The organism is Streptomyces gilvus (genome assembly GCF_022513565.1).
Lineage (GTDB): Bacteria > Actinomycetota > Actinomycetes > Streptomycetales > Streptomycetaceae > Streptomyces > Streptomyces gilvus.
In genome coordinates this window covers 1-167,534 of record NZ_JAKWBE010000018.1, presented here as the reverse complement: position 1 = coordinate 167,534, position 167,534 = coordinate 1, and the positions used below count along the sequence as shown (strand labels likewise).

149 protein-coding genes and 7 pseudogenes are annotated in these 167,534 nt (G+C 71.6%); 96 read left to right on the top strand and 60 right to left on the bottom strand.

Going from position 1 to position 167,534, the window contains the following annotated elements; translation table 11 throughout:
- Window positions 1–152: 152 nt before the first annotated feature.
- The gene (locus tag MKW14_RS26300) at window positions 153–1,094 is read right to left on the bottom strand and encodes an endonuclease/exonuclease/phosphatase family protein (RefSeq protein WP_240866023.1); all 942 of its coding nucleotides are present in this window, start codon (window positions 1,092–1,094) and stop codon (window positions 153–155) included.
- 210 nt (window positions 1,095–1,304) lie between these two features.
- On the opposite strand from MKW14_RS26300, the gene MKW14_RS26295 reads away from it, so the two are divergent.
- Window positions 1,305–2,609, top strand: coding sequence for a DUF6986 family protein (locus MKW14_RS26295; RefSeq protein WP_240866021.1), 1,305 nt, complete (start codon window positions 1,305–1,307; stop codon window positions 2,607–2,609).
- Window positions 2,610–2,704: 95 nt separating this feature from the next.
- Here MKW14_RS26295 and MKW14_RS26290 read toward each other — a convergent pair whose 3' ends face one another.
- Window positions 2,705–3,478, bottom strand: coding sequence for a hypothetical protein (locus tag MKW14_RS26290; RefSeq protein WP_240866019.1), 774 nt, complete (start codon window positions 3,476–3,478; stop codon window positions 2,705–2,707).
- Window positions 3,479–3,485: 7 nt separating this feature from the next.
- A complete protein-coding gene (locus tag MKW14_RS26285) occupies window positions 3,486–4,535 on the bottom strand; it encodes a LacI family DNA-binding transcriptional regulator (RefSeq protein ID WP_240866017.1) in 1,050 nt (349 codons plus the stop codon).
- A gap of 234 nt (window positions 4,536–4,769) precedes the next feature.
- Here MKW14_RS26285 and MKW14_RS26280 point away from each other — a divergent pair, with 234 nt between their 5' ends.
- Window positions 4,770–5,717, top strand: coding sequence for an ROK family protein (locus tag MKW14_RS26280; RefSeq protein WP_240866015.1), 948 nt, complete (start codon window positions 4,770–4,772; stop codon window positions 5,715–5,717).
- Window positions 5,718–5,907: 190 nt separating this feature from the next.
- Here the strand turns inward: MKW14_RS26280 and MKW14_RS26275 are convergent, their stop codons facing one another.
- Complete coding sequence (locus tag MKW14_RS26275) at window positions 5,908–7,929, bottom strand: NPCBM/NEW2 domain-containing protein (RefSeq protein ID WP_240866013.1); 2,022 nt, start codon at window positions 7,927–7,929, stop codon at window positions 5,908–5,910.
- A gap of 267 nt (window positions 7,930–8,196) precedes the next feature.
- Here MKW14_RS26275 and MKW14_RS26270 point away from each other — a divergent pair, with 267 nt between their 5' ends.
- The 10 genes from MKW14_RS26270 (at window position 8,197) to MKW14_RS26225 (ending at window position 19,266) form a co-directional block, all read left to right on the top strand.
- Window positions 8,197–9,465 (top strand): ABC transporter substrate-binding protein, encoded by a 1,269-nt coding sequence (locus tag MKW14_RS26270; protein ID WP_240866043.1) that lies wholly within the window; start codon window positions 8,197–8,199, stop codon window positions 9,463–9,465.
- Window positions 9,466–9,484: 19 nt separating this feature from the next.
- Window positions 9,485–10,396, top strand: coding sequence for a carbohydrate ABC transporter permease (locus MKW14_RS26265; RefSeq protein ID WP_240866011.1), 912 nt, complete (start codon window positions 9,485–9,487; stop codon window positions 10,394–10,396).
- Complete coding sequence (locus MKW14_RS26260; protein ID WP_240866008.1) at window positions 10,393–11,319, top strand: carbohydrate ABC transporter permease; 927 nt, start codon at window positions 10,393–10,395, stop codon at window positions 11,317–11,319. Before MKW14_RS26265 ends, MKW14_RS26260 begins: the two co-directional genes overlap by 4 nt.
- Window positions 11,320–11,664: 345 nt before the next feature.
- Entirely contained in the window at window positions 11,665–11,868 is a 204-nt protein-coding gene (locus MKW14_RS26255) for a hypothetical protein (RefSeq protein ID WP_240866006.1), read from the top strand.
- Window positions 11,869–12,006: 138 nt separating this feature from the next.
- On the top strand, window positions 12,007–13,047 hold the full coding sequence (locus MKW14_RS26250; protein WP_240866005.1) for an NUDIX hydrolase: 1,041 nt from the start codon (window positions 12,007–12,009) through the stop codon (window positions 13,045–13,047).
- 210 nt (window positions 13,048–13,257) lie between these two features.
- A complete protein-coding gene (locus MKW14_RS26245; RefSeq protein WP_240866000.1) occupies window positions 13,258–15,078 on the top strand; it encodes an ABC transporter family substrate-binding protein in 1,821 nt (606 codons plus the stop codon).
- Between the two features lie 115 nt (window positions 15,079–15,193).
- The gene (locus MKW14_RS26240) at window positions 15,194–16,180 is read left to right on the top strand and encodes an ABC transporter permease (protein WP_240865995.1); all 987 of its coding nucleotides are present in this window, start codon (window positions 15,194–15,196) and stop codon (window positions 16,178–16,180) included.
- Window positions 16,173–17,093, top strand: coding sequence for an ABC transporter permease (locus tag MKW14_RS26235; RefSeq protein WP_240865994.1), 921 nt, complete (start codon window positions 16,173–16,175; stop codon window positions 17,091–17,093). Before MKW14_RS26240 ends, MKW14_RS26235 begins: the two co-directional genes overlap by 8 nt.
- Window positions 17,090–18,196, top strand: a complete 1,107-nt coding sequence (locus tag MKW14_RS26230; protein WP_240865992.1) for an ABC transporter ATP-binding protein — start codon at window positions 17,090–17,092, stop codon at window positions 18,194–18,196. Before MKW14_RS26235 ends, MKW14_RS26230 begins: the two co-directional genes overlap by 4 nt.
- The gene (locus MKW14_RS26225) at window positions 18,193–19,266 is read left to right on the top strand and encodes an ABC transporter ATP-binding protein (protein WP_240865989.1); all 1,074 of its coding nucleotides are present in this window, start codon (window positions 18,193–18,195) and stop codon (window positions 19,264–19,266) included. Before MKW14_RS26230 ends, MKW14_RS26225 begins: the two co-directional genes overlap by 4 nt.
- Here MKW14_RS26225 and MKW14_RS26220 read toward each other — a convergent pair.
- From MKW14_RS26220 to MKW14_RS26210, 3 genes are all read right to left on the bottom strand, one after another.
- Window positions 19,239–20,294: a protein kinase family protein gene (locus MKW14_RS26220; RefSeq protein WP_240865984.1), complete on the bottom strand. Its 1,056-nt coding sequence runs from the start codon at window positions 20,292–20,294 to the stop codon at window positions 19,239–19,241. The two genes, MKW14_RS26225 and MKW14_RS26220, sit on opposite strands and share 28 nt — an antisense overlap.
- Window positions 20,295–20,305: 11 nt before the next feature.
- Complete coding sequence (locus MKW14_RS26215; protein WP_240865982.1) at window positions 20,306–21,001, bottom strand: MBL fold metallo-hydrolase; 696 nt, start codon at window positions 20,999–21,001, stop codon at window positions 20,306–20,308.
- 62 nt (window positions 21,002–21,063) lie between these two features.
- Complete coding sequence (locus tag MKW14_RS26210) at window positions 21,064–22,419, bottom strand: dipeptidase (RefSeq protein ID WP_240865980.1); 1,356 nt, start codon at window positions 22,417–22,419, stop codon at window positions 21,064–21,066.
- A 131-nt stretch (window positions 22,420–22,550) separates the two neighbouring features.
- Here MKW14_RS26210 and MKW14_RS26205 point away from each other — a divergent pair, with 131 nt between their 5' ends.
- Entirely contained in the window at window positions 22,551–23,816 is a 1,266-nt protein-coding gene (locus MKW14_RS26205) for a geranylgeranyl reductase family protein (RefSeq protein ID WP_240865978.1), read from the top strand.
- On the opposite strand, the gene MKW14_RS26200 is transcribed toward MKW14_RS26205, so the two are convergent.
- Window positions 23,806–24,255, bottom strand: coding sequence for a nitroreductase family deazaflavin-dependent oxidoreductase (locus MKW14_RS26200; RefSeq protein ID WP_240865976.1), 450 nt, complete (start codon window positions 24,253–24,255; stop codon window positions 23,806–23,808). The genes MKW14_RS26205 and MKW14_RS26200 overlap by 11 nt on opposite strands.
- A 195-nt stretch (window positions 24,256–24,450) precedes the next feature.
- Between MKW14_RS26200 and MKW14_RS26195 the strand changes: the two genes are divergently transcribed.
- From MKW14_RS26195 to MKW14_RS26185, 3 genes are all read left to right on the top strand, one after another.
- Window positions 24,451–25,131 (top strand): TetR/AcrR family transcriptional regulator, encoded by a 681-nt coding sequence (locus tag MKW14_RS26195; protein WP_240865974.1) that lies wholly within the window; start codon window positions 24,451–24,453, stop codon window positions 25,129–25,131.
- A gap of 180 nt (window positions 25,132–25,311) precedes the next feature.
- A complete protein-coding gene (locus MKW14_RS26190) occupies window positions 25,312–26,538 on the top strand; it encodes a sensor histidine kinase (RefSeq protein WP_240865969.1) in 1,227 nt (408 codons plus the stop codon).
- Window positions 26,535–27,200: a response regulator gene (locus MKW14_RS26185; protein WP_240865964.1), complete on the top strand. Its 666-nt coding sequence runs from the start codon at window positions 26,535–26,537 to the stop codon at window positions 27,198–27,200. Before MKW14_RS26190 ends, MKW14_RS26185 begins: the two co-directional genes overlap by 4 nt.
- Here the strand turns inward: MKW14_RS26185 and MKW14_RS26180 are convergent.
- Together MKW14_RS26180 and MKW14_RS26175 are read right to left on the bottom strand one after the other, a co-directional pair.
- A complete protein-coding gene (locus tag MKW14_RS26180; RefSeq protein ID WP_240865963.1) occupies window positions 27,161–27,445 on the bottom strand; it encodes a DUF6332 family protein in 285 nt (94 codons plus the stop codon). The genes MKW14_RS26185 and MKW14_RS26180 overlap by 40 nt on opposite strands.
- Before the next feature lie 71 nt (window positions 27,446–27,516).
- A complete protein-coding gene (locus MKW14_RS26175) occupies window positions 27,517–28,998 on the bottom strand; it encodes an MFS transporter (RefSeq protein ID WP_240865961.1) in 1,482 nt (493 codons plus the stop codon).
- Between the two features lie 85 nt (window positions 28,999–29,083).
- Between MKW14_RS26175 and MKW14_RS26170 the strand changes: the two genes are divergently transcribed.
- Complete coding sequence (locus tag MKW14_RS26170) at window positions 29,084–29,464, top strand: MarR family winged helix-turn-helix transcriptional regulator (RefSeq protein WP_240865958.1); 381 nt, start codon at window positions 29,084–29,086, stop codon at window positions 29,462–29,464.
- On the opposite strand, the gene MKW14_RS26165 is transcribed toward MKW14_RS26170, so the two are convergent.
- Window positions 29,451–30,191, bottom strand: a complete 741-nt coding sequence (locus MKW14_RS26165) for a maleylpyruvate isomerase family mycothiol-dependent enzyme (protein WP_240865954.1) — start codon at window positions 30,189–30,191, stop codon at window positions 29,451–29,453. The genes MKW14_RS26170 and MKW14_RS26165 overlap by 14 nt on opposite strands.
- 145 nt (window positions 30,192–30,336) lie before the next feature.
- Here MKW14_RS26165 and MKW14_RS26160 point away from each other — a divergent pair, with 145 nt between their 5' ends.
- From MKW14_RS26160 to MKW14_RS26135, 6 genes are all read left to right on the top strand, one after another.
- Window positions 30,337–30,936, top strand: a complete 600-nt coding sequence (locus tag MKW14_RS26160) for a molybdopterin-dependent oxidoreductase (RefSeq protein ID WP_240865952.1) — start codon at window positions 30,337–30,339, stop codon at window positions 30,934–30,936.
- A 2-nt stretch (window positions 30,937–30,938) separates the two neighbouring features.
- Window positions 30,939–31,649 carry a ferredoxin reductase gene (locus MKW14_RS26155; RefSeq protein ID WP_240865949.1) on the top strand — a complete coding sequence of 237 codons (711 nt, stop codon included), beginning with the start codon at window positions 30,939–30,941 and terminating at the stop codon, window positions 31,647–31,649.
- Between the two features lie 12 nt (window positions 31,650–31,661).
- On the top strand, window positions 31,662–31,934 hold the full coding sequence (locus MKW14_RS26150; protein ID WP_240865947.1) for a DUF6510 family protein: 273 nt from the start codon (window positions 31,662–31,664) through the stop codon (window positions 31,932–31,934).
- Between the two features lie 93 nt (window positions 31,935–32,027).
- Window positions 32,028–34,442 (top strand): molybdopterin oxidoreductase family protein, encoded by a 2,415-nt coding sequence (locus tag MKW14_RS26145; protein ID WP_240865945.1) that lies wholly within the window; start codon window positions 32,028–32,030, stop codon window positions 34,440–34,442.
- Window positions 34,439–34,945: a hypothetical protein gene (locus MKW14_RS26140; protein WP_240865941.1), complete on the top strand. Its 507-nt coding sequence runs from the start codon at window positions 34,439–34,441 to the stop codon at window positions 34,943–34,945. Before MKW14_RS26145 ends, MKW14_RS26140 begins: the two co-directional genes overlap by 4 nt.
- Window positions 34,946–34,952: 7 nt before the next feature.
- The gene (locus MKW14_RS26135) at window positions 34,953–35,402 is read left to right on the top strand and encodes a DUF6098 family protein (protein ID WP_240865938.1); all 450 of its coding nucleotides are present in this window, start codon (window positions 34,953–34,955) and stop codon (window positions 35,400–35,402) included.
- A 21-nt stretch (window positions 35,403–35,423) separates the two neighbouring features.
- Here MKW14_RS26135 and MKW14_RS26130 read toward each other — a convergent pair whose 3' ends face one another.
- Window positions 35,424–35,972 carry a YciI family protein gene (locus tag MKW14_RS26130; protein ID WP_240865936.1) on the bottom strand — a complete coding sequence of 183 codons (549 nt, stop codon included), beginning with the start codon at window positions 35,970–35,972 and terminating at the stop codon, window positions 35,424–35,426.
- A 100-nt stretch (window positions 35,973–36,072) separates the two neighbouring features.
- Between MKW14_RS26130 and MKW14_RS26125 the strand changes: the two genes are divergently transcribed.
- Entirely contained in the window at window positions 36,073–36,651 is a 579-nt protein-coding gene (locus MKW14_RS26125) for a GNAT family N-acetyltransferase (protein WP_240865933.1), read from the top strand.
- Here MKW14_RS26125 and MKW14_RS26120 read toward each other — a convergent pair whose 3' ends face one another.
- Window positions 36,652–37,821: an MFS transporter gene (locus MKW14_RS26120; RefSeq protein WP_240866039.1), complete on the bottom strand. Its 1,170-nt coding sequence runs from the start codon at window positions 37,819–37,821 to the stop codon at window positions 36,652–36,654.
- Window positions 37,822–37,920: 99 nt separating this feature from the next.
- Window positions 37,921–38,388: a hypothetical protein gene (locus MKW14_RS26115; RefSeq protein WP_240865930.1), complete on the bottom strand. Its 468-nt coding sequence runs from the start codon at window positions 38,386–38,388 to the stop codon at window positions 37,921–37,923.
- 90 nt (window positions 38,389–38,478) lie between these two features.
- Between MKW14_RS26115 and MKW14_RS26110 the strand changes: the two genes are divergently transcribed.
- Both MKW14_RS26110 and MKW14_RS26105 read left to right on the top strand, forming a co-directional pair.
- Window positions 38,479–40,017 (top strand): CYTH and CHAD domain-containing protein, encoded by a 1,539-nt coding sequence (locus MKW14_RS26110; protein ID WP_240865925.1) that lies wholly within the window; start codon window positions 38,479–38,481, stop codon window positions 40,015–40,017.
- Between the two features lie 114 nt (window positions 40,018–40,131).
- On the top strand, window positions 40,132–40,914 hold the full coding sequence (locus tag MKW14_RS26105; RefSeq protein ID WP_240865915.1) for a VOC family protein: 783 nt from the start codon (window positions 40,132–40,134) through the stop codon (window positions 40,912–40,914).
- A gap of 123 nt (window positions 40,915–41,037) precedes the next feature.
- Here MKW14_RS26105 and MKW14_RS26100 read toward each other — a convergent pair whose 3' ends face one another.
- The 4 genes and pseudogenes from MKW14_RS26100 to xynA form a co-directional block, all read right to left on the bottom strand.
- Window positions 41,038–41,205, bottom strand: a complete 168-nt coding sequence (locus MKW14_RS26100) for a hypothetical protein (RefSeq protein WP_240865910.1) — start codon at window positions 41,203–41,205, stop codon at window positions 41,038–41,040.
- Window positions 41,206–41,258: 53 nt separating this feature from the next.
- The gene (locus MKW14_RS26095) at window positions 41,259–43,481 is read right to left on the bottom strand and encodes a GH92 family glycosyl hydrolase (protein ID WP_240865907.1); all 2,223 of its coding nucleotides are present in this window, start codon (window positions 43,479–43,481) and stop codon (window positions 41,259–41,261) included.
- A 166-nt stretch (window positions 43,482–43,647) separates the two neighbouring features.
- Window positions 43,648–44,325: pseudogene (locus MKW14_RS26090) on the bottom strand (polysaccharide deacetylase family protein); the annotation flags it as partial.
- Complete coding sequence (gene xynA / locus MKW14_RS26085) at window positions 44,322–44,996, bottom strand: endo-1,4-beta-xylanase XynA (RefSeq protein ID WP_240865901.1); 675 nt, start codon at window positions 44,994–44,996, stop codon at window positions 44,322–44,324. The pseudogene MKW14_RS26090 and the gene xynA, both read right to left, overlap by 4 nt.
- A 329-nt stretch (window positions 44,997–45,325) precedes the next feature.
- On the opposite strand from xynA, the gene MKW14_RS26080 reads away from it, so the two are divergent.
- The 10 genes from MKW14_RS26080 (at window position 45,326) to MKW14_RS26035 (ending at window position 54,418) form a co-directional block, all read left to right on the top strand.
- Window positions 45,326–46,108, top strand: a complete 783-nt coding sequence (locus MKW14_RS26080) for a hypothetical protein (RefSeq protein WP_240865899.1) — start codon at window positions 45,326–45,328, stop codon at window positions 46,106–46,108.
- 49 nt (window positions 46,109–46,157) lie between these two features.
- Window positions 46,158–46,526 (top strand): hypothetical protein, encoded by a 369-nt coding sequence (locus MKW14_RS26075; protein WP_240865896.1) that lies wholly within the window; start codon window positions 46,158–46,160, stop codon window positions 46,524–46,526.
- Window positions 46,527–46,608: 82 nt separating this feature from the next.
- A complete protein-coding gene (locus tag MKW14_RS26070; RefSeq protein WP_240865895.1) occupies window positions 46,609–47,523 on the top strand; it encodes an expansin EXLX1 family cellulose-binding protein in 915 nt (304 codons plus the stop codon).
- A 182-nt stretch (window positions 47,524–47,705) separates the two neighbouring features.
- Window positions 47,706–48,464: an IclR family transcriptional regulator gene (locus MKW14_RS26065; RefSeq protein WP_240865893.1), complete on the top strand. Its 759-nt coding sequence runs from the start codon at window positions 47,706–47,708 to the stop codon at window positions 48,462–48,464.
- 108 nt (window positions 48,465–48,572) lie between these two features.
- Window positions 48,573–49,676, top strand: a complete 1,104-nt coding sequence (locus MKW14_RS26060; protein WP_240865891.1) for a PP2C family protein-serine/threonine phosphatase — start codon at window positions 48,573–48,575, stop codon at window positions 49,674–49,676.
- Between the two features lie 110 nt (window positions 49,677–49,786).
- Window positions 49,787–50,872, top strand: a complete 1,086-nt coding sequence (locus MKW14_RS26055; protein WP_240865889.1) for an S-(hydroxymethyl)mycothiol dehydrogenase — start codon at window positions 49,787–49,789, stop codon at window positions 50,870–50,872.
- Entirely contained in the window at window positions 50,872–51,504 is a 633-nt protein-coding gene (locus MKW14_RS26050) for an MBL fold metallo-hydrolase (protein WP_240865886.1), read from the top strand. Before MKW14_RS26055 ends, MKW14_RS26050 begins: the two co-directional genes overlap by 1 nt.
- A gap of 200 nt (window positions 51,505–51,704) precedes the next feature.
- Window positions 51,705–52,067, top strand: a complete 363-nt coding sequence (locus MKW14_RS26045; RefSeq protein WP_133045065.1) for a bifunctional 3-phenylpropionate/cinnamic acid dioxygenase ferredoxin subunit — start codon at window positions 51,705–51,707, stop codon at window positions 52,065–52,067.
- The gene (locus MKW14_RS26040; RefSeq protein WP_240865883.1) at window positions 52,064–53,218 is read left to right on the top strand and encodes an NAD(P)/FAD-dependent oxidoreductase; all 1,155 of its coding nucleotides are present in this window, start codon (window positions 52,064–52,066) and stop codon (window positions 53,216–53,218) included. The genes MKW14_RS26045 and MKW14_RS26040 overlap by 4 nt, the downstream gene beginning before the upstream one ends.
- Window positions 53,219–53,281: 63 nt before the next feature.
- Window positions 53,282–54,418: an aromatic ring-hydroxylating oxygenase subunit alpha gene (locus MKW14_RS26035; RefSeq protein ID WP_240865881.1), complete on the top strand. Its 1,137-nt coding sequence runs from the start codon at window positions 53,282–53,284 to the stop codon at window positions 54,416–54,418.
- On the opposite strand, the gene MKW14_RS26030 is transcribed toward MKW14_RS26035, so the two are convergent.
- Window positions 54,406–55,152, bottom strand: coding sequence for an IclR family transcriptional regulator (locus tag MKW14_RS26030; RefSeq protein WP_208781884.1), 747 nt, complete (start codon window positions 55,150–55,152; stop codon window positions 54,406–54,408). The genes MKW14_RS26035 and MKW14_RS26030 overlap by 13 nt on opposite strands.
- Window positions 55,153–55,237: 85 nt before the next feature.
- On the bottom strand, window positions 55,238–57,442 hold the full coding sequence (locus tag MKW14_RS26025) for a glycoside hydrolase family 36 protein (protein ID WP_240865879.1): 2,205 nt from the start codon (window positions 57,440–57,442) through the stop codon (window positions 55,238–55,240).
- Window positions 57,443–57,633: 191 nt separating this feature from the next.
- On the opposite strand from MKW14_RS26025, the gene MKW14_RS26020 reads away from it, so the two are divergent.
- The 8 genes from MKW14_RS26020 (at window position 57,634) to MKW14_RS25990 (ending at window position 67,352) form a co-directional block, all read left to right on the top strand.
- Complete coding sequence (locus MKW14_RS26020; RefSeq protein ID WP_240865877.1) at window positions 57,634–58,704, top strand: LacI family DNA-binding transcriptional regulator; 1,071 nt, start codon at window positions 57,634–57,636, stop codon at window positions 58,702–58,704.
- A gap of 90 nt (window positions 58,705–58,794) precedes the next feature.
- Complete coding sequence (locus MKW14_RS26015) at window positions 58,795–60,105, top strand: ABC transporter substrate-binding protein (RefSeq protein ID WP_240865875.1); 1,311 nt, start codon at window positions 58,795–58,797, stop codon at window positions 60,103–60,105.
- Window positions 60,106–60,181: 76 nt separating this feature from the next.
- Entirely contained in the window at window positions 60,182–61,138 is a 957-nt protein-coding gene (locus MKW14_RS26010) for a carbohydrate ABC transporter permease (protein ID WP_374116597.1), read from the top strand.
- Window positions 61,135–61,989 carry a carbohydrate ABC transporter permease gene (locus MKW14_RS26005; protein WP_240865874.1) on the top strand — a complete coding sequence of 285 codons (855 nt, stop codon included), beginning with the start codon at window positions 61,135–61,137 and terminating at the stop codon, window positions 61,987–61,989. The genes MKW14_RS26010 and MKW14_RS26005 overlap by 4 nt, the downstream gene beginning before the upstream one ends.
- 105 nt (window positions 61,990–62,094) lie before the next feature.
- Window positions 62,095–63,348: a hypothetical protein gene (locus MKW14_RS41340; RefSeq protein WP_308314634.1), complete on the top strand. Its 1,254-nt coding sequence runs from the start codon at window positions 62,095–62,097 to the stop codon at window positions 63,346–63,348.
- On the top strand, window positions 63,345–64,667 hold the full coding sequence (locus MKW14_RS41335) for a CBM35 domain-containing protein (RefSeq protein WP_308314633.1): 1,323 nt from the start codon (window positions 63,345–63,347) through the stop codon (window positions 64,665–64,667). Before MKW14_RS41340 ends, MKW14_RS41335 begins: the two co-directional genes overlap by 4 nt.
- A 174-nt stretch (window positions 64,668–64,841) precedes the next feature.
- Window positions 64,842–66,512 (top strand): choline dehydrogenase, encoded by a 1,671-nt coding sequence (gene betA / locus MKW14_RS25995; protein ID WP_240865871.1) that lies wholly within the window; start codon window positions 64,842–64,844, stop codon window positions 66,510–66,512.
- A 3-nt stretch (window positions 66,513–66,515) separates the two neighbouring features.
- Window positions 66,516–67,352, top strand: coding sequence for a methylenetetrahydrofolate reductase (locus MKW14_RS25990; RefSeq protein WP_240865868.1), 837 nt, complete (start codon window positions 66,516–66,518; stop codon window positions 67,350–67,352).
- 78 nt (window positions 67,353–67,430) lie between these two features.
- Here the strand turns inward: MKW14_RS25990 and purU are convergent, their stop codons facing one another.
- Window positions 67,431–68,303 carry a formyltetrahydrofolate deformylase gene (gene purU / locus MKW14_RS25985; protein ID WP_240865865.1) on the bottom strand — a complete coding sequence of 291 codons (873 nt, stop codon included), beginning with the start codon at window positions 68,301–68,303 and terminating at the stop codon, window positions 67,431–67,433.
- A 218-nt stretch (window positions 68,304–68,521) separates the two neighbouring features.
- Here purU and MKW14_RS25980 point away from each other — a divergent pair, with 218 nt between their 5' ends.
- The 12 genes and pseudogenes from MKW14_RS25980 (at window position 68,522) to MKW14_RS25930 (ending at window position 84,209) form a co-directional block, all read left to right on the top strand.
- On the top strand, window positions 68,522–69,991 hold the full coding sequence (locus tag MKW14_RS25980; RefSeq protein WP_240865862.1) for an aldehyde dehydrogenase family protein: 1,470 nt from the start codon (window positions 68,522–68,524) through the stop codon (window positions 69,989–69,991).
- Between the two features lie 20 nt (window positions 69,992–70,011).
- Entirely contained in the window at window positions 70,012–71,100 is a 1,089-nt protein-coding gene (locus MKW14_RS25975) for a quaternary amine ABC transporter ATP-binding protein (protein ID WP_240865859.1), read from the top strand.
- On the top strand, window positions 71,100–73,100 hold the full coding sequence (locus MKW14_RS25970; protein ID WP_240865856.1) for an ABC transporter permease: 2,001 nt from the start codon (window positions 71,100–71,102) through the stop codon (window positions 73,098–73,100). The genes MKW14_RS25975 and MKW14_RS25970 overlap by 1 nt, the downstream gene beginning before the upstream one ends.
- 14 nt (window positions 73,101–73,114) lie before the next feature.
- Window positions 73,115–74,083 (top strand): ABC transporter substrate-binding protein, encoded by a 969-nt coding sequence (locus tag MKW14_RS25965; protein ID WP_240865854.1) that lies wholly within the window; start codon window positions 73,115–73,117, stop codon window positions 74,081–74,083.
- 214 nt (window positions 74,084–74,297) lie between these two features.
- Window positions 74,298–76,736, top strand: coding sequence for a GcvT family protein (locus MKW14_RS25960; protein ID WP_240865852.1), 2,439 nt, complete (start codon window positions 74,298–74,300; stop codon window positions 76,734–76,736).
- 108 nt (window positions 76,737–76,844) lie between these two features.
- Window positions 76,845–77,072, top strand: a pseudogene (locus MKW14_RS41595) (tetrahydrofolate dehydrogenase/cyclohydrolase catalytic domain-containing protein); the annotation flags it as partial.
- Window positions 77,052–77,288, top strand: a complete 237-nt coding sequence (locus MKW14_RS41590) for a hypothetical protein (protein ID WP_374116599.1) — start codon at window positions 77,052–77,054, stop codon at window positions 77,286–77,288. The pseudogene MKW14_RS41595 and the gene MKW14_RS41590, both read left to right, overlap by 21 nt.
- Window positions 77,285–78,568 (top strand): serine hydroxymethyltransferase, encoded by a 1,284-nt coding sequence (gene glyA / locus MKW14_RS25950; protein WP_240865846.1) that lies wholly within the window; start codon window positions 77,285–77,287, stop codon window positions 78,566–78,568. Before MKW14_RS41590 ends, glyA begins: the two co-directional genes overlap by 4 nt.
- Entirely contained in the window at window positions 78,565–79,797 is a 1,233-nt protein-coding gene (locus tag MKW14_RS25945; RefSeq protein WP_240865843.1) for a sarcosine oxidase subunit beta family protein, read from the top strand. The genes glyA and MKW14_RS25945 overlap by 4 nt, the downstream gene beginning before the upstream one ends.
- A 24-nt stretch (window positions 79,798–79,821) precedes the next feature.
- Window positions 79,822–83,019: a sarcosine oxidase subunit delta family protein gene (locus MKW14_RS25940; RefSeq protein ID WP_240865839.1), complete on the top strand. Its 3,198-nt coding sequence runs from the start codon at window positions 79,822–79,824 to the stop codon at window positions 83,017–83,019.
- Window positions 83,012–83,632: a sarcosine oxidase subunit gamma gene (locus MKW14_RS25935; RefSeq protein WP_240865836.1), complete on the top strand. Its 621-nt coding sequence runs from the start codon at window positions 83,012–83,014 to the stop codon at window positions 83,630–83,632. Before MKW14_RS25940 ends, MKW14_RS25935 begins: the two co-directional genes overlap by 8 nt.
- Window positions 83,633–83,708: 76 nt before the next feature.
- Window positions 83,709–84,209: a cupin domain-containing protein gene (locus MKW14_RS25930; protein ID WP_240865835.1), complete on the top strand. Its 501-nt coding sequence runs from the start codon at window positions 83,709–83,711 to the stop codon at window positions 84,207–84,209.
- A 40-nt stretch (window positions 84,210–84,249) separates the two neighbouring features.
- Here MKW14_RS25930 and MKW14_RS25925 read toward each other — a convergent pair whose 3' ends face one another.
- Both MKW14_RS25925 and MKW14_RS25920 read right to left on the bottom strand, forming a co-directional pair.
- Window positions 84,250–85,401 carry a S1 family peptidase gene (locus tag MKW14_RS25925; RefSeq protein WP_240865833.1) on the bottom strand — a complete coding sequence of 384 codons (1,152 nt, stop codon included), beginning with the start codon at window positions 85,399–85,401 and terminating at the stop codon, window positions 84,250–84,252.
- A gap of 150 nt (window positions 85,402–85,551) precedes the next feature.
- The gene (locus tag MKW14_RS25920) at window positions 85,552–85,890 is read right to left on the bottom strand and encodes a cupin domain-containing protein (protein WP_240865831.1); all 339 of its coding nucleotides are present in this window, start codon (window positions 85,888–85,890) and stop codon (window positions 85,552–85,554) included.
- Between the two features lie 112 nt (window positions 85,891–86,002).
- Here MKW14_RS25920 and MKW14_RS25915 point away from each other — a divergent pair, with 112 nt between their 5' ends.
- A complete protein-coding gene (locus MKW14_RS25915) occupies window positions 86,003–87,481 on the top strand; it encodes a glutamate-cysteine ligase family protein (protein ID WP_240865829.1) in 1,479 nt (492 codons plus the stop codon).
- A gap of 28 nt (window positions 87,482–87,509) precedes the next feature.
- Here MKW14_RS25915 and MKW14_RS25910 read toward each other — a convergent pair whose 3' ends face one another.
- Window positions 87,510–88,409 (bottom strand): aminoglycoside phosphotransferase family protein, encoded by a 900-nt coding sequence (locus tag MKW14_RS25910; RefSeq protein ID WP_240865826.1) that lies wholly within the window; start codon window positions 88,407–88,409, stop codon window positions 87,510–87,512.
- Window positions 88,410–88,447: 38 nt separating this feature from the next.
- On the opposite strand from MKW14_RS25910, the pseudogene MKW14_RS25905 reads away from it, so the two are divergent.
- Window positions 88,448–88,648 (top strand): annotated as a pseudogene (locus tag MKW14_RS25905) (aminotransferase class V-fold PLP-dependent enzyme); the annotation flags it as partial.
- On the opposite strand, the gene MKW14_RS25900 reads toward MKW14_RS25905, so the two are convergent.
- Window positions 88,623–88,943, bottom strand: coding sequence for a DUF6191 domain-containing protein (locus MKW14_RS25900; protein WP_240865824.1), 321 nt, complete (start codon window positions 88,941–88,943; stop codon window positions 88,623–88,625). The pseudogene MKW14_RS25905 and the gene MKW14_RS25900 sit on opposite strands and share 26 nt — an antisense overlap.
- Window positions 88,944–89,170: 227 nt before the next feature.
- Here MKW14_RS25900 and MKW14_RS25895 point away from each other — a divergent pair, with 227 nt between their 5' ends.
- The 11 genes and pseudogenes from MKW14_RS25895 (at window position 89,171) to MKW14_RS25845 (ending at window position 102,935) form a co-directional block, all read left to right on the top strand.
- Window positions 89,171–89,545, top strand: coding sequence for a hypothetical protein (locus MKW14_RS25895; RefSeq protein WP_240865822.1), 375 nt, complete (start codon window positions 89,171–89,173; stop codon window positions 89,543–89,545).
- A gap of 282 nt (window positions 89,546–89,827) precedes the next feature.
- Window positions 89,828–93,574, top strand: a complete 3,747-nt coding sequence (locus MKW14_RS25890) for an nSTAND1 domain-containing NTPase (protein WP_240865820.1) — start codon at window positions 89,828–89,830, stop codon at window positions 93,572–93,574.
- Between the two features lie 153 nt (window positions 93,575–93,727).
- Entirely contained in the window at window positions 93,728–94,582 is an 855-nt protein-coding gene (locus MKW14_RS25885) for an NlpC/P60 family protein (protein WP_240865817.1), read from the top strand.
- Window positions 94,583–94,726: 144 nt separating this feature from the next.
- Window positions 94,727–94,936: pseudogene (locus MKW14_RS25880) on the top strand (TetR/AcrR family transcriptional regulator); the annotation flags it as partial.
- 139 nt (window positions 94,937–95,075) lie between these two features.
- On the top strand, window positions 95,076–96,926 hold the full coding sequence (locus tag MKW14_RS25875; protein ID WP_240865815.1) for a leucine-rich repeat domain-containing protein: 1,851 nt from the start codon (window positions 95,076–95,078) through the stop codon (window positions 96,924–96,926).
- 105 nt (window positions 96,927–97,031) lie between these two features.
- Complete coding sequence (locus MKW14_RS25870) at window positions 97,032–98,711, top strand: cellulase family glycosylhydrolase (protein WP_240865813.1); 1,680 nt, start codon at window positions 97,032–97,034, stop codon at window positions 98,709–98,711.
- 235 nt (window positions 98,712–98,946) lie between these two features.
- Entirely contained in the window at window positions 98,947–99,156 is a 210-nt protein-coding gene (locus MKW14_RS41330; protein ID WP_308314631.1) for a hypothetical protein, read from the top strand.
- A 62-nt stretch (window positions 99,157–99,218) separates the two neighbouring features.
- The gene (locus MKW14_RS25860) at window positions 99,219–100,502 is read left to right on the top strand and encodes an ABC transporter substrate-binding protein (RefSeq protein ID WP_240865812.1); all 1,284 of its coding nucleotides are present in this window, start codon (window positions 99,219–99,221) and stop codon (window positions 100,500–100,502) included.
- A complete protein-coding gene (locus MKW14_RS25855) occupies window positions 100,499–101,443 on the top strand; it encodes a carbohydrate ABC transporter permease (protein WP_240865810.1) in 945 nt (314 codons plus the stop codon). The genes MKW14_RS25860 and MKW14_RS25855 overlap by 4 nt, the downstream gene beginning before the upstream one ends.
- Entirely contained in the window at window positions 101,440–102,306 is an 867-nt protein-coding gene (locus MKW14_RS25850) for a carbohydrate ABC transporter permease (RefSeq protein ID WP_240865808.1), read from the top strand. Before MKW14_RS25855 ends, MKW14_RS25850 begins: the two co-directional genes overlap by 4 nt.
- Window positions 102,303–102,935 carry a hypothetical protein gene (locus MKW14_RS25845; RefSeq protein ID WP_240865806.1) on the top strand — a complete coding sequence of 211 codons (633 nt, stop codon included), beginning with the start codon at window positions 102,303–102,305 and terminating at the stop codon, window positions 102,933–102,935. Before MKW14_RS25850 ends, MKW14_RS25845 begins: the two co-directional genes overlap by 4 nt.
- Here the strand turns inward: MKW14_RS25845 and MKW14_RS25840 are convergent.
- From MKW14_RS25840 to MKW14_RS25825, 4 genes are all read right to left on the bottom strand, one after another.
- A complete protein-coding gene (locus MKW14_RS25840; protein ID WP_308314630.1) occupies window positions 102,901–103,179 on the bottom strand; it encodes a hypothetical protein in 279 nt (92 codons plus the stop codon). The genes MKW14_RS25845 and MKW14_RS25840 overlap by 35 nt on opposite strands.
- Window positions 103,180–103,283: 104 nt before the next feature.
- Window positions 103,284–104,090, bottom strand: a complete 807-nt coding sequence (locus MKW14_RS25835; protein ID WP_240865805.1) for an SAM-dependent methyltransferase — start codon at window positions 104,088–104,090, stop codon at window positions 103,284–103,286.
- 33 nt (window positions 104,091–104,123) lie between these two features.
- The gene (locus MKW14_RS25830) at window positions 104,124–104,384 is read right to left on the bottom strand and encodes a DUF397 domain-containing protein (RefSeq protein ID WP_240865803.1); all 261 of its coding nucleotides are present in this window, start codon (window positions 104,382–104,384) and stop codon (window positions 104,124–104,126) included.
- Complete coding sequence (locus MKW14_RS25825; protein WP_240865801.1) at window positions 104,381–105,259, bottom strand: Sco1979 family transcriptional regulator; 879 nt, start codon at window positions 105,257–105,259, stop codon at window positions 104,381–104,383. The genes MKW14_RS25830 and MKW14_RS25825 overlap by 4 nt, the downstream gene beginning before the upstream one ends.
- A 233-nt stretch (window positions 105,260–105,492) precedes the next feature.
- On the opposite strand from MKW14_RS25825, the gene MKW14_RS25820 reads away from it, so the two are divergent.
- On the top strand, window positions 105,493–105,933 hold the full coding sequence (locus tag MKW14_RS25820) for an ATP-binding protein (RefSeq protein ID WP_240865799.1): 441 nt from the start codon (window positions 105,493–105,495) through the stop codon (window positions 105,931–105,933).
- A gap of 65 nt (window positions 105,934–105,998) precedes the next feature.
- On the opposite strand, the gene MKW14_RS25815 is transcribed toward MKW14_RS25820, so the two are convergent.
- Window positions 105,999–107,444, bottom strand: a complete 1,446-nt coding sequence (locus MKW14_RS25815; RefSeq protein ID WP_240865795.1) for a PP2C family protein-serine/threonine phosphatase — start codon at window positions 107,442–107,444, stop codon at window positions 105,999–106,001.
- Between the two features lie 45 nt (window positions 107,445–107,489).
- Between MKW14_RS25815 and MKW14_RS25810 the strand changes: the two genes are divergently transcribed.
- On the top strand, window positions 107,490–108,302 hold the full coding sequence (locus MKW14_RS25810) for an SAM-dependent methyltransferase (RefSeq protein ID WP_308314629.1): 813 nt from the start codon (window positions 107,490–107,492) through the stop codon (window positions 108,300–108,302).
- Between the two features lie 13 nt (window positions 108,303–108,315).
- Here MKW14_RS25810 and MKW14_RS25805 read toward each other — a convergent pair whose 3' ends face one another.
- Window positions 108,316–109,362 (bottom strand): LacI family DNA-binding transcriptional regulator, encoded by a 1,047-nt coding sequence (locus tag MKW14_RS25805; protein WP_240865790.1) that lies wholly within the window; start codon window positions 109,360–109,362, stop codon window positions 108,316–108,318.
- A gap of 193 nt (window positions 109,363–109,555) precedes the next feature.
- Here MKW14_RS25805 and MKW14_RS25800 point away from each other — a divergent pair, with 193 nt between their 5' ends.
- Window positions 109,556–110,611 carry a cellulase family glycosylhydrolase gene (locus MKW14_RS25800; RefSeq protein WP_240865787.1) on the top strand — a complete coding sequence of 352 codons (1,056 nt, stop codon included), beginning with the start codon at window positions 109,556–109,558 and terminating at the stop codon, window positions 110,609–110,611.
- Window positions 110,612–110,675: 64 nt separating this feature from the next.
- Here MKW14_RS25800 and MKW14_RS25795 read toward each other — a convergent pair whose 3' ends face one another.
- Both MKW14_RS25795 and MKW14_RS25790 read right to left on the bottom strand, forming a co-directional pair.
- Window positions 110,676–111,344 (bottom strand): LuxR C-terminal-related transcriptional regulator, encoded by a 669-nt coding sequence (locus MKW14_RS25795; protein WP_240865784.1) that lies wholly within the window; start codon window positions 111,342–111,344, stop codon window positions 110,676–110,678.
- Between the two features lie 105 nt (window positions 111,345–111,449).
- On the bottom strand, window positions 111,450–113,429 hold the full coding sequence (locus MKW14_RS25790) for a protein kinase domain-containing protein (protein ID WP_240865782.1): 1,980 nt from the start codon (window positions 113,427–113,429) through the stop codon (window positions 111,450–111,452).
- Between the two features lie 209 nt (window positions 113,430–113,638).
- Between MKW14_RS25790 and MKW14_RS25785 the strand changes: the two genes are divergently transcribed.
- The gene (locus MKW14_RS25785; RefSeq protein ID WP_240865780.1) at window positions 113,639–114,139 is read left to right on the top strand and encodes a hypothetical protein; all 501 of its coding nucleotides are present in this window, start codon (window positions 113,639–113,641) and stop codon (window positions 114,137–114,139) included.
- A 4-nt stretch (window positions 114,140–114,143) separates the two neighbouring features.
- Here MKW14_RS25785 and MKW14_RS25780 read toward each other — a convergent pair.
- The 5 genes and pseudogenes from MKW14_RS25780 to MKW14_RS25760 all read right to left on the bottom strand — a co-directional run bounded on the left by MKW14_RS25780 (window position 114,144) and on the right by MKW14_RS25760 (window position 118,710).
- Window positions 114,144–115,180, bottom strand: a pseudogene (locus MKW14_RS25780) (ABC transporter ATP-binding protein).
- Window positions 115,177–116,220, bottom strand: coding sequence for an ABC transporter ATP-binding protein (locus MKW14_RS25775; protein WP_240865777.1), 1,044 nt, complete (start codon window positions 116,218–116,220; stop codon window positions 115,177–115,179). The pseudogene MKW14_RS25780 and the gene MKW14_RS25775 overlap by 4 nt, the downstream one beginning before the upstream one ends.
- Window positions 116,213–117,136, bottom strand: coding sequence for an ABC transporter permease (locus MKW14_RS25770; RefSeq protein ID WP_240865774.1), 924 nt, complete (start codon window positions 117,134–117,136; stop codon window positions 116,213–116,215). Before MKW14_RS25770 ends, MKW14_RS25775 begins: the two co-directional genes overlap by 8 nt.
- The gene (locus MKW14_RS25765) at window positions 117,136–117,435 is read right to left on the bottom strand and encodes an ABC transporter permease subunit (RefSeq protein WP_374116598.1); all 300 of its coding nucleotides are present in this window, start codon (window positions 117,433–117,435) and stop codon (window positions 117,136–117,138) included. Before MKW14_RS25765 ends, MKW14_RS25770 begins: the two co-directional genes overlap by 1 nt.
- 102 nt (window positions 117,436–117,537) lie before the next feature.
- A complete protein-coding gene (locus MKW14_RS25760) occupies window positions 117,538–118,710 on the bottom strand; it encodes an acyl-CoA dehydrogenase family protein (RefSeq protein ID WP_240865772.1) in 1,173 nt (390 codons plus the stop codon).
- 368 nt (window positions 118,711–119,078) lie between these two features.
- On the opposite strand from MKW14_RS25760, the gene MKW14_RS25755 reads away from it, so the two are divergent.
- The 3 genes from MKW14_RS25755 (at window position 119,079) to MKW14_RS25745 (ending at window position 122,736) form a co-directional block, all read left to right on the top strand.
- Window positions 119,079–120,188, top strand: a complete 1,110-nt coding sequence (locus MKW14_RS25755) for a GNAT family N-acetyltransferase (protein WP_240865768.1) — start codon at window positions 119,079–119,081, stop codon at window positions 120,186–120,188.
- Between the two features lie 467 nt (window positions 120,189–120,655).
- A complete protein-coding gene (locus tag MKW14_RS25750) occupies window positions 120,656–121,639 on the top strand; it encodes a S1C family serine protease (RefSeq protein WP_240865766.1) in 984 nt (327 codons plus the stop codon).
- A 110-nt stretch (window positions 121,640–121,749) separates the two neighbouring features.
- Window positions 121,750–122,736 (top strand): alpha/beta hydrolase, encoded by a 987-nt coding sequence (locus tag MKW14_RS25745; protein ID WP_240865763.1) that lies wholly within the window; start codon window positions 121,750–121,752, stop codon window positions 122,734–122,736.
- Window positions 122,737–122,743: 7 nt separating this feature from the next.
- Here the strand turns inward: MKW14_RS25745 and MKW14_RS25740 are convergent, their stop codons facing one another.
- Window positions 122,744–124,582, bottom strand: coding sequence for a glycoside hydrolase family 15 protein (locus tag MKW14_RS25740; protein ID WP_240865761.1), 1,839 nt, complete (start codon window positions 124,580–124,582; stop codon window positions 122,744–122,746).
- Window positions 124,583–124,876: 294 nt separating this feature from the next.
- On the opposite strand from MKW14_RS25740, the gene MKW14_RS25730 reads away from it, so the two are divergent.
- Together MKW14_RS25730 and MKW14_RS25725 are read left to right on the top strand one after the other, a co-directional pair.
- Window positions 124,877–125,758 (top strand): SIS domain-containing protein, encoded by an 882-nt coding sequence (locus MKW14_RS25730; RefSeq protein ID WP_240865760.1) that lies wholly within the window; start codon window positions 124,877–124,879, stop codon window positions 125,756–125,758.
- A gap of 20 nt (window positions 125,759–125,778) precedes the next feature.
- Entirely contained in the window at window positions 125,779–126,627 is an 849-nt protein-coding gene (locus MKW14_RS25725; RefSeq protein ID WP_240865758.1) for a class II fructose-bisphosphate aldolase, read from the top strand.
- Here MKW14_RS25725 and MKW14_RS25720 read toward each other — a convergent pair whose 3' ends face one another.
- Window positions 126,628–127,773, bottom strand: coding sequence for a methyltransferase (locus MKW14_RS25720; RefSeq protein ID WP_240865756.1), 1,146 nt, complete (start codon window positions 127,771–127,773; stop codon window positions 126,628–126,630).
- A 145-nt stretch (window positions 127,774–127,918) separates the two neighbouring features.
- Here MKW14_RS25720 and MKW14_RS25715 point away from each other — a divergent pair, with 145 nt between their 5' ends.
- From MKW14_RS25715 to MKW14_RS25700, 4 genes and pseudogenes are all read left to right on the top strand, one after another.
- Window positions 127,919–129,160, top strand: a complete 1,242-nt coding sequence (locus tag MKW14_RS25715) for an ROK family protein (protein WP_240865754.1) — start codon at window positions 127,919–127,921, stop codon at window positions 129,158–129,160.
- A gap of 20 nt (window positions 129,161–129,180) precedes the next feature.
- Entirely contained in the window at window positions 129,181–129,636 is a 456-nt protein-coding gene (locus MKW14_RS25710; RefSeq protein ID WP_240865751.1) for an RpiB/LacA/LacB family sugar-phosphate isomerase, read from the top strand.
- Window positions 129,637–129,661: 25 nt separating this feature from the next.
- A pseudogene (locus MKW14_RS25705) lies at window positions 129,662–130,159 on the top strand (ketol-acid reductoisomerase); the annotation flags it as partial.
- A 34-nt stretch (window positions 130,160–130,193) separates the two neighbouring features.
- On the top strand, window positions 130,194–130,721 hold the full coding sequence (locus MKW14_RS25700; RefSeq protein ID WP_240865746.1) for an SMI1/KNR4 family protein: 528 nt from the start codon (window positions 130,194–130,196) through the stop codon (window positions 130,719–130,721).
- Window positions 130,722–130,766: 45 nt separating this feature from the next.
- Here MKW14_RS25700 and MKW14_RS25695 read toward each other — a convergent pair whose 3' ends face one another.
- On the bottom strand, window positions 130,767–131,351 hold the full coding sequence (locus tag MKW14_RS25695) for a DUF4865 family protein (protein ID WP_240865744.1): 585 nt from the start codon (window positions 131,349–131,351) through the stop codon (window positions 130,767–130,769).
- Between the two features lie 11 nt (window positions 131,352–131,362).
- On the bottom strand, window positions 131,363–131,938 hold the full coding sequence (locus MKW14_RS25690; protein ID WP_374116596.1) for a TetR/AcrR family transcriptional regulator: 576 nt from the start codon (window positions 131,936–131,938) through the stop codon (window positions 131,363–131,365).
- Window positions 131,939–132,102: 164 nt separating this feature from the next.
- Between MKW14_RS25690 and MKW14_RS25685 the strand changes: the two genes are divergently transcribed.
- The 3 genes from MKW14_RS25685 to MKW14_RS25675 are packed head-to-tail and all read left to right on the top strand — an operon-like array spanning window position 132,103 to window position 135,688.
- Window positions 132,103–132,384 (top strand): SHOCT domain-containing protein, encoded by a 282-nt coding sequence (locus MKW14_RS25685; protein WP_240865741.1) that lies wholly within the window; start codon window positions 132,103–132,105, stop codon window positions 132,382–132,384.
- A complete protein-coding gene (locus tag MKW14_RS25680; RefSeq protein ID WP_240865739.1) occupies window positions 132,381–133,130 on the top strand; it encodes an ABC transporter ATP-binding protein in 750 nt (249 codons plus the stop codon). Before MKW14_RS25685 ends, MKW14_RS25680 begins: the two co-directional genes overlap by 4 nt.
- A complete protein-coding gene (locus MKW14_RS25675; protein ID WP_240865737.1) occupies window positions 133,127–135,688 on the top strand; it encodes an ABC transporter permease in 2,562 nt (853 codons plus the stop codon). Before MKW14_RS25680 ends, MKW14_RS25675 begins: the two co-directional genes overlap by 4 nt.
- A gap of 41 nt (window positions 135,689–135,729) precedes the next feature.
- Here the strand turns inward: MKW14_RS25675 and MKW14_RS25670 are convergent, their stop codons facing one another.
- Both MKW14_RS25670 and MKW14_RS25665 read right to left on the bottom strand, forming a co-directional pair.
- The gene (locus MKW14_RS25670; protein WP_240865735.1) at window positions 135,730–136,260 is read right to left on the bottom strand and encodes an ATP-binding protein; all 531 of its coding nucleotides are present in this window, start codon (window positions 136,258–136,260) and stop codon (window positions 135,730–135,732) included.
- 214 nt (window positions 136,261–136,474) lie between these two features.
- A complete protein-coding gene (locus MKW14_RS25665) occupies window positions 136,475–136,798 on the bottom strand; it encodes a hypothetical protein (protein ID WP_240865733.1) in 324 nt (107 codons plus the stop codon).
- Between the two features lie 327 nt (window positions 136,799–137,125).
- On the opposite strand from MKW14_RS25665, the gene cds1 reads away from it, so the two are divergent.
- A complete protein-coding gene (gene cds1 / locus MKW14_RS25660; RefSeq protein WP_240865731.1) occupies window positions 137,126–138,250 on the top strand; it encodes an L-cysteine desulfhydrase Cds1 in 1,125 nt (374 codons plus the stop codon).
- A gap of 49 nt (window positions 138,251–138,299) precedes the next feature.
- On the opposite strand, the gene MKW14_RS25655 is transcribed toward cds1, so the two are convergent.
- Complete coding sequence (locus MKW14_RS25655) at window positions 138,300–138,770, bottom strand: SRPBCC family protein (protein ID WP_240865728.1); 471 nt, start codon at window positions 138,768–138,770, stop codon at window positions 138,300–138,302.
- A 92-nt stretch (window positions 138,771–138,862) separates the two neighbouring features.
- Window positions 138,863–139,681, bottom strand: a complete 819-nt coding sequence (locus tag MKW14_RS25650) for a DeoR/GlpR family DNA-binding transcription regulator (RefSeq protein ID WP_240865726.1) — start codon at window positions 139,679–139,681, stop codon at window positions 138,863–138,865.
- Between the two features lie 396 nt (window positions 139,682–140,077).
- Between MKW14_RS25650 and MKW14_RS25645 the strand changes: the two are divergent.
- Window positions 140,078–140,812, top strand: a pseudogene (locus MKW14_RS25645) (hypothetical protein); the annotation flags it as partial.
- Between the two features lie 434 nt (window positions 140,813–141,246).
- Entirely contained in the window at window positions 141,247–141,513 is a 267-nt protein-coding gene (locus tag MKW14_RS25640) for a hypothetical protein (RefSeq protein WP_240866045.1), read from the top strand.
- Here MKW14_RS25640 and MKW14_RS25635 read toward each other — a convergent pair.
- The 4 genes from MKW14_RS25635 to MKW14_RS25620 form a co-directional block, all read right to left on the bottom strand.
- Window positions 141,510–143,951, bottom strand: coding sequence for a right-handed parallel beta-helix repeat-containing protein (locus MKW14_RS25635; RefSeq protein WP_240865723.1), 2,442 nt, complete (start codon window positions 143,949–143,951; stop codon window positions 141,510–141,512). The genes MKW14_RS25640 and MKW14_RS25635 overlap by 4 nt on opposite strands.
- Before the next feature lie 111 nt (window positions 143,952–144,062).
- Window positions 144,063–144,668: an Rv1733c family protein gene (locus MKW14_RS25630; protein ID WP_240865721.1), complete on the bottom strand. Its 606-nt coding sequence runs from the start codon at window positions 144,666–144,668 to the stop codon at window positions 144,063–144,065.
- Window positions 144,669–144,911: 243 nt separating this feature from the next.
- The gene (locus MKW14_RS25625) at window positions 144,912–145,739 is read right to left on the bottom strand and encodes an MOSC domain-containing protein (RefSeq protein ID WP_240865718.1); all 828 of its coding nucleotides are present in this window, start codon (window positions 145,737–145,739) and stop codon (window positions 144,912–144,914) included.
- Window positions 145,740–145,782: 43 nt separating this feature from the next.
- A complete protein-coding gene (locus MKW14_RS25620; protein ID WP_240865715.1) occupies window positions 145,783–146,217 on the bottom strand; it encodes a DUF6643 family protein in 435 nt (144 codons plus the stop codon).
- Between the two features lie 310 nt (window positions 146,218–146,527).
- Between MKW14_RS25620 and MKW14_RS25615 the strand changes: the two genes are divergently transcribed.
- A complete protein-coding gene (locus tag MKW14_RS25615) occupies window positions 146,528–147,871 on the top strand; it encodes a TerD family protein (RefSeq protein ID WP_240866030.1) in 1,344 nt (447 codons plus the stop codon).
- Between the two features lie 4 nt (window positions 147,872–147,875).
- Here MKW14_RS25615 and MKW14_RS25610 read toward each other — a convergent pair whose 3' ends face one another.
- On the bottom strand, window positions 147,876–149,051 hold the full coding sequence (locus MKW14_RS25610) for a glycosyltransferase (protein WP_240865713.1): 1,176 nt from the start codon (window positions 149,049–149,051) through the stop codon (window positions 147,876–147,878).
- Between the two features lie 57 nt (window positions 149,052–149,108).
- Between MKW14_RS25610 and MKW14_RS25605 the strand changes: the two genes are divergently transcribed.
- Window positions 149,109–149,894, top strand: coding sequence for a glutamate racemase (locus tag MKW14_RS25605; protein ID WP_240865712.1), 786 nt, complete (start codon window positions 149,109–149,111; stop codon window positions 149,892–149,894).
- Between the two features lie 105 nt (window positions 149,895–149,999).
- A complete protein-coding gene (locus tag MKW14_RS25600; protein ID WP_240865709.1) occupies window positions 150,000–150,542 on the top strand; it encodes a hypothetical protein in 543 nt (180 codons plus the stop codon).
- Window positions 150,543–150,564: 22 nt separating this feature from the next.
- On the opposite strand, the gene MKW14_RS25595 is transcribed toward MKW14_RS25600, so the two are convergent.
- On the bottom strand, window positions 150,565–151,575 hold the full coding sequence (locus MKW14_RS25595) for an O-antigen ligase family protein (protein ID WP_240865707.1): 1,011 nt from the start codon (window positions 151,573–151,575) through the stop codon (window positions 150,565–150,567).
- Window positions 151,576–151,887: 312 nt separating this feature from the next.
- On the opposite strand from MKW14_RS25595, the gene lnt reads away from it, so the two are divergent.
- From lnt to MKW14_RS25575, 4 genes are all read left to right on the top strand, one after another.
- Entirely contained in the window at window positions 151,888–153,510 is a 1,623-nt protein-coding gene (gene lnt, locus MKW14_RS25590) for an apolipoprotein N-acyltransferase (protein ID WP_240865706.1), read from the top strand.
- A gap of 14 nt (window positions 153,511–153,524) precedes the next feature.
- Complete coding sequence (locus MKW14_RS25585) at window positions 153,525–154,004, top strand: NUDIX hydrolase (protein ID WP_240865704.1); 480 nt, start codon at window positions 153,525–153,527, stop codon at window positions 154,002–154,004.
- 54 nt (window positions 154,005–154,058) lie between these two features.
- Window positions 154,059–154,859, top strand: coding sequence for a 3-hydroxybutyrate dehydrogenase (locus MKW14_RS25580; RefSeq protein WP_240865702.1), 801 nt, complete (start codon window positions 154,059–154,061; stop codon window positions 154,857–154,859).
- A 75-nt stretch (window positions 154,860–154,934) separates the two neighbouring features.
- Window positions 154,935–156,878, top strand: coding sequence for a helix-turn-helix domain-containing protein (locus MKW14_RS25575; RefSeq protein ID WP_240865700.1), 1,944 nt, complete (start codon window positions 154,935–154,937; stop codon window positions 156,876–156,878).
- A 42-nt stretch (window positions 156,879–156,920) separates the two neighbouring features.
- Here the strand turns inward: MKW14_RS25575 and MKW14_RS25570 are convergent, their stop codons facing one another.
- The 7 genes from MKW14_RS25570 to MKW14_RS25540 form a co-directional block, all read right to left on the bottom strand.
- Window positions 156,921–158,306 carry an MFS transporter gene (locus tag MKW14_RS25570; RefSeq protein ID WP_240865698.1) on the bottom strand — a complete coding sequence of 462 codons (1,386 nt, stop codon included), beginning with the start codon at window positions 158,304–158,306 and terminating at the stop codon, window positions 156,921–156,923.
- A gap of 492 nt (window positions 158,307–158,798) precedes the next feature.
- The gene (locus MKW14_RS25565) at window positions 158,799–159,944 is read right to left on the bottom strand and encodes an RNA polymerase sigma factor (RefSeq protein WP_240865696.1); all 1,146 of its coding nucleotides are present in this window, start codon (window positions 159,942–159,944) and stop codon (window positions 158,799–158,801) included.
- Between the two features lie 8 nt (window positions 159,945–159,952).
- On the bottom strand, window positions 159,953–160,399 hold the full coding sequence (locus MKW14_RS25560) for a YciI family protein (RefSeq protein WP_240865694.1): 447 nt from the start codon (window positions 160,397–160,399) through the stop codon (window positions 159,953–159,955).
- Between the two features lie 41 nt (window positions 160,400–160,440).
- Window positions 160,441–161,313, bottom strand: a complete 873-nt coding sequence (locus tag MKW14_RS25555; protein ID WP_240866027.1) for a phosphotransferase — start codon at window positions 161,311–161,313, stop codon at window positions 160,441–160,443.
- A 99-nt stretch (window positions 161,314–161,412) separates the two neighbouring features.
- Window positions 161,413–162,078, bottom strand: a complete 666-nt coding sequence (locus tag MKW14_RS25550; RefSeq protein WP_240865691.1) for a YceI family protein — start codon at window positions 162,076–162,078, stop codon at window positions 161,413–161,415.
- Between the two features lie 131 nt (window positions 162,079–162,209).
- On the bottom strand, window positions 162,210–163,661 hold the full coding sequence (locus MKW14_RS25545) for a purine-cytosine permease family protein (protein ID WP_240865689.1): 1,452 nt from the start codon (window positions 163,659–163,661) through the stop codon (window positions 162,210–162,212).
- Window positions 163,662–163,764: 103 nt separating this feature from the next.
- A complete protein-coding gene (locus MKW14_RS25540; protein WP_240865687.1) occupies window positions 163,765–165,219 on the bottom strand; it encodes a glyceraldehyde-3-phosphate dehydrogenase in 1,455 nt (484 codons plus the stop codon).
- 189 nt (window positions 165,220–165,408) lie between these two features.
- Here MKW14_RS25540 and gnd point away from each other — a divergent pair, with 189 nt between their 5' ends.
- Window positions 165,409–166,848, top strand: a complete 1,440-nt coding sequence (gene gnd, locus MKW14_RS25535; RefSeq protein WP_240865685.1) for an NADP-dependent phosphogluconate dehydrogenase — start codon at window positions 165,409–165,411, stop codon at window positions 166,846–166,848.
- 160 nt (window positions 166,849–167,008) lie between these two features.
- Here the strand turns inward: gnd and MKW14_RS25530 are convergent, their stop codons facing one another.
- On the bottom strand, window positions 167,009–167,245 hold the full coding sequence (locus MKW14_RS25530) for a hypothetical protein (RefSeq protein ID WP_240865683.1): 237 nt from the start codon (window positions 167,243–167,245) through the stop codon (window positions 167,009–167,011).
- Window positions 167,246–167,534 lie beyond the last annotated feature (289 nt).

Genomic DNA, 167,534 nt, shown 5'->3' with positions numbered 1-167,534 from the left:
ACCGATCTTCGACCTGGTCGACTACGGCGTGGTCGGCGACCTCTTCGACGTCGTCCCCCAGCTCACCGAGGAGATCAACACCCGCAAGGGCTGATCACCGGACGGCTGTACGAGGCCCCCGCGACCGCACGAACGGTCGCGGGGGCCTCGTCTCACGTCAGGCGCAGCGAGACCTGGACGGGGAAATGGTCGCTGGGGTACTGGCCGTTCAGGGAGGACGTGTCGATCGACGCCTGTTCGACCTTGACGCCGGGGGAGACGAAGATCCAGTCGATGCGCTCGCCGTTCGGCTGTGGCGGCCGGTACCTGGCATGGAACGTCCCGTAGAGCGGTCCGCGTCGGGCCGCCGCGTCCCAGGTGTCGACGAGTCCGGTGCCGACCATCGTGTCGTAGGCACGGTTGGCATGCGCGTAGGCGTTGAAGTCGCCCGTCACCACGACCGGCAGCGTGCCGCGGAGCCGGGCGATCCGCTGGACGATGAGCGAGGCGGCCCGCTCGCGCGCGTACTGGCTCGCGTTGTCGAGGTGGGTGTTGAGGACGAGGAACTCACGGCCGGAGTCGCTGCGATCGCGGAACCGCACCCAGGTGGCGGTACGGGGCGTGTCCCCGCCCCAGGTCTCCGAACCGAGCACGTCGGGGGTGTCCGACAGTGCGAACGTGCCGTGCTCGACGGGCGAGAGGCGGCGGGTGTCGTAGAAGAGGGCCGTGGACTCGTCGCCGCTGATCCGTTCGCGACCGGTGCCGATCCAGGCGTAGTGCGGCGCGAGATCCGAGTCGATGTCGCGCAGTTGCTGGTAGAGGCCCTCCTGGGTGCCGAAGAGATCGGGGGCCGCCGCGCGGAGCAGCCGGCGCATCGCGGGGCGGCGGTCGGCCCAGCTGTCGGGTTCCTCGGTGCTGGCGAACCGCAGGTTGAAGGTCATCACCCGCAGATCGGGGACCCCGTGCCCGGTCACCGGGGCGCGGCGGACCCGGGGCGCCTCCGCCGAGGCGGACGGGGCGGAGACCGCGGCGGCGCTGGACAAGGGGAGGGTGACCGCCGCTGCCAGTAAGGCCTTGAGGCCCAGTCGGCGGGGGATTCGGTGCGGGTTCGGCACGGGGGCTCCTTCGGTCGTGAGGCCAAACGAGTCGCCCGTCGGGGCGAGTTGTGTGTCGAGCAGTGTGATACCCGGGTGTGAGTGGGGCGTGAACATGCCGAGGTGGCGGCGTGGCCGGGTGTGGACATGGTGTTGACCGTCCCGAGGCGCACGGATACCTTCGTTCTACGGATTGTTGATTCCGTACAGCGGAAAACAGGAGGGTATGGGATGGGCCAGGGCCAGCAGGAGCAGGTGGCGACGAGCCTCGCGGGCGCTGTCAGCGAGGAGATCAGTGCCTCCCTCGCCCCGGTCGACGCCGAGTTGGAGCGCCGCTACCCCGGCGACCCCGGCACCCGCCAGCCCGTCCACACCGTGTACGTCCCCGGGGACGTCTTCGCCGCAGACACCATCCGCTCCTGGGGCGACCGGGCGCTGGCCGCCCTCGACGAACACGCCCCGGACGCCGCCTCCTTCGCCGCCGTCCTGGGCCTGTCCGACGAGCTCGCCGAGCCCGTCCACGCGCGTGTGCGCGCCAAGCTGGAGCGCGAGCCCGTCGAAGACCTGCGTGTGGACTTCGAGGACGGCTACGGTCTCCGCCCGGACGCCGAGGAGGACGAGGCGGCGGCCCGCGCGGCCCGGCTGATCGCCGAGGCGTACGAGAAGGGGACCGCCGCGCCCTGCATGGGCATCCGCATGAAGTGCATGGAGGCCGCGGTACGGGACCGGGGCATGCGGACCCTCGACGTCTTCCTCACCGGTCTGATGCGCGCGGGCGGGCTGCCCGAGGGGCTGGTGCTGACGCTGCCGAAGGTGACGTACGCCGAGCAGGTCACCGCGTTCGCACGGCTGCTGGAGGAGTTCGAGAAGGCCCACGGTCTGGAGGCCGGACGGATCGGCTTCGAGATCCAGATCGAGACCAGCCAGTCCATCCTGGCCACCGACGGCACCGCGACCGTCGCCCGGATGATCCAGGCCGCCGAGGGACGAGCCACCGGACTGCACTACGGCACCTTCGACTACAGCGCCTGTCTCGGCGTCTCCGCCGCCCACCAGGCGAGCGACCACCCGGCCGCCGACCACGCCAAGGCGGTCATGCAGGTCGCGGCGGCCGGCACGGGCGTCCGCGTCTCCGACGGCTCGACCAACGTGCTGCCCGTCGGCCCGACGGCGAAGGTCCACGACGCCTGGCGCCTGCACTACCGCCTGACCCGCCGCGCCCTCGCCCGCGCCTACTACCAGGGCTGGGACATGCATCCCGGCCACATCCCCACCCGGTACGCGGCCGTGTTCGCCTTCTACCGCGAGGGCTTCGAGCAGGCCGCCGCCCGGCTCGCCCGGTACGCGAACCGGGCCGGCGGCGACGTCATGGACGAGCCCGCCACCGCCAAGGCCCTCAGCGGCCATCTGCTGCGCGGCCTCGACTGCGGCGCCCTCGACATCGCCGAGGTGGCCCGGCTGACCGGTCTGACCAGGACCGACCTGGAGGCCTTCGCGGCGCCCCGGCGCGGGGACCTCACCGTCTCCGGCACGTAGCAGCCCCGTCACAGCCGTCACCGCCGCCTGGTGTCGTCACCCCAGCCCCGTAGTGTCTGCATCTGGGGTGTCTGCATCCGGGGCGGCGACAACGATCAGCCGGTCCCAGGGCTCCCGGTGTGCTGATCCCGCACGAACCGCTCCAGCCCCGACGCCGTGACCAGCTTCTCTTCCGCGAACACCCGGGTGCCCCGCTCGCACAGCCGCACATCGGCGCGGGCCCGGGCGCAGAACTCCTCGGGCGTCACACCGAACAGTTCCCTCAACCGGGCCGACCCGACGAGGAGTTCGGTCAGCAGCTCCCGCTGCCCGGGATGCGTCCGGGGCGCCGGGGTGCCGTTGTGCAGGACCCCGCGCCGGTTGACGTATACGTGCACGCCGGGCAGCCGCGTGCCGTCCTCCAGTTCGATCCGTACGTCCGGCGACGGCAGCCAGGCCCGCCGGTAGTTGCCGTACGGCAGCGGTACGCCCTCGCTCGCGTCGATCACCGCCAGCTGCTCGGCGTCGAACCATGTCACGAACAACTCCCGTACCGCGTCCGGCGCCTGGAACGGTGCCGCGGAGACGTACCCGCGGCGGCTGACGTGCGCGGAGACACCGACGTCGATCCCGGTGACGTACGCCTTCACCATCGGGACGGGCGAGGCGATCCCCGACTCGGCCATCTTGCCGCGCAGTTGGCCGGGGCAGCCGTTGGAGCCGACCGCCAGGACCGGCACGCGGTCCTCGTCGTGGACGAGCCGGTCCAGCGGCAGCAGATGGTCGCCGCAGAGCAGTCCGGACTCCGTGGGCCACGCGCCCGGGTAGAGCAGGGGATGCTCTCGCGGGGCCTTGGCCAGGCCCAGCGCCTCGAGGGTTCGATCCCGCACGGGTGACTCAGTCCCTCGGCGGCAGTTCGCCCGATCCGCGGGTGATCAGCCGGGTCGGCAGCTCTATGCGCTCCGGCGTGATCAGATCGCCGTCCAGCTGGCGGAAGAGCCGCTCCGCGGCGGTACGGCCGAGCGCCGCCGCGTCCTGCGCCACGACCGTGACGCCCGGCTGGAGCAGATCGGCGAGCTCGAAGTCGTCGAAGCCGACGACGGCGACCGGGCGCTTGTGTTCGGCGAGCACGCGCACCGCGGTGACGGTGACCCGGTTGTTGCCCGTGAAGATCGCCGTGACCGGATCCGGCCCGGACAGCATCTCCTCGGCCGCCCGCCGCACCCGCTGCGGATCCGTGACGCCCAGGGACATCCAGGCGTCCGCCACCTCGATGCCCGCGTCCTCCATCGCGGCCCGGTAGCCGCGCAGGCGCTCGGCGGCGGTGTGGATGCGGGGCATGTCACCGACGAACCCGATCCGGCGGTGGCCGTGGGCGATCAGATGGGCGACGCCGTCCCGGGCGCCCCCGTAGTTGTCCGACAGGACGACGTCCGCGTCGATCTTCCCGGCCGGACGGTCCACGAACACCGTGGCGACGCCCGCCTTGATCTCCGGTTCCAGATAGCGGTGGTCGTCCCCGGCCGGGATCACCACCAGGCCGTCCACCCGCCGTGCGCACAGCGCCAGCGCCAACTCCTGCTCACGGTCCGGGTCCTCCGCGCTGGAACCGTTGATCAGCAGGGCGCCGTGCGCGCGGGCCACCTCCTCGACCGCGCGGCTGAGGGGGCCGTAGAACGGGTCGGCGAGATCCTCCAGGACCAGTCCGATGCTGGCGGTACGGCCCTTGCGCAGCACGCGCGCGCTGTCGTTGCGGCGGAAGCCCAGCGCGTCGATGGCCTCCTGCACCCGGCGCTCCGTCTCGGGGGTGACGCCGGGCTCGCCGTTGACCACGCGGGAGACGGTCTTCAGCCCGACTCCGGCGCGCGCGGCAACGTCCTTCATGGTCGGACGGTTGCCGTAACGGCTCCCGGCAAGGCGGTCTGTACGGCGGGCGGTCTCGGGCACGATGCGCTGTCCTGTCCTGTCTCGTCCATGGGGATGCGTCGGACCATGAGTTTGTATGAGGATGTGGCGTCGAGCATAGAGCCTGGACAACGTTGTCATATGCGAGAGACACTGTCCACCGCAATCTCCGGCCTGCGTCCCCACCGCCAGACCGGCCCGCACTTCTCCGTCGTCGAGGGGAACTCCCCCCGCGCCGACGGGGATCCGATTGGTTGACCGGGAGATCCGACACAGATGCAGACCGACCTCGTGGCCGCGCTGGACATCGGCGGCACCAAGATCGCCGGGGCGCTGGTGGACGGCCACGGCCAGATCGTGGTGCGCGCCCAGCGCGCGACGCCCGCGCAGCAGGACGGCGAGACCGTGATGGGCGCCGTGGCGGACGTCCTCGGCGAACTCACCGCCTCGCCCCTGTGGGGGCACGCCACGGCCCTCGGCATCGGCAGCGCCGGACCGGTGGACGCCTCCGCGGGCACCGTCAGCCCGGTCAACGTCCCGGGCTGGCGCGACTTTCCGCTGGTCCAGCGCGTGCGGGAGGTGGCCGGCGGTCTGCCGGTCGAGCTGATCGGCGACGGTGTGGCCATCACGGCGGCCGAGCACTGGCAGGGCGCCGCCCGCGGCCACGACAACGCGCTGTGCATGGTGGTCTCCACCGGCGTCGGGGGCGGGCTCGTCCTGAACGGTCAACTCCACCCCGGTCCCACGGGCAACGCCGGCCACATCGGTCACATCAGCGTGGATCTGGACGGGGATCCGTGCCCGTGCGGTGCGCGCGGCTGCGTGGAACGCATCGCCAGCGGACCGAACATCGCCCGCCGCGCGATCGAGAGCGGCTGGGTGCCCGGCCCGGACGGTGACACGTCGGCCGCCGCCGTGGCCGCCGCCGCCCGGGCCGGCGACCCGGTCGCCGTGGCCTCCTTCGAGCGGGCGGCGCAGGCGCTCGCCGCCGGGATCGCGGCCACCGCGACCCTGGTCGAGATAGACATCGCGGTGATCGGCGGGGGCGTGGGCAAGGCGGGCGAAGTGCTGTTCACCCCGCTGCGCAAGGCGCTCGGCACCTACGCGACGCTCTCCTTCGTGCAGCGGCTGGAGATCACACCGGCCCAGATGGGCACGGACGCCGGACTGGTGGGAGCGGCCGCGGCCGCGCTCGCCAAGCGGGCGGACGCGGCCGCGGTCTGAGCGCCCTTTGCGCGCTCTCGGAGCCTTGGAGGGCCTCGAAGGGCCTCGGAAGGGCCTCGGGAGGGCAGGAACGTTCACGCAGGCCGCTGAGGCTCCCCAAGCGGGCTCAGCGGCCTGCCTGAACGTCTTGTGGGCCCCTGCGCACGGCAACCGCGGCTCACCTGTGCCTCCGTCAGGGCCTCTCGGGGCCTCAGCAGGTCAGTCGGGCGTCCGCCCAGTCCGCGTGGTCCGAGTCGTTGCCGTCGCCGCCGTCGGTGACGACCAGACGGACCACCTGGGCGCCGGTCACGTCCGCGGTGAGCGGCTGGGCCGGCATCGCGTTGGTCAGGACGCCGGTCGAGGTGACCTTGGTGCCGTCGGCCCAGACCTCGAAGGCGACGGTGCCCTTGGCGCCCTTCTCGTCGTCCACGCCGACGTCCGCGGTGAGCGTGGCGCACGCCTTGCCGGTGTAGAACTCGACGGCGCTGTCCGCGTGGACACCGAGCCCCTTGGCGTACACCACGCCGCCGAGGGTGATCGGATGCCCGTCGCCCGCCTTGCTCTCGCCGTTGCTGGTGTTGCGCTCGACCGGCCCGTAGCCGTTGGCGGCCGACAGCCAGGGCAGATCGCCGAGCGATGAGGCGCCCGCGGGCGGGGGGACGACGACGGACACCGTCAGCGGGATGGCGCTGTCGACCCGGGCGCCGGTCGGCGAGCGGTAACTCGCCTCGAGGGTCAGCGCGTACGACCCCGTCGGCGTCCCCGGTGGCGCGGTGACCGACCACCCGGTGCGCAGGGAGCGGCCGGTCGGCAGGGCGAGGGCCCGGGTGGGGGTGTTGGCTCGGACGGTCCAGCCGTCGGGTCCCGTCAGGCCGGCCGACACGAGCAGTGCGGGCGTGCGGCCCAGGTCCGTCACGACGGTGGTCAGCGCGGCCGGTCTGCCCGCCTCGATCAACGGGCCGCCGTCCAGGCCGGTTTCGACGGCGGGCGGGTGCAGCGCCCAGGCGCGGTCGGGGAAGACCCGTACCAGGACCGTGCCGTGTGCCGGGACGGTGGCCGCGATGGTGCCCGCGGTGTTGTAGCTGCGGTGCTGCCACAGGTCGCGCAGGGTGTAGGCGGGGGCCCCGGGCAGGCCGACGGCCGCGGCCGTGGTGGCGATGTGCTGGGCGGCGTCGGACTCGTTGAAGAGGGCCACCGTGCTGCTGCCGTCCTTCATCTCCTTGGCGACGACCCAGCGTCCGCCCTCGGAGGAGACGACCGTGCCCTGCTTGCCCAGCGGATCCTGGTCGACCGCGACGACCTCCTTGTTGTCGAGGATGTCGAAGGTCGCCGGTGTCGCCCTGCGCAGGTCGGAACCGATGAGCAGCGGCGCGGCCATGATCGACCACATCGAGAAGTGCGAGCGGTACTCGGTGTCGGTCATGCCGCCGTTGCCGACCTCCAGCATGTCCGGGTCGTTCCAGTGCCCGGGGCCGGCGTATTGCGCGAGCGGCAGGTTCTTCTTCAGAATCCCCAGCATCGAGCCCCAGTTGTCGCTGATGTCACCGGTGGTGCGCCACAAATGGCCCACGTCGGCGGCCCATTCCCAGGGTTTGTTCTGGCCCCATTCGCACATGCTGTAGACGATGGGCCGGCCGGTCGCCTTGAGGGCGTCCCGCATGGTCGTGTAGCGCACCTTGGCGTCCACACCCTGGTTGTTGCAGTTGTCGTACTTGAGGTAGTCGACGCCCCAGTCCGCGAACTGCTGGGCGTCGCTGTACTCGTGACCGAGCGCACCCGGGAAACCTGCGCTGTTGCAGGTCTTGGTGCCCGCGCTGGTGTAGATCCCGAGCTTGAGTCCCTTGGAGTGGACGTAGTCCGCGACCGCCTTGATCCCGTTGGGGAAACGGACCGGATCCGGGACGAGTCTGCCGTCCGCGTCCCGGTTCGGCAGCGCCCAGCAGTCGTCGAGGTTGACGTACTGATAGCCGGCGTCCTTGAGGCCCTTCTCGACGAAGATGTCCGCGATTCCCTTGACCATGGACTCGTTGAAATCGGCACGGCAATGGGTGGAGTTCCAGTTGTTGAAGCCCATCGGCGGCGTGCGGGCCAGGCCGTCCGCCAGGGCGGGTGCCGCGGCTCCGGCAGGGGGTGCCGCGAGGGCCGGCGCGGCGAGTCCGGCCGCGCACAGGAGACCTGCGGCGAGCGCTCCGACCACTCTTCGGCGGGTTGTGCGGGGGTGAAGGTGACGCATCGTTACGTTTCCTCCGAACGCGCAAAGGTGGGATGACATCATGTCCTCGTCATCGGTGCGTGTTTACGGTAAGTCGTGTCGGACGGTGCTGGAAGACATGAGGTAACGGTTGTTCGGTATCCCGTCAGACCCCTTGACGCCAAGGCCAGACGGAGGTGAGATCCAAGCCGTGCGTTCGGTTGTGTGGGGTGGCGATCCGAGGAGGGGGACATGGCGCAGTCATCGTTCAACCCGTTGGCCCAGTCCAATGACCAGGCAGGTCATCGGATGTCCCGGCGAAATCTCTTACGCGGTGCGGCCCTCGGTGCCGGCGCGGTGACACTGCCCGCCCTGCTGTCGGCGTGCGGGAGTGGACCCGGCGGCGACAAGAAGGAGGTCTCCGTCGGCTCCAACGCCTCGGACGCCGTACCGAAGGAGGCGTACGCCGCCGCCTTCCAGGCGTACGAGAAGAAGTCCGGCAAGAAGGTGAAGGTCAACACCAAGGACCACAACGACTTCCAGGAGAACATCAACCGCTATCTGCAGGGCACCCCCGACGACGTCTTCATGTGGTTCGCCGGATACCGCATGCAGTACTTCGCGGAGAAAGGCCTGCTGACCGAGATCAGCGATGTGTGGAAGACGTTCTCGGGATTCTCGGACGCGTTGAAGGCCCAGTCCACGCACGACGGCAAGCAGTACTTCGTGCCGTACTACTACTATCCGTGGGCGGTGTTCCACCGGAAGAGCCTCTTCCAGCAGAAGGGCTATCAACAGCCCACCAAGTGGGACGACTTCATCGCCCTGGCCAAACAGATGCAGAAGGACGGCAATCCGGTCGCTTTCTGCGACAAGGACGGCTGGCCCGCGATGGGCACCTTCGACTACATCAATCTGCGGCTGAACGGCTACGACTTCCACAAGTCCCTGATGGCGGGCGAGGAATCGTGGACCGACACCAAGGTGAAGAACGTCTTCGACACCTGGCGCGAACTCATGCCGTACTACCAGAAGGGCGCCCTCGGCCGGACCTGGGAGGAGGCCGGGCAGAGCCTGCAGCAGCGCAAGACCGGCATGGCCGTCTTCGGCATGCCGCACCCCGGCACCCAGTTCCCGGAGAACGAGCGGGACGACATCGACTTCTTCGCCTTCCCCGAGATCGACGCGCAGTGGGGCCAGGACGCCGTGGAGGCCCCGATCGACGGGTTCCTCGTCGCGAAGAAGGCCAAGAACCTCACCGGAGCGAAGGGCCTGCTCAAGTGGCTGGGCAAGCCGGAGGCCGAGGACACCTACCTCACCCACGACCCCAACAACGTGGCCGTCAACTCGGGCGCCGACACCTCCCACTACAGCGCCCTGCAGAAGAAGTCCGCACAGCTCGTCTCGCAGGCGAAGCAGATCTCGCAGTTCCTGGACCGCGACACCCGCCCCGACTTCGCGTCGACCGTGATGATCCAGTCGATCCAGGACTTCATCGGCAACCCGAAGGACGTCGACGGGCTGTGCAAGAGCATCGAGCGGCAGAAGAAGACCATCTTCTCGCAGCCCGTCGGCTGATCACTGGGGGACACGTTCCGTGGCGCTCACCTTCCCGCGACGCGCCGGACGACGGCGGCGGCGGTTCACCCGCCGCGACGCCGTCGTCCTCGGCGTGCTGCTCGGCATCCCGATCCTGCTCGACCTCGCCATCGTCTGGGGCCCGACCCTCGCCTCGATCGGCCTGTCCTTCACCGCCTGGGACGGCATCGGCGACATCCACTGGGTCGGCCTGGACAACTACCGGAACCTCGCCGACAACTACCCGCCCTTCTGGCCGGCCGTCTGCCACAACGTCATGTGGCTGCTCTTCCTCGGCCTGATCGCCACCCCTTTCGGCCTCTTCCTGGCCGTGCTCATCGACCGGGGAGTGCGCTTCAGCCGCTTCTACCAGTCCGTCATCTACCTGCCGGTCGTGCTCTCGCTCGCGATCGTCGGCTTCATCGCCCAGCTGATCCTCGGCACCGACCAGGGCGTGATCAACACCGTCCTCGACAACCACGACGACCCGATCGACTGGCTGGGCGACTCGCACCTCAACCTCTGGATGATCATGATCGCGGCCGGCTGGCGGCACGTCGGCTATGTGATGATCCTCTACCTGGCCGGACTCAAGTCCGTCGACCCCGCGCTCAAGGAAGCGGCCGCCATCGACGGCGCCAACGAACGCCAGACCTTCTTCCGCGTGGTCTTCCCGACCCTGCGGCCGGTCAACGTCATCGTCGGTGTCATCACCGTGATCGAGGCGCTGCGGGCCTTCGACATCGTCTACGCCGTCAACAAGGGCCGCAACGGCCTGGAACTGCTCTCCGTCCTGATCACCGACAACATCATCGGCGAGGCCAGCCGCATCGGTTTCGGGTCCGCGATCGCCGTCGTCCTGCTCGTCGTGTCGTTGGGATTCATCGTGACGTTCCTGGTCCAGGAGCTGCGAGGTGCGCGCGAGCGATGACCGCGGACATCCGCACCACCGCACCCCTGCGCCGCCCGGCCCCCGACGCCGTCCGGGCCGCGAAGTCGCGCCGTCGACGCGGGCATTGGGGCGTGCACATCTTCCTGACGGCGGTCTCCCTCGCGTTCCTCGCGCCCCTGCTGCTCGCCGTCTACGCGAGTCTGCGCCCGTACGAGGACACGGCGCAGCACGGCTACCTCTCCTGGCCGAAGCACCTGTCCTTCGACTACTACCGCCGGGCCTACACCGAGTCCGGCATGGGCAAGTACTTCACCAACACGCTCATGATCGCCGTACCGGCCGTCGTCGTGACGCTGTTCCTGGCCGCGTTCGTCGCCTTCGCCGTCTCCCGACTGAGGCTCCGCGGCGGGATCGTGCTGCTGATGTTCTTCACAGCGGGCAACCTGCTGCCGCAGCAGGTGATCGTGACGCCCCTGTACGTGCTGTTCAACAAGATCCCGCTGCCCTGGTGGATGTCCGACTCGCTGACGGTGTACGACTCCTACTGGGCCGTGATCATCGTCAACATCGGCTTCCAGATGGGTTTCTGCGTCTTCGTCCTCGCCAATTTCATGCGCACGCTGCCCCAGGAGATCCTGGAGGCGGCGATCGTCGACGGCGCGGGTGTGTGGACCCAGTTCTGGCGTATCACCCTGCCCCTGTGCCGCCCGGCCCTGGCGGCTCTGGCGACGCTGGAGTTCACCTGGGTCTACAACGACTTCCTCTGGGCCCTGATCTTCATCTCCGACCCGGACAAGCTGCCGATCACGTCGTCCCTGAACAACCTGCGCGGCCAGTTCTTCACCGACTACAACCTGCTGGCCGCGGGCTCGGTCCTGGTCGCCCTCCCGACCATCCTGGTGTTCCTCCTGCTCCAGCGGCACTTCATCGCGGGCCTGACCCTGGGCTCGACCAAGGGCTGAGCGCGGCGGGCCGCGGCCTCCGTCCGCGAACATCCGCGCGAGATCACGCAGACGGTCCGCGGCCCGCCGTACCTGCTCCCGGGGGACGGTCGTCGCGAGCGAGCCCGCGAGAGGTTCGAGCCGCTCGGCCGGCCGCAGGCGCACGCCCGTCGCCTGCTCACGGCGGGTCGGACACGCGACGCTCTCCGGCCGCCTGGAGATGATGGCGTACGGCACCCGCAGCCCGCCCTCGCGTCGGCATGGATGTGCCCGTCCGTACCGTCCACGCGTCCTCTCCGCCGCGTCTCCTCATCGGACATCCCCGGGATGCGTGACCCCGGTCCGTCTCCGGCAGTTGATCCGGTCATGAAGAAGCGCAGCATGATGGCCATCGCCTCCCTCGCCACCGGGTTCGTCGTCGCGGCGATCAGCCCCTCGCACGGCGGCGACCACCAGGTCCTCGGCGACCACCAGACCCTGGGCGACCTTAGCTCCGAGGGTGTCGTCGACACGGTCACCCACACCGTCGGCGACGACAGCCTCGCCGGCGCCGACCAGGCCCTCGACTGACACCGACGGCGGACCGTGGCGCCGGTGCCCCCGGACAGGGGCGCTGGCGTCCCCTCATGTGCACCCTCAACTGGGGCTGGTTTCCGTGGCAGGGTGAAGCGGGCAAGCCTCAGGGGGCCAACACAAGAGGGGGAGTCCGTGATCGTCTGGATCAACGGCGCGTTCGGTGCGGGAAAGACCACCACCGCACGGGAACTGATCGAGCTGATCCCGAACAGCACGCTCTTCGACCCCGAGGTCATCGGCGGGGGACTGACGCACCTGCTGCCGGCCAAGCACCTCGCCGAGGTCGGCGACTACCAGGACCTGCCGATCTGGCGGCGCATGGTGATCGACACGGCGGCCGCCCTGCTCGCCGAGCTCGGCGGGACCCTCGTGGTCCCCATGACCCTCCTGCGCCAGGAGTACCGCGACGAGATCTTCGGCGGCCTCGCCGCCCGCAGGATCGGCGTCCGGCATGTCCTCCTCGCCCCGGCCGAAACGATCCTGCGGGAGCGCATAGCCACCCGGGAGGTCCCGCCGGACCTCCCCGACGGCGAGATGCGCGTACGCCAGTGGGCGTACGACCACATCGAGCCGTACCGCGGCGCCCTCGACTCCTGGCTCACGGCGGACGCCTATCCCGTCGACAACGGCACGCTGACGCCGTACGAGACGGCGGTGCGGATCGCGGAGGCGGTCAGGTCGGGGGAGGCAGTGGAATGTGACATAGTACAGACCCCCGAACCCACCGCCGAGACCCTCGCGGCCGGCGTCCTCCTCTTCGACGAGCAGGACCGTTTCCTCCTCGTCGACCCCACCTACAAGCCCGGCTGGGAGTTCCCCGGCGGGGTCGTCGAACCCGGTGAGGCGCCCGCCCGCGCGGGGATGCGCGAGGTCGCCGAGGAGACCGGGATCCAACTCGTCGACGTACCGCGGCTGTTGGTCGTGGACTGGGAGGCGCCCGTGCCTCCGGGATTCGGCGGGCTGCGGCTGCTGTTCGACGGCGGCCGCCTCGACTCCGCGGAGGCGGGCCGGATGCTGCTGCCGGGGCCGGAGTTGCGTGAGTGGCGGTTCGTCAGCGAGGGCGAGGCCGCCGACCTGTTGCCGCCGGTGCGCTACGAGCGGCTGCGCTGGGCGCTGCGGGCGCGGGAACGCGGGGCGGCGCTGTATCTGGAGGCGGGCGTACCGGTCGGCTGAAATTCGTCGCCCAAGTCAACCGTCAGGGCTTTTTGCCCGGCATAGGCTGTTCCGAGGGTAAAGCCAGGGTGAATCGTCACCGTCCTGGTATGAACAGGAATCTGAAAAAGTACACTTCCGAGTTCTAGCGTCAGTGCGCAGCTCAGACCTCTCGCGGCCGCTCGGCCGTCTTGACAAGGCCGCGGAACGTCCGTCGGCCGGAGGAGGGACATGCGCGCACAGTCATCGGCCCTCACCAGGGGACTCGCCATCGGCGCAGGGCTCCTGCTGACCCTCGCCGCCTGCAGCAGCGGCGGCGGCGGGGGAGGCGGTTCCACCCAGGGCGGCTCAGCCGGACTCTCGTCCTGCAACACCCAGGGCAAGGCGAACAGCTGCAACTCCGGCACCACCAAGCCCGGCGGAACCTTCACCTATGTGCTGGAGAAGAACATCCAGCAGTGGAACATCCAGGACACCAACGGCAACACCTTCGAGAACGGCGAGGCACTGGAGGTCGTTCTGCCCCAGGTGTTCGTCCCACTGCCCGACTTCTCCGTCGCCCTCAACAAGGACCTGGTCACCTCGGCGACCCAGACCAGCTCCAGCCCGCAGACACTGGTCTACAAGATCAACCCCAAGGCGGCCTGGAACGACGGCACTCCCATCACCGCCGACGACTTCGTCTACTACTGGCGCACCAACGACGGCAAGGACTGCCCGCCGCCGCCCGCCAGCGACAGCACCCAGACCAAGGGCTGTCTGCCGCAGAGCACCGCCGGATACGACCGCATCAAGTCCGTCACCGGCTCCGACGGCGGCAGGACCGTCACCGTGGTGATGGCCAAGCCCTTCTCCGACTGGAAGCAGCTCTTCGGCGCCGGCTATCCGCTGTACCCGGCGCACATCGCGGAGAAGATCTCCGGAGCCAAGACCGGCGACGCGGCCCATATGACGGCCGCTCAGATGACCCAGGGCTGGCAGTACTTCCAGAAGAACCCGCCCACCAAGTACCCGACGGCGGGCCCGTACAAGATGACGCAGTGGGTGGACAACGACCACGCCACCTACGAGCCCGACCCCAAGTGGTGGGGAGCCACCAAGCCGTCCCTGCAGCGGCTGATCTTCAAGGTGATCTCGGACGCCACCCAGGAGCCGATCGCCCTGCGCAACAACGAGGTGCAGGGCATCTACCCGCAGCCCGAGGTGGACCTGGTCAACCAGGTCAAGTCCATCCCGAACGTCACGTACAACATCGGCAACGGGCTGCAGTGGGAGCACTTCGACCTCAACCTGCACAACCCGGTGATCGGCAAGTACACGGCGCTGCGCCAGGCGATGTTCACGGCGATCAGCATCAAGGACATCATGGCCAAGACCGTGGCCCAGTTCGATCCCTCGGTGAAGCAGCTCGGCAACCACAACTTCGTCCCCGGGCAGGCCGGTTACCAGGACCTGGTGTCCGCCACGGGCCAGGGATCCGGTGATCTCACCAAGGCGAAGAAGTACCTCACCGACGCGAAGTTCACCGGAGTGGGCAGCGCCCTGAAGACACCGGACGGCAAGGCCGTCGGACCCTTCAACTGCCGCTACACCACCGGCAACCAGATCCGGCAGAGCGAGTGCCAGATCCTGCAGAGCGACCTCGCCAACCTCGGCATCAAGGTCACCATCAAGCCGATCGGCGCCGCCGACCTCGGCACGGTACTGGCCGGGCACCAGTACGACATCATCGTCTTCGCCTGGGTCGCCTCGCCGTTCCCCACCGCCAACGCCCAGCAGAACTGGGTCACCGGAGGCGGCGGCAACTACGGCGGCTACAGCGACAAGACGGTCGACAAGCTGATCGCCCAGGCCGTCGGCACCACCGACCAGACCCAGGCGGCCGCGCTGCTCAACAAGGCGGACAAGATCATGGTGAACGCCGCCTACGTCCTGCCGCTGTACCAGAAGCCGACGTTCCTCGCGGTCCAGACGCGGTTCGTGAACATGCGGAACAACTCCACGAACGTGGGACCGCCGTACAACACCGCCGAGTGGGGCCTCAAGAAGTAGCCCCCGCACCCCTCCCGCCCGGTCCCCGGTCACCCCGGGGCCGGGCCCGGCCGGCGGACGGGAACCCGACCGCCGGCCCCCCGACGCAAGCCCCCCGGACGCGAGAGAAGTCCGCATGCTCGCCTACACCGTGCGCCGCATCCTCGTCTCGATCCCCGTCCTCATCGCCTCGACGTTCATCGTGTTCCTGGTCGTCGTCAACGCCGGCGACCCGGTCGCCAACTTCGCCACCTCCCGGCAGCCCCCGCCCAGCAAGGCCGCCGTCGCCGCCTTCGCCCGGCACATCCACGCCAACGAGCCGGCCGTGCAGCGCTACTGGAACTGGATCACCGGCGTGCTGCACGGCGACTGGGGCCCGTCCGTGCAGCCCAACCTCGACATCGGACACGACCTGTTCACCCGCTTCCGGGTGACCGTGACCCTGGTCGCCTCCGCCATGATCATCGCCCTGGTCCTCGCCGTGATCTTCGGTGTGTTCAGCGCGCTGCGCCAGTACTCGGCCGCCGACTACACCATCACCTTCTTCGGCTTCCTCTTCCTCGCCATGCCGGTGTTCTGGTTCGCGGTCCTGCTCAAGCAGGCGGGGATCTGGTTCAACGAACAGACCGGCAGCCAGTTCCTCGGCACCATCGGGGAGAAGTCGCCGTACCTCCCGGTCGACACCACCTGGAACGAGTTCACCGACCGCATCGGCCACCTCGTGCTGCCCACCATCACCCTCGCCCTGGTCTCCTTCGCCTCCTGGACCCGCTACACCCGCGCCTCGATGCTGGAGGTCATGGGCAGCGACTACGTCCGGCTCGCCCGCGCCAAGGGGCTGCGCCGCGGCACGGTCATGGTGCGGCACGCGCTGCGCACCGCGCTCATCCCGCTGGCCACCGTCACCGCGCTCGACGTCGCGATCATCCTCGGCGGCGCGGTGATCACGGAGACGATCTTCCAGTGGCACGGCATGGGGGAGATGCTCGTCCAGTCCGCCAGCACCGTCGACGTCTACCGCACCATGGCCTGGCTGCTGCTCTCCGCCGTCGTCGTCATCGGGTTCAACCTCGTCGCCGATCTCCTCTACGCCGTACTCGACCCGAGGATCCGCTATGACTGACATCGAGGCACCCGGGTCGGCCGGCACCCAACTACCGCCCAGCGACCACGAGTTCACGGTACGGCAGCGCAGCCAGACCCGGCTGGTGCTGCGCCGCTTCCTCCGGCACCGGGCCGCCATGGTCAGCCTCGTGGTCTTCGTGCTGATCCTGCTGTGGGCGTTCATCGGCCCGCACCTGTGGCACTACTCGTACCGCAAGTACACCCCGGACAATTCCCAACCGCCCTCCTGGAAACACCCGTTCGGCACCGACTCCTCCGGCTACGACGCCTACGCCCAGGTCATGCGGGGCACCCAGACCTCGCTGAAGATCGCCATCCTGATCGCGCTGGGCTCCACCTTCGTCGGCGCGGTCTGGGGCGCCGTCGCGGGCTTCTACCGGGGCTTCGTCGACGCGGTGATGATGCGCGTCGCCGATCTGGTGCTGACCCTGCCGCTGTTCGCGATCGCCTTGGTGATCTCCTCCCGCAGCGGCGGTTCCTGGTACTGGATAGCCGCCGTGATCGCCGGTCTGACCTGGGCGTACGTGTCCCGGGTGGTGCGCTCGACGGTGCTGTCGCTGCGGGAGAAGGAGTTCGTGGAGGCCGCGAAGGCGCTGGGCGCCTCGGACGCCCGGATCATCTTCCGGCACCTGCTGCCGAACTCGCTCGGCCCGATCATCGTCAACGCGACCGTGCTGGTGGCCACCGGCATCCTCACCGAGACGGCCCTGTCCTTCGTCGGCTTCGGCGTCCAACCGCCGGACACCTCGCTGGGGTTGCTGGTCTCCCAGGCGCAGACGGCCGTCGACACCCGGCCCTGGCTCTTCTACATCCCCGGCGCGTTCATCATCGCCATCGCCCTGACCATCAACTTCATCGGCGACGGCTTGCGCGACGCCTTCGACCCCCGGCAGCAAAGGGTGCGACAGTGACGGTCATCGGCAAGGGCGAGGAGTCCGGCGCGGTCCTCGAAGTGGAGGACCTGAGTGTGGAGTTCCCCACCGAGGACGGAATCGTACGGGCCGTGCGCGGCGTCGGCTACCGGCTCGACCGCGGTGACTCCCTCGGCATCGTCGGCGAGTCCGGCTCCGGGAAGTCGGTCACCGCGCTCGCCGTGATGGGCCTGCTGCCGGCCACCGCCCGGGTGCGCGGCTCGGTCCGCTTCGAGGGGACGGAACTGCTCGGCCTGTCCGACGCCCGGCTGTCGGACCTGCGCGGCAGCGGCATCGCGATGATCTTCCAGGACCCGATGACCTCCCTCAACCCGGTCTACTCGGTCGGCTACCAGATCGCCGAGACGCTACGACGGCACAACCCCGGCCTGAAGTCACGCCAGGCCCGCGAACGCGCCGTCGACCTGCTCGGCACCGTCGGCATCCCCAGCCCCGAACGGCGCGTCGACAGCTACCCGCACGAACTCTCCGGCGGTATGCGCCAGCGCGTCGTCATCGCCATCGCCATGGCCAACGACCCCGACGTGATCATCGCCGACGAACCGACCACCGCCCTCGACGTCACCGTCCAGGCGCAGATCCTCGACGCCCTGGAGACCGCCCGCGCCGAGACCGGTGCCGCCCTGGTCCTCATCACCCACGACCTGGGCGTGGTCGCCGGCCACTGCGACCGGGTCGGTGTCATGTACGCGGGCCGCATGGTGGAGACCGGCTCGGTCGAGGACATCTTCTACACCCCGCGCATGCCCTACACCCTCGGTCTGCTCGGCTCCCTGCCCCGCCTGGACCGGGAGGAGGAACGCCTGACCCCGATCACCGGCTCCCCGCCCTCCCTGCTGAACCTGCCGCCCGGCTGCCCCTTCGCCCCGCGCTGCCCCATGCGCCGGGACGTCTGCGACAACACCGAACCCGCGCTGCGCAAGGCCGGGCACGAACTGCACCTGAGCGCCTGCCACTTCGCCGACGAACTCGCGGGCACCGGTGCCGCGGAGGTCTTCGACGCCATCGGCGCCGACTCCGAGGCACTGGCCCGCTTCGCCGACACGACCGCCCCGACCAACGCCGAGGAGGACACCGTATGAGCGCCCCCGCGCGGGCCACCGCCACGCCACTGCCGCCGCTGCCCGGGCACGGCGGCACCGGCGAACCGGTCCTCCAGGTCCGCGACCTCGTCAAGCACTTCCCGGTGATGTCCCGCGGTGTGGTGCGCCGCCGCGTCGGCGAGGTCCACGCGGTGTGCGGGGTCTCCTTCGACCTGTTCGAGAACGAGACCCTCGGGCTGGTCGGGGAGTCCGGCTCCGGCAAGACGACCACCGCCCGCACGATCCTGGGCCTGGAGTCCGCCACCTCCGGCCAGGTCCGTTACCGGGGCACCGAACTCACCGCGCTCAGCAGACGCCGGATGCGCCCGCTCCGCCGCGAATTGCAGATCGTCTTCCAGGACCCCTACGCCTCCCTCGACCCCCGCATCACCGTCCACGAGATCGTCGCCGAACCCCTGCGCATCCACGGCCGTTACGGCGACGGGGGCGGGAAGGAGGTACGCGAACTGCTGCGTCTGGTCGGCCTCAACCCCGAGCACGGCAACCGCTACGCCCACGAGTTCTCCGGCGGTCAGCGTCAACGCATCGGCATAGCAAGGGCGTTGGCGCTGCGTCCCCGGGTCGTCGTGCTGGACGAGCCGGTGTCGGCGCTCGACGTGTCCATCCAGGCGGGCGTGCTCAACCTGCTCATGGACCTGCAGAACGAGCTGGGCCTGTCGTTCCTCTTCGTCGCCCACGACCTGTCGGTGATGCGCCATGTGGCGGGCCGGGTGGCCGTGATGTATCTGGGCCGGCTCGTCGAGATCGCCCCCGCGCGCCGCCTGTTCGCCGCACCGGCCCACCCGTACACACAGGCCCTGGTCTCGGCCATCCCGCTCCCGGACCCGCGCAAGGAGCGCGCCCGTAAACGCATCCTGGTCCAGGGGGACGTGCCGAGCCCGGTCCGTCCCCCCAGCGGCTGCCGCTTCCGCACCCGCTGCCCCAAGTTCGCGAACCAGCTGACGGAGAGCGAGCGCACGGCCTGTGTCGAGGAGGTTCCGGCGCTGGTCGACCGGGGCGGCGGGAACCCGGTCGCCTGCCACTACGCGGAGAACGTGGAGCTGTTGTAGGCGAGACGGAGTTCCTCGTACGGGTAGGGGGTGAGCCTGCTGTCGGTCCGCAGCCGGCCGAGGAAGCCGTTGAAGACGGCGGTGAGCGTCGCGTCCCGGGCGATGATCGCGGCGGCGGCCTCGGGGACGCCGTCTGCGTGCGCCCCGACCGCGCAGGCCCGTACGAAGGCCTCCCGCTCCTGCCGGTCGTAGCCGTACAGGGCGGTGACGAGCCAGTTGACCAGGTACGCCCGGGAGTAGACGAGGTCGTAGTCGCGGTGCCGGTCGAAGAAGGCGCGTTCCTGCCGGGCGAGCCGGAAGCGGGGGCCGAAGGCGAGGCCGTGGTCGGAGAGGTAGAACTGCTCGCCGTCGGTGACGATGTTCTGGAAGTGGACGTCGAAATGCAGGAGTTCACGGTCCCGGAGGAAGGCGGTCACCGCACGCAGCCACTCGTCCACGCGGGCGCAGATCCGATCGGCCTCCCCGGTACGCACGCGTGCGTCGAACCAGTCGTGGAGGGTGTGCGGGAAGTACTCCAGGAACAGGGTGAGGCTCGAGGCCGCCGTGCGCAGGGCGTCGAGGCGCTCGCGCACCTGGGGTGAGCCGCCCCAGTACGCGACCGTCCCCTCCACGTCGGCCAGTTCCTCGGGAAGCGGCTGCACGGCGTCCGGCAGCACCCGCCAGTGGTGCAGCAGCGGGAACCCCGGGAAGCGGTCGGCCAGCACCCAGTTCGTCGTCATGGCGTGCGCGGCCAGTTCCCGCCAGGCGCCGAAGCCCGGGCTGCGGCCGGTGCCGTAGTGGCAGCCCGGCGGCAGATTGAAGAGGTTCTGGGTGGAGCGCGCGTTCTCGGGCCGCAGCTCGACGTCGGTGACCGGCACCCGCTTCACGAACACCCGCCGGCCCGCCACCTCGACCAGCGTCGAGCGTCCGCCGATCCCCACGCCGAGGGGCGTGCCCGACTCGACGAGGTCCGCCAGTTCGCGGTCGCCGAGCAGGGACAGGGCGGTGGCGATCTCGGCGTGAGCGGTACGGCGTGCTGCGGAGGACATGCCCTCCATGGTCAGGGTGACAGCGGGTACCTGTCCGCCGATCGGCGAAGTGCGGTGGCCGCGTGGCCGATCACCGGATCGCCGTGCCCGAAGCAGGCCGTGTCGGAGTCGAGCCCCGCGAGACGGTGGAAGGACCTCACGGCGCGGGCCCGGTCGAGGTTGAAGACGCCGAGCATCAGCGTGCCGTCGACCGGGGCTGCGGCGACCGCGTCCCCGGTGAACAGCACACGGTGGCGCGGAAGATGGAGCGCGATGCTGCCGTCGGTGTGACCGGGTACGTGGACGACGTGCGCGCCGCCGCCGAAGTCGAGGACGTCACCGTCACACAGTTCGCTCACCTTCGCCGGGCGCGGCCAGGGAACGCGGGGGAGTCGCCGGACCGCCTGCGCATGCAGCGGGCGCTCCCAGTCCTGCAACACCGGGGGCGGCTCCGGGAGTTCGCCCCGTACGACGGGCGCGTCCAGATGGTGGGCGAGTACTTCCGCGCCGCACCCCGCGGCCACCTCGCCCGCGCCGCCCACGTGATCCTCGTGGAAGTGGGTCAGCACGATCCGCCGTAGTCCGCCGCAGGCCATCGCGACGGCCGCCGCCGAGCCCGGCGGGCCCGCGTCGATCAGCGTCAGCTCGTCGCCGTCGCGCCACAGATACGCCTGGCCGACAGGGAAGCGGAGGAGACGGAGGCGGGGGAGAAGCTCGACGACGTCCATGGGGCCGACCGTAGAAGGGCCCCCGCCCGGCGGCGAGGGCCCTCGGCTGTCGGCAGAGCGGCTCAGCTCGCCGCGTAATTGCGCAGGAACAGCGCCTCCGCGACCGACAGGCGCTCCAGCTCTTCGGGCGACACGCTCTCGTTGACCGCGTGGATCTGGGCCTCCGGCTCGCTCAGGCCGATCAGCAGGATCTCCGCGTCGGGGTAGAGGGAGGCGAGGGTGTTGCACAGCGGGATGGAGCCGCCCTGACCGGCGTACTGCATCCGCGCGCCCGGGTAGGCGACCGCCATGGCCTCGGCCATCGCCGCGTACGCCGGGCTGGTCGTGTCGGCGCTGAAGGGCTGGCCCTGGCCGACCTGCTCGACGCTCACCCGGGCGCCCCACGGGGTGTGGGCCTCGATGTGGGCCTGCAGCAGCTTGGTCGCCTCGGCCGCGTCCACGCCCGGCGGGACGCGCAGGCTGACCAGCGCGCGGGCACCGGCCTGCACGGACGGGGTGGCGCCGACCACGGGCGGGCAGTCGATGCCGAGGACGGTGACGGCGGGGCGTGCCCAGATGCGGTCGGCGACGGTGCCCGAACCGATCAGCTCGACACCGTCGAGCACCTTGGCGTCCCGGCGGAACTGCTCCTCGTCGTACTGCAGCCCCTCCCACCGGTTCTCGGCGGTCAGCCCGTCCACGGTCGTCGAGCCGTCCTCCGCGCGCAGCGAGTCGAGGACGCGGATCAGCGCGGCCAGCGCGTCGGGGGCGGCGCCGCCGAACTGGCCGGAGTGCAGATTGCCCTCCAGGGTGTCCATCTGGATGCGGACCATGGTCATGCCGCGCAGGGTGGAGGTGACCGTCGGCAGCCCGGCGCGGAAGTTGCCCGCGTCGCCGATGACGACGGTGTCGGCGGCGAGCAGCTCCGGGTGCTCCTCGGCGTACCGCTCGAGACCGCCCATGCCCATCTCCTCCGAACCCTCGGCGATCACCTTGACGTGCACCGGGACGCCGCCGTTCGCCTTGAGGGCGCGCAGCGCGAGCAGGTGCATGATCACGCCGCCCTTGCAGTCGGCGGCTCCGCGTCCGTACCAGCGGCCGTCCCGCTCGGTCAGTTCGAACGGCGGCGTCGTCCAGGCCGACTCGTCCAGCGGCGGCTGCACGTCGTAGTGGGCGTAGAGCAGCACGGTCCTGGCGCCCTCCGGGCCCGGCAGGCAGCCGTAGACGGACTGCGTGCCGTCGGGGGTGTCGAACACCGCCACGTCCTGGAACCCCTCGGCGCGCAGGGCGCCGGCGACCCAGTTCGCGGCGCCCTCGCTCTCACTGCGGGGGAACTGGTCGAAGTCCGCCACCGACTTGAAGGCCACCAGCTCCGCGAGCTCGCTCTGGGCCCGCGGCATCAGCGAGGCGACGGTCTCGGCGACCGATTTCGACGACATGGGCACGCTCCTCGTGGGTGCGACGTTGTACGTGTGGATAGGGGGATCCTCCCACAGTGGCCTGCGGTGACGTCCGCCGTAGGATGCGGGGGACAGGTGCGGCCTAGCCTTGATCGGAGCAGCGGACCATCGTGAGCGGCGACAACTCTTCGGCGGACGACGTGCAGCGGGTGTGGGACGTCGTCGTGGTGGGCGCGGGACCCGCGGGGGCTTCGGCCGCCTATGCGGCGGCGGTCGCGGGGCGGCGCGTGCTGTTGCTGGAGAAGGCCGAGCTGCCCCGTTACAAGACGTGCGGCGGCGGCATCATCGGCCCCTCGCGCGACGCGCTGCCGCCCGGTTTCGAGCTGCCCTTCCGGGACCGGGTGCACGCGGTCACCTTCTCCAACAACGGCCGCTTCACCCGCACCCGTCGCTCCAAGCAGATGCTGTTCGGGCTGATCAACCGGCCGGAGTTCGACCAGCAGCTGGTGGAGCACGCCCAGAAGGCGGGCGCCGAGCTGCGCACGGGCGTCACCGTGCAGCGGGTCGAGCAGCACGGCTCGGCGGTGCCGGACCGGCGCACGGTCGCGGTGGTCCTGCAGGGCGGGGAGACGCTGCTCGCGCGGGCCGTCGTCGGCGCGGACGGCAGCGCCAGCCGGATAGGGGCGCACGTCGGGGTCAAGCTCGACCAGGTCGACCTCGGTCTGGAGGCGGAGATCCCGGTGCCGGAGACGGTCGCCGAGGACTGGCGGGGGCGGGTGCTGATCGACTGGGGGCCGATTCCGGGCAGTTACGGCTGGGTGTTCCCCAAGGGGGACACACTGACGGTCGGTGTGATCTCCGCGCGGGGCGAAGGCGCGGCCACCAAGCGGTACTTGGAGGAGTTCGTCGGCCGGCTCGGGCTCGCCGGTTTCGAGCCCAGCATCTCCTCGGGGCATCTGACCCGGTGCCGGGCCGACGACTCCCCGCTGTCGCGGGGGCGGGTGCTGGTGTGCGGGGACGCGGCGGGCCTGCTGGAGCCGTGGACGCGCGAGGGCATCTCGTTCGCGCTGCGCTCGGGCCGGCTGGCCGGCGAGTGGGCGGTGCGGATCGCCGAGGCGCACGACGCGGTGGACGCCCGGCGCCAGGCGCTGAACTACGCGTTCGCGATCAAGGCGGGGCTCGGCGTCGAGATGAGCGTCGGCAAGCGCATGCTGATGGCCTTCGAACGCCGGCCGGGCCTCTTCCACGCGGCGCTGACGGGTTTCCGCCCCGCGTGGAAGGCGTTCAAGGAGATCACGCAGGGAGCGACGTCCCTGGGCGAGCTCGTCCGAACCCACCCCTTCGCCCAGCGGGCCCTGACCGCCCTGGACCGCCGACCGGTGCCCGCCGAGCCGGCGGAGCCCACGGAGCCGGAGCCCACCGAGGTCAGCTCCTGACGGTGATCCGGAAGACCGGGTGGTCGGGGGCGATGCGGCGCAGGTCGGTGTCGGGGGAGTCGGGGCCGACGCCCTTGAAGAAGACGCCCACCTCGGCCTTCCAGCGCTTGAGGTAGGCCCGCAGCAGCGGGACCTTGTCGTCGTCGGCGACCTCGGTGGCGGTGAAGACGTCCACGTGCTTGCCCAGACGCAGCTCGCCGCCGCCGGCCGCGCGCATGTTGTGCGTCCACTGGACGTGGCCGCGCGGGGCGAGCAGGTACTGCTGTCCGTCCACGACCAGCAGGTTGACGGGGGTGGTGCGCCACTCGCCGCTCTTGCGGCCGCGGACCGCGAGGACCCGGGAGCCCCAGATGCTGATGCCGCGGCGGGTCATCCAGGCGACGGCGCGGTTGAGGACGTTGACGGTGAACCAGCCGGGCTTCTGGACGTGCGTGGACATGGGGACCCCCATCGTGGAGTGGAGCGGAGTGGAGCGGAGCGGGCGAAGAGAGCGCCGCTCGCTTTTGTGAGCACTGCTCTCGCTTGATGAAGAGTCTGCACCCGATCGGCGATCCATTGCAAGAGCAGTGCTCTCTTTTTTGTGCACCGCTCACGTCTGTGTGCACTGCTCTTGTTTCATGGAACACTGGCCCCCATGAGCACCGCACACAGCGCCCGCGCCCGAGCCAGGATCGAAGTCACCGCCGCCATCAAGGACGAGGCGCGCAGACAACTGGCCGCGGAGGGTGCCGCCAAGCTCTCGCTGCGAGCCGTGGCCCGTGAGCTCGGCATGGTCTCCTCCGCCCTCTACCGCTACTTCCCCAGCCGCGACGACCTGCTGACCGCGCTCATCATCGACGCCTACGACGCGCTCGGCGAGGCCGCCGAAGCGGTGCGCGACAACGCCACCCAGCCGGTCGAACGCTGGATCGCCGTCTGCGAGGCGGTACGCGCCTGGTCCCTCGCACACCCCCACGAGTACGCCCTGATCTACGGCTCCCCGGTCCCCGGCTACACCGCCCCCGACACCACCGTCCAGCCCGCCGCCCGCGTGGGGCTCGTCCTCATCGGCATCGTCCGCGACGCCATCAGGGGACCGGGCGTGACCTTCCCCCCACTTCCCGCCGAACTGCGCCCCGAGGCCGAGCGCCTCGCCGCCGACATCGCCCCCGACCTCCCGCCGGAGGTGTCGCCGGCCCTGGCCGCGGCCTGGGCGCAGCTCTTCGGCCTGGTCGGCTTCGAGCTGTTCGGCCAGTTCAACCGGGTCGTCGAGGACCGGGAGTCCTTCTTCCGGCACGCGGCGGGGCAGCTCGCGCGGGGGGTGGGGCTGCGGTGAGCGCGGCCGGTCGGGGGCGCCGAGGGCCACCAGGGTGCGGCCGCCGCCCGCGAGGGCGTGCAAAGCAGCCGTACCTGGGCCGTGTCGGCGTCCCGGGGTGGACGTACTTCCCGGGGAGTACCCGTGATCACCCCGCCCGGCTGACGCTCGTGCGGCCCGCGGGCGTCTAGCGTGGCGGGCATGGAGGAGCAGCAGGTGCGCGGGGCCGGGCCGCCGTGGCGGTGGCGGCACGGGCCGCCGTGGCCGGGGCGTGGCGGCGAGGAGCGGGGAGCGCGGTGGCCGTGGCGGTCCACCGTCGTGGTCACCGCCATCGTCCTCGTCGGCACCCACTTCGCGGCCCACCAGCAGCACGGCACGCGCGCCTCGCTCGACGTCTTCGCGCGCGTGCTGCTGCTCGTCGCGTCGGGTCTGCTCCTGTGGCGGCGGCGCCACCCCGTCCTGGTCGTCTTCGGTACGGCGGCGACCGTCCTGGTGTATCTCGGCGCCGGATATCCCTACGGGCCGGTCTTCCTCACCGTGGTCGTGGCGTGCTTCGGCGCCGTCGTCGCCGGGCACCGGCGGGCCGCCTGGGCGGCGCTGGCGATGCTGTGGGCCGGGCGCATGCTGGTGGCGCACTGGCTGTACCGCTGGCTTCCGCCCTCCGGCGACTCGGCGGCCTCCTGGGCGAGCGAGGGGGTGATCGCCGCGTGGGTGGTGGCGGTCGTCGCGCTGGCCGAACTCACCCGCACCCGGCGCGAGCAGTGGGCCCGCGAGCGCGCCGAGCGGGCCCAGGCGGCCCGGCGCCGGGCCGACGAGGAGCGGCTGCGGATCGCCCGCGAGCTGCACGACGTCCTCGCGCACAGCATCTCGGTGATCAACGTCCAGGCCGGCGTCGGCCTCGCCCTCCTCGACAGCGACCCCGAGCAGGCCCGCACCGCGCTCACCACCATCAAGGCCGCCAGCAAGGAGGCCCTCGGCGAGGTCCGCCAGGTCCTCGACACGCTCCGCGCCCCCGGAGACGCCCCGCGTGCCCCCGCCCCCGGCCTGGACCGGCTCCCCGAACTGGTGCGGCAGGCGGCGAGCGCGGGACTGACCGTCGACGTCCAAGGGGCCCCGCCCCGCCTCGCGCCCGGCACGGATCTCGCCGCCTTCCGCATCGTCCAGGAGGCGCTCACCAATGTCGTACGGCACTCCGGTTCGCGCCACGCGCGCGTGCGCCTCGAGCACGACCCCCGGACGCTGCGGCTGCGCATCGACGACGACGGGCCCGCGACCGGCGCGGAAGCGGGCGGCAGCGGCAACGGGCTGGCCGGGATGCGGGAGCGGGCCGCCGCGCTCGATGGCACGATCGAGGCGGGCCCGCGTCCCGACGGGGGCTTCCGGGTGCTCGCCGAACTGCCCCTGCGGACCAAGGAGGACGACCGGTGATCCGCGTACTGCTCGCCGACGACCAGTCACTGGTACGGGCCGGCTTCAAGGCGCTGCTGGACGCGCAGCCGGACATCGAGGTGGCCGGCGAGGCCGCCGACGGCGCGGAGGCGGTGCGCGGGGTCCGCGAACTGCGCCCGGACGTCGTCCTGATGGACATCCGCATGCCCGCCCTGGACGGACTGGCCGCCACCCGCGAGATCAACGCGGACCCGGCGCTGCGGGACGTGAAGGTGGTCATGCTGACCACCTTCGAACTCGACGAGTACGTCTTCGAGGCGATCCGCTCGGGTGCCTCCGGCTTCCTGGTCAAGGACACGGAACCGGACGAACTCCTGCGCGCCGTCAGAGCGGTGGTCGAGGGCGACGCACTGCTGTCCCCCGGGGTCACCCGCCGGCTGATCGCGGAGTTCGCCGCACGTTCCAAGGAGCCCGCGGCCGCCGACGCCCTCGCCCAGTTGACCGAGCGGGAGCGGGAGGTGATGGCCCTGGTCGGCATCGGCCTGTCCAACGAGGAGATCGCCCGCCGCCTGGTCGTCAGCCCCCTGACCGCGAAGACCCACGTCAGCCGCGCGATGGTCAAGCTGGGCGCCCGCGACCGGGCCCAACTGGTCGTCCTGGCCTACGAGTCGGGGTTGGTGCGGCCGGGCTGGCTGGGCTGAGTCCCCCGCCGGAACCGCACCAGGACACTCACGACCCGGACGACGAAGACGATCGGCGCGAGCGTCAGGCCCACCCGCAGCAGCACCGCCGACAGCAGCGCGGGCAGGTCGAAGAGCAACGCCGGACCGGCGACCGCCCCGAAGACCACCGCCGCCGCGAACACCGCGCTCACCAGCGCGTACCCGACCTCCACGATCGTCTCGTCCTGCTCGGCCTTGTTGCGCCGTCCCCCGTGACCGTCCATCCGTCCAGTACACAGCCGTGCGCCCGGCGGGGCAAGCAACTCCCGCCAGGCGCACGCACAAAGACGTTCGTCTAGTCGCGCACAGGCACGCGCTCCACCTCCAGGGAGGTGGACCTGGCGACCACGACCGACTGCTGCCCACGGCGCGTGCGCAGGCCCGTGAGCGTGATCAGCAGGCCGGCCACCGCGACCCCCGTGACGACCATGAAACCGGGCCGGTAGCTGTCCAACACGGCCTGCACGGTGGCGTGTTCGGGGACGTTGGCGGTCACCACGGCCGTCACCACGGCCAGGAAGATCGCGCCGCCCACCTGCACCGAGGTGTTGAGCAGCCCGGAGACCATGCCCTGCTCGTGGTCCTCGACCCCGTTGGTGGCCTGGATGTTGAGCGAGGGGAAGACCAGCGCGCAGGCCGCGCCGATCAGCAGCATGGTGGGCAGGACGACGGCCGCGTACACCGGGTCGAGGTTGATGCGCAGGAACAGCGCGTACCCGACGACCATCAGCGCGAAGCCCGCCGCGATCAGCCGCTGGGTGCCGAACCGGTCGACTACGGAGCCGACCTTCGTCGAGGACACGGCGACCAGCGCGCCCGCGGGCAGGAAGGCCAGCGCGGTGTGCAGGGCCGACCAGCCCAGCAGGGACTGCATGTACAGCGTGGTCAGGAACTGGAAGCCGACGTACGAGCCGAAGAAGGCCACCGCGCCGAGCTGGGCGCGGATCTGGCTGCCGGAGCGCAGCACGGCCAGGCGGATCAGCGGGCCGGGCGAGCGCCGCTCGACCAGGACGAACACGGTGAGCAGGACGGCGACCGCGAGGAAGGACAGCAGCGTGCGGGCCGAGGCCCAGCCGGCCTGCGGCGCCTGGACGACGGTGAACACCAGCAGCAGCATCGACGCGGTGCCGATGACGGCGCCGGGGACGTCGTAACCCTTGTGGTCCTTCTCCCGTTCGCTGCGCGGCAGCAGCTTCAGGCCCGCCAGCAGCGCGATCAGGGCGATGGGCGCGGGCAGCAGCATGGTCAGGCGCCAACTCGCCTCGGTGAGCAGGCCGGAGAGGACCAGGCCCATGGAGAAGCCGGTGGCGGCGCAGGTGGTGTAGATGGACAGGGCGCGGTTGCGCAGCGGGCCCTCGGCGAAGGTCGTGGTGATGATCGACAGGCCGGCCGGCGCGGTGAAGGCGGCGCTCAGGCCCTTGATGAAGCGGCTGGCGATCAGCAGCGGACCCGAGTCGACGAGGCCGCCGAGCAGTGAGGCGAGGGCGAAGACACCGAGGGCGACCAGGAAGACCTGACGCCGGCCGAGCAGGTCGGCGGTGCGTCCGCCGAGGAGCAGCAGTCCGCCGTAGCCCAGGATGTAGCCGCTGACGATCCACTGCAGGGTCGAGGTGGACAGGTGGAGGTCGGAGCCGATGGACGGCAGGGCGACGCCGACCATCGAGACGTCCAGGGCGTCCAGGAACATCGCGGCGCAGAGCACCAGCAGGGTGCCCCACAACCGGGGGGTCCAGCGGACGGTCGAGGCGTCCGCGGAGGTGGTGAGCGGAGAGGTCATGCCGGAGACACTACATGCGTATGCATCGAATGCAAACGCATTTAATTCCGATGCAATGAATCCGGTTCTCTGCTACGGTGCGCGGATGGCGGCGAAGAACCCCGAGCAGGAGCTCGTGGACCAGTGGCGGGACATCCTGGCGCTCCATGCGCGCACCCAGTGCGAACTGGACCGCGCACTGCACCAACACGGCCTGTGCGCCAGCGACTTCGAGGTGCTGGACGTGCTGTCGGGTGAGTCGTGTGCCTACCGCGTCCAGGAGATCGCCGAGCGCGTCCACCTCAGCCAGAGCGCGCTGTCCCGGCTCATCGCCCGGCTGGAGAAGGACCGCCTCGTGGAGCGCGCGATGTGCCCCGAGGACCGGCGGGGCGTCCGGGTCGCCCTCACGGAGAAGGGGCGCGCGCTGCACGGCGCGGTACTGCCGGTGCAGCGCGCGGTGCTGACCCGGATGCTCAGCTCCAGGTGACGGCGGACCTCTCCCGCCACAGCGCGGCGACGGAGGCGTCCCCGCTCACGCCCGGAAACGCCTGCCGGTTCCACAGTGCCGCGTACAACCGCTCGGCGGGCCCGGCCACTTCGCAGTCGGCGGCGCCTTCCGCGCCCCGCACGGTCACCGGCGGCTCCTGAGACAGCCGTACGGTCCACACCGCGCCGTCCGTGTCCGTCGCCCGCACCCGCAGCACCCGGGGCGTGTCGCTGCGGACCTTGCTCCTGGTGCGGGCGTGGAAGCCGCACAGCAGCTCGTCGATGCCGTCCGCCGCGAAGTGGGCCGGGATCCCGGACGGCGTGCCGCCCCGCGCGGACTCGGCGTCGAGCCGGTGCACGGTCGTCTCGTGCGCCTGCCGCCGGGCCCAGAACGCCAGCGGCGACGGCGCGGGCAGAAAGTGCCAGCACTCCACCCCGGGCGGGGCGGAGGCGAGGGTGTCGACGAGATACCGGTGCCCCTCCCGGAACCAGGCCAGCAACGCGTCCCCGTCGAGGTCGGGCAGCCCGCCGTCGGGGTGGTACGAGGTGTGTCCCTCGGCGACGAAGGCGGCCGCCCACCGGTGCACCATCCCGGTGTGCCGCACCAGGTCCCGCACCTGCCAGTCCGGACACGTCGGCACCTTGGCGTCGGTCCCGGCCGCCTCGGCGGCGGCCGCCAGCAGCAGCCCCTCCCGGTCGAGGATCTCCACGAACTCGGCTGTCTCCATGGGGTGAGTGTGCCGGACGGCGCGACGACCGGACCACCGCACAGGTCGGCCGTTTGTGCGAAGCGCATGCGGGTGGCCGGGCGGCGGCCGATGATGAGGAGGACCCGGCCGTCACGCCCGCCGAGCCCAGGAGGCCGATACCGTCATGAGTTCCTTCTCGCCCGGCTTCCGCGGACGCGCCCGTTCGCTGGCGGACCGGCTGCCGCCCGGGCAGTATCCGACCGAGCAGTTCCCGGTGCTGTCCGCGGGGCCGACCCCGCGCGTGTCCACCGACACCTGGACGTTCACCATCACCACCGAGACCGGGGAGACCCACTCCTGGACCTGGGCGGAGATGATGGCCCTGCCGCAGCAGGAGACGGTGACGGACATCCACTGCGTCACCCGCTGGTCCAAGTTCGACACCCCGTGGCGGGGTGTGCCGCTCGACGCGTTCTTCGAGGACGTGGAGACGGCCGCGGACTTCGTCACCGTCGACAGCCACGGCGGCTACACCACCAATCTCCCCCTGGAGGACCTCCTCGACGGCCAGGCCTGGATCGCCCACACCTACGACGGCTACCCCCTCTCCCCGGAGCACGGCGGCCCGGCCCGGCTGCTCGTGCCGCACCTGTACTTCTGGAAGTCCGCCAAGTGGGTCCGCGGCCTGCGGCTCACCCACGAGGACGAGCCCGGCTTCTGGGAGTCCGTCGGCTACCACACCTACGGCGACCCGTGGCGCGAGCAGCGCAACTGGGGGGACTGAGCATGCGCATCGCCTGGCGCCGGGCCCGGCTCGACGGGCGTCACCCGCAGACCCCCACCGCCCGCTCCCTGCAGTTCACCGTGCCGGGCTGGCCCGGCCATCTGCCCGGCCAGCACGTCGACGTGCGGCTGACGGCCGACGACGGCTACCAGGCCGTACGCAGCTACTCGCTCGCCGCGCCCGCCGACGGCGACCGCATCGAACTGGGCGTGCAGTCCGTGCCCGGCGGCGAGGTCTCGCCCTACCTCGCCGACGAGCTGCCGGAGGGCGCCGAGGTCGAGGTGCGCGGCCCGCTCGGCAACTGGTTCGTCTGGCGTTCCGAGCAGACCGAACCGGTGCTGCTGGTCGCGGGCGGCTCCGGGGTCGTACCGCTGATGGCGATGATCCGGGCCCACCGGGCGGCGCGGTCGGTCGCCCCCTTCCACCTGCTGTACTCCGTGCGCACGCCCGCCGAGATCTGGTACGGCGACGAGCTGACCGACCGCGGCCCCAGCCTGGATGTGCACCTGCTGTTCACCCGCGAGCGGCCGCCCGGCGACTCCCGTGCCGTCGGACGCCTCGCCCAGGCCGACCTGGAGAAGCAGGCCGCCCGTCTCGAGCGGACCAGTCCCGTCTTCGTCTGCGGTCCCACGGCCTTCGTCGAGACGGCCGCCGACCTGCTCACCGGCCTGGGCCTCGACCCCGCCACCATCCGCACCGAACGCTTCGGCTGACCGGAGGCCCCCATGGCAGACGACACCGCCCACCTCGACGGCAACTGCCTCGCCGGACCGCTCTCGGAGATCCTCTCCGTGGAGGCGACCACGGCCTGGTGGCGCTGCCCCGAGTGCGCCCGCTCCGGCCCGCTCGCCAAACTGCACGTCTACGGCCCCGACCCGGGCCTCACCGCCCGCTGCCCCGGCTGCGCCCACATCGCCCTGCGCCTGGTGCGCGACGGCGACCACGTCTGGCTGAGCCTGGGCGGCGGAACGGGCGCCTTCCGCTTCCGCACCGCCTGACGAACCCCCACCGCGGGGCAGCGGATCACCCTGTGTTCGGCACCCTGGGCACCGGGTACCCGGGGGCTCCGCACATGATCGGGAGGTGCCGCCGTGAACGCTACGGGCGACCGGATCGCCAATCCATGGGGCGAACGGACGCCCTACGAGCCGGGCAGCGCGTGGGCGGCCCGTACGGACGTCCGGCTGCGCGAGGGCGTCGGCGAGGACGAGGTGGAGCGGTGGGTGCCGTCCGCGTCCCTGCTGCACTCCAACGGCGACGCCATGGACATCGCGGTGCACGGCGGCCGGATCGCCGGGGTGCGCGGCCGCGCGGTGGACCGGGTCAACCGCGGACGGTTGGGCCCCAAGGACTTGTACGGCTGGCAGGCGGGAGCCTCCCCGGACCGGCTGACCCGGCCCATGGTCCGCGAGGGCGGCCGGCTGGTGGAGTGCGACTGGGAGCACGCCATGGGCAGGGTCGTCGCCCGCACGAAGGAACTCCTGGAGGAACAGGGACCGAGCGCGATCGGCTTCTACACCACCGGGCAGCTGTTCCTGGAGGAGTACTACACCCTGGCCGTGATCGCCCGCGCCGGCATCGGCACCCATCACCTCGACGGCAACACCCGGCTGTGCACCTCGACGGCAGCGGAGGCCCTGAAGGAGACCTTCGGCTGCGACGGACAGCCCGGCTCCTACGATGACGTCGACCACGCCGACGTCATCGCCCTGTTCGGGCACAACATGGCCGAGACCCAGCCCGTCCTGTGGATGCGGGTCCTGGACCGGCTGGAGGGCGCCGCCCCGCCGCGCCTGGTCTGCGTCGACCCGCGGCCCACCCCCGTGGCCCGCCGCGCCGCCGTACACCTGGCCCCCCGCGCGGGCACCAACGTCGCCCTGCTCAACGCGCTGCTGCACGAGATCATCCGTAGCGACCGCGTCGACCACGACTTCGTCGCCGCCCACACCGTCGGCTACGAGGAACTCGCCGCCCGCGTCGAGGAGTGCACCCCGCGCTGGGCGGCGGACGTCTGCGACGTCCCGGCCGCGGCGATCGAGGCGGCGGCCGAGCATCTCGGGACCGCCGAGCGGCTGCTGTCCACCGTGCTGCAGGGCGTCTACCAGTCCCACCAGGCCACCGCCGCCGCCGTCCAGGTCAACAACCTGCACCTGATCCGCGGCATGCTGGGCCGTCCCGGCGCCGGCGTCCTGCAGATGAACGGCCAGCCCTCCGCCGAGAACACCCGCGAGTGCGGCGCCGACGGCGACCTCCCGGGCTTCCGCAACTGGCAGAACGACGAGCACGTCGCCGACCTCGCCCGGATCTGGAACGTCACCCCGGACACGATCCCGCACTACGCCCCGCCCACCCACGCGATGCAGATGTTCCGCTACGCCGAGCAGGGCACCCTGCGCATGCTGTGGATCACCGGCACCAACCCGGCCGTCTCCCTGCCGGAGCTGTCCCGCATCCGCTCCGTGCTCACCGACGAGCGCCTGTTCACGGTCGTCCAGGACCTGTTCCCGACCGAGACCGCGCAACTGGCGGACGTCGTCCTCCCGGCCGCCGCCTGGGGCGAGAAGACCGGCACCCTCACCAACGCCGACCGCACCGTCCACCTGTGCGACAAGGCCGTCGAACCGCCCGGCGAGGCCCGCTCCGACCTCGACATCCTCCTCGAATTCGCCGCCCGCATGGACTTCCGCGACCAGGACGACCGCCCGCTGATCCGCTGGACGGACGCCGAGTCGGCCTTCGAGGCGTGGAAACGGTGCAGCGCCGGCCGCCCCTGCGACTACACCGGCATCACCTACGACCGGCTGCGCGCCGGAAGCGGCATCCAGTGGCCCTGCACCGACCGGGCACCCGAGGGCACCGAACGCCTCTACACCGACGGCATCACCTGGGCCCACCCGGACACCTGCGAGAGCTACGGAAAGGACCTCGTCACCGGCGCGTCCGTCGAACCGGTGGAGTACCGCTCCCTCAACCCCGACGGCAAGGCGGTCATCAAGGCCGCCGAGTATCTGCCCCCGCACGAGGACACGACCCCCGACTTCCCCCTCCAGCTCACCACCGGACGCACCCTCTACCACTTCCACACCCGCACCAAGACCGGCCGCGTCCCCGAACTCAACGCCGCCGCGCCCGAGGTGTGGGCCGAACTGTCCGCCGCCGAGGCCGCGGACCACGGACTGGCGGAGGGCGACCTGGTGGAGGTCGCCACCCCGCGCGGCGCGGTCCGCGCCCGGCTGCGGGTCACCGCCATCCGCGACGGAATGGTGTTCCTGCCCTTCCACTACGGCTACTGGGACACCCCCGAAGGCAACCACCCGGCCGACGACAAGGCCGGCCGCGCCGCCAACGAGACCACCATCACCGACTGGGACCCGGTGTCCAAACAGCCCCTGTTCAAGACCGCCGCCGCCCGGATCACCCTGGTCGAGCACGGCGACGGCACACCCGCCCCGGCACCGACCGTCACGGCCTCCGCACCCGTCCAGGAGGGGGTGAGCGGGCGATGAACGGCGTCCACCTCACCCTGCGCGAACTCCACAAGGGCGAACGCGCCCTGGAAAAGGCCCTGTTGGCGGCTGCCGAACGCCACCACACCGAGCACGAGATCCACCACGTGGCGCACGACCTCGCCCGCTGGTCCCACGAACACACCACCCGGATCACCGAGGCCGCACAGCACTACGCCCTCGATCTGTCCGGCCCGTCCGACCACCCCGCTCCCGGCCCGCTGGCCACCCTGCGCGAAAAGGCCGCCGACACCGTCGGCCGTCGGCCGGAGCCCGGGCTGCTGCTCCTGCGGGACCTGCGCGACCTGCACCTGGCCGCCGCCGAGAACTCCCTGCACTGGGAGATGCTCGCCCAGGCCGCGCAGGCCACCCGCGACGACCGGCTCCTCCAACTGGCCTCCGCCTGCCATCCGCAGACACTCCGTCAGATGCGCTGGACCAACACGATGATCAAGAACCTCTCTCCGCAGCTGCTCACCACCGTGGGCGTCGGCAAGGAGTGAGCGCTTGATGACCGGCCCCCGCGAACTCCCCGTACTGCGCACCCTCGACGAGGTCGCCGACCTGGTGCGGCGCACCCCCTGTCTCTTCGTGCGCTGGTCCCACGGCCCCGACGCCGACCGGGAGTTGTCCGAGAGCCGCGACGCCCTCACCGGCATCCGCATGTCGGGCCTGTCCGCCAACCCGCTCGACGTCGAACCCTGGTGGGAGGACCGGCCCGTCGAGCTGTGGGTGGCCCGCAGGCTCTACGACTACTCCCATCTGCCACGCGACAAGGGCGAGGGCGTACGGCCCTGGATCCTGCGGGGCCGCGTCCAGGGGCGCGGCCCCGACAACGAGCCGTTGGTCGGCGACGTGGACCCCGTCGGCTGGATCGACGACCGGGTCATCGAGGACGCGGTGTCCGCGGTGGTCGAACAGGCGGGACCGTGGGGGCCCATGCGGCGGGCGGAGACCTGAACCGCGGGCGGCACCACGTCGTTACGACCGCCCGCCGAACTGCCAGTCGTGGACCTCGACGCCGGCGTACCCGTCCGGGGACAGGACGGCGCGGGCCGCGTCCCGGTCCGGGGCGCGCAGCAGCACCGCCGTACCCAGCCAGGTGGCGCCGTCGTCGGACAACAGGGGCCCGTAGGCGATGAGTTCGTCCCGGCCAGCGGGCGGATCGAGGTCGACGGCCGGCCCGGAACCGAGGCCGAGCACCAGATACCGGTGTCCGCCGGTCCGGCCGCCCGGGAACTCCCACATCGTCCGCCCCAGCACATTGCGCCACCGGCGCAGCAGCACGTCCCGGTACACGCCGGCCTGGTGGTTGGGCTCGTCGAAGGCGAACGCGCGGGCGGCGGCGGGATCCGGCAGATCGAGGATGTGCACACTCCCGGAGGGCGCGTCGCCCTCGCTCGGGAAGGTCGGACCGCGAGCGATCATCTCCTTCGCGTACCCGTCCATGTACGACCAGTGCGCCTCGAGCAACTCCTCGCGCAGCGCCGCCGATCCGGCCCGGTCACGGTGATAGCAGAAGAACTCCATGGTCCGGGACTCTGACCGACACACGGGCACATCTCAACCGCTTTCCCCGTGACGGCGTCTCGCGGGGGAGGAGCGGCGGCTGACGTGGCACGGTGGTGTCATGACCATCGAAGTGCGTCCGGCCTCGGACTTCGCGGACGTCCGTGCCGTGATCGGCCCGAAGTCGCCCACGGCCACGGTCTGCTGGTGTCTGAGCCACCGGATCCCGGCCAAGCTGAACAAGGAGCTGCGGGGGCCGGCCCGCGGGGAGTACGTCGCCGGTCTGTGCCGCTCGGTGCCGCCTCCCGGGGTGCTCGCCTACGACGGCGACGAACCGGCGGGCTGGGCGGCCGTGGCACCACGCGCCGACACGACGTACGCGCGGAGCCGCCAGATCCCGCACCTGGACGACCTTCCCGTCTGGTCGCTGTGGTGCATCCGGGTACGCCCGGGCCACCGCGGCAAGGGCGTCTCGCACGCCCTCGTCGCCGGCGCCGTGGACTTCGCCCGCGACCACGGCGCCCCCGTCATCGAGGCGTACCCTCTCGACAACGGCGACGCCAAGGTCGACACGACGATGGCGTACGCCGGCATCAGGAGCACCTTCGAACGCGCCGGCTTCGTCCACGCCGCCGACACCACCTCGGTACTGGCCGGCCATCCCCGCGTCCTCATGCGCCTCGACCTGCGTCAGGGCTGATCAGCGCTCCGCCGCGCGTCGGGTCATGAACCCGATGGCCGCCGCCGTTGCGGCCAGCACGGCCACGCTGGTGAGGGCGGCGGGGAGGGAGAACCAGTCCGCCATGAAGCCGATGGCGGGCGGCCCCAGGAGCATGCCCCCGTAGCCGAGGGTGGACGCGATGGCGACTCCCTCGGGGCCGGCGAGCGTACCGGCGCGTTCCACGGCGACCGGGAAGAGGTTGGCGAGACCGAGGCCGGTGATCACGAAGCCGGCGAGGGCGAGCCAGAGGGCGGGGGCGAGCGCGCCGAGCAGCATGCCGAGCGCGGCGGTCGCCCCGCCCGCGACCAGGGTGCGGGTGCGGCCCAGGCGTTCGAGCAGCCGGGTGCCGGTCAGCCGGCCGATGGTCATGGCCAGCGCGAAGCAGGAGTAGCCGACGGCCGCGACGCCCGCCGAGGCGTTGAGGTCGTGCTCCAGGTGCAGGGCGCTCCAGTCGGCCAGCGCCCCCTCCCCGTAGGCCGTGCACAGGGCGATCAGGCCGAAGGTGATCACGAGGGGGCGGGCGGTGGTCCCCTGGCCGGTCGGGGCGGATGTGGAAGGCGGCGCGGGCTCCGGCGGTGCCGGGGGAGGGATGCGCAGGAGGACGCGGCCGGCGAAGAAGGTGACCAGCAGCCCGATCGCGGTGAGGCCGAGGAGATGCTCCGTGGGGGACAGCGCTCCCGCGACCAGCGCGCCCAGCCCCGCGCCGACCATGCCGCCGAGGCTGAAGGCGGCATGGAAGCTGGGCATGATCGGGCGTCGCAGGGTCCGCACCAGATCGACCGCGGCGCTGTTGAACGCGACGTTGATCCCGCCGTACGCGCTGCCGAAGACCAGCAGCACGGCGCCCAGCGCGAGGGCCGAGTGCGTGAGCGGCGGCAGCGCGACGCCGAGCGAGAGCAGGACACCGCAGACGACGGTCACCGGATGGCTGCCGAAGCGCCGGCAGAGCCGCCCGGTCAGCGTCATGGTCACCACGGCCCCGGCGGAGACCCCGAGCAGGGCGAGCCCCAGGGCACTGGCCGAGGCGCCGGTCTGCTCCTTGATGGCGGGGATGCGCACGACCCAGCCGGCGAAGACGAAACCGTCGAGGGCGAAGAAGACGGTGAGGACGGCACGGAGACGGGTGAGGTCGGTTCGGACGCCCGGCACGACGTTGTGCTGGCGGGCTTTGTTTATTTCCGGCACAAAGTCAGGCTAGAGGAGGCCCCGGAGGGGGACAAGGTCGGCAGCCTTCGCGGCCGGGGCGTTCTACCGCCGACGTTCAAGTGCCGTCATGGTGCCGTAGGTCGCCAGGCCGTACATCAGGTGCGGCACCGCGTCCGACGCCCAGTCCCGCGGCGACCAGTCGGACGGATCACTCACGCCCAGCCGCGCCATCGGCAGATCGGTCGCCGCCATGGCCAGCGCGCCGGTGGCCGCACCGCCCAGCCACCAGGGCATACGGACACCGGCCCGGTGCAGCAGCGAGACAGCCGCCCCCATGGCGCAGCCGACGGCGATCCCGGACAGCGCCCCCAGCCCGGAGAGCCGGTTGGCGCGGATGTCGCCGGAGCCGGGGACCGGATGACCCAGCTCCTGGCTGACCCTGTCGACGGTCTGGGCCGGAGCCTGGCTCGACGGCCTGCCCCGCAACGCCATGTCGGCGTACGTCACCGCGTTCAACACCGTGGTCCCGGCGGCACCCGCCGCACCACCCCGCACAAGGGTCCGCATCATGTGCCGCCGGGTTCCCTCCGAGCCTGCCCCGAACCACCGGCGGGGCCGGTATCCGGGTTTGAGGCGCGCGGACGGGAGTACGCGATCCATATGACCAAGTCAAAGCGTGAGACAGAGCGGAAGTACGAAGCTCCGTCGGCCGATGACACCTCGTGGCTTCCGAAGCTGACCGGCGTGGCCGACGTCGCGTCGGTCGTGGAGCGGGGCACCGACGAGCTGGACGCCGTCTACTACGACACCGAGGACCTGCGCCTGGCCGGCGCCGCGGCGACGCTACGGCGCAGGACGGGCGGGGCCGACGCCGGCTGGCATCTCAAGCTGCCGCTGTCCGGGGACAGCCGGGAGGAGGTGCAGGCCCCGTTGTCCCCCACGATCCCCGACACCCTGCGCGACCTGGCCCTCTCCCGCACCCGGGGCGCGGAACTGGTCCCGGTGGTGCGCGTCCGGTCGACGCGCGGCACCCGGCACCTCCTCGCCGAGGACGGCACGCTGCTGGCCGAGCTGACCGTCGACGGCGTCCGCGCGGACTCCATGGGCACCACGACGACCCGGGCCGCCTGGGCCGAGATGGAGATCGAACTCGCCGAGGACACCGATCCCGCGCTACTGGACGTCCTGGACAAGACGCTGCACAAGAAGGGCATCGACCGCGCCGGCCACCCCTCGAAGCTGGCCAGGGCGCTGGAGGAGACCGGAGCGGGCGCGCCGCGCCTGCCGGACACCCGGGCCGAGAACGTCGTCGACGGCTCGGCGGGCGAGGTGGTCCTCGGATACGTCGACGCACAGGTGCGCACGCTGGTCGCCCTCGACCCCGCCGTACGGCGCGACCGGCCGGACTCGGTGCACAAGATGCGCGTCACCTGCCGGCGGCTGCGCGGCGTCCTGCGCTCCTACCGGCCGGTGCTCGACCGTGACGTCACCGATCCCGTCCGCGAGGAACTCAAGTGGCTCGGCGGCGAACTCGGGGCGGAGCGCGACCAGGAAGTCCTTGCCGAGCGGCTCTCCGCACGTCTCTCGGACACACCCGAGGAACTGGTCCTCGGCCCCGTCGCCGCCCGGCTGAAGGCGTGGCACGTCGCCTCCGCCGCCGAGGCGCACCAGCGCAGCCTCGACGCCCTGAACTCCCCGCGCTACCTGGCCCTCCTCGACTCCCTCGCCCTCCTCACGGAACAGCCCCCGCTGCGCCGCAAGGCGGCCCGCAAGCCGAAGAAGGTGCTCGCCAAGGCGGTCCTCAAGGAGTACGACAGGCTCTCCGGCCGGGTGGCCCACGCACTGGAGCTGCCGCCGGGCGCGGAACGCGACACCGCCCTGCACCAGGCCCGCAAGTCCGCCAAGAAGACCCGCTACGCCACCGAACCGGCGCGGGCCACGCTCGGCAAGCCCGCCAAGCGGCTGGGCAAGCGCGTCAAGGCCGTGCAGAAGGTGCTCGGCGACCACCAGGACAGCGTGGTGGCGCGGGACAACCTGCGCGGCCTGGCCCTCGCGGCGTACGCGGCGGGCGAGGGCGGCTTCACCTGGGGTCTGTTGTACGGGCAGGAACAGGCTCTGGCCGCGGAGCGCGAACGGGAGCTGCCGCCCGTGTGGGCGGAGGCGGCGAAGCCCCGGCTGCGCAAGGACCTGGGCGGCTGACGCCCCCGCTCGGGTGAAAGCCCCCGCGGGATCCGGGTCGGCTCCGTGGCAGGCCGCCGCGCGGGCGGCATGGTGGCGGCGACCCGACACCGGACGCCGTAGGAAAGGGAACCCATGCTCGGCACCGACTTCCGTACCGGATCGCCCAACTGGCTCGACCTCGGCAGCCCCGACCCGGGCGCCACCGCCGCCTTCTACGAGGCCGTCTTCGGCTGGCGGTTCGTCTCCGCCGGGCCCGAGGCGGGCGGGTACGGCTTCTTCCAGAAGGACGGGCGGACCGTCGGCGCCCAGGGGCCGCTGGCCGAGGAGGGCGCCGCCCCCGCCTGGACGACGTACTTCCAGAGCGACGACATCCAGGCCACCACCCGGGACGTGGTCGCCGGCGGCGGCAGCGTGCGCGCCCAGCCGATGGACGTCATGGGCGAGGGATGGCTGGCCCAGTACACCGACCCGCAGGGCGCGCGGTTCGCCGTGTGGCAGCCGGGACGGACCCGGGGCCTGGAGGCGGCCTCCGAGGACGACACGCTGGTGTGGGTGGAGCTGCACGTCGGCGACCCCGAGGCGGCGATCCGCTTCTACAACGGGCTCTTCGGCTGGCGTTCGCAGGAGATGGAGGCGCCCGGCATGACCTACCGGGTGCTCAGCATCGCCGACGGGGACCAGCAGGAGGGTTCGTTCGGCGGAGTGGCCCCGCTGCGGGGCGATGGGGAGGACGCCCGCTGGGTGCCCTACTTCGCCGTGGCCGACGCCGACGCCGTCGTCGCCAAGGTGGGGGAGAGCGGCGGTTCGGTGGTCATGTCGGCCGCGAACGTCCCGGACGTCGGCCGCATCGCCTGGCTGGCCGACCCGACCGGCGCGGTCTTCGCCGTACTGAGGCCGAATCCGCGCCAGGGCTGAAGACCGGGCGACCGCGCGAGCGGGAAGCGCTCCAGGGCAGCCCACGTTCTGCGGACGCCGGCTGCCCTGGGTACGGGTCCGGCGGTGAGGTCACCGCCGGCTCGGCATGCTGGGTCGTGCCCATCACCTGTTGCCCTTCGCGGCGAACTGGGCGACCTGCTCGGCGTTCGTCTTGTCGATGAAGGCGGGGCGGCTGGTCGACGGCGAACTCGAACGTGCCTTCTGGACGGCCTTGACCAGGTCTTTGTTGAGGTCGAAGGCGGCGCGAGATTTATCAGGACGTATCGACAAAGTGTCCTGTACAGACCTCGCCGGGGCCGAGCCCGGCGCTTTTGTGAGCGCGTTCAGTCGTCGGAGGACGCCGCCGGCGGGTCCTCCAGCTCGTAGCGCAGCACGCCGCCCGTCGCCGGGAAGGTGTCCGGCAGGAAGGCGGTGTCGGCCGGGCGACCGTCGAGGGTCAGGGACCGTACGTGAGAGGCCGTCGCGGACGCCCGCGGGGCCAGGAGCGTGAAGGTGACCCCGTTGCCGCGGTGGACGGTGACGGCGGGGAACAGCGGGCTGGCGAGGGCGAGTTGGGGGCTTCCCGGGATGTGCGGGTACATGCCGAGGGCGGCCCACACGGCCCAGGACGACATGGCGCCCAGGTCGTCGTTGCCGACGAGGCCGTCGGGGCGGTCGGCGTACAGACTGGTCAGCACCCGCCGGACGGTGTCCTGGGCCCGGTCGGGACGGCCCGCCGAGTCGTAGGCCCACGGGGTGCCGAAGGACGGCTCGTTGCCCAGGTAGGCGTACGGCTCGTCGGGACCGGCGTTGAGCCGGGTGAAGAAGGCGTCCAGGCGGGCGGTGACGGCGGCGTCGCCGCCCATCGCGGCGAACAGGGCGGGCAGGTCGTGCGGGACCATCCAGGTGTACTGCGCCGCGTCGCCCTCGACGTACTCCGCGCGCTGGGCCGGTGTGAAGGACGGCCGGCTGCCGTCGGCGGCCCGGGGCTGGAGGTAGCCGGTGGCCGGGTTGAACAAGGAGCGCCAGTTGCCGGCGGCGCGCGTCAGCATCGCCTCGGCGTCCGTCTCGCCGAGGCGTCCCGCGAGACGGGCGAGGGCGGCGTCGGCGACGGCGTACTCGAGAGTGGTGGAGGCGCTGCCCCACACACCCTTGGTCGCGGTGGGGACGTACCCCAGCCTGTCGTACTGCTTGTGGCCCGGCCGCTGTTTGCTGTCGTGCCGGCCCGCCAGCGCCCTCCGCAGCAGGCTCTTCGCGTCGAAGTCGGTGGCGCCGAAGGCGTGGACCGAGGCGGCGATCGCGGGCAGCGGGTCGCCCACCATGACGCCCGTACCGCCGTTCGCCACGGTCCAGCGGTCGAAGTACCCCGCCTGGCGGCCCTGTTCGAGGATCGACTGGGCGATGTCGGAGGCCTCGCGCGGGGCGAGCAGGGCGAGCAGCTGGACCTGGGAGCGGTAGACGTCCCAGCCGGAGAAGTCGGCATACTGGGCGTGTCCGGAGCGGGTGCGGTGGACGCGGCCGTCCATTCCCGGGTAGCGGCCGTCGGCGTCGCTGAGGATGCTCGGGTGCAGCAGCGAGTGGTACAGCGCGGTGTAGAAGATCCGGCGCTGCTCCTCGGTGCCGCCCCGCACGGCGATCCTGCCGAGCCAGGTGTTCCACAGGTCGCGGGTCGACCGCCGTACGGCGTCGAAGGAGCGGTTCTTCTGCTCCACCCGGGCGTTGGCGCGCGCGGAGTCGGCGCTCACGAAGGAGATGCCCACCCGGGCGGTCACGGTACGGGTGCCGGGCGCGAAGGCGACGTACGCCCCGGAGCTCTTGCCGTCCAGGGGTTCGGCGGTGCCGAAGGGCCGGTCGAAGACCGCGTGGAAGTAGAGCCGGTAGCGGTTGGACTTGCCGCAGAAGCCGCCGCTGTCGGTGTGTCCCGACAGCGTGCGGGACCCGATGGTGATCTTTCCGGTGGCGCTGTTGAACGCCCGGGCCGCGTCCACCGTCAGCGCGGCCCGCTCGGTGCCGTCGGCCGGGTAGGTGAAGCGGGCGACGCCGGAACGCCGGGTCACGGCGATCTCGGTGTGGATGCCGTTGTCGAGGTGGACACCGTAACTGCCGGGCGACGCTTGCTCGTTGGCGTGCGAGAAGGTGGCGAAGCGGGCGGCCGGGTCAAGATCGGGGCGGCCCATGAGCGGCATGAAGGGGATGTTGCCGTAGTCGCTGCAGCCGGCGCCCGAGATGTGCGTGAGGCTGAAGCCCCGGATCCGGTTGTCGGGGTACGCGTAGCCGCCGTGCTGGTGCGTGACCGTGTCGGGACTCCACTGGATCCCGCCCAGCGGCGCCGAGGCGCCGGGGAAGGTGTTGCCCCCGCCGCCGCCGTGACCGAAGTCGACGCCGCCCGGTGCCGTACCGACGAAGGGGTTGACGTAGCCGGCCGGGTCGTCGGTGAGGGGCGCCGCGTGGACCGGCGGGGTTAGCAGGACGGCCGAGGCCAGGGCGGCCGCGAGGGGGTGCAGGCGCAAGAAGCTCTCCTGGATGCGGTCGGGCGTCGTGGTGTCGTACGACGACGGTCCGCTCACGGTCGCTTCCGGGAGGCCCGATCGCGTGACGCCTGGCCGTGGCACGCCGATCAATCAGGCTCACGGCGCAATGCCCCGCAGGGTCGACTTGACGGGGATGCGGCGCGGCAGCTCGTGGCAGCCGCGCCGCAAGTGCGGTGTTCGCTGGGGACGTTACAGAGCGTCAGCCCGTGGGGGCGACGGCCCGGCCGGTCTGCGGCGAGATCATCCCGGCGCACAGGCCGCGGGCGGCGAGGCCCTGGGCGATTCGGGGGACGGCCGCGACCGTGTTGGCCGGCCAGTCGTGCATCAGGATGATCCGGCCGTTGGTCAGCCGACCCGCGGCCTGGACGATCGCGTCCGTACTGGCGCCGTTCCAGTCCTGCGAGTCGACGTCCCAGATGATCTCCCGCAGCCCGTACTTGGCCTCGACCGTCCGCACCGTCGCGTTGGTCTCGCCGTACGGCGGCCGGAACAGCTTGGGCGTACCACCACCGGCGCTCGCGACGGCCTGCTGGGTACGGGAGATCTCCGAGTCGATCTGCGACTGGGCGAGCTGGGTGAGGTGGGGGTGGGTGTAGCTGTGGTTGCCGACCCACATCCCGGCGCTCACCTCGGCGCGGACCTGGGCGGGGTACGCGGCGGCGTACCGGCCCTCGTTGAACATCGTGGCCCGCAGCCCGCTCTGCCGGAGCGCGTTCAGCAGATTCGGCGTGTTGCCGGAGGGGCCGTCGTCGAAGGTGAGTCCGACGTAGCCGTTGCAGGTGGCGGCCTGCGCGGGAGCGGTGGCCAGGGAGATGGTGCCGGCGGCCAGGGCGACGGCGGCGACGGCCGCCGGCAGGGGCCGTGAGGACGCGGTCCTCATGACGCCACCGTGATGTTCGAACTGCCGCTGCTCTGGTAGCCCTCCGTCGCGAGGATCATGTAGTACTTGAAGCTGCCGAGGGGCATGCCCGCGCGGGCCCAGGCGTCGAAGTGGTTGCCCGTGGTGATGGAGCCGCCGGTCCGCTTGGACTGCCGCACGCTCCAGTACTGGTTGAAGGTCTTGGTGCCCTCGACGGACGGCGCGTTGTACCGGGTCGTCCGGTAGACGTCGTAGGTGCCGCCGTCGCTGGTGACCGTGCCCTTGTACGTGCCCGTGGGCCGGTAGGTGCCCCAGTTGTCGACGATGTAGTACTCCACGAGCGGGTTCGACGTCCAGCCGTACAGCGACAGGTAGCCGTTGCCCGAGGGACTGAAGCTGCCGGAGTACGACACGGTCCTGCGGGAGCCGTTGCTCCAGCCCTTGCCGGCGACGAAGTTGCCCGTGTTCCGCCAACTGGTGCTGTAGTTGCCGCCGGAGCCCAGGGTCATTGAGACCGTGCCCTGGGCGTCGGTCCAGAACGAGTAGTAGAAGCCGTTGTTGGTGCCGGTCTGGTTCGTGGTGACGACGGTGGCGGCCCGTGCGGTGCCGGGCAACGCCAGGGCGGCGGTGGCGCCCAGCAGCATCGCGCAGGCGGTCCTGCGGGTCGTCATGGGTGCGGGTGCGATGTCCATGAGCGGTTTCCTCCGTGTCCTCCAAGGGAGCGGGGTCCGGGCGAACAGTGTTGGCCTGCACCCGTCAAGCGTCAACTGTTTCGGTCGGTATTTCGAAACATTCGCAGCCATGGACTCCGTATGAGGGCGATAATGGGCAGTTCAATGCGTCAAGTGATGTGAATGAGTCGGATGGCTCATTTTTGCAGCGATGCTGAGGCCCATTCGGTGTCTGGCCGCTTCTACGAATGTTTCGACACCTTTCCGGACGGAATCCCATCGCGCGGTGCTCGATGCCGGAGGATGAGGGGGCTGTGAGACGCTCGTGACCGGTGCTGCACACTGTGCTCATGACACGCATGAGGAAGCTTGCGGCCGCGCTGTTAGCCGCTTCGGCACTGCTCGTGACGGCCCCCACCGCCTCCGCCTCCCCCAGTGGTTCCGCGCACGGATACCTCGCCCGTGAGACCTTCGACCGCCTCCCTCTGGGACCGGTCACCGCGGGCCACGGCTGGACCGCAGACACCTCCGACGGCTCGCTCACCGTCGAACCCAGCACCACCGGCCACGGCCGCGAACTGCGCCTCCACACGGAGGGCAACGGCCGTGCCTTCCTCGTCTTCTCCGATCTCGCACCCGCCGGCAACAGCTTCTGGGCCCGGCTGCGGCTGCGCGTCGACCGGTTCCCGACCGCTCCGGACTGGGCGCACTGGACCATCGCGGAGGCCTCCGGCTCCGATGTCCCCACGCTGGTCCGCCCGTTGGGCGGTCAGTACGTGCCCACCTCCGGAGCCGACTTCTGGGGAGTCGGCTCCGACCTCGGCCCCACCGGGGACTGGACCGCATGGCAGACCTCGGCACCCGCCGCGGCGGCCACATGGCAGTGCGTCGAGTTCCACCTCGACGCGAAGGACAACCGCGTCACCGTCTATTTCGACGGCGCGGAGCGACCCGAGTTGACGGTGTCCACCAGGCAACACGGCGGAACCGCCGACGACTTCGTCTTCCCGCACTTCGACAAGCTCAAGCTGGGCTGGCAGTTGTACCAGGCGAACCCCACCCCCTCCGCGTACGACGTCCGCATGGACGACGTGGCCCTGAGCAACAAGCGCGTGGGCGGTTGTGCCCCATGACACGACGACTGACATGACGACAGGGGGACTTGGGACGAGGTTGGCGAGAGTGCGTGATGGGCGTCCTGCACCGCGATCTCAAGCCGACCTGGCGCGGGGACGCGTCGCCACGAACGGCTCCAGGCTGCTGTCGACCGATGCCGGCGGCAACAGCAAGGGCGCCTTCGAACCGCAGAAGTCCAGCGAGGCGTACATCGGCGGACAGTCGCCCCTCACCCCCGCACGCTGCGCGCTCGGCATCGCCCAGCAGCCGGTCTCCGTCGTCCGCTTCCCGCAGGTCCCGGCCGGCACCCGGTTCTGTGTGCGCGACGACCTCACCCACGACATCGCCGTCATCCAGGTGCTGGACAAGGACGACGGCGACTGGACCACCACCGTGGCCGTCACCGCGTACCGGCCGGTGAGCGGCGGCGGGTAGCGCGAGTCCCGGGGTTTTCCCGTCGCCGCGTCCGTGGCTCTGGCAGGATCGTTACTCCTGTCACTCTGGCAACGGAGGTCCGGTGCACAGACGGTGGCTGTTCCTGTCGGCGGCCGTGGTGCTCATCGTCACGTCCCTGACGGTGGTGTTCCTCTCCGGCCACAAGGCCGACGCCGGGCGGGTCTCGGCCGCGCCGACTCCCGCCACCGGCGCGGAGGTCACCCCCTCGTCGGCCGCACCGACGCCCTCCGCCCGTGCGACCGAAGCATCGCCCAGTCCGTCCGCGAGACGCACCGCGGGCAAGAAGTCCCCCTCAGCGACCACCCCGTCGGCGAAGCCGTCCGCCGCGCCCGCCGCCCAACCGGCCTCCGGCGCGGCCCCGTTGGCGGGACGCATCCGCCCCGGCGTCACCCACCAGGGCGTCGCCACCTTCTACCAGACCGACGGCACCGGGGCGTGTCTGTACGACGCGAGCAGCGACGTCCTGACCGGGGCGATGAACACCGCCGACTACGAGGGGTCGAAGGCGTGCGGGGCGTACGTGGTCGTGCGGGCCGCGAGCGGCGCCTCCGTCATGGTGCGCATCACCAACGAGTGTCCGGGCGACTGCGCCGTCGGTCAGATCGACCTCAGCGCCCAGGCCTTCGCCAAGCTCGCCGCGCCCTCGGCCGGCCGTATTCCGATCACCTGGGAACTCGCGAGCCCCGGCGACGTCGGCACCGTCTCGGTGCGCTACAAGACCGGGTCCACCCAGTACTGGTGCGGAATCCAGGTCATCGGCCACCGAAACCCACTCGCCCGGCTGGAGGTCCGCTCCGGCAGTGGCTGGCGGCAGCTGGCGCGCGCCGACTACAACTACTTCCTCGCCGAGGACGGGGGCGGCTGCGGCGGACCGATCAGGATCACCGACATCTACGGCGAACAGCTCACCGTCGACGGCATCGAGATCCGGCCGAACGTCGTGCAGCCGACCCGGGTCCAGTTCGCCCGGCACTGAACGCGCTCAGCTCCGGTACCCGCACGGCCTGCGGAATCGCGGTCGTCGGCCCGGCGGGCCGGCTGGAACTGGACGTCCAGGCGCTACCGCATCCACGACACGCCCACCCCGCCCGAGCAGCCGTCGCGGGCGGCCCCGGCGCTCCCCTTGCCCCACGAGGGCGCCCGGCGCACGCTGGTGCCATGGGTGCGCACGACGGCCCCACGCTGATCACGTCCGTCCAACGGGCCTTCCGGCTGCTGGAGGCGGTGAGCGCGCACGACAACGGCGCGACCGCCAAGCAACTGGCCCGTGAGACCGGCCTGCCGCTGGCCACCGCCTATCACCTGCTGCGCACGCTGGTGCACGACGGGTACGCGCGGAAGGTGGAGGACGGCAGATTCGTCCTCGGCGACAAGCTGCACACCCTGGGCACGACGGGGCGCGGGCAGACGCTGCTCAGCCGGGTGCGCCCCACGCTCGCGGCGCTGCGTGACCAACTCGCGACCGCCGCCTACCTCACCTTCTACGAGGACGGCGAGATCCGCGTCGCCGAGATCGTCGACGGCCCCCGGGCGCCCCGCGTCGACCTCTGGGTGGGCTTCGAGGACGCCGGGCACGCCACCGCGCTGGGCAAGTCCGTCCTGCGGGAGCTGGACGACGAGGCGCGCAAGGAGTACCTCTCCCGCCACCACCTCGCCGACCTCACCCCGCGGACGATCACCAGCCCGCCAGAGCTGCTGCGGCGCCTGGACTCCTCGCCCGTGGCCCCGGCGGTCACCGACCTCGAGGAGTACTGTCTGGGCACGGTGTGCGTCGCGGTGCCCGTCTACTGCGGGGACACACTCGGCTCGCTCGGCATCTCCATGCCGGCCGAGCGGCTGTCCCGGCTGCCGGAGGTACGGGCCCGGCTGATCCCGACCGCGAGCCGTGTGACCAGGAGCCTCTCGCTCACTATCTGAAATTCCTCACCTTGTGACGCCCGGGTCCGATTCCGTTTCCTGGAGGAACAGGTGTTTGAGGCGTGGGCCGGACCGTGCCCCCCCACAGATGAGGACTGCGGACAGAGCATGAGTCAGGCCCGAGAGCAACTGGCGAGTCAGGCCCGAGAACAGCTGACCCACTGGGTCTGCGCGCTGCCCGTGCTGATCGTCTGCGTCGTCGTGCTCGCCGACCTGGCCGGCGGGGCCGGCATGATCTGGCTGCCGCTGCTGGCCGCCGGTCCCGCCCTCGCCGCCACGACCAACGGGCCGCGCGGTGTGCTGAGCACGGGCCTGCTCGCCGTGGTGCTGGGCGCGTCCCTGGGCACCCGGGACCGCGTTCCGGGCGAGGAGCTGGCGGCCGTCCTGTCCGCCCTGGTGACGGTCACGCTGGCGAGCGGCCTGGCCAGCGTGCTGCGCGGGCGCCGGGAACGCGTGCTGGCGGCGGTCCGCTCGGTCGCCGAGACCGCCCAGCACGCGCTGCTCAAGCCGGTGCCGGCGACCGTCGGCCCCTTCCAGGTCGCCGTCCGCTACAGCGCCGCGGCGGCCGAGGCCCGCATCGGCGGCGATCTGTACGCCCTGATCCCCACCCCGTACGGGGTCCGGCTGATCGTCGGCGACGTGCGCGGGAAGGGACTGCCGGCGGTGGGGACCGCGGCGCTGGTGCTCGGGGTCTTCCGGGAGGCCGCCTACGACGAGCCGGACCTCCTGGCCGTGGTCGAGCGCATCGAACGGAGTCTGGCGCGCAATCTCGGCGCCGACGACTTCGTCACCGCCGTGGTCGCCGGATACCCCGGCTCCGGGCGGCTGGAGATGGTGAACTGCGGGCACGCGCCGCCGCTGCTGGTCCGCCGCTCGGGCGGCCGCCTGAGCGTGGAGCCGGTGGAACCCGCCCACCCGGCGCCGCCCCTCGGGCTGCGGGCGCTGACCGGACACGCGCCCGGCCTGCAGGTGCTGCCCTTCGCCGACGGGGACCAGTTGCTCCTCTACACCGACGGGGTCACCGAGGCCCGCGACCGGGGCCGGGCGTTCTATCGGCTCGGCGAGGGGCTGGCGCGGCACGCCTGCGAGGAGCCGTCCCGCACCCTCGACGCCCTGCACGCGGAACTGCTGGCGCATGTGGGCGGTCGGCTCCACGACGACGCGGCACTGCTCCTGATCCGCAAGCCCGCGGTGCCCGTCATCGCCGGGTGAACGCTTCTTGACCCCCAGTCGGGCCTCGATGATGCTGTGTTGCGACACATGCTGTGTGTGCCGCAATGAGCAACATTCGACTGAGGTCTCGTACCAGCCGAGGAGTGGCCATGACTCATCAGGTCCGCGCTGTCGTCGCCCGCAAGAAGGGCGCCCCCGTCAGCCTGGAGACGATCATCGTGCCCGACCCCGGGCCGGGTGAGGCCCTGGTGAAGGTCGAGGCCTGCGGGGTCTGCCACACCGACCTGCACTACCGCGAGGGCGGCATCAACGACGACTTCCCCTTCCTGCTGGGCCACGAGGCCGCGGGTGTCGTCGAGGCGGTGGGGGAGGGCGTCACCGACGTGGCGCCCGGCGACTTCGTGATCCTCAACTGGCGTGCCGTGTGCGGTCAGTGCCGGGCGTGTCTGCGCGGCAGGCCCTGGTACTGCTTCAACACCCACAACGCGAAGCAGAAGATGACCCTGCTGGACGGCACGGAGCTGTCCCCGGCGCTGGGCATCGGCGCGTTCGCGGAGAAGACGCTGGTGGCGGCCGGGCAGTGCACCAAGGTGGACCGCTCCGCGTCGGCGGCGGCCGCGGGCCTGCTGGGCTGCGGGGTGATGGCGGGCATCGGCGCGGCGATCAACACCGGCGCCGTGGGACGCGGTGACAGCGTGGCGGTCATCGGCTGCGGCGGGGTCGGTGACGCGGCGATCGCCGGGTCCCGGCTGGCGGGCGCGGCGAAGATCATCGCCGTGGACGTCGACGACCGCAAGCTCGCCACCGCCCGGAAGCTGGGCGCGACCCACACCGTCAACTCCCGCGAGGGCGATCCGGTGGAGGCGATCCGCGAGCTGACCGGGGGCTTCGGCGCGGACGTCGTCATCGAGGCGGTCGGCCGCCCGGAGACGTACCAGCAGGCCTTCTATGCCCGCGATCTCGCCGGCACGGTCGTGCTGGTGGGCGTGCCGACCCCGGAGATGAAGCTGGAGTTGCCGCTGCTGGACGTCTTCGGCCGGGGCGGATCGCTGAAGTCCTCCTGGTACGGCGACTGTCTGCCCAGCCGCGACTTCCCCATGCTCATCGACCTCCATCTGCAGGGCCGGCTCGACCTCGACGCGTTCGTCACCGAGACCATCGCCCTGGACGAGGTGGAGAAGGCCTTCGAGCGGATGCACGGCGGCGACGTGCTGCGCTCGGTGGTGGTGCTGTGATGACCGGTGCCCGCATCGAGCATCTCGTCACCTCGGGCACGTTCTCCCTGGACGGCGGCACCTGGGACGTCGACAACAACGTCTGGATCGTCGGCGACGACCACGAGGTGATCGTCGTCGACGCCGCGCACGACGCGGACGCCGTCGCCGAGGCCGTCGGCGGGCGGATGCTGCGGGCCGTGGTGTGCACGCACGCGCACAACGACCACATCGACGCGGCGCCCGCGCTCGCGGCGCGCACCGGCGCCCCGGTCCTGCTCCACCCCGACGACCTGCCGCTGTGGAAGCAGACCCACCCCGACCGGATGCCGGACGCGGAGCTGGCCGACGGGCAGGTCCTGTCGGTGGCGGGCATCGAACTGACCGTGCTGCACACGCCCGGCCACGCCCCCGGGGCGGTCTGCCTGTACGCGCCGGGTCTGGGGGCGCTCTTCAGCGGGGACACCCTCTTCGCGGGCGGACCGGGGGCCACGGGACGCTCGTACAGCGACTTCCCGACCATCGTCGAGTCGATCCGCGAGCGGCTGCTGACGCTGCCCGGCGCGACCGTCGTGCACACCGGTCACGGGGAGACGACCACCGTCGGTGCGGAGGCCCCGCACCTGCAGGAGTGGATCGCACGCGGCCACTGACCGCCTGACCTGGCCGGACGTACCGATCGTAGGGTCGACCCCTGCCCTGACGTTGTTTCTTATTGCGACATTCGTTGCATGAAGAGCAACAAACGGCGGGGGTCGACAAGGCCTCTGAACTCCTTGACAAGGGTTCTGGGGCGACCTCAGACTGATGTTGCGCTTACCGCAATCCGTTTCGCTATACGCACCGAGGTGTCATGATGATTCCCGCGTGCCGTCTCGCGGATCTTCCGCGAGGCGAGGCCTTCCGGCTCGACATCGATCCGCCGGTCTCGGTGTTCCACACCGACGACGGCGAGGTCTTCGCCATCGACGACACCTGCACCCACCAGGACGCCTCGCTCGCCGACGGCTGGCTGGAGGGCTGCGAGGTGGAATGCCCGCTGCACGCCTCGAAGTTCGACCTGCGCACCGGCGCCGTGGACGCCCCGCCGGCCAAGCTCCCGGTGCGCACCCACGAGGTCGTCGTCGAGGACGGGATGATCTACGTACGGGTGTCCACGGACGCCCCCAACCTGCCGCCCTGCGTCGCCTCCCGGCTGGCCGGAGGTCCCGCGTGAGGACCGTGGCCGTGGTGGGCGCGTCGCTGGCGGGACTGTCGGCGGCGCGCTCGCTGCGCGGGCAGGGCTACGACGGGCGGCTCGTCGTCATCGGTGACGAGCTCCACCGCCCGTACGACAGGCCGCCGTTGTCCAAGGAGTTCCTGGCCGGCACCCTCGGCGAGGCGGACCTGGTCCTGGAGACCGACGACGAGGATCTGGGCGCCGAATGGCTGCTCGGTGCCCGTGCCGTCGGCCTCGACGCCCGCGAGCGTGCCGTGCGCCTCGCCGACGGACGGGAGGTGCGCGCCGACGGCGTCGTCATCGCGACCGGCGCCGCCGCCCGCACCCTGCCCGGCTCCGAGGGGCTGGCCGGGGTGCACACCCTGCGCACCCTCGACGACGCCCGCGCCCTGCGCGGCGAACTCGCCCGCGGCGGACGGCTGGTGGTGATCGGCGGCGGCTTCATCGGCGCCGAGGTCGCCTCCACCGCCCGCGCCCTCGGCCTGGACGTGACGGTGGTCGAAGCGGCCCCGACACCGCTGGCCGGCCCCCTGGGCGAGACCATGGGCGCCCTCGTCTCCGCCCTCCACGCCGACCACGGCGTACGACTGTTGTGCGGGGTCGGTGTGAAGGGGCTCGGCGGCGAGACGCGCGTCGACGCGGTCCTGCTGGAGGACGGCCGGACGATCCCCGCCGACATCGTGGTCGTCGGCGTGGGGGCACGCCCCTGCGTCGAGTGGCTGGCGGGATCCGGCGTCGACCTCGACAACGGCGTCAAGTGCGGCGCGGACGGCCGCACCAGCCTCGCGGGCGTGGTCGCGGTCGGCGACTGCGCCAACTGGTACGACCCGCGCTCGGGTCTGCACCGCCGCGTCGAGCACTGGACCGGCGCACGGGAGCGGCCCGACGCCGCGATCGCCACGCTGCTCGCGGGCGGCGCGGTCGAACCGGGCGTGCCCCGGCCGCCGTACTTCTGGTCCGACCAGTACGGCACGAAGATCCAGTTCGCCGGTCACGCGGCCGGCGCCGACAGCGTGACCATCGAGGAAGGCGCCGCCGAGGACCGCAACGTCCTCGCCGTCTACCGGCGTTCGGGCCGACCGGTCGCCGTGCTCGGGATGAACCAGCCGCGCCTGTTCACCCGCCTGCGCAAACAGCTCGCCGCGTGAATCACCCTGCGTGAGTGACCCCGCGTGAACGACCCCTCCACGACGTTTCCCGAGGAGTGCACCGTGACCTCGACCAGCCTGCCGGACAGCCTGATCGCCACCCTGCCCGGCTCCTCCTATACGGACCCCGGGATCTTCGCCCAGGAGCAGGAGCGCATCTTCGAGACCATGTGGTTCTGCGTGGCGCGCGCCTCCGAGCTGGCCAAGCCGGGCGCCTTCCGCACCGTCGACGTGGGCCGCGAGAGCATCCTCGTCACCCGCGCCCGGGACCACTCGATCCGCGCGTACTTCAACGTCTGCCGGCACCGCGGAGCAAGGCTCTGCACCGAGGAGACCGGCGAGGTCAAGCGGGCCTTCCAATGCCCGTACCACGCCTGGACCTACGACCTGAACGGCAAGCTCGTCGCCGCCCCCAACCTCACCAAGATGCCCGACGTCGGCCGCACCGAGTACGGCCTGGTGAGCGTCGCCGTGCGCGAGTGGCTGGGCTATGTGTGGGTGTGCCTCGCGGAGAACCCGCCCTCCTTCGAGGAGGACGTGATCGGCGCGGTGGTCGAACGGCTCGGCGACGTCGAGTCCATCGACCACTACGACATCGACAACCTCTCGGTCGGCCGGCGCATCGTCTACGACGTCAGGGCGAACTGGAAACTCATCATCGAGAACTTCATGGAGTGCTACCACTGCGCCACCATCCACCCCGAACTGACCGAGGTGCTCCCGGAGTTCGCCGACGGCTACGCCGCCCAGTACTACGTCGGCCACGGCGCCGAGTTCGGTGAGGAGATCCAGGGCTTCACCGTCGACGGCAGCGAGGGCCTGGAGCGCATACCCGGGGTCGCCGAGGACCAGGACCGCCGCTACTACGCGATCACCGTCAAGCCGCAGGTCTTCATCAACCTCGTCCCCGACCACGTCATCTTCCACCGCATGTACCCGGTGGCCGTCGACCGCACGATCGTCGAGTGCGACTGGCTCTACCTCCCGCACGTCGTCGACAGCGGCAAGGACGTCAGCCGCTCCGTGGAGCTCTTCGACCGGGTCAACCGGCAGGACTTCGAGGCGTGCGAGCGCACCCAGCCCGGCATGCACTCCCGGATGTACGCCAAGGGAGGCGTGCTGGTGCCCAGCGAGCACCACATCGGCGCCTTCCACGACTGGGTCAACGAGCGGCTGGGCGGGGCGGCTCAGCCCAGGTAGCCCATGCGGTGACTGATCTCCTCGGCGCCCTTGAGCAGCACCGGGGCCAGCTCGTGCAGCCGCTCCTCGGTGAAGCGGTACGACGGCCCCGAGGCGCTGAGTGCCGCGATGACCTCGCCGTCCTGGTTGCGGATCGGGGCGGCCATGGCGTGCAGGCCGATCTCCAGCTCCTCCAGGGTGAAGGCGTAGCCGTGCTCCCGCGCGTCGGCGAGGTTCTTCTCCAGCTTCGCCTTCGCGGTGATGGTGTGCGGGGTGACCTTCTTCAGCCCGGCCTCGGCCAGCAGCGCGGCGCGCTCCTTGGTGGGCAGGTGGGCGAGGAGGATCTTGCCGCTGGAGGTGGCGTGCAGCGGGGTCAGTTCGCCGACCCAGTTGTGCGCGGCGACGGCCGCCGGGCCGCGCACCTGGTAGAGGTTGATCGCGAAGTGCTCCTGCATGACCGCGATGTTGATGGTCTCGCCGATCTCCTCGGCGAGACGCTCGCAGACCGGGCGGCCCTGCTGGGTGATGTCGAGGCGCCCGGTGACCGCGCCGGCCAGCCGCACGATGCCGAAGCCGAGCCGGTACTTGCCGCGCTCGCCGGCCTGCTCCACCAGACCGCGCGCCTCCAGGGCGCCGAGCAGCCGGAACGCGGTGGACTTGTGAACATCGATCTCGGCGGCCACCTCGCTGACGCCGGCCTCCCCACGGTGGGCCAGGATCTCGAGGACGCTGATGGCTCGGTCGACCGACTGCACCCCGCCGGCCTGCGAATTTGACGTTTCGGTGTCTTGGCTGTGGTTGCTCACAGCGAAACTATACGCGCAGTACGGTACAAGGCGTTTACTGTCGCGACCCTGACCAGGTCTTTTCGTTTGGTACGGGGCGATTCGTCGGCGGAGTGCCGCCGAGACGCAGCAGGACCGCGGTGTTGACGCGGGGCAGGGTCACGGTGAGCGTTCCGTCGGTCGCGTCCCAGGTCGCCGTGGCGCCCGCGTCCGTCGGATAGAGCACCTCCGGGTGCAGGTGGCTGCCCCGCAGGTGCGGGATGCGGACGCCCCGGACGCCGGTGTCGACGTTCTGCGCGGCCGCCTCGCCGGAGACGTTCGGCGAAACCGCCTCGGAGACCGTGTCGCGTCGCCACAGCGCGAGGTAGGTCGCGGACGGAGCGCGCAGTCCGTGGGCGAGCCAGGAGTCCTCCCACCCGGGAAGTCCGAGCGGCCAGAACGGGCGGGCGCCGCCGATCTCCGGGCGGATGCGCTGGTAGAGCTCGATGCCCGAGCGCACGAGGGCGAGTTGCTCCTCGTCCATGCGGTCGAGGAATCCGGAGAGGTGCACACGCCCCAGCAGTGCGGTGACCATCGTGAAGGCGATCTCGTCGAGCGTGAAGTGGGGTTGCGGGTAGGCCCAGACGGCGGCCTGTTCGGGGGCCACCGCGGTCGCGGCCGCCGCCGCGATGGGCGGATAGCGCAGGGGATCCTGCTGGTCGCTGGTGGACTGCAGCTGGGTCACGGCCAGCTGCGCGTAGTCCATGCGCAGGCCCCCCGAGCCGCAGTTCTCCAGGACGAGGCCGGGGTGCCGGTCGAGGAGTGAGGCGAGCCAGTCGAGGTGGGCGCGGTGGTGCCCCAGCAGTCCGGCGCCAGCGCTTTCCGAGTCGCTCTCGGTGCCGGGGCCGGCGTTGATGTTGTAGTCGAGCTTGAGGTAGCCCACGCCCCATTCGCCCACGATGCGGTCGACGACCCGGTCGAGGTGGGCGCGGGCGGCCGGGTGGCGCAGGTCGAGGTGGTGGCGGCCGTGCTCGGTCAGCCGGACCCCGCCCCGCCGGAAGAACGCCTCGTCGGGCAGGGCGCGGGCCAGCGGGCTGCGTACGCCGACGACTTCGGGCTCCAGCCACACGCCGGGTGTCATGCCGTGCCGTCGGATGGCGTCGAGGACTTCCTGGATGCCGCCGGGGAAGCGGCGCCCGGCGGGTTCCCAGGCGCCCACCGCGTCCCACCAGCCCTGGGAGTCGTCGTCGTACCAGCCGGCGTCGATGACGAAGACCTCGGCTCCGGCGGCCCCGGCCGCCTCGACGAGCGGCAGGAGCTTCTCGGTGGTCGGGTCGCCCATGAGGGTGTTCATGTAGTCGTTGTAGATCACGGGAAGCGCCGTGTGATCGGGGTGGGCGCGGCGGATGCGGCGGCGGTAGGCGGTGAGTTCCCCGAACGCCGCGTCCAGGCCGCCGCTGCGGGTGCGGACCAGGACGGCGGGCACGGTGGTGAACTCCTGACCCGGGGCCAGCGTCTGCCGCCACTGGTGATGCGCGTCGTCCGGTCCGAACAGGGCGAGGTAGGCGGCCCCCTCGCGTTCCCCGGTCTCGAAGCGCCAGCCGGCGCTGGACTCGATCTGCCAGAGCCAGGTTCCTCCCGCGCTGTCGGTGAGGGCGGCGAGGGGAAGGTGCCGGCCGGTCGACCAGGTGCCCTGGGAGTAGCGCTCGAAGCAGCCGCGGCCCTCGTGACCGTGAGCGCTCCGGTTCAGCGGGACGACCTGGTCCCGGAACGCGGCGCGGCGCCAGCGGCACTCGGCGAGCCAGTCGTTGTCCGCCCAGTGCACCGTGAGGCCGTCGAGGCCCTTCTCCGCGTCGGTGATGCCGCCGAGGGTGAGGGTGGACACGCCCTCCACGTGCAGGGGAGTGTCGCCCTCGTTGACCAGACGGACCTGCGAGCGCACGAAGCCCGCGCCGGGAACGGTGCTGAGGGTGACGTCGGCGGCGAGTGAGGTGTCCGGGTCCGTCAGGCGGATCGTGGTGTGCCGCCACTCCCGGTCCTGGACCGTCTCGTGGCCGCGGAGCACCAGGCGGGCGCCGACGGCCGTGTCGATGAAGCGTTCACCCGACCAGGTCCGGCCGTGCCCGGTGAGCAGGACTTCGGCGAGCGGCACCAGACAGTCCCACGGGTGGCCGTCGTCGGTGAGTCTGACCGACCCGGAAGGGTCGGCCACGGCACGCAGTCCAAGGGCGTCATCGCTCCACAGCAGGGACTCCTTGGCGACCTCGGCAGCAGCTGTCAACGCGGTTCCCCTTCTGGGACAAGTACTTGTGTCAGTGGCCCGACACGGATCTTTTCAGAGGATCTGCGCAGGTGACCCGTGGCTTACGGGGTGGGACGGGTTGCCGGGGCGCGTGCCGCTCGTGTGCCGGAAGCGTGACGCCCTGGTTTCAGCCTCTTGACGGCCGTGTTGTGACCGCTCACAATCCTCGCATGGTTGTGACCGGTCACACAAGCTCCGGCGGCCCTGCCGCTCCGCAGGGGAGCCAGCACAAGCCCGCAAGCATTCGTGATGTCGCCCAGGCGGCCGGCGTCTCCTACCAGACCGTCTCGAGGGTCATCAACGACCACCCGAACGTGAAGGAGGAGACCCGCCGCCGGGTCGAGGAGGCCATCGAGTCCCTCGGCTTCCGGCGCAACGCCACCGCGTTCGCCCTGGCCAGCGGCGTCACGAAGACGGTCACGGTGCTGACCTCCAACACCGTCCTCTACGGTTACGCGGCCACCCTGCAGGGCCTGGAGGAGGCCGCCCGCGCCGCGGGCTACTCGGTCGGCGTCCGGGTCCTCACCCCGGAGGACGACCTGGACCGTACGATCGCCACCGCGGCCGCGGCCGGCGGCGGGCTCGTGGTGATCGGATTCGACCGGCTCGGCGCGGCGGCCCTGGACCGGGTCCCGTCCAACGTGCCCTGCGCCGCCGCCGTAGAGGCCCCGCCACCGGGCCGCACCCCTCCGCGTCCGGCGGTCTGGGTCGACGACCGGACGGCGGCCCGCGCCGCCACCGAGTACCTGCTCGGCCTCGGTCACCCCACCGTCCACTACGTGGCGATTCCGGCGTCCACGGGGTCCCGGCGTTCGGCGGCACCGCGCGCTGAGGGCTGGCGGCAGGCCCTGATCGCCGCGGGTGTCACCCCGCCGCCCCCGACCGGCAAGGGCTGGGACGCCCAGGCCGGTTACGACGCCGGCCGCAAGCTCGCCGGGGATCCGGACGTCACCGCGATCCTGTGCGGCAACGACGACCTGGCGCTGGGTGTCCTGCGCGCCCTGCACCACGCCGGCCGGTCCGTCCCGGGGGACGTCAGCGTCATCGGCTTCGACGACGCCCCCCACTCGCAGTTCATCACCCCGGCCCTCACCACGGTCCGCCTGGACTTCCAGGGTCTGGGCCGCTCCGCCTTCGGACTCCTGCGCGGCCAACTGGAATCCGACTACCAGCCGCCCGAGCCCACACTCGTCGGCCCCCAACTGGTCCGGCGCGAAAGCACCGGGAGCCGGGAGGCATGACCCGGGCCCGGACACGCCTGCGCTTCACCCCCTCCGTCCCCCGCCTTCACAGCACCGCTCCGCCAACCCTCGTGTGCCTAAGGAAGCCCCATGAAAAGAGCCGTCTCCTCCCTCGCCGTCGTGTGTGCCCTCGGACTGGCAGCCACCGCCTGCAGTGACGCCACCGCCGGCAGCAGCGGCGCCGCCCCCACCGGATCGGTCGACGCGACGGCGAGCCTGAAGGGCGTCCACCTGACCATGTGGGTGGCGCAGAACAGCGTCACCGAGCCCAAACAGGTCATCGACGCCTTCGAGAAGGCGACCGGAGCCACCGTCAGCACCCAGGTGATACCCGACCCCTACGAGTCGAACGTCCCCACCAAGCTGGCCTCCGGCGACAAGCCCGACCTGATGTTCTGGCAGCCCACGGGCAGCACCCTGCCGTTCATCCAGCCGGCCAAGAACCTGCTCCAACTCGACAACGAGGACTGGGTCTCCAAGCTCGGCAAGACCGAACAGGGCCTCGGCCAGGTCGACGGCCACCGCTACGCCGCGATCGTCACCAGCCCCGCCTCCCTGGGCGTCTACTACAACAAGGACGTCTTCAAGAAGGCGGGCATCACCAAGATGCCCACCAGCTACGACGACCTCCTCGCCACCGCCGCGACGATCAAGTCCAAGACGGGCGTCGCGCCGTTCTTCGAGGTGGGCGGTGACAAGTGGCCGCTGCAGTGGCAGGTCCAGCTGCAGATGACCGACCTGCCGCAGAGCTTCTGGGACAAGCTCAACAAGAACCAGGCCAAGTGGACCGACCCGGTGATCGTCAACGCGATCAAGAAGTACAAGGCGAAGGTCCTGGACGGCGGGCTGGCGCAGAAGAACTACAAGACGGCCACCTTCGTGGACCAGGGCAAGGCGATCCTGGACGGCAGCGCCGCGATGGCCGTGAACGTCACCTCCCTGCAGAGCGAGATCCAGGCCACCGCCAGCACCGCCGAGATGGACCAGAAGCTGGGCTGGTTCCCCGTCTCCAACAGCTCCGCCAAGGCCCTGTACTCGCCCGACCAGACCAACGGTGTCGTCGCCTTCAACACCGGTGACGCCAAGCGGCAGAACGCGGCCCGGCAGTTCCTGTCCTTCTGGCTCGGCAAGGACTACCCGGCCTACATCAAGGCCAACAAGGTCGTCTCCGTCGAGCCGTCCGTGCCCAACCCCGCCGGACTGCCGCAGACCGCCCTCGCCCAGGCCGACTCCCTCTCCAGCGCGACCGGCGTGTTCCAGGTCAAGGCCCTGACCGCGCCCGACATGCACCTCGCCCTCGCCGACATGATCTACGGCAAGAAGACACCGCAGCAGGTGGCGCAGGCCGCCGAGGACCAGTTCACCCAGGTCCTCAAGGCGCGTGGCGTCGCCGGCTTCTGACAGCCCGTCCCTTCGCAAGTCCCGTCCCGGGTGCCTCCCCGCCGAAGCGCCCGGGGCCACCCCTCGGAGGTGAGAAGTGGCGGACACAGCCACCATCGGCGTCACCGACGTCAACCCCAGCAAGGAAGCGGGCCGTCCGTCCGGGCGCGCGCCGCGTCGTCGGCCGCGCGGCAGGTCCGACCAGCCGTGGTGGTTCGCCCTGCCCGCGCTCGCCGTCTTCGGCGCCTTCTTCCTGCTGCCGAACCTGCTCAACTTCGTCTATCCGTTCACGAACTGGTCGGCGTTCCACCCGGACATCCGCTTCGCCGGACTGTCCAACTTCCGCAGCGTCCTGCAGGACGGCTCGATGCTCCGGGACATCCGCATCACCGTGGAGTACGCGGTGCTGGTCGCCCTCTTCCAGAACGGCTTCGGGCTCGCCCTGGCCCTGCTGCTGGAGCGCGACACCCGCTTCAACCGCTTCTTCCGCGCCGTCTTCTTCCTGCCGGTGCTGATCTCGGCCCTCGCCGTCGGCTACATCTTCCGGGCGCTGCTCGCCCAGGACGGCGCCCTCAACAGCGTCCTGTCCTCCCTCATGGGACACCACGTCGACACCCCGTGGCTCGGGTCCACGACCTGGACGCTGGTCGTCGTGACCCTCATCCACGGCTGGAAGTGGATGGGCCTGGCCATGCTGATCTACCTGGCCGGTCTGAAGAGCATGCCGGGCGACGTGCTGGAGGCGGCCCGCATCGACGGCGCGGGCGCCTGGCGCACCTTCTGGTCCATCAGGTTCCCGCTGCTGGCGCCCGCGGTGACCTTCAACGTCACCACCGCGCTGATCGGCTCCATGAACACCTTCGACATCGTCCAGGCCACCACCGCCGGCGGCCCGGGCAGCGAGACCGAGGTGTTCAACATCTACATGTTCCGCGTCTTCGGACAGGGGCTGTACGCGCAGGCGTCCGCGATGAGCCTGGTGCTGTTCCTCATCGTCGTCGTCCTCGCCGTGCCCGTCATCGTCGGTCTGCGCCGCAGGGAGAACAACCAGTGACCGCCGTATCCGCGTTCGCCCCCGCCCGTCCGGGCCTGCCGCGCTGGGTGCGGCCCGCCGTCGTCGTGGTCATCGCCGCCGTCACCATCGGCATCCCGCTCTGGCTCGTCGCGGTGACCTCCGTCAAGCCCCAGTCCGAGGCGATCAAGCCGAACCTCTCGCTGCCGCACCACGTGCAGGCCGCCGAGAACTACCGGCAGACCTTCGACCAGGGCAAGATGATCCAGGGCTTCGTCAACAGCCTGCTGGTCGTCGTCCCCTCCGTCGTCCTCGTGCTGCTGCTGGGCGCGGGTGCGGCCTGGGTCTTCGCCCGCCGCACCGGCCGCCTGGTGAGCATCCTGTACGCCCTCAGCATCAGCGGCCTGCTGCTGCCGCCCGCCGTGATCACCATCGTCATGGAGCTGCGGCAACTCGGCCTCGCCGGAACCCAGTTGGGCATGATCGCGGTCTACACCGGGATGTACCTGTCCACGTCGATCTTCTTCATGACCGGCTTCATCCGCAATCTTCCCGAGGAACTGGAGGAGGCGGCCCGCATGGACGGCGCCGGCCCGCCGCGGGTCTTCTTCCAGATCATCCTGCCGCTGCTGCGGCCGGTCATCGCCACCGCGACGATCATGGTGATGCTCTTCGCCTGGAGCGACATCTTCTACGCGTTCTTCGTGCTCGGCGGCGGCTCCAAGGCCACATTGCCGCTCAACCTCTACCAGGTCGCCAACGCCCAGTTGTACCTGAACAACTGGCACCTGATCTTCGCCTACGTCGTGATGATGAGCCTGCCCATGGTGGCGGTCTTCGTCGTCGCCCAGCGCCGGGTCGTCGCCGGCATCACCAGCGGAGCCGTCAAGTAGCCCCGCCCCCACAGTCCCCGGGGCGTTCCTCCCCGCGCGCCCCGGCCCATCACCCCCGGTTCCCACACGATCCTCCCGCAGCGACGCGGGAGGCGGAGGACACGCATGCCTCGAACCGACCACAGAGCAGGACGTGCCCGGCGCCTCGCGGGCGCCGTCACCCTCACCGCCGTCCTCGTCGGCACGGCGCTGAGCGGCCCGGTCGCCCACGCGGCCGATCCGCAGCTCACCGTGGATCTCGGCCGGACCACCGGCGCCGTCATGCACGGGGCCAACGGCGCCCTGTACGGCCTCAGCGACGACGGCGTCCCCGGTGACGACATCACGACGCCCCTGCACATGACGTCGATCGCGACGAAGGCACCCGACGGTGCGCAGCACCCGAACGGTGACGCGCTGGTCGTCCAGCCGCAGTTCGCCCGGGGCGGCGGCCGCGACAACCTGGTCTACATGCAGGACGTCTACGCCGACTGGCCGTACGAGAACCTGGGACTGAGCGACTACCTGTCCAAGGTCGACACGATGGTCCGCAAGGTCGCCGGCCGCCCCGACGCGAACTCGTTCGTGTGGGTGCCGTTCAACGAGCCGGACGGCAACTGGTACACCGGTCTGGGCAGTTCCACGACGTCCACGTACCACAGCGCGCTCAGCAGCTTCGAGAGCGACTGGGCCACCGTCTACCACAAGATCCGGTCGATCATCCCGGACGCCAGGATCGCCGGCCCCAACGAGACGCACTACGACCCCCGTCTCATGGGCGACTTCTACCCGTGGGCCAAGGCCAACGACGTCCTTCCGGACGTCACCACATGGCACGAGCTGGATCCCGGCTCGCTGTCCCACTTCGAGTCGAACCTCGCCGCCTACCGCACCCTGGAGACCACCGCCGGCATCAGCCATCTGCCGGTGAACATCGACGAGTTCGGCGACCGCCGCGACCTGTCCGTCCCCGGTCAGATGATCCAGTGGATGTCCATGTTCGAGCGGAACAAGGTCTACGCCGACCAGGCCTACTGGGACATGGCCGGAAACCTCGACGGCAACGTCAGCCAGACCAACATCCCCAACGGCGACTGGTGGCTGCTGCGCTGGTACGCGGGCCTGACCGGCCAGACCGTCGAGGTGACCCCGCCACAGGCCAACACCGTCGACACCCTTCAGGGCATCGGTTCCCTGGACACCGGCCGCAAGCAGGCGCAGGTACTGCTCGGCGGTGGCGCCTCCGGCTCGGTCGACACGGTCGTCCGGCACATACCGCGCTCCTTCGGCAGCAGGGTCGACGTCTCCGTCGAGCGCACCGCCTGGAGCGGCTACGAGGGCGCGGGGGCCACGCCGCCGTGCTGTCCCGCGGCACCGTGACCGTCGGCGCCGACGGCAGCATCACCGTCCCGCTGACCGGCCTCGACCCGATGGCGGCCTACCGCATCCTCGTCAACCCGGCCGGCAGCGGCAGGCCGACCGCGGCCAAGGTGCCCTGGCAGCAGTCGTACGAGGCCGAGAACGCGGCCATCACCAGCGGCACCGTCTACACCCAGGGCACGGTGTCCAACCCCTACGGCTACGCCACCTCGGGCACCAAGGACGTCGGCAGCCTCAACCAGCCGACCAGCAAGGTCGCCTTCACGGTCAGTGTCCCGGCCACCGGCACGTACGACCTGAACATCTTCTACGGCAACCAGTCCGGCCAGACGGCCACCCCCGCCACCCAGACCCTCACCGTCGACGGCGGCTCCGCGAAGACCATCACCTACCCGACGACCCTGAACTGGACCTACCGCTCCACCGTGAGCACCCCGGTGTCGCTGACGGCCGGCACGCACACCCTGACACTGGCCAAGGGCGCCACGGGCGAGGTCACCCTCGACAAGATCGACCTCACCGCGTCCCCCGGCCAGGACCCCGTCTACCCCGCGACCTACGCCGACATCAGCGGATCCCCGCAGTACGACTACTCCGCCTCCGGCATCAGCGGCGCCGGCGCCCTCGTGCTGGGCTCAGGTGACAAGGCCGCCTTCGACGTCTACGCCCCCACGGACGGCTACTACACCGTCCACGCCGACTACGCCTCCACCGGCGGCGCCACCCTCAGCCTGGACGGGGCCACCGCGTCCACCCTCGCCTCCACCGGCGGCCGTCCCACCGACAGGACCCAGAGGCTGTACCTCTCGGCGGGCAACAACCGCATCACCGCGACCGGCCCGGGCAAGGGACGCCTCACCCTGCGCGACCTGCGTGTCACCGGCACGGTCGACACCACGGGCGTCACCGCCTACGAGGCCGAGAGCGCGACCCGCGCCGGCACCGCCGCCGTCTCCGCCAACTCCTGGGCGTCCGGCGGCAACTATGTCGGCTATGTGGGCAACGGCCCCGGCAACACGCTCACCTTCCAGGTGAACGCCGCCTCGGCCGGCCGCTACGTGATGAACGTGCGCTACGCCAACAACCAGGTCGCCGGATCCGGCAACTACAACACCAACGTCGTCTCCAGGGCGGCCACCATCACCGTCAACGGCACAGCCAGGACCGTCATGTTCCGCAACAACTACAGCTGGTCGAACTGGTGGGACCTGCCCGTCCCCGTCACCCTCGGCGCCGGCGCCAACACCGTCAGCTTCGGCAACGCGACGGCGTACGCGCCCGACATCGACCGCGTCACGCTCGCACCGCTGACCGGCTGACGCCGTGCCCGGCCGGGACTCCTCCGGTGTCCCGGCCGGGCTCTGATCTCCCTGAACCTGGGGAGCCACCGCACACAAGTCCCTGGAAGGTTGCGCGCCTCGCAACCTGGTGCGTATGGCGCTACCAGTATTAGCATGCCTCGCGTATCGACGGCGCGAGCGAGACGAGGCACCATGGCTCCCCTGCAGTACGACTTCGTCATCGTCGGCGGCGGTTCGGCAGGCAGCGCACTGGCGAACAGGCTCTCCGCGGACCCGGGCAACCGGGTGCTGGTGCTGGAGGCCGGCCGGTCCGACTACCCGTGGGACGTCTTCATCCACATGCCCGCGGCCCTGACCTACCCCATCGGCAGCCGGTTCTACGACTGGAAGTACGAGTCCGAGCCCGAGCCGCACATGGGCGGACGCCGTGTCTACCACGCCCGCGGGAAGGTGCTAGGCGGCTCCAGCAGCATCAACGGCATGATCTTCCAGCGCGGCAACCCCATGGACTACGAGCGCTGGGCCGCCGACCCCGGGATGGAGACCTGGGACTACGCGCACTGTCTGCCCTACTTCAAGCGCATGGAGAACTGTCTCGCCGCCGGCCCGGACGACGAGTTCCGCGGCCACGACGGTCCCCTCGTCCTGGAGCGCGGTCCCGCCACCAACCCGCTCTTCACGGCCTTCCAGAAGGCGACCGAGGAGGCCGGCTACGCCCCGACCGACGACGTCAACGGCTACCGGCAGGAGGGCTTCGCCAAGTTCGACCGCAACGTCCACCGCGGACGCCGGCTGTCGGCCTCGAAGGCGTACCTCAAGCCGGTCAGGAAGCGCCCCAACCTCACCGTGCGCACCCGCGCCCTCGTCACCCGCGTCCTGTTCGAGGGCAAACGCGCCGTCGGCGTCGAGTACCAGCACGGCAAGGGCGCCCTCCAGCAGGTCCGCGCCGGGGAAGTGATCCTGTGCGGCGGCGCGATCAACTCGCCGCAGCTGCTCCAGCTCTCCGGCGTCGGCAACGCGGCGGAACTGAGCGCCCTCGGCATCGACGTCGTCCACGACCTGCCGGGCGTCGGCGAGAACATGCAGGACCACCTGGAGGTCTACGTCCAGTACGCCTGCAAGCAGCCCGTCTCCATGCAGCCGTACATGGCCAAGTGGCGCGCCCCCTTCATCGGCCTGCAGTGGCTCTTCCGGAAAGGACCGGCGGCGACCAACCACTTCGAGGCCGGCGGCTTCGCCCGCAGCAACGAGGACGTCGACTACCCCAACCTGATGTTCCACTTCCTGCCGGTCGCCGTCCGCTACGACGGCTCCTCACCGGCCGGCGGCCACGGCTACCAGGTGCACGTCGGGCCCATGTACTCCGACGCCATCGGCTCGGTGAAGATCAGGAGCAGGGACCCGCGCGAGCACCCGGCCCTGCGCTTCAACTACCTCTCCACCGAGCAGGACCGCCGTGAATGGGTCGAGGCGATCCGGGTCGCCCGCCGCATCCTCAACCAGCCCGCGCTCGCGCCCTACAACGGCGGTGAGATCTCGCCCGGACCCAAGGTGGAGTCGGACGAGGAGATCCTCGCCTGGGTCGCCAAGGAGGGCGAGACGGCCCTGCACCCGTCCTGCACCTGCAAGATGGGCACGGACGACATGGCCGTCGTCGACCCGGCCAGCATGCGGGTGCACGGCGTCGAGGGGCTGCGCGTCGTCGACGCCTCCGTGATGCCGTACGTCACCAACGGAAACATCTACGCGCCGGTGATGATGATCGCCGAGAAGGCCGCCGACCTGATCCTGGGCAGGGAACCGCTCGCACCGTCGAAGGCCGCGTACTACCGCCACCGCGACGCCCAGAAGCAGGCGGGGTAGGCCTTGGCCGCCACGGGACTCGGTGCGCTGCTCGGCAGCGTCCGCTACGAGGTGCTGCCCGCCAAGGCGACCGAGGAGAAGGTCCTCGCCCATGTCCCGCGCGACGTCGTCGTCACGGTGACGGCGTCGCCGGTCAAGGGTCTGGAGCCGACCCTCGCCCTCACGGAGCGGCTCGCCGCGCACGGCTACCGCGTCGTCCCGCACGTCCCGGCACGGCTGCTGCGGGACGAGGTGCACCTCAAGGAGGTCGCGGACCGGCTGCGCGAGGCCGGCGTGGACGACGTGTTCGTCCCGGCCGGCGACGCGGATCCGCCGGCCGGGGTGTACGACGGCGCGCTGCCGGTGCTGCGGGCGCTGAGCGAGCTGGGCAGCCCCTTCGCGCACCGGGGGATCACCGGCTACCCGGAGAGCCACCCCCTCATCCACGACGACGTCACCATCCAGTCCATGTGGGACAAGCGAGAGCACGCCACGTACATCGTCAGCAACCTCTGCTTCGACCCGCGGGTGCTGGGGGAGTGGATCGCGCGGGTGCGGCGCCGGGACGTCACCCTGCCCCTGTACGTGGGTGTCGCCGGGCCCGTGCAGCGCGCGAAGCTGCTCGCGATGGCCACCAAGATCGGCGTGGGGGAGTCGACGCGCTTTCTCACGAAGCACGCGTCGTGGTTCCTGCGCTTCGCCGCCCCCGGCGGTTACTCGCCCGAGAGGCTGCTGGAGCGCTGCGAGCAGGCCCTGACCGCGCCGTCGGCGGGTGTGGCGGGCCTGCATCTGTTCACCTTCAACCAGATCGCCGAGACGGAGGCCTGGCGCCGCGCCCTGCTGGACCGCCTCGGCCACTGATCTCCGTATACGGCTGGTTCCTGTGGACGACGAGGGGGCGGGCCGGAGTCCCCGGCCCGCCCCCTCGTCCGTGTCCCGTCAGCGGAAGACCACCGTGCGGTTGCCGTCGACCATCACCCGGCTCTCGCTGTGCCACTTCACCGCGTGCGCCAGGACCTGCGCCTCGACGTCACGGCCGACCGTGACCAGTTCGCCCGGGTCGAGGGAGTGGTCCACGCGGACCACGTCCTGTTCGATGATCTGGCCCTCGTCCAGGTCCGGTGTGACGTAGTGCGCCGTCGCGCCGACCAGCTTCACACCCCGGTCGTAGGCCTGCTCGTAGGGGCGTGCGCCCTTGAAGCTGGGAAGGAAGGAGTGGTGGATGTTGATGGCGCGGCCCTCGAGCTGCTTGCACAGGTCGTCGGAGAGGATCTGCATGTACCGGGCCAGGACCACGAGGTCCACGTCCAGCTCGCGCACCAGCTCGAGGAGCCGCGCCTCCGCCTCTGGCTTGGTGTCCCTCGTGACCGGGATGTGGTGGAAGGGGACGCCGTAGGTGTCCGCCAGGCTCTCGAAGTCGCGGTGGTTGGAGACGATCGCCGGGATCTCGATGTTGAGGGCGCCGGTGCGCTTGCGGAAGAGCAGGTCGTTCAGGCAGTGGCCGAACTTCGACACCATGATCAGCGTCCGCGTCGGCGTCGAGGCGTCCCGCAGGGTCCAGGAGATGTGGTGGGCCTCGGCGACGGGCCCGAACCGGTAACGCAGATGTTCCAGTCCGGTGCTCGGATCGGAAACGTCGAAGTGGACCCTCATGAAGAAGCGGCCCTGGAGCCGGTCGTCGAACTGCTGGCTCTCCAGGATGTTGCCGGAGTTGCGGACGAGAAACCCGCTCACGGCATGGACCAGGCCCGCGCTGTCGGGACACGAGAGGGTGAGGACGTACTCACGGCCGGGCTGGGGACGAGGGGACATGGGCGGCCTCCGCTGGTGCGTAATGCACAACTTGGTGAGCGATACGCAACATGCTCCAAGCGGAAGGGTCCTGCGGTCAAGAGAGACGGGACGGTCGGCCCCTTGCTGAATCGTCATCGGCGAACCTCTTGACGTATGTCTGCACATTCGCCAGGGTGTTCCACCACAAGCAATTGGATGCACGATGCGCAACGCATTTCGGTTGAAGGGCTGGGCGCGTGGCAGACCTGTATCTGGACGGTGAATGGCGGGAGCCGGCGGCCGGCGGCCGCCGCGAGATCCGGTGTCCCGCCGACGGCACGCTCGCCGCTACCGTATCGGAGGGCACCCGTGCCGACACCGAGGCGGCGATCGTCGCGGCCCGCCGCGCCTTCGACGAGGGCCCCTGGCCGCACACCCCCGAACGCGAGCGCGGCGCCCTGCTGCTGCGCACCGCCGACATCATCGAGCGCGACGCCAAGGAGTTCGCCCGCGCCGAGTCGCTGGACACCGGCAAACGCCTGGTGGAGAGCGAGTACGACATCGCCGACGTCGTCTCCTGCTTCCGCTACTACGGCGGCCTCGGCGGCACCGACGCGGGCCGCGTGATCGACACCGGCCGCGACGACGCCATAAGCCGCGTCGTCTACGAGCCGGTCGGCGTGTGCGGACTGATCACCCCCTGGAACTACCCGCTGCTGCAGGCCGGTTGGAAGGTCGCCCCGGCTCTGCTGGCCGGCAACACGATCATCCTCAAGCCCAGCGAGCTCACCCCCTCGACCTCCGTCCTGCTGATGAAGGCCCTGGAGGAGGCGGGACTGCCCGCGGGCGTCGCCAATCTCGTGCTGGGCGCGGGCCCCGAGGTGGGCGCGCCCCTCTCCGAGCACCCGGCGGTCGACATGGTCTCCTTCACCGGCGGCCTGAACACCGGCCGGCACATCATGGCGAGTGCCGCCGCCACGGTGAAGAAGGTCGCTCTCGAACTCGGCGGCAAGAACCCCAACGTCGTCTTCGCCGACGCCGACTTCGACACCGCCGTCGACTTCGCCCTGACCGCTGTCTTCCTGCACTCCGGGCAGGTCTGCTCGGCCGGCGCCCGGCTGATCGTCGAGGACTCGCTGCACGACCGCTTCGTCGACGAGGTCGTCCGCCGCGCCCGGACGATCCGCCTCGGCGGCCCCTTCGACCCCGACGCCGAGACGGGCGCGCTGATCTCCGCGCAGCACCTGGCGAAGGTCGAGGCGTACGTCGCGGCGGGCCTGGAGGAAGGCGCCGTACTGCGCTGTGGTGGTGCCCGGCCCGACGACCCGGCCCTCGCCGGCGGCCACTACTACCCGCCGACCGTCCTCGACGAGTGCGCGCAGGACATGCGCGTGGTGCACGAGGAGTCCTTCGGACCCGTGCTGACCGTCGAACGCTTCACCGACGAGGACGACGCCGTCCGCATCGCCAACGACACCGAGTACGGCCTCGCCGGTGCCGTCTGGACCCAGGACGCGGGCAAGGCCCAGCGCCTGGCCCGGCGGCTGCGCCACGGCACCGTGTGGATCAACGACTACCACCCCTATGTGCCGCAGGCGGAGTGGGGTGGCTTCGGGCATTCGGGCGTGGGCCGGGAGTTGGGACCGACCGGCCTGAACGAGTACCGAGAGCCCAAACACGTCTGGCAGAACATCCAACCCCGGCCGCAGCACTGGTTCCGCGGCTGAACGCCGAAAAGAGGTCGATCGTGACCCCCACACAGACCGAGGTGCCGCAGCGGCGCGGCACGCCCCAGGACTCGGACGGCACGCCGGTCATATCCGTGCGCAGGCTGTGGAAGGTGTTCGGACCCAAGGCCGAGAAGGTGCCGGAGTCCGAGGAGCTGTGCGGCCTCTCCCGCCGGGAGCTGATGGACCGCACCGGATGCACCGCCGCCGTGCGCGACGTCAGCTTCGACGTGGCGCCCGGCGAGGTCTTCGTCGTCATGGGCCTGTCCGGCTCCGGCAAGTCCACCCTGGTGCGCTGTATGACCCGGCTGATCGAACCCACCACCGGTGAGGTCGTCTTCGAGGGCCAGGACATCCGGGAGGCGGACGCGGCCCGGCTGCGGGAGCTGCGGCGCCGCAAGTTCTCCATGGTCTTCCAGCACTTCGGACTGCTGCCGCACCGCCGGGTCGTCGACAACGTGGCCTTCGGCCTGGAGATCCGCGGCATGAGCAGGGCCGAGCGGACCAAGCGCGCGCTGGAGGTCGTGGAACTGGTCGGTCTCGCGGGTTACGAGCGGTCGTATCCCGACCAGCTCTCCGGGGGTATGCAGCAGCGCGTCGGTCTGGCCCGGGCCCTCGCGGGCGACCCGGACGTCCTCTTCTTCGACGAGCCCTTCTCCGCGCTGGACCCGCTGATCCGGCGCGACATGCAGAACGAGGTCATCCGGCTGCACCACGAGGTCGGCAAGACCATGGTGTTCATCACCCACGACCTCTCCGAGGCGCTCAAGCTGGGCGACCGCATCCTCATCATGCGGGACGGAAAGATGGTCCAGTGCGGCACCGGCGACGAGCTGGTGGGCGCCCCCGCCGACGACTACGTCCGCGAGTTCGTCAAGGACGTGCCGCGCGGAGACGTCCTCACCCTGCGCTGGATCATGCGCGCCCCGGAGGACGGCGACGAACTCGACGGCCCCGAGCTCGGCCCGGACGTCGTGGTCAAGGAGGCGACCCGGGCCGTCCTGGCCGCCGACAAGCCGGTCAAGGTCGTCGAGGACGGCAAGCTGCTCGGCATCGTCGGCGACGAGGAGATCCTGTCGGTCGTCGCCGGGCAGGAAGGCGGCGTGTGATGACCGTCGTCATGGAGAAACCGGAGCAGACGGAGGCCGCGCAACCGGCCGCGCCCGCAAGAGGCGTGCGCAAGGTCGGCCGGCCCGTGATGATCGCCGCGATCCTCGTCATCTGGCTGGTGCTCTTCGCCGTCCTGCGCGGCAAGCAGACCCTGTCCCTGGCGGTGGCCGATCTCACCGACCTGCACCGGTGGATCAACGACTTCAACGACTCCATCGGCGCCAACCGCAACTCCAACCCGCTCTTCCTGTACTTCTTCAACGAGATCCGGCTGGTCATCGACAACCTGGTGACCTTCGTCCAGCACCTGATCTCCCAGCCGTCCGGGTCCCGCCCGGTCCCGCAGATCGGCTGGCTCGGTGTCGTCGGCCTCGCCGGATTCGTCTCCTGGGCCCTGGGCAACTGGAAGGTCGCCCTGCTGGCCGTGGCCGGCTTCACCTTCCTCGGGGTGCAGGGCCTGTGGCAGGAGAGCATGGACACCCTGGCGCTGATCCTGTGCGCGGTGTTCGTGGCCCTGCTCTTCGCCATCCCGCTCGGGGTGTGGGCCGGACTCTCGGACCGGTTCAACCGGTTCGTCACGCCGTTCCTGGACTTCATGCAGACGATGCCGACCTTCGTCTACCTGGCGCCGCTGACCCTGTTCTTCCTCATCGGCGGAGCGTCGGCCACCATCGCCACCGTGATCTACGCGGCCCCGCCGACGATCCGCATCACGGCACACGCCATCCGCAACGTGTCGAGGACGACCGTCGAGGCAGCGGACTCCCTCGGTGCCACGCGCCGTCAGTCGCTGCTGAAGGTCCTGCTGCCGATGTCCAAGCGGACCGTGGTGATGGGCGTCAACCAGACCATCATGGCCGCCCTGGCCATGGTGACCATCGCGGCACTGATCAACGCGCCGGGCCTCGGCGTCAACGTCCTGCAGGCGCTGCAGTCGCTCGACGTCGGCACGGCCTTCAACGCGGGCCTCGCCATCGTGATCCTGGCGATCGTGCTGGACCGGGTCACCACCGCGGCCGCCGCGCGCGAGGAGAACGCGCGCAACGCCAGGCACGACTTCACCAAGTGGCGCGCTCCGCTGCTGGGCGCAGGTGCCGTGGTCACGGTGGTCCTGATCTACCTCTCGCACACCTACCTGTGGGCGGCCGACTTCCCCGGCGACGGCACCGTCGGAACCCACATCGCGAGCGGGACGGACACCGCGGCCACCTGGGTGCAGGACAACCTGTCGGGCCTGACCAACGCCTTCCGCGACGGCATCACCAACGGCCTGCTCAACCCGTTCCAGACGCTGCTCACCGACTCCCCGTGGTGGCTGGTCGGCGCGGTGCTGGTCGCCCTCGCCGTGGTGCTGGGCGGCTGGAAGTCCGGGATCACCACCGCCGTGTGCGTGGGCCTGCTGGTCGCCACCGGTGTGTGGTCGGACGCCATGACCACGCTCGCCTCGACGATCGTCGCGACGGTCCTGGTGATGATCCTCGGCGTGGTCTTCGGCGTGTGGATGGGCCGCAGCACCCTGGTGGACCGGACGATCCGGCCCACCCTGGACGCGGCCCAGGTCATGCCGCCGTTCGTCTATCTGGTGCCGTTCCTCGCGCTGTTCGGCGCCACCCGCTTCACGGCCATCGTGGCGGCGATCGTCTACGGCGCCCCCGTCGCCATGAAGATCATCGCGGACGGGATCCGGGCCGTGCCCGAGACCACCGTGGAGGCGGCCACCTCCGCCGGGTGCAACACCTGGCAGATCATCACCAAGGTCCAACTGCCGATGTCACGCAGTGCCCTGACGCTCGCGACCAACCAGGGCCTGATCTACGTGCTGTCGATGGTTGTTGTGGGCGGCCTGGTAGGCGCAGGAGCCCTCGGCTACGACGTCGTGGCCGGATTCTCGCAGGGCGAGCTGTACGGCAAGGGGCTGGCGGCAGGGCTCGCCATCGTACTGCTCGGAGTCATGTTCGACCGGATCACTCAGGCCGCGGCGCGACGCGCCGGCGCTTAAAGGAGCAGGACACCATGGCAAGACACTGGCGAGCCGGCGCGGCCGGCCTGGCCGTCCTCGGCCTCACCCTCACCGCGTGCGGCGGCGCGAAGGTCGGCGACACCTCCTCGGGTTCGAACAGCGCGGGCAGCTCCGGCAAGTGCGGCACGTTCAACCTCGCGGTCAACCCCTGGGTGGGGTACGAGGCCGACGCGGCGGTCGTCGCGTACGTCGCCCAGCACAACCTCGGCTGCACGGTGAACAAGAAGAACCTCAAGGAAGAGATCGCCTGGCAGGGCTTCGGCACCGGCGAGGTGGACGCCGTGCTGGAGAACTGGGGCCACGCCGACCTGGTGAAGAAGTACATCGACGAGCAGAAGACGGCCGTGGACGCCGGCCAGACCGGCAACAAGGGCATCATCGGCTGGTACGTGCCGCCGTGGCTGGCCCAGGCCCACCCCGACATCCTGCAGTGGAAGAACCTCAACAAGTACGCCTCGAAGTTCAAGACGTCCGAGTCGGGCGGCAAGGGCCAGCTCCTGGACGGTGACCCGTCCTACGTCACCAACGACGCGGCGCTGGTGAAGAACCTCAACCTGAACTTCAAGGTGGTCTACGCGGGCAGTGAGGCCGCGCTCATCACGGCCTTCCGCGACGCCGAGAAGAACAAGAAGTGGGTCATCGGCTACTTCTACGAGCCGCAGTGGTTCCTGTCCGAGGTGCCGCTGAAGAAGGTCAGCCTGCCGGCGTACAAGACGGGCTGTGACGCGGACGCCGCCAAGGTCGCCTGCGACTACCCCGTCTACAACCTCAACAAGATCGTCAGCGCGAAGTTCGCCAAGTCCGGCAGCCCCGCCTACAACCTGGTGAAGAACTTCAACTGGACCAACGACGACCAGAACGAGGTCGCCAAGTACATCGCCCAGGACAAGCTGAGCGACGACGCGGCCGCCAAGAAGTGGGTCGACGCCAACAAGGACAAGGTGGACGCCTGGCTCAAGTAGCCCACGGCACGGACCGGTCGGACCCGCCCGGCGGGCGGTGCGCGCAGTCGCGCACCGCCCGCCGGGCATTGCCGTGTTCCGGGCCTGTGACGGGCCGTTTTCCTACGTCACGGACCCCTTGACACCCCCTCCCGACGGCAGGCACGCTGAGTTGCGCAACCTGAATCGTGTTGCGTAGGCAGCAACTGACCGGTTTGATTTCGGAGGTGCGGCGATGGCGGGACCCCGAGTGGTGATCATCGGAGCGGGCGTCGTGGGTGCGGCTCTCGCGGACGAGATCTCCGCACGAGGCTGGACCGAAGTGACCGTGGTCGACCAGGGCCCCCTCCCCGCCACCGGAGGATCCTCGTCGCACGCCCCCGGCCTGGTCTTCCAGACGAACTCGTCGAAGACCATGACCGAGCTGGCCCGCTACACCGTCGAGAAGTTCTGCTCCCTCGACGTCGACGGCAAGCCCTGCTTCCTGCAGGTCGGCGGCCTCGAAGTGGCCACCACCCCCGAGCGCCTCACCGAACTGCACCGCCGCCACGGCTGGATCACCGCCTGGGGCGTCGAGGCCCGACTGCTGACCCCCGACGAGTGCGTCGAGCAGCACCCCCTGGTCGACCGAGACAAGGTCCTCGGCGGCCTCCTGGTCCCCACCGACGGCCTCGCCAAGGCCGTCCTCGCGGTCGAGGCCCAGATCCGCCGGGCCACCGAGCGCGGCGTACGCTTCCTCGCCCGCCACGAGGTCCTCGACGTCCTCCAGGCCGACGGCGAGGTCACCGGCGTCCGCACCGACCACGGCGACCTCGACGCCGACATCGTCGTGTGCTGCGCCGGCATCTGGGGCCCGAGGATCGCCCGCATGGCCGGCATGAACCTCCCGCTGACCCCGCTCGCCCACCAGCTCGCCTGGACCGGCCCCGTCCCCGCCCTCGCCGGCCAGACCGAGGAGGCGGTGCGCCCGATCCTGCGCCACCAGGACGCCGACCTCTACTACCGCGACCGCTTCGACGGCATCGGCATCGGCTACTACGGCCACCGCCCCATGCCGATCTCGGCGGACGACATCCTCTCCGTGGACGCGGCCGACCAGATGCCCTCGGTGCTGAAGTTCACCGAGGAGGACTTCGCGCCCGCCTGGAGCGAGACCCAGTCCCTGCTCCCCGCGACCCAGGACGCCAAGATCGAGGAGGGCATCAACGGCCTCTTCTCCTTCACCACCGACAACTTCCCGCTGCTCGGCGAGTCCCCGGACGTCAAGGGCTTCTGGGTCGCCGAGGCCGTCTGGGTCACCCACTCCGCGGGCGTCGGCCGGGCGATGGCCGAGTGGCTGGTCGACGGTCACTGCTCGTCCTTCGACCTGCACGAGTGCGACGTCAACCGCTTCGAGCCGCACCAGCTGACCCCCGAGTACGTCCTGGCCCGCGACTGCCAGAACTTCGTCGAGGTCTACGACATCCTCCACCCGCTGCAGCCGAGCGGTAAGCCGCGCCCGATCCGCAAGAGCCCCTTCCACACCCGCCAGCAGGAGCACGGAGCGTTCTTCCTGGAGGCGAACGGCTGGGAGCGCCCGCAGTGGTACGAGGCCAACGCCCGCCTGGTGGAAGGCCGTTCGATCCCCACCCCCAACGACTGGGCGGCACGGTACTGGTCGCCGATCGTCGGCGCCGAGGCCCAGGCCACCCGTGAGACGGTCGCCCTGTACGACATGACCGCCCTCAAGCGCCTGGAGGTCAGCGGCCCCGGTGCCGCCGACTTCCTGGAGCGGCTGGTCACCGGCAAGGTCGCCAAGTCGGTCGGCTCGGTGACGTACACGCTGCTCCTGGACCACGACGGCGGCATCCGCAGCGACATCACCGTGGCGCGGCTGGCCCGCGACCTGTTCCAGATCGGCGCCAACGGCAACCTCGACCTCGACTGGTTCACCCGTCACCTGCCGGCCGACGGCACGGTCCAGGTCCGCGACATCACGCCCGGCACGTGCTGCATCGGCCTGTGGGGCCCGCTGGCCCGCAAGGTCCTGCAGCCGCTGACGGACGAGGACTTCTCGGGCGACGGCCTGAAGTACTTCCGCGCCAAACGCGCCCACATCGGCTCCGTCCCGGTCACCGCCCTGCGCCTGTCGTACGTCGGTGAGCTCGGCTGGGAGCTGTACACCACCGCCGACCTCGGCGAGAAGCTCTGGGACACGCTGTGGGCGGCGGCCGAACCGCTGGGCGGCGTCATCGCCGGCCGCGGCGCCTTCAACAGCCTGCGCCTGGAGAAGGGGTACCGGTCCTTCGGCACCGACATGTCCTACGAGCACGACCCGTACGAGGCGGGCGTGGGCTTCGCCGTCAAGCTCGACAAGGACGACTTCGTGGGCAAGGCCGCGCTGGAGCGCCGCAAGGCCGACGTCCGGCGCAAGCTGGCCTGCCTCACCATCGACGACCCGCGCTCGGTCGTCCTCGGCAAGGAGCCGGTGTACGACGGCGAGCGGGCCGTCGGCTACGTCACCAGCGCGGCGTACGGCTACACGATCGGCAAGGGGATCGCGTACGCGTGGCTGCCGGCGGAGGTGGCTTCGCCGGGGACGGTGCTGCACATCGGGTATTTCGATCAGCGGATCGAGGCGGTCGTCGCCGAAGAGCCCTTGTTCGACCCGACGATGTCGCGGCTGCGTGGGTGAGTCCGCGGTGGGTCGTTGTTCGGCTGCGGGTTCGTCGTGGCTGGTCGCGCCGTTCCCCGCGCCCCTTGGGGGCGCTCCGTGTCAGCCCCATGGGAAGGAGTGCCGCCGGTGAGCGCACAACTCCTCGACGGCAAGGCCACCGCCTCCGTCATCCGGCGTGAACTCGCCGATCGCCCGGCCGAGGTGACGGCCGCCGGTGGGCCTCCGCCCGGTCTCGGCACCGTACTCGTCGGTGACGACCCCGGCAGCCGTGCCTACGTCGCCGGCAAGCACCGCGACCGCGGCCAGGTCGGGATCGCCTCCATCCGGCGGGAGCTGCCCGCCGACGCCGCGAAAGGACCAGGCAGAGCCGGGTCCGGTTCGGCAGCGCCCCGAAGGAGCGCGGGGAACTGCGCGACCAGCCACGATGGCGCCGCTGCCGCCCGACCGGCTGTCGCGGCCCATCCCGCGGAGCGCTGGGCTCCGATGCCCGGGGGCGTCGGCCCCATGACCCGGGCGATGTTGCTCGCCAACGTCGTCGAGGCCGCCGAGAGGAACGCGAACGCCGTATGAACGCGCTGAACACCCCCCTGGCGGAGCTGGACCCCGAGGTCCACGCGGCCCTGCGGGCCGAGCTGCACCGCCAGCAGTCCACCCTCGAGATGATCGCCTCCGAGAACTTCGCGCCCACCGCCGTGATGGAGGCCCAGGGCTCGGTCGCCACCAACAAGTACGCCGAGGGCTACCCCGGCCGCCGCTACTACGGCGGCTGCGAACACGTCGACGTCACCGAGCGGTTGGCGATCGAACGGATCAAGTCCCTGTTCGGGGCCGGGTTCGCCAACGTCCAGCCGCACTCCGGCGCCCAGGCCAACACCGCCGTGTTCTTCGCCCTGTTGCGGCCCGGCGACACCGTCCTCGGCCTCGACCTCGCGCACGGCGGCCACCTCACCCACGGCATGCGCATCAACTACAGCGGCAAGATGCTCAACGTCGTGCCCTACCACGTCTCCGAGGCCGACAACCTGGTCGACCTGGACGAGGTCGAGCGCCTCGCCAAGGAACACCGTCCCAAGATGATCATCGCGGGCTGGTCGGCGTACCCCCGGCAGCTGGACTTCGCGGCCTTCCGCCGGATCGCCGACGAAGTCGGCGCCCTGCTGATGGTCGACATGGCGCACTTCGCCGGCCTGGTCGCGGCGGGCCTGCACCCGAACCCCGTACCGCACGCCCACGTCACCACGACCACCACCCACAAGACCCTCGGCGGCCCGCGCGGCGGGGTCATCCTCACCGATGACGCCGACCTCGCCAAGAAGATCAACTCGGCGGTGTTCCCAGGCATGCAGGGCGGCCCGCTGGAGCACGTCATCGCGGCGAAGGCGGTCTCCTTCAAGGTCGCCGCGTCACCGGAGTTCGCCGAGCGGCAGGCGAGGACCCTCGCCGGAGCCCGCGTCCTCGCCGAACGTCTGACGCGGCCGGACGCGACGGCCGCGGGCGTGAAGGTGCTCACCGGCGGCACCGACGTCCACCTGGTCCTCGTCGACCTGCGCGAATCCCCGCTGGACGGCCGCCAGGCGGAGGACCTGCTCCACGACATCGGCATCACCGTCAACCGCAACGCCGTCCCCTTCGACCCGCGCCCGCCCATGGTCACCTCGGGCCTGCGCATCGGCACCCCCGCCCTCGCCACCCGGGGCTTCACCGAGGAGGACTTCGCCGAGGTGGCGGACGTCATCGCCCTCGCGCTCCAGCCGGAACCGGACGTGGCCGCCCTGCGTGCCCGCACCGAGGCGCTGGCCGCCAAGCACCCGCTCTACCCGCACCTGTCCGACAACGGAGACGCCCGATGAGCCCCCGCACCCCCGGCGCCGAGCTCCCCGAACACCCCGACTGGCTGTGGCGCACGCCCGAGCCGAAGCGCTCGTACGACGTCGTCGTCGTCGGCGGCGGCGGACACGGCCTGGCCACCGCCCACTACCTGGCGAAGAACCACGGCATCACCAACGTCGCCGTGCTGGAGAAGGGCTGGCTGGCGGGCGGCAACATGGCCCGCAACACCACGATCATCCGCTCCAACTACCTGTGGGACGAGAGCGCCGGCATCTACGAGCACGCCCTCAAGCTCTGGGAGGGCCTGGCCGAGGAGCTGGACTACCCGATCCTCTTCTCCCAGCGCGGCGTGCTCAACCTCGCCCACAGCCTCCAGGACGTCCGCGACAGCGTGCGCCGCGTCGAGGCCAACCGCCTCAACGGCGTCGACGCGGAGTGGCTGGACGCGGACGGCGTCAAGGACGTCTGCCCGATCGTCAACACCTCGCCCGACGTGCGCTACCCGGTCCTCGGCGGCACCTACCAGCCGCGCGCGGGCATCGCCAAGCACGACCACGTGGCCTGGGGCCTGGCCCGCTCGGCGGACGCGGCCGGCATCGACATCATCCAGAACTGCGAGGTGACGGGCCTGGACGTGGTCGGCGGCCGGGTGACCGGTGTACGGACCAGCCTCGGCCCCATAGCGGCGGGCAAGGTGGCGCTCTGCTCGGCGGGCCACACCTCCGTCCTCGCCGCCATGGCCGGCATCGAACTCCCGCTCCAGAGCCACCCGTTGCAGGCCCTGGTGTCGGAACTGCTGGAGCCCGTGCACCCGACCGTCGTGATGTCCAACGCGGTCCACGTGTACGTCAGCCAGGCGCACAAGGGCGAGTTGGTGATGGGCGCGGGCATCGACGCGTACAACTCCTATACACAGCGCGGCGCGTTCCACATCATCGAGGAGCAGATGTCCGCGGCGCTGGAGCTGTTCCCGGTCTTCGCCCGCGCCCACGTCCTGCGCACCTGGGGCGGCATCGTCGACGTCAGCCCCGACGCCTCACCGATCGTCGGCCTCACCCCCGTGGCCAACCTCTACCTCAACTGCGGCTGGGGCACGGGCGGTTTCAAGGCCACCCCGGGCGTCGGCTGGGTCTACGCCCACACCATCGCCCACGACACGCCCCACCCCCTCAACGCCCCCTTCTCGCTCGACCGTTTCACCACCGGCGCGCTCGTCGACGAGCACGGCGCGGCCGCGGTGGCCCACTAGGGATCCTCAAGGGAGCCGAACGACATGCTGCTCATCCCCTGCCCGTGGTGCGGACCGCGCGACGAGGCCGAGTTCCACTACGGCGGCCAGGCCCATGTGCCCTACCCGGAGAACCCGGCGTCCCTCACCGACGAGGAGTGGGCCAGGTACCTCTTCTTCCGCGCCAACCCCAAGGGCCCCTTCGCGGAACGCTGGTCCCACGCGGCGGGCTGCCGCCGCTGGTTCAACGCGGTACGGGACACGTCGACCAACGAGATCCTGGCTGTCTATCGGGCGGGGGAGGAACGACCGGAGACGGTGGGGGGTCGTCCTTCCACCTCTCAGACGCGTCCAGAATCCATGGCCCGTCCGGGGGTGCCCCCTCTGGGGGAGTTTGAGGACGAGGCCCTGCCGGGGCCGATCGGGGGTCCGGGGGCGGAGCCCCCAGCAGGCACCCGCACCCAAAAGCGAACCCTCACCTTCACCTTCGACGGCACCGAGTACCAGGGCGTGGAAGGAGACACCCTCGCCTCCGCCCTCCTCGCCAACGGCGTCATCCAGGCAGGCACCAGCATCAAGCTCGGCCGAACCCGGGGCATCTTCTCCGCCGGCCCCGAAGAACCCAACGCGGTCGTCCAGATCGAGGCCCCGTTCCCCGAGCCGATGCTCCCCGCCACGACCGTCGAGCTGTACGACGGTCTGGTGGCGACCAGCCTCCCCGGCCAGGGCCGCCTCGCCACCGAACCGGACCCGGCCCGCTACGACGCCGTACACGACCACTGCGACCTGCTGATCGTCGGCGCAGGGCCGGCCGGTCTCGCGGCAGCCGCGGCCGCCGCGGGCACCGGCGCCCGTGTGATCCTCGCCGACGACCGGCCCGAGCTCGGCGGCAGCCTCCTCGGCACCGGTGAACTCCCCGACTGGCTCGGCGAGACGGCCGCGCTCCTCGACGCCGCCCCCGACGTCCGTGTCCTGCGGCGCACCACCGTCTTCGGCCACTACGACGACAACCACCTCCTCGCCGTCGAGCGCCGCACCAACCACCTCGGCGCCGACGCCCCCGAGCACGTTTCCCGCGAGCGCGTCCACCGCATCCGCGCCCGCCGCGTCGTCCTCGCCACCGGCGCCCACGAGCGCTCCCTCGCCTTCGCCGACAACGACCGCCCCGGCGTGATGCTGGCCGCCTCGGCGCGCACGTACCTCCACCGCCACGGCGTGCTGCCCGGCCGGCACACGGTCGTGTTCACCACCAACGACAGCGCGTACGCGGCGGCCCTGGATCTTCATCGGGCCGGTGTGACCGTCGTGGCCGTCGTCGACACGCGCCCGGAGCCGGGGGAGTGGGCGGAGCGTGCCCGCGCGGCCGGCATCGAGGTGCTGCCCGGGCACGCGGTGACCGGCACGGAGGGCGAGGCGCGGCTGACGGCGGTGACCGTCGCCCCGTACGGACTGACCACGGGACAGCGGGAGTTCGCCGCCGATCTGCTGCTGGTCTCCGGCGGGTGGAATCCCGTGGCGCACCTGTTCAGCCAGGCGGGCGGCACGCTCCGATACGACGAGGCTCTCGGGACGTTCGTCCCCGACACCTGCCGTCAGGCGGTCGAGGTCGCGGGCAGCGCGAGCGGTGTCCTCGACCTGGCCGGCGTCCTCGCGCAGGGCGCGGCGGCCGGAGCCCGCGCGATCGAGGCGGAGGGCCACACCCCCGCGACTCCGGGCCTGCCGCGGGTGCCCGCCGGGCCGCGGCCGACCCTGCCCATGCAGGTCTTCACCGTCCCCGGCCGCGAGGGCGCCCCCCGCTTCGTCGACCTCCAACGGGACGTCACCGTCGACGACTTGGCGCGGGCGACGGGGGCCGGCATGCGCTCGGTCGAGCACACCAAGCGCTACACGACGGCCGGTACCGCGAACGACCAGGGCAAGACCTCCGGGGTCCTGGCCGGCGGCGTGGTCGCCGAACTGCTCGGCGTGGACATCTCCGCCCTCGGCACGACCACCTTCCGTCCCCCCTACACCCCCGTCTCCTTCGCCGCCCTGGCCGGCCGCGACCGGGGCGCCCTGCACGACCCGATCCGCACGACCGCCCTGCACCAGTGGCACGTCGAGCACGGCGCCCTGTTCGAGAACGTCGGCCAGTGGAAGCGGCCCTGGTACTACCCGCGGGACGGCGAGGACATGGAGGCGGCCGTCCTGCGCGAGTGCGCGGCCGCCCGGGAGGGCGTCGCCTTCATGGACGCCTCCACCCTCGGCAAGATCGACGTCCAGGGCCCGGACGCGGCCGTCTTCCTGGATCTGCTCTACACCAACATGATGAGCACCCTGAAGGTCGGCATGATCCGTTACGGCGTGATGTGCCGCCTGGACGGCATGGTGTTCGACGACGGCACCGTCATCCGCCTCGCCCCGGACCGCTTCCTGGTCACCACGACCACCGGCAACGCGGCCGCCGTACTGGACTGGATGGAGGAGTGGCTGCAGACCGAGTGGCCGGAGCTGCGCGTCCACTGCACGTCCGTCACCGAGCAGTGGGCCACGGTCGCCCTGGTGGGCCCGCAGTCCCGCGCGGTACTGGGCTCGCTCGCACCCGAACTCGCCGTCTCCAACGACGACTTCCCCTTCATGGCCTGGCGGGAGACGACCGTCGCCGGCATCGAGGCCAGGGTGTGCCGGATCAGCTTCTCCGGTGAACTCGCCTACGAGATCAACGTGTCCCCGTGGGCGGCGGTCGCCCTGTGGGAGGCGCTGTACGAGGCCGGCGCCCCCTACGGCATCACCCCGTACGGCACCGAGACCATGCACGTCCTGCGCGCCGAGAAGGGCTACCCGATCATCGGGCAGGACACCGACGGCACCGTCACCCCGCAGGACCTCGGCATGGGCTGGGCGGTGTCGAAGAAGAAGCCCGACTTCATCGGCAAGCGCTCCTTCGCCCGTGCCGACACCCTCCGCCCGGACCGCAAGCACCTGGTCGGCCTGCTCCCCGAGGACCCGGCCGCCTTCCTCCCCGAGGGCACCCACCTCGTCGCCGACAGTGTGCTGCCCGCCCCGCCCGTGCCCATGCTGGGCCACGTCACCTCCAGCTACCGCAGCGCCACCCTGGGCCGCACCTTCGCCCTCGCCCTGCTCAAGGGCGGGCGCGAACGCGTCGGTGAACGGCTCTACGCCCCCGTCGGCGACCGGCTGCTCCCGGTGACCGTCGCCGGCCCCGTCCTCTACGACCCCGAGGGAGCCCGCCGAGATGGCTGACACCGCACGCACCGCCCCGCCGCGCAGCCCCCTGTCGCACGCCGCCGGCCGGCTGGCCGCCGCGACCCGCGCCTCCGGCGGCGCGGTCCGGCTGGCCGAACTCCCCTTCCTGGCCCAGGTCGACGTCCGGCTGGACGCCAAGGGAGCAGCGGCGGACGCGGTCGGGCTCGCCCTGGGCCTCCAGCTCCCCCTGGAGCCCAACACGGTCGTACGCGCGGGAGAGTTGACCGCGCTGTGGCTGGGACCGGACGAATGGCTGCTGGTGGGGCCGCCCGGCATCCAACGGGACCTGGAGGCCCGTGTCCGCGAGGCCGCCGGTGACGAGCCGGTGTCCGTCACCGACGTCTCCGCCCAGCGCACCACTCTCCTCGTCGCCGGCATCCGCGCCCGCGACCTGCTGTCCCACGGCTGCTCCCTCGACCTCCACCCGCATGCCTTCACCCCGGGCCGCTGCGCCCAGACCACGCTGGCCCGCACCCAGGTCGTCCTGATCGCCCGCGACGAACCCGGAACCGGTTTCTGGGTGCTGGTCCGCTCCTCCTTCGCGGGCTATCTCACGGACTGGCTGCTGGACGCGGCGACCGAGTACGTCCACGGCCCGCACCCGGACTGAGCGGCACCCGGGCTGAGCGGCAGCCGGGCTGAGCGGCACCCGGCCGCATCGGCCGGAATGCACTAGCGTCCTCGTCATGAGCGAGCCGCTGACCAACCCGGGCGAGGGCTTCCACCCGCACCTCGACGACGCCTCCGCGGCGGCGCCCCCGCGCACCCGTCTGCACCACGTCCGCGCCGACGCCCTCGACGCGGACACCGCGCAGAGCACCGGCATGCGCCGCTTCGCCGCCGTCAGCGGCAGGACCGTCGGCTCGGAGAAGCTCTGGATGGGCCAGACCCACGTCGCCCCCGCCACCGCCTCCTCCGACCACCACCACGGGGCGTCCGAGACCGCGATCTACGTGGTCAGCGGCCACCCCGAGTTCGTCTTCCTGGACGACACCGGCGACCGGCCCGCAGAGGTGCGGCTGCGCACCTCCCCGGGCGACTACGTCTTCGTACCCCCGTACGTCCCCCACCGCGAGGAGAACCCCGACCCCGCCGAGGAGGCGGTGGTGGTCATCGCGCGCAGCACCCAGGAGGCGATCGTCGTCAACCTCCCGGGGCTGTACGCGCTGCGGGACGAGCAGATCTGACCCGACGGGCCCGGCGTGCCGGGTCAGGCCGTGTGCAGGGTCAGGCCGTGTGCAGGGTCAGTCCGTACCGGTTGAGGATCTCGTTGACGGGCTGGTACCAGGTCTCGCCGCCGGAGGTGCAGTCGCCCCAGCCGCCCGAGGTGACGCCCTGCGCCTGGTCGCCGCTGATGAACGAGCCGCCGGAGTCGCCGGGTTCGGCGCACACGCTGGTCTTGGTCATCTCGTGCACCGCGCCCTGGCTGTAGTTGACGGTCTCGTTCTTGGCCAGCACCGTGCCGCAGTGCCAGTGCGAGGTGGAGCCGGAACGGCAGATGGAGGCGCCGACCGGGGCCTCGGCCGAGCCCCGGACGAGCTGGTCGGAGACGGTGCCCCAGCCGAGCACCACCGGCACGGTCCACCAGCCGCTGCCGACGTTCACCCAGGCGTAGTCGTTGTCCGGGAACGAGGAGCCCTGGAAGTTGCCGACGTACGAGCCGTCCCAGCCGTACACCGCGCCGGTGTGCTGGTCGCAGTGCCCGGCGGTGACGAAGCCGCCGTACACCGAGAAGCCGATGGAACAGCGGACGTTCCCGGTGTAGAAGGGGTCGCCGCCCACGGTGCCGGCGGCCAGGGTGCTCGGGGCGTGGGAGGTCTGCCGTACCGTGACGGGGCCCGCCTTGCGGGCGCGGGTCAGGAAGGCTCGGACATCGTTGTCATCGCGGTGTGCGGAGACGACGTCCACGACGACCGAGCCGGCCTTGGGGTCGACGTACCAGTTGCTGATCCCGGCGGGCGCGGACAGGGCGTCGATGCGGGACTTCGCCGCGTCGAGCTGCCGGGCGCTGTACTTGACGAGGCGGACGTCCGCGCCGGTCGCGCGGACCGCGTCGGCGTTCGCGCCGCGGGTGAGGGCGACGGTGAGCCGGCCGCGGGCGGCGTCGAACCACGAGCCGCCGTAGGCGGAACCGGCGACCCGCTTCGCCTCGCGTTCCACGGCGGTCGCCGTCTTCTCCGCGGCCAGCCGCGTCTCGGCCTGACGCTTCGTCAGGCCGAGGTCGCGCTGCATCGCGGAGAGCAGGGCGCCGGAGGCGGGCGCCTGGGTGCGGTGTGCGGGGGAGTCGGTGGCGGAGGCGGGCAGGGCGCTCGCGCCGGCCAGACCGCCGAGGAGGAGGGCCGCGGACAGGGCGGCGCGCAGGGCTGTTGTGCGTCTCAAGGGAGTGCCCCTTCGTTGTTCCAGTGATGTGGGGGTGGAACAGCAGAACGGTGAGAGCGCTCTCAGTGCATGCGCGGCTGAGCATAGCCAGGGATCATGAACAGGTCCATGCCAATCACGGATTCTCGGTGGACGGCTCCCCGGTCCGCCTCACCGGCTGCGGATCACCAGCATCACGACACCCTCGGCGCTCGACCACGGCCCGTGCTCCATGCCCGGATGCCGGTACGCGTACATCCCCGCGGTGAAGGTCTCACCGAGACGCAGATCGGTGAGAGAGCCTTCGAGGATGTACACCTCCTCGAAGTAGTCGTGCCGGACGACGCCCTGCGCGCTCGTGTCCGTGCCCGGCTCGTACCGCTGGAGCACGGTGCCGTCACCGGTCCCGGGGTCCTCGGCCAGCACCTGCTCCCACACGCCCTCGCTCGCCCCGGGCGGTCGCCGCCAGGGTGTCACGGGCCGGTGGAACTCGGACTGCGGTCTGCTCATCGGTGCCGTCCCTCATGGTGTCGACCCAGTTCAGCCCCGGTGTCCCGCCTTGTCCGAGGCCCGTCCGTGGTGGGACGCTGGGAATATCCGCCGAGGCTACTCGGGAGGTCGCATGGGACGTGATGTGCCGGCCCTGGTGTTCACGCGGGAGGACCGGCGTCGGTACCGGGACAAGATGCACACCTGTCTCGACGTACTGGCGCAGATGCTGCGCGAGTCCGGCTTCGAGAGCGAGCGGCCCCAGGTGGGGCTGGAGATCGAGCTCAACCTGGTGGACCCCCGGGGGCTGCCCGCGATGCGCAACACCGAGGTGCTGCAGGCGATCGCCGACCCTGCCTGGTCGAGCGAGCTGGGCCGCTTCAACCTGGAGATCAACATCCCGCCCCGCCGGCTGACGACCGGCGGACCCGGCGCCTGGGAACAGGCGATCCGCGACGCGCTCAACCACGCCGAGGAACGCGCCGCGGCCGTCGGCGCGCACCTGATCATGATCGGCATCCTGCCGACGCTGAGCGAGACCGACGTCGGCGAGGCCGCCCTGTCCGGCGATCCCCGCTACCGGCTGCTCAACGAGCAGATCTTCGCGGCCCGCGGCGAGGACCTGCGGATCAACGTGGACGGCGTGGAGCGGCTGGCGATGTACGCCGACGCCATCACCCCCGAGGCCGCCTGCACCAGCACCCAGTTCCATCTCCAGGTCGACCCGAAGGAGTTCGCGGACTACTGGAACGCGGCCCAGGCCGTCGCCGGCGTGCAGATCGCCCTCGCCGCCAACGCGCCCTTCCTCTTCGGCCGGGAGCTGTGGCGCGAGACCCGCATCCCGCTGTTCGAACAGGCCACCGACACCCGCCCCGAGGAGATCAAGGCGCAGGGCGTACGGCCCCGGGTGTGGTTCGGCGAGCGCTGGATCACCAGCGTCTTCGACCTCTTCGAGGAGAACGTGCGCTACTACCCGGCCCTCCTGCCGATCTGCGACGAGGAGGAACCGCAGCGCACCTTCGACGCCGGCGGTGTTCCACAACTGGGCGAACTGACCCTGCACAACGGCACGATCTACCGCTGGAACCGCCCCGTGTACGCCGTCACCGACAGCGGCCCGCACCTGCGCATCGAGAACCGTGTGCTGCCCGCGGGCCCCACCGTCGCGGACATCATCGCCAACGGCGCCTTCTACTACGGCCTCACCCGCGCCCTCGTCGACGACGACCGGCCGGTGTGGACGCGGATGTCCTTCGCGGTCGCCGAGGAGAACCTGCACACCGCGGCCCGCGACGGCATCGACGCCCGCCTCTACTGGCCCGGCGTGGGCGAAGTACCGGTCACCGAACTGGTGTTGCGGCGCCTGCTGCCGCTGGCCCACCGGGGCCTGGAGCTGGCCGGCATGGACGCGGACTGGCGCGAGCCCCTGCTCGGCGTCATCGAGCAGCGCTGCGTCACCGGTCGCAACGGCGCCCTGTGGCAGGCGGAGACGGTCCACCACCTGGAGAAGAACAGGGGCTTCGACCGGCGTGAGGCGCTGCGCCGGATGACCACGACGTACATGGACTACATGCACCTCAACGCGCCGGCGCACACCTGGCCCGTGGAGTGACGGACCGCCGGTCTTCCCGCGGCACAGCTCAGTTTTCCCGCAGCACCGCCCGGATGACATGACGTGCGTTGTCCGCCATCGCCGGGTTGGTCTCGCGGTAGTACGGCAGCGCGATCACCGCCTGTGACAGCGTCCGTGCGCGTCCGCGCCGCCAAGTCGCCTCGTCGACGCCCAGTGCCTCGCGGAAGACCTCCCGCGCACCGGAGGGCAGCAGGTTCCACGCCGGGAACAGGTCGCAGGCCGGATCCCCCCTGCCCACGCAGCCGAAATCGATCACAGCGGTCAGCCGGCCGGCGTCCACCAGCAGATTGCCCGGCATCAGATCGGCGTGCAGCCACACCGGCGGCCCGTCCCGGCCCGGGACCCGCAGCGCGTCCGCCCACACGGCGAGGACGGCGTCGCAGTCGACGCCCTCCTCCGGAATCCCGCGCAGTCGCCCGACCGCCGCCCGTGTCTCCGCGTCCAGTTCGGCGAGCGGCCCACCGCGATGGGCCCGCGGCGCTCCCGGCACCGTGACGCCGCGCATCGCCTTCACGAACGCGGCCAGATCCCCGGCCAGCGCCTCGGGCTCCGTCAACGCCCCCGCCTCCGGGTTCCGTCCCGGCAGCCAGCGGTACACCGACCACGGCCACGGATACCCGTGCCCCGGCTCCCCGGCCCCGAGCACCTCCGGCACGGCCACGGGCAGCAGGGGAGCGAGCCGCGGCAGCCACTCCTGCTCCAGCGCGACGTCCTTGGCGCCGCCTTCCACCAGCGGAAGCCGTACCACCATGTCCTCCCCGAGCCGGAACATGGCGTTGACCGTCCCGCCGGAGGGAAACCGCCGGATCGGCAGCCGCGCCCAGCGCGGGAACCGGTCGGTGATCAGCCGCCGTACGAGATCGTCGTCGACGGGGTGCAGGCCGGGATGCATCTGCCGTGTGGTCATGAGCGCTCATCCGACCGTGGGACCTCCAGCGGGGTCAACGGGTCGAGGCCGACGCGCTGCGCGACCGGGTCGCCCGCGAACTCGACGTGGAGGCCGCCTTCACCAGCTTCGACGGCATCGGGTACCTGCGCCTGTCCGCCCACGTCCACAACACCGCCGACGACTACGAGCACTTCGCCGAGGCGTGTGTTCCGGTGCTGGGCGACTGGGCCGCTACCGGTCGGCCTGCGGCACCCTGACGACCGCGACCCCACCGTCCAGGTCCACCGTCGTCCGGTTCGGCGGCGCCCCGTCCTCCTCGTCGTCCCGCATGACCAGGGACGACTGCCGTTCCTTGAGCTCGTTCTGCTTGCCCGGCGAGAAGCTCGCGTGGAGCTGCTCGAAACCGGTCGCCGAGATCTGGCCCTGCCGGACGCTGTTGCGCCAGGGCAGCAGACCTGCCCGCCCGGCCCGCAGCAGCAGCTGATCCACGAAGGCCACGGCGGTCAGCAGGATGACCAGCCCGGGCAAGGTCATGAAGACGGCGAATCCCATGCCCCGAGGATCTATGCCGCGGAGAGGATGCCGCAAGCCCTTCACGAGCCCTTCAACGAACCCGGTTGCCCGCCGATCCGTGAAGCCCCAGCTCACACGGGGTTTCCCGGTCACCCCGCGGACGGGCAACAGGAAACCCGTCGACCCCGGCAGCCTCTGCGGACAGGCTGATGCCGTCAGCTCGAAGCACGGCCTGCGACGACGCAGGAGACCCACCAGGGGGAAACATGCGCAAGATGATGAGCGCCGCCGCCGCGTTCGCGACCGCGGCCACGGCAGTGGTGGCGATGAGCGGCGCCGCCCAGGCCGCGCCCGCCGACGACTCGTGGGACGGGTGCCCGTACGGCGCGGTCTGCGTCTACGGCCAGGGAGTGGACCCGGTCGACAACCCGCACCCGACCAACGTGTACTACAGCTACGGCGCCCACAACCTGAGCAACCAGTACGGCTACCACTGGGTCTACAACAACCAGTACGGCGGCGCGTCCATGAGCCTGTGCACGGGATACAACGGCACGAACTGCGGTACGCCGATCGCCGAGGGGTACGCCGTCTACGCCAACCTCACGCCCATCAACTCCATCACCCTCAACCGCCCGTAACGCCTTCCGCCGCGGGGGAGCGACCGCCGGGACCGGCCCCACGCCGGTCCCGGCGGTCCCGTTCTCGCCACTCCGGGTGAAAGCTTGGCTCCCTGTCCGACCCCCGCAGTAACCTGGGCATCCGCCGTCTCACGATCCGGGCAGACCAGTGCCAGGGGGGACGCCTTGGGGGAGCAGGAACACGTACACACGGGCGTCGACCGGACCGACCAGCCGGAAAGCCCCGCACAGGCCGCACCGTCCTTTCCGGCGCAGCTGAGACGGCTGCGCCGGGAGCGCGGGATGTCGCTGACCGACCTCGCGCGCCGGACGCACTACAGCAAGGGCTATCTCAGCAAGATCGAGACCGGCGTCAAGCGGGCGACCGTCGATGTCGCCCGTCAGTGTGACCACATCCTGGGCGCCGGGGGCGAGTTGCTCCGGCTGGTGCGGGACACCGCCCCGGCCGAGCGCGGCGCAGGGCCGGCCGCCGACACCGGTGAGCCCGCCTGCCCCTACCGGGGCCTCGCGGCGTTCACCCCGCAGGAAGCGGCCTGGTTCTTCGGCCGGGAGCGGGCCACGGCCGCGCTCGTCGAGCGGGTCTTCCAACGCGTCGGCGCCGGGCCGCTGTTGCTGGTCGCCCCGTCCGGCGCCGGCAAGTCCTCCCTGCTGAACGCCGGTCTCGTCCCGGCACTGCGGCGACCCGGCGGCTTCCCGATGCCCGGCGCCGACCGCTGGCCCGTGGTCGCCCTCACGCCCACCGCCCATCCGCTCGACGAACTCCTCGAACGAACCGCGAAGGTCCTCGGCAGCGATCTCGACCTCACCGCGACCGAGGTGGCCGAGCGCCCCGAGGCCCTGCTGGGCGTCGTCCGCGCCCGCTCCGAAGGCGCCCCGCCGGGCCCCGACGGCCGCCGCCCGCCACCGGTGCGGCCGGTGCTGCTCGTCGACCAGTTCGAGGAGCTGTTCACCCTCTGCTCCGACGAGGACGAGAGACGGACCTTCGTACGGGTCCTGCACGCGCTGTCCACCGGCCCGGACCCGGCGGTCGTCGTGCTCGGCGTCCGCGCCGACTTCTCCGGACGCTGCCTCGAACTCCCCGGACTGGCCCCCCTGTTCAGCGACGGACTGTTCGTCCTGCCGCCCATGTCCGTGGCGGAACTGCGGGAGTCGATCACCCGCCCCGCCGAACTCGCCGGCATCACCCTGGAACCCGGCCTGGTCCCCCTCCTCCTGCGCGACGCGGGCCTGCGGGAAGAACCGGCCGGCGCGAGCCGTACCACCGCCTCCGAGGACACCCCGTCCGGAGCGCTGCCCCTCATCTCGCACGCTCTCCTCGCCACCTGGCAGCAGCGCGAGGACACCACCCTCACCGTGGCCGGCTACGAGCGCACCGGCGGCATCCAGGGCGCCGTCGCCCGCACCGCCGAGACCGTGTTCGCCCAGCTGTACCCGGCCGAGCAGAAGTCCATCCGGCGCGTCCTGTCCCGTCTCGTTCACGTGTCCGACGACGGGACCGTCGCGACCCGGCGCCGCACCGGCCGGGGCGCCCTCATGGAGCAACTCGGGGACGCGGACGCCGGCTCCGCCGCCCTCGACGCGTTCGTCCGGGCCCGGTTGGTCACCGTTGACCGGGACACCGTCGAGATCACCCACGAGGCCCTGCTGCACGCCTGGCCCCGGCTGCGCGACTGGATCGACGCCGACCGGGCCGGGCTCCTCATCCACCAGCAACTCGCCCACGCCGCCGCCGAATGGGAGCGCGAGGAGCGCGACCCGTCCGCCCTCTACCGCGGCACCCGCCTCGACACCGTCCGCTCCTGGGCCGACGAGCTCGACGGCCGCAGCCGTCTCGGCCCGAGCGAAGAGGCCTTCGTGCTGGCCAGCCAGGCGGATGAGGAGGCCCGCCACATCCTGGCGAGGCGTCAGACGCGCTTGCGGCAGGCCCTGTTCGTCGTTCTCGCCGTCCTGCTCGGCCTCGCCGTGACCGCCGGCGGGCTCGCCTACCAACAGCGCTCGGCCGCCCTCGCCCAGGAACGCGTCGCCCGCTCCCAGGCGCTCGCCGTGGAGTCCACCTCCCTGGCCGGGGGCCAGCCCGAAGCCTCCATGCTGCTCGCCGAGGAGGCCTACCGCGCCGACCCCACCGCCCAGGCGCGCGGGGCCCTGCTGAGCACCCAGGCGCAGGCGTTCTCCGCCCGTCTCGTCGGCCACCACGGGCCCGTCAACGCGGTCGCCTTCGCGCCCGACGGCCGGCTGCTCGCGACGGCGGGCGCGTACGGCACCGTCACTCTGCGCCGGACCAGCGACCACCGGACGACCGCCACCCTCACCGTTCCCGGCCGGGTGCGCTCCGTCGCCTTCAGCCCGGACGGGCGCACGCTCGCGGCGACCTCCACGGACGGCCCGGTACGGATCTGGGGGACCGCCGACCACCGGCTGCGGACTCTGCTGCCCGCGCCCACCAAGGGGGCGCACGCGCTCGCCTTCGACCCCCGCGGCCGTATCCTCGCCGTCGCCGCCGACGACGGAACGGTCCAGCTGTGGCGCATCGGCGGCGGACGCCCTTCCGAGGTGCGGCTCGTCGGGCACACCGGCCGCGTCAACGCGCTCGCCTACGCCCCGGACGGGCGGACCCTGGCCTCGGGCGGCTCCGACCGGACGGTACGGCTGTGGGACACCGACCGGGCCCGCCCGCTGGCCGTGCTCAGGGGGCACACCGACGAAGTGCTGGGCGTGGCGTTCGCCCCGGACGGCCGCAGCGTGGCCTCCGGGGGCGTCGACCGGACCGTACGGCTGTGGGACGTGGCCGGGCACCGGGCCACGGCGACGCTCACCGGACACAGCGACGACGTCAACGCGGTCGCCTACACCCCGGACGGCACCACGGTCGTCAGCGCCGGCGGCGACGGCACGACCCGTCTGTGGGACGTGCGCAGCGGCCGTCCGGCGGCGGTCCTCGCGGGCCACACCGACTACGTGATGTCCGTCGCCGTGAACGCGACCGGCACGACGCTGGCCACCGGGGGGTTCGACCAGTCCGTGGTGCTGTGGGACCTGCGCGGCCCGGTGCTGACGGCGCGTCCGTTCACCGAGGTCTCGCAGGCCGCGTACAGCCCGGACGGAAAGCTGCTGGCCACCGCCGACGCGGACCACACCATCCGCCTGTGGGACGTGGCACGGCACCGGGTCGTGACGACGTTCACTGGCCACCGCGAGAGCGTGTTCTCGGTGGCGTTCGCGCCGGACGGCCGCACCCTCGCGTCGGCGGGCTCGGACGGCACGGTCCGGCTGTGGGACATCCCGTCGCACCGCGAGATCGCGACCCTCACCGGCCACACCGGCGACGTGTTCTCGGTGGCCTTCGCACCGGACGGCCGCACCCTCGCCTCCGCCGGCGCCGACCGCACGGTCCGCCTCTGGGACGTGCCGACCCGCCGTCAACTCGCCGTCCTGACCGGTCACACGGACTACGCCAACGATGTCGCGTTCAGCCCGGACGGCCGCACCCTGGCCAGCGCGAGCGACGATCTGACGGTACGGCTGTGGGACACGGCCACCCGGCGACCGCTCGCCACCCTGACCGGCCACACCGGCGCCGTACGCGGCGTGGCCTTCAGTCCCGACGGCTCGACCCTCGCGAGCAGCGGCAACGACGGCACGGTCCGGCTGTGGGACGTCCGCCACCGGCGCCTGGAGGCATCCCTGACCGGCCACACCGGATCCGTGCGCGGCATCGCGTTCTCACCGGACGGCCGACTCCTCGCGAGCAGCGGCAGCGACCGTACGGTACGGCTCTGGGACGTGCGCGGACGGCGGCCCTGGGCCACGCTCACCGGACACACGAACGCGGTGTGGGGCGTCGTGTTCGCGCCGGACGGGCGGACCGTGGCCAGCGGCAGCAACGACGGGACCGTACGCCTGTGGGATCTGGACCTCAACGCGCAGCTCGCCCGGATCTGCCGACTGCGCCGGGCGATGGGCCCGCAGGAGCGCAAGGCGCTGATGCCGGGACTGCCGGTGTCCTCCGCTCCCGCGTGCGCGCGAGCTTGAGGGCACGGCCGAACTCCGCTGCTGAAAGGGGGTTTCCCAAGGGTTTCCCGTTGCCCTTCGCAGCGGGGTGACGCCGGGTGCTCGACCGGCCGGGGCCCGGTCGGCAGGCTGAGGCACGACCATCCACGCATCACAGAAAACGGGGGTCCCGGCATGCTCCGGCGGACCGGAATCATCACCACACTCATCGGGCTGACGGCCCTTCTCCTCTGGGCGCCCGCGGCCGTCGCCGCCACGCCGGCCGCCCCGGCGGCGAGCGGCTGCGGGGTCCTCGCGTCCGGCGGCTCCGCGGCCGCCGAACGCGCGATCGCCGCCGCCTGCGCCCAGGTCGACGCGGGCACCTGGTACACCTGGGGCGGCGGCCACGGCGCCCAGCCCGGCGCCACCTACGGCCAGGTCGACCCCACCGACCCGGCCAGCCGGCACGACCCCGAGCGGCTCGGCTTCGACTGCTCGGGCCTGGTCCGGTACGCCTACGCGCAGGCGGCCGGCTCCGACATCCTCAACGGCGACGCCAGCCGGCAGTACTACACGGTCCGCGCCGCCGCCCGCTTCACCGCCGCCCAGGGCATCGCACCGCTGCTCCCCGGCGATCTGCTGGCCTACGGGACGTCGGCGGACCTGCACCACATCGCGATCTACCTCGGCGCGGGCAAGATGGTCGAGGCGAAGCAGTCCGGCACGCATCTGATGGTCAGTGACGTCCGCCTGGGCGGCGACTACTTCGGGGCCGTCCGCGTCAACATCGGCGCGGTCACCGGGCATGTCTTCCAGACCTGGGGCACCGGCGTCTGGACGAAGACGGCGCCCTCCGTCAGCGCGGGCCGGGTCTACGCCTTCCCCGACTCCACCACCATCCGCGTCGAGTGCCAGAAGCACGCGGAGGTCGTCACCTCCGACGGCTACACCAACGACGCCTGGGCCTACCTGCCCGACTACAAGGCATGGATGACGAACATCTACATCAAGGGCCCGGCCTGGCTGGACGGCGTGCCCACCTGCCCCTGACCACACCCGCACCGGGCTCCCTCACGCGCCGCGTCCATCGGCGAGCGGGGGAGCCCGGCCGTGTGTGACCCACAGGTCAAGCGTCACTGGCCAGCAGGCCATGCGTCACCGGCCATCAGGTCAGGCGTCCCGGACCCTAACGGCATCGCCTGCAGCGACCTGATCGAGCGCCTGAGCCAGGGCAGAGACCTCCGGCTCCGCGTCCCCGCCACCGCCCTGGCCCGCTACATCGCCGCCATGACCGACGGCCTGACCCTCAACTACCTGGTCCTCGGCGACGAGTCGGCCTGGGCGGACATCCTCGACACGGTGATCGCCCATGTCGCGGGGCTGGTGCAGGACGACGAGCGGTGACGGACCTGGCGCGGGACCTGGCCATGCCCCAGCCGCAGGCGTCCAAGCACCTGCGGGTCCCAGGACCAGTAGCGGCGGCGAGCCCGAGCCCCCGACCGCGGACCGCGGTTGTCGGAGGGGACGGCTACCGTTCCCTCCCATGAACCCAGGTATCAACAACCCCACCGGTCGACTCGGCGAACTGGAAGCGGCCGTAGGGACGGCGACCCGGGCGCAGGCCCGCAAGGCGATACAGGAACTCGTCGGCGTCGCCGACGACGGGCAGGCTCTCGAACTGGCGGTCAGATACGCCCCCTTGGCCGACCTGCCCTCCGACACACTGGTGCGGATGTGGCCCCGCGCCGCGGACCCGGACGCCTTCAGCGCCGCCCTGCTCGCCCCCGCCTTCCGCAGCGAGGGCCGCACCGAGCTGCGGCTGAAGGGGCGCAGCTCGCTCGCGGGCTTACGGCACCTGACCATGCTCCGCGCCCTCCATGTCTTCCGCTGCAAGGAGATCACGGACCTCACCGAGGTCGGGGAGCTGCGCGACCTGCGCGACCTGGACCTGAACGGCTGCGCGGGCATCGACGACCTCCGGCCGCTGGCCGGGCTCACCCGACTGGTCCGTCTCAACCTCCACCGCTGCCGACTCGTCGAGGACGTCCGGCCGCTGCTGAGCCTCGGCCGGCTGCGCGAGCTGGACCTCAGCATGACGAGGGTGAAGTCCACGGACGGCTTCGGGCCCGCCTTCCCCGCCCTGGAGACGCTGACGCTGAGGGGCCTGCGCGCCTTCAGGGACGCCCACCAGCTCTCCGGGCTCAGGCGGCTGAAGGACCTCGACCTCGGCTGGACCGGCATCCGCGACCTGGCCGGCCTCCACGACGTCCCCGCGCTGGCCCGCGTCGACCTGCGCAGTTGCGGCCAACTGCGCACCCTCCAGGGCATCGACGCCGTGACGGCGCTGACCGAGCTCGTGCTCGACAGCTGCCCCCGCCTGGCCACCCTCGAAGGACTCGGGGCCCATCCCCACCTGACCCGGCTCGACATCCAGATGTGCCAGCGACTCGTGGACCTGGCCGGCATGGCACCCCTGAGCGCCCTGACCGAACTGCACATCGTGGAGTGCGAGCGGCTCGCCTCCCTGCGAGGCATCGGCCCCGTCCGTTCCCTCCACACGCTCAACATCTCCCGCTGTCACGCGCTGGAGGACTACTCCGACCTCGCCGCCATGCCCTCGCTGCGCGCGCTGAAGGTGCACCACGCCCCGCAGCTCACCGACCTCACCCCGCTCGCCGCCGTGCCGGCCCTGCAGCAGCTCGACCTGTGGAGCTGCCCCGGTCTGCTCGACCTCGGAACCCTGGGAGAACACCCCGAGTTGACGAAGCTCGCGGTCGGCGTGTGCTCCACCTTCCGCACTCCGGGGAGCCTCCCCGGCCTGCCCGCCCTGACCGAGCTGGTGCTGTCCTGCAACGACGTCCTCAGTGATCTGGGGAACCTGCGCAATCTGCCCTCCCTGCGCAAACTCACGGTGATCGGCGGCCTGTTGGAGAACGTCGACGCCATGGCCGGGACACCGCTGACCGAGGTGGGACTCTACGGACTGAGCGACCTGACGTCGCTGCGGATCCTGGAGGAGTGCCCGGAGCTTCGTGAGCTGAAGATCAACCGATGTGAGCGCGTACGCGACTTCCCCGTCGGGTCGCTCGTCACGCTGACGCTGTCCTTCATGGAGTGGAAGGACCTGTCCGTGCTCACCGGCCACGGCAGCCTTCGCTCCCTGCATCTCAACTCCCTCAACGACCTGGCCGACTTGAGCGCCCTGAGCACCCTGCCCGCCCTCACCGAACTCCGCTTCGAGACGGCCTCCGCACCCGAGAACTTCGACGCCCTGCTCGACCTGCCCGCCCTCAAGCTGCTCCGGATGCCCGGCGGAGTCCATCGCAGGCAGGGGGTGTACGACTCCGTGGTGGCCGAACTCGGCGCGCGCGGAGTGGCCGTCACTCACGGCTGAGGGTGCACAGCGCCTTGACGTGTACTCGGCTAAGTGGCTTCATGGGAGCGCTCCCATGAAGCCACTTCCCCCGCCGTTTCCTGGCGCTCACTCCTTGGAGCCGCAGTGAGAACTACGTCGAGATCACAGCATCCCTTAGCCGGCCTGCTGGCCACCCTGGCCGCCCTCCTGGGCCTCGCCCTCGCAGGCGGCCTGTTCCCGGCCGTCGCCCATGCCCAGTCACCGGGCATCCGCGCGCAGTCGTCCAGCACCCAGTCCGTCGGCCTGCACATCAGCGACGGCCGGCTGCTCGAGGGCAACGGCAACGACTTCGTCATGCGCGGCGTCAACGCCGCCCACACCTGGTATCCGGGCCGGACCAAGCAGTCGCTCGCCGACATCAAGGCCCTGGGCGCCAACGCGGTACGGGTCGTGCTCGCCGACGGCCACCGCTGGGCCGCCAACAGCGCCTCCGACGTCGCCGACGTCATCGCCCAGTGCAAGGCCAACCGGCTGATCTGCGTCCTGGAGGTGCACGACACCACCGGCTACGGCGAGGACAGCGCGGCCGGCACGCTCGACGAGGCCGCCGACTACTGGATCGGCCTCAAGGACGTCCTGGCCGGCCAGGAGAACTACGTCGTCATCAACATCGGCAACGAGCCCTGGGGCAACACCAACCCCGACGGCTGGACCGCCCCGACGATCGCCGCCGTCAAGAAGCTGCGCGCCGCCGGACTCCAGCACACGCTCATGGTGGACGCGCCCAACTGGGGTCAGGACTGGCAGGGCGTGATGCGCGCCAACGCGCAGTCCGTCTACGCCGCCGACCCCACCGGCAACCTGATCTTCTCCATCCACATGTACAGCGTCTTCGACACCGCGCAGGAGATCACCGACTACCTGAACGCCTTCGTCGCCGCCAAACTCCCCATTCTCATCGGCGAGTTCGGCGGTCCCGCCGACCAGTACGGCGATCCCGACGAGGACACCATGATGTCCGCCGCCCAGCAGTTGAAGCTCGGCTATGTGGCCTGGTCCTGGAGCGGCAACACGGACCCGATCCTCGACCTGGCCCTCAACTTCGACGCCACCCAGCTCAGTTCGTGGGGCCGACGTGTCTTCAACGGCGTCAACGGCATCGCGCAGACCGCGAAGGAGGCCACGGTCTTCGGCGGTGGCAGCCCGGGCGACACCCAGGCCCCGACCACCCCCGGCACCCCCACCGCCTCCTCGGTGACGGCCACTTCGGTCGCGCTGACCTGGACCCCGTCCACGGACAACGTCTCAGTCGCCGGATACGACGTCGTACGCGTCAGCGGCGGCACCGAGACGACGGCCGCCGCGTCCACCACCAACAACGCGACCGTCACCGGCCTGAGCGCCGACACCGCCTACACCTTCGCCGTCTACGCCCGTGACTCCGCCGGAAACCGCTCCGCCCGCTCGGCCACGGTGAACGTCACCACGGCCAAGGCCCCGAGCCTGTCCTGCTCGGTCGGCTACAAGGTCGTGGGGGAGTGGCCCGGGGGCTTCCAGGGTGAGTTGACCCTCGGCAACCGCGGCACCACCGCCATCAGCGGATGGACCCTGGGCTTCACCTTCGCGGACGGCCAGACCGTCACCAACATGTGGGGCGGCACCCCCAAGCAGACCGGCGGAGCCGTGACCGTCACGCCCGCCTCCTACACCACCACCATCCCCGCCGGCGGTTCGGTCACCGTCGGTTTCATCGCGAACAAGGGCACCACGAACACGGCCCCGACGGCGTTCACCCTCAACGGCAGCGCCTGCACCACCAGTTGACGTGACAGGGAGGTCCCCCGACCGACCGTGGGGGCCTCCTCATCACCGCCCACCGGCCGGCCGACTCCGGCCACACCCACCTCCACTCCGAGGTCCGGCACCGTCCTGCGCCGATCGGTCGATCACTGCACAGGGGTTGTCCTGACATTCGCCGCGCGCCTAGGGTCGCCCAGAACACAAGCGCTTTCTGTGCTGCTGCGGAGGCATGCACGGAGACCACCCCACTGGAGCGCGCATGGGCATCCGAGTCAGTCCCGCGTACGGCGAGCATCTCGTGGTCGCGGCGGCGGACGGCACCGGGATCCTCCGGTACGTCCACCGCCCCGACCCCGACCCCTTCGAGCCGCCCGAGCCGTACGCGCACTCCACCCTCGTCCGCGCGCACGCGCCCGAGAACCTGGACCAGAAGCCGGCGATCCACGCGTCGCCCGGGCTCACGCGCTGACCGGCGCGGTCTCGAAGGACCCACGAACCGACCCGTCCGAGGAGAGGAGAGGTGACCTCGGCATGCCCGGACACCGGACGAAGGGGTTCCGCGCGTCGGCCGCCGCGCTCGCGTTGTGCGCGGTAATGGCCGGCTGCGGGGGATCCGGAGAGTCGACCGGCGGCGGCAAGGTCGTGCTGCGCTACACCTGGTGGGGCAACCCCGACCGCGCGGCACGCACCGAGCAGGCCGTCGCCCTGTTCGAGAAACAGCATCCGAACGTGCGGGTGCAGACGTCGTTCTCGGGCTACGACGCCTACAAGCAGAAGCTCGCCATCCAGGCCACCGGCGGCGACGCCCCCGACGTGATGCAGTTGGACTACCGGCAGATCGACCAGTACGCCTCAGGACACGTCCTGCTCGACCTGGGCAAGGTCAAGGACACCCTGCGCACCGACGAGATCGACGCGGGTCTGCTCGCCACCGGCCGGGTGAACGGCCGGCAGTACGCCGTCCCGCAGGGCCGCGGCACCGAGACCGTCGTCTACGACGTCAAGGCATGGAAGGCAGCCGGGGTGCCACACCCGGCCAAGGGCTGGACCTGGAGCCAATGGGCCGATGACATGCGTGAGTTGGCCAGGAGGACGGGCAGGCCCGGCGCCACCGACCCCGGGCAGAGCGAGGACGCCTTCGAGGTGTGGCTGCGCGGCCGGGGCAAGGCGCTCTACACCAAGGACCGACAACTCGGCTTCACGGCGGATGATCTGACGGAGTGGTGGACGTTCACCGACCGGCTGCGCCGCGAGGGGGCTGTTTCCCCCGCCGAGCAGACCACCCAGCTCGACGGCTCCGTGGAGAACACCCCCCTGGGCCGCGGCAAGGCCACCGCGGACTTCAACTGGGACGCCCCGTCCAGCGGTTACCTCGCCCTCGTGCCCACCGGGGTCGCCCTCGCGCCGATGCCGTCCGGTGAGGACGGCACACCGGGCCAGTACTTCAAGCCGTCGATGTTCCTCGGCATCGGCGCCCACACCGGACACCCCGAGGAGGCCGCCGCCCTCGTCGACTTCCTGCTCAACGACAGCGGGGCGGCGAAGATCCTCGGCGCCACCCGCGGCATTCCGGTCAACGAGAAGATCCGTACCGGGACCGCCTCGCAGCTCAAGGACTTCGACAAGACCGTCTCCGACTTCCAGACCTCCCTGGAGGGCTCGCTCAAGGATCCGCCGCAGGCGCCGCCCTCGGGCGACAACGCCCTGCAGACCACCTTCCAGCGTGACTACGACCAGGTGTCCTACCAGCGCATGTCGCCCCGTGAGGCGGCCCGGAACTACGTCACCGAGGCGAAGGCGGAGCTGAGGTCATGACCACCACCGACATCCCCGCACCGGCCCCGGGAATGGCCCGGCCCGCCCCCGCGCCGAAGCGCCGCCCCCGGCGCGAACGGCAGGGCGCCGCCTGGGTGTTCCTCTCCCCGTGGGTGCTCGGCGCCATCGTCCTCACCCTGCTGCCGATGGCCGTCTCGCTGTACCTGTCGTTCACCGACTACGACCTGTTCAACCCGCCGCACTGGGTGGGCCTGCGCAACTACGTCCAGATGTTCACCGAGGACCCGCGGTACTGGCGCTCGGTCCTGACGACCCTGACGTACGTCGTGATCGCCGTCCCCCTGCAACTCGCCCTGGCGCTGGTCGTCGCGCTCGCGCTGAAGAACATGAGGCGCGGCAAGGGCTTCTACCGCTCCGCCTTCTACGCCCCCTCGCTGCTCGGCGCCTCGATGTCGGTCGCCCTGGTGTGGCGGGCCCTGTTCAACGACGGCGGCACGGTCGACCATCTCCTCGGCAACGGCGGCTGGATCAACAAGCCAGGCTGGTCGCTGCTGGCCGTGGCCCTGCTGACGGTGTGGCAGTTCGGGGCGCCCATGGTCATCTTCCTCGCCGGTCTGCAGCAGATACCGGGCGAGCTGTACGAGGCCGCAGCCGTCGACGGGGCCGGAAAATGGCGGCAGTTCGTGTCCGTCACCGTGCCGATGCTGTCCCCGGTGCTCTTCTTCAACCTGGTCCTGCAGACCATCCAGGCCTTCCAGGTGTTCACGCCCGCCTTCGCGGTCAGCGCGGGCAAGGGCGGCCCCGCCGACTCGACCCTCGTCTACACCCTCTACCTCTACGACCGCGGCTTCGTCGCCTCCCACATGGGCTACGCCTCCGCCATGGCCTGGGTGCTGCTGGTGGTGATCGGCGCCGTCACGGCGGTGCTGTTCCGCACCTCGCGCTCCTGGGTCTTCTACGCCTCCGAGGGGGACCGATGACCACCATGACAACCGCCGCCGCCCGCAGGCCCGTTCGCTGGGGACGGCTCGCCGTGCACCTCGGCTGTCTGGCCGCGCTGCTGGTCATGCTCTACCCGCTGGCCTGGTTGCTGGCCACCTCCCTCAAGCCGGCGAACGAGGTCATCGCGAGTCTGAACCTGCTGCCCGGCCACCTGGAGTGGTCCAACTACAAGACCGCGTTCGAGGGCGTCAACGACGTCTCCATCTGGCGGCTGCTCGGCAACTCCCTGCTGATCGCGGGCGGCGCGGTCGTCGGCAACGTCATCAGCTGCTCGCTCGCCGCCTACGCCTTCGCCCGTCTGCGGTTCACGATGCGCGGGCCGCTGTTCGCCTTCATGATCGCGACGATCATGCTGCCGCACCACGCGGTCCTGATCCCGCAGTACATCATCTTCAACAAGCTCGGCCTGGTGAACACCTACTGGCCGCTGATCCTGCCCAAGTTCCTCGCCACGGAGGCGTTCTTCGTCTTCCTCATCGTGCAGTTCATGCGCGGCCTGCCCCGCGAACTGGAGGAGGCGGCCCGCATCGACGGCTGCGGCCCCTTCCGCAGCTTCTACAAGGTCATCCTGCCGCTCACCCGCCCCGCGCTGATCACCACCGCCATCTTCACGTTCATCTGGACGTGGAACGACTTCTTCACCCAGCTCATCTACCTCTTCGACCCGGACAAGTTCACCCTCACCCTCGCCCTGCGCTCCTTCGTGGACGCCTCCAGCCAGTCGGCGTTCGGCCCGATGTTCGCCATGTCGGTGATCGCGCTGCTGCCGATCGTGCTGTTCTTCCTCGCCTTCCAGCGGTTCCTGGTGGAGGGCATGGCCAGCTCCGGACTGAAGGGATGAGCGGGATGCGGACCCGGGAGGCGGGCGAGGTCTTCGGCCCGCGCATGACCCTGTTCGCCGACGTCCTCAGTGTCGGCCTCGCCACCACGGCCGCCTGTCTGCCCCTGCTGACCGCACCGGCCGCGCTGTCGACGGCGTGCGCGGTGCTGCGCGGCGCGGGGGAGGACCGACCGGCCACGGCGGGGCGGTACTTCGCGCTGCTGCGGCGCCGGCTGCGTACCGGCGATCTGGCGGCCGGCGCGATGGCCCTCACCGGTGCGCTGCTCTTCGCCGCCGACCTCGCGCTGGCCGGGGCCGGACTGCCGGGAGCCGCGCTCTTCGCGACCGTGGCCGCTGCCATCGGGGCGACGGCCGTGGTGGTCGCGGTGCGGGCCTGCGGGCGCCCCGAGTCGCTCACCGACTGGCCGGCCGCCGTGCGCGGGGCCGCCCGGGACGCCGTGCGCGACCCGGGCGGCAGCGCCCTGGCGCTCCTCGCCGTGGCGACCGCCGCCCTGTGCGCCTGGATGCTGGTACCGCTCGCCTTCCTGGCACCGGGCCCACTCGCGCTGGCGCTCACCGCGGTGGACGTACGGCTCGCCGGCAGGACGGACGGGGCTACGGCAGCCCCCACGCGGCCCCCGGCTCGGTGACGGCCACCGGGGCGATGGTGAGGTCGGGGCGGGGGCCGGTGTGAAGGAGGACCTCACGGCCCTTGGACAGGCCGACGGAGACAGTGCCATGTGACATGGCACTGACCCGGGCGGCCCGTCCGTCGTCCAGTACGGCGGTCAGCCGCCCGTCGCCCAGACCGTGCCGTATCACCAGCGGCCCGAGCCGAGGACGGTTCTTCTCGAGGTCATTGCGGAGTGGCTCCTGGCGGGAGCATGCCAGCATGCTGAAGAGAGATCCGATGAAGTCCGGGCAGGCACAGCGAAGCCCTCCCATCGGCCTTGTTCAGGACCGACAGGAGGGCCTCGGCTGCGGCGGCGGTGCGGGGTCTACGGCTTGATGGCCACCCCGGTCCACAGGCTGACCTCGGCGTCCGTGGCCGTCGGCTCGTCGTCCGGGCGCCAGCGGTGGCCCACGGTGACACCGGGGTCGAGCAGTTCGAGCCCGTCGAAGAACCGCGTGACCTCGTCCTTCGAGCGGAACTGCACCGGCGTGCCGGCGCCGTTGTAGATGTCGGTGACCTTCTGCCAGGTCTCCGGGTCGAAGTCGGGCGTGCAGTGGCTCAGGGCCAGCGCGCTGCCCGAGGGAAGCGCCGCCAGCAGACGGTTCACGATGCCGTACGGGTCCTGGGCGTCCGGCACGAAGTGCATCAGCGCGTTGAGGGACAGCGCCACCGGCTGCCCCGGATCCAGTATCTCGGTCAGTTCCGGGGCGTCGAGCAGCGCGTCCGGGTCGTTGACGTCGGCCTCGATGTACGTGGTGCGGCCCTCTGCCGTGCTGCGCATCAGACGCTCGGCGTACTTCAGCACCAGCGGGTCGTTGTCGGCGTACACCACCCGGGCGTCGGGGACCACGGACTGGGCGACCTGGTGCAGGTTCGGCTCGGTGGGGACACCGGTGCCGATGTCCAGCCACTGGCGGATGCCGTGCTCCCGCGCCAGCACGCGCGTGGCGCGGTGCATGAAGGCACGGTTCTCGCGGGCGCAGACGAAGATGCCGGGGTAGGCCGCCGCGACGGTCTCGGCCGCCTGCTTGTCGATGTCGAAGTGGTCCTTGCCGCCCAGGTAGTAGTCGTACATGCGGGCGGAGTGGGGCCGGCTGGTGTCGATGTCCCGCGCGGCGGGCGAGTTGGTCATCCTGAACCTTTCAGAGGGGGGTGCGAGGGGGAGTCAGCCAGTGGTCAGATGGTCGGCGAGGCCCCGTTTGACGCCCGCGACGAACGCGGCCATCTCCTCCGGGGTGTAGATCAGCGCGGGACCGGCCGGATCGGTCGACTGCCGCAGCGCCACGCGGCCGTCGGCGAGCTGCTTGGTCTCCACGCACTGGCCCCCGTTGGGACCGCTCCAGGGAGACTCCCAGCCGTGCTCGCCGAGTTCGGCGGCGGGCATGCCGTTGTAGACGTCGCAGGCACGATCGTCGATCGTGGTCATGAGTACTCCTTGCGCATGCGGTTCAGGAGTGCCCTGCTGTGCGCGTCGGACGTCAGCAGGGACATGCGGCTGTGCGCCTCGAGATGGGCGACGACGTCGGAGCGCTGGTCCAGGTACATGGCACCGGAGAGGACCTCGGTGTAGACGACGTCCGGAAGCTCGCGCTCCGCGAAACGGAAGTACGTGAAGGGAGCGCACGCGCCGACATGGGCGCCCGCGGTGAACGGAACGACGTCGACACTGACGTGCTCCAGCTCCGAGACCTCCAGGAGCCGGTCGATCTGCTCCCGCATCACCTCGGGGCCGCCGACCACCCGGTGCAGCACGGCCTCCTCCATCACGACCCACAGCGTGGGCGCGTCGGGTCTCTCCAGCAGGCTCTGGCGGCGCAGCCTCAGATCCACGCGCCGGTCGAGCTCCTCGTCCCCCTCGTTGGGGAAGCCGCCGCTCAGCACCTCGCGCGCGTACCGGCGGGTCTGCAGCAGGCCCGTCACATAGTGCGGCTCGTAGGTGCGCAGCGTCTTCGCGCCGGTCTCCAGGCTCACGTAGGCGCTGAACCAGGTGGGCAGGACGTCGCGGTACGTGTGCCACCAGCCGGGCTCGTTGGCCCGCTCGGCGTACTCCACGAACTCGTCGATCTCCTGCCGGTCGGCCCCGTAGGTCTCCAGCAGCTTCTCGACGTAGAGCGGTTTGAGGGCGACCTCCGCCTTCTCCAGACGGCGGATGGTCAGGGACGTGACCCGCAGGGCCCGCGCCGCGTCGTCCAGCGACACCCCCGCGTCCTGACGCCGTTCCTGCAGCCGCCGGCCAAGGATCATGCGCAGAACGGTGGGCGCACTGGTGGTGCCCGCCGCGCTCGAACGGCCTTCGCTCACGCCCTACCTCCTGATGGACAGTCACCGGTGCGAGTCTGGCAGCGACTTGTTGAAGCGACCAGACGGATACCGGCTTGTTGAAATTATCAGGCAGCCGGTTGCACGTTGAACTTGGATGCGAGCATAGTGACTTGTGTGATTCGTTTCGACGATCACACGGAATCCCCCGTCCCCGTCGGCCTGTTGCTCGTCTCGGCTCGCCCGAACGCGCCCGCCCCAGGAAGGCCACCACCGTGTCCCCCCACGCGACGTCCTCCCCCCAGCTGTTAGACGTAGCCGACCCCGAGCGCGCGCACTGGATCGAGCTGCCCTCGCACCGCTCCAGCGTCAGAGTCGCCCGCCGCTCCCTGACCACCCGGATGACCGGCTGGCTGCTGCCGGGCGAGCTGTGCGCGGACGCCGTACTGCTGGTGTCCGAACTCGTCACCAACGCCATCCGGCACACGCTCAGCGCGCGGATCCTGTGCGGCATCGGGATGGTCTCCGACGGCTGTCTGCGTCTGGAGGTGCACGACCACGACTACTCGGGCCGCGGCCTGCCACGGCGCGAGCCGGGCCCCGACGACGAGGGCGGCCGCGGGCTGCTCCTCGTCGAGGAGCTGTCCGACACCTGGGGCGTCGACCGCTCACGGCTCACCGGCGGCAACGCCGTGTGGGCGACCCTGCGGGTCTGAGGGCGCCGGCACCGGGAGTCCGGGCGTCCTCGGGCGGGGGGGCGGGACGTCGTCGGACCGGGGGGTCAGTCCGGGACGGGGGTCAACTCGGCGAGCAGCAGGGTGCGGTCGTCCGCGCCCGTCGGGTCGGAAGGGGAGTGCAGGAGGTGCCGGCACAGCGCGGGCAGCTCGTCGTCCGTACCGCCGGTGTCCGCCCGGGCCCCGGTGGCCGAATCCAGCGTGTCCGCGAGGCGGACTATCTGGTGGTCGATGTCGCTGTCGCGGGACTCCACCAGTCCGTCGCTGTAGAGCACCAGCAGCGCCGGCTCCGGCACCTTCAGCACGGTCGCCTCGTAGTGCCCGGTGCCGAGCCCGAGGGGCAGGCCCGCGCCGACCAGGGGGACCAGGACGGTGCGCCCGTCGGGCCCGCGCAGCAGCGGCGGAGGGTGACCGGCGCCCACCAGGGTGCACAGGCCCCGGCGGGCGTCCCACTCGGCGTAGATGCAGGTCGCGAACGAGGCGCCCGGAGTCGCGCAGGCGAGCGCGTCGAGCTGTCGTACGAGCTCGTCCGCCGGCAGGTCCAGCGCCGTCAACGTCCGGACCGCGGTGCGCAGTTGGAGCATCGCCACGGCCGACTCCGGGCCGTGCCCCATGGCGTCCCCGACGATCAGGCTGACCCGGCCGTCCGGCCGTTCGAGGACGTCGTACCAGTCACCGCCGATCAGCGTGTCCGGCCCGGCGGACAGCGAGCCGTGGGCGACCCGGCAGCCCTCGAACTCCCGCAGCGGGCCGGGCGGCAGGCTGTTGCGGATCGCCAGCGTGGTGCGCCGCTCGTGCTCGTAGCGGCGCGCGTTGTCCAGCGCGACCGACGCCCGGGCGGCCAGCGCCTCCAGGGCCGTCACCTCCGCCGGCCGGAACGCCTCACGCCGCGGACCGCGGGTGCAGACCAGGAACCCCAGTGTGACGTCCCGCAGCGGCAGTGGGACCACCAGGAAGGACGCGACCGACAGCAGATCCCGGATCCGCGCCTCGCCGTCGCCGGAGGCGATCAGCCGGGCCGCGGTCTGCGCGTCGATGGCGTCGAGCAGTTGCGTCTGCCCGGAGACCAGGGCGCGGGCGTGCGGCGTCCCGCGCGGGAAGACGATCACCTCGTCGACCGGCAGCACGGCCTCCCAGTCCTCGTGCGCGTCCCCTCCCACCCGCAGCGCCAGCCGGCGTGCCTCGATCCGGGGCGGGTCAGCGGTGAGGGACGCGCTCTCCCCACGGCGCCAGCGTTCCAGCAGATACACCGAGGACGCGTCGCAGAAGCCGGGCGTCAGCGCGTGCGTCAACTGGCTGGCGGTCAGCCGGAGATCGAGCTCCGTGCCGAGCGCGTCGGCGGCGGGCGAGAAGACCGACCGGCGGAGCGGGGGCCGGGCGGCGGGTATGTCATCGGTGCGGCTGCGCGGTTCGTTCCGCAGGGTCGTGCCTTTCCGGGTGGGGGGGGCTCCGGCCGCGCGGCAGGTCAACGAGGCGCCGTGCGTCGCAGGCAACTATATGATGGGGCGTCAAGATCCATTACGGGGAAGGATGTTGTGGTGTCCCACAGCACAGACCAAGAGCCCGGAACCGATCCCGACAAGGCCAGTGTCGCCCGGATGTACGACGCCATGCTGGGCGGCCGGCACAACTTCGCCATCGACCGCGACGCGGTGGCCGCCTTCTCCGCCATCGACCCCCAGGTGCGCACACTGGCCCGCGCCAACCGGGCCTTCCTCGGCCGCGCCGTGCGCTTCCTGGTCGACTCCGGGGTACGGCAGTTCATCGACCTCGGTTCCGGCATCCCCACCCAGGGGAACGTCCACGAGGTCGCCCAGGCGGCGAGCCCCGGCGCCCGCGTGGTCTACGTGGACAACGACTCCGCGGCGGTCGCCCACAGCGCCTCCCTGCTGGCCGACGACCCCGACGCGGAGATCGTCGACGCCGACATCCGCCGGCCGGCCGACATCCTCGCCTCCCCGCAGGTGCGCAAGCTGATCGACTTCGAGCAGCCCGTCGCCGTCCTCATGGTCACGATCCTGCACTTCGTCAAGGCCGAGGAGGACCCGGCCGGGATCACCGCCGCCTTCCGGGACGCGCTGCCCGAGGGCAGCTGGCTGGCGCTGTCCCACGCGACCAACCAGGACCGTCCGGACACGGCCGCCGCGGTGGGGCAGCTGTACCGCTCCCGGGCCACCTCACCGGTCACCGCCCGCTCCCACGACGAGATCCTCGGCCTGTTCACCGGCTTCGACCTGGTGGAACCGGGCCTGGTCCACGTCCCCCTGTGGCGACCGGACCCCGACGAGGTACTCCCGGACAAGCCGTCGGAGTACTGGGTGTACGCGGGAGTGGGCCGCAAGCGGCCGTAGCCAAGGGAGTGCGTCAGCCGCGGGGCGGTGCCGTGCTGCGTCTGACCACCAGGCTCGTGGGGACCAGGTCCGTGCCCGGCCGGGCGCCGCCCCGGGCACGGATCTGGTCCAGCGCGCCCTTCACACACCGCCTGCCCACCTCCGCGAAGTCCTGGTGGACCGTGGTCAGGGGCGGGACGAAGAACGCGGCGTCCGGGATGTCGTCGAAGCCCACGACGCTGACGTCCTCGGGGACACGGACACCGAGTTCGTGGAAGGCGCGCAGCAGGCCCAGGGCCATCTGGTCGTTGGAGGCGAACACGGCCGTGCAGTCCGGGAGCCGGGCGAGCTCCTGTCCGGCGGCGTAGCCCGACTCCGACGACCAGTCGCCGTGCAGCGGCGGCGGGACGGGGCACCCGGCCTCTTCAAGTACCGCCCGCCAGGCCTGTGTTCGACGCTGCCCGGCGAAGGACGTCTCGGGCCCGGTGACATGCCACACGGTGCGATGGCCGAGGTCCAGCAGATGCCGTACGGCCCTGCGGGCGCCGTCGGCCTGGTCGGTGTCGACGACGCTGTAGCGGTCGCCGGCGTCGGAGTCCACGACCACCACATGGACCCCGGGCGGGAGTTGGACCGTGCCGGTGTCCAGCAGATGGATCTCCATGATGACGATGACGGCGTCGACGGCCAGCTCGCCCATCCGCGTGAAGGCGCCCAGCACGTTGTCCTGGGTCGGCACGTCGATGGGGATCAGGGTGATCGCGTACCCCTCGGCCGCGGCCTGCGTGGCGATCGCCTCCACCGTGCGGCTGTTGCCCGTCGAGGACAGGCTGAACAGGATCACGCCGATGGTGTTGAACCGGCCGTACCGCAGGGCGCGGGCCGCGCTGTTGGGCCGGTAACCGAGCTCCCGCATCGCGGCCAGGACCTGCTCGCGGGTCGAACTGATCACCCCGGCATGGCCGTTGGAGACCCGGGAGACCGTCTGCGAGGAGACGCCCGCCAGTTTGGCGACGTCGGCCATCGAGACACGCTGTTTGCGGCGCCCGCCGGGCACGCCGGAGCCGCCCCGTTCCACCATGGTGTGCCTCCCTCGACCCGATCCCCTGACCCGATGCGCGGTGCACCGGATGTTACGCGTGGGAAACCTTGACGGCCGCTGAGGCGGGTGTCACGATTCCGGCGCCGCCGAGTTTACGTAAACATCCGCCCCAGGAACCAGATGTTTACGTAAACATGCGGAGCGCCGAGCCACCTCTCGAAAGGGCAAGTCGATGCGCAAGACCCCCACCGGAAACCGCCTCGCCTTCCGGCTGCGCGCCACCGGCGCGGCCGTCGCGATCGCCGCGGTCAGCGGCGCGATGCTGGCCGGCAGCCCCGCCTCCGCCGCGGCGCCGACCGGTACGAGTCAGTTCCGGGGCGTCAACTGGGCGGACCCGCGCGACAACTACGCCGACGACTACCTCCAGCTGTCCGGCCTGTCCACGTCCGACACCTATGCCAAGACGTACGCCAAGGCGACCCGGATCATCGCGGCCTTCCGGGCCAACCTCGGCGCCAACACCGTCCGGCTGCCCATCAACCCGTACACCGTCAACGGCGCCTACTGGAAGTCGTACCGCGCGGTCATCGACGCGGCCTCGGACCGCGGCTTCAAGGTCATCGTCTCCTACTGGGAGGGCACGGGCGCCCAGAAGGACGGCTTCATCGACGACGAGGCCACCTACTGGCCCATGTGGAACACGGTGGTCAAGGCCTACCAGCACGACCCGCGCGTCTACTTCGAGCCGATGAACGAGCCGCACGGCTACACCGACGCCCAGTGGGCCGACATCGCGGCGAAGTGGCTGGCGACCTACCCGTCCGTGCCGCGCGACCGGGTCTTCGTCAGCGGCGCCGGCTACAACGACCACGTCACCACGGTCTGCGCCGACCCGCGGCTGAAGGGCACCTACCTCTCCCTGCACCACTACGGCTTCTGGAAGAGCTACGCCACATACGACCAGTGGGTGGCCGACCTCAAGGAACGCCTCGGCGACTGCGCGAACCGCACCGTCGCGGACGAGTTCGGCGCCGAGATGACCACGGGCCTGAACTACAACGTGCCCACGCCGTCGAGCAACCCGATCAACTTCATCCAGGCCGACACCGACACCTTCCGCAAGCTCGGCATGGGATCGGTGTACTGGCCCGGTCTGCGCACCGACGACATCTACTCGATGCAGAAGCTGACCGGCACCACCGACCGGCCCTGGCTGGAGACCACCAACCAGTCCGGCGCCGACCGCCTGGCCTGGGGCTGGGGCCGCGGCAAGCCCGTCAAGTCCTGACCGGCTCCTCGCCGCCACAGCCACCTGCGCCGGCTGTCGCGGCGAGGTCGTTCGTCGGGGTTGCTCAGGCCGCCGGGTGCACCAGGCCGGACTCGTAGGCGAAGACGACCGCCTGCACCCGGGCCCGGGCGCCGATCTTGGCGAGGATGTGGCTGACGTGCGACTTGACGGTGGTCGGCGCGATGCACAGACGCTCGCCGATCTCGGCGTTGGACCAGCCGGAGGCCACCGCGGTGAGGATGTCGCGCTCGCGCTCGGTCAGCGCGTGCAGCTCCGTCTCCCGGGTGAGCCGGCGGACGGGCTGCTGCCGGACCGTGTCGATGAGCGCCCGGGTCAGGCCCGGGGTGATGACGGCGTCGCCGGCGGCCACCACCCGCACGGCGGCGGCCAGTTCCTCCGGCGTCGCGTCCTGCAGGAGGAAGCCTCCCGCCCCGGCGCGCAGGGCGGCGTAGGAATGCGCCTCGCAGCCGGCCGGGACGAGGACCAGGACGCGCGGCCGGCGTTCGCCGGACAGGGTCGGCCCGGTGATCCGGCGGATGGCGTCGAGACCCTCAGCGACGGCGACCCGGCTGCCCATGACCACGACGTCCGGCTGGAGTTCGGTGCTCATACGGGCCGCGTCGAGCGGGCTCGCCGTCTCGCCGACGACGGTGAGATCGGGCTCGGCCGCGAGGAGCATCCGAAGGCCGAGGCGCTGCAGGGTCTGGTCATGGACGACGAGTACGGAGGTCATGGCGTGCTTCTCCTCTGAACGAAACGGTTTCGTTCACGTGGAAGTCAGCATAGTCCCGTCCTTATCGAAACGGCTACGTCTCGATTGTGGTTTGGATCACGCCGCTCAGTCGGTTTCGCGCAGAGCGGTCCACGTGTCATGGGCCACCACGCCGTCGACGGACAGTCCCTTGTCGCTCTGGAAGCGCTCGACGGCGGACTCGGTGCCGGCGCCGAACTCACCGTCCACGCCGGAACTCCCGATGTCGTAACCGCGCTTGGTCAGCATGCACTGCACCTGCAGGACCTTCTTCCCGCTGTCGCCCTCGCCGGTGCGGCCGTTGCCGTTGTAGTACGTGCAGTCGGAGTTCCAGGGCGCGCTCGCCGGCTCGGAGGTGCCGCCGCTCGCGGGCTCGGAGGTCGCGCCGCCCGCCGTAGGAACGGGGGCGGAGGCGGAGGGCGCCGCGGAAGGCTCGCCCGGACGGGCGTCGCCGGCCGTGTGGGAGGCGCCGGACGGGGTGGGGGATTCGGCGGTCCTGTCCGCCCCGCCGTCCACGCTCTTGCCGGACGCGGACCGCGCGTCCGCGGCTCTGGACGCCGAGGCGACGGCGCCGCCGGGCAGGGTGCCGACCAGCGACGTACCGGACCCCGGCGGGGCCGCGGACGCGGAGTGGTTCTGATCGCGGTCCAGGGCGAGGACGCCCGCGGCCGCCACACACAGCACGACACCGGCGGCGACGGCCAGCAACGGTTTGCGTACGGCCCTGGAGCGGGCCTTGCGCACAGCGGTCGGCTCCTCCGGAGACCCGGGTGGGGGCGGGGCGGTCTGTTCCGTGACGCGGCGGGGCGGCGGTGGAGCGGACTGTTCCGTTACGGACATGGGCGCGTGCGCGGGTGGGACGTTCTGCCCCGCGACGGGTCCGGGCGCGGGTGGGGCGGTGTGTTCTGCGACGCGGCCGGGCGGGGGAGGGGCGGACTGTTCCGTTACGGACATGGGCGCGTGCGTGGGTGGGACGTTCTGCCCCGCGACGGGCCCAGGCGCGTGCGCGGGCGCGGCCGTGTTCCCCGCCATGAGCCCGGGCGCCGGAGGGGCGGGTTCGTCCGTCGGTGGGGGGTCGGCCGACGTGCGTAAGCGGGACGCACTGTCGACGGGGAGGCGGCCCAGCGCCTCGTACGCACGCTGCCGGGCGAGCACCCTGCCCGCCAGTGGCTCGGGCCAGCCGGTCATTTCGGCGTGGGGCGCGGCCGCGTCGCTCAGCTCGCGTGGAGTGGGCCGCCGTTCCGGCTCCTTGGCCAAACAGGCCGACAGCAGCGCGGCCAGTTCCGGGTCCGCCGCCGCGACCTCCCCGAGCAGCTCGGCACTCGGTTCCTCGAAGGCGACCCGGTGCATGACGTCGACGCCGGTGCCGTCACCGAACGGGGCGTGTCCGGTGGCCGCGTACACCAGCGTCCCGGCGAGGGAGAACACGTCCGAGGCGGTGTCGCAGGTGCCCGTGCGCAGATGCTCGGGCGACATGTAGGCCGGTGTGCCCACCCGGTTGCCGGTACCGGTGAGGGCGCTCGCGTCGACGGCCTTCGACAGACCGAAGTCGATCACATGGGCGCCCCGGACGGACAGCAGCACATTGGACGGTTTCAGGTCCCGGTGCACGATCCCGGCCGTGGAGAGGTCGGCGAGCGCCTGCCCCAGCTCCGCCACCAGCCGCCACACCGCGCCCGACGCCAGGGCGCCGTCCTCGCGCACCGCGTCCGCGAGGTCCAGGCCCGGCAGGTACTCGGTGGCCATCCACAGCAGTTCGTCCGCGAAACCCGTGCCGCACAGCCGCGGCGTGCGCGGCGTGCGGACCAGGTCGTGCACCGACGCCTCGCGCTCGAAGCGGCGCCGGAAGCCCGGATCGTCCGCGTACTCCGGCCTGATCACCTTCACCGCGACGAGCTCGGGCCCGCCGTCTTCGGCGCGGGCGAGATAGACCCGCCCCATGCCGCCGCTGCCGAGCAACGCCAGCGGAACGTACGGGCCGATGCGGCGCGGGTCGCCCCGGTGCAAGGGCGCGGCGCCGGTCCGCCGCAGTACGGACGCCTCGTCCGGCGCCGAGTCCGGTGGCACCGGCCGGTGTTCTGACACGAGTCCCCCGAAGTGATGTTCGCCGTATGCCTGTTCGCCTCTGAAGGGAAGACGAGGCTAACGCAGCATCGGCCCGAAGACAGAGTTTCGATCACTTCCGTCACACGAGTCGCTGCGCATGGTGAACAGTCGCCGGTCTTGATCCGTACCCCCGGGCGGAACAGCCCGGGCACGCGGATACGGAGAACCACGTGGTACTGCAGTCACCGCAACGACGCACAGGACGCATTCCGCCCACCGCCCGTCTGGTGCGCGGCGCCACCCTGGCCGGCAGCCTGGCCCTGCTGCCCCTGGCCGCGGCCTGCACCGGCGAGGGGGACGACGGGGCGGAGCGAAGCAGGACCGCGGTGACGGCCGCCCCCGAGGCCGGGGTCGTGGCGCCGGCGAAGGTGGAGGTGATCGCCGGGCTGATCGGCTGCGCCAAGCCCAGGATCCGGGTCGACGCGGAGGAGCTGCGGCAGGGCGTGTGCCACACCAAGCAGGCCGACCGCGTCATCACCACGTTCCCCGAGGAGAAGTACAAGCTGGCCTGGCTGGACGCCGCCGGCGGCTACGGCGGCAAGCATCTGGTCGGCACCCGGTGGGTGGTCAGCGCCAAGCCGGAGCTGCTGGAGGGCTTCCGCAGCAAGCTCGGCGGCGAGATCCAGGAGCTCCCCGGCTTCGGCCCGCGGGCGGAACCCACCGACAGGTGACGCCTCAGCCGGCCAGGGGGTAGTGACAGGCGACGAGGCGGCCGGAAGCGGTGGCGGTGAGCGCGGGACGTTCCCGGGTGCAGAGGTCGCGGGCGTGGGCGCAGCGCGTACGGAACGGGCAACCGGTCGGTTTGTCCGCGGGGTCGGGGACCTCGCCGCTGAGGACGACGCGTTCCCGCCGTGACGTCCGCGCCGTGGCGGTGCCGTCGTCGATGTCCGGGACCGCCGACAGCAGAGCCTCGGTGTACGGGTGCGCGGGGGCGCCGAACAGCGCCTCGGTTCCGCCGAGTTCGACGATCTCACCGAGGTACATCACGGCGATGCGGTCGGAGACGTGCCGGACCACACCGAGGTCGTGGGCGACGAACACGTAGGTGAGAGCGAACCGCTCCTGGAGGTCGGCGAAGAGGTTGAGCACCTGGGCCTGGATCGACACGTCCAGAGCGGACACGGGTTCGTCGGCCACGATCAGCTTCGGTTCGGTGGCGAGCGCCCGCGCGATACCGATGCGTTGGCGCTGGCCGCCGGAGAACTCGTGCGGATAGCGGTCCCGGTGCGCCGACGACAGTCCCACCACGTCGAAGAGCTCCGCGACCCGGCGGCGGACCGCGGCCGCGTCGCCGTACCGGTGCACGAGCAGCGGCTCCGCCACGATGTCCCCGGCGCGGCGGCGGGGTTGAGGGAGGCCTGGGGGTCCTGGAAGACCAGCTGCATGCCCGGACGGAGGGGACGCAGCCGGCGCGCGGAGAGGCCGGTGATGTCCTTTCCGCCGAACTCGACCCGCCCGCCGGTCAGTTCGGTGAGCCGCACCAGGCAGCGGCCCAGCGTGGACTTGCCGCAGCCCGACTCGCCGACGACGCCGAGTGTTTCCCCGGTGCGCACCTCCAGGGACACGCCGTCCACGGCCCGCAGGACCCGTCGGCGCCGGGCGAGGCCGTCCGGGCGCAGGGTGTAGTGCTTGCTGACGTCCGTGGCACGCAGCAGGACCTCACCGCCCGGCGAAGGGGCCTGTCCCACCGTCACCACCTCCTGTGCCGTCACGACGCCGCCTCCGTGTCCGTGTCGTTCTCCTTCGCTGTCCTGGTCGTCAGGCGCAGCGCCGCGCGGCCGCCGGACGGCAACCAGCAGGCGTCCCGGTGCGCCGCGTCGCCGTCGCCCGCGGACAGCGCCGGCCGCTCCTCGCATCGCTCGTGCCGCAGCCGGCAGCGCGCCGCGAACGCGCAGCCCTCCGGGAGGCTGCCCGGCGTGACCGGCACGCCCGCGATCGTGGGCAGCCGCCGCAGCCGTGGGCCGTCGACGCGGGGCACCGAGTCCAGCAGCCCCCAGGTGTAGGGGTGCCGGGGGGCGTGGAACACCCCGCTGCGCGGGCCCTCCTCGGCGGCCCGCCCGCCGTACATCACCAGGACCCGGTCGGCGATCTGCGAGATCACCCCCATGTCGTGGGTGATCAGGACGACGGCCGAGCCGCCTTCGTTCAACTGCCGCATCAGGTCGAGGATCTGGGCCTGCACCGTGACGTCGAGGGCCGTCGTCGGTTCGTCGGCGATCAGCAGGGACGGGCCGCAGGACAGCGCCATCGCGATGACCGCCCGCTGGCGCATGCCGCCGGAGAACTCGTGCGGGTAGGCGTTCACCCGCGAGGCGGCGTCGGGAATGCCGACGTCGGACAACAGCTGGACGGCCCGGGCCTGCGCCTCTCGGCGGGAGACCGGTTCGTGCGCCCGGATCTGCTCGGCGATCTGCCAGCCCACGGTGTAGACGGGGGTCAGCGCGGTCATCGGGTCCTGGAAGACCATGGCGATCTCCCGGCCCCGTACCGCCCGCATCTCCTTGTCGGGCAGGGTCAGCAAGTCCCGTCCGCGGAAGAGCACTTCGCCCGACACGGTCACGTTCGGATTGGTCAGCAGCCGCAGCACGGCCAGCATCGACACGCTCTTGCCGGAGCCCGACTCGCCCACCACGCCCAGGATCTCGCCGGGTGCGACCGAGAAGGACAGGCCGTCCACGGCCGTCACCGCGCCCTGGCGGGTGCGGAAGGAGACCCGCAGGTCGCGTACGTCCAGCAGGGATTGGTCAGGCATGGCGGGCCCTCGGGTCGAGTCGGGCGTAGAGGATGTCGACGAGCGCGTTGGCGAGGACCACGAAGAACGCCGCGTACAGGACGGTCCCCATGATCACCGGCAGGTCCAGGTTCTGCAGGGCGTCGTAGGTGAGCTTGCCGATGCCCGGCAGGCCGAAGACGACCTCGGTCAGCAGGGCGGCGCCGCCGACGAGCGCGCCGAAGTCCAGGCCGAACAGCGACACGATCGGGATCAGGGAGCAGCGCAGGGCGTGCTGCAGCAGGATGCGCCGCTCGGACAGGCCCTTGGCGCGGGCGGTGCGCACATAGTCCTCGTTCAGCGCGGTGACGACCTCGCCGCGCAGGAGACGGGCGTAGATCCCTGCGTAGAGCAGCGCCAGGGTCAGCCACGGGAAGAGCATGTGCAGCGCCCACTGGCCGGGATCGCGGCCGATGCCGACGTATCCGGGTGGCGGCACCCAGGAGAAGAGCGCGGAGTGCAACTGCTTCTGGGTGACGAGGTTGACGACCTCGCCGAGCCAGTAGGCCGGCAGGGAGACGCCGACCACGCCGACGAGCATGATCAGCGGGTCGGCGGCCCTTCCGCGCAGGGTGGCCGCGGCCGTGCCCATGACGACGCCGGCCACCATCCAGATCAGGGCCGCGCCGACCACCAGCGACAGGGTCACCGGGGTCGCCTGCAGGATCTGCGGGATCACCCGGGAGCCGCGGTTGACGAAGGACTCCAGGTCCCGGTCGATCAGCAGGTGACGCATCATCAGCAGATAGCGCACGGGCATCGGCCGGTCGAGGCCGAAGGAGTGCCGCACCTGGGCGAGGGTGGCGGGGTCGGCGTTGCGGCCCGCGATACGGGCGGCCGGGTCGACACCCGGGGTGGCGAAGAAGATCAGGAACACCAGCACACTGATGGCGAACATCACCAGCAGGGCGCGCCCGGGTCGAGCGCGTCGCGGACCCCGTCGCCCAGGACGTTGAGCGCGGCCGTGGTCAGGGCGATGAGCAGGCCCGGCGCGATGGTCACCGCGGGGCGCGTGTACAGCAGTCCGAGGCCGTCCTCGATGATCGTGCCCCAACTGGCGTCGGGCGGCTGGACGCCGACCGACAGGAACGACAGGAACGACAGGGCCGACTCGGTGAGCATGGCCAGCGCGGTCATCAGCGGGACGAAGACGATCGTCGTCGGCAGGACGTTCGGCAGCACCTCCCGGCGCAGGATGCGCGGGGTGGGGGCGCCCGAACCGACGGCGGCGTGGATGAACTCCTGGCTCGCAGCGGTCAGGTGCTCACCGTCCCGGTCGAGGTACCGGCGCCGTAGGACTCACAGGAACGGCGTCCCCGCGTCCAGCCCCGACAGGACCCGTCCGTACAGCTCCAGGTTGGTGGCGGGATTGACGAAGGAGTGCAGATTCAGGGCCTGCACATCGCGTACCGCCCGCTGGATCGGCGCCTCGCGGCGCAGCGAGGAGGCGCCGGACGCGGAGGCGACGATGTCCACGGCCTCCTTGCACAGCCGGGCCGCATAGCCGCTCTGCGCCCGGATCCTGGCCCGCTCCGCCACGTCGAACGGCCCGCCCGCCTCGATGCGGGCCAGGAAGTCGCCCGTCAGCGACTCGGCGCAGGAGAGCTTCATCGCCGCCTCGGCCGCCTGCAGATGCGTGACCGTCGCCTCGTTCTGCCGCTGGTGGAAGGTGTACGTGATGCCCCGCCGGTGGATCCGCTCGGTGAACCCCTCCAGCGCCGCCCGCGCCAGACCGAGAGCCGCCGGCGCCGTCCAGGCGCAGAACATCAGCAGCACCGGAATCCGGTAGAAGGGGTCGTCGGCGTTGGTCTTGGAGGGGAACTTGCCCGCCAGCATCGGCCCGACGGGCAGCACCCGGTGGGCCGGGACGAACACGTCACGGGCGACGACGCTGTCGCTGCCACTGCCCGCCAGCCCCGAGACGTACCAGTCGTCGAGGATCTCCAGCTCGGCCATGGGCACGGCGGCCCACAGCACCTCGGGCGGTCCCTCGGCGCTCTCCACCCGCGCCGTCAGCAGATGCCAGTCGGCGTGCCGACAGCCGGTCGCGAAGCCCGAGGTCCCGCTCACGACGTAGCCGCCGTCGGTGGCGACCGCCACCGCGTCCGGGATGAGGGTGCCGCCGACCCGTACGTCGGGACCGGTGAAGATCGCGTCCTGCGCCTCGTCGGGGAAGAGCGCCGCGATGAAGGCGCAGCCCGCCTGGATCAGCGCCGCGAACGCGGTGGATCCGCAGGCCGCGGCGATTTCGGCCAAAGTGTCGACCTGGACGCGCGGCCGGGTCTGGTAACCGCCGTAGCGCCGGGGAACGTTCATCCGGTAGACCCCGGCGTCCGTCAGGGCGGCGACGACCTCGTCGGGCACCCTGCGTTCCTGCTCCGTACACAGTGCCCGCTCACCGATGAAGGGGCGGAGCGCGCGGACGCGCTCGACGAGGCCGGTGTCGGTGCGGGGCGCTGACGAGGGAGCCATGGCGGACCTCCGGGCACGACGGGCCCTCACCGTGACGCGGAACCCACCAGGTGTCAACGGCGCCCGGCCGCGGTCGCCTGTGAAATGGCCACCGGCATCTTCCGTAGCGGTGGGCGGTCTTGACAACATGCGTACTGTTTCGCGACGTTTGATCCTCGCCGGGTGGTCCGAAACGTGGCGGTCAATCACGGAACGACCGTGTACACGGCGTGGAATCGGCTGATACTCAAAGAAGTACGACGCGGACAGCGCGTCACGGGGGGAGCGGTCGCCGATGCGATCCAGGAACAGCAGTCCACACGCCCTTCCGGCCCGCGCCACGGCCGGCACGTTCCGCACGGAACCCGTGGAAGGGCGGTTGATCTGACGTGGATGTCACGGTCCACAGAGTCGACGAGCTGAACGCATCGCTCCGCGAGGCGTGGCACCGCGCGATGGACGAGTCACCCGAGTACTCCAACCCCTTCCTGGCCCCGGAGTTCACCCTCGGCATCGGCGGGCACCGCTCCGGCACCCGCGTCGCCGTCCTGCGCGAGAACGGCTCACCGGTCGGCTTCTTCCCCTACGAGCGCAACGCCCTCGGCGTGGGCAGGGCCATAGGCCTCGGCCTCTCCGACTGCCAGGCCCTCGTGCACCGCCCCGGCGTCACCTGGAACGCCCAGGACCTGCTGAAGGCCTGCGGGCTGTCCATCTTCGAGTTCGATCATCTCGTCGCCGAGCAGAAACCCTTCGCCCGACATGCCACGGGGACCTTCGCCTCCCCGGTGGTCGACCTCAAGCCCGACCCCAGCGGCTATGCGCAGTGGCTGCGCGGCGCCTACCCGGGGCACGCCAAGACGACCCTGAAGAAGGAGCGCCGGCTGGGCCGCGACGTGGGCGAGGTGCGGTTCGAGTTCGACGAGCGGGACCCGCGGATGCTGCGCAGGCTCATGCAGTGGAAGTCCGCCCAGTACCGCAGAACGGGGCGGATGGACCGGTTCGCCCGGCCGTGGATCGTCGATCTGGTCAACCATCTCTTCGAGGTCCGCGAGGAGCACTTCACCGGCGTCCTGTCCGTCCTCTACGCCGGCGACCGGCCGGTGGCCGCGCACTTCGGGCCGAGATCCCGCACGGTCCTCGCCGCCTGGTTCACGGCCTACGACCCCGAACTGCACCGGTACTCGCCGGGCCTGATGATGCACCTGCGCACCGCCGAGGCCGCCGCTCGCAACGGCGTGACGCTGATGGACCTGGGGCGCGGCGACAAGGAGTACAAGGACTGGCTCAAGACCCGCGAGCTGCGGGTGGCGGAAGGGTTCGCCAGCCGCCCCCACCCCGTCGCGGCCGCCCACCGGCTGTGGCGCCGCCCGGTGCGCGGCCTGCGCAACACGGTCAACGCCCACCCCGAGCTCCGCGCCCCCGCCGACCGACTCCTGCGAACGGCAGGCACCCTGCGCAGCCGAGCGGAGGCGGGCGCCAGAAGCCGTCGCACGAGCTGAACCGACAAGACTGAGGGCACCGCCAGCCCGCATGAGGGGGCCGCGGGTGCCGTCTGCGTGCGGGGAGGTCGGGGCGTGGTGTCGGGCCGCAGGGAAGCCGGGGGCGCTGTCTGGGGGCGGGGAGGTCGGGTCGTGGTGGCGGGCATGAGGGAGGCCGGGGCGCCATCTGGCGCGTGGGGAGGTCGGGGTGTGGTGTCGGACCGCAGGGAAGCAGGCGGTGCCGTCTGCGTGCGTGGAGGTCGGGGGGTGTGAGCGCACACGGAAGCCGGGCGCGGTGCCAGTCCGTAGGGGGCCGGGGTGTGTCTGCGCGCGGGGAGGTTGGGGCCGCCGTCGGGCCGACCGAAGCCGGGCGCGCGGGTGTCAGCCCGCAGCGAAGTCCGGGCCGCTCGCGATTGCAGGGGTGTAAGCATGTAATCCGGGCCCCTGGGCGCGTGGAGAAGCCCCGGGGCAGGCGGAAAGGTCGACTCGTGGCCGAGACACTCTCCGGGCCCGACCGCTCCCGTGCGGAGCAGGCCGCGCTCGACTCCTACTCCCGGATCGTCACCTCGGTCGCCGCCGAGCTCACCCCGAAGGTGGCGTCCCTCAGCGTCGCGCACCGCCGCGCCCGAGGCCGCTTCGTGGTCGGCACCGGCTCCGCCGTGGTCTTCACCGACGACGGCTTCCTGCTCACGAACGCCCACGTCGTCGGGCACTCCGACGCCGGTACGGCGTCCTTCGCCGACGGCACCACCACCCCCTTCCACGTCATCGGCGCCGACCCGCTGTCCGACCTCGCCGTGGTCCGCGCCGACGGACCCACCCCGGCCCCGGCCCGCCTCGGCGAGGCCGACGCGCTGCGGGTCGGCCAGCTGGTCGTGGCGGTCGGCAGCCCGCTCGGCCTGGCCGGCAGCGTCACCGCCGGAGTGGTCAGCGCCCTGGGCCGCTCCCTGCCGACCAGCGTCGGCACGGCGACGCGGGTCGTCGACAACGTCGTCCAGACCGACGCCACCCTGCACCCCGGCAGCTCGGGCGGGGCCCTGGCCACGGCGGACGGCAGTGTCGTCGGCATCAACACCGCCATCGCGGACGTCGGACTGGGCCTCGCCATCCCCGTGAACGACACCAGCCGCAAGATCATCGCGGCGCTGCTCTCCACCGGCCGCTTCCGCCGCGCCTACCTCGGCGTCGCCGGCACCCCCGCCCCGCTCCCGCCCACGCTCCGGGCCCGTACGGGCGTCGGCACCGGTCTGCGTGTCGTCGAGGTCGTCCCCGCCTCCCCGGCCGCCCGCGCCGGCCTGCGCACCGGCGACCTGCTGATCACCGCCCAGGGCGAACCCGTCAGCAGCGCCCAGGCCCTGCAGCGCCTGATGCTGGAGGACGCCATAGGCCGCCCGCTGGCCCTGACCGCACTGCGCGGCGAGGCCCTGGTGGACGTCATCGCCACGCCCGTCGAACTCGTCGCGGACGACTGAGCCCGCTCCTCGTCCCGCTGTTGCCGAAACGGCAACAAGTGTCGTGTGGGCCGCGCCGTCCGCCGCATGATCGGCAGTGGCCACCGCAGGCAAACACCCCGGGAGGAACAGTGTCGAACCCCCACGCCGTCACCGACCGCACCCACCGCCTGGTGTCCTCGCCGGCGGGCCGCACCCACCTCGTGGAGCAGGGCGGCGGGCCCCTGGTCCTGCTCGTGCACGGCTTCCCGGAGTCCTGGTACTCCTGGCGCCACCAGCTGCCCGCCCTGGCCGCGGCCGGGTACCGTGCCGCGGCGATCGACGTCCGTGGTTACGGCCGCTCGTCCAAACCGGACGCGGTGACCTCGTACCGGATGCTCGACCTGGTCGCGGACAACGTGGCCGTGGTCGAGGCCCTGGGGGAGCGGTCCGCGGTGATCGTCGGGCACGACTGGGGCGCCACGATCGCCGCCATGTCGGCGCTGCTCAGGCCCGACGTCTTCCGCGCCGTGGGCCTGCTGAGCGTGCCCTACACACCGCCCGGCGGCCCCCGGCCGAGCGAGGTCTTCGCGGGGATGGGCGGCGAGGAGGAGTTCTACGTCTCGTACTTCCATGAGCCCGGCCGCGCTGAGGCCGAGATCGAGCCGGACGTCCGCGGCTGGCTCGCCGGGTTCTACGCCGCCCTGTCCGCCGACACCATGCCGGCGCCCGGCGCTCCCGACCCGCACTTCGTCACCCGGGCCGGGACACTGCGCGAGCGCTTCCCGGCCGGCCGGCTCCCGGCCTGGCTCGGCGAGGACGAACTCGACGTCTTCGCCGGGGAGTTCGAGCGGACCGGACTGACCGGGGCACTCAACCGCTACCGGAACATGGACCGCGACTGGGAGGACCTGGCCGCCCACCACGGCGCCCCGCTCAAGCAGCCCGCCCTCTTCGCCGGCGGCGCCCTCGACGCCTCCACGACCTGGCTGGCGGACGCGATCGAGGCGTACCCGACCACCCTTCCCGGACTCACCTCCTGCCGCATCCTCGACGGCTGCGGCCACTTCATCCAGCAGGAACGCCCCGAGGAGACCAACCACCTGCTGACCGACTGGCTCGGCTCTCTCGACACATGACGACACGTCAGCCGAGGGCCTTGTCCAGATTGAACGCGGCGCTGATCAGGGCGAGATGGGTGAACGCCTGCGGGAAGTTGCCCTGTTGCTCACCGGTGTGGCTGATCTCCTCCGCGTACAGACCGAGATGGTTGGCGTACGTCAGCATCTTCTCGAAGGCCAGGCGGGCCTCGTCGATGCGGCCGGCGTGGACCATGGCCTCGACGTACCAGAAGGAGCAGATGGAGAAGGTGCCCTCGTCACCGCGCAGTCCGTCGGGGCTGGCCGTCGGGTCGTAGCGGTAGACGAGGGAGTCGGACACCAGCTCGTTGGTCAGCGCGTCCAGCGTGGACAGCCACTTGGGGTCGGTCGGGGCGATGAACTTCGTCAGCGGCATCATCAGGACGGCCGCGTCCAGGACGTCGTCGTCCTCGTGCTGGACGAAGGCCTGACGGGCCTCGGACCAGCCGTGGGTCATGATCCGCCGGTAGATGGCGTCCCGGGACTCGCGCCAGCGCGGCAGATCGGCGGGCAGCCCACGCCGGTTGGCCATGCGGATGGCCCGCTCGATCGCCACCCAGCACATCAGCCGTGAGTACAGGAAGTTCTTGCGTCCGCCGCGCGTCTCCCAGATCCCCTCGTCGGGCTGGTTCCAGTGCTCGCACACCCACTCCACCAGCGCGCACACGTCGTCCCACTGGTCGCTGGAGATCGGCTTGGCCCACTTGTCGTAGAGGTAGATCGAGTCGATGAGGGCGCCGTGGATGTCGAGCTGGAGCTGGTCGGCCGCCGCGTTGCCGACCCGTACCGGAGCGGAGCCGTGGTGGCCCTCGAAGTGGTCGAGTTCGCGTTCGGTGAGGTCGGTGCGGCCGTCGATGCCGTACATGATCTGCAGCGGGGCGGAGTGCCCGTCGGTCGACGGACTGACGTGCTGGGTCAGGAACTTCATGAACGCCTCGGCCTCGTCGGTGAACCCGAGGCGCAGCAGCGCGTACACGCAGAAGGCGGCGTCGCGCACCCACACGTACCGGTAGTCCCAGTTGCGTTCGCCGCCCAGCTGCTCGGGCAGGCTCGTCGTCGGCGCGGCGACGATCGCGCCGGTGGGCGCGTAGGTGAGCAGCTTCAGGGTGAGGGCGGAGCGGTGCACCATCTCCCGCCAGCGGCCCCGGTACTTGGAGGCGGACAGCCAGCGGCGCCAGTACGCCACGGTCGTGCCGAACTGCTCCTCCGCCTCCAGCTTCGCGCACCGGCGGGGCTCCAGGTCACCGCCGACCTGGTCCAGCGCGAACACCGCCGTCTCTCCCTCCGACAGCTTGAAGTCCGCCCGTGCGTCCAGCCCTTCGGCAGCGAGCGGCACCGTCGCGGTCAGGGCGAGGGAGAGCCCGTCGGAGGCGAAGACCGCGGCCTCGCCGGACATGCGCACGGTGTGCGGCCGGGTGCCGTAGTCGAAGCGCGGGGCGACCCGGGTGCGGAACGGGATGGAGCCGCGCACGCACACCACCCGCCGGATCAGCCGATGCCGCTCGGCCTCCACCTTCCCGCCGTTCACGGGCATGAAGTCCTGCACCTCGCCGACGCCGTCCTCGGTGAAGAACCGGGTGATCAGCACGTTGGTGTCGGGGAAGTAGAACTGCTTCGTCTTGGCCGGCACGGTGGCGGCGAGCTCAAAGCACCCGCCGCGGTCGGCGTCCAGGATCGAGGCGAAGACGCTGGGCGCGTCGAAGGCGGGGCAGCAGTACCAGTCGATGGTGCCGTCGGTCCCGACGAGGGCCACGGTGCGCAGATCGCCGATCAGACCGTGCTCGGCGATCGGGAGATAGCGCGGGCCTGCCCCGGGGACGTCCTGGTCGATCACTCGTGCGCCCATCGTGGCCTCCCTGCCCCGGACACGGATCCCGCCCTCAGCCTAGGCGGAATCGACGCCGTGAGCGCGGGGATCTCGGGGAGAGAGCGCTCCGGGCCAGACGGTCACGCCGACCGCCTCGGTCCCGCAGATCCGCGCGAACGCCCGCCGGCCCGGCTCGCCGGAGTCGGCGGCGACGATCACCCGCGCGGCACGCTCGCACACCCGCCCGCAAGCGACATCGTGCCGAATGCTTGATTGTGCTCGAAAGTTGGCTATATCTTGCAAGAACAATCACGAGCAGGGGAGGGCTCCGGCATGACCCATGTCGAGGACGAGCTGACCAGCCAGCCCGCATGCTGGGCGCGCGCCGCCGCCGAAGCGCACCGGCACGGCGGGGCGCTCCCGGCGCCGGGCGAGCGGGTCGCGATCGTCGGCTGCGGCACCTCGTACTTCATGGCGCAGTCGGCCGCGGCCCTGCGCGAGGGCGCGGGCCAGGGCGAGACGGACGCCTACGCCGCCTCGGAGTTCCCGCCAGGACGCGCCTACGACCGCGTCCTGGCCCTGACCCGCTCCGGCACCACCACCGAAGTCCTGCACCTGCTGGCCGAGTTGAAGGGCCGCACGCGGACGACGGCCATCACCGCCGATCCCGGCACCCCGGTCATGACGGTCGCCGACGAGGTCGTCGTGCTCGACTTCGCCGACGAACGCTCGGTCGTGCAGACCCGGTTCGCCACCACCGCCCTCACCCTCCTCCGCGCCCACCTCGGCCTGCACACGGACACCGTGGTCGCCGACGCCCGCACCGCGCTCACGGCTCCGCTGCCCGAAGGGCTCGTCGAGTGCACGCAGTTCACCTTCCTCGGCCGGGGCTGGACGGTGGGACTGGCGAACGAGGCCGGACTTAAGATGCGCGAGGCATCCCTCGCCTGGACCGAGGCCTACCCCGCGATGGAGTACCGCCACGGCCCCATCAGCATCACCACCCGCGGCACCGCGACCTGGATGCTGGGCGAGGCCCCCGACGGGCTCGCCGAACAGGTGCGGCGCACGGGCGGGTTGTGGGTGGCGGGCGACCTCGAGCCGCTGGCCGAACTGGTCCGCGCCCAGCGCCTCGCCGTCGCCGTCGCCGCCGCGCGCGGCCTCGACCCGGACCGGCCCCGCCATCTCACCCGCTCGGTGATCCTCGCGCCCTGACGACCCGAAAGGCAGCAGCCGTGCCCCTCGCCACCACCGGTGAACTCGCCGCCCGGGCCGCAGCGGCGCACTCCGCCGTCCCCTCCTTCAACATCATCACGCTGGAGCACGTCGAGGCCGTCATCGCCGGCGCCGAGGCCGCCGACGCACCGGTCGTCCTCCAGGTCAGCGAGAACGCCGTCAAGTTCCGCTACGGCCGCCTGCTGCCGCTGGCCCGGGCCGCCGCCGCAGCCGCCGAACGCGCCGCCGTCCCCGTCGCGTTGCACCTCGATCACGTCCAGAGCGACGACCTGCTGCGCCAGGCGCCCGGCGCCGGTTTCAGCTCGGTCATGTACGACGCGGCCCGGCTGCCCTACGAGGAGAACCTCGCCGCGACCCGCGCGGCCGCCGACTGGGCGCACGCCCAAGGCCTGTGGATCGAGGCCGAGTTGGGCCAGATCGGCGGGAAGAACGGCCGGCCCCCGCTGGACGCCCATGCCCCCGGCGCGCGTACCGACCCCTACCAGGCCCTCGCCTTCGTGGCCGACTCCGGGGTCGACGCGCTCGCCGTCGCCATCGGCAGCAGCCACGCCATGACCACCCGCACCGCCACCCTCGACCACACCCTGCTCAAGCGCCTGTCCGCCGTGCTCGACGTCCCGCTCGTCCTGCACGGCTCCTCCGGTGTCCCCGACGACGAACTCGCCCGAGCGGTCGCCGGCGGCATCGCCAAGGTCAACGTCGGCACCGCGCTCAACATCGCCATGACGGCCGCCATCCGGGAGTTCCTCGCCGCCCACCCCGAGGCGGTCGACTCGCGCAAGTACCTCAGCGTGGGCCGTGAGGCGATGGTGCGCACGGTCACGGACATCGTCCGCACCCTCGCCTGACTACCGCTTGACCGCCTTGAGCACCACGAACTTCGGGTCACTGGCGACCAGTTGACTGTTGCCGAACAGCCGGCGCAGCTTCAGGTGGTACCCCAGATGCCGGTTGCCGACCACCCACAGCTCACCACCGGGCCGCAGCACCCGCTGCGCCCCGGTGAACATCCGCCACGCCGTCGCGTCGGTCGTCGCCTGGTGCGAGTGGAACGGCGGATTGTTCAGCACCAGGTCCGCGCTCCCGGCCGGCATACCGGCCAGCCCGTCCCCGACCCGGAACTCGGCGCGTCCCGCCACCCCGCTCGCCCGGTACGTCGCCTCCGCCGAGGCCACCGCCTGGAACGACTCGTCCACGAACAGCACCTCGGCGTCCGGGTCGGCGGCCGCCACCGCCGTCCCGACGACCCCGTTCCCGCAGCCCAGGTCCACCACCCGCCGGCCGCCCCGGGCGCTGGGCAGATGCCCCAGGAAGAACCGCGTCCCGACGTCCAGCCGGTCCGCGCAGAACACCCCCGCGTGATTGACCACCGTCCGCCCCGAGACCGGGCCGATGCCGTCCGGCAGCGCATAGCTGTACGGCCAGGGATTGCCCGGCCGCTCCAGCGTCGGATCCGGCGCGCAGAAGATCAGCCGCGCCTTCTTCTCCGCGAGTGAGGTGCGGGTCGGCCCGAGGATCCGCTCGAACAGCTGCAGCGTCGAGGTGTGGATCTCCTTCACCATCCCCGTACCGACGACCACCGTCCCCGCGTGCACGGCCGGCGCCAGCCGCAGCAGCTGGTCCTCCAGCAGCGCCAGGCTCTTCGGCACCCGCACCAGCAGCACGTCGATCCGCCCGGGCGGGGCGTCCTGCGTGGTCAGCAGCCGTGCGGCACCGGTCTCGACGCCGTTGCGGGCGAGATTCGCCCTGGTCGCCTCCTGCGCGAGGAAGGAGTCCGTGATCTGCACGGGCCGGTGCTCCGCCAGCGCGGTGACCAGCGCGCCCCACCGGTCCCCGACGACCACGACCGTGCCGTCCAGCGGTACGTTCTCCTGCGCGAGATGCCTCAGCAGATACTCGTCGGAGGCGTCCCAGGCACGCAGCCGGTCGCGCGGATCCTCGGGAAACCGGGCCAGCGCGAGCCCGCCCCACGGCGTCGTCATACGGTCGTTCATCGTGCGACCAGGCTAGCGGAGCCGCAGCTCAGGGCTGCTCGGGGAAGACGGGCGGGCGGCTGTCCCGGACCCGCACCGGGATCGTGTACGGCAGGCTCGGTCGCCTGTGGCCCCGGCGTCTGCGGATCATGGGAGACTCGCCCTCATGAGCGGCAAGGCGGACCCCCGGCCGGCGGGGGAAGGGACCACCTCGAGGACGCGGCTGGACCGGGGGCGCGGCGCGCTCGGGCCCGCGTTGGAGCTCGTGCACACCGGGCGTGCGCCGACCCGGGCCGTGCTCACCGCCGAGCTCGGGGTGACCCGGGCGACGGCCGGTGCGGTCGCCGCCGAGCTGGAGGCGCTCGGGCTGATCAGGGTCGACGCCCGGCCCGGCGCGGCGGCCGGATCGCAGGGCAGGCCCTCGCACCGGCTGGCGGTCGCCGACGAGGGGCCGGTCGTGCTCGCCGCCCAGGTGCACGCCGACGGGTTCCGGGCGGCGCTGGTGGGCCTCGGCGGACGGATCGTCGCCACCGCGCCCGGCTGCGAGACCGTCGACGCCGACCCGGCCAAGGTGCTCGGCTCGGTCGTCGAGGCGGGCGCGGAGCTGCTGCGGGAGACGGGACGGCGCTGTGTCGGCGCCGGTCTCGCCGTACCGTCCGCCGTCGCCGAACCCGACGGTCTCGCCCTCAACCCCCTCCACCTGGCCTGGCCCGTCGGCGCCCCCGTCCGGCGGATCTTCGCGGAGCGGGTGCGCGCGGCCGGGATCACCGGACCGGCCTTCGCGGCCAACGACGTCAACCTCGCCGCCCTCGCCGAGCACCGGCACGGCGCCGGCCGCGGCGCCCGTGACCTGCTGTGCGTGGCCACCGGACACCGGGGCGTGGGCGGCGCGCTGGTCCTCGACGGCCGTCTGCACACGGGCAGTTCGGGTCTGGCGCTGGAGGTCGGCCATCTCACCGTCAACCCCGCGGGCCGCCCCTGCCACTGCGGCAGCCGCGGCTGTCTGGACGTCGAGGCCGACCCGCTGGCCCTGCTGACGGCCGCCGGGCGTGCTCCGGGCCCGGCGGACTCCCTGCTCAAACAGGCCGACGACCTGGTCCGCGACCACTACGCCGACCCGACCGTCCGTACGGCCGCCGAGACCCTCATCGACCGCCTCGGCCTGGGCCTCGCCGGCCTGGTCAACATCCTCAACCCCGACCGCATCATCCTCGGCGGCCTGCACCGCACCCTCCTCGACGCCGACCCGGACCGGCTGCGCGCCGTCGTGGCCGACCGCAGCCTGTGGGGGCAGAGCGGCAGCGTCCCGATCCTGCCCTGCACCCTGGACCACAACAGCCTGGTCGGCGCGGCGGAGTTGGCGTGGCAGCCGGTGCTGGACGATCCCCTGGCCGCGCTCGGAGCCTGAGCGCGACGTACGCTCGGGGCATGCGGATCTCCGTCTCCTCCGACATGGACGAACCCGTGGCGCGCTCGCTCGTCGCGCAGCTGACCGAGCGGGGCCACGAGGTCGTGACACACGGCGCGCTCAGCCCCGGCGACGACCCCCAATGGGCCGCCTGCTCGGCGGCGGCCGCCCGGGACGTCGCCTCCGGCGCCTCGGACCAGGCGGTGGTGTGCTGCTGGACCGGCACCGGCGCCTCCATCGCCGCGAACAAGGTCCCGGGCGTACGGGCCGCCCTGTGCACCGACGCCTACACCGCGGACGGCGCCCGCCGCTGGAACGACGCCAACGTGCTCGCCCTCAGCCTGCGGCTGACGTCGGAGCCGCTGCTGAAGGAGATCCTCGACGCCTGGTTCGCCGGTGAGGCCGGCGCGGACACCGAGGACCGGCAGAACGTGGAGCGCGTCGAGCGTCTCGACGCCGGCAGAACCACCCCCTGACTCACCGCCCCACACTCCACAGCGCGGCCACGAACTGCGCAGCGTGATCCTCGCCGAACGGCGGCTGGGCAGCCGCCCGATGAGCGAGATCGGGGGCTCGCCGATGTGGTCGGTCAGCGAGCGCGTACACGCCCGGCGCGCCGAGCGCGACCTGCCCGTCGACCCGTTCACCGCAGGCGTGTTCGTCGCCACGATGACCGCCCAGATCGACGAGTTCGCCGAGCGCGGCCACCCCTGGTCGGAGATCGTCAACGAGTCCGTCATCGAGGCCGTCGACTCCCTGCTCCCGTACATGCACGCCCGCAACGTCGCCCACATGGTCGACAACTGCTCCCGCACCGCCCGCCTCGGCACCCGCCGCTGGGGTCCCCGATTCCAGTCCGCCTACGAGCAGATCGCCTACCCGGCAGCCGAAAACCCCGCCGACGCGGCACTGTTGGACGCCTTCGACACCCACCCCGTCCACAAGGCCCTGGCGTCGGCGGCGAAACTGCGCCCCTCGGTGGACATCTCCGTGGCCTAGACCGAGTGTCAGTGGCGGCGGCTAACCTGCGCGCATGATCGAGACAACCGGCGACGACCGCCGCTTTCCGCCCGCTCTGGTCGCCGTGGCGCAGGTGGAGTTCGACTACGACGACGGCGAGGGCGTCGACTTCGAGCCGTACGACGCCTTCGACTCCGCCGAGGAGACCACCGACTGGCTGCGCAACTGGACCGGCAACCGGGACGTCGACGGTGACGCCTACCGGGTCTTCGGGCAGGACGGCACCGGCGGTCTGGCCGCCCTCTGGTGCGTGCGACCCGGGCGACCGCTCCCCGAACAGCCCGTGGTGTTCCTCGGTTCGGAGGGGGAGCGGGGCGTGGTCGCCGGCAGCCTCTCCGACTTCCTGTGGCTGCTGGCCGACGGCCTCGGACCGCTGGAGGTCGTCGAGTTCGGCCGACGCGACGCCCGACCGAACGCGGAGCTGACGAAACTCGCCGAACGGCACGCCACGTCCGCGCACCGCCCGCCGGATGAGATCATCGCCGAGGCCCAGGCGGAGTTCGCGACCTTCTCCGACGACCTCGACGCACTCTGCCGCTGAGGCCGGTCCCCGGAGGGCCGGCGCCACTCACCGTGCGGACCGCACTCACCACTGCCGCCCTCGGGCCAACCGCTCCCGACCCGGTGCCGACGTGTGCAGCACCTGGAACACATCGCCCTCGGCCTTGGGCGCGTCGTGCTCCCAGAGGGAGAAGTGGACGAACTCCCAACGGCTCGTGTCCACGGCGGCAGCCGCCAGCACCGCCCCCTCCTCCCCGGCCAGCCGCTCGGTCTCCCGCGCCGCGTCGCCCATGACCTCGGCCAACTCCACTCCCTCCGGCACGAGTCCGTCCCCGCGCACCGCGAACCGGGCGGGTGAACCGGCGGCCCTCCCCTCCTCGTACGCCACTCCCGACCACTGCCGCACCGACGGCCGCCCGAAGTCGTTGCTGAGGCCCTGGAAGGCGCCGCCCCAGAGGAAGGTGTTCATGCCCTCCATCGTGTTCCAGAGGTAGAAGGGCGCGTACTGGTTGACCGGTGACCCGAACTGCCCGCGCTCGCGCAGGAGATACGCCTTGAGACCCAGCCCCTCCCAGTCGTCCAGCAGATGCCCGATCCGCGCGACACGGGCACGGATGATGCCCGTGTCGTAGTCGGCTGGCAGGGTCAGCTCGTACTGCATGGCGTGCATCCGGTGCCTCCTCAGGCCGGGGGTGCGAGCAGGGAGAGCAGTCCGCGGACGCCGGCGTCGAAGGCGGCGGGGGAGCCGGAGGCGCGGGCCAGGACGTAACCGCCCTGCACGGTCGCCAGAACCGTCGCGGCGATCTCCTCGCCGTCCAGCGCGGGCCCGAACTGGCCCTGTTCCTTGCCCTCCTCGACGATCCCGGCGATCAGCTCGCGGATGGCGTCGAGCGTCTCGTCGACCGGGGCGCGCAGTTCGTCGCTCGCGACGACGTCCGGGTCCATGGTCAGTCGGCCGACCGGGCAGCCGCGCAGCACGTCGCGCTCGCGCAGCAGATACGCCTCGATGCGCTCGTACGGCGTCCCCGGCCCGCCGAGTACTCCCTCGGCGGTGGCCCGCATCTCCTCGGCCGTCCGCCGGATCGCCGCGAGCGCGAGATCCGGCTTGCCCTTGAAGTGGTGGTACATGCTGCCCTGTCCGGCGCCCGCCCGCTCCAGGATCGCCTTCGGGCTGGTGCCCACGTAGCCGCGCTCCCACAGCAGCTCACGCGTGGATTCGACGAGTCGGTCCGCAGTGCTCATGGGATCACTGTACATACTAGTAGTTACAGTGGTCGAGGGTGGGGAGGAAGCAGCGCGGCAAGGCGCTCGTACTCCCCGGGAGGTAGGCGCACTGCCGCTGGCCGTACGACGACCCGGACCCCCTCCCGGCGCGAGTCTCGAGGCATCACCGCAGGACCCTCTTGAGGAGATGACCCGAGATGCAGACCCTCGCTGACTGGCACGGCGGCCCCGGCCCCTGGATCCTCTTCTTCCCGCTGATCTGGGCGGCCGTCGTCATCGGCGTCGCCACCTTCCTGCGCCGCACGGTCCGGCGCGGCCGCCGCGGACCCTGGCACCCGGTGGACGACCGGCCCACCGGCGACTCGCCCCTCGCCGTACTCGGCCGGCGCTTCGCCTCCGGTGAGATCGACGAGGACGAGTACTGGCGCCGGCTGTCCGTCCTGGACGAGCAGTTCGGCCGCAAGGGCGGTGCCGCATGACGACCGCGACCACCGTGCGCACGGCCGCCCGCGTCGTCGACGCCGTGAAGGTGTACGGCCGCGGCGACACCGAGGTCAGGGCCCTGGACGGGGTGAGCGTCGACTTCCCGGCCGGCCGTTTCACCGCGATCATGGGCCCCTCGGGGTCCGGGAAGTCCACGCTGATGCACTGTGCGGCCGGCCTCGACACGCTCACCTCCGGCACCGCCCACATCGGCGACACCGACCTCGGCACCCTGGACGACCGCCGGCTCACCCTGCTGCGCCGCGACCGCGTCGGCTTCGTCTTCCAGGCGTTCAACCTGGTGCCCACGCTGACCGTCGCCGAGAACATCACCCTGCCCCTGGACCTCGCGGGCGGCAGGGGCGACCCGGAGTGGATCGACGCGCTGATCGACGTCGTCGGCCTGCGCGACCGCCTGCACCACCGGCCCGCCGAACTCTCCGGCGGCCAGCAGCAACGCGTCGCCGTGGCACGGGCGTTCGCGGGCCGTCCGGACGTCGTCTTCGCCGACGAGCCGACCGGCAACCTCGACTCCCGGGCGGGTGGGGAGGTCCTCGGCCTGCTCGGCCGCACCGCGCGCGAGACCGCCCGCACGGTGGTCATGGTCACCCACGACCCGGTGGCCGCCGCGCACGCCGACGAGGTCGTCTTCCTCGCCGACGGACGCCTCGTCGACCGTATGGAAGCCCCGAGTGCCGACAGGGTCCTGGACCGGATGAAAGCCTTCGAGGTGCCGTCATGAACGCCGCCGTCCGTCTGAGCGTCACCTCGCTGCGCGCCCACAAGCGCCGCTTCGCCGGCACGTTCCTCGCCGTCTTCCTGGGCGTGGCCTTCCTGGGCGGCACCCTCGTCATGGGGGACACGCTCCGCGCCGGCTTCGGCACCATGTTCGGCGAAGCGGCCAGCGGCACGGACGCCGTCGTCCGCAGCACGGACACCATCACCACGCCCGGCGAGAGCCAGGGCGTACGGCAGCCGGTTCCCACCTCCCTGGCCGGCACCCTCGCCAAGGTGCCGGGCGTCGCGGCGGCCGAGCCCGACATCGAGGGCGTCGGCCAGCTCGTCGGCAGGAACGGCAAGGCCATCGGCGGCCAGGGCCCGCCCACACTCGCCGGGAACTGGATCACCGACCCGAAGCTGAACCCGTACCGGCTCGCCCAGGGCCGCATCCCACGGCGGACGGGCGAGGTCGTCGTCAACCGGGGCGCCGCGAAGAAGGGCGACCTGAGGATCGGCGACACCACGACACTGCGCACCCCGGACCCGGTCAAGGTGACCATCGTGGGCCTCGCGACCTTCGGCGGCGAGGACGGCATGGCCCAGGTGACCTTCACCGGCACGACCCGCGCCGACGCCGAGAAGTACCTCACGGCCAGGCCCGGACAGGCGGCGAGCATCGAGGTGCGGGCCGAACCCGGCATCGGGCAGAAGCAGCTCGTCGACCGCCTCACTCCCCTCCTGCCCAAGGGCGTCGAGGCGATCACCGGTCAGGAGTCGGCCCAGGAGAACACCGACATGATCTCCAGCCAGTTCCTGACGATCTTCACCACCTTCCTCCTCGTCTTCTCCGGGGTCGCCCTGCTGGTCGCGACCTTCTCCATCCACAACACCTTCGCGATCGTCGTCGCCCAACGCACCCGCGAGAACGCCCTGTTGCGGGCCCTCGGCGCCTCACGCCGCCAGGTCACCGCGACCACCCTGGTCGAGGCCACCGCCGTCGCCGTGGCCGCGTCGGCGGCGGGCCTCGCGGGCGGCATCGGCATCGCCGCCGGCCTGCAGGCCCTCTTCCCGGCCATCGGATTCCCCTTCCCCGACGGCGCCTTGGTGATCAGCGCGCTGTCCATGGCCCTGCCGCTCGCGGTCGGCGTCGTGGTCTGCCTCGGCTCGGCGCTCCTGCCCGCCGTACGCGCCGGCCGCACCGCCCCACTGGCCGCCCTGCGCGAGACGGCCGTCGACACCTCCGGCGCCTCCCGCACCCGCGCGGTCACCGGTCTGGGCCTGGCCGCCCTGGCGGTCGCGGCGACGCTCAGCGGAGTGCTGGTCTCACCGTCCGTGTGGACGGCGGGACTCGGTGCCGTACTCGCCCTGCTCGCGTTCGTGGTCCTGGGCCCGGTCGCCGCCACCACCGCCCTGCGCGTCCTCGGCGCGCCGCTGGGCAGGCTCCGGGGCGTCACCGGCGCTCTGGCCCGCCGCAACGCGCTGCGCAGCCCCCGGCGGACGGCCGCCACGGCCAGTGCGCTGATGATCGGCGTGGCGGTCGTGTCCCTGTTCACGGTCTTCGGCGCCTCGCTCAAGGCCACGATGGACCAGACCGTCTCGCGCTCCTTCGCCGGCGATGTGGCGGTCAGCACCCCGTCCTTCGGTGCGGGCGGCAGTGGACTGAGCCCCCGCCTGGCCGGAGCGATCCAGCGGCTGCCGCAGGTCGACACGGCCGTGGGCCTCGGCCGCGGAGTGGCGAAAGTGGACGGCGCGGGACGGGCCCTGACGGTCACCGACCCCGTCGCCCTCCAACGCACCTTCGACCTCGGCACCGTCCAGGGCTCCCTGCGCGACCTGGACACCGACGGCATCGCCATCGCCCGCAAGGAGGCGGCCCAACAGCACCTCACCACCGGCGACAAGGCCCAACTCACCTTCACCGACGGCAAGAAGGAGACCTTCACCGTCCGCGCCCTGTACGGCCGGTCCGAACTCGCCGGTGACTACGTCATCACCCGGGCGGCCTGGGCCCCGCACCGCACCCAGGACTCCGACACCCTGGTCGCCGTCACGTTCAAGAAGGGGGTGAGCGTGGACGCGGGCAAGGCGGCGGTGAAGCAAGTCGCCGCGCGGTACGGCAATCCCAGCGTCCAGACCCGCCACGAGTACGCGCAGTCCTCGGCCGGCGGCATCGACATGATGCTGACCCTCGTCTACGCGCTGCTCGCCCTCGCGGTCCTCATCGCCCTGCTCGGCATCGCCAACACGCTGACCCTGGCGATCCACGAACGCACGCGCGAACTGGGCCTGTTGCGGGCGGTGGGGCAGACCCGCGCGCAACTGCGGGCCATGGTCCGCTGGGAGTCGGTTTTGGTCGCCGCCTTCGGCACCGCCGGCGGGCTCGGCCTGGGCGCCTTCCTCGGCTGGGTCCTGGTCAAGGCCTCGGACGGCGCGAGCGACAGCAGCTTCGCCTTCGCGATCCCGCCCGCGCAGCTGCTCGTCGTGGCCCTGGTGGGCATCGCCGCGGGCGCCCTCGCGGGCCTCCGCCCGGCCCGGCGTGCGGCACGTCTGGACGTGCTGCACGCGATAGCCGCCGAATAGGCGTGCCGACGGGCCGACCCGCTCGGACGATCACCGCCCGGTCAACCGCCAACGGCTGACCGGGCGGGAGCAACTCCGGCCCGGTGGCCCTCGGCCACGGGCTCGACCTCGACGAACCGGCGCACCGGTTTCTCGGCCACGCGGCGCGGCGGACGGGCCGCTGCCGCGAGCGCGGCCGGCGCGGCGGGCAGGGTGAACCAGACGACCTTGCCCGACTCGCCGTCCGGGCGCACCCCCCAGCTCTCGCTGACGGCCGCCACCATGGCCAGCCCGCGCCCGCTCGTGGCGGAGGACTCCACGTCCCGCACCTCGGGCAGCCGGGGGTCGTGGTCGCGCACGGAGACGGTGAGCCGGTCCAGCAGCAGCTCGATCTCCACCGTGCAGACCTTGTCCGGCTGGGCGTGCCGGTGCACATTGCTCAGCAGTTCGGTCAGACCGAGCGCCGCACGGTCTATGAGGGCGTCCATATGCCAGTAGCGCAACTGCGCTGAAAGGATTCTGCGGACCTGGCCGATCCGCGACGGCAGGGCTTGGAGCTCCACCGTGCAGTGCCTGCTTGGGTGACTGATCACGGCTGCGACTCCCCGACGTGAGGTCCGGAAGAACACGGGATTCGGATCCAGCAGCGGGCCGGTGAGAAACGGACGGCTGCTGTCGTGCCCGGCGGCTGGTTCGCAGCGTTGTCGCCGGTAAACCCAGAGTGACGTGAGACCAGCGTGACGCAGGGGGTGCCAGAGCGCAACTCATCGTGAGGAAGTCGTCGCCCTCCGTCGCCGGACCACGCCGTCAGCCTCCGCGCCCCGCGGCCCGCCGCACGGCCTCGATGAACCGGCGTGCCGCGGGCGGCCCCGGCTCGCCCGGCGCCGGATCGTGCTCGCCCAGGGTCAGCGTGTACCGCGTGCCGTTGAGGTCCGCGAGCGCGCGGTCCTCCGCCGCGAACCAGGGCTTCGAGGCCCGTACGGCCTGCACCGGCGCGCTGTCGATCTCGCTGCCGTAGCTGGTGAGCAACTCGAGCCTGCCGTCGCTGATCCGGACCTGCCCGGCCCGGGTGAGCGAACGCAGCCGTTTCCCGATCCGCACGCCCGTCGCCGTGAACTCCGGCTCCGCCATGCCGCCCGCCCCCTCGTACGCGTCCGGTCGCGCCGGCCCCTGCGCCCACGTGGGCCCTGGCTCAGCGCGTTCGTGATCCAGTGTGCGTCCCCGTTCGGTGCAGTCTGCCCACACTCGGCGTCGAGCACCAGTGCGCACGACCCGTACGGCCCCGGCGCCCGGAGCACTCGCGCGAATGCGCCCCCACGCCCCCGCGCCGCTGCCCCAGGCCGTGCTTTGGGCTGCTCAAAGTGGTGTTTATGCAGGTGAGAAGCGTGCGCAAGGTGCATATGATCGGTGCGTCGGCAGCGCGATCCGCTGTCGGCGCGCAGCGTAAGGAGCCTCGTCGTGACCACCCCCCAGCAGACCCGGACCGGCGCGACCCTCGACGTCGACCACAGCGACGCCGACTATCGCGACTGGCTGAAAGAGGCCGTCCGGAAGGTGCAGGCCGACGCGAACCGTTCGGCGGACACGCACCTTCTCCGCTTCCCGCTCCCCGAGAGGTGGGGCATCGACCTGTACCTGAAGGACGAGTCCACCCACCCCACCGGCAGCCTCAAGCACCGCCTCGCCCGCTCGCTCTTCCTCTACGGCCTGTGCAATGGCTGGATCCGTCCGGACCGCCCGGTGATCGAGGCGTCCAGCGGCTCGACGGCCGTCTCCGAGGCGTACTTCGCGAAGCTGATCGGCGTGCCCTTCATCGCGGTCATGCCCGCCACGACGAGCGCCGAGAAGATCCGCCTCATCGAGTTCCACGGCGGGCGGTGCCACTTCGTGGACGACTCGCGCCGGATGTACGAGGAGTCGGCCCGTCTGGCGGTGGAGACGGGCGGCCACTACATGGACCAGTTCACCTACGCGGAACGGGCCACGGACTGGCGCGGCAACAACAACATCGCCGAATCCATCTTCCGGCAGCTGGAGTTGGAGCGGTTCCCCGAGCCCGCGTGGATCGTCGCCACGGCCGGCACCGGAGGCACCTCGGCGACCCTCGCCCGCTACGTCCACTACACCCAGCGCGACACCCGCATCTGTGTCGCCGACCCCGAGAACTCCTGTTTCTTCGAGGGCTGGACCGCCGGCGATCCGGACGTCACCTGCGACTGCGGCTCGCGCATCGAGGGCATCGGCCGGCCCCGCATGGAACCGAGCTTCGTGCCCGGCGCGATCGACCGGATGATGAAGGTGCCCGACGCGGCCAGCGTGGCCGCCGTACGGGCGCTGGAGCGGGCCATCGGCCGCAAGGCGGGCGGCTCGACCGGCACCGGGCTGTGGAGCGCGCTGAAGATCGTCGCCGAGATGGTGGCGCAGGGGCGGCGGGGGAGCGTGGTGACCCTGCTGTGCGACCCGGGCGACCGCTACCTCGACAAGTACTACTCGGACACGTGGCTCGCCGAACAGGGCCTGGACATCGAGCCGTACGCCAGGGCGATCGACTCCCTGCTGCAGACGGGCGTGTGGCCCTGCTAGGGCCTGGTGCGCCCGCCCGGCATGCCCCGCGACGTTTCCGCGGCGGGCGCTAACCCTGCAGGCGTCGGTCCAGGGACACGACCGCGTCGCGGAAGGCTCGGCCGAGGCCCGCGCGGGCCGCCTTCAGGGCGAAGCGGAAGAGGGGCGTCCCGTCCGCGCCGAACGTCCACTGCACCCGGGTGCCGGTCCCGGCCGGCAGGAGCCGCCACTCCTCGGCGAGGGCGCGGGCCCCGGGCGCGTTGGTCACGTCCACCCGGTAGGCGTACACCTCCGCCTCCTTCGCCGCGATCACCGTCTCCCGGAAACGCCCGCCGCCCCGGAGCCGGATGTCACGCCCGGCACCGCCGTCGATCGCGCGGGCGTGCGTCACCGCCGCGAACCACTCCGCCCACCCCGGCACGTCGTCGTTGAGGGCGTGGAAGACCGCCTCGGGCGACGCGGAGATCTCCCGCGCGAACACCAGCCGTACGGGAGCGGTGTCGACGAAGTCGAGTCCGACGGGACGCAGACGATGGGCCATGGACGTGAACCCCCTTGACGGAAAGGGCGGTTGACCGGGGCAACGTCACGATAACTGGCGGTCCGTCAGATGTCAGCACCGCCCGAGCGGGATCAGTCCCCCTCCTCGCCCGCCACCACCAGCCGCCGCAGATGCTCGGCGATCTCCTCGCGCGCCTCACCCGGCAGCCCGGCGTCCGTCACCAGCGTGTCGACCTGCTCCAGCGCGGCGAACGAACTCAGCCCCACCACACCCCACTTGGTGTGGTCGGCGACCACCACGACCCGCCGCGCCGACTGCACCAGACGACGGTTGGTCTCCGCCTCCGCGAGGTTCGGCGTGGACAGGCCGGCCTCGACCGATATCCCGTGCACACCGAGGAAGAGCATGTCGAAGTGGAGCGCCGCGATCGCCTGGTCGGCAACCGGTCCCACGAGCGAGTCGGACGGGGTGCGCACCCCGCCGGTCAGCACCACCGTGGCCGCGCCCTGCCGGGGACCCGTGGTGCGCTGCGCGGCGTGGAAGACGTCGGCCACCCGCACCGAGTTGGTCACCACCGTCAGATCGGGCACGTCGACCAGCTGGTGCGCCAGCGCGTACGTCGTCGTACCGCCCGACATCGCGATCGCCGTGCCCGGCGTGACCAGCTCGGCCGCCGAGCGCGCGATGTCCTCCTTGGCCGTCAGCTCCAGACCCGACTTGGCCTCGAAACCCGGCTCGTGCGTGCTCGCCTCGACCACCGGCACCGCGCCGCCGTGCACCTTCTCCAGCACGCCCTGCCGGGCCAGCGCGTCCAGATCACGGCGCACGGTCATGTCCGACACGCCGAGCTTGCGCGTCAGCTCGTTCACACGAACCCCGCCCCGGCGCCGCACCTCGTCCAGGATCAGGGAGCGCCGCTGCTCCGCGAGGAGGTTCTGATTCTCACTCACGTACGCTCCGGTCCTTCCGCCTCAATCAGCCCGCCACGCCCACTCCGACGAGGGCATTCTTTCCCGCATCCGGTGCGCGGGAGGTCCCATCCTCGCACGTGCCCCCGCCGATGACGCCACCGACCGGCACGCCGATCCCCGCCACCCGCGCCACACGGCCTCCTCGTACGCCACACGTATCGGGGAAATTCCGTGAGAAGAGGTGTACGCCGCCGCCCCAGCGGCAACCCTTGTGCCCGCACGGACACAAGCCGACGGCACGTCACGGGGGAAGTGCGAACAGTGGAACGTGCGCAGGGACGTGTCTCGAAGGCCGATCCCGCCGAGGGGCCCGGGGGATCCGGGATCGCCCTGGAACCGCTGCTCCACGGCGTGGGCGGGACGACACCGTAGGAGATGCTCGACGATCCGCGCACGGTGCGGATCGCCGGCGACGACACGGCGGCCCCCTTCCGGCGCGCCGGGGACGTCGACGCGGACGACAGACCCGACGACCACCGGGGCGGCCCGGTCCCGGAGGCGTACGTCTGGTGCAATCTCACCTTCGGGAACAGCACCCGCGCCCTGTGGCTGTTGCCGCTGCCGTTCATGGTGGTCAACCTCGCCCACTGGATGCGGCCCACCGTGCGGGGCCGGTCACGCACGGTGCGCTGCTACGGACTGCTGGTCCGCCTGGTCGGTCTGACCCTGACGGTGCTGCTGGTCGCGGCCGCCTGCGAGGTGGCCCTCGACGTCGCCGCCTGGCAGCGCGCGGGCACGCACGCGTGCGCCGTGCGGCACTCCTGGCTGGGCTTCCTGTCGCCCGACTCGCCCCACGGCTGGTGGAGCAGACCCGGGCGCCGCCTCGCGCTGGCCGCCGTCGTACCCGCCGCGCTCACCGGACTGCTGTGGTACCTCTCCCGCCGCACCTGGAGCGCGTACGAGTCGGTGCGGCCGGTCCCCCAGGTCGGCGAACCCGACGAGGACGGCGACCCCACCTCCCTGGGCCGCCCCGGATTCTGGTACAGCCGCCGCCCGGTCGCCCGGCTGCGCGCCGCCCACACCGCCGCCGGAATGCTGAGGGTCGCCGTCGCCTCGTCCGCCACGCGCTTCGACCGCGGACCGGACGGTCCCGCCGCACTCAGCTCCCTGCACCGCGAGGTCGACTGCTGGCGCAACCTCTTCCGGCTGACCGACCCCATCGGCGGACCGGTCCGCCTGTCCGGCGACTGTGGCCCCGAAGTGGACCGTCCCCCGCTGAAGGACCCCCTCGCCTACGGCCGTGCCGCCCGGCACCCGCTGCCCGCCCCGATCCTCGGCCACTCCGACTACCAGGCCGACCCCGCCTTCGCCGAGGAACGCGCACGCCTCCTGGCCCGGCTCGGCCCACGGCTCCCCGCCCCACGCGAGCGGGAGAAGCGGCCCAACAGCGTCGCGGAGCCCGTCGCCCACTCCGAGCTCACCCCGCCCCGGGCCCCGCACGTCTACATCGCGGCCGTGCCCCCGCGCACCGCACGGGCCACCGCCCCCGAACTGCGGCAGGCGGCAGCCCTGGCGCTGGTGTCGGCGGTGGCCTTCCTCGTGGCGTGGGCCTGCACCCGTGGTGCCGTCGCGGGGTCGAGCGGCACGGCGCGCTGGCGCCGTCCGACACCGCTCAGGTCGTCGCCGCCGTCGGCGCCACCGGCCTGGGCATCGGCTCCGCCATCGCCTCCGTGGTCAAGGCGATCGCCCTGCTCACCCGCGCACGGCCCGCCCCCGCCCACACCCGCGTCCCCGCGGCGCCGCGTGCCCACGGCGCAGAACCGTCCGCACCGGATCCCGACGCCGTGGCGGACACCGGCGGGACAGTCTAGGACCGGTCCGGGAGGTCCTCCGGGAAGAGCAGCGTCAGGTCGTCCGTCGACGGCTCCGCGACCTGGGCGACCCGGCCCGCGTGCCGTTCGACCATGGCCTCGAAGGTCTGCCGTGCGGTGCGGCCGTTGCCGAACGCCGCGCCCTTGGGGATCTCGGTGAAGTAGCGCAGCAGCGCCTCGGCGGTACCGTCCGCCAGCCGGTACTCGTGCTCCTCGGCCTGCTGCTCCACGATCCGCAGCAGTTCCTCGGGGCTGTAGTCGCTGAAGGTGATGGTCCGCGAGAAGCGGGAGGCCACACCCGGGTTGACCGACAGGAAGCGCTCCATCTCGGCCGTGTAGCCCGCGACGATCACCACCACCGCGTCCCGGTGGTCCTCCATCAGCTTCACCAGGGTGTCGATGGCCTCCTTGCCGAAGTCCCGGCCGGAGTCCTCCGGGGACAGCGCGTAGGCCTCGTCGATGAACAGCACCCCGCCGCGGGCCCGGTCGAAGGCCTCCTGGGTGCGGATCGCGGTGGAGCCGATGTGCTCGCCGACCAGGTCGACGCGGGAGACCTCGACGAGATGGCCCTTCTCCAGGACGCCGAGGGAGGCGAGGATCTCGCCGTACAGCCGGGCCACGGTGGTCTTGCCGGTGCCGGGGGAGCCGGTGAAGACCAGGTGCCGCTTGACCGAGGCCGCCTTCAGGCCCGCCTGCCGACGCCGTCGCCCCACCTCGATCATGTCGGTGAGGGCGCGCACCTCGCGCTTGACGCTGTCCAGTCCGACCAGCCCGTCGAGTTCGCCGAGCACGGCCTTCGACGTGCGCACCGGCTGCTCCGGCTCGACGGCGGCCACCAGGGGCTCCTGCTCCGTGATGCGCTGCCCGGGGATCGAACCCAGCAGACCGGGGGACTGGCTCACGGTCTCCACGGCGGTCTCGCGCGCCACGGGCGGTCGCAGCCCGCCGCCGCTCTCGTCGCTGGTGCAGTCCTCCACGACGGGCCCGCTGCCGGGCGCCGCGTCGGGACCGGCCTCCGCGAACTCGTAACCGCCGCGCGCGCACCGCTCCGTACGGCACTTCCTGAGCGTCGTACGGCAGCCGTCGATCACATGGAAGCCGTAGCCGCCGCTGCCCGTCACCCGGCAGTTGAGGAAGCTGCCCCGGCCGCCCGCGGAGACGTAGAAGCCGGCCTCGGCGGGGGAGTCGACCGTGCACCGCTCGATCGTGGGGTCCGCGCCCTTGGTGACGATCACGCCGGTCTGGACGGAGTCCACGGTGCAGTTGTTGAGCGTGCCGCCGCTGCCGTGGTCGCGGAACCAGGCGCCGGTCGCCGCGTCCCGGATCCGGCAGTCGTCGAGCTGGGCCGTCGCCCCGTCGCTCACCGACACGGCCGTGTTGCGGACCTGGGAGAGGTCGCTGTCGACGACGTCCGCGCGCGAGCCGCGGTCCAGCACGAACAGCGCGTCCGGCACGTCGTGCACCCGGCAGGAGTCCAGGACCGCGGTGGCGCCGTCACTGACCCACACCGCCGGATAGTCGCCGGTGCTGTCGAAGATCTCGCACTGGTTGGCGTCCACGCGCGTGCCCGGGTCCCACACGGACAGTCCGTTGCGCCCGAACTGACGCACCGTCGTGCGGGTCAGGGTGAGCACCGAACGCGAGCGCAGGTCGACCGCGTTCTCCGGGATGTCGTGGATGCGGCAGTCCTCCAGCGTGAGCACCGCGTCGGTGTCGAGCGTGACACCGTCCGTCGTGGTGCGGTGCACATCGCAGTCCGTCAGATGCGCGGTGGCGCGAGCGGTGACCTGGACGCCGCTGCCGCGCACCTCGTACACCTCGCAACCCACCGCCTCCAGCGCCGAGTTCTCCCCGGTCGCCGACAGGCCCGAGCCCGAGGCATGGTGGATCCGGCAGCGCTCCAGTCGCGGGTGCGCCCCGCCGCGGACGGCGACACCGGACTGGCCGGCGGCCACCACCTCGCACTCCTCGAACACCCCGCTGCCGCCGTCGAGTACGGCGATGCCGACGCCGGCCGGGTTGTCGACGGTGCAGCGGCGCACGGTCGGACGCGCGCCGCCGCGCACCTCGATGCCGGCCGCGGAGCGGGTGACGATCCGCACGTCCAGCAGCTCCGGGGTGCCCTCCTCGACCAACAGGGCGGGCGCGGCGGCGTCCTGGCCCTCCACGTGCAGGTCCTGGACCACCGCGGAGGCGCGCACGGTCAGCGGCACCCCGTCCATGGGCGCGATCCGCACCGAGCCGGGGGAGCCCTCGGGGCCGCGCAGGGTCACCGCCCGCTGCACCACGAGGTTCTCCCGGTAGGTGCCGGGAGCGACGGTGAGGACGTCACCGTCCGCCGCGGCCTCCAGGGCGGCGGCGAGCGACGCGTACTCACCCGTGCGGCGCCGCCACCGCGATGTGCCGGTGTGCGTCACCTGGACCGTGCCCTGTGCCATGGCGTTGCCGTGCCCCCACCTCGTCGTACGCGGGTTTGTGCTGCCGAAGAAGCTCGGCCGGTCCACCGTAGCGTGCGCGCGGGTGGTGGGTTGACCAGAGCCGTCAGGCCGTCAGCTGCCGGTGCCGGTCCGGCCCCAGTCCGGGCCCGCCTTGTCCCAGGCCTGGTCCCAACGGGCGTAACGGCGGCGGACCATGCGCCAGACGATCATCCGGCGGCCGCCCTCGACGGCTCCGGCGGTCAGCAGGGCGGCGCCCAACCCGGCCAGCACCGCGTGGGTCGTGGCCGTCGCGGAGTCCAGCGGGCGGGCCACTATGCGGCCGTGCGCGTCGGTCCATATGCGGAAGTGGTCGCCGTGGTGCGGCGACGTGAGGGCCGCGAGGGCGGCGCCCCGCCGGGCGGTGCCGTCCGGGGCCGTCCAGTCGGCGAGGACGCGACTGCGCAGGTCCCTGCCCGAGGAGGTCTCGGGATCGCTGTCCAGCGCGGAACTGTCCAGCTTGCGCACCACGGTGGCCGTCAGCGGATGCCGGGCCGCCTGCTGGTCCTTCGCGGCCCGCTGCAGGGCGTCCTGGGCGACACCGCCGACGAGCGAGCCGATCACGGGCGCGGCGACCAGGATCAGCAGCAGGGCCACCAGAGCCACCCACGCCTCGACCAGATCGCTCGTGCGGCGCAACGGATTGTGCCGCCAACGCCAGAGTCCCCGGATTGCTCGCACCGTGCCGCACCCCCTTCCCGCTCCGTGATAACTCCCGGCGGAGGCGTTCACCTTGAGTCCCGGTCAAAGAGAGAGGGAAATCACCTGCGACCGGGGCCTCTCATGAACTTCTCACGAACAGCCCAACGCCCGCTCCCCGGCAGGGGTTCCCGCATCATCCGCCCTGTCCGGATCTTTCTCCGTGAGCGGACACACCGGCATCAACTCCAGAACCGATGGCATCAACTGCAGGAGCGACGGCCTCTACTCCAGGACCGTGACCGGGTCGCCTACCCGGATCGTGCCGCGGGAGAGGGGCACGAGGTTCTGCCCGAAGGCCAGCTTGCCGTCGATGTGCCGGTGCCGCCCGAGCGTGCGCAAGGGCTCCCTGCCGCGTACGGCGGTGTCCTGGTCGGTGGTGGTCACCACGCAGCGCCCGCACAGCTTGGCGACACGGAAGGCGACCTCGCCGATGGCGATGCGCCGCCAGCCGTCCTCGGCCCAGGCGGGGGCGCCCGTCACGACCACGTTCGGCCGGAAACGGCTCATGGGCAACGGTCCCTCGGCCGGGTGGGCGCCTTGCGCGATCAGGGAGTTGAGGGCGTCGAGGGAGGCGTCCGAGGTGAGCAGCAGCGGGAAACCGTCGGCGAAGGTGACGGTCTCACCCGGCAGCGCGTAGTCGGGATCCACGGGCCGGCGCGTGGCCGGATCGTCCATGTGCACCAGACGCGTACCGGCGCCGAGGTACGCGCTGCACCACGCGTGTGCGGCCGGATCCTCGGCCGGTACGCCCTCGACCTTCTCACCGAAGATCTCCACCGGGATCGTGCCGGCCGGGCGGGGGACCGGCACGGTCAGCGGATCCGTCCCGGGCGCGGAGACACGGATGCCGCCGCCGGGCAGGAGCTCGGCGGCGGCCAGTGCGAGGCGCGGCTGCTGACGCTGTGTGACGACCTTTCCCCCGTCGTCGACCAGGGTCCAGCGCCGGTCCCCGGCCAGCCCCCAGGGCTCCACGACGGCCTCCCGGGCCGCGACGGCCCGGAACGCCTTGACCGGATGGACGTGAATCGAGTGCAGCAGCGTGTTCCCCATGCGGCCATCGTGCCAGGCCGCGTGGGCGGCCCGGCAGGACGGCTCAGTAGCCCCGGTACTGCTGCTGGTTGTTGTACGGGTCCTGGTACGGGGCAGCGGCGGGCCGCGGAGCGGCCGGACGCATCGCCTCGTAACCGGCGCCGCCCGTCATCGGACGCATCGGCTGCTGCTGCTGGGGGCCGGGGTAGCCCCTCGGAGCCGTGGCCTGCTGCGGGATGTACGCGGCGGGCGCCTGCTGCAGCGGAGAAGGCTGCTGCGCCTGCGGGTAGCCGTAGGAGGGCTGGGAGGGGCCCGCCGGAAGGGCGGGCAGGGCCGACGGCAGCGCGGGCAGGCTGCTGCCGGGCATGTCGTAGGCGGCGGGGACCCGGATCGGGGCGATCTGCGGGGTGCCCCGCTCGGCGACGAGCTTGTCGTAGATCGGGGTGTCCGGGAAGGCGGAGTAGTAGCCACCGCCGTAAGTGGAGCGGGGGGAGGTCATGGCACATAAGTTAAGCCCACGATGTGCTGGTTGGGGAGACCGATAAGAAGGTTGTTTTCCGTGTCCGCAGTGACTCGGGAGCCGCAATGCGAGCGAAGGCGGCAAAATAGGACGGCGAACAGGGTTCTGATCCGGTAAAGCCCATGTTCCGGGCGGGTTACCGGCGGGTCGGTCCGATGTCGCCCGGTGCTCCTCATGGGACTTCGCCGTCCTGGGGAATAGGTTGTGCGAATAGGTCGTGCGAAAGGCGCGCCGAACGGCCGCCGGACCCGCACTGGCGCGGTGACACGTGATGGGGGCGGACATGTCGATGTCGAAAGGCTCGAACACACCGGTGCCGCAGACGGCGCTGCGGGTGGAACTGGGCTGGCGCTCCGGCCCGGGCGTGCCCGACGCGGACTCCTCGGCGCTGCTGCTCGTGGGCGGAAAGGTCCGCTCCGACGGCGACTTCGTCTTCTACAACCAGCCCGTGCACTCCTCCGGCGCGGTGCGGCACGAGGGCAAGCGGGACGCCGGCGGCCGCGTCAACGACACCCTTCTCGTCGACCTCGCGCGCGTGGAGCCCGCGATCGAGACCATCGTGCTCGCCGCCTCCGCGGACGGCGGCACCTTCGGGCAGGTCCCGGGCCTGTACATCGAGGTCCGCGACGCGGCGCGGAACACCGTGGCCGCCCGCTTCGACAGCGACGGCGCCACCGTCGAAACCGCTTTCGTGCTCGGGGAGTTCTACCGCCGCAACGGCGCCTGGAAGTTCCGCGCGGTCGGCCAGGGCTACAGCAGCGGCCTCGAAGGACTCGCGACGGACTTCGGCATCACGGTGGACGAACCCCAGCACGCGGCCCCCACGCCGGCACCCCCGGTGACCATGCAGCCGCCCGTCGCCCCACCCGTGACGATGGCGCCCCCCTCCGGCCCGCCCGTACCCGTGCCGCCCCCCTCCGGCCCGCCCGTTCCCCTGGCGCCCCCGGTCGGGCCCCCGGCTCCCGTGCAGCCCCCGGCCCCGCCCACCGCGCCGGTCCGTCTGTCCAAGGTCACGCTCACCAAGGCGGCACCCGCCGTCTCCCTCGCCAAGCAGGGCGGCACCTCCGGCGCGATGCGGGTGAACCTCAACTGGCAGGTGCGCAAGCAGTTCTCGGGCTGGGGCAGCAAGCGGGGCCGCGCGGTCGCCATGCACGCCGACCTCGACCTGGACCTGTGCGCCCTGTACGAACTCACCGACGGCAGCAAGGGAGTCGTCCAGGCACTGGGCAACGCCTTCGGCTCGCTGCACCGCCCGCCGTACATCCATCTCGACGGCGACGACCGCACCGGTGCCGTCGAGAGCGGTGAGAACCTCACCGTCAACCTAGACCACAAGCAGGACTTCCGGCGGATCCTCGTCTTCGTGACGATCTACGAGGGCGCGCGTTCCTTCGCCGACCTGCACGCCACGGTCACCCTCCAGCCGCAGTTCGGTGCCCCCATCGACTTCTCGCTGGACGAGTGCACGGTCCCTTCCACCGTCTGCGCCCTCGCCCTGATCACCAACACCGGAAGCGACCTGGTCGTCCAGCGCGAGGCCCGCTACCTGGTGCCCGAGCGCGGTGTCAGCCCGCAGCGGACCATCGACCACGCGTACGGCTGGGGCATGAACTGGACTCCCGGCCGCAAGTAGCGGTTCAGCCCTTGTCGGGCAGCGCGTCCGGGCGGGTGTAGGTGCGGCCCTTCCAGGCCGCGCCGCGGCCCCGGTAGTGCTGCACCGCCGAGTCGACCGTCATCAGCAGGTAGAGGAACGCGGTGAACGGCAGGAGGGGGGCGAGCCAGGGCGGCTGGTCGTAGTGGCGGAGCATCGGGAGGTACGTGCCCGTCATCACCAGCCATGCCAGGCCGCCCACGACGGCCGCCCTGGCGTCTCCCGTCGCCAGGCCCGCGATCAGGGACAGCGGCGGCACCAGATACACCAGGAGCAGTCCGAGGACCGTGCCGAGCAGCAGCAGCGGATTGTGCCGCAGTTGTGCGTACGCGCTGCGGGAGACCATGCGCCACAGGTCGTGCAGGCGTGGGTAGGGGCGCACGCTGTCGACCTTCTCGGCCAGCCCCAGCCAGATGTGCCCGCCGCCGCCCTTGACGGCCCGCGCGAGCGCGACGTCGTCGATGACGGCGTGCCGGATGGCGTCCGGGACGCGCGCCCGCTCGACGGTCTCGGCGCGCAGCAGGACGCAGCCGCCCGCCGCGGCCGCCGTCCGTGACCCCTTCCTGCCGATCCGGCGGAACGGGTAGAGCTGCGCGAAGAAGTAGACGAACGCCGGCACCACGAGCCGCTCCCACAGGCTGTCCACCCGCAGCCGGGCCATCTGCGACACCATGTCGAAGCCGCCGGTGCGGGCCGCCGCGACCAACTCCCGCAGGCTGTCCGGCGCGTGGGCGATGTCCGCGTCGGTCAGCAGCAGATACTCGGGCCCACGCGCGCGTGCCAGTCCGATCCCGTGCCGTACCGCCCAGAGCTTGCCCGTCCAGCCGGCCGGCGGTTCACCGGGGGAGTCGACGGTCAGGGGCAACCCGCCGTGCTCGCGCGCGAGTTCGCGGGCCAACTCCCCGGTGCCGTCGGAGCTGCCGTCGTCGACGAGGAAGACCTCGGCCCGCCCCGGATAGTCCTGCGCGAGCAGCGAGGGCAGGCTCTCGGCCAGTACGGCGGCCTCGTCGCGCGCGGGCACGACGACGCACACCGGCGGCCAGTCGCCGGGGTCCTCCCGGCGCGGCAGTCCGACGTCCGTGCGCCAGAACCAGCCCTGGCAGAGCAGCAGCCACAGCCAGGCGGCGAGGGAGACGGCGGCGGTCCACGCGATGGCGCTCACCCGCGCAGTCTGCCCCACTCGACCGGCCGGCAAGGCCCCATCGTCTATCGTGGCCGGGTGAAGATCGCGCTCATGGACTCCGGAATCGGTCTGCTGGCGGCCACCGCCGCGGTACGGCGTCTGCGCCCCGACGCCGATCTCGTGCTCTCCCTCGACCCCGACGGAATGCCCTGGGGACCCCGCACGCCCGAGGACCTGACCGAGCGTGCCCTGGCCGTCGCCGAGGCCGCCGCGGCGCACCGGCCCGAGGCGCTGATCGTCGGCTGCAACACCGCCACCGTCCACGCGCTGCCGTCCCTGCGTGCGCGTCTGGAGCCGGGGCTGCCCGTCATCGGCACCGTCCCGGCGATCAAGCCAGCCGCGGCGGGCGGCGGTCCGCTCGCGATCTGGGCGACCCCGGCCACCACCGGCAGCCCCTACCAGCGCAACCTGATCGCCGAGTTCGCCGGCGGGGTGACCGTCACCGAGGTGCCCTGCCACGGGCTCGCCGAGGCCGTGGAGCACGCCGACGAGGCGGCCATCGACGCCGCCGTCACCGCGGCCGCCGCCCTGACTCCCGAGGACGTGACGACCGTCGTCCTCGGCTGCACCCACTACGAACTCGTCGACGAGCGCATCCGCGCCGCCGTCCAGAGGCCCGGAAACCCGCCCCTCGTCCTGCACGGCTCGGCGGGCGCCGTGGCCGCGCAGGCCCTGCGCCGCCTCGGCGCCCAGCCCCTGCCCGAGGCCCCCGCCACCGGCACCCTGACGGTGCTGCTCAGCGGACGCGAGGGCGCCCTGCCCGCCGCCGCTCTCTCCTATGACGAAGGCCGCGTCCTGCAGGCGGTCAGCCCCGCGCGGTGACCGCCTGTCACCGTGCCGACGCCCTCGGTGGACAGTGGTCCGCTCGGCCGAGTCGCTCTCCGCGACGCGCTACCAGCGCAGCGAAAGCTGAGTAACCTCAAGGGTATGAGGGACCACCCCCACGGCGAGAGCGCCCACCCCGACGTCTGGACCGGACGCGCCACCAACCGGGTCCAGTGGCTGCTGGCGCTCGGCGGAGCGGCCTTCATGGCGCTGGGCGTCGAACTCGCCGTCGACTCCGCCTGGAACTCCGGCATCGCCCCGCTGGTGATGTCCGTGGTCGGCTGCATCGCCGCCGGGCTGCTGGTCATGTTCGGCACGCTCGCCTTCGTGCACGTGGACCTCAAGCTCGACAAGGAGTCCCTGGAGGTGCGCTGCGGCCACATCGGCGTGCCGCGCCGCCGCATCCCCCTCGACCATGTGGCCGGCGCCGAGTTCGCCCCGCACGTCACCCCGCGCCAGTGGGGCGGCTGGGGCTACCGCTGGCGGCCGGAGAAGGGCACCGCGGTCGTCGTACGGCGCGGTGAGGGTGTGGTGCTGCGCCTGTGGGACGGCCACACGTTCACCATCACCGTCGACAACGCCGAGACGGCGGTACGCGTCATCCGTGACCGCCTCCGCCCGAGCACACCCGGCACGACCCTCTGAGACCGGGGCTCGAGTCCAGCCCTCAGGGACCTCCCGGCGTCAGTCGGTCGTCCCGTGGTCGTACGTCCGTCTCCTGCCGCGGTGACGTGTCGGCCAGTGGGCGGGCGGTGGCCAGGCCCGCCAGCAGGCCCGCGCCCACCGACACGGCGGTGAAGCTCAGCGCGTTGCCGATGGCGGCGATCGCCGCGAGCGCCGTCAGGGCCGCGCCCGCGGTGAGCACGACGGGCGTCGGGCGCGGAGAGCGCCACAGCGTGTACAGCACCCAGCCGAACGCCGCCGCCAGCAGCCCCACCCCGACCACTCCCTGTTCCGCCGCCTGCTGCAGCAGCGCCGAGTGCGGCTTGCCGTCCGGGACCAGCGTGCGGGTGGCGGTCGAGCTCAGCTCACCGAAGCGGCCCGGCCCCACGCCCACGGCGGCGTTGCAGCGTGCCAGACGCAGGGCGTCCCGCCACAGCTGCACGCGGTGCTCGGTGAGGCCGCCGGCCAGGGACGCGGTGAGTCCGGCGGGCAGCCGGTTGCCGGCGACCGCCCAGGTCATCCCGCCCACCACGGCCGCCGCCCCGGCGAGGCCCGCCAGTCCCAGGCCGCGTCTGGTCATCCGGCCCGCCGCGAGCGAGCACAGCAGTACGGCGGCACAGGCCACGAACCCGCTGGTCGAGCCGAGCGCCGCCGCGGCCACCGTGATCCCGGCCGCCAGCGCGCCCAGCGCGTACCGCAGCCCCGGCGCCTCGGCGGCCCAGGCGGCACAGCACGCCCCACCGGCACAGAGGGTCAGCAGGGCGGCGGTGGCTCCCGCGTGCCCCAGCGGCCCGTCGATCTGCGGCCCCGGCGCGAGCCGCGGTACCGCGACGGCCAGGCCGAGCCCCGCCAGCGCCCCCGTGCACGGCGCGGCGACCGGCAGCAGCGCCCCGCAGATGCGGCCCGCGGAATAGCCGGCGGCCACGGCCAGCACCGCGAGCAGTACGCCCTCGGGGCGTCCCTCATGCACCGTCGCCGTGATCAGCGACCAGACGGCACAGGCGCCGAGCACCACGGCGCCCGTCGCGTCCGAAACGTTTCGTCCGTCGCCGTCCTCCCCGGGACCGACCGCAGACGTCCTCCCCGCTGAACCCACCCCGCCCCCCGGAACCCGACCGAAGCCCCCCGACCTCGCACGAGCCAGGCCGTCGAGACCGTTTCCGGCCGGACGACTGTGGCTGGGCTCACCGTAACCGCTGATGGAGGTTTTGTGGATGAGTCGGGGCGGGTTGTGCAGGAACGATGCGGCGGCTGCCCCGCCCAGCGCCGTGGGCCGTCATCCGGGCCGTGCTGTCCCGGCCAAGGTCACCCGCCGTACACTCCCGGAGTGACCGTCACCGCAACCTCCGTGGACGAGTCGGACCAGCTGCGGCCGCAGCCCGCGCCCGCCTCGCGCACGGCGCGCCTCGTACGCCTCGTCCCGGCCCTCGTCGCCGCGCTCTGCGGAGTGCTCCTCTACGTCAGCTTCCCGCCGCGCACCGTGTGGTGGCTGGCCCTGCCCGCCTTCGCCGGCTTCGGCTGGGTCCTGCGCGGCCGCGGCTGGAAGGCGGCCCTCGGGCTCGGCTACCTCTTCGGCCTCGGCTTCCTGCTGCCGCTGCTGGTGTGGACCGGCGTGGAGGTCGGCCCGGTGCCGTGGATCGCCCTCGCCGCGATCGAGGCGATCTTCGTCGCGCTGGTCGGCGCGGGCGTCACGCTCGTGTCCCGGCTGCCCGCGTGGCCGCTGTGGGCGGCCGCGGTGTGGATCGCCGGAGAGGCGGTACGCGCGCGTGTGCCCTTCCACGGCTTCCCCTGGGGCAAGATCGCCTTCGGTCAGGCCGACGGCGTCTTCCTGCCGCTGGCCGCGGTGGGCGGCACCCCCGTACTGGGCTTCGGGGTCGTCCTGTGCGGCTTCGGGTTGTACGAGGTCGTACGGCTGGTCGTCGAGGGGCGGCGGACGCGGGAGGTCCGGCGATCGGCGGCTGCGGTCGCCCTCCTGAGCGTGGCCGTGCCCGTGGTGGGCGCGGTGGCCGCCAGGGGACTGGTCAGCGACAAGGCCGAGAACGGCTACGCCACCGTCGCGGTCATCCAGGGCAACGTGCCCCGCTCCGGTCTGGAGTTCAACGAGCAGCGCCGGGCCGTGCTCGACTACCACGCGCGTGAGACGCTGCGGCTGGCCGCCGACGTCAAGGCCGGCAAGGTCGCCAGGCCCGACTTCGTGCTGTGGCCGGAGAACTCCTCCGACGTCGACCCCTTCGCCAACGCCGACGCCTACGCCGTGATCGACAACGCGGCCAAGGCGATCGGCGTGCCCATCTCGGTGGGCGGTGTCGTCGAGCGCGGCGGCAAGTTGTGGAACGAGCAGATCCTGTGGGACCCGAAGAAGGGCCCGACCGACACCTACGACAAGCGGCAGATCCAGCCCTTCGGCGAGTACCTGCCGCTGCGCGGCCTGATCGGCGCCATCAACAGCAACTGGACCTCGATGGTCCGCCAGGACTTCAGCCGGGGCACCAAGCCGGGCGTGTTCACCATGGACCACGCCAAGGTCGGCCTGGTCACCTGCTACGAGGCCGCCTTCGACTGGGCCGTGCGCTCCGAGGTCACCGACGGCGCGCAGCTGATCTCCGTGCCCAGCAACAACGCCACCTTCGACCGCAGCGAGATGACCTACCAGCAGCTCGCCATGTCCCGCGTGCGTGCCGTCGAGCACAGCCGGACCGTCACCGTGCCGGTCACCAGCGGCGTCAGCGCGATCATCATGCCGGACGGGAGGATCACCCAGAAGACCGGCATGTTCGTCCCCGCCTACCTGGTCCAGAAGGTGCCCCTGCGCTCCTCGGAGACGCCGGCCACCAAGCTGGGCATCCTGCCGGAGATCGCCCTGGTGCTGGTCGCCGCGGGTGGCCTCGGCTGGGCGATCGGCGCCGGGCTGCGCGGCCGGCGGACCGGAGGAGCGTCCTCGGCAGGCTAGGTAGGGTCGGGATCATGGCTACCCCTGACTTCATCCGTGACCTGCGGTCCTCCATCGGCCATCGGCTGCTGTGGCTGCCCGGTGTCAGCGCCGTCGTCCTCGACGACGAGGGCCGAGTCCTGCTGGGCCAGCGCGCCGACAACCACCGCTGGGCGCTCATCTCCGGCATCCCGGAGCCGGGCGAGCAGCCCGCGGTCGCCCTCGCGCGGGAGGTCTACGAGGAGACGGGCGTCCGCGTCGCCGTCGAACGCATGATCGCCGTGCGGTCCGGGAAACAGGTCACCTACCCCAATGGCGACGTCTGCCAGTTCATGGACCTCTGCTTCCGATGCCGTGCGATCGAGGGCGAGGCACGGGTGAACGACGACGAGTCGCTGGCCGTCGGCTGGTTCTCGCTCGACGACCTGCCGGAGATGACCGAGTACCACCACTTCCGGATCAAGCAGGCGCTCTCCGATGAACCCACATGGTTCGACCCCACCACTTCCGACTGAAGTATGGGGCCTGACCATATGTGGTCAGGCGACCCCGCTGCTTAGGGTCGTGCCATGACCCCGCTCAACGCCGCATCCGCCCCCCACACCTCCTCCCTGGACCTCGGCGGCCGCACCGCCCTGGTCACCGGCGCCGCCGGTGGCATCGGCGGCGCCTGCGCACTGCGGCTCGCCGCCGCCGGGGCCGAGGTGAGAGCGGTCGACCGGGACGCGGCGGGCCTCAAGACGCTGGCCGAGCGGGCAGGGGGCCTTGCGGGCACGGTCGAACCGCACGTCCTGGACCTCACCGACCTCGACGCCGCCGAAGTCGCCGCGGCGGGCACCGACGTCCTCGTCAACAACGCCGGACTGCAGTTGGTCCGCCCCATCGAGGACTTCCCGCCCGACGTCTTCCACACCGTGCTCACGGTGATGCTGGAAGCGCCCTTCCGGCTCATCCGCGGCGCCCTGCCGCACATGTACGGCCAGGGGTGGGGCCGTATCGTCAACATCTCCTCGGTGCACGGGCTGCGCGCCTCCGCCTACAAGTCGGCCTATGTGGCCGCCAAACACGGACTGGAGGGCCTGTCCAAGACCGCAGCCCTGGAAGGCGCGCCCCACGGCGTCACCTCCAACTGTGTGAACCCCGGCTATGTGCGCACCCCCCTGGTCGAACAGCAGCTCGCCGACCAGGCGGAGGCGCACGGCATCCCCGAGGAGCGGGTGCTCACGGAGGTGCTGCTGCAGGACAGCGCGGTCAAGCGGCTCGTCGAACCGGAGGAGGTCGCCGAGGCCGTGGCGTATCTGTGCGGCCCGCAGGCGTCCTTCGTCACCGGCACCTCGCTCGTCCTCGACGGCGGCTGGACCGCGCACTGAGCAGGCCGTGGCCGTGCACGGACGAGTTGTCCACAGGGCTGACGGGGCGAGCGCCGGATGGGGAATCCTGTGACCGTGTCCCGCGATCACGTGCGGTCCGCCGAGCGCGCCGACGGCGCGGCGCCGTCGGACGCGCCCACCGAGACGCCGTTCCTGGAGCTGCTGGCCAGGGGCGCGCCCGTCGACGCCTATGAGCAGCCGGTGCTGCTGGCGCGCGCGGAGGGCCGCCCCGACGAGACCGTCGTGGCGCTGGAGCGCGCCAAGCTGCTCGCGCTGCGGGTGCGGGCGGAGCTGGAGGGACGGCGCCGCCGCGAGGCGGAGCTGTCCGCGCTGTTCGAGACCGCCCACGACCTCGCGGGCCTGCGCGATCTGGACTCCGTCCTGCGGGCGATCGTGCAGCGCGCCCGCTCACTGCTCGGCACGGACGTCGCCTACCTCAGCCTGAACGACCCCACGCGCGGCGACACCTACATGCGGGTCACGGAGGGCTCGGTCGCCGCCCGCTTCCAGCAGCTGCGGCTCGGCATGGGGGAGGGGCTGGGCGGGCTGGTCGCCCAGACGGCCCGCCCCTACGTCACCGACGACTACTTCAAGGACGACCGCTTCCAGCACACCCACGCCATCGACGCCGGCGTACGCGACGAGGGACTGGTCGCCATTCTCGGCGTCCCCCTGATGCTGGGCCGGCACGTCATCGGCGTCCTCTTCGCCGCCGACCGGCGGGCCCGGGTCTTCGAGCGGGAGCAGATCGCGCTGCTCGGCTCCTTCGCCGCCCTCGCCGCGGCCGCCATCGACACGGCCAACCTCCTCACCGAGACCCGCTCGGCCCTCGCCGGGCTGGAGCGGGCCAACGAGATCATCCGGGACCGCAGCGGGGTCATCGAGCGCGCCTCCGACGTCCACGACCGGCTCACCGAACTCGTCCTGCGCGGCGGAGGGGTGCACGACGTGGCCGCGGCCGTCTCCCAAGTCCTCGACGGCACCGTCGAGTTCACCGAGGCCGCCGACACACCCCAGGGACCCCTGGAGACCTCACGGGCCGAGGGTCACGCCGTACGCCACAAGGACGACTGGATCGCGGCCGTGGCAGCCGGCGGCGAACTCCTCGGGGCGCTCGTCCTGCGCGGCCACCCCGGGCTCGACCCCGTCGACCAACTCACCCTGGAACGCGCCGCGATGGTCACCTCGCTGCTGCTCCTGGCCAGACGCTCCGCCGCCGACGCCGAACAACGCGTCCGCGGTGAGCTGCTGGACGATCTGCTCGACGCCCGCGACCGCGACCCACGGCTGCTGCGCGAGCGTGCCGCACGCCTGCACGCCGACCTCGACGCCACCCACGTCGTCCTCGCCGCCCGCCTCGACGGCCCCGCCGCCGACGCCGAGCAGGAGGCCGACGCCCGCCGGCGCCTGTGGTCCGCCGCCTCCCACCTCGCCGCCACCCGGCACGGGCTGGCCGCCGCCCGCGACGGCGGCACCGTCCTGCTGCTGCCGCTCCGGACCGGTGACACGGCCACCGCCCTGGCCCGACGCACCGCCCGCCACCTGGGCACCGCCGTCCATGAGGCGGTCACCGTCGGCGCCTCCGCGCCAGTCCGCGACCTCGCCGCCCATCCCGACGCGGTGGCCACCGCCTACGCGGAGGGCCGGCGCTGCCTGGAGGCCCTGCGGCTGCTCGGCCGCGCCGGTGACGGGGCCGCCGCCCAGGACTTCGGCTTCCTCGGCCTCCTGCTCGCCGGGGACCGGGACGTCGCCGGCTTCGTCGACCGCACCATCGGCCAGGTCGTCGCCTATGACGAACGCCGGGGCACCGACCTCGTGCGCACCCTCGACGCCTACTTCACCTGCGGCATGAGCCCGGCCCGCACCAAGGACGAGCTCCACGTCCACGTCAACACCGTCGCCCAGCGCCTGGAGCGCGTCGGGCGCCTCCTCGGCGACGACTGGCAGAGCCCGGCCCGCGCCCTGGAGATCCAACTCGCCCTGCGCCTGCACGGGTTGTCGGCGGCGGAACGGCGCTGAACCCCCGTACGCGGGCGCGTACGGGGGCCGGTCGCGGCAGGCTCACACGGTCCGGGCGTCCGCCGCGGGAGTCCTCGCCGGCTCGTCGGTGCCCAAGGCGTCGACGTCGGCGAGGTCCCGGCGGCGCGTCTCCTTCGCCAGCCCCACGGCGACGACCGTGAGGACGGACGCGGCGATGACGTACAGGGCGATCGGCGTGGAGCTGTCGTAGTCGGACAGCAGCGCGGTGGCGATCAGCGGGGCCGGGGCGCCGGCGGCGACCGAGGCGAACTGGGCGCCGATCGAGGCACCGGAGTAGCGCATGCGGGTGGCGAACATCTCGGAGAAGAAGGCGGCCTGGGGCGCGTACATCGCGCCGTGCAGGACCAGGCCCACGGTGACGGCGGTGATCAGGTTGCCGAAGCCGCCGGTGTCGATGAGGGAGAAGAACGGGAACATCCACAGCCCGACGCCGACCGCGCCCAGCAGGTACACCGGCCGGCGTCCGACCCGGTCCGACAGTGCGCCCCAGGCCGGGATGACCGCGAAGTGCACGGCGGAGGCGATCAGTACGGCGTTGAGCGCGGTCTGCTTGGAGACGCCGGCCGCGGTGGTGGCGTACACGAGGATGAAGGCGGTGATGACGTAGTAGCTGATGTTCTCCGCCATGCGCGCGCCCATCGCCACCAGCACGTCGCGCCAGTGGTGGCGCAGCACGGAGACCAGCGGCAGCTTCTCGGTGTCGCCGCCGCCGACCGCCTTGCGGGCCTCGGCCTGCGCCAACGCCTGCTGGAAGACAGGCGATTCGTCGACAGACAGACGAATCCACAAACCGACGATCACCAGTACGCCGGAGAGCAGGAACGGGATCCGCCAGCCCCAGGAGCCGAAGGCGGCGTCGGAGAGCAGCGCCGTCAGCAGGGAGAGCACGCCGGTCGCGAGCAACTGCCCGGCGGGCGCCCCGGTCTGCGGCCACGAGGCCCAGAACCCGCGCCGCCGCGCGTCCCCGTGCTCCGACACCAGCAGCACCGCCCCGCCCCACTCACCGCCGAGCGCGAAGCCCTGCACGAGCCTCAGTGTCGTCAGCAGCACGGGTGCCGCGGCTCCGACCGTGGCGTGCGTGGGCAGCAGCCCGATCGCGAAGGTCGCCCCGCCCATCATCAGCAGGCTCAGAACCAGCAGCTTCTTGCGCCCGATCCGGTCACCGTAGTGCCCGAAGACCAGCGCGCCGAGCGGACGGGCGGCGAACCCGACGGCGTAGGTCAGGAACGACAGCAGCGTGCCGACCAGGGGGTCGGAGTCCGGGAAGAACAGCTTGTTGAAGACGAGCGCGGCGGCGGAACCGTACAGGAAGAAGTCGTACCACTCGATGGTGGTGCCGATGAGGCCGGCGGCGACAATGCGCTTGAGGTTGGCGGGGGTCGGGGGAGCGGATGCTGCGGAGGCCATGTGCGCCACTTCCTCGTGTGCGGTGGGGACGGGTACGTGTCGGCACACGCTAGGAAGACGCACGTCAGGCGCACATGTGGTGGGGCTACATAGTTTGGGGCCCACCTATCCGCTCAGCCGCCATGTCTGCCGGCGCAGGAACGGCTCTGCGGGAAAGCGACCGTTAGGCGGCGACCAGCTTTCCGCCGCCCGCCAGCGTGTACGTCTTGCCGCCCAGGGCCTTGTTGGCGGCGAGGGACTTGTCGTAGTACACCGTGTGGCCGTTTCCGGTGATGTTGGTGATCTTCGTGCCGGACGGCCGCCGGGCGGCCGGAGCATGGTCCCGGGCGCATGGCGCCGGTGACCGGATCAGAAGGAGACCTGCGATGGGGCGGGTGAGGACACCTTGACCTGGACAGCCTCGCCAACCAGCTGTTGAACGGACCGGGCAGGCCGCACGGGTAGCCTCCGGCGCCCCCTACGCCCGTGCGGATCACCGCGTTCGGGTCGGCGTCATGGGCGCAGGAGGGTGTTGAGGCGGGCGGCCTGGCGGGTCAGGTGGTCGCGTTCGGCGAGGTTGGGCGCCTTCTGTGCCGCCTCGGCGTACAGCCGCGCCGCGGTCGTCAGGTCGCCGTCGCGTTCGTGGAGGTGGGCCGCCACCGCCGTGTGGCGGGGCAACGAGGCGTCCAGCTCCGCGAGCGCGGCCAGACCCGCGCGCGGTCCGTCCGCCTCACCGACGGCGACCGCGCGGTTGAGGCGGGCGACCGGGCTGTCGGTCAGGCGTACGAGCTCGTCGTACCACTCGACGATCTGCACCCAGTCGGTCTCCTCGGCGCGGGGCGCGTCCGCGTGCAGGGCCGCGACGGCGGCCTGCGCCTGGAACTCGCCCAGCCGGTCGTGGGCGAGGGCGGCCTGCAGGATCTCGACGCCCTCCGCGATCATCCGGGTGTCCCACCGGCCGCGGTCCTGCTCGGCGAGCGGCACGAGGCTGCCGTCGGGTGCCGTGCGGGCGGCGCGACGTGCGTGGTGCAGCAGCATCAGGGCGAGCAGCCCCGCCACCTCGGGATGGTCGATGGCGGCCGCGAGCTGCCGGGTGAGCCGGATGGCCTCGGCGGCGAGGTCGACGTCCCCGGAGTAGCCCTCGTTGAAGACCAGGTAGAGGACGCGCAGCACGGTGGCGACATCGCCGGGCTGGTCGAAGCGCACCCCGGAGACGGTGCGCTTGGCCCGGCTGATGCGCTGCGCCATGGTCGCCTCGGGCACCAGACAGGCCTGGGCGATCTGCCGGGTGGTGAGCCCGCCGACGGCGCGCAGGGTGAGCGCGACGGCGGACGAGGGCGTGAGGGAGGGGTGGGCGCACAGGAAGTACAGGTGGAGCGTGTCGTCGACCGAGGGCGCGGGCCCCGGCGGCGGCTGTTCCTCCACACGGTCCTCACGCCGCCGGCGCGCGCTGTCCGCCCGGGCCTGGTCCAGGAACTTCCGCCAGGCCACGGTGACCAGCCAGCCCTTCGCGTCCCGCGGCGGGTCCTGCGGCCACACGCGGACCGCTTCGAGCAACGCCTCCTGTACGGCGTCCTCGGCCGCCGCGAAGTCGGCTCCGCGGCGGACGAGGACCGTGAGGACGTTCGGCGTGAGGCTCCGCAGCAGGGCCTCGTCCATGGGCGGGCTCACTCCTGCGCGGGGGCCGTGCCGGTGCAGTGGTCGGCGAAGTCCGTGACAGTGGCGTGCGGGTTCATGAACGGGCGCACCTCCAGCCACTCGTGGATCGGCCTGCCGCCCGCCCCGGGAGCGGCCGACAGCTCCGCGGCCAGCTCGACGGCGCGCTCGTGGCTGTCCACGTCGATGATCATCCAGTCGGCGATGAGGTCCTTGGTCTCGGCGAACGGGCCGTCGGTGACCGGCGGGCGTCCCTCACCGCCGTACTGGACCCAGCTCCCCTCGGGGGTGAGCGCCTGGCTGTCGACGAACTCGCCGGACTTCTCCAGCCGGGCCGCGAAGTCGTTCATGTACCGCACGTGCGCCGAGATCTCCTCCGGCGTCCACTGGTCCATGGGCACGTCGTTCACCGGAGCCGGGGCGCCGCGGTAGTGCTTCAGCAGCAGGTACTTGGCCATGGTGTTCTCCTCGGTGCTGTTGCGGCCCCTCGTGGCCGCGTTCACCCCTGGGACGGAGCCGGTCGGGCGTTCTCGACACCACCATGAGAAATTGTTCGCGCCCGGATCTCGCCGAGCCATTCCGTGCCGAGCCGGCGCCCGTCGGGGAGCTGGTCGTCCCGCTCCCAGCGCCATGTCGTGATCATCGCCAGGACGAGGAGCCGACAGGCGCGCAGCAGCTCGTGATCGATCCCCGGGTAGTGGTCGCCGACGGCCTCGGGCGCATGGGCGAGGTCGAATTCGACGGGTCCACGGCAGCAGGTCTCGAGGTCGATGAACAGGGGGCCGTTCGCCGTGGAGAGCAGGTTGCCCGGGTGCGGCTCGCCGTGCAGCAGCTGATCGGGGGCGCCGCGCCGGCCGATCACTTCTCTGAGGTTCCGCAGCGTGTCGCCGAGCAGTTCCCGGTCCGCGTCGGCGAGCGCCGGAGTGCGGTCACGGCTCGCCACGAAGTGCTGGGCCTGTGCGACCCGGTCCGTGAAGTGGGGCGCGGGGACGTCCAGTTGGCGCATGCCGGTGTGCAGCCGCCTCAGCGCGTCGGCGTAGTCGGCCGGTGCGATCTGTCGCGGTCCCGCGGGTTCGTAGTAGGTCCAGAGCGTGATGACGAAGCCGTCCTGTTCGTGGACGCGCGGCTCCACGCGTGGATCGAGTACGGCTACGGGGCATCCGGCCCCGGCGAGGCGCCGGGCGAGGTCGACCTCGAACCGCGCGACCTGATCCGCCACGGGCGCCACCCGGGCCAGGACGTCACAGGGCAGCAGCCGCAGGGTGAGCTTGTTGGAGTCGTGCAGCACGATCGCGTCGTCGACTGCCAGGCCCAGGGACGAGGCGGTCGCCGTGGCCGCGGCCACGGCCCGAGGGAGCACGGACGGCTGCATCGTCGCCTTGCCTCTCTCCCGTGGGTGCCGCAACTCCCGCACCCTACCAAGGCGCACTCCGCGACCGCGGGTCACGGAGTGCGTTTCAGCGGCGGCTCGTCATTCGTTGGGAGTGGTGCGGATGGCGGCGATGTCGAATTGCAGACGCACTTTCTCGCTCACCATGGCACCGCCCTCGGCGAGTTTGGCGTTGTAGGTAAGACCCCATTCGGAACGGTTGATCGTGGTGGTGCCGTCGAATCCGACGCGTTCATAGCCGAAGGGGTCGGTCACATGGCCTATGTAGGTGAGTTCCAGCACCACGGGACGTGTCACGGTCTTGATGGTGAGGTCGCCGGTCATGCGGTAGACATCGTTGCCGTCGACCTCGACGGCGGTGCTCCTGAAGCTCATCCGGGGGTAGTTGCGGGCGTCCAGGAAGTCACGGCCGACCAGGTGCGCGTCGCGTTGTTCCACGCCGGTGTCGACGCTGGCGGTGGACAGCACGATCTCCGCCTGCGAGCGGGCGGGATCGTGGCCGTCGAAATAGAGCCTGCTGCGGTACTCGGTGAAGGCTCCGCGCACGGTCGTGACCATGGCGTGCCGGACGGAGAAACCGATCCGGCTGTGCGCCGGGTCGATCATCCATTCGCCGGTCAGTGAGGCCAGGGCGGGGGTGGCGGCGCCGGCGGTGGGGGAGAACGCCGGCGGCCGGGTGGTGGGGGTCGGTGAAGCTGCGGGGGGAGCCGGGCGGCGCAGGGACGCAGCGCGGGTGAACAAGTTCATGATTCACGTAGTTACTTCATGAAAGAAATCGCCGCAAGCCTGCTTCACGTCCCGTGGCGGCCCGAACATAACCCACACACATTCACCACGGAATCGGTTCGCGGCGATAGTGCCGGATTCGCCGATATCCGTCAGGGCTCGCGGTGTTCGTGGGCCGCCTGCTCCAATTCCTCCGCCTCCGCCTCGGCCAGCCGTGCCTCCGCAGCCACGTCGATGGAGCGGGTCAGCCACCAGTAGAGGGCGCCGGCCACGGGCAGCCCGATGAACAGCGAGATGTCCGCTCCGCCGAGCGCGTCCGCGACAGGGCCGGTGTAGAGGGTGCCCACGGCGAAGAACGGCACCATGACGCCGAAGCCCACCAGATAGGCGATGATGCCCTGCCAGCCCCAACGGCCGTAGATGCCCCGGGGGTTGAAGATCTCGGCGATGGCGTAGTGGCCTCGGCGCACGACGTAGTAGTCCATCAGGTTGACCGCGGTCCACGGGATGAACAGATAGAGGACCAGCAGCAGGAAGTTGTTGAAGTTCTCCAGGAAGTTGGAGGTCGCGGCCAGCGCGCCGACCAGGGAGAGGGCCGCGGTCAGGCCGATGGTCACCAGCCGTACGCTCAGCGTCGGGCGCACCCGTCTGATCGAGTCGACGGCGCTGATCAACGTGAGCGAGCCGCCGTACATGTTCAGCGCGGTGACGGAGACCAGGCCCAGCACGGCGAAGAGCAGCACGATCGCGCCGAAGCCGGTGAAGACCTTGTCGCCCGCCGCGTTGATCGACTTGATCGTGTCGAAGTCCTTGCCCGCCCAGGCGGCGAGCAACGCGCCCAGCACCATCAGCCAGATGCCGCCCAGGGCGGAGCCGAAGTAGGTCCAGTAGAAGGTCTTGCGGACGGTGACGTCCGGCGGCAGATAGCGGGAGTAGTCCGAGACGTAGATCGCCCAGCTGATCTGGTAGCCGGCCACCACGCCGAACTGCGCCAGGAACGGCGTCCACTTGAAGGCGCCGAGGTCGAAGGAGCCGGCCGGGTAGTGCAGGGTGACCAGGACGCCCACGGTGAAGATCCCGAAGACGACCAGGAAGGTGTAGGTCAGGAACTGCTCGGCCCGGTGGATGACGTCGTAGCCGACCAGCGCGATCACCAGGGCGACCACGGTGACCACGACGACCCACAGCTTCACCCCGCCGTGCACGGTGGTGTGCATGGCCTCGCCGGCGAGGATGGTGTTGAAGACGTTGAAGCCCGCGTACTGGATGTAGGCGAACAGCCACACCAGCAGGGCCCCGATGTAGCCGAACTGGGGCCGCGACTGGATCATCTGCGGCAGGCCCAGCTGGGGGCCCTGGGCCGAGTGGAAGGCCATGAAGAAGGTGCCCAGGACGGTGCCGGCCACGATCGCGATCAGCGACCAGATGAGGTTGCCGCCCTCGGTGATGCTGATCAGGCCCACGGCGAGGGTGGCGATCTGGGCGTTCGACATGAACCACAGCGGGCCGAGGTGCCACAGCTTGCCGTGGCGCTCGTCGAGCGGAACGTAGTCGATGGAGCGGATCTCCAGCCCCGACACCCGCGGTTCCGACGTTGTGCTCACGGCGCCTCCAGAGTGTTCCTCCACCCCTGTGGCCGGATTCATTCCCTGGAATTGTCTGGCCAAAGGTCACATTGCCGACCCTTGACCAGACAGACCCGCCTGGTCAGACCGCCGGGCTCGGGAAGGTCGGGTACTCCACCCCGGAGACGTGCTGGACGACCCGGATGACCTGGCAGGAGTAGCCGAACTCGTTGTCGTACCAGAGGTAGAGGATGGCGTTGTCGCCCTCCACCTTGGTGGCGCCCGCGTCGATGATCGAGGCGTGCCGCGAGCCGATGAAGTCGCTGGAGACCGCGTCGGGAGCGGTGGTGAAGTCGATCTGGCGCCTGAGCGGCGAGGTCAGCGACACCTTGCGCAGGTGGTCGAGGACTTCCTCGCGGTCGGTCGCGCGGGCGAGCTGGAGGTTGAGGATCGCGATCGAGACGTCCGGCACCGGGACCCGGATCGAGCTGCCGGTGATCCGTGCCTTCAGGTCGGGCAGCGCCTTGGCGACGGCGGAGGCGGCGCCGGTCTCGGTGATGACCATGTTCAGCGGCGCCGAACGGCCCCGGCGGTCGGCCTTGTGGTAGTTGTCCAGCAGGTTCTGGTCGTTGGTGAACGAGTGCACCGTCTCCACGTGGCCGCGCAGCACGCCGTACTCGTCGTCCATCGCCTTCAGCGGCGGCACGATCGCGTTGGTGGTGCAGGAGGCGCAGGACAGGATCCGCTCGTCCGGCTTGATCGTGTCGTGGTTGACGCCGTGCACGATGTTCGGGACGTCGCCCTTGCCGGGCGCGGTCAGCACGACCTTGTCGATGCCGGGACGCAGGTGCTGGGACAGGCCCTCGCGGTCGCGCCACTTGCCGGTGTTGTCGATCAGGATCGCGTTGTCGATGCCGTACGCCGTGTAGTCGACCTCGGAGGGGTCGCTCGCGTAGAGCACCTTGATCGCGTTGCCGTTGGCGAAGATCGTGCTCGACGCCTCGTCCACGGTGATCGTGCCCTGGAACTGGCCGTGGATGGAGTCCCGGCGCAGCAGCGAGGCACGTTTGACGAGGTCCTCGGAGGCCCGCCCGCCCCCACCACGCACGACGATCGCGCGCAGCCGCAAGCCGTTGCCGGAGCCGGCCTTCTCGATCAGCAGCCGCGCCACGAGGCGACCGATGCGGCCGAAGCCGTAGAGGACGACGTCGCGCCCGACGCCTCCCTCGATCTTGTCGGCGCCGGTGGCCCCGGCGACGGCCTCGGCGGTGAACGCCTGCACCGTCAGGCCCCGGTCGTCGTCCTTGTACGTCGCGGCCAGCATGCCGATGTCGATCTGGGAGGGGCCGAGGTCGAGCGTCGTCAGCGCCTGCAGGAACGGCAGGGTCTCGGTGACCGAGAGCTCCTCGCCGGCGATCTGCCGGGCGAAGCGGTGGGTCTTGAGGATGCTCACCACCGACTTGTTCACCAGGGAGCGGCTGTGCAGCAGGACGGTGACGTCCCGCTCGCGGTGCAGCTTCCCGATGATCGGGATCATCGACTCCGCGATCTCCTCGCGGGTCTTCCAGTTGGTGAACGAGTCGTCGTTGACAGTCACAGATCCATCTTTCGAGCTAGGCGGCGCTCATATGTTAAACCCCGCCTGTTTCGATACTTCGAACGGGGGTGTCAGGCGGTGAACGAGGGGTGAATCGAGACGATCCGGCTCCCCGTCCGTACCTCACGGTCATGGGGGCCTGCCCGCCCCGCCGACCGCCACCGGAACCGATCGAGGGACACCACCACCATGAACGCAACCGCAGCCATCGGCGTCACCGGCCTGGGGGTCATGGGCCGCAACCTGGCGCGCAACTTCGCCCGCCGCGGGTACACCGTCGCCGTCCACAACCGCACGGCCGGCCGCACGCGCGCACTGATGGAGGTGTACGGCGACGAGGGCACCTTCGTCCCCGCCGAGACGGCCGAGGAGTTCGTCGTCGCCCTCGAACGCCCCCGCCGCCTGATGATCATGGTGCAGGCGGGCGCCGCCACCGACGCGGTCATCGAGGAGTTCGCCCCGCTCCTGGAGCCCGGCGACATGATCATCGACGGCGGCAACGCCCACTTCGCCGACACCCGCCGCCGCGAGGCCGCCCTGCGCGAGCGCGGCCTGCACTTCGTCGGCGCCGGCGTCTCCGGCGGCGAGGAGGGCGCCCTGGAGGGGCCGTCGATCATGGTCGGCGGCTCCGCGGAGTCGTACGACGTGCTCGGCCCGATGTTCGAGACCATCAGCGCCAAGGTCGACGGCGAGCCCTGCGCCGCCCACATCGGCAGCGACGGCGCCGGACACTTCGTCAAGATGGTCCACAACGGCATCGAGTACGCCGACATGCAGCTCATCGCCGAGGCGTACGACCTGCTGCGCCAGGTCGCCGGATACACCCCGGCCGAGATCGCGGACGTCTTCCGCCGCTGGAACGCCGGCCGGCTCGGCTCCTACCTGGTCGAGATCACCGCCGAGGTCCTCGCCCACACCGACCCGGAGACCGGCGCCCCCTTCGTCGACATCGTGGCCGACGCCGCCGGACAGAAGGGCACCGGCCGCTGGACCGTGCAGACCGCCCTCGACCTCGCCTCCCCGGTCACCGCCATCGCCCAGGCCACCTTCGCCCGCGCCGCCTCCGGGCAGAGCGAACTGCGCGCCGCCTACGCGGGCCTGCCCGGCGGCACCCGGCCGCACCTCAGCCGCACCGAGGCCGAACGCTTCGCCTCCCAGGTCGAGCACGCCCTGTACGCGTCGAAGGTCATCGCCTACGACCAGGGCCTGAAGATGATCCAGGACGCGGCCGCCGAGTACGGCTGGAAGATCGACCTCGGCACGGTCGCCAGGATCTGGCGCGGCGGCTGCATCATCCGCGCCTCCTTCCTCGACCGCATCCGGCTCGCCTACGCCGCCGACCGCGAACTGGTCAGCCTGCTGGGCGAGATGGAGTTCGCCATGGAGATCACCGACGCCCAGGTGCCCTGGCGGGAGACCGTCGCCTCCGCCGCCCGCCGCGGCATCCCCGTCCCCGCGTTCTCCGCCGCGCTCGCCCACTACGACACCCTGCGGGCCGACCGCCTGCCCGCCGCCCTCCTGCAGGGCCAGCGCGACTACTTCGGCGCCCACACCTACCGGCGCACCGACCGCCCCGGCGCCTTCCACACCCACTGGGCGGCCCCGAACCGCCCGGAGACCCCCGCCTGACCAACACCGGGCGTGCCCTTCGGGCAGAACCCGTCGCTCCCGAGGACATGATCCACACCAAGCGCGAACTCGGCACGGCCGCCCTGGCGCTCGCCGCCCTGGCGGCCCTGACCGCCCCCGCCACCGACAATGTGGCCTGCCGCCGCACCACCGGGTGGTCTCACAGCCGCGGCGCGACCCCGAACCGCGGGCCGAGAGTCGGCTCGTCGCCGCCCGCCAGTTCCGTCACCCGGCGGTCCACCTGTGTCAGATCGTCCAGCAGATCGCGTGTCTCGTCCGCCGGCAGCCGCGCGGTACGGGCGATCTCCTCCAGGTGGACCGGCATGCCGCCGTGCCGCCGCTGGGCCGCGACGAGCGCCTGGAAGACCCGCTCGTGACGGTCGCTGTCGTCGATCATCGGATTGCTTCCTGTGGGGTACGTCCGGTCCTCCGGGTAACCACCCCGGCCAAGGTCATCACACCCCGGTCACTTGATCCTTGACGCCCCCACGCACCCGACCTAGCCTCCCCTGGTCACGTCTGGACGCGTCTGGACAGGTAGGTCGACCATGGCAGACCCCTCGGATTCCCCCGACAACAGATCCACGGCCGGCCGGCTCCAGGTGGAGACGCACGGCCTCGACGTCATCCGCGACGCCGAACGCAAAGGCACCCCGCGCACCCTGTTCTGGCCCTGGTTCGGCGCC

What these genes read in the sequence shown, in the direction of transcription:
- MKW14_RS26295 (WP_240866021.1), top strand. Translation starts at nt 1,305, where the DNA reads ATGGGCCAGGGCCAGCAGGAGCAGGTGGCGACGAGCCTCGCGGGCGCT.
- MKW14_RS26280 (WP_240866015.1), top strand. Translation starts at nt 4,770, where the DNA reads ATGCAGACCGACCTCGTGGCCGCGCTGGACATCGGCGGCACCAAGATC.
- MKW14_RS26275 (WP_240866013.1), bottom strand. Translation starts at nt 7,929, where the DNA reads ATGCGTCACCTTCACCCCCGCACAACCCGCCGAAGAGTGGTCGGAGCG.
- MKW14_RS26270 (WP_240866043.1), top strand. Translation starts at nt 8,197, where the DNA reads ATGTCCCGGCGAAATCTCTTACGCGGTGCGGCCCTCGGTGCCGGCGCG.
- MKW14_RS26260 (WP_240866008.1), top strand. Translation starts at nt 10,393, where the DNA reads ATGACCGCGGACATCCGCACCACCGCACCCCTGCGCCGCCCGGCCCCC.
- MKW14_RS26255 (WP_240866006.1), top strand. Translation starts at nt 11,665, where the DNA reads ATGAAGAAGCGCAGCATGATGGCCATCGCCTCCCTCGCCACCGGGTTC.
- MKW14_RS26245 (WP_240866000.1), top strand. Translation starts at nt 13,258, where the DNA reads ATGCGCGCACAGTCATCGGCCCTCACCAGGGGACTCGCCATCGGCGCA.
- MKW14_RS26240 (WP_240865995.1), top strand. Translation starts at nt 15,194, where the DNA reads ATGCTCGCCTACACCGTGCGCCGCATCCTCGTCTCGATCCCCGTCCTC.
- MKW14_RS26235 (WP_240865994.1), top strand. Translation starts at nt 16,173, where the DNA reads ATGACTGACATCGAGGCACCCGGGTCGGCCGGCACCCAACTACCGCCC.
- MKW14_RS26225 (WP_240865989.1), top strand. Translation starts at nt 18,193, where the DNA reads ATGAGCGCCCCCGCGCGGGCCACCGCCACGCCACTGCCGCCGCTGCCC.
- MKW14_RS26220 (WP_240865984.1), bottom strand. Translation starts at nt 20,294, where the DNA reads ATGTCCTCCGCAGCACGCCGTACCGCTCACGCCGAGATCGCCACCGCC.
- MKW14_RS26215 (WP_240865982.1), bottom strand. Translation starts at nt 21,001, where the DNA reads ATGGACGTCGTCGAGCTTCTCCCCCGCCTCCGTCTCCTCCGCTTCCCT.
- MKW14_RS26210 (WP_240865980.1), bottom strand. Translation starts at nt 22,419, where the DNA reads ATGTCGTCGAAATCGGTCGCCGAGACCGTCGCCTCGCTGATGCCGCGG.
- MKW14_RS26200 (WP_240865976.1), bottom strand. Translation starts at nt 24,255, where the DNA reads ATGTCCACGCACGTCCAGAAGCCCGGCTGGTTCACCGTCAACGTCCTC.
- MKW14_RS26195 (WP_240865974.1), top strand. Translation starts at nt 24,451, where the DNA reads ATGAGCACCGCACACAGCGCCCGCGCCCGAGCCAGGATCGAAGTCACC.
- MKW14_RS26190 (WP_240865969.1), top strand. Translation starts at nt 25,312, where the DNA reads ATGGAGGAGCAGCAGGTGCGCGGGGCCGGGCCGCCGTGGCGGTGGCGG.
- MKW14_RS26180 (WP_240865963.1), bottom strand. Translation starts at nt 27,445, where the DNA reads ATGGACGGTCACGGGGGACGGCGCAACAAGGCCGAGCAGGACGAGACG.
- MKW14_RS26175 (WP_240865961.1), bottom strand. Translation starts at nt 28,998, where the DNA reads ATGACCTCTCCGCTCACCACCTCCGCGGACGCCTCGACCGTCCGCTGG.
- MKW14_RS26170 (WP_240865958.1), top strand. Translation starts at nt 29,084, where the DNA reads ATGGCGGCGAAGAACCCCGAGCAGGAGCTCGTGGACCAGTGGCGGGAC.
- MKW14_RS26165 (WP_240865954.1), bottom strand. Translation starts at nt 30,191, where the DNA reads ATGGAGACAGCCGAGTTCGTGGAGATCCTCGACCGGGAGGGGCTGCTG.
- MKW14_RS26160 (WP_240865952.1), top strand. Translation starts at nt 30,337, where the DNA reads ATGAGTTCCTTCTCGCCCGGCTTCCGCGGACGCGCCCGTTCGCTGGCG.
- MKW14_RS26155 (WP_240865949.1), top strand. Translation starts at nt 30,939, where the DNA reads ATGCGCATCGCCTGGCGCCGGGCCCGGCTCGACGGGCGTCACCCGCAG.
- MKW14_RS26150 (WP_240865947.1), top strand. Translation starts at nt 31,662, where the DNA reads ATGGCAGACGACACCGCCCACCTCGACGGCAACTGCCTCGCCGGACCG.
- MKW14_RS26140 (WP_240865941.1), top strand. Translation starts at nt 34,439, where the DNA reads ATGAACGGCGTCCACCTCACCCTGCGCGAACTCCACAAGGGCGAACGC.
- MKW14_RS26135 (WP_240865938.1), top strand. Translation starts at nt 34,953, where the DNA reads ATGACCGGCCCCCGCGAACTCCCCGTACTGCGCACCCTCGACGAGGTC.
- MKW14_RS26130 (WP_240865936.1), bottom strand. Translation starts at nt 35,972, where the DNA reads ATGGAGTTCTTCTGCTATCACCGTGACCGGGCCGGATCGGCGGCGCTG.
- MKW14_RS26125 (WP_240865933.1), top strand. Translation starts at nt 36,073, where the DNA reads ATGACCATCGAAGTGCGTCCGGCCTCGGACTTCGCGGACGTCCGTGCC.
- MKW14_RS26115 (WP_240865930.1), bottom strand. Translation starts at nt 38,388, where the DNA reads ATGATGCGGACCCTTGTGCGGGGTGGTGCGGCGGGTGCCGCCGGGACC.
- MKW14_RS26110 (WP_240865925.1), top strand. Translation starts at nt 38,479, where the DNA reads ATGACCAAGTCAAAGCGTGAGACAGAGCGGAAGTACGAAGCTCCGTCG.
- MKW14_RS26105 (WP_240865915.1), top strand. Translation starts at nt 40,132, where the DNA reads ATGCTCGGCACCGACTTCCGTACCGGATCGCCCAACTGGCTCGACCTC.
- xynA (WP_240865901.1), bottom strand. Translation starts at nt 44,996, where the DNA reads ATGGACATCGCACCCGCACCCATGACGACCCGCAGGACCGCCTGCGCG.
- MKW14_RS26080 (WP_240865899.1), top strand. Translation starts at nt 45,326, where the DNA reads ATGACACGCATGAGGAAGCTTGCGGCCGCGCTGTTAGCCGCTTCGGCA.
- MKW14_RS26065 (WP_240865893.1), top strand. Translation starts at nt 47,706, where the DNA reads ATGGGTGCGCACGACGGCCCCACGCTGATCACGTCCGTCCAACGGGCC.
- MKW14_RS26060 (WP_240865891.1), top strand. Translation starts at nt 48,573, where the DNA reads ATGAGTCAGGCCCGAGAGCAACTGGCGAGTCAGGCCCGAGAACAGCTG.
- MKW14_RS26055 (WP_240865889.1), top strand. Translation starts at nt 49,787, where the DNA reads ATGACTCATCAGGTCCGCGCTGTCGTCGCCCGCAAGAAGGGCGCCCCC.
- MKW14_RS26050 (WP_240865886.1), top strand. Translation starts at nt 50,872, where the DNA reads ATGACCGGTGCCCGCATCGAGCATCTCGTCACCTCGGGCACGTTCTCC.
- MKW14_RS26045 (WP_133045065.1), top strand. Translation starts at nt 51,705, where the DNA reads ATGATGATTCCCGCGTGCCGTCTCGCGGATCTTCCGCGAGGCGAGGCC.
- MKW14_RS26020 (WP_240865877.1), top strand. Translation starts at nt 57,634, where the DNA reads ATGGTTGTGACCGGTCACACAAGCTCCGGCGGCCCTGCCGCTCCGCAG.
- MKW14_RS26015 (WP_240865875.1), top strand. Translation starts at nt 58,795, where the DNA reads ATGAAAAGAGCCGTCTCCTCCCTCGCCGTCGTGTGTGCCCTCGGACTG.
- MKW14_RS41340 (WP_308314634.1), top strand. Translation starts at nt 62,095, where the DNA reads ATGCCTCGAACCGACCACAGAGCAGGACGTGCCCGGCGCCTCGCGGGC.
- betA (WP_240865871.1), top strand. Translation starts at nt 64,842, where the DNA reads ATGGCTCCCCTGCAGTACGACTTCGTCATCGTCGGCGGCGGTTCGGCA.
- purU (WP_240865865.1), bottom strand. Translation starts at nt 68,303, where the DNA reads ATGTCCCCTCGTCCCCAGCCCGGCCGTGAGTACGTCCTCACCCTCTCG.
- MKW14_RS25970 (WP_240865856.1), top strand. Translation starts at nt 71,100, where the DNA reads ATGACCGTCGTCATGGAGAAACCGGAGCAGACGGAGGCCGCGCAACCG.
- MKW14_RS25965 (WP_240865854.1), top strand. Translation starts at nt 73,115, where the DNA reads ATGGCAAGACACTGGCGAGCCGGCGCGGCCGGCCTGGCCGTCCTCGGC.
- MKW14_RS25960 (WP_240865852.1), top strand. Translation starts at nt 74,298, where the DNA reads ATGGCGGGACCCCGAGTGGTGATCATCGGAGCGGGCGTCGTGGGTGCG.
- glyA (WP_240865846.1), top strand. Translation starts at nt 77,285, where the DNA reads ATGAACGCGCTGAACACCCCCCTGGCGGAGCTGGACCCCGAGGTCCAC.
- MKW14_RS25945 (WP_240865843.1), top strand. Translation starts at nt 78,565, where the DNA reads ATGAGCCCCCGCACCCCCGGCGCCGAGCTCCCCGAACACCCCGACTGG.
- MKW14_RS25940 (WP_240865839.1), top strand. Translation starts at nt 79,822, where the DNA reads ATGCTGCTCATCCCCTGCCCGTGGTGCGGACCGCGCGACGAGGCCGAG.
- MKW14_RS25935 (WP_240865836.1), top strand. Translation starts at nt 83,012, where the DNA reads ATGGCTGACACCGCACGCACCGCCCCGCCGCGCAGCCCCCTGTCGCAC.
- MKW14_RS25930 (WP_240865835.1), top strand. Translation starts at nt 83,709, where the DNA reads ATGAGCGAGCCGCTGACCAACCCGGGCGAGGGCTTCCACCCGCACCTC.
- MKW14_RS25920 (WP_240865831.1), bottom strand. Translation starts at nt 85,890, where the DNA reads ATGAGCAGACCGCAGTCCGAGTTCCACCGGCCCGTGACACCCTGGCGG.
- MKW14_RS25915 (WP_240865829.1), top strand. Translation starts at nt 86,003, where the DNA reads ATGGGACGTGATGTGCCGGCCCTGGTGTTCACGCGGGAGGACCGGCGT.
- MKW14_RS25910 (WP_240865826.1), bottom strand. Translation starts at nt 88,409, where the DNA reads ATGACCACACGGCAGATGCATCCCGGCCTGCACCCCGTCGACGACGAT.
- MKW14_RS25900 (WP_240865824.1), bottom strand. Translation starts at nt 88,943, where the DNA reads ATGGGATTCGCCGTCTTCATGACCTTGCCCGGGCTGGTCATCCTGCTG.
- MKW14_RS25895 (WP_240865822.1), top strand. Translation starts at nt 89,171, where the DNA reads ATGCGCAAGATGATGAGCGCCGCCGCCGCGTTCGCGACCGCGGCCACG.
- MKW14_RS25890 (WP_240865820.1), top strand. Translation starts at nt 89,828, where the DNA reads ATGTCGCTGACCGACCTCGCGCGCCGGACGCACTACAGCAAGGGCTAT.
- MKW14_RS25885 (WP_240865817.1), top strand. Translation starts at nt 93,728, where the DNA reads ATGCTCCGGCGGACCGGAATCATCACCACACTCATCGGGCTGACGGCC.
- MKW14_RS25875 (WP_240865815.1), top strand. Translation starts at nt 95,076, where the DNA reads ATGAACCCAGGTATCAACAACCCCACCGGTCGACTCGGCGAACTGGAA.
- MKW14_RS41330 (WP_308314631.1), top strand. Translation starts at nt 98,947, where the DNA reads ATGGGCATCCGAGTCAGTCCCGCGTACGGCGAGCATCTCGTGGTCGCG.
- MKW14_RS25860 (WP_240865812.1), top strand. Translation starts at nt 99,219, where the DNA reads ATGCCCGGACACCGGACGAAGGGGTTCCGCGCGTCGGCCGCCGCGCTC.
- MKW14_RS25855 (WP_240865810.1), top strand. Translation starts at nt 100,499, where the DNA reads ATGACCACCACCGACATCCCCGCACCGGCCCCGGGAATGGCCCGGCCC.
- MKW14_RS25850 (WP_240865808.1), top strand. Translation starts at nt 101,440, where the DNA reads ATGACCACCATGACAACCGCCGCCGCCCGCAGGCCCGTTCGCTGGGGA.
- MKW14_RS25845 (WP_240865806.1), top strand. Translation starts at nt 102,303, where the DNA reads ATGAGCGGGATGCGGACCCGGGAGGCGGGCGAGGTCTTCGGCCCGCGC.
- MKW14_RS25840 (WP_308314630.1), bottom strand. Translation starts at nt 103,179, where the DNA reads ATGCTGGCATGCTCCCGCCAGGAGCCACTCCGCAATGACCTCGAGAAG.
- MKW14_RS25835 (WP_240865805.1), bottom strand. Translation starts at nt 104,090, where the DNA reads ATGACCAACTCGCCCGCCGCGCGGGACATCGACACCAGCCGGCCCCAC.
- MKW14_RS25830 (WP_240865803.1), bottom strand. Translation starts at nt 104,384, where the DNA reads ATGACCACGATCGACGATCGTGCCTGCGACGTCTACAACGGCATGCCC.
- MKW14_RS25805 (WP_240865790.1), bottom strand. Translation starts at nt 109,362, where the DNA reads ATGGTGGAACGGGGCGGCTCCGGCGTGCCCGGCGGGCGCCGCAAACAG.
- MKW14_RS25800 (WP_240865787.1), top strand. Translation starts at nt 109,556, where the DNA reads ATGCGCAAGACCCCCACCGGAAACCGCCTCGCCTTCCGGCTGCGCGCC.
- MKW14_RS25795 (WP_240865784.1), bottom strand. Translation starts at nt 111,344, where the DNA reads ATGACCTCCGTACTCGTCGTCCATGACCAGACCCTGCAGCGCCTCGGC.
- MKW14_RS25775 (WP_240865777.1), bottom strand. Translation starts at nt 116,220, where the DNA reads ATGCCTGACCAATCCCTGCTGGACGTACGCGACCTGCGGGTCTCCTTC.
- MKW14_RS25770 (WP_240865774.1), bottom strand. Translation starts at nt 117,136, where the DNA reads ATGTTCGCCATCAGTGTGCTGGTGTTCCTGATCTTCTTCGCCACCCCG.
- MKW14_RS25760 (WP_240865772.1), bottom strand. Translation starts at nt 118,710, where the DNA reads ATGGCTCCCTCGTCAGCGCCCCGCACCGACACCGGCCTCGTCGAGCGC.
- MKW14_RS25740 (WP_240865761.1), bottom strand. Translation starts at nt 124,582, where the DNA reads ATGGGCGCACGAGTGATCGACCAGGACGTCCCCGGGGCAGGCCCGCGC.
- MKW14_RS25730 (WP_240865760.1), top strand. Translation starts at nt 124,877, where the DNA reads ATGACCCATGTCGAGGACGAGCTGACCAGCCAGCCCGCATGCTGGGCG.
- MKW14_RS25720 (WP_240865756.1), bottom strand. Translation starts at nt 127,773, where the DNA reads ATGAACGACCGTATGACGACGCCGTGGGGCGGGCTCGCGCTGGCCCGG.
- MKW14_RS25715 (WP_240865754.1), top strand. Translation starts at nt 127,919, where the DNA reads ATGAGCGGCAAGGCGGACCCCCGGCCGGCGGGGGAAGGGACCACCTCG.
- MKW14_RS25710 (WP_240865751.1), top strand. Translation starts at nt 129,181, where the DNA reads ATGCGGATCTCCGTCTCCTCCGACATGGACGAACCCGTGGCGCGCTCG.
- MKW14_RS25700 (WP_240865746.1), top strand. Translation starts at nt 130,194, where the DNA reads ATGATCGAGACAACCGGCGACGACCGCCGCTTTCCGCCCGCTCTGGTC.
- MKW14_RS25695 (WP_240865744.1), bottom strand. Translation starts at nt 131,351, where the DNA reads ATGCACGCCATGCAGTACGAGCTGACCCTGCCAGCCGACTACGACACG.
- MKW14_RS25690 (WP_374116596.1), bottom strand. Translation starts at nt 131,938, where the DNA reads ATGTACAGTGATCCCATGAGCACTGCGGACCGACTCGTCGAATCCACG.
- MKW14_RS25685 (WP_240865741.1), top strand. Translation starts at nt 132,103, where the DNA reads ATGCAGACCCTCGCTGACTGGCACGGCGGCCCCGGCCCCTGGATCCTC.
- MKW14_RS25680 (WP_240865739.1), top strand. Translation starts at nt 132,381, where the DNA reads ATGACGACCGCGACCACCGTGCGCACGGCCGCCCGCGTCGTCGACGCC.
- MKW14_RS25675 (WP_240865737.1), top strand. Translation starts at nt 133,127, where the DNA reads ATGAACGCCGCCGTCCGTCTGAGCGTCACCTCGCTGCGCGCCCACAAG.
- MKW14_RS25665 (WP_240865733.1), bottom strand. Translation starts at nt 136,798, where the DNA reads ATGGCGGAGCCGGAGTTCACGGCGACGGGCGTGCGGATCGGGAAACGG.
- MKW14_RS25655 (WP_240865728.1), bottom strand. Translation starts at nt 138,770, where the DNA reads ATGGCCCATCGTCTGCGTCCCGTCGGACTCGACTTCGTCGACACCGCT.
- MKW14_RS25635 (WP_240865723.1), bottom strand. Translation starts at nt 143,951, where the DNA reads ATGGCACAGGGCACGGTCCAGGTGACGCACACCGGCACATCGCGGTGG.
- MKW14_RS25625 (WP_240865718.1), bottom strand. Translation starts at nt 145,739, where the DNA reads ATGGGGAACACGCTGCTGCACTCGATTCACGTCCATCCGGTCAAGGCG.
- MKW14_RS25620 (WP_240865715.1), bottom strand. Translation starts at nt 146,217, where the DNA reads ATGACCTCCCCCCGCTCCACTTACGGCGGTGGCTACTACTCCGCCTTC.
- MKW14_RS25615 (WP_240866030.1), top strand. Translation starts at nt 146,528, where the DNA reads ATGTCGAAAGGCTCGAACACACCGGTGCCGCAGACGGCGCTGCGGGTG.
- MKW14_RS25600 (WP_240865709.1), top strand. Translation starts at nt 150,000, where the DNA reads ATGAGGGACCACCCCCACGGCGAGAGCGCCCACCCCGACGTCTGGACC.
- MKW14_RS25585 (WP_240865704.1), top strand. Translation starts at nt 153,525, where the DNA reads ATGGCTACCCCTGACTTCATCCGTGACCTGCGGTCCTCCATCGGCCAT.
- MKW14_RS25580 (WP_240865702.1), top strand. Translation starts at nt 154,059, where the DNA reads ATGACCCCGCTCAACGCCGCATCCGCCCCCCACACCTCCTCCCTGGAC.
- MKW14_RS25570 (WP_240865698.1), bottom strand. Translation starts at nt 158,306, where the DNA reads ATGGCCTCCGCAGCATCCGCTCCCCCGACCCCCGCCAACCTCAAGCGC.
- MKW14_RS25565 (WP_240865696.1), bottom strand. Translation starts at nt 159,944, where the DNA reads ATGGACGAGGCCCTGCTGCGGAGCCTCACGCCGAACGTCCTCACGGTC.
- MKW14_RS25560 (WP_240865694.1), bottom strand. Translation starts at nt 160,399, where the DNA reads ATGGCCAAGTACCTGCTGCTGAAGCACTACCGCGGCGCCCCGGCTCCG.
- MKW14_RS25555 (WP_240866027.1), bottom strand. Translation starts at nt 161,313, where the DNA reads ATGCAGCCGTCCGTGCTCCCTCGGGCCGTGGCCGCGGCCACGGCGACC.
- MKW14_RS25550 (WP_240865691.1), bottom strand. Translation starts at nt 162,078, where the DNA reads ATGAACTTGTTCACCCGCGCTGCGTCCCTGCGCCGCCCGGCTCCCCCC.
- gnd (WP_240865685.1), top strand. Translation starts at nt 165,409, where the DNA reads ATGAACGCAACCGCAGCCATCGGCGTCACCGGCCTGGGGGTCATGGGC.
- MKW14_RS25530 (WP_240865683.1), bottom strand. Translation starts at nt 167,245, where the DNA reads ATGATCGACGACAGCGACCGTCACGAGCGGGTCTTCCAGGCGCTCGTC.